Source organism: Paraburkholderia sp. GW821-FHT02A12, from assembly GCF_059422005.1.
Window position 1 is genome coordinate 288358 of sequence record NZ_JBWKWA010000001.1, and the last position, 228042, is coordinate 516399.

Sequence of the window (228042 nt, forward strand, 5' to 3'; positions counted from 1 at the left end):
GCTGCTTCGTCATGTAGTTGATCGTCGCGGCGACGTCGCCGGCCTGGCCGATGCCGTTGCGTTCGACATCGCAGCCATTCTGCTGATAGGCGCCGTCCGAATGGCCGAAGCCCTGGCGGTTCGGCGCCACCACCACGTAGCCGCGCCGCACGAATTCACGCGCGAACGGCCGCGGATCGCTGCGCTCCTGCATGCGCGGGTCACCGGGAATCTTGCCGTGATTGAAGACGATCATCGGGAACGGGCCTGCGCCGTCCGGCTTGTAAATCGTCGTTTCGAGCGTAATCGAGCCGGCAGCGTCGACCGGGACTCGCACAATCCGCTCGTTGAGGCTCGCGCTCGGCAGATAGACATCGTCGTCAAGGGCAATGCGCGGTACGTGAGCGCGGGTCAGCGGTCCTGCCAGGGTGTCGGCGAGCGGGTCGGCATGCGCGAGTGCGACAGCGCACGTCGCCGTTGCACACATCACCGCACACTTCGTCAAAACCTTGCTGAACACCATTGACGCACCTGCCTCAAAAATCTGCCCTTGACACCGTGGCGCCTGTTTGTCGAAAGTCATTGCTGACATTTGCCTTTCATTGGCGTTTTCGACAAACAGAAACACACTCGCGTACGTAGTGCGTCAAGCGCGCGCACGCCAATCGAGATTGCACGGGATGAACCCAAACGGCCGACGTGACCCCACGCGCCGATGATGAGCGCCACACCTGCTGCATGGAAACCGCCGCCGCAACGAATCAACCCGTTAGCGGCAGGGCGCCTGCGCATTTTGCGGAGCCGTTATCGACCGGCTCTCACAACGTGGCGTCATAAACCTACGGCCTCATCCTGGCACGACAATTTTGTTTTGTGCAATCAAGGAGAACCCGCGACGAAATATTTACCCGTGCAGGGATCGGGGGTGATGGGGCTGCGGGACTGGCGCTCCGGCGGTGATTGGCTCCACGAAGGAATCGCTGCGCCAATCAGCACACGAACGCGCTGTGGCGTAGAGCCAACATGAAAAAAGCCCCTGTTTTGAGGGCCATATGTGACGTCGCTATTCAGTTCGCCGTAGCGTGCTTCAAGGCGTCGGTCACGCCGGTTGTCATGTTGCGCTGTAAGGCGCAGAAAGGATTGCGTCATTCGCTCACGTCGCCGTCGACATAACGCCAGCGTCCGTCATCGCCGCGTACAAAGCGGCTCAGCTCGTGCAGACGATGCGCGCGGCCGCCCACCTTATAGCGCGCGACAAATTCCACCGTGGCATGCCCGGCGTCGGTTTCGGCGAAGGCCTTGATCTGGAGTCCGAGCCAACGGGGGGCGTCGGGCGCGGCGGGGTCGGCGTCGAGATCGGCCGGACAGGTGTGCGGCGCCCAGGTCGCGCGCAGGTAATCCGTTGCGCCCAGCACATAAGCGCTATAGCGCGAACGCATCAGTTCGAGCGCGCGCGGCGCCGCTTCGCCGCCGTCGATATACCGGCCACAGCATTGCGCGAAGCGGGGCGCCTTGGGCGCACTGCGCTGATCGGGCGCTGAGCCGCCGCAAGGACAGTCGGAAGGTCGTTGTATCGACAACAATGGCTTATTCATCAGACGTTCAGTCAAGACCGCGTGCAATCAGGATCTTCTGGATGTCGCTGGTGCCTTCGTAGATCTGGCACACGCGCACGTCGCGGTAAATGCGTTCGACAGGGAAATCGCTCAGGTAGCCATAGCCGCCGTGGATCTGTAACGCCGCCGAGCAGATGCGCTCGGCGGCTTCCGACGCGAACAGCTTGGCCATCGCGGCTTCGGTCAAACACGGCAGGGCGGCGTCCTTCAGCGAAGCCGCGTGCCAGATCAGCTGGCGGGCCGCTTCGAGGTGGGTCGCCATGTCGGCGAGACGGAACTGTACGGCCTGGTGCGAAAACAAAGGCTGGCCGAAGCTTTCGCGTTCCTTCGCATAGCTCAACGCCGCCTCGAACGCGGCACGCGCCATGCCGACGCTTTGCGCGGCGATGCCGATGCGCCCGCCTTCGAGCCCCGACAGCGCAATCCGGTAGCCTTCGCCTTCCGCGCCGATCAGGTTCGCCGCCGGCACGCGGCAATCTTCGAAGAGGATTTGCGCGGTGTCCGACGAATGCTGGCCGAGCTTCTCCTCGACTCGCGCGGCGATATAACCCCTGGTATCGGTCGGCACGATAAACGCGCTGATGCCGCGTTTGCCCGCGCTCTTGTCGGTCACCGCCATCACGATCGCGACGTTGCCGTTCTTGCCGCTCGTGACGAACTGTTTGACGCCGTTCAGCACGTACGCGTCGCCGTCGCGGGTGGCCGTGGTGCGCAGCGCGGACGCGTCCGAGCCCGCTTGCGGTTCGGTCAGGCAAAATGCGCCGAGCATCTCCCCGCGCGCGAGCGGTGTGAGCCAGTCGCGCTTCTGCGCGTCGTTGCCGTAGGTCAGCAGGATGCTGCACACCGGGCAGTTGTTGACGGAGATCGCCGTCGACGTGCCGCCGTCGCCCGCGGCGATTTCTTCGAGGATCAGCGCGAGCGCCAGCGCGTCCATGCCGGCGCCGCCGTACGCTTCGGGCACCAGCACGCCATACGCGCCCAGTTCGGCGAGCTGCCGATGCACGTCCTTCGGGAAGATGCGCTCGCGGTCCCAAAGCGCTGCATTCGGCGTGACTGCTTCGCGTACGAAGGTGCGCACCGCATCGCGGACCATCAGGTGATCCTGGTCAAGCACCATGGCTCGGTCTCCTCATCAGTCTCCTCATTCGTCTCCTCACCAGTCGAGCGGTGTGCCGTCGTATTGAAAGAAGCGGCCGTTGAACGATTCGTGCGCGGCGGTGGCCTGCGCGAGCACTTCACGCATGCCGGTCACGCTGCGCGCCGGATCGATCGCGGCCTGCGCGCCGCCCATGTCGGTGCGCACCCAGCCCGGATGCAGCGAGATGCAGGTCGCGCGCCTCGCTTCCAGCGACGCGATCTTCAGCGCGTCGTTCAGCGCCGCCTTGCTCGCGCGATACAGCCAGCCGCTGGTGCCGCTCGCGTCGCTGATGCTGCCCATCTTGCTCGAAATCACCGCGAACACGCCGCCGGCTTCTTCGACGAGCGGCAGCAGGATCGGCATCAACTGCATCGGACCGCGGACGTTGGTGCTCATCACGTGGTCGAAGTCTTCGGCGGTGATCGTCTCGATGCCTTCGGTGCGCGGGCCGTACACGCCCGAGACCAGTATCGCCGCATCGAGCTGTTCGCCGTCGAGCTTCCAGCCGAGGGCGGCGATCTCGTCGGGCGCGCTGACGTCGACCGAAAAGGTTTCCGCGCCGAGTTCGTTCAACGCGTCGAGCGCGGCGCCATCGCGCGCGGTGGCCAGCACGCGCCAGCCGCTCTTCCTGTACTGCCGCACAAATTCCCGGCCGATGCCGCGCGAAGCACCGACGATCAACACTGTTTTCATCGAATCACCTCAAACCAGTTCGATACCCATCGCCGTCGCTTCGCCGCCGCCGATGCACAGCGTGGCGACGCCGCGCTTGCCGCCGCGCTGTTTCAGCGCGCCGATCAGCGTGACGAGAATCCGCGCGCCCGATGCGCCGATCGGATGACCGAGCGCGCAGGCGCCGCCGTTCACGTTGACCTTGTCGTGCGGCAGACCGTGTTCCTTCATCGCGGCCAGCGTGACCACCGCGAACGCTTCGTTGACCTCGTACAGATCGACTTCGTCCGCGCGCCAGCCGTTCTTCTCGAACAGCTTGCGAATCGCGCCGACCGGCGCGGTGGTGAACTTCGCCGGTTCCTGCGCGAAGGTCGAGTGGCCGACCACGCGCGCGATGGGTTCGACGCCAAGGCGCTTCGCCGTCGACTCGCGCATCATCACGAGCGCCGCGGCGCCGTCCGAAATCGACGACGAATTCGCCGCCGTCACCGTGCCGGTCTTGCTGAACGCGGGCTTGAGCGTCGGAATCTTTTCGAGGTTCGCTTTGAACGGCTGTTCGTCGCGATCGATAGTGACTTCGCCTTTGCGGCTTTCCACCTTCACCGGCGCGATTTCCCACGCGAACGAGCCGTCTTCGTTCGCGCGCTTCGCACGGTTCAGCGATTCGACGGCGAACGCGTCCTGCGCTTCACGCGTGAAATCGAACGACGCCGCGCATTCTTCGGCGAAGGTGCCCATCAGGCGGCCTTTCTCGTACGCGTCCTCGAGGCCGTCGTAGAACATGTGGTCGATCACCTGGCCGTGGCCCATGCGCATGCCGCTGCGCGCTTTCGGCAACAGGTACGGCGCGTTCGTCATGCTCTCCATGCCGCCTGCGACGATCACCTCGACCGAGCCCGCGGCCAGCATGTCGTGCGCGAACATCGCCGCGCGCATGCCGGAGCCGCACATCTTGTTGACGGTCGTGCTGCCGGTGCTCAACGGCAAGCCGGCACCCAACGCGGCCTGGCGCGCGGGCGCCTGGCCGAGACCGGCGGGCAGCACGCAGCCCATCACCACTTCATCGATCTGCTCAGGCTTCAGGCCCGCGCGTTGCACGGCGGCTTCGATCGCGACCGAACCGAGTTGCGGCGCGGTCAATGACGCGAAATCGCCCTGAAATGCCGCCATCGGCGTGCGGGCTGCTGAAACGATCACGATCGGATCGGATTTTGTCTCACTCATGTTTGATCTCCTTGATCACACCTTCGACGATTGCCGGCACATCGCCGAGCTTGGCCGCATCGGCGGCGACCACGTCGTTCTCCGCTTGGTGCGCGCGGCTTGCCGACACCGCCGCGACGCAATTCCGATAGGTCGGGTCGAGCTCGCCCGGCTCGCTGATCGTCATGCCGAGGTTGCGCACCTTGCCGTCGTGCACGCCATACGCCCAGCCGTGCACCGTCAGTTCCTGGCCGCGCGCCCATGCGTCGTTGACGATGGTGGTGCGGCACACGTTGACCACCTGCTCGATCGTATTCAGCTCGACCAGACGCCGATGACGCGCTTCGCCGAGCGGCCATTCCGCGAGCAGCGCGGCATGCTTGGTGCGCACGTCCTGCACGTGATGCAGCCAGTTGTCCGCGAGACCCACGCGACGGCCGTGCAACGCAGCGCCGACACCGGAGCAGCCATAGTGGCCGACCACCATGATGTGCTTGACCTTCAGCAGATCGACGGCGAACTGGATCACCGACAGGCAGTTCAGATCGGTATGCACCACGACGTTGGCGATGTTTCTGTGCACGAATACTTCGCCCGGCGGCAGGCCGATGATCTGATTGGCCGGCACCCGCGAATCGGAGCAGCCGATCCACAGGTATTCGGGCGTCTGCTGATCGGCGAGACGCGAGAAATACTCGGGGTCTTCGGACAGCTTGCGGGCCACCCACGCGTCGTTGTTGTCGAATAGATGCGCGAGCGGGTTGGGAAGGGAAGAAGCGTTCGTGTTCATGGTGCGTCTGGGCGGTTGCCCGACCGATTGACCGGTCGGTGTCGTTACATGAGGTTCGGACGATGCGTGCAAAAATGCTCGCGGCGCATGATGCTCACGCCACGCGTGCGGTGCGCCGATCGGTTTGCCTATCCGGCGTCTCCGATAGTTCGGACGCCGCATCGGCGAAGCGTTCTGGATAACGGATGCAAAAGCGCACGTTGCTGTCGTACGGGAAGAAGTCGGGCAGTTCACCTTTCAATAGATGATCCTTGTGCCGTTGCCACAGCGCGGGATCGAATAAATCCGCATGATGCTGCATGAAGGAACGGCGCACGCGTGGGTCGCCGAGCAAAAACGTGCCGTACGTCTCCGGGAAAATGTCGTGCGGGCCGACCGAGTACCACGGCTCGCCCGCCATTTCGTCTTCTTCGTGACGTGGCGCCGGCACCGCGCGCACGTTGCAGTCGGTCAGATACTCGATTTCATCGTAGTCGTAAAACACGACGCGGCCGTGACGCGTCACGCCGAAGTTCTTGTACAGCATGTCGCCGGGGAAGATGTTGGCCTGCATCAGTTCCTTCACCGCGTTGCCATATTCCTTGATGCCGTGATCGATGTCTTCGTCGCTGCCGTTTTGCAGGAACAGATTGAGCGGCACCATCCGGCGTTCGATATACAGATGGCGAATCACCAGATTGCCGCCGTCGTATTCGATCAGCGAGGGCACTTCTTTTTCGAGTTCGCGCACGAGCGCCTCGTCGAGGCGCGGGACCGGCAACGCGACGCTCGAATATTCGAGCGTGTCGGCCATGCGGCCCAGACGGTCGTGCCGTTTGACGAGCTGATACTTTTCCTTGATCTGCGCGCGGGTGGTTTCCTTCGGCAGCGGGAAACTGTCTTTGATCAGCTTGAACACGTACGGAAACGAAGGCAGCGTGAACACCAGCATCACGAGCCCCTTGATGCCGGGCGCGACGATGAACTGATCGCTCGAATGCGACAGGTGGTGCAGCAGATCGCGATAGAACAGATTCTTGCCCTGCTTTTGCAAACCGACCGACGTATAGATTTCCGCCTTCGGTTTGCCCGGCATGATCGTGCCGAGAAACTCGACATACGCGGACGGCACCTCCATATCCACGAGGAAGTACGAATGCGAGAAGCTGAAGATGATCAGTAACTGGTCGCGCTTGAGCAGCACCGTATCGAGCGCCAGCAAACCGGGCTTCACATGACGCAGCGGCACCGCGAACGGCAGCAGCAAGTCGCCGTTGATGATCCGTCCGACGATATACGCCGACTGGTTCCGATAGAACAGCGACGACAGCACGTGAATTTGGAAGTTGGCCGCTGCGTCGAACGCGCCGAACGCGTCGTGAATCGACTGCATCACGCAACCGACGTCGCGGCTCAGGTCTTCGAACGGCAGCTCCAGCTGGAAGTTCGTGACGATGCGCTCGAGCGTCGCGGCAAGACCGTCCTTGGCCGGGTAATACGCGCGATAGGTCGGTTTCGCCGCCGGTTCGTCGTTCTCGATGTATTCGGTCGAGATCGCCGGGCGCACGAAAATGAAGTCGTTGTTGAAATACGAGCGGTGCAGGATCTTGCAGCACACCGAATTGAAAAACGTTTCCGCGCACTCGGGTTGCCGGTGCGTGGTCAGGAGACCGATGTAGTGGAGCTTGATCTGCTGCCACACTTCGCCGTCGATGTTTTCCGCGTCGTATTCGTCTTCGAGCAATTCGACGCATTCCTCGACGCGTTCGTCATACGAGGTGATGCGCTCGCGCGCGAGCTTTTGCAGACCGTGCCAGTTGGCGGCTTCGAAGAGTGTCCTGGCACGGATCGCAGCGTCGCGGAAGATCCGGTAGTGCCGATTGAAGCCTTCGAGCATCGTCTGCGCAACGTCAAAGCCGATCTGCGACGACAGCAGTTTGGGGAAGTGATTCATGTCGACCGTGCATTCGTCCCATGTCGTGAAGACACCCGGGATTGTATCGTCCGGGCGGACCTGCGACGCATCGCGCCGCTCGACTCGCACCTTGCCGCCTCGCGGGCGTTGTCAGGCGTTCGCCGACTTTCAGACTATCTCCGCTCAATGCCGCAGTTTGGCATGCCTTAATCGGCTCAACTTTCGGCAAAAAATATTTACTGCCTGTTCATGTCCGGCACGCATCCACGCTCATGCCGGCTTGGCTTCGCGCGTGCCGCTTTCGAGCAGCGCCTGGGCCTGGGCTTCGTATTGCGAGAGGTCTTCGAGCGTCGCGTTCAGGTCTTCCCGTTGACGTTCGAGCACCTCGCGATGCCGGGCCACCGTCGCGAGGAACGCGTGCAATTGCGGCACGGTGTCGGTCGGCGATTCGTAGACGTCCAGCAGATCGCGAATTTCCGACAGCGTGAAGCCGAGCCGTTTGCCGCGCAGCGTCAGCTTCAGGCGGGTTCGGTCGCGGCCCGAATAGACGCGCCGCAAGCCGCTCGATCCCTCGCGGCTCGGCGAGAGTAAACCCTGATCTTCGTAGAAACGGATCGCGCGCGGCGTCACATCGAATTCCCGCGCGAGATCGGTGATCGTGTATTGCGTATTCATCGGGGCATCCCGTGGCCGGGCAGAAAATCGGATTGAACGATAGAATCGACGTTTACGTTATCGTCAACTTGATCGAAACGCAACCAGGCGCAATACGGCACGCTGACTTCGCGAACGCGCCGCAACCACGCTATCGGACATCGCATACCTCGCCATGCCGGATGGCCGACGGAGGAAGACACTCACAATGAATGCCCTCGAACATCAACTGGACTATCCGTTCAAAGACACCTTGCCCGAACCGGGCCACGCGGTGGAAGTCGCGCCCGGCGTGTTCTGGCTGCGCATGCCGCTGCCGTTCGCGCTCGACCACATCAACCTCTGGCTGCTACGCGATGAAATCGACGCTCAGCAAGGCTGGACCGTGGTCGACTGCGGCATTACGTCGGACGCGATCAAGGAGAACTGGGAGAAGGTGTTCGACTCGGTGCTCGACGGTTTGCCGGTGCTGCGCGTGATCGTCACGCATTGCCATCCTGATCACATCGGCCTCGCGCACTGGATCTGCGCTGGCGGCGACAAGCAGCGCTGGGAGGTGCGGCTGTGGATGACGCTCGGCGAATACATGCAAGCCCGCGTGATGGCGGCCGGCGACGGTTCCAACGCGGGCGGCGAGGGCGCGGCTCGCCACTTCGCGCGGCATGGCGTGAAAGACGAAGAGTCGCTAGAGAAGCTGCGCAATCGCAAGAGCTACTACTCGAGCCTCGTGCCGGCGATTCCGGGGCAGTATCGGCGGCTGCGCGAAGCGGATGGCGTAAAGATCGGCGGCAAGACGTGGCGTGTGGTGACCGGCTATGGCCATGCGCCGGAACACTGCGCGCTGCACTGCGAAGAGACGGGCGTGCTGATCTCGGGCGACATGGTGCTGCCGCGCATTTCGACCAACGTGTCGGTGTTCGACATGGAGCCGGAGGGCTCACCGCTCGCGCTGTACCTGGAATCGCTCGGCCGCTACGAGACGATGCCTGAGGAGACGCTGGTGCTGCCGTCGCACGGCAAGCCGTTTCGCGGCGTGCATACGCGAATCACGCAACTGCGTGAGCATCACGACGCGCGTCTGGCCGAAGTGCGCGAGGCGTGCGCCGAGAAGCCGCAGAGCGCGGCCGATATCGTGCCGCTGATGTTCAGGCGCCAACTCGATATTCACCAGATGACGTTTGCGATGGGCGAAGCGTTGGCTCACTTGCATCTGCTGTGGCTTGCCGGTGAATTGAAGCGCACGCAGGATGCGGATGGCGTGATCCGGTTTGCGGCCCGGTGAGCGTCACGCGTACATGAAAAAAGCCCGGTGCTTTCGCAACCGGGCTTTTTTGTTGACGTGGTGTCGCTGACGCTGACCGCATCGCCTTACTACCAGGCCTTACTACCTGGCCTTACTGCACCGCCACCGTCCCAAAGTTCTGCCGCCCAAACGGACTCACGTGATAACCGCTCACGTTCGTGCGCGTAATCGCCGCGGCGGTCGGATATCCCAGCGGAATCCACAGCGCCTGATCGTGGATGATCTGCTGCGCCTGTTCATACGCTTTCGCGCGTTTGGTTTGATCCGGCGTGGCCTTGCCGTCGGCGATCAGCTTGTCCAGATCCTGATCGCAGAAGCGCGCGAAGTTGATGCCCGACTTCACCGCGTTGCAACTGAAGAGCGGCGACAGGTAGTTGTCCGGATCGCCGTTGTCGCCGGCCCATCCCATGAATAGCGTGTCATGCTGGCCCTGCTTGGCCTGCTTGATCAGCTCGCCCCATTCGATCACCTTCACGTCGGCCTTCACGCCGATCTTCGCGAAGTCGGCTTGCAGCAGTTCGGCGCCGGCCTTCGGATTCGGATTCAGCACGCTGCCGTTCGGACGCACCCAGATGGTCGTTTCGAAGCCGTTCGGATAGCCTGCGTCCGCGAGCAGTTTCTTCGCCTTCGCCGGATCGTACGGCCACGGCTTGACCGACTTGTCGTAGCTCCACGTGTTCGGCGGATACGGATTGTTGGCCGGCGTCGCGGTGTTGTCGAAGACGGTCTTCAGATACGTGCCGCGGTCGAACGCCATGTTCAGCGCGGCGCGGACCTTCTGGTTGTCGAGCGGCTTCTTCTGCGTGTTCAGCGCGACGAACGCGGTCATGAACGCGGGCGTTTGCACGATGGCGAGCGACTTGTCGCTCTTCGCGTCGGCGAGATCCTGCGGCTTCGGCGACAGCGCGATCTGGCATTCGCCCGCCTTCACCTTCTGCGCGCGCACGGTGGCGTCCGGCGTGATCGCGTAGATCAGGCGGTCGATCTTCGGTTTCGGACCCCAGTAGGCCGGATTCACGTCGTAGCGGATCACCGCGTCTTTCGTGTAGCTCTTCAGCTCGAACGGACCCGTGCCGACCGGCTTCGAGTTCAGATCGGCCTGCTTGCCGGCCTTGAGCAACTGGTCGGCGTATTCAGCCGAATAGATCGACGCGAAACCCATCGTCAGGATCGACACGAAGGTGGCATCCGGCGCGTTCAGTTCGAACTTGACAGTGTTGTCGTCGACCTTGGTGATGGACTTGATCAGCTTCGGCAAGCCCATCGACTGCGCATGCGGGAAGCCGCTCGCGCCCGTCACCTTGTGCCACGGATTGCTGTCGTTGAGCATGCGGTCGAATGTGAAGACGACGTCGTCTGCATTCAGCGCGCGGGTGGGCTTGAAGTAGTCAGTGGTCTGGAACTGCACGCTCGGGCGCAGATGGAACGTGTAGGTGAGGCCGTCGGCGCTCACGTCCCATTTGTCGGCGAGCGCCGGGACCACTTTCTTCGCAGCCTCGTCGTACGAGACCAGCGAATTGAAGATCACGTCGGCCGACGCGTTGGTCGTCACCAGCGAATTGAACTGCACGACATCGAAGCCGTCAGGGCTCGACTCGGTACAGACGGTCAGCGGTTTGGCGAGCACGAGCGCGGGCGCCGTGAACAGTACGGCGGCTGCGAGCAGTTTGAAGCGCATAGGATCTCCCATAACGAGCGCAGTCAGGCAGTGCGTCTGGTGGTGTGGTTATGTTTCGTTGACGAGTGACGGCAACTGACAGTCGGCGTGGCCGTCGTCTTTATTGTGATACGTTTCCGGCGCCGGCGCATGGTTTGGGTGCTGCACTACCCGCCAATACCCGCGCGCCTCGGCCTTCGCGAAAGCTTATCGAAGGGTGGTTGCGGCGACAACAACTTAATCCGCATATCCATATGGGTGCGGCGAAACGCGCTCACGGCGCGGCGGCGCGGTGCAGCAGATAACCGATGCCTTCGATTGCGCGCACGCCGTACCACGACACCCGTTCTCCATCGATCCACTCGATGCGCTTGCCGGCGAGGCGCGGATCGCGCTTCAGCGCGTCGCAATGCGCCTGCGTGAAGCGATACGGCTCACTGGACAGCAGGATGCGGTCGACCCCGGCAAGCCACGGCGCGTGGTCGAAGTCGATGGTTGGGTAGCGCGCGGCGCCCGCCGCGCCGCCTTGCACGTCGGGCAGTGTCCGCCAGTTCACGAGCCGCAGCATCGCGGCGATGTAGGTGTCGCGTGCGACCGTCATCCAGGGTTCGCGCCAGATCAGATACAGCACGTTTTGAGCGGGAAACGTGCGCGCCGCGGCTTCGTGCAGGCGCGCTTCGAGCGCCTCGCTCAAGCGCCGGGCTTCCTGCTCGCGGTTGAAGATCGTGCCGAGCAGCGCGTACAGCGCGAGATTGTCCTGCGGCGTCAGCGGATGAGTCACGACGATATGCGGCACGAACGCGCGCAGTTTATCGACGGTATCGCGCTCGTTTTCGTCGATATTGACGATCAGATGGGTGGGGCGCAGCGCGCGGATCGCGTCGATATTCACGGCCTTGGTGCCGCCGACCTTGCGCACCTGCCGCACCTTGTCGCGCGGATGCACGCAAAAGCCGGTGCGTCCGACGATTTGCCTGTCGAGTTGCAGCGCGAACAGCAATTCGGTGATGCTCGGCACCAGCGAGACGATGCGCACGCCGGCACCCGATGCAGCGGCGCCCGACGCTTCGGCGCCCGCAACTTCGTGCGCGACGCCGGCTGCATCGACCGCACGCGGCTGCATGATTTACTCGGTGGCGGCGCGGGGCTTGCGCGGCGCGCGCTCAAAGACTCGGTCGTAGAGCCAGCGCGGCAATACGTGCAGCAGCATGGCCCCGATGCGCATCTGCCACGGGAACACCGCAAAGGCGGTTTGCCGTTCGATTGCCTGCGCGACCTTGACCGCGAAGCGGTCGGCATCCATCAGAAACGGCATGGCGTACGGGTTGTGCGCGGTCATCGGCGTGCGGATGTAGCCAGGCGCGATCGTGACCACGCCGACGCCCAACGGCCGCATTTCGACGCGCAACGCTTCGAGATACTTCAGCGCCGCCGACTTCGACGCGCTGTAGGCGCCGGAGCCCGGCAAGCCGCGCACGCCGGCCACGCTGGCCATGCCGACCAGCGTGCCTTTCCTTGCGTCGACCATTGCGGCGGCGAACGGCTCGAAGGTGGCGACCATGCCGAAGTAATTGATGTCCATCACTTCGCGGAAGGTGCGCAGATCGCCGTGGCCGGTGACCGCGCCGCGGCTGATGCCGGCATTGGCGATCACGACGTCCGGCAAGCCGTGCTGCGCGATGAATTGTGCAGACGCTTCCGCGAGCGCCTCGGCGTCGCGGACGTCGACGGAATAGATCGAGACGGTGTTCTGGGGATGGGACTGCTGGAAGGCGGCGAGCGCGTCGCCGCGGCGGGCAACCAGGCCGAGAATCGCGCCGCGCCGCGCATATTCGGCGGCGAGCGCGAGGCCAATGCCACTCGATGCGCCGGTAATGAAAACCTTCAGGGGGGAGTTCATTCCGGCGCCTCGGACGTTACATCTTCTTGGCGCGGACTTGCTGGACCAGGTAGTCGAGCACCTGGATCGTGCCCGGCAGGCTGTTGGTCGCCGCCGGACCGGTTTCATACTTGCCTTGCACGGCCAGGGTCGGCACGCCGTCGATCTTGTAGTCTTCCATCAGCTTCTTGTCTTTTTGCAGCGCGCTTTGCGTCGAGAACGAGTTGTACGCGTCCATGAACTTCTTCGAATCGACGCCGTTCTTCGCGAGGAATTTGGCCTGATCTTCCGGCGTCAGCAGGTAGTTCTTGTTGACGTGGATTTCGTTGAAGATCTTCGGCGTGAGCTGTTGCGCGAGGCCGAGTGCGTCGACAGCGTGGTACAGCTTCGAGTGCGGAATGAAATCGTCGCGGAAGGCGACCGGCACGCGCTTGAACACGACGTCCGGACCTTGCTTCTTGACCCATGCTTCGAGGAAGGGGTCGAATTCGTTGCAGTGCGGGCAGCCGTACCAGAAGAATTCGGTGACTTCGATCTTGCCGGCCGGCGCGTCGGTAGGTTGCGCCGCCGACAGCACGGTGAAGTCTTTGCCGGACACCGGTGCGGTGGGCGATGCATGCGCCGTGGCGGCAACGAGGCCCAGCGAGAGGAACAGAATGCTCAGCAATTTTTTCATGTTGTGTTGACCCAGGTAGGCGGTAAAGCGGTGGCGCCACGCAAATGCCCGTCACCGTTTTTAAATCGGCGTTAAACGTCTTGTTTGTCTGTTTTGCCTGTGACACGCGCCGCACGCCGATAGTTCGGCGGCGGCGCGTCACGGCAAATCACCGTTTGCTTATTGTTGGCTCATTGTTTCGTAAAGCGGATCACAGCGGTATCCACGCCTGCGTCGGACAGACGCTGACGGTTCGAATTCATGTCCTCGAACTTCGAGAACGGCCCGATGCGCACTCGGTAGTACGTGACGCCGCCCGCATCGCGCTGCGTGACCTTCGATTCGAAGCCCTGGAAGGCGAGACGCGCGCGCTGCTGCTCGGCATCGGCCGCGGTCTTGTACGCGCCCACTTGCAGGAAGTAGCCGGTATTGGCGTCGCCAGGCGTGGGCGCCCCGTTCGAACCCGGCTTGACGCCGGCGACCGCCGCGGACGAGTTGCTCTTCGGCGCCGAGGTGGCCGCCGCGGCCGAAGGCGCGCTGCCGGCTTGCGGCTTCTTCGCCGGCGCCGCGGCGCCGTTGCCGTTATCCTGCGCGGGCTTCGGTGCAACCGCCGTGCCGTTTGCATTGCCGTTCGCATTGCCGTTTGCGCTGCCGTTCGACGGCGGTACCTCGACGATCTGCGGCTCCTCCAGCATGCCCGACTGCGTCTGCGAATTGGTCTGGCCCGGTGCGGTGTTCGGCGGCGCCGGTTGTGCGGCTTGCGGCACCGGCAGGCCCGGCGTCTTGCCTTGCAGCGGACGGTTCGGATCGTATTGCGGCTGGCTCGCGCCGGAATCCGACGCCGCGGGCGGCGCGACCTTGGAGACGAACGGCGTGGGCGCACGAGTGATATACAGCGCCACCACTACCGCGATCGCAAGGCCGACGATCAGGCCCAGCACGATGCCGAGAAAAGTGCCCCCGGTTTGTTTCGATTGCTTTGTTGTGCGGCGTGGTTTTGCCATCGTATGAATCACCTGCAAAAAGAATCCTGGAACGGCCGTCGATTATAACGACGGCCGCATGCATGTTGCGCCGGAGGACTTACATCTTGACGGGAGCGGAGACGCCGATCGTCGCGAGGCCGTTGGCCAGCACCTGGCGCGTGGCCGCGAGCAGCGCGACGCGTGCGTTGCGCTCGGCTGCGTCGTCGACCAGCACGCGTTCGGCTTTGTCATTGTAGAACGAGTGGAATTCTCCGGCGAGTTCGCGCAGGTAGAACGCGACCGCGTGCGGCGCGAGTTCGTCGGCGGCATGCTGAAGCATGTCCGGGAACTCGGCGAGCTTGTTCAGCAAGGCCATCGCGCGTTCGCTCGTGAGCGGCGACACGTCTACCTCGGCCAGCGTGCTTTCGTCCGTGTTGTAGCGCGCCTTGCACTCGGCGATCACCGAGCAGATGCGCGCGTGCGCGTACTGCACGTAATGCACCGGATTTTCGTCGTTCTGCTTCAGCGCCAGATCGATGTCGAACACGAATTCCGTATCCGCCTTGCGCGAGATCAGGAAGAAGCGCACGGCGTCGCGGCCGCGGCGAATCGTCTCTTCGTCGATCAGGTCGACGGCGGCTTCCGAGCCCGGCGTCGCGCCGCCCGACCATTCGATCAGGTCGCGCACGGTGACGTAGCTGCCGGCGCGCTTGGAGATCTTCACTTCCTCGCCGTTGCGCATCACCGTGACCATCTTGTGCAGGATGTAGTCGGGATAGCCCTTCGGAATGCCGATGCCGAGCCCTTGCAGGCCGGCGCGCACCCGCGCGATCGTGCCGTGGTGGTCCGAGCCCTGAATGTTGATGACCTTGGTGAAGCCGCGTTCCCACTTGGCGACGTGATAGGCGACATCCGGCACGAAGTACGTGTAGGTGCCGTCGCTCTTGCGCATCACGCGGTCTTTGTCGTCGCCGTCGTCGGTGGTGCGCAGCCACAGCGCGCCTTCCTGTTCGTAGGTCTTGCCGGCGGCGATCAGCGCCTCGACCGTCTTCTCGACCCGGCCTTCCTTGTACAGCGAAGACTCCAGATAGTACTGGTCGAACTTCACGCCGAAGGCCTGCAAGTCCATGTCCTGCTCGCGGCGCAGGTACGCCACCGCAAAGCGGCGGATCGCGTCGAGGTTTTCGATGTCGCCCGCGCCCGTCACCGGCTCGCCGTCGCTCGCGGCAACGGTGACGCCCTTCATATAGTCTTGCGCGATCTCGGCGATGTACTCGCCGTTGTACGCGGATGCCGGCCAGCCGGCGTCGCCGGGGGCGAGGCCGCGGGCGCGCGCCTGGGTCGACACGGCGAGCGTGTGGATCTGCACGCCGGCGTCGTTGTAATAGAACTCGCGATGCACGTCATAGCCTTGCGAGGCCAGCACGTTCGAGAGCGCGTCGCCGAGCGCAGCCTGACGGCCATGGCCGACGTGCAGCGGGCCGGTCGGGTTGGCCGAGACGAATTCGATCAGCACGTGCTTGCCGGCGTCGCGTTGCGAGCGGCCGAACGCGTCTTTGCCGGCGAACACGGCGGCAATGACCGCCTGCTTGGCGGCGGCCGCGAGGCGCAGGTTGATGAAGCCGGGGCCGGCTACTTCGGCGGCATCGACGAGACCCCTGGCTTGCGGTTGCGCGAGCAGCGCGTCGACGATCTGCTGCGCCAGCTGGCGCGGGTTGGCGCGCAGCGGCTTGGCGAGTTGCATCGCCACGTTGCAGGCGATGTCCCCGTGCGCGGCGACCTTGGGGCGCTCCAGCGTAATCGCGGGCGCGACGAAAGTGGCTTCGCTCGCGCCCTGGGACGCTTGCGCAACGTGCTTCACCGTGTCGGCGAGCAGTGTTTCGAGTGTGTGTTTATGTGCAGGCAGCATGCTTGTTGCGAGTCCAGTGAGGCAATCCGGTGATGCGGAAGAGGCGCCGGCCGCGCGGCCGGCGCAGCCGATTCGTCAGAAGCGTGGAAAGCGGCGGCGCGCCCGCCAGGATGCATCGGGCACGCCGCTCGGGCGCGGCATCCGGCACATGGCCTGCGACGCAGCTGGCGCGGTGCGTAGCGTCATGCCGAGGCGCTTGCTGAGAGCGGCATGCAGCGAACCGCGGCCAGCGGGTCCGGCCGCGCGACTTCCGCCAGGCCGCGCGCGGCGTATGGCGGCGCGCTTTTCCGTCCAGACGGATTTTAGCAGGTGCTAATATGTTCAATGAGATGCCCACTAAGGGCCGTGGCCGCCGTGCCCGATCGGCGTGTCAACGAAACGCGCGCCGGCGGCTGCTGTTCCGCCGCTTGCGCGGCGATCCAACATAACGAAAAAGGGAACAGTCATGCTGATTACTTTCAAATGTCGCGCTGCGCCGGACGTGGTGATGCTGGAGAATCTCGCTCAGTACCTGGTCGGCATCGTCGGCAAGCGTCTCGGTGAGCGTGGTGTCATTACCCACGACGAAGTGGGTACTGCGATCACGAAACTCGAGTCGGCCATCAATACCGACAAGCAGGAGCGCGCCGAGCACGACGGTCATTTCCACGAAGGCGAAGAAGGCCACGAGCCGCATGAAATTCCGCCCGGACTCTCGCAGCGCGCGTATCCGTTCCTCGACATGCTGCGCGCGGCGCAGAAGGAAAACGCGGACATCGTCTGGGGCCTCTGATTTCGGGCTTGCCCGCCGGTCGCGGCGTGCGGTACGCCTCGCGCCGCAGACCCTTATGCGCCAATCAATGGTGTGCCAATAAAAAGAGCCCGCGGAGCGCGGGCTCTTTGTCTATCGCGGGGCCGAACGGGCGGCCTGTCCCGGCTGCTTACTGGCTGGCGGCATCCGCCGGTGCGGCCATTGGCGCTGACGCACCCTTTTTCATTTTCTTCTTTTTCGGCTTCTTGACGTGCTTCTCTACCGGCGGCGAATACGAACTGACCGCGCTGGAGCCGGCCGGAGCGGCCGTCTGAGCCAGCGCCGCCGAGGCGCCGACGGCGAGCGAAACAGCAGTCAATAACAGCGTCAGCTTCTTCATACGATTTTCTCCGTTGACGATTGCAATTGGATAAGCCGACGCGTTTTGGCCGCGTCTGGCGGGGTCAAGCTGTTTCAGTCTACAAAGCCGAAAATTACGCTGCCGCAAATATTCAGTCTTTCCCGCCCGATATAGTGGGTTTCCCGCCACGCAAAAGCTTACAGCAACGGCGCCAAGGCCCGTTCGGCGTCCGTTTTCGACAACGACATGCGTTTTGCGTAGTCTTCCAGCTGATCCTGGCCGATCTTGCCGACCGAGAAATAGGTGCTGTCCGGGTGCGCCAGATAGAAGCCGGAGACGCTCGCCGCCGGCAGCATCGCCAGCGATTCAGTGACGCTCATGCCGATTTCGTTGGCTTGTAGCACGTCGAACATGTCGCGCTTCACGAGGTGATCCGGGCAAGCCGGATAGCCCGGCGCCGGGCGGATGCCGCGATACTTTTCGGCGATCAGGTCGTCGTTGGAGAGCGTTTCGGTGTTCGCGTAGCCCCACAGGTCGCGCCGCACGCGGGCGTGCATCGCTTCGGCGAAGGCTTCGGCGAAGCGGTCGGCGAGCGCCTTCAGCATGATCGCGCTGTAGTCGTCGAGGTCCTTTTCGAACTGCTTTTCCTTCACGTCGACGCCCAGGCCCGCCGTGACCGCGAACATGCCGATGTAGTCGGCCACGCCTGATTCCTTCGGCGCGATGAAGTCGGCGAGCGACCGGTTCGGCCGCATCACGCCGTCCACCACCGGCCGCACGCTCTGCTGGCGCAGGTTGCGCCATGTGAGCGCGACTTCGCTGCGCGATTCGTCCGTGTAGATTTCGATGTCGTCGTCGTTGACGGTGTTGGCGGGCAAGAGCGCGATTACGCCGTTGGCCTGCAGCCAGCGGCCCTGGATCAGGCGCGCCAGCATCGACTTGCCGTCCGAGAACACGCGCCGCGCCGATTCGCCGACGATCTCGTCGTTCAGGATCGCCGGGTAGGGGCCGGCAAGATCCCAGGTCTGGAAGAACGGGCCCCAGTCGATGTAGTTCGCCAGTTCGTTCAGATCGAAATTCTTGAACACCCGGCGGCCGATGAACTTCGGCTTGACCGGCTGGTAGTTGGCCCAGTCGACCTTGGTCCTGTTCGCACGCGCTTCGGCGAGCGTGACCATCGGCAGCGCTTTCCTGTTCGCGTGCTGGTCGCGGATGCGGTCGTAGTCGGCTTTGAGTTCGTCGACGTATCTGGCCGCGCCTTCATCGGACAGCAGGCTCGACGCCACGGAGACCGAGCGCGACGCGTCAGGCACATACACCACCGGGCCTTCGTAATGCGGCGCGATCTTCACCGCGGTATGGACGCGCGAAGTGGTCGCGCCGCCGATCAGGAGCGGAATCTTCTTCACGCGGAAATAGTCGTCGCGTTGCATTTCGGACGCGACGTACGCCATCTCTTCGAGGCTCGGCGTAATCAGCCCGGACAGGCCGATGATGTCCGCGCCTTCGACCTTCGCCTTCGCGAGAATGTCGTTGCACGGGACCATCACGCCCATGTTGACCACTTCGAAGTTATTGCACTGGAGCACCACCGACACGATGTTCTTGCCGATGTCGTGCACGTCGCCCTTCACTGTGGCGATGACGATCTTGCCCTTCGCGCGCACGTCGCCGCCGGCGGCCGCGAGCTGCTTCTTTTCTTCTTCGATGAACGGGATCAGGTGCGCGACCGCCTGCTTCATCACGCGCGCCGACTTCACCACCTGCGGCAGGAACATCTTGCCCTGACCGAACAGGTCGCCGACGATGTTCATGCCGTCCATCAGCGGGCCTTCGATCACGTTAATCGGGCGGCCGCCTTCGGCCGCGATCTTCGCGCGCACTTCCTCGGTGTCTGCGACGATGAAGTTCGTAATGCCGTGCACCAGCGCGTGCGACAGGCGCTTCTCGACCGGCTGGTTGCGCCACTCCAGGTTCTCTTCCTTCTTCGCCGCGCCGGTCTTGAACTTGTCGGCGATTTCCAGCAGACGGTCGGTGCCGTCTTCACGACGGTTCAGCACCACGTCTTCCACGCGTTCGCGCAGTTCCGGATCGAGCTCGGCATACACGCCGAGCTGGCCCGCGTTGACGATGCCCATGTCCATCCCCGCCTGGATTGCGTGATAGAGGAACACGGTGTGGATCGCTTCGCGCACCGGATCGTTGCCGCGGAACGAGAACGACACGTTCGAGACACCGCCGCTCACCTTCGCGTACGGCAGGTTTGCCTTGATCCAGCGCGTCGCGTTGATGAAGTCGACCGCGTAATTGTTGTGCTCTTCGATGCCGGTGGCGATCGCGAAGATGTTCGGATCGAAGATGATGTCTTCCGGCGGGAAGCCGACTTCATTCACGAGGAAATCGTACGAGCGCTTGCAGATATCGGTCTTGCGCGCGAACGTGTCGGCCTGGCCTTGCTCGTCGAACGCCATCACCACAGCCGCCGCACCGTAACGGCGGATCAGGTTCGCGTGATGGCGGAACGCTTCTTCGCCTTCCTTCAGCGAGATCGAATTGACAATCGCCTTGCCTTGCACGCACTTCAGACCCGCTTCGATCACCTCCCACTTCGACGAGTCGATCATGATCGGCACGCGCGCGATGTCCGGCTCCGACGCGATCAGATTCATGAAGCGCACCATCGCCGCTTTCGAATCGAGCATCGCCTCGTCCATATTCACGTCGATGATCTGCGCACCGTTCTCGACCTGCTGGCGCGCGACCGCGATCGCCTCGTCGAACTGGTCGTTCAGGATCATTCGTGCGAACGCTTTCGAGCCGGTCACGTTGGTGCGTTCGCCGACGTTGATGAAGAGCGTCCCGGACGTGACGTTGAACGGCTCGAGGCCGGAAAGGCGCATGGTGTGATCGGTCATGGCGTGTATGCGGTTCGATTGCGTGCGGGATTGCGTACGATTAGGTGCGTCTGTTGCGATAGCAGAAGAGCGGCGGGTCAGAGCAGAGCCGCGGACTCAGGCTGCGTCGCGATATTGCGTCGGCCACTTGCGCGGCTTCACGTCGGCCAGCGCCTTGGCAATCGCCGCGATATGCTCCGGCGTCGTGCCGCAGCACCCGCCCGCGATATTCACGAGACCTGCCTGCGCGAACTCCTTCAGCAATCCCGACGTATCCGCCGGCAATTCGTCGAAGCCCGTGTCGCTCATCGGATTCGGCAAACCGGCGTTCGGATAGCACGACACGTAGGTGTCGCACAGCTTCGCCAGTTCGGCGATGTACGGGCGCATCAACGCCGCGCCCAGCGCGCAGTTCAGGCCGAACGTGAGCGGCTTCGCGTGACGCAGCGAATTCCAGAATGCTTCGACAGTCTGCCCCGACAGAATGCGGCCCGATGCATCGGTGACGGTGCCCGAGATCATGATCGGCAGACGTTCGCCGGTGTCCTCGAAGAGTTCATCCAGCGCGAACAGCGCGGCCTTCGCATTGAGCGTGTCGAAGATCGTTTCGACCAGGAACAGATCGGCGCCGCCGTCGAGCAGCGCCTTGGCCTGCTCGTAGTACGCCGCGCGCAATTCGTCGAACGTCACGTTGCGCGCGCCCGGATCGTTCACGTCAGGGGAAATGCTCGCTGTTTTCGGCGTCGGTCCGATCGCGCCGGCGACAAAGCGCGGCTTGTCCGGCGTCGAATATTTGTCGCAAGCGGCGCGCGCGAGCTTCGCCGATTCGAGGTTCATCTCGACGGCGAGGCCATCCATCCCGTAGTCGGCCTGCGCGACCGTGGTGGCGCCGAACGTGTTGGTCTCGATGATGTCCGCGCCCGCCGCGAGATATTGCTCGTGGATCTCGCTGATGATCTGCGGCTGCGTGATCGACAGCAATTCGTTGTTGCCTTTGATGTCGCGCCCGTAGTCCTTGAAGCGCTCGCCACGGTAGCGGGCTTCGTCGAGCTTGTAGCGCTGGATCATCGTGCCCATCGCGCCGTCCAGGATCAGGATGCGCGACTTGAGCAGCGCGGGCAGCGCCGTGCCGCGCGTATAGGCGGCATCAGGACGGACTGGCGTGGCGGTTTGAGCGGGCTGGTTCATGGCGGACGTGGGCTTGCGCCGGCTTGTTCGGGAAACCTGTCATTGTAGCCGCTGCGGGGCGGTTCCGCCGGGCGCGGGCGGCGCAACCGCCGTGGGCGCGGCGGATTCGTCCGCCTGGCAACCAACGCGCACGCAAGCACGCGCAAACGCACGCAAGCGAACGCAAACGCACGAAACGCAGGAAGGGGAACAGAGAAAAGAAAACGGCCCAGCGAGGCATGAGCCTGCTGGGCCGTTCTATCGATGCTGACCGACTTTAAGGCCGCCGGCTGTGCCGGACGGCGCGGTCGATGTATGTCGCCAAACTGCTAAGCCGAACCTCGAGGTTAGTGAAGAATCACCGGTTGATGCATCAGACTGTCGAACTGGCCGAGGAATTCGTCTACCTCATCCAGCGACGGCTCCTCTTCGATCAGTTTTTGCACGTGCTCGCGAAAGCGCGCAGCCATTGCACCGTCGATATAGATTTCACGCTGCATGTTCTTGTCGACGATCTCGTAGCCACCGGACTTCATGGCCAGCGGACCTTCCTGCGGCGGAAACTCGACGACACAATAGTTGGGGCTGTTGTAGATCATTTGCATGGCGACACTCCTTATTTCCGTTGGCTCCTGGCCGTTTCTGCACCGTAGGTGGAGCATTTGGTGTGGAATTCAAGGGGTGGGTCCGGATTGATGCCTGTAAAGGTTCCGAACCTACCGGTTAGACCGGCCTTGCAAGAAACGTTTCAAGCAGTGCAGCAAAACGGTGAGATTGCTCGATCGGCGCAAGATGAGCGGCTTCGAGCAGTTCGAACTGTGCGCCCTCGATGGCGTTTGCCATGGCTTGTGTCGCAGCAGGCGGCGTGCCTGTGTCGTGGCGGCCCGCCACCGCGAGGGTGGGAAGATGTAACGTCCCCAGCTTACCGCGGACATCGAAATCGCGCAGCGCTTCGCATGCGAGGGCGTAGCCTTCTGGCAACGTATGGGTCAGCACGTCGCGAATCTGCTCGACAGCTTCGGGGTGTGCTGCCTGAAAATCGGCTGTCAGCCAGCGGCTCAAAGTTGCGGGCGCGAGCGACGCGACGCCATCGCTGCGGGCCGCCGCGGCACGTTGATCCCAGATCGCGCGGCCTTCGGGCGGCGTGCCGGACGTGGTGTCGGCAAGCGTCAAGCTGTCGACGCGGGCCGGATAGTCGAGCGCGAATTGCTGCGCGATCATGCCGCCCAACGACATGCCGACGAGATGCGTGCTCGGTGCATCGAGCGCATCGAGCAGCGCGGCCAGATCGCGGGACAGATCGGCCACCCCAAACGGCCGGCCGGATACGGCGCTCTTGCCGTGGCCCCGCAGGTCGTAGCGCAGCACGGTGTAAGCGTCGCGGAAATAACCGGCGAGCTGGTCCCACACGGACAGGTCGCCGCCCAGTTGGTGGATGAACGTCAGCCATGGGCCGCCGCCTTCGTTGCTCAGCACATAGCGGGTCTCGATACCGTTGATGTTGACTTGCATGCGGGCTCCTTGAAAGGGAACACAGTGGAAAGAGCCGTTTGCGCGTGCACTGCCTCGCCTTGGATAGACATACGCAGTGGCCGCGCGAACGGTTGCAACTCTTCGTGCGAGTAAGCGTCGCCGCGGAAGTTTCGGCGATTTCTTCGAGACCCTGCTCCCGTTCAGGGCTTTTCGGGCGTGCTGGCGGAATCGGTCGAATCGACCGGCGAAGCGACTGGCGAAGTGGGCGAGGACGTGGGCTGCGCTTCGGTTGCGCCTGCCGATGGCGCGGATGGTGCCGGGTTGGCCGAATTGTCAGGCGAACCGTTGCCGCCGCTGTTGTCGCTGTTGTTGCTGTTCTCCGTACCGCTGGCCGAACCGCCGACGCCCGCAGCATCGAGCTTGCCGCGCCAGACGAGTTCGAATTGCGTGCCGTTCGGTTCGGTCTGCACGATTCGCGCGGGCAACCAGCCGAGCGATGGCGCGAGCCACACGTCGATTCGGCGCTGATCGCCTTCATGGCGGGGCCGCCGCTTGAAGTGGCGTGTATCGAGGTAGCCCTGCGCGGTGCGGATCGTCTCGTCGCCGATTGTCTCGACCGGCCAGTTCTCGCCGCTGTCGCTATCCACGACGAAGAACTGCCGCGTCACGCCGGGCTTATATGCGCCGGGGTCGCCGCGCACCAGGCTGGCCAGTTGCATCACCATGCTGAAACGGTCTTGCGCGCCATCGGGCAGCGGCAGCGTCGCCGGGGTGCGCGTGAATGCGATCTGTCTGACGGCGCGGTTGAAGATCGACACGTCTTCGGCCCGGCGGCCGCGTTTTTCGATGTATTGCTCGGGGGCGAGGCCAAATGCGTCGATGCGGCCGTGGCTCGAATACACAAATGCGCCGACGAACGGCAGCGGCACGGATACGACCATTTCGTAGCTCTGGGCGTTGCTGGTCCAGTGGATGGTGCCGGGCTGGTTGCGCACGCCGTTGTAGAACGAGTCGTATTGCAGTTCGCCCGACGGCGGGACGGAGAACTTCACGCCGGATGAGGCTTGCGGCGCACTGACGGCAGCGGGCGCGCTGGCCGTGCCGTTCGATGAAGCAACCGCGCTGCTTGCCGCAGCCGATGCGCTCGCTGCGGCATCCGGCGCAGCCTTGGCGGGAGCGGGCGCTGCGGTTCCCGGCTGCGTAGCGGTCAGCACATGTTCGCGCGGTTTTCGGGGGATGGCTTTATGCGCCGGCTGAGGTTGCGGTTGCTGCGAGGCGTCGGCGGGGCTGCGCTCGATGCGCTCGGGCGTCAGCAGCGCGACCTGCACGGGGATGGGCTCTTTGCCCGCTGCATTCGGCGTCGCGCGGTTGCGCTCGACCCATTGCGCGGCGATCCAGTGCAGAACCGCCACCACCAGCAGCACGGCAATCCATCGCCACGCGCGCGGATCGCGGCGCGCGGCGATGGGCTGCGTGCGGTCGGAGCGGCGTGTGATGGACGGTGAGGACATCGGCGAGTGAAATTAGGCGAGTGAAATTAGGCGAGTGAAATTAGGCGAGTGAAATTAGGCGAGTGAAATTAGGCGAGTGAAATTAGGCGAGTGAAATTAGGCGAGTGAAATTAGGCGACGGAAGTTAGGCGACGGAAGTTAGGCGACGGAAATTAGGCGACGGAAGTTAGGCGACGGCAGTTAGGCGACGGCAGTTAGGCGACGGAAATTGAACGGGTTGGCGGACGCGTGCAGCGCGTCAGCGCGGCGTCGCACTATACCCCAGCTCATACGACAGCTTTTGCGCACATTCGCGCAGGGCCGTATCGATCTCGCCGCCCCAGCGGATATCGAACGCGCCTTCGTGACCAAGCGCGACCAGGCCGAGCGCGAGATCGCCGGTCGAGTCGAACACCGGCATGCAGAATGCGTGGATAGTCGGCAGCAACATGCCTTCGACGCGTGCCGCCTCATGCTGCCGCACTTCGGCCAACACGCGTTCGACTTCTTCCCGCGTGCGCGGTCCGCTGGTTTGCGACGAGCGGCGCGAATCGGCCAGCTCGCGCTCCAGCATCGCGGCGGTCTTGCTGGGCGGCAGATAGGCGGCAAACAGCAGGCCGGTGGCGGAACTGAGCAGCGGCATCACGTCGCCGAGCTTGAGCGACGCCTTCGCCGGGTAGCTCGACTCCATCCAGTGAACCATCGTCGGACCCTGATTGCCCCACACGGCGATGCCCACGGTCAGATCGAGCCGGTCGCGCAGTTCGGCGAGCGCGATGCGCGCGAGCTTCACGCCGTCGACGCGCGCGAGCCGCGCGAGTCCCAATTGCAAGGCGAATCCGCCGAGCTCGTAGCGGCCCGACAGCGGATCCTGCGCGACCACGCCGAGCCGCAGAAAACTCACCAGATAGCGATGCGCCTTGGCCGGACTCATGCCGGCGCGCTGCGCCAGATCGCGCAGCATCATCGCGCGCGGTTCGTGAGTCAGCACGTCGAGTAGCCTGAAACCGACTTCGATCGACTGAATGCCCGAGCGCAGTTTCTCCTCGCTGGCTTCGACGGTTTCGTCGTCGGAGAGATCAGCGGATTCAGCGCGGTCGAGCGGGTCAGCTGGGTCAGCTGGGTCGGCGTCGGGATGGATCGCGCCGGGGCGGGCAAGTGAAGGCATGAGCGAGGCGCGCAGAGCGCATTCAAAAGACGGTCAGAAAACAGGCAGAACGGCCAGGCTGCCGCGGCCCGCAAGCGACGGCCGGGCAGCGGCGCTTGGGCCGCGGCGATTCACCATCGTAGAATAGATTCCCTCTATCGTCACCAACACGGCTCATTCCTCTATGAAACTTGCCACGCTGAAGGACGGCACCCGCGACGGCCAGCTGATCGTCGTGTCCCGCGACCTGCACACCGCGGCGATCGCCGACGCGATCGCGCCCACGCTGCAGCGCGCGCTCGACGACTGGGCCTTCTATGCGCCGCAATTGCACGACCTGTACGACGCGCTCAATCAGGGGCGCGCCCGCAATGCGTTCCCGTTCGATGCGAAGAACTGCATGGCGCCGCTGCCGCGCGCCTTCCAATGGGCAGACGGTTCGTCGTACGTGAACCATGTCGAACTGGTGCGGCGCGCGCGCGGCGCGGAAATGCCGCCGGAATTCTGGACCGATCCGCTGATGTATCAGGGCGGCAGCGACGACTTCATTGGCCCGAAAGACGACGTACTGTGTGCGTCTGAAGAATTCGGCATCGACTTCGAAGCGGAAGTCGCCGTGATCACCGGCGACGTGCCGATGGGCGTCACGCCCGATCAGGCGCTCAAAGGCGTACGTCTGATCACGCTGGTCAACGACGTCTCGCTGCGCAATCTGATTCCCGCCGAACTCGCGAAGGGCTTCGGCTTTTTCCAGAGCAAGCCGGCAAGCTCGTTCGCGCCGGTCGCGGTGACGCCCGACGAACTCGGCGAACACTGGCGCGAAGGCCGCGTGCACCGGCCGATGATCGTCCACTGGAACGGCAGGAAAGTCGGCCAGCCGGACGCCGGCACCGACATGGTGTTCCACTTCGGCCAGTTGATCTCGCACGCGGCGAAAACGCGCAATCTGCGTGCCGGGGCGATCGTCGGTTCGGGCACCGTGTCGAACAAGGACGCGAAGCGCGGCTATTGCTGCATCGCCGAGAAGCGCTGCCTCGAAACCATCGAGCACGGCGCGCCGCAGACCGAGTTCATGAAATACGGCGATACGGTGAAGATCGAGATGTTCGACGAAGCGGGCAAGTCGATTTTCGGCTCGATCGACCAGGGCATCGCACCGCTGGACTGACGCACCGGTTTTGTGCGCAACGCGGCGTCGGGCCGGCGTCCGCGCAAGGTTCTCAGCATACGAAAGGGTTTCGCCCGATGCCGCCATTAGAGCGCACCGTTACACTGAACGCCGCGGCGGCGCGCCTGGGGGGATGGCCGCCGATCCGCCGCGTGATGGGCGCATGAAGGACGCATGACGGACGCAGTCCATCGGCACAGTACGTCAGAACGAATAACCCACGTGAGGAAACAGCATGCCGCGATTCGAATCGTCTGAGCCGGCAACCCGGCGTGCTCGCGCATGGGGTTTGCATGCGACGACACTGCGGTATCGATTCCGCTGTCTGGCCGCTGCGCTGGGCGCCGCGTTGCCGGGCATCGCGCTGGCACAGGTGAAGATCGGTCTGGTGCTGTCGCTGACCGGGCCGGCCGCGTCGCTCGGCATTCCCGCGCGCGATACCGCCACGCTGCTGCCCAAACAGATCGGCGGTCAGGAAGTCGAATACATCGTGCTCGACGACGCGTCCGACACCACCCAGGCCGTGCAGGACACCAAGAAGCTGATCTCCGAAAATCACGTCGACGTGATCATCGGTTCGTCGATCACGCCGAATTCACTCGCGATGATCGACGTTGTCGCTGAGGGCGAAACGCCGATGATCTCGCTGGCGTCGTCGGCGAAAATCATCGATCCGGTCGACGCGAAACGCCACTGGATATTCAAGACCCCGCAAACCGACGCGATGATGGCTTCGGCGATCGCCGAACATGCGAGCGCGCATGGCGTCAAAACGATCGCGTTCATCGGCCAGGCCGACGCGCTCGGCGAGACGTTCTACACCGAGGTCGCGAAATTCGCGCAACTGCACCACGTCAACGTGGTGGCGAGCGAGCGTTTCAATCGCACCGATCCGGGCGTCACCGGCCAGGTCCTCAAGATTCTCGCGGCCAAACCCGATGCGGTGGTGGTGGGCGCGGCCGGCACGCCGGCCGCATTGCCGCCGAAGACGCTCAGGGAGCGCGGCTTCAAAGGCCTGATCTATCACAACCATGGAGTCGGCAATAACGACTTCCTGCGGGTATGCGGCGCCGATTGCAACGGCACCTTCCTGCCCGCCAGCCCGGTGCTGGTCGCCGCGCAACTGCCGACGGACCATCCGGCCAAGCGTCTCGCACTCGATTACATCGCGCGCTTCGAGGCGCTGCGCGGACCGGGCAGCGTGTCGGCGTTCGGCGCCTACACGTGGGACGCGGGCATGCTGCTCGGCAACGCCGTGCCGATCGCACTGACACAAGCCGCGCCCGGCACGCCGGAATTTCGCCGCGCGCTGCGCGATGCGCTGGAAGCGACGCGCGCGCTCGCGAACACCAACGGCGTGGTCAATATGAGCGCCACGGATCACCTCGGGCTCGATCAACGGGCCCGCGTGATGGTCGAGATTCAGAACGCCAAGTGGGTTTACCAGCCGCGCTGACCTCGCGCGCGGCTTTTGACAGACATACCGATGGACGGATTGCTCACCATGTCTCAAGCACCCCACAGCAACGATCCCTTTTACGCGCACTACCGCTCGCTGCAATTGCGCCGGCATCCGCACGGCGTGCTCGAAGTCGTGATGAGCGGCGAGGGCGCGAACCGGAGCGGGCTCGCGACGGCCACCGCGCGGATGCACTACGAACTCGCCGAAATCTGGCGCGATATCGATCGGGATCCCGAAACACGCGTCGCGATCATTCGCGGCGAGGGCAAGGGGTTTTCGGCGGGCGGCGACCTGCAACTGGTCGAAGACATGGCGACCGATTTCGACGTGCGCGCGCGGGTCTGGCGCGAGGCGCGCGATCTGGTCTACAACGTGATCAATTGCAGCAAGCCGATCGTCTCGGCGATGCATGGGCCGGCGGTCGGCGCCGGGCTCGTGGCAGGCCTGCTCGCGGACATCTCGATTGCGGCGAAGTCGGCGCGCATCATCGACGGTCATACGCGCCTCGGCGTCGCCGCCGGCGATCACGCGGCAATCATCTGGCCACTGTTGTGCGGCATGGCGAAGGCCAAGTATTACCTGCTGCTGTGCGAGCCGGTGAGCGGCGAAGAGGCGGAGCGAATCGGGCTGGTGTCGCTCGCCGTCGACGAAAACGATCTGCTGCCGAAGGCATTCGAAGTCGCGCAGAAACTGGCCAACGGTTCGCAAACGGCGATTCGCTGGACCAAGTACGCGTTGAACAACTGGCTGCGCTCCGCGGGACCGGCGTTCGATACGTCGCTGGCGCTGGAATTCATGGGCTTTGCCGGACCGGATGTGCGTGAAGGCGTGACCTCGCTGCGCGAGCGGCGCGCACCGGACTTCGGCGGCGCGGACCCGTGGAGCGGACATTCGCAACGGGCGCCGCGTGGCGGCACTTCGGGCGGTGAGCGTTCGTGATGCCGGATGTCGGATGCCGGCGTGCGAGGTGCTGCGTGAAAAGTGTCAAACGGGCCGGACACCCGGCCCAGATAGCGGGCTAACCAACAGGCCGGACAACGGCCTAAACGAACCACGGAAGCTATGCCGCGCGCGGTATGATCGACTCGGACGCGCGCGGGATGGCGCTACTTCCTTCCCTTTCTGCTGCGAGGCGACAAGCATGACCGATACACCTGGTTCAACGCCGCCCTTTCCGGGCTTTCCCGGTTTTCCGCCCGCTGAAATGCTCGATCGCATGTGGGGCATGATGCGTCTTTCGCCGTTCGGTTCGGCTTTTTCGGGCGCGGAGCCCGGCGGCGGCATCGGGCCGTCACTGTCGATGATGTCCGACATGATGGCGCCGCTCACCAGCGTCGAAGAACTCGACAAGCGCATTACCGACATGCGCGCGGTCGAGCAATGGCTCAAGCTGAATCTGAGCATGCTGCAGTCCGCGATTCAGGCGCTCGAAGTGCAGCGCGCGACACTCGCGACGCTGCGTGCGTTCGGCGCGTTCGCGCAGTCGGCGATGGCGCAGCCGGCTTCGCCGTCCGCTGCGCCGAGTCCTTCGCCGACGGCGGGTTGGCCGCATCCGGAGACGTCGAGCGCAGCGGGTACGTCGAGCGCGTCGAGTGCGTCGAGTGCCGGTTCGCCGGAAAGCGCCGAAGCCGACGCCGACGCCGACGCCAACCCCCACACTGCCGATACCGCCGCCACGCCGCGCTTCGACGCCTCTGCCTGGTGGAATCTGCTGCAATCGCAATTCAACCAGATTGCCCAGTTCGCGATGACGCAGCCGGGCGCCGCGGCCACAGGCGCGGCGAGCGGGAGCGCGCCGGCGTCGCCGGAAGAAGCGGAAACCGATGAGCAAGCGGCGTCGGTCGATGAGCCGGCTGGCGCGTCGGCGAAGGCTGGTGGCGTGGCCGAAGCAGCGGCGAAACGTCCCGCGGCGAAACGGGCGACGTCGTCTGCGAGGCGCGCAAGTAGTTCGACTGCCAGCCCGCGTGCAACGAAAAAATCCATTTAACCGCAGGAAAGAAGCCAGGAAAGAAGCGGGGGCGGCACGCGAACCACGCGCAGGCGGCGCGAACGAATGTGAATTCGCCGCCTGTCACGGTTTTGACCATGATCGCCGGTCATACTCGCGTAATTGCGCGTTTATTGAGGCCGGTCAATCGGACGCTGGAATTGCGGCGCTAAGCGCGCGGGTTCGGTAAAGTCAGCGTGCTATCATTGTTTGAGCTTTATTTGGCTTTTGGGCGTGCGCTGAAAAACAACCAATCCAGCCGCCCTTGCTCCATTCGCCGCCGGCACAACCGGCGTAGGGCTGGACGGTGCGGTTTTCATCGCAGACTGGCTCGACCTCAGGCACAGGGTATCCCTCACCCACGGTTGGCCGCGCAGCGCATAACCTATGGTTGTCGCCGCCGCGCAAACGCCAAGGACTTCTTTGCTGCCCAGTGCGTCCAGGCAGCCGATTACCGCGTAAAATCGAATGTTAGCCGGCAAACGGTGCGTTCCGTTCGTCGTAAGCAAAAGTGCTACACGTAGTAGTAACAGACACAGACAGTATGCGCAGAACAGGGGTGGGACTATGAACACCATGCTTTATCCGGAACTTTATAAATCGCTCGAATCCGTTCGATGGGACATGGAGAAAGACATTCCCTGGGACAAGTTCGATGCATCGCTATTGACCGACGAGCAGGCCGCGACAATCAAGATGAACGCGATCACCGAATGGTCAGCGTTGCCCGCCACTGAAATGTTCCTGCGTGACAACCATCACGACAGCGATTTCTCCGCGTTCATGAGCGTGTGGTTCTTTGAAGAACAGAAGCACTCGCTGGTGCTGATGGAATATCTGCGCCGCTTCAAGCCGGAAATGTGCCCGACCGAAGAAGAACTGCACGCCGTGCGCTTCGAATTCGATCCGGCTCCGCCGCTCGAAACGCTGATGCTGCACTTCTGCGGCGAAATCCGCCTGAATCACTGGTATCGCCGCGCGGCCGAATGGCATACCGAGCCGGTCATCAAGGCCATCTACGAAACCATTTCGCGCGACGAAGCGCGGCATGGCGGCGCCTACCTGCGCTACATGAAGAAAGCGATGGCGCAAACCGGCGACATCGCGCGTGCTGCGTTTGCCAAGATCGGCGTCCTGATGGCATCGGCGCGCCGCACTGAAAAGCCGCTGCACCCCACCAACCTGCACGTGAATCAGGCGCTGTTCCCGCGCGACACGATTCAATCGCGCCTGCCGGATCCGGAATGGCTCGAACGCTGGCTCGACGAGCAGATCCGTTTCGACGACGGCTGGGAAAAGAAGGTGGTCGAACGGATTCTGCATAACCTGTCGATTCTGTTCGAGCGCACGTTCAATACGGCGCAGGAATTGAACCGCTATCGCAAGGAAGTGGTCGCGCGGTTGCAGGCCGATCAGAAATCGGCCGAACAGCCGGCTTGATAGTTTCAGGTACGTGGGCGTCTACGCCACGTACCGGTTTGTTGGTGTCGAGAACGGCCCGGCAGGCGTGAGCTTGCTGGGCCGTTTTGCTTCATGCTGTTCGGCGTGTATTGTGGCGAAACTTCTTTTTTCTTTCTGACTCCGTTATGGCTGCTACTTTCGAACGCAAGATTCTTACGCGCGATGCGCTGGCCGAGCTTCGTCCTTCGCTGCCGGCGCCGGTTGTCTTTACCAACGGCGTGTTCGATATCCTGCATCGCGGGCATGTGACTTATCTTGCCGATGCTAAAGCGCTTGGGGCTTGCCTCATCGTCGGCGTGAATAGCGATGCTTCAGTTCGTATGCTGGGGAAAGGGGATGATCGGCCTATCAATAACGAGGCTGACCGGATGGCCTTGCTCGCGGCTTTGGAGAGTGTCGATTATGTGGTTTGCTTTGGGGAGCAGACGCCCGTCGAGTTGATTTCGGTCTTGCGGCCGGATGTGCTCGTTAAAGGCGGTGACTACGATATGGATGCTTTGCCCGAGTCGGCGATTGTGCGTGGATGGGGCGGGCGGGCGTTGGCTATTCCGTTCGAGCATGATCGCTCGACCACTGCCCTGTTGAGGAAGGTTCGGGCACAGGAGTGATGCTCATTTTTGCCTTGGGCTGCGCCATTCTCTTCTTCACTGCGGCAGCGCCGACGCCGCAATCGGCGCCGTCGGCGCGGGGCCGCCTACTACGGCCTGGTCCACGGCTTCGGCGGCTGTCAAAGGTTTTATCTTCAACCACTCAGGATGGATCTGGCGATTCAGGTGGTTCGGCTCGCGTCCGCCGGCCATAGGCGTCGTGCCGAATACGCCGCGCATCGCGACGAATGCCAGCATGTTGGCAAGAAACAATATGGCAATCAGCCAGCGCAGCATCGTTAATATTCCCCGTCCAGAAATTGAGCCGCCGTTTCTATCGTCACCGTTCAGGCGTCCCGCGCCGGCGCGCTCTCGGCGGCAATCAGCGCAAGCCCGGACAGCACCAGCGAATCGTGGCGAGTATGCGGTACTTTCAGCGCACCTGTCACTTCGTCCGCGGCGCCGCCACTCACCACCAGCCGCACCGGCACCCGCCATTCATCCTGCAGGTCGCGCCACATCCGCTCGATCAAACCCGCTTGCGCCAACGTGCAGCCCGCCGACAACGAACGCGGGGTGTCGGTAGCGAAGAATGGACCGCGACGCTCACCGTCAGGCGCATCGCCATCGTCGAGCAGGCCGCGTGCGGCGTTGGCGTCGAGCGTCGGCAGTTGCGCCGTGTGCTCGCCGAGCGAGCGCATCATCAAGGTCCAGCCTGGCGCAATCAATCCGCCGATAAAGCAGCCGTCCGCACGCAAGGCTTCCAGCGTGGTCGCCGTGCCGAAGGTCGCGATCAACAGATGCTCGCCCGGAAATGCCGCATGCGCGCCAATCAGGCCGGCCCAGCGATCGCTGCCGAGCGCGTGCGGCGTCGTGTAGCTATTGGTCACGCCGCATTGCTGCGCGCAGGCACGGATCGTCGTGAGCGGCAGTTGCGGCCAACGAGCGTCGAGCAACGCGCCGATCCGGGCTGCCACCGTCTCGCCCGCGACGTTCGACAACCATGCGCTGCCTGGCGTCGGCAGATTCGACCAGTCGGGTTGATCGGCGCCGCCATGCGCGAGCGCACCGCCCGCGCGCTGCGTGCCGTCGCGCTGCACCAGCGCCCACTTGATGCGGCTATTGCCCGCGTCGATCAACAGATAAGGCGCGCCGCTCGTCATGCGGCACCGTCGGCCAGACGCAGCGAGACGTCGCCGGTCGCGATGGTCCGCCGGCCCGAGGCCGTGTCGAGCAGCAACTGGCCGCGTTCGTCGACGCCCGCCGCCACGCCGCGCGCAAGTTCTTCGCCTTGCTCCAGCAGCACCACTTCGCGGCCCGCATAAGCATGCACCGCGTTCCAGCGCGGCTGGAACGGCGCGAAGCCTTCGGCGGCGAAGCGCTGCAGCGCCGGTTCGAGCGCGTTCAGTTCGGCGGCCAGCGTGTCGGTGAGGTTCGCGTTGGGCAGCGCGCGTTGCAGCGCGGTCGGCATGGTGCCGCGCGCTTGCGCCGGCACGTCGGCGTTCAGCGCGCCGACCCTGGCGGCGAGCTCGTCCGCGCCTTTCACGTTGGTGCCGATACCGATCACCACCGCGCTCGCTTCGTCCGTGCTCCACGCGGTTTCGATCAGGATGCCGGCCAGCTTGTCGCCTTCGAGCAGCACGTCGTTGGGCCACTTCAGCGCGATCTGGCCGGGTCCCGCGACCGGCAGCGAACGCAGACCGTCGACGAGCGCCACGCCGACGGCGAGGCTCAACCCCGCCAGCCCTTCTAGCGGACGCGGCAGCACGCACGCCACCGAAAACAGCAGCGCATTGCCCGGCTCGGCATACCAGGGCCGGCCACGGCGGCCGCGGCCCGCGGTCTGCAGATACGCGACCCGCACGATCGGCCGCGGCAGTGCGCCGGCTTTGCGCGGCAGCGCTTTGACGCGGGTCATCAGGTCGGCGTTGGTCGAGCCGGTTTCTTCGACGATTTCGATCGGCCAGTCATGCGCTTGCGGGCCGAACAGCGCGACGGCGCGCGCCCGGTCGATACGCCAGTCGCCAGCCTCGGCGGCTTTGGGTGGGGTCTTGGAAGCGTTCATCTTCATATTGTAGCGATAGCGAACACGGCGAGCCCGCGAGCACGGTCCATCGCCCGCGCCTTCGTTACAATGGCCCGTAATCCGATAACCAGATTCCAGCGATCCTTGAACTACGACACTCCGCCCGGCCTCGAAGTCGCGGCAGGCAGCCAAGGCAAGATCGTCCGGCTTTCGGGCCAGTGGACGGCGCTTGCGCTCGCGCGCGACCGTGCCACCGGCCATGTGATTCCCCAGTTGCGCTCGCTGATCGGCGCCGAAGGCATCGGCCAGTGGGACCTGTCGCGCGTCGACCGGATGGACCACGTCGGCGGCCAGGCGCTGTGGCGCGTGTGGGGCCACAAGATGCCGGCCGACACCACGCTCACCGACACGCAACGCGACATCTTCGAGCGCATTGCCTTGCTCGACACCGCGCGCGAAAAGGCCGAGCCGGTGCCCAGGTTCGATCCGTTCACGCGGCTCGGCATGGCGATCTTTTCGTTCCTCGAGCATTTGTACGGCGGCGTCGCGATGTTCGGGCGCGTCGTGCTGGATCTGTTGGCGATCCTGCGTAACCCGAAAATCACGCCGTGGACCGAAATCTCCGCGAACGTTTACAACGCCGGCACCAAGGCGCTGCCGATCACCGCGCTGGTCGCCTTTCTGATCGGCATCGTGCTCAGCTATCTGTCCGCGCAGCAGCTGCGGCTTTTTGGCGCAAACCAGTACATCGTCAATATTCTCGGACTTTCGGTGATCCGTGAACTGGGACCGGTGTTGTCGGCGATTCTGGTCGCGGGCCGTTCGGGCTCGGCGATCACCGCGCAGATCGGCGTGATGCGCGTCACCGAAGAACTCGACGCGATGCGCGTGATGGGCATCCCGCACGGGCTGCGCCTGATCCTGCCGCGGGTGGTCGCGCTCGGCGTGGCGATGCCGCTCCTCGTGATGTGGACCAACATCATCGCGCTGACCGGCGGCGCGGTCGCCGCGAAGATCGTGCTCGGCATCGACATGAACTACTTCGCGCGCGCGTTGCCGAGCGTGGTGCCGGTCGCGAACCTGTGGATCGGCCTTGGCAAGGGCGTTGCGTTCGGCATGCTGATCGCGATCGTCGGCTGTCACTTCGGTTTTCGCATCAAGGCCAATTCGCAGAGTCTCGGCGAAGGCACGACGACCTCGGTGGTGACCTCGATCACCATCGTGATTCTCGCGGACGCGGTGTTCGCGATTCTGTTCCAGAACGTGGGGCTCGGATGATTGCGCCACTCACTCAGGCCGTACGCGGCCAACCGGTGCCCGAGATCGCCGAGCCGGTGATCGAGGTGATCGACATCACCAAGCGCTACGGCCGTAACATCGTGCACCAGCATCTGAATTTCGACGTGCGGCGCGGCGAGATCGTGTCGATCGTCGGCGGTTCGGGCTCGGGCAAGACCACGCTGGTGCGGCAGATTCTCGGTCTCGAGCGGCCGTCGTCCGGCACCATCAAGCTGTTCGGCGAGGACCTTGCGACGATATCTCCGGAAACCGCGCTGCTGATGCGCAGCCGCTCCGGCATGCTGTTTCAGCGTGGGGCGCTGTTCTCGTCGCTCTCGGTGTTCGACAACATCGCGCAGCCGTTGCGCGAACTCGGCAAAGTGCCCGAAGACCTGCTGCGCGACATCGTGATGCTCAAGCTCGAAATGGTCGGCCTGCCGTGCAAACATGCGTCGAAGATGCCGTCGGCGCTGTCGGGCGGCATGATCAAGCGGGTGGGCATTGCGCGCGCGATCGCGCTCGAACCCGAACTGCTGTTTCTCGACGAGCCGACCGCCGGCCTCGATCCGCAGGCGTCCGATGAATTCGTCGAGCTGATCGCCGCCTTGCATCGCGCGCTGGGTTTGACGGTGGTGATGGTCACGCACGATCTCGACACGATGGTCGCGCTGTCCACCCGCGTGGCCGTGCTGGCCGATCGCAAGGTGCTGGTCGCCGCGCCGGTCGAAGAAGCGGCGGGCGTCGATCATCCGTTTATTCGCGAATATTTCCTCGGCCTGCGCGGGCGTCGCGCGCTGCAAGCGCTGCCGCCGGAACGCCGCGCGAAGCTGCCGCGTGCGGCGCTCGAACCGGCATCGTCCGAATTGCCGCTGTGAACCAGGGAACCTGACCATGGAAAACAAATCACATGCCTTCTGGGCAGGGCTCTTCACGGTGGTCTTGCTGATTGCCATCGCGTTGGCGGCTTTTTTGTTCAACGTCGACCGTTCGGTGCGGGTGCCGTACGATCTGATTGCGCGCACCAACGTGACCGGGCTCTATACCGACGCCGCCGTGCGTTATCGCGGGCTCGACGTCGGCAAGGTGCAGTCGATCAAATTCGATCCGTCTCATCCGGGTCAGATCCTGATCCGCATCCTCGTCGACACGCACGCGCCGATTACCCATTCGACCTTCGGCAGCCTGGGCTTCCAGGGCGTCACGGGCATCGCGTTCATCCAGCTGGACGACACTGGGCGCGATCCGTCGCGATTGCCGTCATCGCCCAGGCACGTGGCGCAATTGCCGATGCGCCCGGGCTTGCTCGATCAGTTGCAGCAACGCGGCGACGTGCTGCTGCGCAAGCTCGAAAGAGTCACCGACGACGTCGATAATCTGTTGTCGCCGGAGATGGTCAGCCAGTTGCAGGGCACGGCGGCCAGCATCCAGAAAGCCGCTGACGGCGTCGCCACGCTGACCCAGCAGATGGCGCCGGCCGCCGGCAAGCTGCCGGCCACGATCAACCAGCTGAATCGCACGCTGGCGTCGACCAATCAGCTGATCACCGGTCTGAACCGCCCCGACGGCCCGTTCGAGACCAACCTGAACAAGGCCGGCAAGGCAGCGCAGCAGGCGGGCGATGCGCTGGCGTCGATGGATGGTTCGTTGCAGGAGTTGTCGGCGCGAGTCGGTTACGACACGCTGCCGCGCGTCAATTCGCTTGCCGAAGACGTGCGCTCGGCCGCGCGTTCGGTGGACCGCGCGGCCGAGACGTTCAGCACCAATCCGCGCAGCGTGCTGTTCGGCGCGCCGCAGGCGGCGCCCGGCCCAGGCGAAGCCGGCTTTGCGTGGCCCGCCGGTCGCGCCGCTGCGCCCGCCGCTACGCACGTCGCTGCGCCCGCCGCTACGCACGTCGCCAAATAAATTGAATGAATTGAAGGTTTTGAAGAAGGAACATGGTTATGTCACGCTCGATTCACCGCTTGTTTTCCTCGAGCGCCGCGCTTGCGGTGCTGCTCGCGTTCGGCGTGCTGGCTGCGGGCTGCGCGGGCACGCCCGCGGCGATCGCGGATATCCGCTACGACCTCGGGCCGCCGAACCCGGTTGCTTCGGCCGGCACGCTGCCGCCGGTCAAGGTGCTCGATGTGAGCGCGCCCGACACGCTCGAGTCCGACAAGCTGATCTACCGGCTCAGCTACGCCGATGCGCAGCAGACGGCGTCGTACGCGAATAGCCACTGGACCATGGCGCCGTCGCAGTTGCTCACCCAGCGTCTGCGCGGCGCGCTCAGTTCGCGCGGCACCGTGCTGACGGGTGCGGACGGCGTGCGTGCGCCGGTATTGAAGATCGATTTGAGCGAGTTCGAGCAGGTCTTCGACAGCCAGTCGGAAAGTCACGGCGCGGTGACCGCGCGCGCCACGCTGACGCAGAGCGGCAAGGTGATCGGCCAGCGCACCTTCATTGCGCGCGCGCCGTCCAGTTCGGCCGATGCCGCCGGCGGCGCACAGGCGCTCGCCGCCGCCAGCGACGACCTCGTCGCGCAGATCAGCGCATGGCTCGGCGTGCAGGCACTGGTCGCGGCGCAATGACCCGGCTGCAGCGCGCGCAACGGAACGCTGCATGAACGACAAACCCTGGCTGCACCGTCCGTCGGCGCTCGCCCGGCTGGCGCTGGGGCTGTATGCCGCGCTGATCGTCTACGGGTCGTGGTACCCGTTTTCCGGCTGGCGTTCGCTCGGCCTCGGTCCGTTCGACTATCTGTTCGATCCCATGCCGCAGTACCTGACGGCGTTCGACGTCGTCACCAACGTGCTCGGCTACATGCCGTTCGGCGCGCTGGTGGTGCTCGCGGTCTATCCACGCTGGCGCGGCACCTTGGCGGTCGCGCTCGCGTTCGTGCTCGGCGGACTGTTGTCGGGCGTGATGGAAGCCGTGCAGACCTATCTGCCGACGCGCGTCGCCTCCAACCTCGATCTGGCCGCCAATGCGCTCGGCGCGCTGCTCGGCGCGGCGATGGTGTCGCCGGCCACCGGCGCGCTGCTCGATCGCGGCTTGCTGCGCCGCCTGCGGCTGCTGTGGTTCGAGCGCGATAGCGCGGCGCTCGCTGGCATCGTCGCGTTGTGGCCGTTCGCGACGATGTATCCGGCGCCGCGCCTTTTCGGGCTCGGCAACTGGCCGCGCGCGCTGTGGCTGAGTTTCGATTCGACCACGCAGGAGGCATTGCTCGCATGGACGCCGCCTGGCTGGCACGTCGGCGCGTGGCCGGCGCTGGCCGCCGCCTGGCTGCCCGACGACGGCTGGGAAGCCGCCGTCACCACGCTCAATCTGTTCGCCGCGCTCGCGCTGGCGTCGCTGCCGATGCGCCGCCACGCGCCGCGCGTGCGCCTGTTGACCGCTTTTATCGTCATAGCCTTGTGCGTGAAGGCGGGCGCGACGTTCCTGCAATCGCAATCGGGCCTCGCGTTCAACTGGGCGACGCCCGGCGCGCTGGCGGGTCTCGTCTGCGGCACGGCCGCGGCGCTGCTGGCACTGCGGTTGCGGCGCCGTTCGCGCGCGGCGCTCGCGGCCTGCGCGCTGACGGTCACGCTGGTACTCGTCAATCTGCTGCCGGTGAATCCATATTTCGATGTCGTGCTGGCCGACTGGCGGCAAGGACGTTATCTGCACTTCAATGGCCTCGCCCAATGGCTCGCGTGGATCTGGCCGTATGCGGCGCTGGTGTGGCTGGCGTTCCTGGTCGAGCGCGTGTGGCTCAAGCGGCGCGCGACGGGAGCATGAACGGGCATAAGCGGGGCATGAGCGGCCCCGAGCCTCGCTCGCTATAATCGACCGCACCACAGAGGCGCCGCAGCGCGCCCAGCGCCGTTCCCCATTCTTACAGCCTCGCCTCCGGACACCATGGACTCCTTCTACAAGTACCACGTCTTCTTCTGCCTCAATCAGCGCGATCCCGGCGCGGAACGCCCGAGTTGCGCGAACTGCAACGCGCAGGCGATGCAGGAGTACGCGAAAAAACGCGTGAAGCAACTTGGCCTCGCCGGCCCCGGACAAGTGCGGATCAACAAGGCCGGCTGTCTGGATCGCTGCGAACTCGGGCCGACGGTCGTCGTTTATCCGGAAGGCGTCTGGTACACGTATGTCGACGAGAGCGACATCGACGAAATCGTCGATTCGCATCTTGCGAACGGCAAGATTGTCGAGCGTCTGAAGATCGATCAATAAGCCGCGCCATGAACGTTCATACAAAGAAATATCTGATCGACGGCCCGGTCGGCAAGATCGAAGTCGCGCGGGATCTGCCTGACGAAACCCGCGAAAACGGCGCCGCGCCGCGTGGCATCGCGCTCGTCGCGCACCCGCATCCGCTGTTCGGCGGCACGATGGACAACAAGGTCGCGCAAACGCTCGCACGCACGCTTGTGCAGTTGAACTACGCGACCTATCGCTCGAATTTTCGCGGCGTGGGCGAAACGCAGGGCGAGCATGACAACGGCATCGGCGAGCGCGATGATCTGCGCGCGGTGCTCGACCATATGCGCGCCGAAGCGGGGCAGGGCGATCTGCCCCTCGTGCTCGCGGGCTTCTCGTTCGGCACGTTCGTCTTGTCGCATGTGGCCGCGAAGCTGCGTGAAGACGGCCAGGAGATCGAGCGCATGGTGTTCGTCGGCACCGCGGCGAGTCGCTGGGACGTCGCGCCCGTGCCGGAAAACACGCTCGTGATTCACGGCGAAACCGACGAGACGGTTCCCATTCAATCGGTTTACGACTGGGCGAGGCCGCAGGAATTGCCGGTTGTCGTGATTCCGGGGGCGGAGCATTTTCTGCACCGCAAGCTGCATATTCTGAAGCGGATCATCGTCGACGCGTGGCGGTGAACGGTGCCCGGCGCGTGTTTTCCGGGGTACAGGTACGCACAAACCGAAATTTATCGCCGCCCATTGCGCAAAGTTACCAGGATAGCGCGCGTATAATGAGCGGTCTTTTTTTGGCGCAGCACAGCCCACCCGGCAGTTCGCGCGACGCGTAGCACTCTGCGCGCGCAGCGGTGCCGGATGCGAGGCGTGCTGCGCGAACCGATCGCGTGGCCGGAAGTCCAACGGGCGCCGTACCGTGTTTTACACGGCTGACGCTCGCCGACCGGCTCTCCCAAACTCCGCGCCCTGCGCGCGATGCATTTTTCTGCACGAACCGACCCTATGCGTTTTTCCATCTCCGGCCGCACGTCATTTCCCTCAGTTGCTTCCTTCGTTTCCCCTACGCTTAGCCGTGCCGTGACCCTCGGCATCGTGTTGCCGGCGACCCTCGTTGCCAGCACGGCGTTCGCGCAAGTGCCGCCGCCCGGGGTGAACGCGCGTTCGTGGGTGCTCGTCGACGCAACCAGCAATCAGGTGCTCGCCTCGGGCAATGCCGACGAACGCGTCGAACCGGCGTCGCTCACCAAGCTGATGACCGCGTACCTCGTCTTCGAAGCATTGCAGACGAAGAAGATCACGATGGAACAGACGGTGATGCCGAGCGAAGCGGTACGCCGCGTGCGCACGGACGAATCGCGCATGTTCATCGAGGCGAACAAGCCGGTGACCGTGCACGATCTGGTCTACGGCATGATCGTCCAGTCGGGTAACGACGCGGCGATCGCGCTGGCCGAACTGGTCGGCGGCAGCGAGGCGCAGTTCGTCAACATGATGAACACCGAAGCCCAGCGCCTCGGCATGACGCATACGCATTTCGCCGACGTGAACGGCATGCCCGACCCGCAGCACTACACGACCGCGGGCGACCTCGCGATCCTGTCGGCGCGCCTGATCCGCGATTTCCCCGACTACTACAACATCTTCTCGGTCAAGGATTTCACCTACAACAAGATCAAGCAGCCGAACCGCAACCGTCTGCTGTGGATCGATCCGTCGGTGGACGGCCTGAAGACGGGCCATACGCAAGCCGCCGGCTACTGCCTGATCGCGAGCGCCAAGCGGCCGCTGGCGGGCGCGAACGACGCGTCGCGCCGTCTCGTCTCGGTGATGATGGGCGAGACCAAGGAACACGACCGCGTGCAGGACAGCCTGAAGATGCTGAACTACGGCTACACCGCGTATGACACGGTGCGTCTGTACAAGGCGAATCAGGTGGTCGGCGCGCCGCGCGTCTACAAGGGGGCGCAGGACACCGTGCAGATCGGCGTGAAGGGCGATCAGTACATCACCGTGCCGAAGGGCATGGGCGACAAGGTGAAGCCGCAGATCGAACAGATCGACCCGCTGATCGCACCGCTCGCCAACGGTCAGCAGGTCGGCACCGTGAAGCTGGTCGCCGACGGCAAGGTGCTGGCGCAATTCCCGGTGGTCGCGTTGCAGGCCGTGTCGCAAGCCGGCGTGGTGGGCCGCGTGTGGGATTCGCTGATGCTGATGTTCAACAAGAAGAAGTAAGAGCCTGACGCCGATGACCGCTGTTTCCGATGCTCCGCTCGACGCGATCGTCTATCTGAACGGCGAACTGGTGCCGTTGTCCGAAGCGCGCGTGCCGGTTCTCGACCGCGGTTTTATCTTCGGCGACGGCATTTACGAAGTCGCGCCGCTGTATGCGCACGCCAGCGGCCGCACACCGTTTCGCTTCGCACACCATCTGGCGCGTCTCGCGCGTTCGCTGGAGAAGATCGGCATCGTCAATCCGCTCGACGCCGCCGGCTGGCGCGCGCTGATCGAACGCGTAGTCGCCGCCAACGAAGCGGGTGGCGGCTTGCGCGCCGCTCAGGACGCGATCGCTTATGTTCAGGTGACGCGCGGGGTCGCGAAACGCGGTCATGCATTTCCGGTCGGCATCCAGCCAACCGTATTCGTGATGGTCAGCCCGCTGAACTTGCCGGGCGCCGCGCAGCGCACCCACGGCGTGCGTTGCGTAAGCGCCGAAGATCGTCGCTGGCTGAATTGCGACATCAAATCGGTGTCGCTGCTCGGCAATGTGCTGATGGCTCAGTACGCGGCGGAAAACGATGCGTTCGAAACGATCCAGTTTCGCGACGGCTTGCTGACCGAGGGATCGTCGTCGAATGTCTGGATGGTGAAGGACGGCGCGCTGTTTGCGCCGCCGCGCAGCCGGAAGATTCTCGAAGGTATTCGCTATGGCCTGATCGAGGAGCTCACGCAGGAGTGCGGCATCCGCTTCGAAGCGCGCGAGATTGCCGAAGCCGAACTGCGCGCCGCGGATGAGATCCTGGTCAGCTCGGCCACCAAGGAACTGCTGCCGGTCACGCAGCTCGATGGCCGGCCGGTCGGCAACGGCAAGCCGGGCGCGGTCTTTGCGGCGCTGTATGCGGCGTACCAGCGTGCCAAGGCAAAAGAAGCGCTTGAGGCGCAGCAAGGAGTGAACAGTGAATCATCCCGCGAAAGAATCATTGCTTGAGTTTCCGTGCGATTTTCCCATCAAGATCATGGGCAAGTCGCATCCCGAGTTCGCCGGGACCATCGTCGCGGTGGTGCGGCAGTTCGATAACGAAGTCGACCCGGAGCGTGTCGAAACGCGACCGTCCAGCGGTGGTAATTACACCGGTCTGACGGTCACGGTGCGCGCGACGAGCCAGGCTCAGCTTGACGATATCTATCGTGCGCTCACCGGTCATCCGATGGTGAAAGTGGTGCTTTAAGCGAAGTCACGGCGTGACGCGCAATGCGTCCACCGGCTGAGCGGAGCTTGCCGCGGGTCCTGCCGCGCAAGCCTGGTCGAAAAGCTGTTTGAACCGTTCCACTTCGTCGAATACCCAAGCGCGGAAAGCCTTGACCCGTGCGGTTTCGAGCATTTGCGGCGGGCAGATGAAGTAGTACTGCCACGGGCTCGGCCCATCCACGTCGAAGAGCCGCACGAGGCGGCCCGCTGCGATCTCGTGCATCGCGAGCGAGCGGCGCGTGAGCGCGACCCCCTGGCCGTCGATGGCCGCCTGCAGCAAATTCGACGAATCCTGATACAGCACCCCGCGCTTCGGCTCCGGCCAGTCGGTGAGGCCGGCGGCGTCGAACCATGGGCGCCACAATTCGTCGTCGGAGCGCAGCAGCGGGACCTTGGCCAGATCGGCGGGAACTTGCGGCAGCTTGCCGCCGTTGAAGTTCGGCGCACAGGCCGGAAAGAAAATCTCCTCCAGCAGCAGTTCCGAATGCAGCCCCGAATATTTGCCGAAGCCGAAGCGGATCGCCACGTCGACGTCGTCGCGCGCGAAGTCCGTTAGCGCGTTGGTGGACAGCAGTTCGAGATCCCACTGCGGATGCGCCTCGATAAAGCTGCCGATTCGCGGCGTCACCCAGCGCGCCGCAAACGACGACAGCATCGATACGACGAGGCGCCGCTCGCGATCGCCGGCGCGGATTTCGCGGGTGGCGTCGGCGAGCGCCATCAGCGCGGTGCGCACGCGGGTGGCATAACGCCGGCCGGTTTCCGTAAGACGCACGCGCTTGCCGTCGCGGGCGAACAGCGTGACCCCCAGCTCCGCCTCCAGCGCCCGGATCTGGTGGCTGACAGCGCCGTGCGTGACGAACAGTTCGTCGGCGGCGCGCGAGAAGCTCTCGTGGCGGGCGGCGGCTTCGAAAGCCTTGATGGCGTTCAGCGCGGGCAATTGCCTTAGGTCCATCGCAATATTTCTCACATAGAGGTGAAAATAGATCGTTTTGCGTAAACCCTTGCTACGCCTACGATTGTAGCCACGAAACGAATTTTGGCGAGGGCATCATGCGAGAAATTTCCTCTAGCATCGCGTTTGAAATCCGTAACGGCGAAACCGTACCCATGAAGGTGGCACGCAGCACCAGGCTGGTCGTGCACGGCGGCGCCGTATGGGTGACACGCAGTGACGACACCGAAGACTACTGGCTGCAGCCCGGCCACACGCTGCGGCTGCGGCGCGGCGAGCGCCTGTGGCTGAGCGCCGAGGGCAACACGCAAGCGAGGGTGGCGTTTTCGGTGCCGACACGGTGCGACGAGCGGGCGCTGAACTGGTTCGCGCGGGTCGGCGAACGGTTGGCGGCGCGGATGCGCGGTGGCTGGCGCACGGTTTGAGCCTCTTTTGAGCATAGACGGCGCCACGGCGGCGGGACGTGGCGCCGTGAGCACTTCCGGCGGGGATTGCCGGATTTCGGTAAACTGACGCCATTATGTGCGCCACCCCGGTTTCCCCGTCTCCCCCGCCCGCCACGGCGCCGCTCACGCTGCGCTGGCGCGGCAGCGAACCTTACGAAGCCAGTTTCGCCGCGATGCGCGCGTTCACCGACGAGCGCACGGCGGACACCCCCGACGAAATCTGGCTGGTTGAACACCCACCCGTCTTCACGCTCGGCCAGGCCGGCGACCCGGCGCATCTGCTGGCGGCCGACAGCGGCATTCCGCTGGTCAAGGTCGATCGCGGCGGGCAGATCACGTATCACGGGCCAGGCCAGGTGGTCGCCTATCTGCTGATCGACTTGCGTCGGCGCAAGCTGATGGTGCGCGAGATGGTCACGCGGATCGAGCAGGCCGTGATCGACACCCTCGCGGCGTATAATCTCGCCGGAGAACGCAAGGCGGGCGCCCCGGGCATCTATGTGGCGCCCGGGCCGGACGCCGGGCTGCACGCTGGCGCCAAGATCGCCGCGCTGGGTCTGAAAATCCGCAACGGCTGCAGCTATCACGGCGTGAGCCTGAATGTGGAGATGGATCTGCAGCCGTTTCTGGCCATCAACCCATGCGGCTACGCGGGGCTCGAAACAGTCGATATGGCGACGCTGGGCGTCGCTGCCGGCTGGGACGAAGTGGCCCGAACCTTTGCTGCATGCCTCACCGCAAACCTCGACGGCAGTCCCGCGGCCGTCGCCCAACCGCAGGCCGGTGCGCTCACCGCCTGACTGGACCGAACGAATGACTGACGTTACCGCGAACCTCGCAGCTTCTCCTGCTACCGCTACCGATGCCGTGCCGGCTGCCGCCGCTGGCACGGCTTACGACGCCACCGCGAAGCAGAAGGCGCAAGCCAAAACCGCCCGTATTCCGATCAAGATCGTCCCGATCGAAAAGCTGAAGAAACCCGACTGGATCCGCGTCAAAGCGGCCACCGGCAATTCGCGCTTCTACGAGATCAAGCAGATCCTGCGCGAACACAACCTGCACACCGTGTGTGAAGAAGCGAGCTGCCCGAACATCGGCGAATGCTTCGGCAAGGGCACGGCGACGTTCATGATCATGGGCGACAAGTGCACGCGCCGCTGCCCGTTCTGCGACGTCGGCCACGGCCGTCCCGATCCGCTCGATGCGGACGAGCCGGGCAACCTCGCTCGCACCATCGCGGCGTTGAAGCTGAAGTACGTGGTGATCACCAGCGTCGACCGCGATGATTTGCGCGACGGTGGCGCTGCTCACTTCGTGGAATGTATCCGTCAGACGCGCGAATTGTCGCCGGACACGCGCATCGAAATTCTCACGCCGGACTTCCGCGGCCGTCTGGACCGCGCGATCGGCATTCTGAACGCCGCACCGCCTGATGTGATGAACCACAACCTCGAAACGGTGCCGCGTCTGTACAAGGAAGCGCGTCCGGGTTCGGATTACGCGCATTCGCTGAAGTTGCTGAAAGACTTCAAGGCGCTGCATCCGAACGTCGCGACCAAGTCGGGTCTGATGGTCGGTCTCGGCGAAACCGAAGAGGAAATCCTGCAAGTGATGCGCGATCTGCGCGAGCACGACGTGGATATGCTGACGATCGGCCAGTATCTGCAACCGTCGGAGCATCATCTGCCGGTGCGCTCGTATGTGCATCCGGATACGTTCAAGATGTACGAGGAAGAAGCGTACAAGATGGGCTTCACGCATGCCGCCGTTGGCGCGATGGTGCGCTCGAGCTACCACGCTGATTTGCAGGCGCATGGAGCTGGGGTGGTCTAAGCGGTTTGGCTGGTTGGTCGGTTGAAAATACAAAGCCCGCACTTGTTGCGGGCTTTGTTTATTTGGGCCAGGTGCCGGGTTGAGGTGCTGGAGCCGCACCTCGACATCGACTCGAAGAATCAGCCGTCATCCGCTAGAGCGGATCCGCTGCACGCAGCAGCAACCACCCCTATCCAACTCAACACGAAAAGCAATGTTCGAACGGCGAGATTAGCAATCGCGGATTAAATGGAACCGCGCGCGCACAAACTCCCTATAGTCGAAAGCCTCCCAGACAACACCCACTGAAGGGGCTTCCCGATGAACCGCTTTCTCCGCCCGCTCGCCGCGTTCTCTGCGCTGCTCGCTCTGTCCGCGCCGTTTACCACCGCCGCGCACGCCGATAGCAAAGAAGTCGTGATCGCGTACCAGGACATGGTCGTGCCCTGGCGTTATGCGCAGGCCACCGGCGAAGTCGAGAAAGCCACCGGTTACAAGGTCACCTATCGCAAGCTCGGTAGCGGCGCCGACGTGATCCGCGCGCTAGCCTCCGGCTCGGTGCAGCTCGGCGAGGCGGGGTCGAGTCCGATCGCGGCAGGGTTGTCGCAAGGCGTCGATATTTCGCTGTTCTGGATTCTCGACAACATCAACGACGCCGAAGCGCTGGTCGCGCGCGACGGTTCCAACGTAACGAGCGTCGCCGGACTGAAGGGCAGGAAGATCGGCGTGCCGTTCGTGTCGACCTCGCACTTTCATACGCTGGTCGCGCTGCAGAACGCCGGCGTGAATCCGTCGGATGTGAAGATCGTCAACCTGCGCCCGCCTGAAGTCGCGGCAGCGTGGGCGCGCGGCGACATCGACGCGGCCTACATCTGGGACCCGGTGCTGGCGAAGGTGAAGAAGAACGGCAAGGTGTTGATCACGTCGGGGCAGGTTGCGCAGCAGACCGGCAAGGCGACCTTCGACGGCTTCGTTGTGGATCGAAAGTTCGCCAGTCAGAACGCCGAGTTCGTCGCGCGTTTCGTGAAGGTGCTGGCCGCGACCGATGCGAGCTATCGCGATCACACGTCGGCGTGGACCGCGGCTTCGCCGCAGGTCGAAGCCGTTGCGAAGGAGTCCGGCGCCGCCGCGCAGGACGTGCCGGCGAGCCTCGCGCTGTATGCCTTCCCGACACCGGCGCAGCAGGCTTCGAACGTGTGGCTGGGTGGCGGCGCGCAATCCGGCGCGGCGAAATCGCTGGCCGCCACCGCTGCGTTTCTGAAGGCGCAAGGCACGATTCAGAACGTGCTGGCCGATTACTCGTCCGGCGTCGATCCGCAGTTCGTGCAGCGTGCAGCGCATTGACCCGCAGGCATTGTTTCCCGTAAGCACGATGATAAGGATCGGCGATGAGCGGTCTTGAGATCAGGCGATTGCAGGTCGCCTATGAAGGCGAGCGCGGCGCGGCGCCGCACGTCGCGCTCGCCGACGTCGATCTGCGCATCGAACCGGGCGAGTTCGTCGTTGCGCTGGGGGCGTCAGGTTGCGGCAAGACGACCTTGCTGAACTGCATCGCCGGCTTCATTCAACCGACCGGAGGCGAGGTGCGGCTAAACGGCGAACCCGTGCTCGGGCCGGGCGCGGAGCGCGGCGTCGTGTTCCAGAAGTACGCGTTGATGCCATGGCTCGACGTGCTCGAGAACGTGGCGCTTGGCTTGCGCTTCCAACGTGTGCCGAAGGCGGAGCGCGAGCGTATCGCACGGCAGATGCTGGCGCTGGTGGGCCTCGAACAGCATGCGCGCTCGCGGGTCTATGCGTTGTCGGGCGGCATGCAGCAGCGCGTGGGCATTGCACGCGCGTTGGCGAGCGATCCACAAGTGCTGTTGATGGATGAACCGATGGGCGCACTCGACGCCATGACTCGCGAGTCGATACAGGAACTCGTACTCGACGTCTGGGGACGTACGCGTAAGACGGTGTTTTTCATTACGCACAGCGTCGAAGAGGCGCTGTTTCTGGCAACCCGTGTCGTGGTGATGACGCCAGGCCCTGGTCGCATCGCCGACAGCTACGACCTGCCGTTCGCGCGACGTTTTCTCGAGACACGCGATGCGCGCGCGGTGAAGTCGTCACCGGATTTCATCGAATGGCGGGAGCGGCTGGTGCGCCGTCTGCATGAACGGCACCGGGAGGAGGTGGCGTCATGACGGCTTCGCGCGAATCATTAGGCAATCTGCCGCTGGCCCGGGCGGGAGAGCCGTCGCGCAGGAATGCGCGCCCGGTACGCGGCTGGCGCTTGCCGGGCGAAGGCCCGCCCGCGGCGCTGAGCGCCGTCTCGGTGACGACGCTCGCGGCGCTGTGGTGGCTCGCCACACATCTGCACTGGCTGCCGCCTTTGTTCCTGCCGACGCCCGAAGCCGTTTGGGCCGCGTTTCTGGACGCGTGGCACGGACGCATTCAGGGCGGCCTGCCGCTCTCCCAGCATCTCGCATGGAGCGCGCTGCGCGTGTTCGGCGCCTTCGCACTGGCGGCGCTCACCGCAGTGCCGATCGGTCTGCTGATGGGCGTGAGCCGGGTCGCGCGCGGCTTGCTCGATCCGCCGCTGGAGTTCTACCGGCCGTTGCCGCCGCTCGCGTATCTGCCGCTGGTGGTGATCTGGTTCGGCATCGACGAGACGGCGAAGATCGTCGTGATCTATCTCGCCTGTTTCGCGCCGATCGCGATGGCCGCGCGTGCCGGGGTGCGCAGCGCGACCATTGAACAGATTCATGCGGCTTATTCTCTCGGCGGCCGCTTTGGGCAGATCGTGCGCCACGTGGTCTTGCCGGCGGCGTTGCCCGAGATTCTGACGGGCTTGCGTATCGCGATCGGCTTCGGCTGGACCACGTTGGTCGCCGCCGAGATGGTCGCCGCCACCGCGGGACTCGGGCAGATGGTGCTCAATGCATCGAGCTTTCTACGCACCGACGTCGTGGTGATGGGCATCGTGCTGATCGGACTCGTCGCGTGGCTGTTCGATCTCGGCATGCGCGCGCTGGAGCGGCGGCTGGCGCCGTGGAAAGGGCGCGTCTAGCCGCGGCGGCTCATGCCTGCGTGGCCGCGTGCGCAGGGCAACCCGGAGCAATCATCAGGCAAACAGTTCGATCACCGGCCAGCCGCGTTTCGTGGCGATGTCCCGCAAGCGAGGATCGGGATTGGTCGCGACCGGATGCGTGACGCGCTCCAGCAATGGCACGTCGTTGATCGAGTCGCTGTAGAAATAACTCCGCGGAAAATCCTGCAAACGATGGCCGAGCGAGGCCAGCCAATTCTCGGTGCGGGTGATCTTGCCTTCGCGGAAGGTGGGTACGCCGACTGCGGTTCCGGTGTAGCGCGCCAAAGGATCGCCGCCTTCCGTGCCGAGCTCGATGCCGAGCAGATGTTCGAAGCCGAGCGCCTTACCGATCGGCATGGTGATGAACACGTTGGTCGCAGTCACGATGCAGCACAGGTCGCCTGCTTCGATGTGACGTTGCACGAGTTCGCACGCTGCCGGCACGATCGCCGGCGTAATCACCTCACGCATGAACTGGACATGCCACGCGTCGAGCTGCTCGCGCGAATGGCGGGCGAGCGGCGCCAGCGTGTAGTCCAGATAGGCGGCCATATCGAGCGTGCCGGCTACATATTGCCGGTAGTAGCCGTCGATTTCCTCGGCATGCCGCGCAGCGCCTTCTATCCCTAATCCAGCGATGAAATGCGCCCATGCCTGATCGCTGTCGAGCGGCAGCAGCGTGTGGTCCAGGTCGAACAGCGCAAGGTTGCGGCTCATCGGGATTCCTCGGCATCAGGTGGTGGAGCGGACTGGTGCGCTACCGATCCCGTCGGTGCACAGCAATCCACGGCTTTGCGCGAGCGTATATTTAAAAGCACAAAATTACAATAAGGCAAAAATGTGCAACACTGCTGTCATACGCCCCGGGTGCCGGTTCGCACGGCATGCGGTTCGGGTCATGGCAGCAGGAACGGAACGCGTAGTGCCTTATGCTGATTCTCCTTAACCTTCTAGCCGGTGTTGCGCTGCTCGTATGGGGCTCGCACATCGTACGCACCGGCATCCTGCGGGTCCTCGGCGCCGATCTGCGCAGCGCGCTCGGGCGCAGCACCAGCAGCCGCTGGCGGGCCTTCCTTTCCGGCGTCGGCGTAACGAGCCTCGTGCAGAGCAGCAATGCAACCGCGGTGATCGTCACGTCGTTTACGGCGCAGGGTCTCCTGCCGCTCACCAGCGGCCTCGCCATCATGCTCGGCGCCGACGTCGGCACCGCGTTGATGGCGCGGGTGCTGACACTCGATCTGTCATGGCTGTCGCCGATCCTGATTCTGTTCGGTGTGCCGTTCTTTTTGTCGCGCAAGCAGACACGCGTCGGCCAGATTGGCCGCACGCTCATCGGGCTCGGCTTGATCCTGCTGGCGCTGCACCTGATCGTCGCGGCCGCACAGCCGATGATGCAAGGCGCCGGCGTGCGCGTGATGTTCGGCGCGCTGACCGGCGACACCATGCTCGATGCGCTGGTCGGCGCGGCATTCGCGATGCTTTCCTATTCGAGCCTCGCGGCGGTATTGCTGACCGCGACGCTCGCGTCGTCCAGCGTGATCTCGTTGAAGGTGGCGTTGTGTCTCGTGATCGGTGCGAATCTCGGCAGCGGCTTGCTGGCGCTTATCGGTACTGTCGCGCAAAACGCGGCGGCGCGGCGTCTGGCGTTGGGCAGCCTTGCGTTCAAGCTGGCCGGCGCACTGCTGATCCTGCCGTTCACACCGCTGCTCGCGCGCGGCCTGCCCGTGCTGATCGCGAATCCGCGCGAAGCCGTAGTCAGCTTTCACCTGATCTACAACACGCTGCGCTGCTGCGCGTGTCTGTCGCTGATCGATCCGGTGGCGCGCATTTGTACGCGCGTGTTGCCGGACCGGCCGCAGCCGAACGGCGAACTGCGTCCGCTGCATCTGGATGCCGCGGCGCTTTCCACGCCGGCTCTCGCGCTCGCGCATGCCGCGCGCGAGGTGCTGCGCATCGGCGACATCGTGCGTACCATGCTCGACAACGTCGCGGAACTGATCCATCGCAACGATCTCGACAAAGCGCGCGAAACAATCCGCATGGACGACGACGTGGACGAACTCTATACCGCGGTCAAAACCTATCTGACGCTGATCTCCCGCGAGCAGCTCGACGCGGCCGACAGCCGCCGCTGGACCGACATCATTTCGCTGACGATCAACCTGGAGCATGCGGGCGACATCATCGAGCGGATCGTGAGCGATATCGAGGAGAAGAAGATCGCGCACCGATTGTCGTTCTCCGAGGAAGGGCTGGGTGAACTGGACGACTTGCAGACGCGTCTCGTCACCAATCTGCAACTCGGGCTATCCGTGTTTCTGAACAACGATCTGCGCTGCGCGGAGCGCTTGCTGGCGGAGAAGGAGCGTTTTCGCGATCTGGAGCGCGCGTATTCATACAAGCATCTGGACCGGCTCGCGGGGCAAAGCTTGCGCAGCATCGAGACCAGCGCGTTGCATCTGGATCTGATCAGCGACATGAAGCGGCTCAATTCGCTGTTCTGCGCCACCGCCTATCCAGTACTCGACGCTGCCGGCGCGCTGCGCGACACACGCTTGCGCAAGCGCGTGCTCGACACGATGCATGTGAGGGAATAGGCCGCTCGCCGGCTGTCGATCGCCGGCGCGGCGCGGTTCACAGGCCACCCGCGCCCACACGAAGCGCTAGGCCAGAACGATCTCTTCCAGCTTCCTTTTCAGCGATGCGAAGTCGGCGGCTTCGGCCGCCTTTTTGTTGGTGATCAGCACGTCGATGCGATCGACCGGACAGTACGAAATCCGGCTGCGCTGGCCGATCTTGCTGTAGTCGGCGAGGATCACCACGCGGTCCGCGTTGGCGACCATGGCGCGCGCCACTTCGGTTTCGCCGTGATCGTAATTGGTCGCGCCGTGCCGGTGATCGATGCCGACCGGCGACAGCAGCGCCATGTCCGCACGATAGCGCTGGATGTCGAGCACAGTGGTGGCGCCGGTGGTTGCCATCGCGCGATCGCTGATCGAGCCGCCCAGCAGGATGACTTCGTTGGCCGCTTCGGCTGGCTCGGCGGCGCCGCGCATTTTCAGTGCGACGTCGATCGAGTTGGTGACGATCGTCAGGTTCGCCAGTTTCGCCAGTTCTTCGGCTAGCGCCGCGGTGGTGGTGCCCGCGTCGATGAACAGCGTCTGGCCGCTGACGATCAGGCCGGTTGCCGCCTTGGCGATCGCTGTCTTCGATTTGACGCGCATGTGCGCACGCTCGGCGATCGGCGCTTCGTCGGCGGGTTTGATCGCGCCGCCGTGCACGCGCCGCAACTCACCGAGCGCTTCGAGATCGAGTAAATCGCGCCGCACCGTTTCGCGCGATACACCGAGGTCCGCCATGATGCGTTCGGTCGACACACGTTGAAGCGTCGACAGCAAAGCGCGAATTCTCTGATGGCGGTCTTCCTGCCACATGCAATTTTCCTTGGATGCGAACGCGCGTTCACGGGGCTTTGTTTCAATCACTACATCGTTGGCACGGATGTGTGTCCAGACGATGTCAAGCGTACTACTTTAGCCGAATTGTGTTGTATTTTTTTGGTAGCTTGCAAGTTTGTGTATTTGACCTTAGCCTTCGCAGATCGGACGCCCGCGCCTATTTCGAACGCGAAATGTTCGCAAAGGAATTGGAATGTCCTGTTTCGAGCATTTTGCGGCGTTTCTTGGCAATTTGTTTGGTCTGTATCGTTGCCATAATGGATCGTGGGATTCATCGGCCGAACGATTTGCCGATGCACGTGGCGCCGCTGGAACGCTGCACGATTCGTCATCCTGATGATGAAACTGCCGATGCCGGTGCCGTCGAGGCATTGGACGTGTGGCCAGCTATCGCAGCGTCATCCATTCGCGCGATACTACGCGTGGGATTCGCGCGTGAAGGCTGCACGCAACAGCGATCGTCATGGCGGCAGTGGCAGTTGAAAGCGTGTCTGGAGCCTATTTAAACCGCTCTATCGGGAAGGTGGCGAGACGTGGAAAACGTGGGGAACGGGACTGATCGCGCTATATCCGCAGACTGGCCGTATCCGAGGCTGGTCGCGCATCGCTGCGGCGGCACGCTGGCGCCGGAGAACACGCTCGCCGGTTTCGACGCGTGCATACGCTACGGCTACCGCATGGTCGAATTCGACGCCAAGCTTTCCGCCGATAACCAGCTTTTTCTGCTGCACGACGACACGCTCGAGCGCACCACCAACGGCCACGGCGCAGCCGCCGGGCACACGTGGCAGCAACTCGCCGGGCTCGACGCTGGCGCCTGGTTCGGGCCGCAATTCGCCGGCACGCGCCTGCCGACACTCGCCGAAGCGGCCGAGCGCTGCGCGCGCGACGGCATCGCTGCCAACATCGAAATCAAACCGTGTCCGGGCCGTGACGAGATCACCGGGCGTCTGGTGGCAAGCGGCGCGCTGACGCTTTGGCAAGCTCGGACGCCGCCACTGCTTTCGTCGTTTTCTTTCGACGCGCTCGCCGCAGCGCGCGACGCGGCGCCTTCACTACAGCGCGGCATGCTGTTCGAGGATGTGCCGGCAGACTGGCTGCGCATCGTGCGCGAACTGGACTGCGTGTCGTTGCACGCGAGTCACCGGCATCTGACCGAGCCGCTGGTCGCCGAGATCCACGCGGCCGGCTTGCGCGTGCTGGCCTATACGGTGAACGACCCGGCGCGCGCGCGGCTTCTCGCGCAGTGGGGCGTCGACATGATTTGCACGGATCGCATTGATAAACTGGACCACGACATGTTTTCCGCACCGGCGAATCCGGGCTGAGCATGGCGTGGGCGCGTGAATCCAGGCATGCACAAACAAGCGCAAGTGCGCCCACAGAACTCGCATCAGAAATTTTCCAAACGTAGCAATTTCGGCAGAGGATGGGGAAGACCATGAACCGTACCGCGTTAGTTCGCGCGTTAGCACGCTTACTCTCGATGTCCGCCGCTGCGGGTGTTGCCGCAGCCGGTGTGAGCAGCGCTTCGGCCGCGCCGCTCGACGCACTGATCGCCGCCGCCAGGCAGGAAGGTCAACTGACCGTGATCGCGTTGCCGCACGACTGGTGCAACTACGGTCAGCTGGTCGCCGGCTTTCAGAAGAAATACGGCATCAAGATCAACGAGCTGAATCCGGATGCGGGCTCGGGCGACGAAATCGAAGCGATCAAGGCGAACAAGGGCAATAAAGGTCCGCAAGCGCCTGACGTGATCGACGTGGGCTTGTCTTTCGGTCCGAGCGCGAAGGCGGAAGGTCTGTTGCAGCCGTATAAGGTCGCATCGTGGAACTCGATTCCCAAAGAGTCGAAAGATGCTGACGGCTACTGGTACGGCGATTACTACGGCGTGCTGTCGTTCGAAGTGAATGCCGACATGATCGACAAGGCGCCGGCCGACTGGAGCGATCTGCTCAAGCCGGACTATAAGAACGCCGTTTCGCTGGCAGGCGACCCGCGCTCGGCCAACCAGGCGATCCAGGGCGTGTTCGCCTCAGGCTTGTCGCAGAGCAAGGGCGACGTGAGCAAGGCCGATAAAGCCGGCCTCAAATTCTTCGCCGACCTGAACAAGAGCGGCAACTTCGTACCGGTGATCGGCAAGGCCGCGTCGCTCGCGCAGGGCACCACGCCGATCATCGTGCGCTGGGACTACAACGCGCTCGCCGACCGCGACACGCTGAAGGGCAATCCGAAGGTGCAGGTGGTGATTCCGAAAACGGGCGTTGTCGCTGGTGTCTACGCGCAGGCGATCAGCGCCTATGCCCCGCATCCGAACGCGGCCAAGCTGTGGATGGAGTACCTGTATTCGGACGAAGGTCAGGTCGGCTGGCTGACCGGTTATTGCCACCCGATGCGCTACAACGAAATGGTCGCGGCGAAGAAGGTCCCGCAAGCGCTGCTCGACAAACTGCCGCCGCCTTCGGCATACAAGAATGTGGTGTTCCCGACGTTGTCCCAACAGGACGCCTATAAGGAAACCATCACGAAGCATTGGGACGAAGCGGTCGGCGCGAACGTGAAGTAAGCGAAGCAACGCTGCGTCCAGGCGCAGCGCGCGGTGTTGCCGGCGGCGCGTCGCCCCAGTTGGGCGGCGCGCCCGGCGTTAGTCAGAAAGCCCCAAGGGTGAGCTATGAGCGCTTCATCGGATGCTGGATCGGTACAGCCGGAATTGCTGGTTCCGACTGTGCCCACGCCGGCACCTCGCATCGACGGTCCGGGCCGCGCGTCGCAGTTCCTGAACTGGATCGGCGTGGTGCCGTTTTTCACCTTCGCGCTGTTGTTCCTGATTTTGCCGACCGGCTTTCTGATGGTCGGCGCGTTCCAGGATTCGCAAGGCCACTTCACGCTCGCCAATTTCCGCGGCCTGTTCCAGCCGGGCGTGCTCGACGCTTACTGGATCAGCTTCAAGGTGAGCGCCGCGTCCGCGCTCGGCGGCGCGGTGATCGGTTCGCTGCTCGCGTGGGCGGCGGTGCAAGGCAAACTGCCGGGCTGGATTCGTCCGACCTTGATGACGTTCTCCGGCGTCGCGTCGAATTTTGCCGGCGTGCCGCTCGCGTTCGCCTTCATCTGCACCTTGGGGCGCGTCGGTCTCGTCACCGTGCTGCTGAAGAAATACCTCGGCTTCAATCTGTACTCCACAGGCTTCAGCATCCTGAGCTTCTCCGGTTTGACGCTGACTTACCTGTACTTCCAGATTCCGTTGATGGTGCTGATCGTCACGCCCGCGCTCGACGGCCTGAAGCGGGAATGGCGCGAAGCCTGCGATTGTCTCGGCGGCACGTCGTATCAATACTGGCGCTACGTAGCGTTGCCGGTGCTGTGGCCGAGCGTGCTCGGCGCCACCTTGCTGCTGTTCGCCAATTCGTTCGGCGCGGTCGCCACCGCTTATGCGCTGACCGGCAGTTCGCTGAACATCGTCACGATCCTGCTGTACGCACAGATTCGCGGCGACGTGATGCATAACCAGAACCTCGGCTACGCGCTCGCGCTCGGCATGGTGCTGGTGACGGGGCTGTCGAACGGCGGCTACATCTGGCTGCGTTCGCGCGCGGAAAGGGGGCGTCGATGAAAAGCCAGTCTCGTGTGGGCGCGTGGACCGCGATGATCGTCGGTTCGCTGTACTTCCTGATTCCGTTGATCGCGACCTTCGAATTCAGCCTGCGCATGAAGCGCGGCACATACAGCTTCGAGGCGTACAGCGTCGTGCTCGCCGATCCGCGTTTTCAGGCCTCGTTCGGTTATTCGATTCTGATGGCGGTGCTGACGATCATCATCGGCGTGCTGCTGGTGGTGCCGACTGCGTACTGGGTGCAATTGCGGCTGCCGAAGCTGCGGCCGGTCGTCGAGTTCATCACGTTGTTGCCGCTGGTGGTGCCGGCGATCGTGATCGTGTTCGGCTATCTGCGCATCTACAACAGCAGTTCGATTCTGCCGCTCACCAGCAATGAACGCGCGACCGACTTACTGCTGGTGCTCGGCTATGTGACGCTGTCGCTGCCGTACATGTACCGCGCGGTGGATGCCGGTTTGCGCGCCGTCGACGTGCGCTCGCTGACCGAAGCCGCCGAGTGTCTCGGCGCGAACTGGCCGACGATTCTCTTCAAGGTGATCTTTCCGAATATCCGCTCGGGCATTCTGTCCGGCGCGTTTCTCACCTTTGCCGTGGTGATCGGCGAATTCACGCTGGCGAGCCTGCTCGACCGGCCCGCGTTCGGACCGTATCTGCAATTGATCGGCGCGAACCGCGCGTATGAGCCGTCGGCGCTTGCGATCATCGCGTTCGTGATCACGTGGGCGTCGATGGGTTTGATTCAGGTATTCGGCTCGGCCCGCGCAATGAGCGGCCAGAAAATTTGACGGACTGAGGCAGCGAATCATGGCATTCCTTGAGATCGAAAATCTGCACAAGGCGTTCGGGGCGAACACGGCGCTGCACCACTTCGACATGCAGATCGAACGCGGCGAGTTCATCACCTTTCTCGGGCCGTCCGGCTGTGGCAAGACCACGGTGCTGCGGATGATCGCCGGCTTCGAAACGCCGACGCGCGGCGTTATCCGGCTGGGCAACAAGGACGTCACGCATTTGCGCACGCGTCAGCGCAAGGTCGGCATGGTGTTTCAGTCGTATGCGCTGTTTCCGAACATGACGGTGGCCGAGAACATCGGCTTCGGGCTGAAGATCACGCACCGCCCGCAGGCGGAGATCAGCCAGCGCGTCGAAGAAATGCTGCAACTGATCAAGCTGCCGCATCTCGGCGGGCGCTATCCGTGGCAGTTGTCGGGCGGGCAGCAGCAGCGCGTGGCCCTGGCGCGCGCGCTGGCCGGCAAGCCGCAGGTACTGCTGCTCGACGAGCCGCTCTCCGCGCTCGACGCGAAAATCCGCATTTCGCTGCGGCAGGACATTCGCGCGTTGCAGCGCGAACTCGGCATCACGTCGATTTTCGTCACGCACGACCAGGAAGAGGCGCTGTCGATTTCCGACCGCATCGTCGTGATGAACGAGGGCCGTGTCGAGCAGATCGGCTCGCCTTCGGAAATCTATAACTATCCGCGCACGCGCTTTGTCGCGTCGTTCGTCGGCACGCTGAACATTCTGTCCGGGCATGTGGTCGATCCGGCGGCCGGCACGATGGCCGTCGACGGCCAGCAGCTGACCACCACTCAGGAATTGCCGCCTGACGACGCCGGCAAGAAGCGTCTGCTCGCGTTGCGGCCCGAGGCGATCGTGCTGGAGCCGGCCGCGCCTGGCCGCAACACGCTGAATGCGACGGTGGAAGAGGTGAACTTCCTCGGCGCGGTGGTGCGCATCAGAGCGCGTGTGAAGGACGCGGTCATTTCGCTCGACGTATTCAACGACCCGAATCGCGGTTTGCCCGAACGGGGGCAGCCGGTGTCGCTGGGTTTCTCACATGAGAACCTGCTGGTGCTCGAAGAAGGCGGCGCATAAAAGCTGGGCGGCAGTGCCTGAAGTGAGCGAAGGGCGCTGCTGAAAAGTTCTCGGGGTTTTCCCGAGGTCGCCGCCTCGATGCATTCTGGATTCCCCGACAGCCCTCGTCCGGATTTCCGGAATCCCGGACGGCGCGCGCGCGAGCGCACAAAAAACCCTATATAAATCAATGTTTTATATCGTGCTTCAAGCTGGCATCGACCTTGCGAAATAGATCACGCGGCCGCAACGGTCCGACAACTAAAGCAAGGAGACAACGATGTCTGATTTCCCTTCCCGGTATTTCTGAATTCGTCGTCTTGTCGCGGCCTAATGCCGTGCACAGGCGTGACGATCATTCGTTCGCATGATGCGCAGCGTGGCAGGCCATGGGCTCATCCACATCGCAGGAAACATCGTGAAGAAACCAATCTACAAAGTGCTATACGTCCAGGTGATCGTGGCGATCATCATCGGTATCGCGCTCGGCCACTACTACCCGAACCTCGCCGTCGACATGAAGCCGCTCGGCGACGGCTTCATCAAGCTGATCAAGATGGTGATCGGGCCGATCATCTTCTGTACGGTGGTGACGGGCATCGCCGGCATGGAAGACATGAAGAAGGTCGGTCGGGTCGGCGGCAAGGCGCTGCTTTACTTCGAAATCGTCTCGACCTTCGCGCTGGTGCTCGGCCTGATCGCCACGCACGTGCTGAAGCCGGGTGTCGGCTTCAACATCGATCCGGCCACGCTCGACAGCAAGGCGGTCGCTTCGTACGCCGCCAAGGCGCACGGCCAGAACACGGTCGACTTCCTGATGCACATCATTCCGGACACAATCTCGTCGGCTTTCGCGCAAGGCGAAATCCTGCAGATCCTGCTGGTCGCGCTGCTGTTCGGCGCGGTACTGGCAACGGCGGGTGAGAAGGGCAAGGTCGTGACGAACTTCATCGACGGCATCTCGCACGTGCTGTTCGGCATCGTGCGCATCATCACGAAGCTGGCGCCGATCGGCGCGTTCGGCGCGATGGCGTTCACGATCGGCAAGTACGGCATCGGCTCGCTGCTGCCGATGCTCAAGCTGATCGGCACGTTCTATCTGACCTCGATCGTGTTCGTGGTGGTCGTACTCGGCATCATCGCGCGGGCGGTGGGCTTCAACATCCTGCGCTTCGTCGGGTACATCAAGGAAGAAATGCTGATCGTGCTCGGCACGAGCTCATCGGAAGCGGCGCTGCCGCAATTGATGCTGAAGCTCGAAAAGCTCGGCTGCTCGCGCTCGGTGGTGGGCCTCGTGGTGCCGACCGGTTACTCGTTCAACCTCGACGGCACCAACATCTACATGACGATGGCCGTGCTGTTCATCGCCCAGGCCACCAACACCGACCTCACGTGGACGCAGCAACTCACGCTGCTGGCTGTGACGATGCTGACCTCGAAGGGGGCGAGCGGCGTGACCGGCGCAGGCTTCATCACGCTGGCTGCGACGCTTGCCGTGGTGCCGACCATTCCGCTGTCAGGCATGGTGCTGATTCTCGGCATCGACCGCTTCATGAGCGAATGCCGCGCGCTGACCAATATCGTCGGCAACGGCGTGGCGACGGTGGTGGTGTCGGCATGGGAAAAGGAACTGGACCGCTCGAAGCTGAACGCTGCGCTGCGTGGCGACGTGCCGGTCAAAGAGCCGGCTGGCGTCTAAGCCGCGACCACGACGACCACGACTACGACCGCGGACGCCAACGTATGAAACGGGCGGCCGCGCGCCGGCAGAGTTTGCCGTCGGCTGAACCTTCCGCCGACGGCGCGTCACCTTATGCCCGCTCGCCTTATGCCACAATAACCGATCACCACCGATCGGGAATTGCCAACGTGACGCGCCGCCTGCTGATCCTCTTCGCGCTCGTCGCCGGGCTCGTGGCGGCGTGCGGGCTCACCTACAGCATCGCGTGGCAGCGCGGGATCGACAGTTTGCGGCACAACGCCGCGGTGCGTGTCGACCGCACCGCCAGCGCGCTGAAAAGCACACTCGAGCGTTACGAGTCGCTGCCTTATCTGCTCGCTGAGCATCCGATCGTGCAGGACGTGCTGGTCAACCCCAGTCCAGCCAACGTCGAGCGCGCCAATCTCTATCTCGAAGACCTCAACCGCCACGCGCGGGCGACAGTCACGTACATCATTCCTCTTGACGGCTATTGCGTCGCCGCGAGCAACTGGGACGGGCCGGGCAGCTTCATCGGCGCGGGCTATCAGTTCCGGCCGTATTTTCTCGATGCGATCAAGGGCGGCGTGGGCCGCTTCTTCGGCATCGGCACGATTTCGCAGGCGCCGGGCTACTACATTTCGCAGCCGGTGCGGCGTGACGGCAGGATTGTCGGGGCGGCGGTGGTCAAGCTCGATCTCGAGTGGTTCCAGGGCGCGGATGCGTCCGAGCCGCTCGTCGTCACCGATGACCACGGCGTGATCTTTCTGTCGTCGGTGCCGGCGTGGAAATATCACACGATACGGCCGCTGTCGGGCCGGGTCGCCGATTCGATTTACCAGGCGCGTCAATACGCGCAGCAGCCGATTGCGCCGCTGCCGGTGACGATCGAGCGCACGCTCGAAGGCAATGCGCAGATCGTGCGCATCGGCGGCGGCCGCTATGCGCCGCGCTATCTCGCGTCGCGGCGCGGCATGGGCGAGCCGGACTGGCATCTGGTCACGATGTCGCCGGTCGATCCGGTCGACGCTGACGCGCGCAACGCGACCATCGTCACCGGTTTCGGTTATGTCTCGCTGGTGTTGCTCGCGTTCTACTGGAGAATGCGGCGCGCCCGCGTGCGCGAGGTGATGCGCAGCCGCGCGCTGCTGCAAAAGGCCTATGCGGAACTGAACCGGCGGGTTGCGGAGCGCACCGCGGACCTGTCGCAGGCGAACGAGCAATTGCACAAGGAAGTGGCCGAACGCACCCGCGCCGAACAGGAACTGCGCGCCGCGCACGACGAACTGATACAGGCGAGCAAGCTCGCCGCGCTCGGTCAGATGGCGGCCGGCATCACGCACGAATTGAATCAGCCGCTCGCGGCGTTGCGCGGTTTCTCCGACAACACGCGTGTACTGCTCGAACGCGGCGATCAGGCGTCGGCGCGCGAAAACCTCGAAGCGATCGCGGCGCTCACCGAGCGCATGGGCAAGATCACCAATCAGTTGAAGCTGTTCGTGGGCCGGGCGCGGCCCCGCAATGCGCGCGCGCCGATCGTGCGGGCGTTGCGCAACGTGATCGCGCTGCTGCAAAAGCGTTTGCAGGGTGTCGAAGTCGAGTTCGCGCTGCTCGATACCGGCAGCGGCACGCGCACGCTCTTGAATCTCGCCGACGATCATCCGCAGCTGATCGCGAATTGCGACGATCTGCGGCTCGAACAGGTGCTGATCAATCTGCTTGGCAACGCGCTCGACGCGACGGCGGGCATGACGCCGCCGCGTATCTCCATCGAGATCGAAGTCGCCGATGCGACCTTGTCGTTCGTCGTGCGCGACAACGGCCACGGCATTCCCGACGACGTGCTGCCGCGTCTTTTCGAGCCGTTCTTCACTACGAAGGAAATGGGCCAGGGGCTGGGGCTCGGCCTTGCGATTTCGTCGTCGATTGCGCGCGATTGCGGCGGCACGCTGGTCGCGCGCAATGCGCCGGACGGCGGGGGGGCACTATTCGTGTTGACGCTGCGCCGCGTGCGCGTGCAAACGAGCCAAACATCGGACCCGCTTACGACGGGTTCCTGAATCAGACGAGAACAACATGTTGAATCACGGCTTGCAAGTGCTGTATATCGAAGACGACGAACTGGTGCGCCGCGCCAGCGTGCAGAGCCTGCAACTGGCGGGCTTCGACGTGGTCGGTCATGCGTCGGCGGAAGCGGCGGCCAAAATGATCAGCGCGGATTTCTCCGGCGTGATCGTCAGCGATATCCGCCTGCCGGGCGCGAGCGGTCTCGATCTGCTCGCGCAGTGCCACGAGCGCGCGCCCGACGTGCCGGTGATTCTGGTCACGGGCCACGGCGACATTTCGATGGCCGTGCAGGCCATGCGCGACGGCGCATATGACTTCATCGAGAAGCCGTTCGCCTCCGAGCGTTTGATCGAGACCGTACGGCGCGCGTTGGAGCGCCGCACGCTGGTGCTGGAGAACCTCGCGCTGCGCCGCGAACTGGCCGGACAGAACTCGGTGGCGCCGCGCATCATCGGCCGCAGTCCGGCGATCGAGCAGGTGCGGCGGCTGATTGCGAATGTCGCGCCCACCGATGCGTCGGTGCTGATCAACGGCGACACCGGCGCGGGCAAGGAACTGATCGCGCGCAGCTTGCACGAACTGTCGCCGCGGCGTGACAAGCCGTTTATCGCAGTCAATTGCGGCGCGCTGCCGGAACCGATGTTCGAGTCGGAGATGTTCGGCTATGAACCGGGCGCATTCACGGGCGCGGCAAAACGGCGGATCGGCAAGCTCGAACACGCGTCGGGCGGCACCTTGTTCCTCGACGAAATCGAGAGCATGCCGCTCGCGTTGCAGGTCAAGCTGCTGCGTGTCTTGCAGGACGGCGTGCTGGAGCGGCTCGGCTCGAATCAGCCGATTCGCGTGAATTGCCGCGTGGTCGCCGCCGCGAAGGGCGATATGGCCGAGCATGTCGCGGACGGCTCGTTCCGGCGCGACCTGCTGTATCGGCTGAACGTGGTGACGATCGCGCTGCCGCCATTAGGCGAGCGGCGTGAGGACATCGTGCCGCTGTTCGAGCACTTCCTGCTGGATGCGGCGGTGCGTTACCAACGCCCCGCGCCGATTCTCACCGACCGGCAACGCGCGAGTCTGATGCAGCGCGACTGGCCGGGCAATGTGCGCGAGTTGCGCAATGCCGCCGACCGCTTCGTGCTCGGCATCGCCGACGATCCTGTGATGTCGTTCGCCGATGACAATGCGGCGACTCAACCGCTCAAGGAGCGGGTCGAGCAGTTCGAACGGGCGGTGATCGCGGAAGCGCTGGAGCAGACCGGCGGCGTGGTCGCGGTCGCGGCAGACAAGTTGCAGCTTGGGAAAGCGACGCTTTACGAGAAGATCAAGCGATATGGCCTGGCGGCCAAAGGGGAAGGGGAGCGGTAAGAATCTGAAGCGCCGGCGGCGAGGCGATGCGCGCCGGCGGCGTCTGCGTCTGGATCGATATGGATCAGTCTGGCTCGGGAAACGCTACGCGGTCAGGCTGCGTTCAGCGCTTTTTGGAGCAGTTGGTCGAGTTCCGCGAATTGCGGCTCGCCCACATAACGCTTGAGAATCTTGCCGTTCTTGTCGACCACGAAGGTGGTTGGCGTCAGTTGGACGTTGCCGAACTGCTTGGCGGCCGAACCGTCGTCCATGGCAACCTTGAACGGCAACTGGCGCGTTTGCGTGTAATTCGTCACGTACATCGGCGCGTCGTAGTTCATCGCGACCGCGACGAATTCGAGCCCTTGGCCTTTGAAGCGGTTATAGGTCTGGATCATCTGCGGCATTTCCTTCATGCAGGTGTCGCAACTGGTCGCCCAGAAATTGACGAGATAGACCTTGCCCTTCAGATCGGCGGTCGAGACTTTCTGGCCGGACAACAAGGTGAAGGTCGCATCGGGCACGCGCTGCTGGCCGGCAAAGGCGAAATAGCCGGCAATGGCGACCGCCGCGGCGACGACTGCCATGATGATGTAACGAAGCGGACTCGCGCGCCGGGCGGCGGTGGACGGGGTGGAGCTCATGAACGGAACCTCGAGAGTCGCGCGGAACGCGCGGGACAGTGCGTCGGCTTGGGTTTGGGGCCCGAAATGCTTACCGGCGCTATTGTAGCGCCAATAGCCTCGACCCGGCTGTGCGGCAGGACGCGGACCGGGAGCGGATAATGGAGTTTTCCGTTCTCGTCAGTCCGATCGTCTGTTCCCATGCTCCGAACTGCTTTTCGTTTTCTCGCCCGCTTTCCGCTTTGCAGCCCGGTTTGCAGCCCGCTTCGCCCTTCCGATAGCCGTTCCTCTCGCCAGTCTCTGGTGGGTCGCCGTCCAGTCGCTCCCGCTTCGCGCTTGCGGCGCGCGCGCGCCGCGCTCGGCACGGCGGTCTGCGCGCTGGCGCTGGGCGGCGCGCTGACAGCGTGCTCGCCGACCTTCGACTGGCGCACCGTCATGAACAACGACAACGGCTACACCGTCGACTTGCCGGCCAAGCCTGGCAACGATCAGCGCCCGGTGCAGATCGCCGGCCAGTCGATGCAGATGGCGATGCAGACGGCCGAGGCCGGCGATGCCGTGTTCGCGGTCGGCACGGTGATGCTGCCGAACGACGATCCGCAGATCCAGCGGGCCGCGCTCGAATTCCTGCGCGCCGGCCTCGCCCGCAACGTGGGCGCCGCGCCAGATGCGCACGCCGTGCAGATCCCGCTCGCCGCAGGCGGTCAGGTGCCAGGTCTGGAAATGAAGCTAAGCGGCGAGGCCGGTTCGCAACACGAAGCGCGCACCGTCTACGCGCGTCTGGTGGCGCGCGGCCGGCACGTCTATCAGGCTGCGATCATCGCTGCGAAGCCGCTGCCGCAGGAACAGGTCGACCAGTTTTTTTTGTCGTTCCAGCTTTATTGACAGCGGGAGTTTTGGCCCATCCGGTGCGTGATTACCGGCTGGGCACAGTGAAAGTTCCTTCGCAGCTTCGCTCGCTAATTGCTGGTTTACATGGAGGTTTTCCGGTTACCCACAGGCGCTGTGGATAACTATGTTGAAAACTCTTTGCCGTTTGTCGCAGATGCCCGTCTGGTGGGCATTCTGTTAGTTTGCGCGTGCGTGGGGCAATCGAAAAAGATCAATAAAATCAAAGCTTTTTATGCTTTGGCTCAGGCGCACCTTTCAGATGTATCAAAATCTGTGCGGAACGCGCGTGTGTGAATAAGTCAAGTCTTGACAGCGTTTTTTTCGCCTCATACGGAGCCAAAAGCGCGCCGATATTGGATCGCTTCACCGATCTGTGCGGCACTTGGCGCAGCTGCCCCGGCGAGGTCGGCGATGGTCCGGGCCACTTTCAGGACCCTGTAGTAAGCACGCGCTGACCAGCCGAAGCGCTCGCCTGCTTCGCGCAGCAAGGCTTCACCGGCTGCGTCGGGCCGGCACACGTCGTCAACTTCGCGCCCGCTCAGTTCTCGATTGGTTTTGCCCTGGCGTGCCAGTTGCCGCGCCCGCGCCGCGCTCACCCTTTCCGCTATCGCCGCGCTCGGCTCCGCGGTCACTGCCTTGCGCGCGGACAGTTCAGCGGGTGCCAGCGCGGGAATCTCGATCTGAATATCGATCCGGTCGAGCAGCGGGCCCGACAGCTTGCGCAGATAGCGTGCCGCAATCTCCGGCGTGCAGCGGCAACGGCCGTTGGGATCGCCGCGCCATCCACATGGACAGGGATTCATTGCGGCGATCAACTGGCAGGCCGCCGGGAAATCCGCCTGCAACGCCGCGCGCGAAATAGTGATACGGCCCTCTTCGAGCGGTTCGCGCAGCGTTTCCAGCACGTGCCGATCGAATTCGGGCAGTTCGTCGAGAAACAGCACGCCCAGATGCGCTAACGTGATTTCGCCGGGCTGCGGCGGATTGTGTCCGCCGACCAGCGCCGCCGCGCTCGATGAGTGATGCGGCGCGCGAAACGGCCGTTGCCGCCACTGGGAGGGCGTGAAGCCAGCCCGGCTGGCGGACAGCAAGGCGGCGGAGCTGAGCGCTTCATCGTCGGTCATCGGCGGGAGCAGGCTTGGCAGGCGCGCGGCGAGCATTGACTTGCCCGCGCCGGGCGGTCCCACCATCAACACGTGATGGCCGCCCGCGGCGGCGACCTCGAGTGCGCGGCGCGCGCCGCGCTGGCCGATCACGTCGGCCATGTCCGGGACCACGGCGGGCGCGGTCCCGGCCAGGTCGGGCGCGGCGACAGGATAGAGTTGGGCGTCGGCCGCTCCGGCCAGATGGGCGCACAACGACGGCAGATCGGCGGCGCCGTAGACATCGACGCCGGGCACGAGCGCGGCTTCTGCGGCGCTGGTGGCCGGAAGATAAAGCTGTGCGGTCGGCTGTGCCGGCGTCCCGGTCGCGGACCGCTCGCTCGCGGTCATAGAGGCGGCGCTGGAGGCCCCGTTGGGCGCACTGCGAGGGGCGCTGTGAGAAACGCTGCTATGAGAGGCCGCGCTGCGCGCCGTCCCGCAGGCCATCGCAAAAGCGCCGCGCATAGGCCGCAGCGCGCCGGTCAGGGACAGCTCGCCGGCAAATTCACGGTGCAGCAACGATTCCGCCGGAATCTGCCCGCTTGCCGCGAGAATGCCCAGAGCGATCGGCAGATCGAAGCGGCCGGACTCCTTCGGCAAATCGGCCGGAGCGAGGTTGACTGTGATACGCCGGACAGGGAAGTCGAAGCCGCAGTTCTGCAGCGCCGCGCGCACGCGCTCGCGGCTTTCGCGCACTTCCAGATCAGGAAGGCCGACGATGGAAAAAGAGGGTAATCCGTTCGCGAGGTGAACTTCGACGGTTACTTCAGGCGCGCGGCCAGAGGCCGGCGCGCGACTGCGCACCACGGCAAGCGACATGTTTTCTCCCGTCGGACGGCGCCAATGGCGCGCACATCCCCTAAAACGCTGATGACGTCACGGCTCGCTTGCCAGTGATGTGCAGCACGATACAGCTACAAGGCTGTGCGCGACGCCTTAGGGCGTTTGCGTCGTTACCGGGAGCTTCTGCTCGAGTTCGGCGACGCGGCGCTCCAGTTCCTCGAGGCGCGCGCGGGTGCGCACCAGTACCTGGGTCTGCGTGTCGAATTCCTCACGCGTGACCAGATCGAGCTTGGAAAAGCCCTGCGACAGCATGGCTTTGACGTTGCGTTCGACATCCTTGGCCGGCGAGTTCTTGAACAGCTCGCTCATGCGGGCCTGGAAATCGTTAAAGACATCGTTCGGTTGTTTCATGGTGTTCCCCTTGGTGCACAAAAAGTGTGCATGTTTCGTTACGTCTGTGCTTTGTCGCAGCGAATGATCGCTATTGGTGCGCGACCGGCTGCCTGCCGCCGCCGCATGAGCCCGTTTGGTGCGCGGCCGTGCGTTCGAAGCCTGCGACCACTCTAGCAACGATCCATGTGCTGCGCCACCGTGCCCCGCCAACGTTGGCCATCCGGCCAGGGCCGCTTGCGCCCCTTTTGCAGCGTGCCGCGAGCGAAGTCTGACGCAACTGGCATGCGAGTTGCTGTTACTGCCCCGCGCGCACTGCCGGAAGCTGTTTACCCGGCAGCGGAACGAGACCACGCGAACGGATTACGGGTACGCAAACAGGTTACGCAACGGGTTACGCAACTTAGCGAGGGATTTCATGAAACTCATTACCGCAATCATCAAGCCGTTCAAGCTCGATGAGGCGCGCGAAGCCTTGTCGGCCATCGGCGTCTCGGGCATCACAGTGACGGAGGTCAAAGGCTTCGGCCGTCAGAAGGGCCACACGGAGCTGTATCGGGGCGCCGAATACGTGGTCGATTTCCTGCCGAAGGTGAAGATCGAGGCGGCTGTCTCGGACGACATCGTCGACCAGGCGATCGAAGCGCTCGAACGTGCAGCACGCACCGGCAAGATCGGCGACGGCAAGATTTTCGTCACGCCGATCGAGCAAGTGATTCGGATTCGCACCGGGGAGACCGGCGCGGACGCTCTGTAACACCAAAAGATAGCGACACAGATAGCGATAAGAGGAAAACGAAGATGCGCAAATTATTGATGTCCTTGCTGATGGCCGGTTCGCTGCTCGCGGGCGGTATCGGCGCCGCCCTCGCGGACGACGCTTCCGCTCCGGCAGCCGCCTCGGCAGCTGCTTCCGGTACAGCGGCGAGCGCGCCGGCGCCGGAAGCTTCGGCGGCACCCGCTGCCGCCGCGGCTTCGGCGCCGGCCGCGGAAGCATCCGCCGCACCGGCTGCCAGCGCCGCAGCCGCCCCTGATGCATCGGCCGCATCCGCTGCCGCCGCGCCGGCAGCCCCGACCGCGCCGTTCTCGGTCGATTCGTCGAAAATCAATTCGGGCGACACCGCCTGGATGCTGACCTCCACCGCACTCGTGCTGTTCATGACGATTCCGGGTCTGGCGCTGTTCTACGGCGGCATGGTCCGCAAGAAGAACGTGCTCGCGACGCTGATGCAAAGCTTCGCGATCACCTGCCTCGTCACGATCGTCTGGACCGTGGTGGGCTACAGCATCGCGTTCACGCCGGGCGGCTCGTTCATCGGTGGCTTCTCGCGCGTCTTCATGGCCGGGATGAACTACATCCATGGCGACAAGGCAACCACGCTGACAGTCAGCCACCTGGCCCCGACGATCCCGGAAACGGTCTACTTCGTCTATCAGATGACGTTCGCGATCATCACCCCGGCGCTGATCACCGGTGCGTTTGCCGATCGTATGAAGTTCTCGGCGATGCTGGTGTTCATGACGCTGTGGTCGATCATCGTCTACTCGCCGATCGCTCACATGGTCTGGGAACCGAGCGGCTGGCTGGCTAGCGCGGGCATCCTCGACTTCGCGGGCGGCACGGTGGTGCACATCAACGCCGGTGTCGCGGGTCTGGTTTGCTGCCTGGTGCTCGGCAAGCGTGTCGGCTTCGGCAAGGAAGTGATGGCGCCGCACAACCTGACGCTCACGCTGATCGGTGGCGCCATGCTGTGGGTGGGCTGGTTCGGCTTCAACGCGGGTTCGGCAGTGGCGGCTGACGGCCGTGCCGGTTTCGCGATGTTCGCAACGCAAGTGGCAACCGCAGCGGCAGCGCTCGCGTGGATGTTCGCTGAATGGGCAGCCAAGGGTAAGCCGTCGGTGCTCGGCATCGTGTCGGGTGCCGTGGCAGGTCTGGTCGCGATTACGCCGGCTTCGGGCTTCGTCGGTACGCTCGGCGCGCTGGTGATCGGCATCGTGGCAGGCGTGGTCTGCTTCTGGTCGGCAACGTGGCTCAAGCACAAGCTCGGTTACGACGACTCGCTCGACGCGTTCGGCGTGCACTGCATCGGCGGTATCGTGGGTGCGCTCCTGACCGGCGTGTTCGCGGTCAAGGACATCGGCGGCGCGGACGGCAGCATCGTTCTGCAGGCGAAGGGCGTGTTGACGACGCTGATCTACAGCGGCGTGGTGAGCTTCATCCTGCTGAAGATCATCGACATGGTGATGGGTCTGCGCGTGACGGAAGAACAGGAACGCGAAGGTCTGGACGTGACGCTGCACGGCGAACACGTCGAATAAGGATCGAATACAAGCTCCAGGGCTTGACGGATCACAGAATCAAGCGCAGCGACTTTGGCCCGCCTTTATGGCGGGCTTTTTTCTTGCGGCCTATCTTGTAAACAGCAGATTTCCCTGCCTATCATGGCGATAGCGAGAATGCATTCGCATCCGCTTGCGAATGGAGAAACCGTCCCCAAATGGACAAAGCATTTGCTCTACAATCTTTTTTCTCCAGTCTGCGAGTGATCAATGGTTCCGCACCTAGTTACGGCGTTAAACGGCCCGCTGCTCGACCTCGAGCGGAAGATCCTCGACGCTACGCCCGCCATCGAACGCTGGTTCCGGCTCGAATGGCAGGAGCACACGCCGCCGTTCTATTGTTCCGTCGATCTGCGTAACGCGGGTTTCAAGCTCGCGCCGGTCGACACCAATCTGTTCCCCGGCGCGTTCAACAACCTGCCGCAGGAAGTGCTGCCGCTCGCCGTGCAGGCCGCGATGGCGTCGATCGAAAAGATCTGCCCGGACGCGAAGAATCTGCTGGTGATTCCCGAGCGCCATACGCGCAATGCCTTTTATCTCGAGAATGTCGCCCGTTTGGCCGCGATCATGCGCCAGGCGGGTCTGAACGTGCGTTTCGGCACGCTCGACGAAAGCATCGTCGGGCCGGTCACGATCGCGTTGTCGGACGGGCAGAAACTCGTGCTCGAACCGCTCGAGCGCTCGCCGCGGCGTCTCGGTCTGAAGAACTTCGATCCTTGCTCGATTCTGCTGAACAATGACCTGTCGGGCGGCATTCCGCCCGTGCTGGAAAATCTGCACGAGCAGTATCTGCTGCCGCCGCTGCACGCGGGCTGGGCCGTGCGCCGCAAGTCGACGCACTTCTCCTGCTATGACGATGTCGCGAAGAAGTTCGCGAAGATGGTCGAGATCGATCCGTGGATGATCAATCCGTACTTCGCGCACGTCGAAGGCGTCGACTTCCAGGAACGCACCGGTGAGGAAGCGCTGGCGGACGCGATCGACGGCGTGCTGAAGAAGATCGCCAGGAAGTACCGCGAGTACGGCATCTCCGAGAAGCCGTATGTCGTCATCAAATCCGATGCGGGCACCTACGGTATGGGAGTGATGACCGTGCACGACGCGTCGGAAGTGGCTGCGCTCACCAAGCGCGAACGCGCCAAGATGGCGGTCACCAAAGACGGCCTCGAAGTGCATGACGTGATCGTGCAGGAAGGCGTGTACACCTTCGAGCGCATCGGCGAAGAAGTCGCCGAGCCGGTCGTATATATGATCGACCGTTACGTGGTGGGCGGTTTTTATCGCGTGCACGGCAGCCGCGAGCGCGATCAGAATCTCAACGCGCCCGGCATGCACTTCGTGCCGCTCGGCTTCGAGCATACGGCGCTGCCCGATGCGCACGCCAAGCCCGGCGCGGCGCCGCCGAACCGCTTCTACATGTATGGCGTGGTGGCGCGGCTGGGGTTGCTGGCTGCATCGGTCGAACTGGAAAAGACCGATCCGGAAGCGATTCAGGTCTGAATTCCGCCAGCGGATTGACGGCGGGCTGGGTGCCGCCGTCACTGCTGCCACCGCCGCCGCTGTGGACACGGTCCACACCGTCTATATTTACGATCAATGCCAAGCCCATCAGGGCGCACCGGGACCTTCATGGACATTCTTTTCATCGCCGATCCGCTCACGCAGTTCAAGATCTACAAAGACTCGACCTACGCGATGATGGCCGAGGCCGCGCGCCGCGGTCACACGCTGTACACGTGCGAGCCGAAGCATCTGGCGTGGACGGGCGGCGACGTCGAGGCGAATGTGCAGCGCTTTGCGATCGTTGGCGACGGGGCGGACCTGCATCGCGACACCTGGTACGCGGCCGTTGCGGCCACGCCGCGGACGCTGAAGAGCTTCAGCGCGGTGGTGATGCGCAAAGACCCGCCGTTCGACATGGAATACGTGACGTCGACGTGGCTGCTGGAACTTGCCGAACGCGGCGGCGCGCGCATCTTCAACAAGCCGCAGGCGATTCGCGATCACTCGGAAAAGCTGGCGATCGGCGAGTTCGCGCAGTTCGTCACGCCCACGCTGGTCACGCGCGACGCCACCCGTCTGCGCGCGTTCCATGAAGAACACGGCGACGTGATCCTCAAGCCGCTCGACGGCATGGGCGGCATGGGCGTGTTCCGCGTGAAGGCCGACGGCATGAATCTCGGCTCGATCATCGAAATGCTGAGCCACGACGGCGCGCGTTCCGTGATGGCGCAGAAATTCATTCCCGATATCAAGGACGGTGATAAACGTATTCTGCTGATCGGCGGCGAGGCGGTGCCGTTTTCACTCGCGCGCATTCCTCAGGGCAATGAAGTGCGCGGCAATCTGGCGGCAGGAGGCTTGGGCGTGGCGCGCCCGCTCACCGGGCACGACCGCAAGATCGCCGACACGCTCGCGCCGGTGCTGGCTGCGCGCGGCCTGCTGCTGGTCGGTCTGGATGCGATCGGCGACTGGCTCACGGAAGTCAACGTGACGAGCCCGACCTGCTTCCGCGAAATCATGGATCAGACCGGCTTCGACGTTGCCGCGATGTTCATCGACGCACTGGAGCGCGCGGCAGGTTGAGAGCGCTGCTCTTGAACGGCCGCCGTCGCCCCCAAACTGCGTAGTAAATCCGCATCGAGCACGCATCAGGCGAAACGACGGCTTTAGCGCGAAAATGGGCCTGCTACAATGCCCGTTCTTCCGATTCAAGCCTGTCCAAGCCGATTGGACGAGGTCGCCAGGACACCGCGGGCATGGATCGCGGACAGTGAGCGAGTGGTTGTTCACGGTGCTTCAGGTGCTGCGGGCCGCTCGTCAAATGGTGCGTTCCGGCCCTCACGACCCACGGCCGGTCGAGGGCGCTTGCGAACCGGGCAGTGTGTCCCGGTCCACGGTTCGGGGCCGTTTTTTTGCAGCAAGGCTGACATGGCAGGCATTCTGATCATTGCGCACGCTCCGTTCGCCACCGCGTTGCGCGATTGCATTTCGCATATCTATGGTGGCTTGCCGGCTCGCATCGGCGTGATCGACGTATCGCCGGATTGCGATCCCGCCCAGATGGTCGCGTTCGCGCACGCTGAAATCGAGCGGCTCAAAGAAGAAAACGGTGCGCTCGTGCTCACCGATATGTTCGGTGCGACGCCGGCGAATATCGCCGGGCGCCTCGCTTCAGTGCCGAATGTGCGCGTGCTGTGCGGCGTCAATTTACCGATGCTGGTGCGCGCGGTCTGTTACCGCGCCACGCCGCTCGACACGCTGGTCGACAAGGCGCTCGCCGGCGCCACCAAAGGCGTGCAGGCAATCGGACCCGCCACGTCGGAGCCGGTTGCGCCGACAGCCTGTGCCAGCGACTGTTTGCCGGCCTTGCCGCCTGAGGCCGATCTGACCCAGAAGGCCGGCTCGACCGGGTTGTAAGCGGATCGACGGCTTCGGACAATTTGCAGTTTCACCCTTCACAACAACACTTACCCGCGCTTCGGACCATCACATGCAGCAACAGGAAACGACTATCGTGAACAAGCTGGGGCTGCACGCGCGCGCGTCGGCCAAGTTGACGCAACTCGCGGGCAACTATCAGGCGGAAATCTGGATGAGCCGCAACGGCCGCCGCATCAACGCCAAGAGCATCATGGGCGTGATGATGCTGGCAGCAGGCATCGGCAGCTCTGTTCTGATCGAAACGGAAGGCGCCGACGAAAAAGAAGCGATGGACGCATTGTTGAAACTGATTGCCGATAAATTCGGCGAGGGTCAATGAGTTCGCGTGTTCACGTTGCTTTGAGCAAAACGCCGCGGCAGTCCGCGGCGTTTTTTTTAGCGCGTGACAATGGCGGTATTTGCAGATGAGTTGGCGCCGTGGGCGAGCATCGCTAATGGCAATTCGTGTTGCGCTGCACATAGTGTGGTCGTACCTGGAACGGGCACGGAATTTATAATGGCCAAGAGAGTCTGAGAGCACTGCAGCGGTTTACCGCGGCATCACACAACTAGAGGAGGCGCGCGTGTCATTCACGCTGCATGGAATTCCCGTGTCACGCGGTATCGCCATCGGGCGGGCTTATCTGATCGCCCCGGCTGCACTTGACGTAGACCACTATCTGATCGAACCCGCCCAGATCGAAGGGGAGGTCGAGCGCTTCCGCTCGGCCCAGCAACTCGTGCATCACGAACTCGACGCGCTGCGCGCCGATCTCGCGGCAGACGCGCCCAGCGAAATGGGCGCGTTCATCAACGTTCATTCAATGATCCTGAACGATGCGATGCTCGTGCAGGAAACCATCGATCTGATCCGTACACGCCGCTACAACGTCGAGTGGGCGCTGACCGAGCAACTCGAGCGCCTGTCGCGCCATTTCGACGATATCGAAGACGAATACCTGCGCGAGCGCAAAGCCGACATCGAGCAGGTGGTCGAGCGCGTGCTGAAGGCGCTCGCCGGTGCGTCGGTGGCGCTGGTGGACGGCGTACACGGCGCCTGCGACGAGATGATCGTGGTCGCGCATGACATCGCGCCGGCCGACATGTTGCAGTTCAAGACGCAAACGTTTCAGGGCTTCGTCACGGATCTCGGCGGCCGCACTTCGCATACGGCGATCGTCGCGCGCAGCCTCGGCATTCCGGCTGCGGTCGGCGTGCAGCACGCAAGCGCGCTGATTCGCCAGGACGACCTGATCATTGTCGACGGCGATCACGGCATCGTGATCGTCGATCCCGCCCCGATCGTTCTCGAAGAATATTCGTACCGTCAAAGCGAAAAAGCGCTCGAGCAGCGCAAGCTCCAGCGCTTGAAATTTTCGCCGACGCAAACGCTGTGCGGCACACGCATCGAGCTGTGCGCGAACATCGAGTTGCCGGACGACGCACGCGCGGCGGTCGACGCCGGCGCGACCGGCGTCGGCCTGTTTCGCACCGAGTTCCTGTTCATGAATCACAAGGACCGGATGCCCGAAGAGGAAGAGCAGTTTGGCGCGTACCGGCACGCTGTCGAGCTGATGAACGGCCTGCCGGTGACGATTCGCACGATCGACGTCGGCGCCGACAAGCCGCTCGATTCGATGGGTGGGGGGGATGGTTACGAAACCGCCGCCAACCCCGCCTTGGGCCTGCGGGCGATCCGCTGGAGCCTGTCGGAGCCGCAGATGTTCCTGACGCAGCTGCGGGCGATTCTGCGCGCGTCGGCGTTCGGCAAGGTGAAGATTCTGATTCCGATGCTCGCCCACGCGCAGGAGATCGACCAGACGCTCGATCTGATTCGCGAAGCCAAGCGTCAGTTGGACGACGCAGGCATCGCCTACGATCCGAACGTGCAGGTCGGCGCGATGATCGAGATTCCGGCCGCCGCGATCGCGCTGCCGCTGTTTTTGAAGCGGCTCGATTTCCTGTCGATCGGCACGAACGATCTGATCCAGTACACGCTGGCGATCGACCGCGCGGATAATTCGGTCGCGCATTTGTACGACCCGCTGCATCCGGCGGTGCTGCATCTGATCGCGTTCACGCTGCGCGAAGCGAAGCGGGCAGGCGTGCCGGTGTCGGTGTGCGGCGAAATGGCGGGCGATCCGGCGTTGACGCGTCTCCTGCTCGGCATGGGCCTCACCGAGTTTTCAATGCACCCGAGCCAGTTGCTGGTGGTCAAGCAGGAAATTCTGCGCTCGCATCTGAAGACGCTGGAGAAGCCGGTGGCCGACGTGCTGGCATCGTTCGAACCGGAAGAAGTACAGGCAGCGCTCAAGCGCGTGGCGCTGGCTTAAGAGGCGTCGCGAAGGAAGCGCCGCGCGGTCGCGGCGCTTCCGTCAGCCTCTGTCAATTTCATTCAGCCCGAATGCTTCTCGCCACATACCGGGCAGTCCGGCTGGCGCGCGATGCGCATCGTGTTCCATTCCATCCGCAGCGAATCGAGCATCATCAGGCGACCCACCAGCGGCGTGCCGATTCCCCCGATCACCCGTAGCGCCTCGGCGGCCTGCATCGAACCGATGATGCCGACCGTCGGCGCGAACACGCCCATCGTCGAGCACGCGACCTCCTCGAACGGTTGGTCTTCGGGAAACACGCACGCGTAGCAGGGCGACGATTTCTCGCGGAAATCGAAGGTGCTGATCTGGCCGTCAAAGCGCAATGCCGCGCCGGACACCAGCGGCACGCCGTGCTTCACGCAAGCGCGGTTGATCGCGTGGCGCGTCGCGAAGTTGTCGGTGCAATCGAGCACGACAGCGGCGTGCGGTACTTCCCGGTCGAGCCACGCATCGTCTACGCGTTCGGCCACCGCGTTCACTGCCACCTCAGGGTTGAGCCGTGCGATTGCGTCGCGCCCGGACTCGACCTTCTTGCGTCCGACCGAGGCGGTCACATGAAGAATCTGCCGCTGCAGATTGGTCAGATCGACTGTATCGGCATCGACCAGCGTCAGACGGCCGACGCCCGCGGCCGCCAGATACATCGCCGCCGGCGAACCCAGCCCGCCCGCGCCGACAACGATCGCGTGCGCATCGAGAAAACGCTGCTGCGCCTCGATGCCGATTTCGTCGACGAGGATATGGCGGGAATAGCGGAGGAGTTGATCGTCGTTCATGGCGGGCGCGTGAAGTGGATCGCGCGACGGGGTGCGAGACCGATGGCCTGCGGCGCGCGTTGTCGTGATGGTTATTCTAATCGCGCGGGGAGCGTGTCTTCGCAGCATTCAGCGCTGCGAAGACACGTGAGACGGATGCTTACTTGGCCGGGGCAGGCACCGCAGCGCCAGCCGGCGCCGACGCTCCGGGCACCGGTTGCGTCGGCTTTACCGCGACCGGCGCGGAGGCCGACGTAGCCGGCTTGTTCTGCGCCAGACGCCGCTCGGTCAACGACTTCGATTCCTGCACCGGCTTGCCTGCCAGCTTGTTCAACGCCTGTTGCAGCATGAAATCGTCGGTCGAACCGAATTCCACCGGCTTGCGCTCACGATCCTTCTGGCGCTGTTCCGGCGTCTTCTTGTCGTTCTGCTCCTCAAGCTGACGCAACTGGTCCATGCGCTCCTGTTCGCGCTGTTCCGCTTCCTTCTTCTCGTTCGGGTCCTGCGTATTCGCAAGGTGATTCGAGTAGTCGACTTCGCGGGTGACCAGTGCGTCGTCCGGATCGCCTTCCCCGTATTGATCCACCGCGATGTCAGGACGGATGCCCTTGTTCTGGATCGAACGGCCGCTCGGCGTGTAGTAGTACGCCGTGGTCAGACGCAGCGCGGTCTCTGCCGTCATGGGCCGGACGGTTTGCACCGAGCCCTTGCCGAACGTGGTCTTGCCGACGATCAGCGCACGATGCTGATCCTGCAGCGCGCCCGCGACGATTTCCGAAGCCGACGCCGAGTACGCATTGGTCAGCACGATCATCGGCACGGTCTTGAAGATCGGCGCTTCATCCTTCAACGGATCGCCGTCGAAAGATTGCAGACGGTAGTTGTCGTACGTATCGCGATAAACCTGCTTCGAATCCGGGATCTGACCGTTGGTCGATACCACCACCGAGTTAGGCGGCAGGAACGCGCCCGCGACGCCGACCGCGCTTTGCAGCAGACCGCCGCCGTTATTGCGCAGGTCGAGCACGAGGCCCTTCAGGTTCGGCTGTTGACGCGCAATGTCTTGCAGTTTCGCGGCCAGATCAGGCGTGGTGCGCTCCTGGAAGCTGGTGATGCGCACGTACGCGTAGCCCGGCGCGAGAATCTTCATCTTGACCGACTGGACCTTGATGATCGCGCGCGTGACCGTGAGCGGGAACGTGCGGTCGTCGGTCTTGCGGAAGAGGGTGAGCGTGACCTTGGTGCCCGGTTCGCCGCGCATCTGCTTGACCGCCTGGTCGAGCGTCATGCCGCGCACGGGTTTGTCGTTGATGCGGGTGATCAGGTCGCCCGGACGGATGCCGGCGCGGAACGCCGGGGTGTCTTCGATCGGCGAGATCACCTTGATCAGGCCGTCTTCGGACGAAATTTCGATCCCCAAGCCCGCGAAGCGGCCCTTGGTTTGCTCCTGCAGTTCTTCGTAATCGGTCTTGTCGAGGTACGAAGAGTGCGGATCGAGGCTCGACACCATGCCTTTGATCGCGGCGGTGAGCAGCTTTTTATCGTCGACCGGTTCGACGTACTCATGCTTGATTTGCCCGAAGACTTCGGCGAAGAGCCGGAGCTGGTCCAGCGGCAGCGGCGCGGCCGTGGCGCTGGCGGGTTGCTGGGCCGAGGCGGAAAGTTGCAGAGTGGCAAATGCGCCGGTAGCAAGGCCCGCGGCGATCAGGCCGATATTTTTCAGGTTCTTTCGCATAGAGTCTGTTGCGGTCGGAAGCGCGTGGCAGCGTCGATAGAGATGGGGACGGACAAGTATAACTGCACACCCGCCAAGTCAGGGCGCGACGCAGGCAATCGTGATTCGACAGCGCCGGCCGGGTCTGGTTCGGGAGATCGGAGCCGCGACGCTGAAGTAATGTGCGGTAACGGGCAAATGGCGGCCAGCCATGCACGCTTGAGATGACGCGTGCCGCGCGTGCCGGTATGTCTTGCCGGCCGGCTCGGCCCGTTGGCTGCCGCTTGCCACCGCTTGCTGCCGTTTGCCGCTGCTTGTCGCCATTTGTCGCGGTTTGCCGCGCCCCGCTGCGCATCTCACGCAGCGGTCGCGGCGACCTGGCGGAATCAGCCCGCCTTGCCCTGGCTTGCGACCGCGGCTTGCGCCTTCGCGATCGCATCCTGGTCGCCCAGATAGTAGTGCTTGATCGGTTTCAGGTTGTCGTCGAGTTCATAGACGAGCGGCACGCCGTTCGGAATGTTCAGGCCGACGATGTCGTCGTCCGAAATATTGTCGAGATACTTCACCAGCGCGCGGATGGAGTTGCCGTGCGCGGCGATCACCACCTTGCGGCCCGACTTGATGGCCGGCGCGATCGACTCGTTCCACAAAGGCAGAACGCGCGCGACAGTGTCTTTCAGGCACTCGGTGAGCGGCAGCTGTTCGCGCGGCACCTTGGCGTAGCGCGGATCGGTGTACGGAGCGCGTTCGTCCGACGGATCCAGCGCGGGCGGCGGCGTGTCGTAGCTGCGGCGCCAGACCAGCACCTGTTCGTCGCCGAATCTGGCGGCGGTTTCCGCTTTGTTCAGACCCGACAGCGCGCCGTAGTGGCGCTCGTTCAGACGCCACGAATGCACAACGGGGATGTACATCTGGTCCATCTGGTCCTGCACGTGCCACAAGGTGCGGATCGCGCGCTTGAGCACCGACGTGTAGGCAATATCGAACGTGTAGCCGGATTCCTTCAGCAGCACGCCCGCTTGCTGCGCTTCACGGTTGCCCTGCCCGGTCAGGTCGACGTCGACCCAGCCCGTGAAGCGGTTTTCCTTGTTCCACGTCGATTCGCCGTGGCGGATGAGAACGAGTTTGTACATGAGATTGCCGGTCGGTAGTAAGGAAGCGGTAAAGCGCTGCGAGGCCCGTCTTGAGGAGCGCCGCCATCGCGTCAAACGGTTATTTTATAATGGGCGGATTGCCCTTTTCGATTTCTCTCTTTTTCGGCGGATTTTCCGTGAAGTTTTTCACTGATTACACAAACCTTGTACTGATCGCGATCGTCCTCATCTCCGGTGGGTTGCTGCTGTGGCCGACGATCAGCCGGCGCGGCCGTGGCGGCCTGTCGGCCGCTGAAGCCACCCAACTGATCAACCGTCGCAATGCGGCGGTCATCGATCTGCGTCCGTCGGCTGATTTTGCCAAGGGCCATCTGCCCGCGGCACGGCACCTTGAATTTGCTGAGCTGCAGGCAAAAGTCGCGCAACTCGTGAAGAACAAGAACAACCCGGTGCTGCTGGTGTGCCAGACCGGCCAGCAGTCGAACAAGGCGGCGCGTATCGTGCAAGATGCTGGATACGCCGAAGTCCACGTTCTCGAAGGCGGTGTCGACGCCTGGCAGAAAGCCGGCATGCCGGTTGTGAAACAAGGAGCAGCGAAGTGAACAAAGTGATCATGTACAGCACCCAGGTGTGTCCGTATTGCCAGATGGCCGAACGTCTTTTAAAGTCGCGCGGCGTCGAGCAGGTCGAAAAGGTACTGATCGACAAGGACCCGGCCCGTCGCGAGGAAATGATGACGCGGACCGGCCGTCGTACGGTGCCGCAGGTGTACATCGGCGAGACGCACGTCGGCGGGTACGATGATCTGTCCGCGCTCGATCGCGCGGGCGGTTTGATGCCGCTGCTCGAAGCTGCTGCCTGAAGCCGCCTGAGTTTGCGCGCCAGCTGGCGCGTGAGCCGGGTGGAACGAAACCAAGCCGGCGCATCGGCGTCCCGCCAAGGGCGGCGATGCGCCGCAACGATCTGGCGGCCCGTGGCTGAATGGGCCGCCGCCATGTGTATAAATCAGGGAATCATCCAATCATGTCCGACGAGAATAACCAGCCGTTCTTCAATATCCAGCGCATCTACCTGAAGGACATGTCGCTCGAGCAGCCGAATTCGCCGGCTATCTTCCTCGAGCAGGAAATGCCGTCGGTCGAAGTCGAAGTCGACGTGAAGGCCGAGCGCCTCGCCGACACCGTGTTCGAAATCCTCGTCACGGGCACCGTGACGGCCAAGGTGTCGGACAAGGTCGCGTTCCTGATCGAAGCCAAGCAAGCCGGCATTTTCGACATTCGCAACATCCCGGCTGAGCAGATCGATCCGCTGGTCGGCATTGCTTGCCCGACGATCCTGTTCCCGTACCTGCGCTCGAACATCGCCGACGCGATCACCCGCGCCGGTTTCCCGCCGATCCACCTCGCCGAAATCAACTTCCAGGCCCTGTACGAGCAACGTCTCGCGCAGATGGGCAGCCAGGACGGCGCGGGCGCGGCGCAAAACGGCGTCACGCATTAACGCGTCGCACGCAGAGCCGGCTATGAAGGTTGCTGTCCTCGGCGCCGGCGCATGGGGCACAGCCCTCGCCGGCCATCTGGCCGTACGGCACGACACGGTGTTGTGGGCACGGGAACCCGCGCTCGTGGCCGATCTCTCCGCTTCGCACGAAAACGCCCGCTATCTGGCGGGCGTTGCTTTGCCTGCGGCGCTTCGCTATGAAGCGGACTTGAGCGCGGCGCTCGACCACGCGCTTGCCGACGACGCCCTGTGTGTTGTGGCAACGCCAGTGGCCGGCCTGCGCGGTCTGTTTCGGGCGATGCACGACGCGGGCAAAGTGCCGGCGCATGTGGTATGGCTGTGCAAAGGTTTCGAAGCCGACTCGCAGCTGTTGCCGCATCAGGTGGTCGCCGCCGAACTGCCGGGGCACGTCAGCAACGGCGTGCTGTCCGGTCCGAGCTTCGCGCGCGAAGTCGGGCAGGGGCTGCCGGTGGCGTTGACCATCGCGAGTGCGTCGGCGGCTTGCCGCGAGCGCACGGTCGCCGCGTTCCATCATGGCGCCATGCGCATCTATACCGGCGACGACGTCGTCGGCGTGGAAGTCGGCGGCGCGGTGAAGAACGTGCTGGCGATCGCGACGGGCATTGCCGACGGCCTCGGCCTCGGTCTGAATGCGCGCGCTGCGCTGATCACGCGCGGCCTCGCTGAAATGTCGCGTCTCGGCGTGACGCTCGGCGGTCGCGCGGAAACGTTCACAGGTTTGACCGGGCTGGGCGATCTGATTCTGACCGCGACGGGCGATCTGTCGCGCAATCGCACGGTCGGCATGCAGCTCGCCGCCGGCCGCACGCTCGACGATATTCTCGGCGGCCTCGGTCACGTGGCCGAAGGTGTGCGTTGTGCACAAGCCGTCCTGGCGATCGCGCGCGCGCATGCGATCGAGATGCCGATCACGCAAGCGGTCTGTGCCGTGCTATTCGACGGCGTGGCCCCGCGTGACGCCGTCAGCGCCCTGCTGCGGCGCGATTCGAAAGCCGAATAAGTCCCGTCTTTCAGCCGTTTGGCGCGAAAACGCGCTGAACGGCTGCCCGCCATCGCTGTCCACGTTTTATCGACGCTTCGGACTAGCGGGGTTCCCATGCTCACTTTCAATCGTTGTACGTTAGAGGCGCGCGTGGTCGACATCACGACGCTCGCCGTCGATGCAATCGTCAACGCCGCGAATACGTCGTTGTTGGGTGGGGGCGGCGTGGATGGCGCGATTCACCGCGCGGCCGGCAAGGAGTTGCTGCGCGAATGCGAGACGCTCGGCGGCTGTGCGACCGGCGACGCGAAAATCACCCGCGGCTATCAATTGCCGGCCAAACACGTGATTCACGCGGTCGGCCCGGTCTGGCAGGGCGGCGCGCGCGGCGAGGCGGATCTGCTCGCCTCGTGTTATCAGCGCTCGCTCGAAGTGGCGCATCAGGCGCATTGCAAGAGCATTGCGTTTCCCGCAATCAGTTGCGGGATCTACCATTTTCCCGCCAACGAAGCCGTGCAGATCGCGCTCGGCACTGTGCTGGAAACGCTGCCGCGCACACCGGGCATCGAGCGCGTGGTGTTCGCCTGTTTCGACGACGCGATGCTCGCGCGCTTCGAAACCGAGTTGAAGCGCCGTCAGACGCCGCCTTCGAAGCCGGTCTGACGCCACGCTTCGAACACCACGATTGCGACGGTGTTCGACAGATTCAGGCTGCGGTTGTCCGGCCGCATCGGCAGACGCACCCGCTGTTCGTTGGCGAATTGATCGAGCACCGCGTCGGGCAGGCCGCGCGTCTCGGCGCCGAACACGAACCAGTCGCCGGCTTGAAATGCGTGCTCGTGAAAGCGGCCCGAGCCCCGCGTGGTGAACGCGAACATGCGCGCCGGATCGGGCGCTTCGCTGGCGATGAACGCTGCCCAATCGGCGTGCACGTTCATCCGCGCATACTCGTGATAGTCGAGGCCGGCGCGGCGCAATTTGGCGTCGTCGAGTGGAAAGCCGAGCGGCTCGATCAGATGCAGCCGCGCGCCCGTGTTGGCGCACAGGCGGATGACGTTGCCGGTGTTCGGCGGAATTTCCGGTTCGACGAGAACGACATTGAACATGATGGGATCAGGTTGAGACTAGTTTTTTGGCGTGCGCAGCGCGACGAAGTTGGTGACGCGCCGTGCACCGGCGGCCTTCAGCGTGCGCGCCAACGCTTCGAGCGTCGCACCGGTCGTCATCACATCGTCGACGATGCCGACGTGCAGACCCTGCGCCGGTTTCACGACCTGGAACGCGCGGCCTACATTGAGCCGGCGCGCATCGAGGTCGAGCCGCGATTGCGGCGCGGTGTGGACGGTCCGATGCAGCAGGGTTGTGTCGCTGCGCACATTTAGCGCGCGGGCCAGCGGTTTGGCGATTTGCCACGCCTGGTTGTAGCCGCGTTCGGCCAGCCGCTTGTTGGCGAGCGGCACGGGCGCGATCACGTCGGGCCATGCCGATGCATCTGCCAGCGAGTCTTCGGCTAGACGTGCGAGGCGTTGCGCAAATTCGCGCGCCAGCATGAGCCGTGCGCGAAATTTCAGGCCGAGCGCGAGGGCGTCGAGCGGCGCGCGGTAGTCGGCGAGCGCGAAGGTCGCGTCGAACGGCGGCGGCTCGCCGATGCAATCCGCGCAGCGATAGTGCGCGCGCCCCGCGCGCTGCGTTCCGGGCAACGGAACGGCGCATGCCGTGCAGCGCAATCTGCTTTCATTCCAGTACGCTTCGTCGCAACCGGCGCATAGCGTCTTGTGCGACAAATTGCCGCACAGTGCGCACAGGTTCGGCAGCGCGGCGTGCACGACGTGTGGCCATGCCGAATGCAAGCCGCGCACAAAACGCGTGCACCGGCTAATGGAAGACGAAGAAAATGATCGAAATGACATGATCGGACCGCCCGCGAAGGCCTTTCACGCTGAAGGGACGGAAGCGAGCGAGTATACTTCGGGCTCTTCGCCAGTACGACACCCATGTCCCCATCTCCCGCTCAATCTGGCCGTCCGGCCTATGATTCCCGGCGCCTCAGGCGGATTTTCGACCGCCGTGCAGCGACCTTCGACGAAGTCGCGTTCCTGCCGCGCGAAATCGCGCAACGCATGCGCGAGCGTCTCGACTACATCAAGGTCGCGCCGTCGAGCGTGCTCGACGCGGGCTGCGGCATGGGCGAAGACATTCCCGCGTTGCGCGAGCGCTTTCCCGAGGCGCCGGTGTTCGGCACCGATCTGTCGCATGGGATGCTCGTGCGTGCGCTGCGCCACGACGCCGGCGACACGAGCTGGCGGCGCTTTCTGCCTGCAACGCTCGGCAAGGCGCTCGGCGCGCGCGGTCCGCGGTTTGCGCAGGCCGACTTCTCCGCGCTGCCGTTCGCGGCCGGCGCCTTCGAATTCGTCTGGTCCAATCTCGCACTGCACTGGCACTCGCGGCCGGATCTCGTATTTCCCGAATGGCAGCGGGTATTGAAAGTGAACGGCCTGCTGATGTTCAGCACGCTCGGTCCCGATTCGCTGAAGGAATTGCGCGGCGCGTACGCCGAGGTCGAGGCGGCGCACGGCGTGAGTTCGCGCGCGCATGTCATTGACTTCGTCGACATGCATGATCTTGGCGACATGCTGGTCGAAAGCGGCTTCGAGATTCCCGTGATGGACCAGGAAGCGCTGACCATTACTTATAAGTCGCCCGAGTCGCTGCTCGCGGACGTGCGCCGTTGGGGCGCGTATCCGTTCGAGCGCGCGGCGTCGTCGAATCCGGCTGCGCGCCGGCTGCGCAAGGCTTTGCTGGCGGCGCTCGAAGCCCGCCGGCGCGCCGACGGCACGATCGCGCTGACCTTCGAGGTGATCTACGGGCACGCATGGAAAGCCGTGCCACGCACCACGGCGGAAGGTCATGGGATCGTGCGGATCGAGGACATCGGGCGAGGTTCGTCGAAGAATCGTTGAAGCGGTAAAGAGGACATCTGTTATGTCTGAAATTAGCGCTTCAAAAGACGCCCGGAGGGTGCGTCAAAACGGCGCGGAGGCTTGTCGCGCCTGGCTTGTGAGCCGATAGAGGCTTGCTTGTGGATGCTATGGATCACGCCTATAATGCGTCAGTTTGTCGCCCGGAGTTCCCACATTTGGGGCGGCAGGCCCGAGGCGCGGGGCTGCAACACGAGGTGGCGCGGCGGTTATGGAAGGCCGCGGGCGGCGATTCGCGGGAGGCAGCGATGGATGCTTCAGATCTGCTGGCGGATTCTGACCCAGTCCTCAAAGACTGGACGATGAAACGCAACTGTTCGATATCGCCACGGCAGTTCGTGTGTTTCTACGTGTCGCTTGCGTTGTTCTCGCTGGCAATTGCTTTCATGCTGGTTCTGGTCGGCGCCTGGCTGGTGTTGCCGTTCACCGGTATCGAATTGTTGGCGGTGGGCATCGCGTTTGCCATATATGCGCGCCATGCTGTCGATTACGAGCGCGTCCGGCTGTTTCAGAACCGGCTCGTCATCGAGCAGGTCAGCGCGGAGCAGCTCACGCAGTTCGAATTCAATCCGCGCTGGGTGCGGATCGAGGCGGGCGCAACGCCGCGTGACCAGATCAAACTGGTCTCGCGCGGCCAGACGATCATGATCGGGCAACATCTCGCGCAGTATCGGCGCGCGCAGTTCGCAGGCGAATTGCGTATGTGGCTCACGCGTTGTTAAACGCGTGAAGGCGCGCGGCGTTCACGGGGAGCGCGGGGCAACCTGCCAGCGGGGTCGAGGGTTTGAATGGAAATTTTGGGTAAGGAAGCTATGAAAACAATCAAGCGAGCCCTCATGGGCGTGCTGGCGATGAGCGGACTGCTTTTCGCCGGTGCCGCCCTGGCAGTGGGCGATGTTCCGGGCGGCCCCGCCGTCAACGAGATCAATCTCCAGCCGCCTGTGACGAAAATCGCTGAGGAGCTCTACAACCTTCACACGTTCATGCTGATTCTCTGCACGGTGATTTTCATCGGCGTGTTCGCTGTGATGTTCTATTCGATCTTTGCCCACCGCAAATCGAAGGGTCACAAGGCTTCTAACTTCCACGAAAGCACCACCGTCGAAATCATCTGGACGATCGTGCCGTTCGTTATCGTCGTGCTGATGGCGCTTCCCGCCACCAAGACCGTCGTCGCGATGAAGGACACCACCAATGCCGACGTCACCATCAAGGTCACGGGCTATCAGTGGAAATGGGGTTACGACTACGTGAAGGGTCCGGGCGAGGGCATCAGCTTCCTGTCCACGCTGGCCACGCCGCGTGCGGAAACCGACGGTCGCCAGCCGATTTCCACCACGTATCTGCAGGAAGTCGACAATCCGCTCGTCGTCCCGGTCGACAAGAAAATCCGCATCATCACCACCGCGAACGACGTGGTCCACTCCTGGTACGTGCCGGCTTTCGGCGTGAAGCAGGATGCGATTCCGGGCTTCGTGCGCGATACGTGGTTCAAGGCTGAAAAGGTCGGCACGTTCCGCGGCTTCTGCACCGAACTGTGCGGCAAGGAACACGCGTTCATGCCGGTGGTGGTCGAGGTGCTGTCCGCTGACGACTACGCGAAGTGGGTCGACGCGCAGAAAAAGAAAATGGCCGCCGGCCAGGACGATCCGAACAAGACGTATACGCTCGCCGAGTTGATGGAGCACGGCGGCAAGGTGTACGCAGCCAACTGCGCGGTCTGCCACCAGCCGACCGGCAAGGGCGCAGGCGCCTTCCCGGCGATCGACGGCAGCAAGATCGCCAACGGCTCGCTCGCCGAGCACGTGAGCCTCGTGCTGAAGGGCAAGAACGCGATGCCTTCGTGGGCGCCGACCTTGAACGACGTCGAAATCGCCTCGGTCATCACGTTCGAACGTAACTCGTGGGGCAACCACACCGGCGACCTTCTCCAGCCGACACAGGTTGCGGACGCCCGTAACGGCAAGCTGCCGGAAGGCGGCAACCATCTAGCCGAAGCGGGCGCAGCGGCAAGCGGCGCGGAAGCGGCGGCTTCGGGCGCAGCGGGTGCCTCGGGTGCCGAAGCGGCTGCGGCCGGTTCGGAGAGCGCGGCAACGTCGCAGGCAGCGCTTCCGGCAAACGTCTACTTCGAGACCGGCAAGAGCACGCTGCCGGCCGACGCGAAAGCGGCGGTCGACGCGGCCGCGGCCTACGCGAAGGCGCATCCGGACGCGAAGTTCGTGCTGTCGGGTTTCACCGACGCCACCGGTTCGGCCGACGCCAACGCGAAGCTCGCGAAGAGCCGCGCCGAAGCTGTGCGCGACGCGTTGAAAGCAGCCGGCATTGCCGAAGACCACATCAATTTGAAGAAGCCGGAAACGATCACGGGCGGCAGCGACGCGAAAGAAGCCCGGCGTGTTCAGATCAGCCCGGCTGCCTGACGTGTTCATGGTCAGCACCGCAGTATTCGCTTTAGGAGATTGTCATGTCTAGCATCGGACACGATGTAGTCGCGGGCCACGAGCACGTGCACGGCGAGCATGCCCACGAAACGCCGCATGGCTGGCGCCGTTGGCTGTTCGCAACCAATCACAAGGACATCGGTACGCTGTACCTGATCTTCTCGTTCACCATGTTCCTCTCCGGGGGCGTGATGGCGCTGATGATCCGTGCCGAGCTGTTCGAGCCGGGTCTGCAGATCATGCGTCCCGAGTTCTTCAACCAGTTGACCACCATGCACGGCCTGATCATGGTGTTCGGCGCGATCATGCCGGCGTTCGTCGGCTTCGCGAACTGGATGGTGCCGCTGCAGATCGGCGCATCGGACATGGCCTTCGCACGGATGAACAACTTCAGCTTCTGGCTGCTGCCGGTTGCTGCCGTTCTTCTGGTCGGTTCGTTCTTCTCGCCTGGCGGCGCGACCGCCGCAGGCTGGACGCTGTACGCGCCGCTCTCCACGCAGATGGGCCCCGGCATGGACTTCGCGATTTTCGCGGTCCACTTGATGGGTGCGTCGTCGATCATGGGCGGGATCAACATCGTCGTGACGATCCTGAACATGCGCGCACCCGGCCTCACGCTGATGAAGATGCCGATGTTCGTCTGGACGTGGCTGATCACTGCGTACCTGCTGATCGCCGTGATGCCGGTTCTGGCAGGCGCGATCACCATGGTGCTGTTCGACCGCCACTTCGGCACGTCGTTCTTCAACGCGGCAGGCGGCGGCGACCCGGTCATGTACCAGCACATCTTCTGGTTCTTCGGTCACCCCGAGGTGTACATCATGATCTTGCCGGCGTTCGGGATCGTGTCGCAGGTGATCCCGGCGTTCTCGCGCAAGCCGCTGTTCGGCTATAGCTCGATGGTGTATGCAACCTCGTCGATCGCGATTCTGTCGTTCATGGTCTGGGCGCACCACATGTTCGCCACCGGCATGCCGGTGACCGGCCAGCTGTTCTTCATGTACGCGACGATGCTGATCGCGGTGCCGACCGGCGTGAAGGTGTTCAACTGGGTCGCGACGATGTGGCGCGGTTCGCTGTCGTTCGAAACGCCGATGCTGTTCGCTGTCGGCTTCCTGCTGGTCTTCACGTTCGGCGGTCTGTCGGGCCTGATGCTCGCGATGGCGCCGCTCGACATCCAGTATCACGGTACCTATTTCGTGGTGGCGCACTTCCATTACGTGCTGGTGGCGGGTTCGCTGTTCGCGCTGTTCGCCGGGTGGTACTACTGGGCGCCGAAGTGGACCGGCTGGATGTACAACGAAACGCGCGGCAAGATCCACTTCTGGGCGTCGATGTTCTTCTTCAACCTTGCGTTCCTGCCGATGCACTTCGTCGGTCTCGCAGGCATGCCGCGTCGTTACGCCGACTATCCGGCGCAGTTCACCGACTGGAACCAGGTCATCTCGATCGGCGCATTCGGCTTCGGTTTGGCACAGGTCTACTTCCTGTTCGCAGTCGCACTGCCGGCATACCGCGGCGGCGGCGAGCTTGAAAAGGCCGGCGACAAGCCGTGGGATGGCGCAACGGGTCTCGAATGGACCGTGCCGAGCCCGGCTCCGTTCCATACGTTCGAAAACCCGCCGACAGTCGAGTAATCGGCGTTCAGCGAGAGTGACGGTTCCAGCGGCGGCGCGAGTAGGTGTCGCAGCCGCCGGAACCGGGCAGCCGGCCAGGCGGCCGCTGCAAAACGGTAGTCACGAAAGTATTCAGAAAGTCGAGCATGACGCCCAATCCACAGGAAAGACGTACGCCGGAACAGATTCGCGCGAGCAACAGGCGGATAGGTTGGGTGATGCTCGCCATCGCCGCGGTCTTTTTCGCGAGCGTCATCATCAAGCAGTGGTGGTTCGCCTGACGCGGCCGTTGCAGTCTGGTTTGCAGGTTTGTTGAGGATTGAGATGTCGACGCAACCGCCGGCTCAGGCCGATCGCTCTTTTAACCGTTCGATGCTGATCAAGCTGTTCGTCGTCGCGCTGATGATGTTCGGGTTTGGTTTTGCACTGGTGCCGATGTACCGCGCGATCTGCCAGATCACCGGCATCAACAACCTCGTGCAGCGTGATGCCACGGCGCGCGAGGCGAAGAACACGCAGGTCGACATGAGCCGCACGATTTCGATCGAATTCGATGCGAACGCGCGCGGTCCGCTGGGTTTCAAGCCGGAGCAGCGCAGTCTCGATGTGCATCCGGGCGAAGTGACGACGGTGATGTACGAGGTCAGCAACGAACAGGCGCGCACGATTCAGGCGCAAGCCATTCCGAGCTACGCGCCGAAGCAGGCCACCGAGTACTTCAAGAAGATCGAGTGTTTTTGCTTTACGCAGCAGACTTTGACGGCGAATCAGACGAAGCGGATGCCGGTGGTGTTCGTGGTCGATCCGAAGTTGCCGAAGGATGTGAAGACGATCACGTTGTCGTATACGTTCTTCGAACTGAACACGCCGGCGCCGGCGGCTGCCGGTACCGCGGCACCCGCGGCCAACACGGCGGCAACCACCGCCAATCCCGCCTGATGGCGTTTGCCGCAGGCGAAGGGAGAGAAGACGTATGAGCGATAACGGAGGCGGCCCGCGCAAGAGCAGTTTCGGCCAGTCGATGAAAGCCGTGTTCTGGTCGTTTTTCGGCGTGCGCAAGCGGCGCGATCTGGAAGCGGACGCGGCGCTGAACCCGCTGCATGTGATTGCAGCAGCGCTGATCAGTGCGGCGATGCTGATTGTCGTGTTGATTCTGATCGTGCGCGCCGTAGTGGGTTGAGGCGGCAGTCGAACAAGTAGTACCGGGCGCTGCAAAGCCCACGAATTAGAGTGAAGCGGTGCGGTACCGACGCGCCGCCGAAGATACAGCCGGAGATTCCGGAACAACTGGACTGAAGTGGAGAATCAAGAATGAGCGGTCAAAACGAGAGCCCGTACTATTTCGTACCGCATCCGTCGCGGCATCCGATCAACGCCGCGGTCGGATTGCTGGTCATGCTCGGATCGCTTGCGGCCTGGATCAACGACCATACCCTGGCGCCGATCGGCGTCGTCGTCGGTCTGCTGTGGCTGCTCTTTACGTTGTGGCACTGGTTCGGCGACGCGATCGCGGAATCGGAAGGCGGCATGTACGGCAAGAAAGTCGACAAGTCGTACCGCTGGAGCATGAGCTGGTTCATCTTCTCCGAAGTGATGTTCTTCGGCGCGTTCTTCGGTGCACTGTTCTATGCCCGTGAGATCGCGATGCATCAACTCGGCAGCCTCGACTACAAGCTGATCTGGCCGGATTTCTCGGCAGTGTGGCCGAACAACGGTCCGGCAGCGCTGGTGTCGACCTTCAAGTCGATGCAGCCGTGGCCGGTGCCGACCATCAACACGGCGCTGCTGCTGTCGTCGGGCGCCACGCTGACGGTTTCGCACCATGCACTGCGCGAAGATCATCGCAAGAAGGCGATCGCCTGGCTGGCCGCCACGCTCGTACTCGGCGTCAGCTTCCTGTTCCTGCAAGGCTTCGAATATTTCCACGCGTACAACGAACTGAACCTGACGCTGTCGTCGGGTGTATATGGTTCGACGTTCTTCCTGCTGACGGGCTTCCACGGTTTCCACGTGTTCCTCGGCGGCACGATGCTGGCAGTGGTGCTGGTGCGGATGATCCGCGGCCACTTCACGGCGGAGCATCACTTCGCGTTCGAAGGCGCGGCTTGGTACTGGCACTTTGTTGACGTCGTGTGGCTCGGGTTGTACGTCGTCGTGTACTGGCTGTAACGCAGTCTGGCCTGCCTCATACCGGTTTCCCGGAATCGGTTGCCGGAAGCGGTTGCCGGAAGCGGTTGCCGGAAGCGGCTGCCGGAATACGCGGGCCGTTCGCGCAAAACTCCCCAAGGGCGCCGCGCACGGGCAGTACGAAAAGACTTATGCAGCGCCGCCCTCGACCCTGTCAGGGCGGCGTTTTGCTTGATGAAGGGGATTTTTGCGTCGAGCTCAACGCCCGTAAGGAATACCGGTCGACTGAATCCAGCCCATCCAGTGTGCGAACAGGATGAACAGGAACAGCGAGATCGACAGGCCCACCCGTGTGGCGAGCGACCAGACCATCCGTTTGGTTTTGCCCTTGTCATGCATCATGAAGTACAGCGCCGACACCATGCTGGCGATGATCAGGACGAAGGCGATGGGAACGAGAATGTGCATGGAACCAACTGAGATCGGAAAGCGCAGAGGCAAGACAGTTATTATCGCACCGCGCGCCGGCGTCTGTCGTGTGTTCCAGGCGGTGCCGCAAGCGGTGGTGGAGTGTTTTCGGTGAAGATCCGCCTGATTCCCGCGCTGTTGATTCTGCTGGTGATCGCGGTGACGGTGCGGCTCGGTTTCTGGCAGCGCGACCGCGCGCATCGGAAGGAAGCGCTCGAAGCGCACATCGCACAGTTCGAAAATGCGCCCGCGCAGTTGATCGGCGCCGCACCGATTGAACTGAAGGGTATCGAATTTCATCGCGTGAAAGCGCGTGGCAGCTTCGTCGCGGACAAGGTCGTCTACCTCGATAATCGCCCGTATAACGATCAGCCGGGTTTTTACGTCGTGATGCCTTTTAAACTGGCCGGCGGCGGGTATGTGCTGGTCAATCGCGGCTGGCTGCCGCGCAACATGAACAATCGCGAGACGATCGCGCCGTACACCACGCCGCAAGGCGAGATCGACATCGAAGGCATTGCGCGTGCCGATGCCACGCGCGCATTCGAGTTGGGGCAGGGTGGTTCGGCCGCGCATCAACTGATCCGCCAGAATCTGGATACCGGCGCCTACGCGGCGGAAACCGGTCTGCCGCTGCAATCGTTCGTGATCCAGCAATTGAGCGGCGACGGCGACAAACTGGTGCGCGATTGGCCAGCGCCGACAAGCGGCGTCGAGCGTAACTACGGCTACATGTTCCAGTGGTGGGGCATGGCGGTCGCGGCCTTGGGCTTCGGTCTCTACGCCGCGCGCCGCGCCGCGAAGAAAGAGCACGCGCCGAGCGTGTAATGCAGCGCGCGCGGCTTCGTGGCCCAAGGGCCGGAACCGCGCAATCATTGAAAGAGGTCCTGTAGTGTCGACGCAATCTCCCCGTTCGCCGCAAGCCGGCAAATCCGCCGCACCCAAAGTGATGCCCGGCCAGCCGAACGGTCAGGGATCGTGGCGGCGTGGCCGCTGGACTCTGCTGCTGTTGGCGATCATCTGCGCCGCGCCGATCGTCGTGTCGTATTTCACGTACTACGTGATCAAGCCGGCCGGCGGCAGCACGAGCTACGGCACGCTGGTCGAACCGCAGCGGCCGATTCCCGAATCGCTCGTCGTGACAGGCGAAGACGGCAAGCCGGTCAAGCTCGCTTCATTGCGTGGCCGCTGGCTGCTGATCTCGGTCGACAGCAGCGCGTGCGACAAGGCCTGCGCCACCAAGCTGTACTTCATGCGACAAATCCGCGCAGCTCAAGGCCCGGAACGCGAGCGCGTCGTCGAGGTGTGGCTGCGCACCGATGCAGGCAAGGTCGCCGACGTGATACAAAAGGCCTACCCTGACACCGCCATGCTGGTCGCCGACCCGGCGCAGGTGTCAGCCTGGCTGCCCACCGACAACGGCACCAGGCTCACCGACCACCTCTACATGGTCGATCCGAACGGCAACCTGATGATGCGTTTCCCGAAAGATCCGAATCCCAGCAAGATCAAGGGCGACGTGACGAAGCTGCTCAAATGGTCGAGCATCGGCTGATGCCGCAACCAGGGTAAGAACGATGTTTGTACTGCAACTGGCCCTGATCGGCTTGTGTATTGCGTTGTTGCCGCTGTCCTACGTATGGGTCAAGGCCGACGACAACAAATTCCGCAAGCTGGTCTGGCTCACCACTTTCCTGACGCTGGACCTGGTGATGTTCGGCGGCTTCACGCGCCTCACCGATTCCGGCCTCGGCTGCCCGGACTGGCCGGGCTGCTATGGCACCTCGTCGCCGTTCATCGCGCACGCCGCGATTACCGCCGCGCATCAGGCGATGCCCACCGGGCCGGTCAGCATGACCAAAGCCTGGATCGAGATGATCCACCGTTACTTCGCGATGGCGATCGGCGTGCTGATCATCGCGCAGACCGTCATTGCGTGGACGGCTCGCATCAAGCGCCGTCCGTTGCATGTGTCGCCGTGGTGGCCGACCTCGCTGTTGCTGCTGATCCTCGTGCAGGGCGCGTTCGGCGCGTGGACGGTGACCATGAAGCTGCAACCGGTCATCGTGACGACGCACCTGCTGCTCGGTCTCGCGCTGCTCGGCACACTCGGCTGGCTGGCCGCCCGGCAGACACCGCTGCCTGCTTATGAGCCTGAAGCCGCGCGCTGGCGTGCGGCAGCGATTGGCGGGCTGATTCTGCTGGTCGCGCAGATTGCGCTGGGCGGCTGGGTCAGCACGAACTACGCGGTTCTCGCCTGCACGGATTTCCCGACCTGCAACGGCCAATGGGTCCCGCCGATGGACTTCGCGCACGGCTTCCACCTGTGGCGCGCGCTCGGCATGACCGGCGACGGCGACATGATCACACAGGACGCGCTGGTGGCGATCCACTGGACCCATCGCACGTTCGCGCTTGTGGTGGTCGCCTATCTGGTCTGGTTCGCGCTGAAGCTGCGCCGTTTCGAGTCGCTGCGGCGGCCGGCGAACGGCGTGCTGCTGGTGGTGTTGGTCCAGTTCGTCACCGGGCTGTCGAACATCGTCCTGCAATGGCCGTTGCCCGTTGCTGTCGCCCATAACGGTGGGGCCGCGATCCTGCTGCTTCTGCTCGTTATGTTAAACTTTCGGATCGCTTATAGCCGTCCCGGCCGCGCCGTGTTGCCTGCGCGCGATGCCGCGCCAGCGTGACCCCACATGGACAGCACAACACTCTCCCAAACGCCCGGCAGCCGGGTCTCCCAGTACATCGCCCTGACCAAGCCGCGCGTCACGCAGCTTGCGGTGTTCTGCGCCGTGATCGGCATGTTTCTTTCGACCCCCGGCATGGTGCCGTGGACCGTGCTGATCGGCGGCACCGTCGGCATCTGGCTGCTGGCCGGTGCGGCGTTCGCCATCAATTGCCTCGTCGAACAGAAAATCGACGCGAAGATGCGCCGTACCTCGTGGCGTCCATCCGCGCGCGGCGAGATCACGACCCCGCAGATCCTGCTGTTTTCGGCTGTGCTCGGCGGACTTGGCATGTGGACGCTCTACACGTTCGCCAATCCGCTCACCATGTGGCTGACGCTCGCCACTTTCGTCGGCTATGCGGTCATCTACACGCTATTGCTCAAGCCGGCCACGCCGCAGAACATCGTGATCGGCGGCGCGTCAGGCGCGATGCCGCCGGCGCTCGGCTGGGCCGCGGTCACCGGTCACGTGCCGGGCGACGCGTGGATTCTCGTGCTGATCATCTTCGTGTGGACGCCGCCGCATTTCTGGGCGCTCGCGCTGTATCGCCGCAAAGACTACGAAAACGCCGGCCTGCCGATGCTGCCGAACACGCACGGCGAGAAGTACACGCGGCTGCATATTCTGCTGTACACCGTGATCCTGTTCGCAGTCACGATGATGCCGTTCATCTCCGGCATGAGCGGCGTGGTGTATCTCGTGTCGGCGGTGCTGTTGGGCGCCGTGTTCCTTGCCTACGCGTGGAAGATCTATCGGGAATATTCCGACGACCTGGCGCGCAAAACCTTCCGTTACTCGATCGTGTATCTGTCGCTGCTGTTCGCCGCGCTGTTGATCGACCACTATGCGCGCGTCGTGATCGGCGCGTAACACCATGCTCAAAGACCGCCTCGCGCGTAGCGCGCGTGCTGCCGTGATTGCCTGTGCGCTCGGCGGCGCGCTGCTGGTGGCCGGCTGCGGCAAGCAGCAGCCGGCGTTCCAGAATGTCGATATCACCGGCAACACGCAATTCGCCGGCAACTTCTCGCTGCCCGACACGGCCGGCAAAATCCGCACGATGGCGGATTACAAGGGCAAAGTCGTGGTGCTGTTCTTTGGCTACACGCATTGCCCGGACGTTTGTCCGACCACGATGGCCGAGCTCTCGCAAGCGCTCCAGCAACTCGGCCCCGAGGACGCGAAACGCGTGCAGGTGCTGTTCGTCACCGTCGATCCGGAGCGCGACACGCCGGCTTTGCTGGCGCAGTACGTGCCGGCGTTCAATCCGACGTTCGTCGGTTTGCGTCCGGCCGACCAGGCGCAACTCACCAAGGTCACGAAAGATTTCCGCGTCTATTACGCGAAGGTACCGGGCAAGACCGCCGACAGCTACACGATGGATCACACCGCAGCGAGCTATGTGTTCGACCCGGACGGCAAGCTGCGGCTATTCGCGCGCGACGGCCAGGGCGCGACGCCTTGGGTGCACGATATCAAGCTGCTGCTGGATTGATACTTTGACGCGCGGCTGATGCACCCGGGCGCGCGCATCAGCCGCGCGCCCGTTTTCAAATTCTTCCGCAGTAACCCTCAAGCCGGAATCGGCAAATTCACCCCCGGCGCCAGCCGCGTCGCCTTGAACTCCGTCACCTCGTAGCGTGCGAGGTTCTGCTCGGCGAACGGATCACTGGCGAGAATCTCATCTAGCTTATCGCGCTCGATGCGCACCGCCAGAATGATGCCGCCGTCGCGCGGCACCTTCGGGCCGGCGGCCACGAACACGCCTGCTTCGAACTGTTTGGTCAGAAACGCGCGGTGTGCTTCCAGCGCGTCGTCGATGCGCTCGAGCGGTGCGGTGTAGATGAGATTGATGACGTACATGAGCGGCCTCGTGAGCGATTGATCTGGCCGCCTGTGCTCGCGGCCAATGGCCTTCAATTATCGACCAGCGGACGATTTGTTGCGCGGGCTCAACGCGTGTGCACGGCGGTGCAGCGCGTGACCGACATCATGGGCGAGATCGCCGCGGCGTCGGAAGAGCAGAGCAGCGGCATTTCGCAGGTCGGCCGCGCGGTCACGCAGATGGATGAAGTGACGCAGCAGAATGCGGCGCTGGTCGAGCAGGCTGCGGCTGCGGCGGTTTCGTTGCAGGATCAGGCGGGGCGTCTGCGTGACACGGTGAGCGAGTTCCGCGTGAACGGCGCCGTTGCGTGACGCAGCGATCGGCGGCAGTCGCAGCGCAGCGAATGCCGCCCGCGCCGATGCAGTGCATAACCATATGCGATTGTGATATTTCCCATCTCGCCAGACGTATGAGACCATTTGCGGTCCAGTTGGCGGCGCGTCCATAAGGCGCTCGCCGCCGGCTTCCACCCGAATCTGACATCGATCAGAAGAACGCGAGAATCACATGCAGCGCAGAAACATCCTCAAAGCCCTCTCCGCAGTGGTCGCCGGCGCGGCGATCGTCACCAGCTTCGGCGCGCATGCCGACGACAAGGCCGTCAAGGTCGGCACCATCGGCGGCCCGGATGCGCAAATCTGGGAAGTCGTCACCAAGGTCGCGAAGCGCGAAGGCCTGAACGTGAAGGTCGTCGAGTTCAACGACTATGTGCAGCCGAACGCCGCACTCGACGCGGGCGATCTCGACGCCAACAGCTTCCAGCATCAGCCGTACCTCGACAGCCAGATCAAGCAGCGCGGCTACAAGATCGTCAACGCCGGCCTCACGTACATCTCGCCGCTCGGCATCTATTCGAAGAAGCTGAAGTCGCTGAAGGACCTGCCGCAGGGCGCGAAGGTCGCGGTGCCGAACGATCCGTCGAACGAGAATCGCGCGCTGCTGCTGTTGCAGGCGCAAGGCGTGCTCAAGCTGAAGGCCGGCGCGGGCACCAACGGCAATAACGCAACGGCGCTGGATGTCGAGGACAATCCGAAGAAGATCAAGCTGGTCGAACTCGACGCCGCGCAACTGCCGCGCTCGCTGTCGGACGTCGATGCCGCGGCGATCAACACGAACTTCGCTTTGGCCGCCGGTCTGCAGCCGACCAAGGACGCGATCGCGCTCGAAGACATCCGCAGCCCGTACGCGAACCTGATCGCCGTGCGCGCGCAGGACAAGGACAAGCCGTGGGTCAGGAAGCTGGTCGCGGCCTACCAGTCGGAAGACGTGCGTCAGTTCATCAAGACGCAGTTCAAGGGTTCGGTGGTGCCGTCGTTCTAAGCAACTGCGCGCAACCGGTACCGCAAAGTAAAAACGCCACGGGAAACTGTGGCGTTTTTTTCGTCCGAACCGTCTTGCGTCCGTGCGGTTGCGCCCCGGCGAGCCCGAGGCTACAACGCCAACTCCCATCGCTCGATCGTCAGATCCTTGCCGAAACGCCGCTCCGCGCTCGTGCCTGCCAGCTGAAAACCGGCGCGCTCGCATAGCCGCCGTGGTTCCTTGAGCGTACTCGCGGTGGTCAGCGTGAGCTTGGTGTAACCCGCGCGCCTCGCGAACCGCACGCCTTCGTTCATCAGTTGCGTGCCGACGCCCAGACGCTGCACGTCCGGCTCGACCCACAGGAGCCGCACGGCCGCTACCGTCGTCGACACGCCGACGATGCACACCGAGCCGATCACCATGCCATCCTGGTCGGCGATCCAGCACATCTCGCGCAGCGGATCCTGACGTTGCGAATAATCTGCGACGACGCGCGCAAGCAAGCCTTCGAACGATTGGTCCCAGCCGTATTCCGCGGCGAACCACTGCGCCTGACGATGCACGAGCCAGCCGCACTCGCCCGCGCGCGGCTGGCGCAGGATCACGAGTTCGTGTTTTGGCCCGCCGTCGAGCAGCCGCTCGATCAGCTTCATCGCCGCGATCAGCTGCTCCTGGGAGAGCGTGCTGAGGCCGTTCAGCACCGCCGAGACCTCCTCGATGGCCGCCGTATCGAGCGGTGCATACGCGGCGTGACCGCCCTCGGTGAGGGCGATCAGCGACTGGCGCGCGTCCGTGTCGGACGGTCGTCGGGTAATCAGGTTGCGTCGTTCGAAGCTGGTCAGAAGGCGGCTCAGATAACCGCTGTCGAGTCCGAGATTGCGCCCCAGCACCGAGGCGGTCTGGGCACGTCCGCGGGATAGCTCGTGCAGTACGCGCACTTCCGTCAGCGAGAAGGCGCTCTTTTGCAAATGCTCGTGCAGCGCACCAATGTGCTGCGTGTAGAAGCGATTGAAATGGCGGACGGCCTGAGCACGCCGCAGCGCCTCGGAATCTGTCAAATGCGGCTCCCCGGGAATTTTTACTGGCTTGGTACACAGCACTATATTGGAACGCTTGCCATTAAAAAAGTCGCTGCGGCAAGGGGGGGCGCGTCAAACTGGTATCAGAAAGGTATCGATTCCCAGGGATTTCTGGCATTTGGGACAAGAACCAGTGCGAACCGCTCCGACGCTTTCCGCTATTGCGAATACGGGTAAATCCTGATCCCCGAAACCCGCGTTCCAAAGCCCCTTAACCGCCTTCTAACGCCGTACCGGCAAGGCTTTCCGCGGATACGAACCAGCATGGGACCAATCGATTGACTGGTATTATGTTGGTTATATAATGGGCTCTCATTTTCGTAGGCCGCACTCTTCAAGACGACCGCCGGAGCCCCATGGAAACTCGCTGGTCCGCACTGATGCCTGACGCCCGCAACGTCACGCCGCTTTATTTGCAGCTCGCGCGCAATCTGGCGACGGCGATCCACTGCGGCGTGTGGTCGGCGGGTGAAGCACTGCCTTCGGAGCGCACGCTGTCGGATGCGATCGGCGTGTCGCGCATCACCGCGCGCAAGGCGATCGAACTGCTGGTCGAACAAGGGCTGATCCGGCGTGCACGCGGCGCGGGCAGCTTCATCACGCCGCGCGTCGAAGACCCGCTGTCGCGGCTCACCGGCTTCACGAAGAAAATGCAGCAACGCGGTTTCCGGCCGGATTCGGTGTGGCTCGAGCGCGATATCCGCGCCGCCAACCGTGACGAGCTGGTGCACCTCGGCCTGTCGCCCGGCACGGCGGTGGCGAGTCTGCGGCGTCTGCGGCGTGCGGACGGCATCGTGATGGCGGTCGAACATTCCGCGTTGCCGGTGGCCGTCGTGCCCGACCCGCTGGCGATCGGCGTGTCGCTTTACAGCTATCTCGAACAACGCGGTGCCGCCGTCGTGCGCGCGTTGCAGCACTTTCGCGCGGTCAACGCATCGAGCGAGATCGCCGCGCTGATGGACATCGAACCGCGTTCGGCGTTGCTGGTCATTACCCGTATCGGCTATAGCGCCGAACAGCGAGCGATCGAACTGACCGACACCTATTGCCGCGACGATTACTACGATTTTGTCGCTGAATTGCGCACATGATTTGCGCCCCTGAATTGCGCACCTGAGCGGTCCGCGCGGCCAGCCGCCATGTGCGGCGCCAGACAGCGCGATTCAGTCACAACCTGCATTACGCCTCACCAGAGAGACTCATGCTGACCGGAAACATACTCACCACCGATGGGTGGATTCACGGCACGCTCGAATACGAAAACGGCCGCATCACGGCGCTGACCGGCGAACGCGTCGATCCGTCGACGAACGACGCGCCGTACATCCTGCCTGGCTTCATCGATCTGCACGTGCACGGCGGCGGCGGCGCCGACGTGATGGAAGACGGCGATGCGATCGAAACCATTACCCGCACGCACGCGCGCTACGGCACGACCAGCCTGCTCGCCACCACCATGACCGCGCCGCGCGACGAGTTGATGCGCGTGGTCGCCGGCCTCGGCGACGTGGCGCGGCTCCGCACGCCGGGCGGTTCGCGCGTGCTCGGCGTGCATCTTGAAGGGCCTTACATCAATCCCGGCAAGCTTGGCGCGCAACCGGACGCAGCCGTTTCGGCGGTGATGGACGAAGTGCTGAAGTATCTGTCGATCGCGCCGATTCGCGTGGTCACGCTGGCGCCGGAAATCGCCGGCCACATGGAGATCATCTCCGAGATGGCGGCGCGTGGTGTGCGCGTGCAGCTCGGCCATTCGCTCGGCACGTACGACGACGCGGTCGCCGCACTGAAACACGGCGCCTGCGGCTTCACGCATCTGTTCAACGCGATGTCGCCGCTGCATCACCGTAATCCCGGCCTCGTCGGTGCGGCGCTCGCGCACGCCGAGTTCGCCGAAATCATTCCCGATTTGCTGCACGTCCATCCGGGGGCGATCCGCGCTGCGTTGCGCGCGATTCCGCGTCTGTACGTCGTCACGGACAGCACCTCGGCCACCGGCATGCCGGACGGCGAATACCGCCTCGGCAGCCAGCACGTGACGAAGTGTCTCGGCGGCGTGCGTCTCGCCGACGGCACACTCGCCGGCAGCACCCTGACGATGGATCAGGCGCTGCGCAATCTTGTGTCGATCGGCTTGCCGATCGCCGATGTGTCGAACCGTTTGTCGCGCTATGCCGCCGACTACCTCGGCGTCGAAGACCGTGGCCGCATCGTGCGCGGCGCGTGGGCCGATGTGGTCGTATTCGACCGCGAACTGGCGTTGAGCGCGACTTACGTCGAAGGAGAATCGATTGTCGAATATGCTTAACGAAGCGCTGGCGTCCGCCGAAACGGTCGCCGCGCAACTCACGGATACCTCGCGCGTCGAGGCATTGGCGGCCGCGCTCGCGGATGAGCCGCGCCATGTCGCGCTGACGATCGCGCGCGGCAGTTCGGACCACGCGGCGAGTTACTTCGCAAGCCTGACGATGAGCCGTATCGGTGTGCCGGTCGCTTCGCTGCCGATGTCGGTCGCGACACTCCAGCAAGCGCCGCTGCAGGTGCGCGGTCAGCTCGCGCTGGCGTTTTCCCAGTCAGGCAAGAGTCCCGATCTGGTCGGCACGATGGAAGCGCTGCGCAATGCCGGTGCGTTGACCGTGGCCGCGGTGAATGCGCCTAGCTCGCCGTTGGCCGATGCGTGCGAGTGGCATCTGCCGCTCGTCGCCGGTCCTGAGCTGAGCGTCGCGGCCACCAAGAGCTACATCGCGATGCTGTCGATTTCCGCGCAACTCGTCGCGCACTGGCAGCGCGACGAAGCGCTGCTCGGCGCGCTGCGCACCTTGCCCGATGCGTTGCACGCGGCCGGCAAACTCGACTGGCCGAAAGCGATCGACGAATTGCGCGACATCGAACGCATGATCGTGATCGGCCGCGGCCTGGGTCTCGCGATCGCGCAGGAAGCCGCGCTGAAATTGAAGGAAACCTCCGGCATCCAGGCGGAAGCGTTTTCGAGCGCGGAAGTGCGGCATGGTCCGATGGAACTGATCGACCGCGACTATCCGCTGCTGGTCTTCGCACCGCGCGGACCGGAGCAGGCCGGCTTGCTGCAACTCGCGCGCGACATGCGGGCGCGCGGCGCCCGCGTGCTGCTGGCCGCTCCGGACGACGTGCCCGAAGCAAGCTTGCCGCTTGCCGCCACCGCTCATGCGGCGCTCGACCCGATCGCCGCGATCCTGTCCTTTTATGTGATGGCCGCCGGCCTTGCCGCCGCGCGCGGGCGCAATCCCGATGCGCCGCGCCATCTCAACAAAGTCACCGAAACTCACTGATCGAGAAATCAGATGCGACGTGTCGAGGAGTCCCGCTTGATGAGCCATTCTGAAGGCCATATTGTTTTGCTCGCGCCGATGACCGGTCCGGTCGTGCTGCTGGCGAACGTACCCGACCCAGTGTTCTCGGGTGGGATGTTCGGCGACGGCATCGGCGTCGATCCGCTCGAGGGCCGGCTCGTCGCGCCATACGACGGCACCGTCACCCATCTCGCGCGTACCGGTCACGCCGTGACGCTGGCCACCGCCGAAGGCGCGGAGATTTTGCTGCATATCGGTATCGATACGGTCAAGCTGAACGGCAAGGGTTTTGCGCCGATGGTCGCGCAAGGCGCTCACGTGCGCGCCGGCGATGTGTTGATCGAATTCGATCAGGACCAGGTCGCGCTGAATGCGCCGAGTCTCGTGTCGGTGATCGCGATCGCCAATTCGGAGGCGTTCGAGATTGTCGAGCGTGTCGAAAGCGGCATGCTCAAAGCAGGAGAAACGCCGCTGCTGGTCCTGCGCGCTCGCGCCGGTGCGGCCGCGCAGGCATCGCGTGAGGCGACCCACGTCACCGAAGAAGCGCGTCAGCAGATCACGCTGCTCCACGCCGGCGGTTTGCACGCGCGGCCGGCCGCGCGTGCTCGTGAAGCGGCGCGCGGTTTCGATGCGCGCGTCGAAGTGCGCTATGAAGGACGCAAGGCGGCGATCGGGAGCGTGGTCGGTCTGCTCGGTCTGGGTGCGGGTGAGGGCGCGACCGTCGAGTTGCTCGGCGTCGGCCCGCAAGCGGCCGAGGCTGTCGAAGCAATCGCCCGCGAACTGACGCGTGAAGCGCAGGGCGAAGTCGAGGAACAGCCCGCACGCCAAATCTCGCCGGCGCCGCAACCCGTCGCGCACGCTGTGGGCGAACCGCTCGCGCCGAATACGCTCGCGGGCGTGTGCGCGGCGCCGGGCGTCGCGGTCGGCAAGCTGGTGCGTTGGGACGACGCGGATATCGATCCGCCGGAACAAGCGAAGGGCACATCGGCGGCGGAAAGCCGTCTGCTCGATAAGGCGATCGCCACCGTCGATGCCGAGCTGGGCACCACCGTGCGCGACGCGTCGCAACGCGGCGCGGTCGGCGAAGCGGGTATTTTCGCGGTGCATCGCGTGCTGCTCGAGGACCCCACCTTGCTCGATGCCGCGCGCGATCTGATCAGCCTGGGCAAGAGCGCCGGCTTCGCATGGCGTGACACGATCCGCGCACAGATCGGCATCCTGACAAATATCGAAGACGCGTTGCTCGCCGAGCGTGCCGCCGACCTGCGCGACATCGAAAAGCGCGTCCTGCGTGCGCTGGGCTATACGAACGCCGCAGCGCGCACGTTGCCGGAAGAAGCCATCCTGGCGGCGGAGGAATTCACGCCGTCGGATCTGTCCTCGCTGGATCGCTCGCGCGTCACCGCGCTGGTGATGGCGCGCGGCGGCGCGACTTCGCATGCGGCGATTCTCGCGCGTCAAGCGGGCATCCCCGCGCTGGTCGCAGTCGGCGATGCGTTGCACGCGATTCCCGAGGGCACGCAAGTGGTGGTGAACGCCACCAATGGCCGCCTGGAATTCGCGCCGACCGAACTCGACGTCGAACGTGCGCGTCTCGAGCGCAACCGCCTCGCCGGCGTGCGTGAAGCGAACCGCCGCACTTCGCAACAGGCTGCCGTCACTTCCGACGGCCGCGCGATCGAAGTCGCCGCCAACATCGCCACGCTCGACGACGCGAAAACCGCAGTCGACAACGGCGCCGATTCCGTCGGCCTGCTGCGTACCGAACTGCTGTTCATCCACCGCGCGCAGGCGCCGACCACCGACGAACATCGTCAGAGCTACCAGGCAATCGTCGACGCATTGAATGGCCGCACCGCGATCATTCGCACGCTCGACGTCGGCGCGGACAAGGAAGTCGATTACCTGACGCTGCCGCCCGAACCGAATCCGGCGCTCGGCCTGCGCGGCATCCGCCTCGCACAAGTGCGCCCGGACCTGCTCGACGACCAGTTGCGCGGTCTGCTGTCGGTCAAGCCGTTCGGCGCCGTGCGCATCCTGCTGCCGATGGTGACCGATGTCGGCGAGCTGATCCGCCTGCGCAAACGTATCGACGACTTCGCCCGCGAGTTGGGCCGTACCGAGCCGATCGAAGTCGGCGTGATGATCGAAGTGCCGTCGGCGGCCTTGCTCGCCGATCAACTCTCGCGACACGCGGACTTCCTGTCGATCGGCACCAACGATCTGACGCAATACACGCTCGCCATGGACCGCTGCCAGGCCGATCTCGCCGCGCAGGCCGACGGCTTGCATCCGGCGGTGCTGAGGCTGATCGCGGCAACCGTGCAGGGCGCCGGCAAGCATGGCAAATGGGTCGGCGTCTGCGGCGCACTGGCGGGCGATCCGCTTGCGATGCCGCTGCTGGTCGGCCTCGGCGTGACCGAACTTTCGGTGGATCCGGTGTCGGTGCCGGGCATCAAGGCGCGGGTGCGCAATCTCGATTATCAGCTGTGCCGTCAACGCGCGCAGGATGCGCTGGCGCTCGAGTCGGCACAGGCGGTAAGAGCAGTGAGCCGCGAAACCTGGCCTCTGGACTGAACCCTACACGGTCCGCAACCAGCTTCGCTCAATCATCACGTACAGCTACAAAACTCAACGACGAGACAAAGGATTGGAGGTATCGATGGATGGGAATCCGTTTCTGAAGGTGCAGCGCCTTGGACGCGCGCTGATGCTGCCGATCGCGGTGCTGCCGGTTGCCGGCCTGCTGCTGCGCCTCGGCCAGCCCGATGTGTTCAACATCAAGATGGTCGCCGACGCCGGCGGCGCGATCTTCGACAACCTGCCGCTCCTGTTCGCGATCGGTGTGGCGGTCGGGTTCGCGAAAGACAACAACGGCGTGGCGGCGCTCGCGGGCGCGATCGGTTACCTGATCGAAATCGCGGTGATGAAGGACATCAACGACAAGCTCAACATGGGCGTGTTGTCCGGGATCGTGGCAGGTATCGTCGCGGGCTTGCTGTACAACAGGTACAAGGACATCAAGCTGCCGGACTACCTCGCGTTCTTCGGCGGGAAACGCTTCGTGCCGATTGTCACGGGCGTCGTATGTCTGGCGATAGGCATCGTGCTCGGCTATGTCTGGCAGCCTGTGCAGGCCGCCATCGACCTCGCCGGACACTGGCTGACGACCGCCGGCGCGATCGGTGCATTCGTGTTCGGCGTGCTGAACCGCTTGCTGCTCGTCACGGGTCTGCATCACATCCTGAATTCGCTGACGTGGTTCGTGTTCGGCACGTTCACGCCGGCGGGCGGCGCCGCTGTGACGGGCGACCTGCATCGCTTCTTCGCCGGTGACCCGACCGCGGGCACGTTCATGACGGGATTCTTCCCGGTCATGATGTTCGGCCTGCCGGCCGCGTGTCTGGCGATGTTCCATGAAGCACCGAAGGATCGCCGCGCGGTGGTCGGCGGCCTGCTGTTCTCGATGGCCCTCACGTCGTTCCTGACGGGCGTGACCGAGCCGATCGAATTCAGCTTCATGTTCCTCGCGCCGGTGCTGTATGTGTTCCACGCGTTGCTGACCGGTCTGTCGCTCGCGATCTGCTCGGCGCTCGGGATTCACCTCGGCTTCACGTTCTCCGCGGGCGCGATCGACTACGTGCTGAACTACGGCCTGTCGACCAAGGGCTGGTGGGCGATTCCGATCGGCCTCGCGTATGCGGTGGCGTACTACGGTCTGTTCCGCTTCTTTATCCGCAAATTCAACATGGCGACACCGGGCCGCGAACCCGCTGCCGCCGATGAACAGGTGGAGTCGTTCACCGCTGGTGGCTACGTCTCGCCGGCTACCGGTGCGGCCGTGCCGCGCGCGCAGCGTTATATCGCTGCGCTGGGCGGCGCGTCGAATCTGTCGCTGGTGGATGCCTGCACGACGCGGCTGCGTCTGTCGGTGGTCGATTCGGACAAGGTCTCGGAAAGCGATCTGAAGACGATCGGTGCGCGCGGTGTGCTCAAGCGCGGCTCGACCAATGTGCAGGTGATCATTGGGCCGGAAGCCGACATCATCGCCGACGAGATTCGCACCGTGATCGCGCAAGGTGGCGGTGAGCCCGTGAAGCCGGCTGCTGCTGCTGTTGCGCCTGTTGCGCCTGTTGCGCCTGTTGCGCCTGTTGCGCCTGCTGCACCGGCTGCACCGGCTGCACCGGCTGCCTCGGCGGCGCCCGCGGCGGCGGCAACGAGCGCTCGAGGCGGTCCGCTCGACCCCGATCCGCTGCGTTGGCTCGCCGTGTTCGGCGGCGCGGGCAACGTGCTGTCGCTGGACGCCGTGGCGGCGACGCGTCTGCGTGTCGTGGTGCGCGATCCGTCGGCGCTCGATCGTCAGCGTCTGGCTACGCTCGATACCGCATGGGTCTCGGCGGATACCTTCCACATCGTCGTTGGCGACGCCGCGCAACGCTACGCCGCACAACTGGCAACGCGTCTGCTAGTGGCTGGCGGGACGACACCTCTGCCGGTGTGATACAGGGGTGATGGAGCGCGCTGAGTCGCTTCATCGCCGGCAATGCGGCAATAAAAAGCGCGGCAATAAAAAAGCGGCACCTTGGAAGCAAGGTGCCGCTTTTGCGCTTACCGGCAGCGTCGACGGCGGTGTGTCCGTCACAGGATGCGTCAACGCGTCTTATGCTTGCCCGCTTCCAATGGCCGGCGCGATTCGAGCCACATCACGTTGATGACGCCGAACGCCAACGCCACGCCAATGCCGAGAATCCAGCTGAAATACCACATCGCAAACTCCTGTTAATCGTTTCCGGATCAATACATCGAATGGTGATTTTCTTCGAGCGCCGCGGCGGTCACCTTGCCGCGCAACACGCGATACACCCAGCTCGTATAGAGCAGGATGATCGGCAGGAAGATGATCACGGCGATCAGCATGATCTGCAGCGTCATCTGACTCGAGGTCGAATCCCACACCGTCAGGCTGCTGCGGCCGTCGAGCGAAGAGGGCATGATGAACGGGAACATCGAGAAGCCAGCCGTCAGAATCACGCCGATGATCATCAGCGAGGTCGACAGGAAGGCGCTCTTTTCGAAGCGCGAGCGCGCCAGCAGCAATGCCAGCACGCCGCCCACCACACCCGCTACCGGTGCGGTCATCATCCACGGATAGGTCGCGTAGTTGGTGAGCCACAAGCCCGGTGCGCCGAGCACGTTCTTCAGGAGCGGATTGGCGACGGTGTCGAGCGGCGCGGCGTTGACGATCTGGTAGCCGCCGATCATCGTCGCGATCAGTGCGCCGGCAATCAGAAACAGCACCACGCCGACCAGTGAGGCGATCCGCAGCGCCGTGGACGCGCGCTGTGCGACGATGCCGTCCGCCTTCATCTTCACGAAGGCCGCGCCGTGGGCGGCCAGCATCGACACGCTGACGAGCCCGCACAACACCGCAAATGGATTGAGCAGCGCGAAGAAGCTGCCGTGGTACGTGACGCGCAGATCGGTGTCGAACGAGAACGGCACGCCTTGCAGCAGGTTGCCGAACGCGACGCCGAACACCAGCGCCGGCACGAAGCCGCCGACGAACAGCGCCCAGTCCCATGCGTTGCGCCAGCGCGGGTCCTCGCGTTTGCTGCGGTAGTCGAAACCGACCGGCCGGAAGAACAGCGAGAACAGCACCAGCAGCATCGCAAAGTAAAAGCCGGAGAACGATGCGGCGTACACCAGCGGCCACGCGGCGAACATCGCGCCGCCCGCCGTGATGAACCACACCTGATTGCCTTCCCACGTCGCGCCGACCGTGTTCACGACGATGCGCCGCTCGGCGTCGGTCTTGCCGATGAATGGCAGCAGAATCGCCGCGCCCATGTCGAAGCCGTCGGTGAGCGCGAAGCCGATCAGCAGTACGCCGATCAGCACCCACCAGATCAGTTTGAGGGTTGCGTAATCCATGATGATGATTTTTCCCTTAAGACGGCGTGGCGGCGATTCATGCGGCCGTGTTGGACGGCAGCGGCTGATTCAGCGGCTGTTGTTCGTGGTGATAGCGGCCCGTATACAGCGACGAGGGCCCGAGCCGCGCGTACTTGAACATCAGCATGATTTCGATGATGAACAGCACCGTGTAGAACACCACGAAGCCGGCGATACTCAGATACAGGTCGGTCGGCGTCAGGCTCGACGCGGACAGCGCGGTCGGCAGAATGCCGGCGATGGTCCACGGTTGACGGCCCACCTCCGCGACGATCCAGCCGAATTCAGCCGCGAGCCACGGCAGCGGAATTGCCCACACGGCCCAGCGCAGGAACCAGCGGCGCTTATCCAGCAGCAGCGAGCGCTGCGCGCAGAACCAGAACGCCAGCACGAAGGTCGCGAGGAACAGAATGCCGAGGCCGACCATCAGGCGGAACGAGAAGAACACGGGCGCCACCGGCGGGATCGTCTTCCTGGCGGCCTGGGCGATCTGATCAGGCGTTGCATCGGTGACGTTCGCGGTGAACTGCTTGAGCATCAGGCCGTAGCCGAGGTCCTTTTTGTGCGCGTCGAAGGCGGCTTTCGCTTCGTCGGTGGCGTCGCCTTGCTTCAGTTTTTGCAGCGCGGCGTAGGCCAGCATGCCGTTCTTGATGCGCACCTCGTTCTGCGCCATCAAATCTTTCAGGCCGAGCACCGGTTCGTCGATCGAACGCGTTGCGATGAGGCCGAGCGCGTACGGAATCCGGATGGCGTAGTCGGTGCGCTCTCCCTTCTGGTTCGGAATGCCGAAGATCGTGAACGGTGCGGGTGCGGGCGCCGTCTCCCACTCGGATTCGATCGCGGCCAGCTTCACTTGCTGAACTTCGCCGGTACGGTAGCCGGACTCGTCGCCGAGCACGATCACGCACAGCGTCGACGCCAGGCCGAAACCCGCGGCGATCGCGAACGAGCGCAACGCGAATTCGGTATCGCGGCGCTTGAGCAGATACCACGACGACACGCCGAGCACGAGCATCGACGCCGTCACATAACCGGCCGATACGGTGTGCACGAACTTGACCTGTGCGACCGGATTGAAGAGCACGGAAAAGATGCTGTCGAGTTCCATGCGCATCGTCTGGTAGTTGAATTCTGCGCCGACCGGATTGTTCATCCAGCCGTTGGCCACCAGAATCCACAGCGCGGACAGGTTCGAACCGAGCGCGACGAGGAATGTGACGATCACGTGTTGCACTTTCGAGAGCCGCTTCCAGCCGAAGAAGAACAGCCCGACGAAGGTCGACTCGAGGAAGAATGCCATCAGGCCTTCCACTGCGAGCGGCACGCCAAAAATGTCGCCGACGTAATGTGAGTAGTACGACCAATTCGTGCCGAACTGAAATTCCAGCGTGAGGCCGGTCGTGACGCCCATCGCAAAGTTGATGCCGAACAGCTTGCCCCAGAACTGGGTCATGTCCTTGTAGATCTGCTTGCCGGTCATCACATAGACCGACTCCATGATGACGAGCAGCCAGGACAGGCCGAGCGTGAGCGGCACGAACAGAAAGTGATAAAGCGCCGTAATGGCGAACTGGAGGCGCGACAGTTCTACGACTTCGCTAACGGGCATGGGGATCACCTTGGGACGGATGCGAGACAGGCACGGACAGCAACGCCTGCGCGACTTGCTCAGGCGGCAGCGACATATGCTCCGCCTGCGGATGGTTGAAGAACGTGTATTTGAGCGCCATCAGCAGTGCGAGCTTGATGGCGAGGACGATGGCGATATCCCGCGCCAGCGTTGGACCGCGCACCCAGGCGGCGAGGCGCTTGCGCAAGCTTGGCCGGTGAGCGTTATTGCGATTGAGGGCTAGGGTCATGATCGGTCGAAGGCGACTTCACGCCGGTGAGTCCGGCTGGAACCAGGCCGCATTGCGGTCCGGCGAGTGCATCCCGATTCTAGGAGCATTGACCTTGTGCGCGTGAGTTCAGCGCTGCGGCATTGGGTCGCGAAGCTTGCCCCCTTCGGAGAGTATTGCAAGGTGACTTGAGATACGTCAAGGAATGCGCGCCGGCTGAGCGCGTTCCTGATTGAGTGCGACACTGGTGCGGAGATGCGCGAGCGCATCGGCGCCCGGCGCATCGGCGCCCGGCGCATCGGCGCCCGGATAGAAAAAAGCCCTGCCGTCTTGCGAGGGCAGGGCTCAGTGACCCAATAGCGCGCCGGGCAAGCCGGCGTTCTGGATCTCTTTAAGGGTTACGCATATTCCGCCAGCGCGCTGCGCATTTTCTTCATGGCGCTTGCCTCGATCTGGCGAATACGTTCGGCCGACACGCCAAATTCGTCGGCCAGTTCGTGCAGCGTCGAGCCACCCGAGCCGTCGTCTTCCACATGCAGCCAGCGTGCCTCGATGATGCGGCGGCTACGGGCGTCCAGCGATTCGAGCGCGCCGGCGATGCCGTCGCTTTGCAGCTTGTCGCGCTGACGCGAAGCCAGCATGGCGGTCGGCTCGCTATGCGAGTCGGCCAGATAGGCGATCGGCGCGTACGACTCTTCACCGTCTTCGACCTGACCTTCTAGCGCGATGTCGCCGCCGGAGAGCCGCGTTTCCATCTCGGCCACTTCTTCACGCTTCACGTTCAGCTCTTTGGCGAGACCTTCGATCTCATCCGGCGTGAATGCGCCCAAGCCCTGTTTGTGGCTGCGCAAGTTGAAGAACAGCTTGCGCTGCGCTTTGGTGGTGGCGACCTTCACCATGCGCCAGTTGCGCAGAATGTATTCGTGGATCTCGGCCTTGATCCAGTGCATCGCGTACGACACGAGGCGCACGTTCTGCTCCGGGTCGAAGCGCTTCACGGCCTTCATCAGGCCGATATTGCCTTCCTGGATCAGGTCGGCGTGCGGCAGGCCATAACCGAGATAGTTGCGCGCGATCGATACGACCAGCCGCAGGTGCGACAGGACGAGACGGCGCGCGGACTCGAGATTGTCCTGCTCGCGAAATTCGGTGGCGAACTGGCGTTCTTCCGCCGGCGTCAGCATCGGAATCCGATTTACGGCCTGGATGTAGGCGTCGATATTGCCCAGTTGACCGGGCAGCAGCGAGGAATGCGAGAGCGCCAGTGCACCTGCCGAAGCGGCCTTAGCCGACAACGGGCTCAGAGTATTCGGAAGGGTCATTGCATGGCTCACGTAGGAAACTCCTTTGGAATCAGACAAAAGCGTGGTCAGAGATCGACTCCAGCGTTGGATGTTAGCACTCTGATTTCCTGAGTGCTAACACTTAGAGGGTGTAGGGTCATCCAAGTTCCGTCTTTCGCTATTGAAGTTTAAGTTTCAATAGCCATCATACGCTCCTGTTGCCAGCGATGTGTAAGCCGTATGATTTACCTGACAAACCGCCTTCATACTTATAAGTGACCGATATTTTCTAAAAATGAAGTGACTAATTGCGAAAATTTCGACTTCTTCATATGGAGCGCCGGATCTGGTTTAAATTTAGAATAGGCAAAACCGTTAAAGATGATCAACGTTCGACCATAGTTCGGGTGTTCGATGAAGAACAAGAAGAATGCTTTGCGTGGTCTGGCTCTAAAAGGCGCTTCGGCGGCTGTGTTGCTTGGGGTATCGGGATTGGCCGCGGCCGATCAGTTCGGAGTGCAAGTTGCTGCGGGCGTGGCGGGTCACCACATCAAAAAATTCGATCTCGGTTTCGTCTGGGATCCGAATCTGACGTGGTGGCAAATCGGCGATTGGCATTTCTCGCTGATCGGCGAGGCGCACGTGGCCTGGTGGCATACGAACGAAGGGAACGTCCACGACGACATCGGCGAAATCGGCGTGACGCCGATCATCCGCTTCATCAAGGGTTCGGGGTCGATCCGCCCTTATATTGAAGCGGGTGCCGGCATCCGGTTGCTGTCGAGTCCCAGAATTTCTACGTCGCTCACCCTCGGGACGGCGTTCCAGTTCGCCGACATGGCGGGCGTCGGCGTGCAATTCGGCAGTCACCAGCAGTATCAGGCGGGCTACCGGTTCCAGCATATTTCCAACGGCGGTATCAAAGAGCCCAATCCTGGTATAAATTTCAGCCAGCTATATTTGCAATGTAACTTCTGACGACGGTGGCCACGTCCGGCTCATCGGTGCGAGGGGCTGAGCAATGGCGGCAAAATTGATCGAAGCGATTCGCGGGCTCGAGCGCGAGCGCTTTCGTGCGATGGTCGACGGCGACGGGCCGTCGCTCGATACGCTGCTCGCGGAAAACGTGAGCTATGTCCATACGAACGGCAAGCGTGAAACGAAGCGGCAGTTCATCGACGGCATTACAGCGGGACGCCGTCGCTATCGGCAGATCGAGGTGCAGTCGCAAGACGTGCTGCCGGTAGGGCGAGAGACCTGCGTCGTGACCGGGCGGGCGTTGATCGAGATGGAAGCGAACAACGGGGCGTTGCTGTTTCCGATCGCGTACACGGCGATTCATACGCAGGAAGACGGGCAATGGCGCCTGATTGCCTGGCAGGCGACGCGTTGCGCGATCGAGTGAGCCTTGTGAGCCCGCCTCGTTTCGCCGACAGCACGATGCTGTCGCGGTCGCCGAGATTGCGGTCCATCCATTCGATCTGATCGGCGAACACGTTCGGCGTCGTCGTTTCTATGCTTGCGGGCAGGTTGACGATCATCTTGTGATCGCGCGTGGGCCGCCACGTCTGTGCAACCGCGTCGCACACTTCGCGCGCGAACGTGAGTTCGGCCATGTTGAAGGTTTCCGGCGAGTACTGGAACGTCCAGCGGGTGCCGGGCCGTGCGATCAGCCCGGCGCGCGACGGCACGAATACTTCGATCGTCACGTCGTCGGGAATACGCTGTTCGTCGATCAGCTTGCGCACGAAATCGAAGACGGTTTGCGAAGCCGACGGAAAGCCGACGTCGATTTCCTTGAAGCCGATCGCCACCAGCAGCGAGCGCCGCGGTAAAAACCGCGTCGTGGCCATGCAACGCCCGTCACACGGGCGTTTTCGCGACGTCCGCAATCAGTTCGACTTGCCGTGAAATCGCGCTCGGCACCGGAGCCTCGCCGCGCAGCACGGCGCTGATCCACGCGGCCGTGGTTGGCGCGTCGCGTGCTTCGGGCAAGTCGACCTCGGGCGCGCCGGGCGATGAACGCTCGTGCGGCACGCGCGTTTCGCAGATGCCGTCGTGCAGCCAGTCGACCTGCACCTGACGCCGCGTGTCGGCCACCGCTTCGCCTTCGGTGCCGCGCGCGAGCAGGGCGCCGCCTGCCGCGGCGTCCGGATGCGTGTTGAAGAGTTGCGTGAGACTGTCCCGATACGGCGGATGGGTGTAGTTCACGAGCCGCAGGCCGGCGGGGGTGAACGGCTGCAGGATTTTTACGAGCGTGTGTGTCGAATTGCGCACGCCCATGCGGCGGCGCAGCGCGAGGAGCCGCGCGAGCTTCGGTGCAAGCACGCCGATCGGTGCGAACGCGAGACGCCGCTGCGCGAGGCTGTCTTCGATATCGGCGTGGTTTTGCGCGTGGGGGATGTCCAGATGCGTGAAGATTTCCGCGCTTGTCACGCGGCCCGGATCTTCGGTGACGCCATGCAGCAGCACCGGCACGCCCTCGCGCGCCAGCAGCAACGCCAGCAACGGCACGAGATTCGGTTGCTTGCGCGCGCCGTTGTAGGTCGGGATCGAGACAGGCCGGAACGCGCCGTGTGGCAGATGAACCGGTTCGAACGACGCGTGCGCGCCGGCCAGCATCGCGGCGAGTTCGTCGGCTGTTTCGCCCTTCACGCGATAGGCGAGCAGCACCGCGCCGAGTTCGAGGTCGGACACGCGGCCGTCGAGCATGGCGTCGTAGAGCGCGCGGGTATCTTCGGCGCTCAGCGCGCGGGCGCCGTTCGGGCCGCGGCCGATTTCCTTGATGAAACGGGCGCAGGGAAAGGCGGAAGTGGCGGTGGCAGAGTCGGTCATCGGGCGCAGTGGGACGTGGTGGCGTGCCGCCGTAAGCGGTTGGCCAAGGTATTCAAAGGACGAGATTCAGTGTGAGTATCGCATCTATGGCGGTCCCGCGAGACGATGCGCCGGTGCCGCCGGCCGTGCGCGTCAATGCGCGCCGTACTTTCGTGCGCGTTAAACTCGGTGTTTTATCGCCGCGCTGGCGGCACAATTCAAAAGACGGAGAACGGGATGAGTTACGTATTCGCACCCGCACCAGTGGTCGCGGTGCCGGTCGCGGGGGCCAGCGAACAGTTCGCGGTACGCCGCATCTATTGTGTGGGCCGTAACTACGAGGCGCACGCGCGTGAGATGGGGCATGATCCCGACCGCGAACCGCCGTTCTTCTTCACCAAACCGGCCGATGCCGTGCTGTACGTCGCACCTGGCGCAACCGGCGAATTCCCCTATCCGTCGCAATCGAATAACGTGCACTTCGAGATGGAACTGGTGGCGGCGATCGGCAAGGGCGGCAAGAACATTCCCGCTGAAAGCGCGCTCGACCACGTCTACGGCTATGCGCTGGGGCTCGACATGACGCGCCGCGATTTGCAGGCCGAGGCGAAGAAGCTGGGTCGTCCGTGGGATACCGCAAAGGGCTTCGATCACTCGGCGCCGATCGGTCCGATTCATCCGGTGACGACGGTCGGACATGTCGGCAAGGGCGCAATCTGGTTATCGGTGAACGGCGAGGAAAAGCAAAGCTCGGACGTGTCGCAACTGATCTGGTCGGTGGGCGAGACGGTCGCGTATCTGTCGACGCTGTTTGAACTGCAACCGGGCGATCTGATTTTTACCGGCACGCCGGAAGGCGTCGGCGCGGTGGTGCAGGGCGATCTGATGAAGGGTGGCGTGGACGGGCTCGGCGAGTTCAGCGTGCGGGTAGTCTGAAGACGGGCGGAGGAGACACACAACATGAAGCTCTACAGCTATTTTCGCAGCTCGGCATCTTATCGCGTGCGTATCGCGCTGAACTTGAAGAACCTGCCGTACGACTACGTGCCGGTGCATCTCGTGCGCGACGGGGGCGAGCAGTTGAAGCCCGAGTATCGCAAGGTGAATGTGGATGGCATCGTGCCGACCTTCGTCGACGGTAACGAAGTGATACCGCAGTCGCTCGCGATCATCGAATATCTGGAAGAAACGCATCCCGAGCCGCCGTTGCTGCCGGCGGCGCCGGTCGATCGCGCGTATGTGCGCTCGGTGGCGTTGCAGGTCGCGTGCGAGATTCATCCGCTGAACAACCTGCGCGTGCTGAAGTACCTGAAGCACACGCTGTGTGTGGACGACGACGCGAAGGACGCGTGGTACCGGCATTGGGTCGAGGCGGGCTTTACGACGCTCGAAGCGCATCTGGCGGGCGATTCGCGCACCGGCAAAATGTGCTTCGGCGATCAGCCGACGCTGGCCGACGCGTGTCTGATCCCGCAGGTGTTCAACGCGCAGCGTTTCAAGGTCGACACGGCGCGGTTCCCGACGATTCAACGCATCTACGATCACGCGATGCAACTCGATGCGTTCGCGCATGCGGCGCCTGGTGTGCAGCCGGACGCGGAATGATTCCGCGGTTTGAATAAGAAGGGCGCTCCACCGAGCGCCCTTTTTGCTATTTCGCTGCGAGCGGCATGTGCGCTCAACCGCCCAGCAAGGCGTCCGAAAATTCTTCCGCGCTGAACGGCTGCAAATCCTCGACCGTTTCGCCGACGCCGATGAAGTACACCGGGATCGGACGTTGCCGTGCGATTGCCGCAAGAATGCCGCCCTTCGCCGTGCCGTCGAGCTTGGTCACGATCAGGCCGGTGAGGCCGAGCGCGTCGTCGAAAGCCTTCACCTGTGCGAGCGCGTTCTGACCGGTGTTTGCGTCGATCACCAGCAGCACTTCGTGCGGCGCGCCGTCTTGCGCCTTGCCGATCACGCGCTTCACCTTGCGCAGTTCTTCCATCAGATGCAGTTGGGTCGGCAGACGGCCGGCGGTGTCGGCCATCAGCACGTCGATCTTGCGCGCACGCGCTGCGCCGACCGCGTCGAAGATCACCGCGGCCGGATCGCCGCTTTCCTGCGACACCACCGTCACATTGTTGCGCTGGCCCCAGATCGCCAGCTGCTCGCGCGCGGCGGCGCGGAAGGTGTCGCCCGCGGCCAGCAGCACCGATTGATCGAAGCTTTGCAGATGCTTGGCGAGCTTGCCGATGCTGGTGGTTTTGCCTGCGCCGTTGACGCCGGCGATCATCATCACGAGCGGTTGCGCGCGGCCGAGCATCAGCGATTTTTCCAGCGGCTCGAGCAGGTCGATCAGCAGCGTGCGCAGCGCCGCTTTGACCTGTTGCGGGTCGGTGAGACGCTCGGCGCGCACTTTCTCACGCAGCGATTCGAGCAGGAATTCGGTGGCGTCGACGCCCGCATCGGACATCAGCAGCGCGGTTTCCAGTTCCTCGTACAAATCCTCGTCGATCTTCGTGCCGACGAAAATACCGGTCAGGCTCGAACTGGTTTTCGACAGGCCGGTTTTCAGGCGCGTGAGCCAGGAACGCTTCGCGCCCGCGTCCTGCAGCGGCGGCGGAACGATTTCGACAGTTTCCAGCTCGGCCTCAGCGGCCCGCGGCTCGTTTGCCGGTGGAGCGGCCGGCGGCTGCACCTCGATGCGAACCGGGGCAGCCGGCGTCTCTATGGGTGCCTCGGGCGCCAGGGCTTCCGGCGGCGTCTGCGATTCGTCTGGCGCGTTATCGGACTCTTTCGAACCCTTGAATCGTTTGAAAAAGCTGAACATGATCTGGCGTGGTGAGAGCGCGCGCCGATGCGCGCAGCCGGCACGAAACCGGCAGGAGCGGCAGGCAGCGTTGCGATGCGGGATGCAAGGCGCTGGAAGCCGCACATTTTATCAGGCGCGCCGCTGCCCGTCGTATCGGCCGAACGGACAGGCTGGACGCGGCGCGCCCCTGTGGTAACGTTGGCGCTCCAGCCCGCTCGCATCGGCGTGACGGGCGCCTTTCTTACGTAATCGAAACTGCATGCCCCGTTCCGCATCTTCACGCGCCCACGGCGCTTCATCCAAAGGCGGCAAAGCGCACGCTATCCGTATCATCGGCGGCGACTGGAAGCGCACGCCGCTACCCGTGCTCGATCTCGACGGCCTGCGGCCCACGCCCGACCGCGTGCGCGAAACGCTGTTCAACTGGCTTGGCCAACGTCTGGATGGCCAGCGCTGCCTCGATCTGTTCGCCGGCAGCGGCGCGCTGGGCTTCGAGGCGGCCTCGCGCGGCGCGGCACGGGTGTTGATGGTCGAGCGCAATGCGCGGGCCGCCAGCCAGCTGCGCGCGAACCAGGAGCGTCTGTCGGCGCGCATGATCGAAATCGCTGAAGCAGACGGTTTACGGCTCGCAGCAAGCCTCGCACCCGGATCGTTCGACGTGGTATTCCTCGATCCGCCGTTCGGCGACGATCTGCTCGACAAGGCGCTCGCGCTGGCCGTGCCGCTGTTGAGCGCGGAGGGCTTTCTGTATGTCGAAGCCGGCGCCGCGCTCGAGCTCGTCGAGAACGAGACGCTCGCCGGCTGGCAGATCGTGCGGCAAGGCAAAGCCGGAGCTGTCCACTTTCATTTGCTGCAGCGCGAAAATAAGGAATAATGCGCGTTCCAAAACAAGCGCCGGACGGTCTGTCGTCACGTGCGCGGTCGGTGCCAAATGCGTCGCGTGGACGCTTTGACGTGCCCATTTGTCTGAAGAGAGGAGAAGTCTCATGGTAGTCGCCGTGTACCCGGGCACCTTCGACCCGCTGACGCGCGGTCACGAAGACCTCGTTCGACGCGCGTCGAGCATTTTCGACACGCTGGTGGTAGGCGTTGCCGACAGCCGCAACAAAAAGCCGTTCTTCACGCTCGAAGAGCGCCTCGACATTGCCCATGAAGTGCTTGGCCACTACCCGAACGTTCAGGTGATGAGCTTCAAGGGATTGCTAAAGGATTTCGTACGCAGCAACAACGCGCGGGTGATCGTGCGTGGCCTGCGTGCCGTCTCGGACTTCGAATATGAGTTCCAGATGGCCGGCATGAATCGTTATTTGCTGCCGGACGTCGAAACCATGTTCATGACGCCTTCCGATCAATACCAGTTCATCTCGGGCACGATCGTGCGCGAAATCGCGCAACTGGGCGGCGACGTCAGCAAATTCGTGTTCCCGTCGGTCGAAAAATGGCTGACGGAAAAGGTTGCTGCGCTGGATCCGAACAACGGTGCTTCGGCGGCGCAACCGTAACCGGCGTAAACTGCTGGTTTGACGGATCAAAGCCGGCTTCGGCCGGTGCGAAGTGAGAGAAGTATGGCCTTAATGATTACCGACGAGTGCATCAATTGCGACGTGTGCGAGCCCGAGTGCCCGAACGACGCGATTTCGATGGGCCCGGAAATCTATGTGATCGACCCGAAGAAATGCACCGAGTGTGTCGGCCATTTCGATGAGCCGCAGTGTATTCAGGTGTGTCCGGTGGAGTGCATTCCGCGCGATCCGGAGCATCTTGAGACGCCTGAGGGGTTGATGGCGAAGTACCACGCACTGCAGGCCGCCAAGGGCGCGTGATGAACGGCGAGGCGCTGGCCTCGCCGCGCTTTTTTGCGCCGTCCTTCGCGCGTTCTGTTCGGGCGATGCGTTGTTACCCGACGTAAGCGCTGAAAATGTCGCGCAACGCGTTCAGCAGGATGTCGGATTCGGCGTCGGTGCCGACCGAGATCCGCAAATGCTGATCGATTCGCGCCGCCTTGAAGTGGCGCACGAAAATTTCCTTTTCCCTTAGCCGTGCCGTGAGTGTCGCCGCGTCGTACCCCTTGTGGCGCGCGAACAGCAGATTCGCCGCCGACGGCACCACCTCGAAGCCCAGCGCCGTCAGCCCCGCAGCCAGCCGCTCGCGGCTCGCAATCACTTTGGCGCAATTGGCGCGAAACCAGGCATCGTCCTCGTACGCGGCGGCAGCGGCCGCTTGCGCCAGCCGGTCGAGCGGATACGAATTGAAACTGTCCTTCACGCGGTTTAGCGCGTCGATCAACTCGGGATTGCCGAACGCGAAGCCGACACGCATTCCGGCCAGCGAACGCGACTTCGAGACCGTTTGAATCACCAGCAGATGCGCATAGCGGTCAATCAGCTTGATGGCCGATTCGGCGCCGAAATCCACATAGGCCTCGTCGATCACCACGACCGAACCCGTATTGCGGGCAACGAGGCGCTCGATGTCGGCGAGCGGCAGAGGACGTCCGGTCGGCGCATTGGGATTCGGGAACAGTACGCCGCCGTTGGGCGCCGCGTAATCGTCGACATTGATCGCGAAGGTGTCGTCGAGCGCGACAGTCCGGTAGTCGACTTCGAAAAGCCGCGCGTAGGTTGGATAGAAACTGTACGTAATGTCCGGAAACAGCAGCGGCTCGTTGTGCTTCAACAACGCCTGAAAGGTGAGCGCCAGCACTTCGTCTGAACCGTTGCCCGCGAAGACCTGCTCCGGACGAATGCCGTGATACGCGGCGACCGTTTCGCGCAGCTTGCGCGCCGTCGGATCGGGATAGCGCTTGAGCGACTCGCCTGTAGCGCCCAGCTCCCGCTGGATCGCTTCGACCACGCGCGGCGACGGCGGATACGGATTCTCGTTGGTGTTCAGCTTAACCGGATGCGCGAGCGCGGGCTGTTCGCCCGGCACATACGGCGTCAGACGGTGAACGATGTCACTCCAATAGCGGCTCAAGTGAATCTCCTGTCGGTGGCAATACGGTAGCGGATGCGGATTGCAGATGGGCGGTGCGCTCAGGAATTGCGATGCAGCTGCATCATCGCGCGTTCGAGCTCGCCTTTGATGATCTGCGGCATCACCGCGAGCGCCCGTTCGATCGACGCGTCTATCGCATCCTCCTCTTCCCGCCGCGGCGGTTTCAGCACGTAACTGGCGACGTCCGGCTTGGCGCCGGCGCGCGCGCTTTCGGGAATCAGGTCGCGCGGATGGCCGATGCCGATCCGCAGCCGCCAATACTGTTGCGACGACAGATGCGCAGTAATGTCTTTCAGGCCATTGTGGCCACCGCTGCCGCCGCCGAGCTTTAGCTTGACGCTGCCTGGCGGCATATCGAGTTCGTCGTGAGCGACCAGAATCTCGTCGGGGAGGATCTTGAAGAACTGCGCCACCGCCACGACCGACTGACCCGAGCGGTTCATATACGTCTGCGGTTCCAGCAGATGCACTTCTTCGCCATGAAGCCGCGCTTTCGCATAGAAACCGTGGAAGCGCCGCTCGTCGCGCAGCGTCGTGCCGGCTTCGCGCGCCAGTTGATCGACCAGCCAGAAGCCGGCGTTGTGGCGCGTCGCAGTGTATTCGGCGCCCGGATTGCCGAGCCCGACGATCAGCTTGATCATGTTTGCCTGGGTCCATCTGGCTCGGCGCCGAATGCAGCCGAGCTGAAAAAAACGAAAAAAAACCCGCCGGGGCGAACCTCGGCGGGTCACATCGACCGTTTCATTGAAACGGATCGAGAGGATTGCTCGCTCAGTGCAGCTTAAGCAGCCGGCGTTTCGCCTTCGCCCGCAGCAGCGGCGTCGCCTTCAGCGATTGCGCCAGCCGGGATCGTTGCAGCAGCGATCACCGGGTTTTCTGCTTCGACGTGAGCAACCAGTGCGACGCCTGCCGGCAGGACGATGTCCTTGGCGTGGATCGATTGGCCCGCTTCGATCTTCGCCAGGTCGACTTCGAGGAATTCCGGCAGTGCCGACGGCAGGCACTCGATTTCGATTTCGTTGAGGACGTGCGAGATCACCGCGCTCGACAGCTTCACTGCCGGGTTGGTTTCCTGGTTCATGAAGTGCAGCGGCACCTTGGTGTGCAGCTTCTTCTTCGCGTCGACGCGTTGGAAGTCCACGTGCAGCACGAGCTGACGGAACGGGTGGTATTGCACATCGCGCAGCAGAACCTGTTGCGACTTGCCAGCGATTTCCAGATCGAGGATCGACGAATGGAAAACTTCTTTCTTCAGCGCGTGCCACAGCGCGTTGTGGTCCAGTTCGACCAATTGCGGTTCAGCACCAGCGCCATATACGATGCCCGGGGTCTTGCCCGAGTTACGCAGGCGGCGGCTCGCACCCGTACCTTGCAGGTCACGCTCGAAAGCGACTACTTTCATTTGAATCTCCAATGCACTGCCCGCGACCAGGCAGTAGAAACGGGGCCCGCAAGCCGTTATGGCTGAGGCCCCAGAACGGCGGCACGAACCTTCGTTCGTTCGTGCCGATTGTGCAAAAGCGCAGCGTGCAGATAGTGCACTACGCTGCGCCTTCGCAAATACTTAACTTTCCGCGAACAGCGACATCACCGAATCGCCGCGGCGAATCCGCGAGAACGTTTCGGCAAGCAGGCCGGCGCTGGTCAACGAACGGATCTTGGCGCACGAGCGGGCTTCTTCGCCGAGCGGGATCGTGTCCGTAACGACGAGTTCGTCCAGTGCCGAAGCTGCGATACGCTCGCCTGCACCGCCCGACAGAACCGGGTGGGTGGCGTAAGCGAACACCTGCTTCGCACCACGTTCCTTCAAAACCTGAGCTGCCTTGCAGAGCGTGCCGGCGGTGTCGACCATGTCGTCCATGATCACGCAGGTACGGCCTTCTACTTCCCCGATGATGTTCATCACTTCGGCAACGTTCGCCTTCGGGCGGCGTTTGTCGATGATCGCCAGATCGCAATTCAGCTGCTTGGCCAATGCCCGGGCACGAACCACGCCGCCGACGTCCGGCGATACGACCAGCAGGTTCTCGTAGTTCTGCTTGCGCAGATCGCCGAGCAACACGGGCGTTGCGTAGATATTGTCGACCGGGATGTCGAAAAAGCCTTGAATCTGGTCGGCATGCAGATCCATCGTGATGATCCGCTCGACGCCGGCGATTTCCAGCATATTCGCCACGATCTTCGCCGAGATGGCGACGCGCGCCGAACGCGGGCGCCGATCTTGACGGGCATAGCCGAAATAGGGGATGGCTGCGGTGATCCGGCCTGCGGATGCGCGCTTGAGCGCATCGACCATGATCATCAGTTCCATCAGATTGTCGTTCGCCGGCGCGCACGTGGATTGCAGGACGAAGACATCCTTGCCACGCACGTTTTCCTGAATCTCGACCTGGATTTCACCGTCCGAGAAACGGCTAACCATGGCTTTGCCGAGGGGAATACCGAGGATTTTGACGACTTCCTGTGCAAGCGCAGGATTTGCGTTGCCAGTAAAAACCATCAGGCCGTCATGGCTGCTCATCGTGCACCTACTTCAGGCTGGGGGCGAGGGGAAATGCGAGAATTTTTGGCAGGGGAGAAAGGATTCGAACCTTTGCATGCCGGAATCAAAATCCGGTGCCTTAACCAGCTTGGCGACTCCCCTACACTAACTTTGAGCTCCGCCGAACGTGGAGTTTCGTTCGACGATGCAAAACTTATGACGCGAAAGTAAAGAGTGGATGCTGATCGAGACCTGCGGCCACTGCGCTGTTCCATTCGCCAGGCAGTTTGGCTTGCGCCGCTTCTGCTTCAGCTTTACTACGGAACGCTGCAAAAACACTTGCACCTGATCCAGACATCCGCGCTGGTGCGATGTTTTCAAACCATCGCAGCACATGCGCTACTTCCGCGTACTTTCCTACGACAACCTGCTGCATGTCATTCCGGCCGAAACTTTCTGGCCAGTCAGTGTTGCAGCTAAGTTCTGCAGGAAAGTCCGTAATTCTGAGGGGTTTTGAATCTCTTGTCAACGCTTTTTCGGAAAAAATCGCTGCAGTCGGAACATGAACCCTCGGTGTCACCACTAGGAAATGGCGCGGCGGCAATTGTACAACGTCTAAAGCTTCTCCGACACCCTGTGCGAACGCATTTTTCCCAAAAATAAAAAATGGCACGTCGGCGCCGAGCTTCAACGCCAGTTCCTGCAGTTCCAGTCGCGGCAGATCGAGCTTCCATAGACGATTCAGCGCAAGCAGTGTAGTGGCCGCATCGGAGCTGCCGCCGCCGAGACCCGCGCCCATCGGCAGGCGCTTGTCGATCTCGATATCGACGCCCTCGGACGAACCCGTGTGGGCCTTCAGGAGCGTCGCTGCGCGCACGGTCAGATCGTGTTCCGGCGGGACGTCGGCGATTTCGGTGCTGCGTGTGATGAGACCGTCGTCGCGTCGCGTGAAATGCAGCGTGTCACCCCAGTCGAGCAACTGGAAGACGGTTTGCAGCGTGTGATAGCCGTCCGGCCGGCGGCCGGTGATGTGCAGGAAGAGGTTCAGCTTCGCTGGCGCGAGGCAATCGCGCAGCGAGTGGGTGGTTTCGATCATGAGTCTGGGCTACATGCGCCAACGCGGCGCCAAAGAAGCGGCAAAGTTGCGCGAACGGGCGCGGCTACTGATCCAGCACGAGTTTGATGTCGAGCGGCGGTTCCGAGCGGCTCAGGTTGATGCGCTTCACGCCAGTGGCCGGCGCCTCGGCATACGCCAGGTAATCGATTGTCCAGCCGTCCTGCGTGATCTGTTTCAGGCGCGACGGCTGTTCGGGATCCTTCTCGGTCCGCGCGCGCGACGTCGGCGCTGGCGACGGCTGCAGCCAATAACGCAACCCCTCGACCGGCAGCGCAAAGCCGAGCGCGTTCTGCATCAGCGTCGAGACGTTGTCGGCGGTGAGCGGCTGGCGGTTCGGCAACTCGAGCGTGGCCGAAGCCGGCGACGAAGTCACGATCGCGAGCGTCTGGCCGAGCGGATTGCGTAATTGCAGGGTGACGGTGTCGCCGGTTTCCTGCCAGGCGAAGTTGCCGTACGCGTTGCGCTGCTGGCCGTTCTGATCGTTGTACTGGACCGCGAAGCGGCCTTGATAGGCGCGGCTCGTTTGCGTCGAGATGGACGTCGCGGCATTCGACGTGGACGGCCCTTGCGGCTTCACCGATGCACAACCAGCCAATGCGACGACCGCCGCCGCTGCAAGTCCGAGCGCCGCGCCACGCGGCGTCCGGGGAAAAGAAAACAAGCGGGAAAGACACATCAAAGATCGTTTACCTGGAGACGTTGCAGCGTTTTAACAAGCGTGTCGTTGTCCGGTTCGAGCTTGCGCGCATCGCGGAAAGCGGCGCGAGCCTGATCCTGCGCTCCGGTTTTCCACAACACTTCGCCGAGGTGCGCGCCGATTTCGGCATTCGGCTGGATGTCGTAGGCCTTGCGCAGCAGCTTGATCGCGTCCGACGTATTGCCCATCCGGTACTTGACCCAACCGACGCTGTCCATGATGAACGCGTCGTTCGGCGCCAGCGACGAAGCCTTCTCGACCAGACTGTTCGCTTCCGCGAGGCGCTGATTGCGATCGGCCAGCGAATAGCCGAGTGCGTTATACGCCTGCGGATTGTCCGGCTGCGTCTGGATGAGCTTGCGAAGTTGCGCCTCCATGACATCGTAATGGCCGGTCTTTTCTGCGGCCATGGCGTAGTCGTAGGTCAGATCGGGGTCGTCCGGGAAATTCGCGGTGGCTTTTTGCAGGGCAGCTTCCGCCTCGGGGTAGCGTTTCGCATCGAACAGGATCGCCGAGTCGGTGCGCGCGATCAGCGCCTGGTCGCGCGGATCGCGCGACTGCAGGCCGGCCAGCAGGTTGCGGGCGTCTTCGGTCTTGCCCTGCTTGGCGAGCAATTGCGCGCGCGTGATCTGCGCCGGCATGTATTGCTGGCTCGACGGGGAAATCTTGTTCAGCCAGTCGCCCGCTGCCGCTTCGTTCTTCTGCTCGAGCGACAGTTGCGCAAGGTAGATGTACGCCTGGCCCGGATCGGCGCCCGGTGTTTTTTCCGCTTGCTGCGCGTACTGGGTGAGGTACGTCTGCGCATTGGCGAAATTCTTTTGCTGGATCTTGATCAGCGCGAGCGCCATCAGCGGCGTGAGGTCCTTCGCGTTGTTCTTATGCATGATCTCGAACTGCTGCTGCGCGTCGTCCAGACGGTCGCTCGCGAGATACATCTGCGCGAGCGCGAGACGCGCGTCATGCGATTTCGGATTCTGCTGCACATACTTTTCGAGCGATGCAATGCCTTCCTTGCGCTCCTCCGGGCCCATCTGCGAGAGCATCAGCGCGGCCGGCAGATAGTCGGGCTTGAGCGTCAGCGCCTGTTCGAGCGACTTGCGCGCACCCGGCGCGTCGTCCGAAACGAGCTGCTGACGCGCAATGGCCAGTTGCGCTTCGGGCCGGTTCAGGTCGTTCTTCAGCAGGTCTTGCAGAACGTGCAAGCCGCCGATCCGGTTCGGACCGCGCGATAGCAGCAGTTGCAGCGCGAGAATCGCACTGCCGCGATTCTCGGCGGGCACCTTTGCCAGTTCGCTTGCGAGGATCGACGCGGCGTCGTCAGGTTTGCCGGACAGCACGAGCAGCGACGCGTCGAGTTGCGCGGCGCGTTCCGAGTTCGGCGCATACTGCTGCCACAATTGCGCGGCGGCTAACGCGTCCGACGGGCTCTGCGCGGCCAGCGCGATTTCGGTGGCGCGTTGCGCCATGCGCGGATCGTGCGTGTCGCGCGCGAGCGCGAGGTAGGTCTGGTAGGCGGGCGCCGGCTGGTCGCGTTGCAATGCGACTTCGGCGGCGAGCACCTGGAATACGATCTGGCTCGACAGCGCGACGTTCGGCAAAGACTTCTGGTCTTCCGCCGACGCAGGGCCGAGCGGGTCCGGCAAGGTGACGGAGGTGTCATCCGGGTCCGGCGAGGGGTCCTGCGCGTGCGCGGGCACGGTAGCCAGCGCCCAGACGGCGAGCGCGGCCGCGCCGAGCATCCGGCGAGCGGAGACAGCGTGCGGCACGCGCGATGCGTTGGCCGGGCGCTTCGAAAACAGCTTCACGAAGGACAAGTTCATGGAAATCCGTTCAATGTTTCGGACGATTGTAACGCGCTCGCTACAATACGCGCACAACCACTCACGCAAGTTGCAGACCAGTTAGATATGCCAGAGTTGCCAGAAGTTGAGGTTACCCGACGGGGAATCGAACCGTATGTGTCCGGGCGCAAGGTTGAACGCGTCGATGTGCGTACGCCTGCGCTGCGCTGGCCAATTCCGGCGGACCTTGCGAAAACCTTGCGTGGCCATGTGGTGCGCAAGGTCGAGCGGCGCGGCAAGTACCTGCTGTTCGAAATCGACGCCGGCTGGTTCATCGTGCATCTGGGCATGACCGGCACGCTGCGGGTGCTGCGCCACGTGCCGCGCCCGCCGGACGCGGCGAAACATGACCACATCGACTGGATTTTCGACGAATTCATTCTGCGCTACCGCGATCCGCGGCGCTTCGGCGCGGTGCTGTGGCATCCGCGCGAAGCCGGCGACGTGCTCGCGCATCCGCTGCTCGCGGGCTTGGGCGTGGAGCCGTTTTCGCCGGCGTTCTCCGGCGCGCTGATGCATCGGCTGACGCGCGGGCGCAAAGTGTCGGTGAAGCAGGTCCTGCTGGCGGGGGAAATCGTGGTCGGCGTGGGCAATATTTACGCGTCCGAGAGTCTGTTTCGCGCCGGCATTCGACCCACCACCGCGGCGGGCCGCGTCTCGCTGGTTCGATACGATCTGCTGGCGGACGCGGTGCGCGTGACGCTCGCCGCGGCGATCGAGAAGGGCGGCAGCACGCTGCGCGATTTCGTCGGCAGTGACGGCGAGAGCGGTTACTTCCAGCTCGACTATTTCGTCTATGATCGCGCGGGGCTGCCATGCCGCGTGTGTGGAACGCCGATCAAACAGATCGTGCAGGGGCAGCGTTCCACGTATTTCTGTCCGACCTGCCAGCGCTAATTTTTCGATGCCCTCTCGCTTAACTCCGTCCGCCGCACCCGCCGCGTCAACTTTTCCGGCCTTGTCCGATTTTTCCGCACGGCTGATCGCCTGGCAGCGCCGGCATGGCCGTCACGACCTGCCGTGGCAGAACACGCGTGATCCGTATCGCATCTGGCTGTCGGAAATCATGCTGCAACAGACCCAAGTGTCGACGGTGATTCCGTACTACGCGAAGTTTCTGGCGCGTTTTCCGGATGTCGCCGCGCTCGCCGCAGCGCCGATCGACGACGTGATGGCGCTATGGGCCGGCCTCGGCTACTACACGCGCGCTCGCAATCTGCATCGCTGCGCGCAGGCGGTGGTCGAGCAGCATGGCGGCGCGTTTCCGGCGTCGGTCGACGAACTGGCGGAGTTGCCCGGCATCGGCCGCTCGACCGCGGCGGCGATCGCTTCGTTCGCATTCGGCGCGCGCGCGACGATTCTCGACGGCAACGTGAAGCGGGTTCTGGCGCGCGTATTCGGCGTCGAAGGCTTTCCCGGCGAGAAGAAAGTCGAGAACGCGATGTGGATGCTGGCGGAATCGCTGCTGCCGTCGAATGCATCGGACGACGACGTCAGCGCCTACACGCAAGGTCTGATGGACCTTGGGGCGACGCTGTGCGTGCGCGGCAAGCCGGATTGCCTGCGCTGCCCGTTTGCGGTCGATTGCGTGGCGAACGTGACGGGACGCCAGCGCGAGTTGCCCACGGCGCGGCCCAGGAAAACGGTGCCGACGCGCCGCACGTGGATGCTGGTGCTGCGCGACGGCAACGCCGTGATGCTGGAAAAACGCCCGCCGTCGGGCATCTGGGGCGGCTTGTGGAGTTTGCCCGAAGCCGCCGACGAAGCCGCACTCGCCGAGCGGGTGCGCGACTTCGGCGGCGATGGAGCGGTCTCGCCACTCGCACCGTTCACGCACGTATTCACGCATTTCAGGCTGGATATCGAGCCGCGGCTGGCGGAACTGAACCGCGGTGTGGGCGCGCCGGCCGCGTTAGGCGATGCGGACACCGCGTGGGTCGCGCTAAGCGATCTCGATGCGTTCGGCGTGCCCGCCCCCGTGCGCAAACTGCTGGACGGCTTGCAAGGCTCACTGCTGTAAAGGCGGCGGTTCTTACAGCAGTTGATGTTGCTGCATGTAGTGATGAACCACGTCGATTCGCGCGCCGGCGTCCTGCAATTCCATCAGTTTCTGACGGGCGCGCAGCGCAATCGGCAACACCTCGGCGAGACGGTTCGACACCCATGACGGGTCGTCGAGCCTAAACGGTTCGACGAACGGCAAGCTTTCCGGATCGCGTTCGCAAATCGTCGCGATGATCCGTTCGAGCACCTCGGCGCACGCGCCGAATTTGGCCAGATGCTGATTGCCTTCGAGCGGCATGTCCTCGCCGAGCGGCTCGGCCATGCCGACCAGCAAGCCGCTGCTTTCCACGCGATGCGACAGGAGGCGGAAGCGCTTCGTGCCGCGCGCGCGAATCAGCAGCATGCCGAAGGCTTCGACGTCGCACTCTTCGATTTCGGCGAGACAGCCGATTGCTTCGGGCACCGAAGGCTCTTCGGCGCGCGCCACTTCGGCGCCGCTTTTCAGCAGACACACGCCGAACGGCGTTTTGTCACGCAGACAGTCGCGCGCCATGTCGAGGTAGCGCGCCTCGAAGATTTTCAGGGGCAGCAGCCCGTCGGGAAACAGCACCGTATGCAGCGGAAACAGCGGCACATCGGCAAGCACAGTAAAAGTGGTAGACATGGCGCAACGCTTCGAGATGAGGCCGCGCGACGCGGCCGGTTAAGCCACTAGCTTTGATGATTCGCCGATGTCGACCGGCGCATCGCGGTGCCGCACAATCACATTCGCCTGACTTGCGAGACGCGCGGCGAGCGTCTCCGCAATGAACACCGAGCGGTGCTGGCCGCCCGTGCAACCGATCGCGACGGTTAGATAACTGCGGTTGTCGTCGCGGAAATGCGGCAGCCATTTGGCGAGAAACTTCTCAATGTCGTTGATCATTTCGTGAACGACCGGCAGCGCATCGAGAAAATCCATCACGGGCTTATCGAGGCCCGTAAGTGGCCTTAATTCATGATCGTAGTACGGGTTCGGCAGCGTGCGTACGTCGAACACGAAATCGGCATCGAGCGGCACGCCGCGTTTGAAGCCGAACGATTCGAACATCAGCACGAGACCCGAATGCTCCTGCTCGATGAAGCGCTTGACCCATGCGCGCAGCACGTTCGCGCGCAGATTGCTGGTGTCGATCTGATGGCCGAACTCGGCAAGACCCGCCACAAGTTCGCGTTCGCGTTCGATCGCTTCGGCGAGCGACGTCAGCAAGCCGACGTCCGCGTCGTGCGCGGTCGAACCGGACAGCGGATGCCGGCGGCGTGTTTCGGAGAAGCGCTGAATCAGCGATTGCGTGCTTGCGTTGAGGAACAGGACGCGCACGTCGTGGGCGCGCGACAGATCGCGGATCATCGCGGGCATTTCGTCGAGCGAAGCGCTCGAGCGCGCGTCGATGGCGACCGCAAGGCGGTCTTGCCCGTCCTCGGCGAGATAGTTGGCCAGTTGCGGCAGAAAACGCGGCGGCAAATTGTCGACGCAGTAATAACCCGCGTCTTCAAGCGCGTTCAGGGCAACTGACTTGCCGGAGCCGGAAATACCGGTGATCAGGATTATGCGCATGGAGTCGTGAAATCCGTACATTTCATCATAGCATCTGGTCCCCGTGCGCGCGCCCCGCAGCCCACCGTTGGCCGCGAAGCGTGGCGCGGCAGCGCAAACTCAGATCAATTTGCCGGGAAACTGACTGTCGGGATCCTGCATCGCAAGACGCTGGCGATCCATGAAGTCGCGCAATGTATCGATGCCGCGCAGTTGCAGGATCGTGTTGCGTACCGCCGCTTCGACCAGCACCGCGAGGTTGCGGCCGGCCGCCACCTGAATCGTGACTTTGCTGATCGGCAGGCCGAGCACGTCGACAGTTTGGCTTTCGAGCGGCAGCCGCTGGAATTCGCCGTCAGGACGGCGCACCAGCTGCACGATCAGCTTCAGCTTCATTTTGCGGCGCACCGCGGTTTCGCCGAAGATCGTCTTGATGTCGAGCAGGCCGAGGCCGCGCACTTCGAGCAGGTTTTGGAGCAGCGGCGGGCAGCGCCCTTCGACGAAATCAGGACCGAGGCGCACGAAATCCACCGCGTCATCGGCCACGAGACCATGGCCGCGGCTGATCAGTTCCAGCCCGAGTTCGCTTTTGCCAAGGCCGGAGTCGCCGGTGAGCAGGACGCCCATGCCGAGGATGTCGAGAAATACGCCGTGCAGCGTGGCGCGCGGCGCGAGAATGCGCGACATATAGAGGCGCAGGCTGTCGATCACCGCGGCGGCGGACATTGGCGTGGTGAAGAGTGGCGTGGACGAGCGCGTGCAGCGCAGCACCAGCTCCGGCGGCGCGGCTACGCCGCCCGCCACCACCAGAAACGGCGGCTCCAACGCGATTAGTTCGGCCATGTGGCGCGAGCGGTCTTCGTCGGCTTGACGCTTGTAGTAGTCGATTTCGGCGTCGCCGAGCACCTGAATCCGGTTCGGGTGGATCAGGTTCAAGTGGCCGACAAGATCGGCGCTCGACGTGGCATTGGCGACCGATTCCGAAGAAAAGCCGCGTTCCCAGCCTTCATGCCCCGTCAGCCAGCTCAGTTTCAGCGCGGCTGCGTTGTCGTCGAAAATGCTCTGGGCGTTGATGCTGGACGTATCCATGAGTCAGTGACTCCAGTGTGGGCCGCTTGCCCGGCAAGGCGCGGCTGCGCTCACGCGCAGCGCGCCATGCAGGGCTGAACCCGCGCGTTCGCGGGTAACCGGCGTGCGGATAACCGCCGATGCATCAAGGTTGCCACTGAGTGAGCAGGCGATGCAACGCTTCGCGATTTTCTTCCGTGTGCAGCCGCTCGCGGGCTTCGCGATCGGACAGCAACTGGGCGATCTCCGAAAGAATTTCGAGGTGCTGCTGGGTGGCCTGTTCAGGCACCAGCAGGAAGATCAGCAGCGAAACCGGCTGACCGTCCGGCGATTCGAAGGGGATAGGCTCGGCGAGGCGGACAAACGCGGCGAGCGGCTGCTTCAAGCCTTTGATCCGGCCATGCGGAATCGCGACGCCTTCACCAAGCCCGGTCGATCCGAGGCGCTCGCGCGCAAACAGATTGTCAGTGACCGTGCTGCGGGCGATGCCGTTCTGGTTCTCGAAGATCAGGCCCGCTTGCTCGAACACGCGTTTCTTGCTGGTGACCGATAGTCCGACGACGACGTTCTCGAGGGGAAGAAATTTGGCTAAACGATTCATGTTGACAGGCGAAAACGTGGCCTGGTTTCTCCTCGCTGGGGCGTTTGAGTGGTGTTCCATTCGTTTTGATGCTCACGGCGATGTGCATTGGAGTCCGAAAGCGCAGGACTCCGGTCGACCGACTTCCCTTTGAGCTCGCTTGACCCCGATGGTAACCGGAACATTATAGAACAGGGTAGCTGTGGATGGTGCGGCGCGCCATCGCCCGGCGTATGCGTTTGTTAGATGGGGGCAACGGCCGCCGCGTTGGGGAGCGGGAGGTGGCTCATAAGCAGTTCAATGCGGCTCAAAAAGCGGCCCGGAAACGAAAAACCGCCCGGTTCCGGGCGGTTTAGCTGGGTAAGGAAAGCCTTCCTTATTGCGGCGGCACGTCCACTTGCGGCGCCAGCGGCTGGTACTTGATCGCCTCGTGCTGATGGCCCTGCAGACGATCCTTATGGCGTATCACTTGCCGGTCGAGCTTGTCGATCATCAGATCGATCGCAGCGTAGAGATCGCTGTCACAGCTCTCGACAAAGATATCTTTGCCCTTCAAATGCAGGTTGATTTCAACCTTTTGACGCTTTTCCTTTTCCGTGTGGTTGTCGACCGAGAGGACCACACTGCCGTCGATGACCTGATCAAAATGTCTTAGCACCCTATCCAGTTTGGTGATCACGTATTCGCGCAACGCAGGCGTTACTTCGAGGTGGTGTCCACTGATCTGCAGATTCATAGTGCTTCTCCAAGCTAGATGCCGCTTGTTCCGCACGATGACGTAGGTCCGGTCGATTGTCGGCTTGCCTGAGTCGCCCCCCGGTGACTGACTGCTGGCAGGTCGCATCGGCCGGCCTTTCCGCCAACTGCGGAGCGGCCGGTAAATGCCCGCCACAGAAGGCGACGGGCTACAGAGACTTGCGCAGGTTGACTGCCGGAATCTTGAGCGCTTCGCGGTACTTCGCAACGGTACGCCGTGCGACCACGAAGCCCTGTTCCGCCAGCAGTTCGGCTATGCGGCTGTCTGAAAGAGGAGATTTCGGGTTTTCCGCTCCTATCAGTTGCTTGATGAGCGCGCGAATCGCCGTGGAGGAGGCCGCGCCGCCCGTGTCGGTTGAGACGTGTGATCCGAAGAAGTACTTAAATTCAAGCGTCCCGAATGGGGTCAGCATGTATTTACCGGTTGTCACACGCGAGACAGTCGACTCGTGTAGGCCCAGCGTATCAGCAATTTCCCGCAAAACCAAGGGGCGCATGGCAATTTCGCCGTGCACAAAAAAGCTCTTTTGACGCTCCACAATGGCTTGCGCGACCCTGAGGATCGTCTCGAAACGCTGCTGGATATTCTTGATCAGCCAGCGCGCTTCCTGCAGTTGCTGGCGCAACGATCCGCTGCCCGGATCGCCCCGGTTATTGCGCAGAATATTCGCGTACAGATGGTTGATCCGCAGCTTCGGCACGACTTCCGGGTTCAGTTCCGCCAGCCAGCCCTGTGCCGTTTTGCGCACCATGATATCCGGCACGACATAGTCCGCTTCCGCCTTGCCGTAAGCGGCGCCGGGAAACGGCTCGAGCGAGCGGATCAACAGATGCGCATCGCGCAGGTCGTCATCGCTGGCCTTCAGATGCTTGCGCAGGCGCGTGAAGTCGCGCGCCGCGAGCAGTTCCAGATGGTGGGCGACGATGTCCAGTGCAAGCGTGCGGGTAGGCGAGCCGTCGAGCCGCAGCAATTGCAGCTTCAGGCATTCGGACGCGGAGCGCGCGCCGACACCCACCGGGTCGAAACTATGCAGCAGCGCGAGCGCGGCGTTCAGTTCGTCGAGATCGACTTCGAGCTCTTCGGGCAGGTCGGCCAGCACTTCTTCCAGCGTGGCGGTGAGGTAGCCGTCGTCGTCGAGCGATTCGATCAGGAAGGTAATCAGCGCGCGGTCGCGCTGGCCCGCCTGGGTGACGCGCAATTGCGCCATCAGGTGATCGCGCAGCGAGGTGCTCGATTCGTGGATTTGCAGCGGCGGCAGATCGTCGTCGTCCGAGGCGTTGCCGGAGCGGCCGTAGTCGTCGAGATTCCATTGCGACGCGTCGCCGTTGCCCTCTCCCGAAAGCCCGTTATATTCGTCGACGCCCTGCGGCTCGCCATTCTCGGCGCGCTCGCTGCCGCTGGTGGACGACGAAGTATTGCCGCCCATCTGGTCGGGCGGCGCGGAGGAGTTGGGCGCCTGGGCGATCAATGAGCCGTCGGCCGCCACGCGCAGGGGGCTCGCGATCCAGTCGTCCTCGTTTTCGAGGAGCGGATTCTGCGAGATCGCCATTGCGACTTCCTGCTGCAGTTCGAGCGTAGACAGCTGAAGCAGCCGGATGGACTGCTGCAGTTGCGGGGTCAGCGCAAGATGCTGCGATAGGCGGAGTTGGAGGCTGGCTTTCATGGCAAGTTGAGATTCATTGTAGAGAGTTTGCCACGACCGCGATACCTTGCGACATTCGCAATAACGTGTGCGCCGGTTTTGGGCGGCGCAGGGCGCGGGACGGCCCCGGTCAAAAATGCTGATGTGCGGCTGCTGCAAAGGACCGGCGGAGCAGGCGCGCCCGCTCCGCCGGTAATCCCTTGTGTACTTACATGCGGAAGTGCTCGCCCAGATAGACGCGCCGCACGCTTTCGTTTTCGATGATGTCGCTCGGCGCACCGGCGGCCAGCACGCTGCCGTCGCTGATGATGTAGGCGTGATCGCAGATGCCGAGCGTTTCGCGCACGTTGTGGTCGGTAATGAGCACGCCGATATTGCGCTGCTTCAGGAATTTGACGATCTTCTGGATTTCCAGCACCGCGATCGGATCGACGCCCGCGAACGGTTCGTCGAGCAGAATGAAGCCCGGATTGGTGGCCAGCGCGCGGGCGATTTCAACCCGGCGCCGCTCGCCGCCGGACAGCGACAGCGCCGGATTTTCGCGCAGGTGAGCGATCTGCAGTTCGTCAAGCAACGCTTCGGTGCGGCCGGTAATAGTGTCTTTCGAGAGCCGCTTGCCGTTGTCTTCGTGCTGCAACTCCAGCACCGCGCGAATGTTTTCTTCGACGGTGAGCTTGCGGAACACGGAGGCTTCCTGCGGCAGATACGACAAGCCCAGCGAGGCGCGCTTGTGGATCGGCAGCAGGCTGATCGACTTGCCGTCCAGATCGATTTCGCCCGCATCGAGCGGCACGAGGCCGACGATCATATAAAACGAGGTGGTCTTGCCGGCCCCGTTCGGGCCGAGCAGGCCAACCACTTCGCCGCTTTTGACGTCGAGCGACACGTCTTTGACGACCGTGCGCGAGCCGTAACGCTTTTTCAGGTTGCGCACTGCCAGTGAACTGCTGGTGCCGGCCGGCTTGCGATTGGGGAGGGACGCGGAGGTGCTCACTGGTTCGGCGCTCCCTGGATCGTGGTGGACGGCGCGAGCGTGGCCGATGCGCCGTTCAGCGGCGCCGGGCCGCCGTTGCGCGGCGACAGCATTGCGCGCACGCGGCCGTTCGGATTGCCCGGGCCGGCGACGTCCTTGCCCGCCTTCGCAGTGTAGAAGTCGTTCTGACCGTCATACGTAATGACGCTGCCGTGCACCTGGTCCATCACCGTCGAGAGGCCTTGCAGGCGCTTCACGGTGGCGTTGGTGATCAGCGTGGTCAGGTCCTGCTTGCCGTCGTAGTCGATACGGATTGCCGTGCCTTCGATGTATTCGTCGAGGCCTTCGCGTTTCTGGCGGAAATACGACAGATTGCCGCCCGACGACGTACCAGTGGCGTACTGATAGCCCTGCGGGTCTTGCGTCACTTCGACCCGATCGGCCTTGATCACGATCGTGCCTTTGGTGGCGACCACGTGGCCGGTGAAGATGTTGACCTGCTTGAGGTCGTCGTAAGTCATGTTGTCCGCTTCGATATTCAGCGGCTTGTCCTTGTCGGCGCGGTCCGCGTGCGCGAGCGGCGCGAAGCCGGCGAGCGGCAACGCGACGAGCAGCGCGGCGAGTCCGGCGCGGCACGCGGACAGGGGGCGCGGGCGGCCGGTATCAAAACGGGGGAACGATTCATTCATGCAGTCACGCCTGGAGAGGATTACCCGGGTTGCTTGGGCGAGCTGCCGCCGCCGTCGGACGCGGCGATCGCGCCTTTCACGTTGCCGAACAGCTGCATCACCCGGGTGACGTTGTTGTAGTTCATGCCGCTGGCAGTCATCACCGACATGCCGCGCTGAAGTTTAACCGGCTTTTCAGTCTCGATCACATCGTCGTTGACCAGCACCCGGAAATGCTCCGAATCCGCCTGCATCTGCGGATCGCCGTTGCCGACCGCCCGCAGGATGCGGGCGTTGCCGTACAGATCCACGATCGACGCGTCGCCGTTCACCTTGCCGGTGTCGCCGGTCGCGGTGACGATCGGCTTGCCGGGCTGGAACGCGCGCATGGCCGGCTTGACCAGGTCGCTCAGCTCGTCGTCTTCGTAGTGAATCAGGTGGGTGGCGGTCAGGCGGTATTGCGTCGAGCCCGACTGGTCGAGTTCGGAAACCGAGAAGTTGTCGGCGAAATAGTCCGGTGTGTGCTCCTTGGGGCGCACCAAGCCTTCGTTGGGCCGCGGCAGCGTGGCTTGCAGCAGCCACCACGTAATGCCGGCGAGCGCCGCCATGGCGACGAGCGGAATCAGTGAAGTCAGGCGGAACTGGTTCATCCGACGAGGCCTCGCTGTTCGCCGCTGCAGGCGGCCGCGAGGAGTGCCTCGTATTTGCGCTGCGCGCGCAGCAGCGTGTCGCAGACTTCGCGCGCCGCGCCATGACCGCCGCGCGCTTCGCTGACCCAATGGGCGCGCGCGATCACTTCAGGATGCGAATTGGCCGGCGCCGCCGCGAAGCCGACCTTCAGCATCACGCCGAGATCGACCCAGTCGTCGCCCATGTAGCCGCATTCTTCCGGTGTCACGCTGGTTTGCCGCAACAGGTCCGCGAACGCCTGGGGTTTGTCTTGCACGCCCTGATAGACGTGGGTGATGTTCATTTCCTTCGCCCGCGCCGCGACGATGCCCGACTTGCGCCCGGTGATGATCGCCGTTTCGATGCCGGCCTGGCGCAGCAGCTTCATGCCGTGGCCGTCCATCGAGTTGAACGCCTTCATCGTGTCGCCTTCCGCCGTGAACAGCAGGCCGCCGTCGGTCAGCACGCCGTCGACGTCGAAAATCATCAGCTTCACGCGGCTCGCGCGTTCGGTGGCGGTAAGGGACACGGGCATCAGATCACCTTCTTCGAGAACAGGTCGTGCATGTTGAGTGCGCCGATCAGCTTGCCTGCTTCGTCGACGACCAGCATCTGATTGATGCGGAAGCGCTCCATCAGTTCCACGGCTTCGACGGCGAGCTGGTCCGGACCGATGGTACGCGGGCCGGCGGTCATGACCGAGGCGATCGACAGTTCGCGGAAGTCGCCGTCGCGCTCGAGCACGCGGCGCAAGTCGCCGTCGGTGAATATGCCGGCCACGCGATCTTCCTGATCGACGATCGCCGTCATGCCCATGCGCTTGGCGGTCAACTGGAACAGCGCGTCGCGCACGGTGGCCTCGGGCGTCACCTTCGGCAGCTGGTCGCCGGTGCGCATCACGTCGCGCACATAAGTGAGCAGGCGGCGGCCCAGCGCGCCGCCCGGGTGCGAGCGGGCAAAGTCGTCCGAACCGAAACCGCGCGCATCCAGCACCGCGACCGCGAGCGCATCGCCGAGCGCGAGCGCGGCGGTGGTGCTGGCGGTGGGCGCGAGATTCAGCGGACACGCTTCTTTCGACACGGCGGAATTCAGGTGCACGTCGGCCAGTTGTGCGAGACTCGACGACGGACGGCCCGTCATCGCGATCAGTTTGGCGCCCATGCGCTTGATCAGCGGCAGAATGGACACCAGCTCTTCGGTCTCGCCGGAATTCGACAGCGCGACGAACACGTCGTCGGCGGTGATCATGCCGAGGTCGCCGTGACTCGCTTCCGCCGGATGGACGAAGAACGCCGGGGTGCCGGTGCTGGCGAGCGTGGCCGCCAGTTTGCGGGCCACGTGGCCCGATTTGCCGATGCCGGAAACGACCACGCGTCCACGGCAACCCAGGATGAAATCGACCGCCCCGACGAAACTATCGTCGAGTTGATCGCGAAGCGCGCGCACGGCGTCCGCTTCGATGTCGAGCACGTCACGAGCGAGCGCGAGTGCCCGGTCGCCATTGATTTTCGCTATCATTCGCGGAGTATAGCAAAGGCGCTTGTTCGCCGCGCCGGGCCTGCTGTGCCAAGCCGCTGCCTTCACCGGCCCCTCAACCTTGTCGCGCGGCGTTTTGCGTGCGCGGTTCCGCTGACGAACGAGGACGCTTTACCGATGCGTGTTTGCCGATGATTTCCCCGCTGGAAATGACGCTGTTCCTGCTGCTGGCCTCAGTCGCAGGCGTGGTGGTGTTTCGCTTCCTGAATCTTCCGCCGATGCTCGGCTATCTGACGGTCGGCATCATCGTCGGTCCGCACGCGTTCGGTCTGATTCCCGATTCGGCGGGCGCGCAGAACCTCGCCGCATTCGGCGTCGTGTTCCTGATGTTCTCGATCGGGCTGGAGTTTTCGCTGTCCAAACTGCGCTCGATGCGCCGGCTCGTATTCGGCCTCGGACTGTTGCAGGTGATCGGCACGATCGCGGTGGCGGTGTCGCTCGGCTTCGTGCTGGAGCGCTGGGTGCATATCACCTGGCAGGCGAGCGTCGCGCTGGGCGGTGCTCTGGCGATGTCGTCGACGGCGATCGTCAGCAAGATGCTCGCGGAGCGGCTCGAGATCGAGACCGAGCACGGCCGCAATATCTTCGGCGTGCTGCTGTTCCAGGATCTGGCGGTGGTGCCGCTGTTGATCATCATCGCGGCGCTGGGCGGCGATTCGAAAGACCTCGTCAGCGCGCTCGGGGTGGCGGCGATCAAGATCGTCGTGGCGTTGGCGCTGCTTCTTATAGTGGGTCAGCGCTTCATGACGCGCTGGTTCAACGTGGTGGCGCGGCGCCGTTCGCAGGAACTGTTCATTCTCAACCTGCTGCTGGTGACGCTCGGCGCCGCCTTCATCACGGACAAATTCGGGCTGTCGCTCGCGCTCGGCGCGTTCATTGCCGGCATGTTGATCGCGGAAACGCCGTACCGGCATCAGGTGGAAGAAGACATCAAGCCGTTTCGCGACGTGCTGCTGGGTTTGTTCTTCGTGACGACCGGCATGCTGCTCAATCCGCGCGTGATCTGGGAGCATCCGCTCATCGTGCTCGGTTTCCTGGTCGGGCCGATTCTGCTGAAGGCGGTGATGGTGACGGGACTCTCGCGCCTGTTCGGCGCGTCGCCGGGCGTCGCGATGCGCACCGGCATCGGCCTCGCGCAGGCCGGCGAATTCGGTTTCGTGCTGCTGAATCTGATTCTCGACAAGCATCTGGTGGACGCGACGCTGCTGCAGGCGATTCTCGCCGCGATGCTGCTGTCGATGCTGGCCGCGCCGTTCCTGATCCAGAACGCGGACCGCATCGTGCTGCGGCTGTCGTCGACGGAATGGATGATGCAATCGTTGCAGATGACGCGGATCGCGACGCAGAGCCTGAAGCAAAGCGGTCACGTGATCATTTGCGGTTACGGCCGGGCCGGGCAGAATCTGGCGCGCATGCTGGAGCATGAAGGTCTGTCGTACGTCGCTTTGGACCTGGACCCGGACCGTGTAGCCGCAGCCGCAGCCGCCGGAGAATCGGTCGTGTTCGGCGATGCGGGGCGGCGCGAATCGCTGCTCGCCGCGGGTATCCACCGCGCCGCCGCGATCGCGATCACCTACGCGAATACGCCGTCGGCGCTGCGCGTGCTGCATAACATCCACGAACTGGAACCGACGCTGCCGGTGATCGTGCGCACGGTCGACGACGCCGATCTGGAAAAGCTGCTGGCTGCCGGCGCGACCGAAGTGATTCCGGAAATCGTCGAGGGCAGCCTGATGCTGGCTTCGCACACGCTGGTGGTGATGGGCGTGCCGATGCGGCGAGTGGTGCGGCGGGTCGAGGAGATGCGCGACGAGCGTTATGCGTTGCTGCGCGGCTATTTCCACGGCGCCGACGACATCGAGGACGACGACGGTCACGAACAGGTGCGGCTACAATCGGTGCCGGTCGACGAAAATTCGGACGCGGTGGGCCGCACGCTGGCGGAACTGGGGCTGTTCGAAATGGGCGTCGAAGTGACGGCGATCCGTCGGCACGGCATTCGCGGCGTCGAGCCGGATCCGTCCACCAAGCTGCGCGCCAGCGATATCGTGGTGTTGCGCGGTCTGCCCGAACGGCTGGCCGAGGCTGAGGAGCGGCTGTCGAAGCATCGCCGGGCCGGAGCGGCCGCGGCCTGACGTGCGCCGGGCCGCGCCCCGGCGAGTTCCTTTAGCTTTTTTTCATTGGACCTGTGGAGGTCCATCCGGAGTCATCATGTCCAACGCGCTTGCGGGCGCGCCGCTCGATGCGGCCGAGTTCGTCAATAGCAAGATTCGCACGGTGCCCGACTGGCCGCTGCCGGGCGTGCAGTTTCGCGACATCACGCCGCTCCTGCAATGTCCGAAGTCGCTGCGCGTGCTGATCGACCTGTTCGTGCAGCGCTATATCGACGCGAAGCTCGACTACGTCGCCGGTCTGGATGCGCGCGGTTTCATCATCGGGCCGATCATTGCGCACGAACTGAACCTGGGCTTCATCCCGATCCGCAAAGAGGGCAAGCTGCCGTACAAGCGCGTCTCGCAATCGTATGAACTCGAATACGGCACCGCTACTGTCGAGATTCATGAGGATGCCTGCAAGCCGGGCGATCGTATCGTTATCATCGACGACCTGATTGCCACCGGCGGCACGATGATGGCCGGCAAGATCCTGCTGGAGCGGCTCGGCGCGGTGGTGGTCGAAGGCGCGGCGATCATCGATCTGCCCGAACTGGGCGGCTCGGCGCTGCTGCGCAAAGCGGGCCTGCCGCTCTATACGGTGACTGAATTCGGCGGACATTGAGCGCCGGACGCGAATTTCTTCCTGCACGCAAAGAAGGTAAGAGCGATGCCCAACTTCCTGTTGTTTCTCGCCACATCGATTGCCATCACGATGGCGCCCGGTCCCGACAATCTGCAAGTGCTCGCGCGCGGCATCTCGCAGGGCCGCGCCGCGGGCCTCGTCGCCGCGCTCGGCTTCGCCGCCGGCATCACGTTTCACACTACATTGGCCGCGCTCGGCGTCGCCGCGTTGCTGCGCTCGTCGCCGGTCGCTTTCGAGGCGATCAAGCTGGCCGGCGCCGCGTATCTGATCTGGATCGGCATCAAGGCGTTGCGCAGCCAGGGACTCGCGACCGCGCATGAACGCGCGCCGCAACCGCTGATGGCGGTATTTCGCCAGAGCGTGCTCGGCAATCTGCTGAACCCGAAGGTGACGCTGTTCTTCGTCGTGTTTCTGCCGCAGTTCGTGCAGCCGCACGGCGCGCAGAGCGTGACGGTGCAGATGCTCGAACTCGGCGTGCTGTTCATGCTGCAGACGGTGGTGGTGTTCTCGCTGTTCGGCGTGTGCGCGGGCATGATCGGCGGCTGGTTGAAGCGCCGGCCGCGCGTGGGCGTGTGGCTCGATCGCCTCGCCGGCGCCACGTTCATCGCGATCGGTATTCGCGTGGCGTTGCGCGACTGACGGCTGCGGCTGAAGAACAGTTTGGAGCTTTGCATGACTTTGCCTTGCATCACCGCCGCGCGCCGCTTCGACGTGCACGCGCATCTGCCGTTCTGGATCGACGGCGAGCAGGTAGGCTGGATTCGCTCGACGGATGTGCCGCTGCTCGCGCGCTGGCCCGATGTGTTTGAAATCGACCGCACGCGCGTGACGCTGGCGCCGGCGTTCAACACCGTCGATCTGCGCAGCGCGGCGCTCGGTTCCGTGATCGGCGCGCTCGCCGCCGAAGACCGGATCCCAGGCTGGCGCAACGAGACCTACGCGATCCGCAATGCCTTCGATGCGCTGCCGCTCGCGTACATCGAACGCGCGGCGTCGCGCTTCTTCGGCACGATGACCTACGCGGTGCATCTGAACGGCGTCGTAGAATACGCGGATGGCGCACCGCCGAAGGGCGCCCCGCACTTGTGGATCGCGCGCCGCAGCGACACCAAGGCGACCGATCCAGGCATGCTCGACAATGTCGTGGCGGGCGGGATCGGCTGGGGCTTCGGCATCGAGGCGACGATCATCAAGGAGTGCTGGGAAGAAGCGGGCATCCCCGAAGAGATCGCCGCGCGCGCCGTGGCGGGCCGCACCGCACATGTGCTGCAAGCGTTGCCGGAAGGCACGCAGGCTGAACAGATATTCATCTACGACCTTGCGCTGCCGGCCGATTTCGCGCCGCGCAATCAGGACGGCGAAGTGGGCGAACACCGGCTCGCGCGCATCGACGAAGTAGCGCGCTGGATCGAAGAAGGCGCGATGACCGTCGACGCGAGTCTCGCCACCCTGGATTGCCTGCTGCGCCGCCGCTGGATCGATGAAGACGCGTGTACGGGTATCGACACGTTGTTTGCGCCGCCCGTGCTCGCCTGACCGCTTGTATAACGGACGCGCTGCCGCGCATCGCTTCCGGCGCTGTATCGAATCAACCACGCAAAGAAACCACGCGAACAAACCACGCATTGAAGAAGGGAGTCACCCAGGTCATGTCGACCGATCACAGCTTTATCCTCAAACTGTCGTGCGCCGACCGGCCCGGCATCGTCCACGCGGTTTCGGGCTTTCTGTTCGAACGTGGCAGCAATATTCTCGACTCCGCGCAGTTCGGCGACAGCCGCACCGGCGAGTTCTTCATGCGCGTGCATTTTCAGCAGGTGGGCGGCGATCCGGGTCTGGATGCGTTGCGCACCTCGTTCGCGACGCTCGCCGAACAGTTCGGCATGCGCTGGGAGTTGCACGATGCGTCGGTGAAGCCGCGCGTCGTGATCATGGTGTCGAAGATCGGCCATTGCCTGAACGATCTGCTGTTCCGCTACCGCACCGGTCAGCTGGGTATCGAGATTCCGGCGATCATCTCGAACCACAAGGAGTTCTACCAGCTCGCCGCCAGCTATGACATCCCGTTCCATCACTTCCCGCTGATGGGCGGCACGCCCGACGCCAAGGCCGCGCAGGAAGCACGCGTGCTCGAAGTGATCGACGAGCATCAGGTCGATCTGGTGGTGCTCGCGCGCTACATGCAGATTCTGTCGCCGAAGCTCTGCGAAGCGCTGGCGGGCCGCGCGATCAATATTCACCATTCGTTCCTGCCGAGCTTCAAGGGCGCGAAGCCGTATTACCAGGCGTTCGACCGCGGCGTGAAGCTGATCGGCGCAACCGCCCACTACGTGACGACGGATCTCGACGAAGGCCCGATCATCGAGCAGGAAGTGGAGCGTGTGGATCACAGCATGACGCCGGAGCAATTGACGGCGATCGGGCGCGACGTCGAATGCGTGACGCTCGCGCGCGCGGTGAAGTGGCACGTCGAGCATCGCGTCGTGTTGAACGGCAGCAAGACGGTGGTGTTTCGCTAGAAGCGCTTGAGGCGCTTGCAGTTGTCGGCCAGCTGGTCTGCGGACCGGCGCGCGAACTGCAGGCGCGCGCCGGATGAGTCCAGCGACAAACAGAAACAGCGCACTGGCGACGCCGAACCAGCGGTGCAGGCGAACGAAAAACGGCCCCATGCGCGAGCCGGCGGGACGACAGAGGGAAGGGAATGGCGCGTCACAGAAGGTGTGTTGTGCAAATGGAAATTATTCGCATCCTTGGGAGTTACGTACTCTACCGCAAGCTTTCCGTCGCACTCTGCCGCTGAACGCTCGCATCGACTCTGAGCATAAAAAACGGCACCGGAGTGCCGTTTTCTTCCGGTTCAGTTCGCCGGAAGTTCAAACCAGCCGCAGATAAATTAATTCCCGCTTGATATACGCATAGAAGATCGGCGCGGCGACCACGCCGGGGAGGCCGAACGCTGCTTCCATCACGAGCATGGCGATCAGCAGTTCCCAGGCGCGCGCCTCGATCTGGCCGCCGACGATGCGCGCGTTCAGGAAGTACTCCAGCTTGTGAATCAGGATCAGGAACACGAGCGACATGATCGCCGCCGGAAAGCTCACCGACAGCGCCACCGCGACGATGATCGTGTTCGAGATCAGATTGCCGATCACCGGCAGCAAGCCGATGATGAAGGTCACGAGCACCAGCGTTTTCGACAGCGGCAGCTGATCGTGAAAGATCGGCAGCACCGCCAGCAGGAAGATGCCGGTGAAGGTCGCATTGATCGCGGAAATCTTCACCTGGGCGAACACGATGCGGCGGAAGGCATCGGCGAAACGTGTCACGCGCGTGACGAAGGCCGTGGACAGCGGCAGCCGCTGCATATGCTGCTGCGCGCCGACCGCGATGATCGCGCCGATGATCATGCCGATCAGGATATGCGTGAACGCGCGCGCCGCGGTCTTGCCGCTTTGCTGCAGCATATTGGCGTGCGTCTGCATCAGCTCGGCCGCTTTCGTCTTCATCTGCTCGGTGTCGACCGGCAGGTAGTTGGCGATGAATTGCGGAATCCGGCCGCGCGCCTGGTCGATCAGCTGCATCGCCTGGTCGAGCAGCTTCTGCACGCTCGGCACGTCGTTCTCGAAATGCTCGATGATGCCGAGCGTCAAGCCCGTCAGCGTACCCACAATGACCGCCGACAATATCACCACCGCGAGCCAGCGCGCACGCTGACTCGACATATGCTGCTCGATGCGCGGCGCGATCATATGCACCAGCTGGAACACGAGCAGGCCGGCGAGCAGCGCGCCGAGCAGCCGCAGTTCGATGACCGCCCACATTCCGACCAGCATCAGTACATAACTGCCGATCTCGACCGCCGACAGCTTCGGCAGGCTCATATCGCTCGTCAGCCTGACCGGGCGCGGACGTAGGTCCTGCACTTGCCCGTCGTCCTGCGCCTGATTCCGCTTGGCCATGGCTTATTCCCGTCCCCAACCCGTGTTGTGCTGCGTTACTTGTTACTGGCAGTGCGTTTCAGCAAAGGCGCCAGATACCTACCGGTAAAACTTGCCTTCGACCTGGCAACCTGCTCCGGCGTCCCTTGCGCAATGATTTGGCCGCCGCCCGCTCCGCCTTCCGGGCCAAGATCGATGACCCAGTCGGCAGTTTTGATTACATCGAGATTATGCTCGATGATCACGACGGTATTACCCTGATCCCTTAACCGATGAATAACTTCCAGCAGCAGCGCGATATCGTGAAAGTGCAGGCCGGTGGTCGGCTCGTCAAGAATATAGAGAGTGCGACCGGTGTCGCGCTTGCTCAGTTCCAGCGATAGTTTGACGCGCTGCGCTTCGCCGCCCGACAAGGTGGTGGCCGACTGGCCCAGCCTGATATAGCCGAGGCCCACGTCCAGCAAGGTTTTCAGCTTGCGCGCGACGACCGGCACCGGCTTGAAAAACTCATAGGCGCTCTCGACCGTCATGTCGAGCACTTCGCTGATGTTCTTGCCTTTGTACTGCACGTCCAGCGTTTCGCGGTTGTAGCGCTTGCCGTGGCAGATGTCGCAGGGAACATACACGTCCGGCAAAAAGTGCATCTCCACTTTCAGCACGCCGTCGCCCTGGCAGGACTCGCAGCGCCCGCCCTTCACGTTGAACGAGAAGCGGCCCGGATCGTAGCCGCGCTCCTTCGACGCCGGCACGCCCGCGAACAGCTCGCGGATCGGCGTGAAGAGACCCGTGTAGGTGGCAGGATTCGAGCGCGGCGTGCGGCCGATCGGCGACTGATCGACGTTGATGACCTTGTCGAAGTGCTCGAGGCCTTCGATCGATTCGTACGGCGCCGGCTCCGTGGACGAGCCGTACAGGTGATGCGCGACCGCGTGATACAGCGTGTCGTTGATCAGCGTCGACTTGCCCGAGCCGGACACGCCGGTCACGCAGGTCAGCAGACCCACCGGCAGATCGAGCGACACGTGCTTCAGATTGTTGCCGTACGCCTCGACGATGCGCAGATGCCGCTCGTCCGGGTCCTTGCGTTCGTCCGGAAATTCGATGTTGCGGGCGCCGGACATGTACTGTCCGGTCATCGACGCCGCGTTCGCCTGCACCTCTTTGGGCGTGCCTTCGGCGATCACCATGCCGCCGTGTTCGCCCGCGCCCGGCCCCATGTCGACCACGTAGTCGGCCATGCGGATCATATCTTCGTCGTGTTCGACGACGATCACCGAGTTGCCCAGGTCGCGCAGATGCTTGAGCGTGGAGATCAGACGGTCGTTGTCGCGCTGATGCAGACCGATCGACGGTTCGTCCAGCACATACATCACGCCCGTCAACCCCGAGCCGATCTGCGAGGCGAGACGAATGCGCTGCGCCTCGCCGCCCGACAGCGTTTCGGCACTGCGTTCCAGCGACAGATAATCGAGCCCGACGTTATTCAGGAACATGAGGCGCGCGACGATTTCCTTGACGACCTTGTCGGCGATCTCGCGCTTCGAGCCTTCGAGCCGCAGCGTCTGGAAATAGCCGAGCGCGTCGCGCAACGGCCAGCCGCTGATCTCGAAGATGCCGCGCGCGTCGCCGTCCGCGCCGATCCGCACGAAACGCGCTTCGCGGCGCAGCCGCGTGCCGGCGCAAGCCGGGCACGGCTGGTTGTTCTGATACTTGGCGAGTTCTTCGCGCACCGCGACCGAATCGGTCTCGCGGTAACGCCGCTCCAGATTCGGGATGATCCCTTCGAACACGTGCTCGCGAACGGAAGTGCGGCCGCGTTCGTTGATGTACGAGAACGGAATCTCCTGCTTGCCCGAACCGAACAGCAGGATCTTGCGGACTTTTTCCGGCAGATCCTCGACGGCCGTGTCGATGTCGAACTCGTAGAAGGCCGCGAGACTTTGCAGCATCTGGAAGTAGAACTGGTTGCGCCGGTCCCAGCCCTTCACCGCGCCCGCCGCCAGCGACAGCGACGGATGCGCGACCACCCGCTTCGGATCGAAGAATGTGATCTGGCCGAGGCCGTCGCATTCCGGGCACGCGCCCATCGGGTTGTTGAACGAGAAGAGGCGCGGCTCCAGTTCCTGCAGCGAGTACGAGCAGATCGGGCAGGCGAACTTCGAGCTGAACAGATGCTCCTTGTCCGACTCCATTTCGAGTGCGATCGCGCGGCCGTCGGCGAGACGCAACGCCGTTTCGAACGATTCGGCGAGGCGCTGCTTCATATCGCCGCGCACTTTCAGACGATCCACGACTACATCGATCGTGTGCTTGTCGTTTTTCTTGAGCTTCGGCAGCGAGTCGACTTCATGGATCTTCGCGACGCCTTCGTTCGCGGTGCCGCCGCCCGAGCGCACGCGAAAGCGGATAAAGCCCTGCGCCTGCATTTCCTCGAACAGTTCGACGTGCTCGCCCTTGCGGTTCGCCACCACGGGCGCGAGGATCATCAGCTTGGTCTCTTCCGGCAACGCGAGCGCCGCATCGACCATCTGCGAGACGCTTTGTGCTTCCAGCGGTATTTCGTGATCCGGACAGTAAGGCGTGCCGACGCGCGCGTACAGCAGCCGCAGATAGTCGTGAATTTCGGTGACCGTGCCCACCGTAGAGCGCGGATTGTGCGAGGTCGCCTTCTGTTCGATCGAGATCGCCGGGGACAGCCCTTCGATCAGATCGACGTCCGGCTTTTCCATCAATTGCAGGAATTGGCGTGCGTAGGCGGAGAGACTTTCGACGTAGCGCCGCTGCCCTTCCGCATAGAGCGTGTCGAACGCGAGCGACGATTTGCCCGAGCCGGATAGGCCCGTAATGACGACGAGCTTGTGACGTGGGAGGTCGAGATTGACGTTCTTCAGGTTGTGGGTGCGAGCCCCACGGATACGGATTTGTTCCACGGATTTATTCCATGAACTGGCGGAAAGAGGAAGAGGCTAAACCTGCTACTATAACGACTTTTCGAGACCGCCGTTACGGCTTCCTGACAGCCTGAACAGGAACTGAGGCAAGCTGTAAGGCCGCGGTCCAGCGCTGCGGGGAATGGAGCTAACTGGGGCCATTTCGCGCGAGTACAAGGCAACTGCGAGGCAACTGCGAGGCAACTGCAACGTACCGCGAGGCCCGAGCGAAACCGCAGCAAGGGCCGCCAGCTCATGTGCCGCATGCTTTCCACTGCTTTGCGGTCCGCCGCCTGGTTGTTGCCCGGTTGCCACCCGATTGTCACCCGATTGTCACCCGGTTGTAGCCGCCCCGCGGGGGGGCTGGCCGCCAGCGGTATGCCGCCCAGCTCATTCAAAGAACGCTTCCGATGTCCAATCCGTCCGCCACCTCCTCACGCATGAGCGCGCCTGAATTGCGCGCGACCGTGTCGCTTGCCGCGATCTTTGCGCTGCGCATGCTCGGTCTCTTCATGATCATGCCGGTGTTCTCGATCTACGCGAAGACTGTCCCGGGCGGCGACAATGTGCTGCTCGTGGGCATTGCGCTCGGCGCGTACGGCGTGACGCAGTCGATGCTGTACATCTTCTACGGCTGGATCTCGGACAAGGTGGGTCGCAAGCCGGTGATCGCCACCGGCCTGCTGATTTTCGCGCTTGGCAGCTTCATCGCGGCGGGCGCGCACGATATGACGTGGATCATCGTCGGCCGGGTGATCCAGGGAATGGGCGCGGTGTCGTCGGCGGTGATCGCCTTTATCGCCGACCTCACCGCCGAAGAGCATCGCACCAAGGCGATGGCGATGGTTGGCGGCAGCATTGGCGTTTCCTTCGCAGTCGCGATTGTCGGCGCGCCGATCGTGTTCCAGTGGGTCGGCATGAGCGGCTTGTTCACGCTGGTCGGCATCTTCTCGATTCTGGCGGTCGGCGTGGTGCTGTGGATCGTGCCCGATGCGCCCAAGCCGGTGCACGTGCGCGCGCCGTTCGCGGAAGTGCTGCATAACGTCGAACTGCTGCGCCTGAACTTCGGCGTGCTCGTGCTGCACGCGACGCAAACCGCGTTGTTTCTCGTCGTGCCGCGCATTCTCGAAGCCGGCGGGCTGCCGGTCGCGTCGCACTGGAAAGTGTATTTGCCGGTGATGGGCCTCTCGTTCGTGATGATGGTGCCGGCGATTATCGCCGCCGAAAAGCGCGGGAAAATGAAAATCGTGCTGCTGTCCGCCATCGGTCTTATCCTGATCGGACAGTTGTTGTTGGGCGTCGCACCGCATACGATTCTGAGTGTGGCGGCGATTCTTTTCGTCTACTTTCTCGGCTTCAATATTCTTGAAGCATCGCAGCCCTCGCTGGTGTCGAAACTGGCGCCGGGCACCCGCAAGGGCGCGGCGGCCGGCGTGTACAACACCACCCAGTCGATCGGTCTGGCATTGGGTGGGATGATCGGCGGCTGGCTGCTGAAAGCGGACGGGCAAAGCGCCGTGTTCTTTACTTGTTCGGGGCTGGTTTTGTGCTGGCTTATAATCGCCGCAAATATGAAACAGCCGCCGCGCAAGGCGTAACAGGGTCTCAGGACCCATCCAGAACTCACCCGGCGGCGGGCTGAGGCGCAGTTCGGGTCTCGGGCCTGCCGGCCATGAGACGCGAACCGTGTGTTGCCGCGCCGCCCGCAATGGAATCAACAGGAGAAACTCATGGCATCCGTGAACAAGGTCATTCTCGTCGGCAATCTCGGAGCCGATCCGGAAGTCCGTTATCTTCCGAGCGGCGACGCAGTGGCGAACATTCGCCTTGCAACGACGGACCGTTACAAGGACAAGGCGTCCGGCGAATTCAAAGAGGCGACCGAATGGCACCGCGTGGCCTTCTTCGGCCGCCTCGCGGAAATCGTGTCGGAATATCTGAAGAAGGGCTCGTCGGTGTATCTGGAAGGGCGCATCCGCACCCGTAAGTACCAGGCGCAGGACGGCACCGACCGTTACGCGACGGAAATCATCGCCGAGCAGATGCAGATGCTGGGTGGCCGCGGCGGCTCGATGGGCGGCGGCGGTGACGAAGGCGGTTATAGCCGCGGCGAACCGTCGGAGCGTAGCGGCGGCGGTGGTGGCCGTGCGGTTTCGGGCGGCGGCGCCTCGCGCGGTGGCAGCGGTGGCGGTTCCAGCCGCCCGAGCGCGCCGGCCGGCGGCGGCTTTGACGAGATGGACGACGATATTCCGTTTTGAGGTTTTGTAACCGCAGAATGTAAACATCAACCCCGCCTTTGTGCGGGGTTTTTCATGTGTGCCGAGCATGCGCAACAGCTTGGGGGTGCAAGTCTCCTGTCCAACCTGAACTGTTCAGGCCGACGTGCATACCGCAACGCTGCGTGCGTCAGCAGAAGAGCTGCATCAACGCCGTGCGTGCGTTGCTCACGCATTCGCTTTCGCCGATTCGTCCCGGCAACAGATGAAACTCGACCGCCGGCAGCGGCGGCAGTCCGATACTCGGCGGACATGCGACCACGCCCGCACCGATCGACGATTCGTTCAGGCAGGAAATGCCGAGCCCTGCCTTCAGCGCGAGTTGCAAGCCCGCGACCCCGGAAGCGGAATGCGACACCAGATACGGCACCTTGCGCTCGTCGAGGAGCTTCACGACGAAGCGCTGCAACTGGCAGCTCGACGGCAGCAGCACGAGTGGATAGGGCGTTGCCGGACGCGGGCTGGCATCGGCCGCACTGACCCACAGCAGCTTCTCGCGGCGCACGACGGTGCTTTGCGCACTGGAGGCGGCGCCGGTGCGCTGCCGGGCGGCCCGCTTGCCTGGCGTCACGAGCCGCAACGACAGGCCGATGTCGAACGAGGTATCGTCCGCGGCGCTGCTGTCGATCACGGCGCTCGGCAGCACGGTGACGTGCAGCTTCAGACGCGGGTGCTGCTCCGAAAAGGTCTTGAGAATGCGCGCGATATCGTGCGGACGGTAGTAGTCCGTGATGGCGATGCGCAGTTCTCCGTCGAGCGAGCGGCCTTGCAGGTCTTCGAACGCCGCTTCGCTCATCGCAAGAATGCGCCGCGCGTGATCGAGCAGGCGGCTGCCCGCCGGTGTCGCCGTGACGCCCTGCTTGCTGCGCACGAAAAGCGGCTGGCCGGCGCGCTCTTCCAGTTTCTTCAACTGCTCGCTCACCGACGATTGCGACAGGAACACGCGTTCCGCGCCTGCCGAGACGCTGCCCGATTCGGCGACGGCGACGAAGGTCCGCAACTGCGTCAGATCGAATCCACGTTGACTCATGATTCGGTATATCCGATAGAAGCCATCTGATTTTCCGGCTTTCCCGATGGTTGGCACAGCCGTAGGATACCCCCAATTCATTCTTGCCGAGGGGCGTCATGGGAAACGAACCGGTTGCATCCGTGCGGGCGTTGGGCGAGCGCGCGGCGAGTCATCGGTGGAAGGTGCTGGGGGTCGGCTTTGCGGCGAACGCAAGTTTCTCCGCGGCGTTTTCGGGCATTCCGACCACGGCCGTATTTCTGCGCTCGGGCTATCACCTGAACAATCATGGCCTGGGGCTGGTGCTCGGCATGCTCGGACTGGGCATCGCGGTCAGCGAATTGCCTTGGGGACTGCTGACGGACCGTTGGGGCGACCGTCGCGTGCTGCTGCTTGGGCTCGGCTCGACGGCTGTGGCGCTGGCGGCACTGGCGTTGTTCGCGGCGCCCACCGGCACACATGTGCCGAGCGCTTCGATGCTCGCGCTCGGGCTGCTTCTGGTCGGCCTGCTCGGCGGCAGTGTCAACGGTTCGAGCGGCCGCGCGGTGATGGCCTGGTTTCGCGAGGGTGAACGCGGCCTCGCGATGAGTATTCGCCAGACCGCGATGCCGGCGGGCGGCGGGCTCGGCGCGCTGATATTGCCGGCGCTCGCGTCGAGGTTCGGCTTTGCGAGCGTATACGCCGTGCTCGCTTTGGCGTGCGCGATGACCGCCGCGTTTGCGTGGTGCTGGCTGCACGAACCATCGCACGTCGAAGTGAAGGGGGCGGGCGCGTCTCATGGCGGAGCCGTTTCGGGCGGAGCGCCGGCGAGCGTTTCTCCGTTGCGCGACGTCGGCATCTGGCGCGTCGCGCTCGGCAGCGGTGTGCTGTGCGTGCCGCAGCTCGCCGTCGTGACGTTCGGGACAGTCTTTCTCCACGATTTCAGCCGTGCCGGCGTGCTGGCGATCAGCGCGACAATGGCCGCGGTGCAAACAGGCGCTGCGATTGCGCGGGTCTGGAGCGGCGGCTGGACCGACCGGCGCGGCAATCGCCGTGCTTATATGCGCGCCTGCAGTCTGCTGACAGCGGTGCTGTTCGCGTCGCTCGCGCTGGTGACGGCGGTAGCCGGCATGCGGCACGCGCAGATGACCGCGGTGTTCGCGCTGATGATCGCGCTGGGCGGCGTGTGCGCATCCGCATGGCACGGCGTCGCTTTCACGGAACTTGCGACGCTCGCGGGCACGAGCCGCGCCGGTACGGCGCTGGCGATGGGCAATACCTGTGTCTTTCTCACGCTGTTCCTGACGCCGCTGGCGATTCCGCCGTTGTTGTCGGTGGGTTCGTGGCCGATGGTGTGGGTGGTCGCCAGCGTGTGTGCGTTGATTGCGTTGCCGGTGTTTCCGCGTGCGGCTCGCGCGACCAGAATGACGACGGCGCGGGTTTGAGATGCAGCTGCGCCGAGTCTTGAAAAACAGAATCTAGAAGCGCTATGTATTCCGATGCTGATAGCACCGCAAGGGTCTATCAGATTTTCTCTCGGATTCGGAACATTCCGATTTTCGCAGGTTTGTAGCGATGGTTTTATGGCCGATCTTGGCGCTTCCGTCCAAGGCCTGGGGGCGCTGGAGCGTGCGTGGCGTGAGCTGCGTTCTCCTTACGCGTGCGCCGAATACGCCTACAAAAAATGAGAGAAATCATCGTGAACCTTCGAGTCATTCTGGCGGACGATCATCCCTTTGTTCTGCTTGGCGTTCGCGCTGCGCTGGAAACGCATGCCGATGTCGCGATCGTCGGTGAGGCGTCCACTCCCACTTCGTTGATCAAACTGTTGCAGAGCACACCATGCGACGTGCTCGTCACCGATCTCACGATGCCCGAGGCATCCGGCGCGGTCGAAGACGGCCTACGGCTCATCAGGCGAATCCGACGTGACTGGCCATCGCTACGCGTCGTCGTGATGACGACGCTGACGAACGTCGCTATCTTGCGTTCCATTGTGTCGGACGGCGCAGTCAGCATGTTAGGCAAAACGGAAACATTGGATGAACTATGGCATGCGATTCTGGCGAGCGGCAAAGGAGAGATCCACATCGGCCGCGCGATCGTCGAAGCGCTTGCGCAGCCTGAAAGCGAAGCGTGCGATCTGCGCCCGAATCCACGTTTATCCCAACAGCAGACGGAAATCATAAGAATGCTCGTGCGTGGTCAGTCGATCTCTGAGATTGCCGCGGCGCTCGGATGCCATCGCCGCACCGTCGGCCGGCAAAAGCGCGACGCGATGGCCAAAATTGGTGTCGCCAACACCCCCGGTCTCTTTGCTTATGTTCGCGCGAATGGGTTGATCGAAGCTTAGATCGCCTGTCGAAGCAATCATCCGGTTGGAAAATTGATTCATTTAAGAGCGATCTTATTTTTATCGGCGCAGGAGTGTTGAATGATCGCGGCAGGGCCAGTTGCTACGAAGAGAGCGACGGGAATTTCAGGTACAGGGGAGAAAAAGAAGATGAACGATAACGCCGACATCAATACGCCGATTCGCGCCATCATCGCGGACGATCATCCACTGGTTCTGCTGGCGATCGAAAGCATGATGGTGGGTTATCCGAACATGCAGATCGTCGGTCGCGCGGCTGACGCTGCCGGGCTTTTCATGGAGGTCGACCGCATTCCTTGCGACCTCGTTCTGATGGATCTTCACATGGCGGGTGGTTTCTATGGCGACGGGCTGGAATCCGTCAGGCAGTTCAAGGTGCGGTATCCCGACGTTGCGCTTGTCGTACTCACCATGGAAACCGAAGCCGAGGCGTTAAAGAAGGTTATCGCGCTCGGCGTGAATGGGCTGGTGAGCAAGCGGGACCGGATCGATCTGATTCATGTCGCCATCGTCACCGCGCTGGCGCGCGAATGCTATCTCGGGCCCGCGGTCCGCGCGATGATCGACGACGCGGCGATGGCGCGGCGGCTCGATTTCGTTCGTCAGGTGTTGTCGCGCCGCGAAATGGAGGTGTTCACCCAATACGCTTCCGGATTCGGCGTAACGGAGATTGCCGCCCGGCTGGGGCGCAGCGTGAAGACGATCAGCGCCCAGAAATGTACCGCAATGCGCAAGCTCGTTCTTAACAGCGACGCGGAGTTGTTCCGCTTCGCCGTCGAACACGGCGTGATCCCTGACGATCGCCTGCAAAACCGGCGCTGAGCCGGCGAGGCGTCGCGCCGCCCAGGCGGCGCGACGAACAGAAAATGGTCTGGAATAGCCCGGGGATGCACACCGTGTGCAGGGCATGCCAGCCGATAAGACAACAACAAAATGACACAGAAGATCCGCGTCATCGTGGCCGATGATCATGCCTGCGTTCGTCTTGGCGTCATCCGTCTGCTGCAAACCGTGCCGCACGTCGACATAGTCGGCGAGGCGCCCGACACCGAAACGTTGGCTGAGCTGCTCGACACCCATGCGTGCGACGTCATCGTGTCGGATATCGGCATGCCGGGCATCCACGGCGGCAACAACGTCGTGTCGTTCCTGCGCCGGCTGCTGCGGGTTCGGCCCCATCCTTGCGTCGTCATACTGACGATGATCCGCCATGCGCACATGCTCTCGGGCCTGTTGCACATTGGTGTAGCCGGCATCGTCGACAAACGCGACACCACCACGGCGTTGATCGATGCGATCGACGCCGTGATTGCCGGCGACATCTATCTGTCGGATCAGGCGCGCGTCGCGATCGAAGCCGCCGATGCTCCGCTGCAGCCTCGCGCGGGTGTCCTGAGTGCGCGCGAATGGGAGGTCTTCCAGCTTTATGTGCAAGGCCTCGCCGTCTACGAGATCGCAGTGCGCCTGCAGCGCAGCGGCAAGACCATCAGCACGCAGAAACGCAGCGCGATGCGCAAGCTCGGCCTTGAAACGGACAACGACCTCATCGAATACGCCAGGCAGATAGGGTTGACCTGACAGGCCTGAGAGAACAACCACCATGCTCCGTCAATAACTCCTACGAATTTGGGAATAGTCTGATTGATCCGGCAGCGTTGCCATTCCACAGTTCCTGATTAACGACGGTTTTTCGTGCACGCACCTAACAGCGTGTCATTTCGTCATGCTGAGCAGCACAGAACCGTCAATCAATCTGAGCGGAAGGCTCGTGGCTTGAGCGCGGCGCCGTCTGTCCAGTGAACAAATAATCGGGCTGGGAGGCGGGATGGTAGCGCTACGTAAGCGGTTGTTGGTGGAGGGCGCAGGAACGGCCTGGCTGGTGTTCGTCGGTTGCGGCAGCATCGTATTGAATACCCCCGCCGCCCAGCAGGAGTACGGTGCGCTCGAGACGTCGCTTGCGTTCGGTTTGGCGCTAGCCATGGCCAATTACATGTTTTACGGCCTCTCCGGCGCGCATTTCAACCCGGCTGTCACGGTCGGCTTTGCGATTGCGCAACGGTTCCCGATTCGCGATCTGTTGCCCTACGTCGTCGCCCAGATTCTCGGGGCGATTGCCGGTGCAGCCCTGCTGGCTTACGTGGCGAGTGGCCGGCCCGGCTTCGAACTGGCCGCGAGCGAGTTCGGCGCGAATGGGTTCGGCGATCACTCTCCTTCCGACTATCAATTTCACTCGGCGCTTGCCACTGAGCTTGCGCTGTCGTTCGCTTTCGTCATGGTTAGTCTGATGGTGCGCAGCCGGCGAAGCTTGAAATCGATCGCACCGCTCGTCACCGGCGCGTGTCTGACGCTCGTCTATGTGGTGTCGATTCCGGTCACCAACGGCTCGGTCAATCCCGCTCGCTCCACAGGCCAGGCGTTGTTCGTCGGCAACTGGGCACTCGACCAACTCTGGTTGTTCTGGGCCGCGCCCATGTCTGGCGGTGTCGCCGCCGGCGCGCTGTTCTCGTTTCTATGGGGCAAGCCGGCCGGTCACGCCGCTGCGGCGCTTTCCCGTGAACACGGCGAAGCCGCGTGAGCGGCGCCTCTCAGCATTTCCCGGCATCACTTATGAAAGTCCAGGACGGTGTCGTCGTGAGCAGGGCACTGCGACGTGTGGCGCAGTGGCTGGTTGTCGTATTCGCGTTTTTCGTCACGCGGATGCCGACAGTTGCTGCCCAGCCGTTTGCGGGTTCATCGCAAGTGCAAGCCGCCGGCACCTTTCCTGCGAAGTTGACCGTGGGCGTGCTAGCGAATGGCTGGCTGCCGTTCGACGCCCTCGAAGACGGCCAGCTGACGGGCTTGAGCGCCGACTACTTGCGCGCGCTCGTGGGCCCGGACGTCGTCATCGAAGGCAAAGCGTTTCCTGACATGCCGCAACTGCTGGCCGCGGCCTGCGCCGGCAAGGTCGACCTGATCATGAGCGTTGCCCGGACGCCGGAGCGCGGACGCTGTTTCAGTTTCACCGCGCCGTATTTTCGTACAACCACCTCGGTGGCGGTCAGGCGGGACGGTGATGCGTACGCCGGCCCCGCCCAGCTGAGCGGCGCCCGCCTCGCTATAGAGAAAGGGTTTGCGCTCGAAAGATCGCTGCGCGAGCGCTTTCCTCGCGCGCAGATTGAAACTTTCGCCAGTACCCATGCGGCACTGTCGGCGCTCGCGCAGGGGGACGCGGATGCATACCTCGGTATCACACCGGCCGTTCAATATGCGCTGGCCACCCAGGAGTTCCGCAGCCTGCGCGTCGCGTTCGAGGAAAACAGCAAGATCGCCGCCATGCGCTTTGCGGTGCCCCGCAATCGCGGCGCGTTGCGCGATCAGCTCGACCTCGCGCTTGCCTCGATGAATCCGGCCGACGACTCGGCGATTCGAGTGCGCTGGCTGTCCGGCAGCTTCGACGCGCAGGCGGCCTCCGTAGCGCGGCGCCTCACATTGACATCGGAAGAGCAGGCCTGGCTGCATTCGCTACCGCCGTTGCAGGTGGGTTTCGATAACGGCTGGCCGCCGTTTAGCTATGCGGACGAAGCCGGTCATCCTGCCGGCATCGCCGCAGAATATCTGGATTATCTGAGCCGCGCGTTGGGTGTCGTGTTCAACCGTGCTCGCACCGCCGACTGGCCCGCCACCATCGAAGCCTTCCAGCGTGGCGATCTGGCCATCCTCGCGACGTCCTCCAGCCGTGATCCGCGTCTGAAGAACGCGCGGCACACGCGTGCGTACGAAAGCTATCCGCTGGTGATCGTCGGACGCGAAGACGAACCAGCCGCGCGCGCGCTCAACGATTTCGCCTCGCGCCGCATCGTGGTTTCGTCGCATATCGCTGGTTCGATTCCGCTGTCGATCGACAACATTCCGGCAAACCATGTCGTCGTCGCGCCCAGTCTCGACGACGCGCTAAAGATGGTCGCGAGCGGCCAGGCAGACGTGCTGGTTGGCAACGTGGCCGCCATCGACGTCCTGCTCAAGCAACGTTACGTCGGTATCCTCAAGATTATCGGCGCGGTCGGCGAATCCGACGCGCTCGGTTTTGCTGTCCGCCCCGATCTCGGCCGGCTCGCCGGTCTGATCGACCGCGCGTTGCTGGCCATGCCGGCCGCGGAGAAGCTGCGCATCCGGCGAAAGTGGGTGGCCGGCAGCACGATAAGCCAGGGAACCTGGAGTGTTACCGCGATACGTCTGCTGCCATTGCTGATCGGCATCGGCGTCGCGTTGCTGGTCACGCTGCGGGCTTATCTGCTGCTGCAACGGGAAGTGCGGCTGCGCAGGCAGACCGAACGCGAACTCGCGGTGCAGCTGAACTTTCAGGAAACCATGATGGAGACGATCCCCTATCCGCTCGCCGCCAAAGACCTGGATGGCCGTTACATCGCGATCAACCGGGCGTACGAGCAAGCGTGCGGTTTGCGCCGCGAAGCCGTCATCGGGCGCACCACGCAGGGTGTTCAGGTGTGGGGCGAGGCAAACAGCCGCGTCCTGGAAGATATAGCGCGCAACTTGCTGAGCGCTAACGAGCCGGCGAAGGTGGAGCTTCAATTCGCCAACGGTGCCGGCGACTCACGGCATGGCCTGTTCTGGACCCAGCTCTGCCACGGCGGCGACGGTAAGCCGAGTTGCGTGCTCGGAACCATGGTCGACATTACCGATATCCGGCGCGCCGAAATGCTGGCGCGCGAAACCGAGCGCCGTCTGTTCGATGTCACGCGCTCATTGCCGGCGGTCGTATTTCAACTACGGCGTGCCGCGGACGGCATGTACTCGCTCCCGTATATCGGCGGCGACACGCGACATCTGCTGGGCGGCGACGCGTCGCTGATGCGCCTCGACGAGATCGACTTCCGCCGCGTGTGCGAGGAAGACCGGCCTTTTGTGCTGGCTGAGCTGGAACGATCGGCTCGCTGCGAAACGCCTGTCAATATGGAGTTTCGCTTCGACGGCGAGCATGACTTCAAGTGGGGGCGCGCGGAGTTGGTGCCGCGTCGCGAGAACGATGGCTCAGTCGTGTGGAGTGGCTACTGGGTGGACGCGAGTCTGGAGCACGCGCGCTCGGCGGAATTGGCGCGCGCGCGTGATGTGGCCGAAGCGGCCTCGCGTGCCAAAGACGATTTCTTCGCCATGATGAGTCACGAAATCCGCACGCCGATGAACGGTGTGCTTGGCCTCGTCGAGGTGCTGGAGCGCACGCCGCTGAATGCGGATCAGGGGGGGATGCTCAGCATGATTCACGAGTCGGCGGGCGCGCTGCTGCAGATTCTGGACGACCTGCTCGACTATTCGAAAATCGAGGCAGGGCGGCTGACGATCGAAGCCGAGTCCATCGACATGCGCGAACTGGTCGACAATGCAGTCGGCTTGCTGGCGGGCCGCGCTCATGAGAAGGGCCTGAAAGTGCGCGTGGATATTGCGGCTGAGGTCGCAGCCACGCTGCGAGGCGACAGCGTGCGATTACGGCAGATTCTGTTCAACCTGCTGGGCAACGCCATCAAGTTCACGCCGCAGGGCGAGGTCGACGTGCGAGTCGAGGTTGTCGGGCGGAGCGCCGGCGCTCAGACGCTCGAAATGACCGTCGAGGACACCGGCATCGGCATCGCGCCGGAAGTGCAGGCGCGGCTGTTCGAGCCGTTCGAGCAGGCGGAGTCGTCGACCACTCGCCGCTTCGGCGGCACGGGTCTGGGCCTGACGATCTGCCGCAAGCTGATCGATCTGATGGACGGCGCACTCGAATTGCACAGCGAGCCTGGCGTCGGCACTCGCATGACGGTGCGCCTCGCCATGCCGGTCGAGTCGCCGCGTTACTCGGTGAGCGGCCTGCGCGGCAAGCGCGGCGTGGTGGCAACGTGCGACACGCGAGTGGCGCAGGCGCTCATGCATTTCGGCGAGGCGCTTGGGCTCGAACTGCGCCTTGTGTCGCCCAATGCGGCGGAACTGGGCAAGCCTGACGCGCTAGTGGACGTGGACCTGATCTTTGTCGGCGAAGAGGTGGCGTTGCCGGCAGGAGTACAGGGGAATTCGCGGCTCATCTGCCTCACCGAGAAACCGAAGCCGACCGGCTATCGAATCCTCGACGGCAACGTGCGAGTCAGCGTCAATCCCATTTCGTGGCGCGGTCTGGGTGCGGCGTGCGCGGCTACGATGGCCGGCTTGCCGTCGGTGGCGCCGCGTGCGGTGGGCATGCCGCGCACGCCGGAAGGCGGCGCCGTGCCGCCGGACCGCGAGCGCGCGATCGCGAGCGGCCGGCTGATCCTGGTGGCGGAGGACCATCCGGTCAATCAGGAACTGATTCGTCATCAACTGGCCCTGCTCGGCTTTGCCTGCGACGTAGTGAACGACGGCGCCGAAGCGTTGGCGGCTCTCGACCGGACCCGCTACGGTTTCCTGATCACGGACTGCCACATGCCGAACCTGTCCGGCTACGAATTGGCACGGCGCATCCGGGAGCGGGAACGGGGCGGCGCGCATCGTCTGCCGATCCTGGGGATTACGGCGAACACCGCGCCCGAGGACCTGAATCTATGTCCTGACGCCGGCATGGACGATTGCCTCGTCAAGCCGACCCGGCTCGCTACGCTGCGTGACTACCTGAGCCGCTGGTTCGGCAGTGACAGCGCGTGGCAAGCCGCGCCCGCCGAAACCGTCACTACGCCGCCGATCGCCGGAGCGGATGCGCGCGGTGGTGCCGAGCCGTTCGTGCCGGTCGACCTGGCTCACCTGACGCAACTGTGGGGCAGCGAATCGACCGTCAAGGCCCTGCTCGAATCGTTCGTTTCATCGGTGCGCGAAGATGTGCTGGCGTTGGCGCCGCTCCTCGAGCGCATTGAGGTCGAGCGTCTGCGTGAGTGGCATCACCGGGTGGCGGGAGCGGCGGGCGTGCTGCAATATCCGCCATTGCTCAACGCGCTGGAAGACTATCGCCGGGACATCACCGCGAAGACGCCGGAGCGCTTGCGCAGCGACGGGTTGCTGCTGATGCGCAAATGCAATGCGATGCTGGATGGAATCGACGAGCAAGTCGCGTTGCTCGCGTGATGTGTTGTCGCGCCGCATCGCGTCGCAGCGCGGGGTTGTACGTAGGTTGTACATATGGTCCGCAGCCGGTTGCGCCGGCGCGGATAGTCGAGGTGGCAAAGCGAGGAACAGCGTAAGGAACAAAGCGGGAGGGCGAAAAAAAACGCGGCCGAAGCCGCGTTAAAGATTTGGAGACATCCTCGATGAAGGAGTCACTTCTCGCAAGCCGAAGCATAACCGGGCCAGCGCAAAAGATTCATTACGAAATGCGCAATTAACTGTTTGAAAATATCGACGGAAGCGTCGGCGGGGCGTTGTTTCGAAAGTCAGGCCGGCTACGCGCTGTCGCGCCGCACCGATCTGTACGTTGAAGGCGTCGCGCATATCGGCGCGAACGGCAGCACGATTGAAACGCAAGTGTTCGGTACGGACGCGCCGTCGTCGAGCAAGTACCAGGGTGTGGTGACCACGGGCATCCGTCACCGCTTCTGAAGCGCGTCGCTTTGGAACGAAAAGCACCGCTCGCGGTGCTTTTTTCATCGGCGATACGCGCGCATAGGCTGTTACATCATGCAACCCGCCGCGCCGACATGTTCGAAGGATTTGCACTAGTATGTGGTGGCTCCGCGCGGCCGGGTTGTCGGTGCGGCGGTGCATCAAGTCCGGAGAAGACCATGATTGCGCTTAAAAAATTGAATCTGGCGGTGGTGTTGTGGGCGTTGGCGTCGGGTGTCGCCTTCGCGGATACGGTGGCCTTGAAGGCGGACCTCGAACCGTCGAGCGAAGTGCCGCCGCGTGTGAGTCACGGGCATGGCATGTTGAACGCCACGTTCGATACGTCGACCAAAACCCTGCAATGGTCGATCACCTATGAAGGGCTGAGCGGCCCGGCAACTGCCGCGCATTTTCACGGTCCCGCGCCCGTAGGCCAGAACGCCGGTATCCAGGTGCCGATCGGGAAGGGCGCGCTCGCCAGCCCGATCAAAGGATCGGCGGCACTCACCGAACAGCAGGTGACGGATCTGATGGCAGGGCAGTGGTACTTCAACGTCCATACGGGACAGAACCCGATGGGCGAGATTCGCGGGCAGGTCTTGCCGGCGAACTAGGACGCAGGGAATACCACGCTCGCAGGAGCTGGCAGTTTTCAAGATTAAGAAGCCGCCGTCCACCGATGCATCGGCGAACGCACGTACCATGATGGGACACTATCGAAGGAGCGTGTCCCGATGAGCTGGCAAAGTGCACTCGCGTGCTGGTATCTGCGCAGGCAATTTCGGCCGCAAACTCTCAAGCCGCACGTCAATGTCGAGAAAGCGCGCGCGTTGACGGCCAGGCGCGTCTGGTCGCCAGGCGTGCCCGCCGGCTGGCGTCTGCGCGAATTGTACGGGCCGGACGATTGGCCGCTGCACGGCGAGTGGCTCGAACGCATCGATGGCGCGTCTACCGCCAGGAATCCGCCGACGCTGCTGCATTGCCACGGCGGCGGCTATTACTTCTGTTCGCCGCAGACGCATCGCTCGCTGACGTTCGGTCTGGCGACGCGTGCCAATGCGCGGGTCTTTTCGCTCGACTACCGGCTCGCGCCGGAACATCGCTTCCCGGCAGCGCTCGATGATGCGACCGCGGCCTATCGCCGGCTGGTCGCCGACGGCACGCCGCCCGAGTCGATCGTAATCTCGGGCGATTCAGCGGGCGGCGGGCTCGCGCTAGCCACGCTGGTCGTCTTGCGCGATGCCGGCGACGCTCTGCCGGCAGGGTGTCTGCTGTTCTCGCCGTGGACCGATCTGGCCGCCGCCGGCGCCACCATCCGCACCAACGACGGTCTCGATCCGATGTTCAGCGGCCCCTCGATCGCCCGCGCGGCGCAGGTCTATCTCGGCGACGCGTCCGCTACGCATCCGTACGCGTCGCCGGTCTACGCCGACCTGCACGGCTTGCCGCCGCTCTTCATCATGGCGGGCAGCACCGAGGTGTTGCTGGACGACTCGCAACGCGTTGCCGACAACGCGCGCGCCGCCGGCGTCGTCTGCGAACTCGACGTGTGGAAGAAGATGCCGCACGTGTGGCCGCTGTTCGCGCCGTTCATTCCGGAAGCGAACCGCGCGCTCGACCGCGCCGCGGCTTTCGTGCGGCGCGTGACAGGTGGAGCGAACGGGCGCAGCGCCGCTCAGCGGTCGAGCGCGATGTCGATCGTCTGATAGGCGGCCTCGACCGTTTCCTGGCCGTATTGCCGCTCGAGCCGCCGCACGGTGAAGTGGCCGTGCGCGACCTGCTGGAAGTGGTCGATGAACACCGTGTTGACCATCGCGCCGAGCACCGAGCCGATCGCCGGAATCGACTTGGCTGCGATCTGCTCGCTCACTTGCACCGAGAAACGCGCGGCAATCGTGTTGAGCAGGCGCAGCAGCGCGGCGGAACCGTGCGCGGTGAAGCCTTTTGTGGCGATTTCGGATGAAGCCTTCGACACCGCCTGCGCCAGCGCGCCGCGCAAGATGAAGTAGCCGAAGTCGGCATCTTCGTCGGCTTTCGACGTGCCGCCCATGCCCAGCACCGTCAGACACTGCAGCTGCGTGTCGATCGAGGTCAGATCCTCGCCCTCGCTGCGCGCAATGTCGCAGATCGAGCGGAACATCAGCGTGGTCGTCACCGGCAACTCGACGGGCAGCGCGAACAGGCCGAATGCGCCGCCGGCCGCGCCGGTGGTCGCCACCGCGAACTTGTGCAGCAGGTTGCTCGGCTTGTCGGGCGCGCTCAGCGGTGCCGCGCCGTCCTGTCGTCCAAGCGTGCGCAGAGCGATCGCCAGACACTTGCGCAAGGCCAGCTCCGTTGCCTCCGTGACCTTTTCGTTGGCGAAAGCCGGCATCCGCGACATCAGCTTTTCCAGCGGCGAACCGACGATGCTGGCCAGTTTCATCGCCAGCGCGGGGCTTTCCAGTTCATGTTTCGCGCGCCGCAGCGCGATCAGATCTTCGTTCGATAAAGATTGTGCAGCGAGCAAACCTGGCTCCATGTGCCTCCCTGGCGGCATGTGTTATCCATTCTTCAGCTGATTGGATTCGATTTGGCGGCGCGCTTAACGCCGCCGAGGTCCGAGTTTAGAACGTCACGTCGTGGTATGATTCCATATTGTTTGACGCGTCAACTGTTGCGCTATCAAAAATGGCTGTCCATACCGCGGCCCACCACTCGAGTGGGCAAGTTTTACCCTTCCGTGAATCGCTATTGGCGATGCTCGGCATTTCCTTTGTCACGATGCTGGTCGCGCTCGACCAGACCGTGGTGGGCACCGCGCTACCCACCATCGTGTCGGAGCTGAAAGGTTTCGAGCTTTACGCGTGGGTCGCTACGTCGTACTTGCTGACCTCGGTGATCACCGTGCCGATTTTCGGCCGTCTCGGCGATTACTACGGGCGCAAACCGTTCGTGATCGCATCGATCGTCGTGTTCACGGGGGCGTCGGTTTTGTGCGGCGCTGCCAATAACATGCTGTTCCTCGTGCTCGCGCGCGGTTTGCAGGGTATTGGCGGCGGCATGCTGGTCGGTACTGCGTTCGCCTGCATTCCCGATCTCTTTCCCGATTCGGTCGTGCGTCTGCGCTGGCAAGTGCTGATGAGTTCGGCGTTCGGCATTGCGAATGCAGTGGGTCCGTCGCTCGGCGGCTTTCTCACGCAGTACTACGGCTGGCGCTCGGTGTTCTATGTGAATCTGCCGGTCGGCTTGCTGTCGCTGTTTTTCGTCTGGCGTTTCCTGCCGCATCTGCGGCACGTCGAGCATGAAGGCAAGATGCGGCTCGACTGGCCCGGCGCGTTGCTGATCGCGGTGTTGCTCGGCTCGCTGCAATTGTTCGTCGAGTTGTTGCCGAAACATGGCGTCACCTTCGGCGCGTTGGCGCTGCTGGCGTTGAGCGTCGCGTCGGCTTATGCGTTGTGGCATTGGGAAAAGCGCTGCCCGACCGCGATTCTGCCGGTCGACATGTTCCGCAACCGCAGCCTCGCCGCGCTGTTCACGCTCGCGGTGCTCGGTGGCTTCACCATGTTTTCGCTGCTGTTCTACGCGCCGTTGCTGTTCCAGGGCGGCTTCGGCATGTCGCCGAAAGAAGCGGGGCTCGTCATTACGCCGCTCGTCGTGTTCATTACGATCGGCAGTATTTTGAACGGGCGGATCGTCTCGCGCGTGCGCAATCCGAATCTGATGCTGTACGTCGGCTTCGCCTTACTGGCGTTGGCGTGCCTCGGCGTGGTCGTCGCCACGCGCTCGATGCCGCAATGGCTGCTGATGTCGTTCATGGTGCTGGGCGGTCTCGGCCTCGGTTTCGTGATGCCGAACCTGACGATCTTCGCGCAGCAGACCGCCGGCCGCGAGCACCTCGGCATCGCCACGGCGCTGCTGCAGTCGCTGCGGATGATCGGCGGGATGATCGGCACGGCGCTCACCGGCACGCTGGTCACGCACATGTATGCGAGCGGCGTGCGCAGCGCGCTGGAAAACGATCACGCGTCACAGTGGTTGCCAGACCTGGGCGACCCGCAAATCCTGATCAATCGCGATGCGCAAACCACCTTGCTCGGTCAGTTGGCGCATGCCGGCCACAACGGTGCGATGCTGCTGGAAACCGCGCGCGAGGCGCTGGTCGCGGCGATTCATCTGGGCCTGGCGCTGGCGGCGATCATCGCTGTGGTGTCGGTGTGGCAAAGCCGTCGTGTGCCGCCGATCAAGCTCCAGCGCAAGCTCGAGCCGGTGATTCAAGCGGACTGATTTTTCGACTTACCGTTTTACTGACTCATCATGGAAGAACAGGATCGCGTCGCCGTCGTGCAGCAATTCGGCCGCACTTATCGGGCGTTCATGTCGGCATTCGAGGCGCACGTCGGCCATCCGTTGCCGCGCTGGCGCATTCTGCTGGCACTGCACGAACAGGCTGGCGAGTCGTCGCAGAAGCGGCTGGTCGAGCGCTTGCGCGTCGATCCGGGCGCGCTCACGCGGCAATTGAAAACGCTGGAAGGTCTTGGCTGGATCGCCCGCAGCATGGATGCGCGCGATAACCGCGTGACCAATGTGCGCCTGACCGAAGCGGGACTGTCTGCGACAGAAGCCAGCTTGCCGCGTCGTAACGCATTTCTGCACGACACGATGGCCAGTCTGCCGGACGACGCGCTGGCCGCGCTGTCGGGCGCATTGAAGATGCTGGAAGTGCGGATCGGCGAAGTGGCGGCCGCAGCGGGCGCCAGCAGCGCCGCCGCGACGCAGGCGTCTGACGCGGCGGTGGACGCCGGCCCTGAGCGCGAGGCGTGAACGCAAGGTTCTAGCGTGAAACTCGAGTGCAAGGTTCGAGTGCAAGGTTCGAGTGCAAGGTTCGAGTGAATACGCCGCCGTGACGAGCGGCGCACCACCCCGCGTAGAGCGCGCCGTTTTTCAGCCTTATCAGAAGAACGTTTCGATCACCTCGGTGACGCGATACGACGGATCGAGCACCAGCACCTGACGCCACTTATCGAACGTCAGACACGGGTGGGAGATGTCGAACGCGATCATGTCGCCCACCTTCAGATCGGCGCCGGCGGGGATCCGCAGATACGCATGCTGATCCATCAAGCCGAAAATTTCCCAGCCTTCGCTCGCCGCGACATCGCGCGGCGCCGCTGTGCCCGGGCGATAGTGGCGCGCCGGCTCCGGCATGCCCGCATCGAAAGCGGAGTCGCGCTTGCCGAGACCGATGATCGCGCGATCCGGTTCCGGAATCGACTGCACATACGCCCACAATTGCAGCGCCGGCAGCAAGCCTTCTCCCATTTTCTTCGCGACCGGATTGCGCGCGAAGATATCCGTTTGCGCTTTGCGGTAGATGCCGACGTCGTGCGTCAGATAGCAGCCGGGGCGCAGCACGACTTCGACCTTGCCGGTTTCCGACGCCTTCGCGAATTCTTCCGCGACCACGTCATACCAGGCCGAACCCGCGCCTGACAAAACGGCCGGCGTACGGGCAAAACGCCCTTCGTCGACGAGCGTGCGCGTGACGGCAACAGCGCTTTGCAGGAACTCGCGCACTTCGTGCTCTTCTTTCAGCACGCCTTCATACAACTCGACGCCCGCCAGCTTCAACACTTCCGGATAACGCGCGATTGCATCGAGCACCGCGTTGCGCTGTGCGTCGTCGCGCACGCCGGTGCGGCCGCCCGGCACGCCGAGTTCGAGCAGCACCTGCAGCGGTTTGCGCACCGATGTGAAGAACTGGCCCAACTGCTCGACGCCCTCGACCGAATCGACGAGACAGAAGAATTCGAAATCGGGATCGCTCAGCAACTCGGCGATCATCGTCATGTTGCGGCGGCCGACCAGCTGGTTGGCCATCAACACCCGCGAAACGCCGCCGTGATACGCGGCGCGCACCTGATGCGCGGTGGCGAGCGTGATACCCCATGCGCCGGTTTCGAGCTGACGGCGAAAGAGCTGCGGCGACATCGTGGTCTTGCCGTGCGGCGCGAGCTTGACGCCGTACTCGGCGACGAACGCCTGCATCCACTTCAAGTTGTGTTCAACGCGATCCGCGTACAGCACCGCGGCGGGCAGACTCACGTCCTCGTTCAACAGATTCCACTCGAGGCGCGCGGCATCCGTGAGCTGGATGCTGGTGCCTGGAACCATGCCCAAGCCCTTGCTATAAGGATCAATCGTTGCGCCTTGATAGTTTGTAACTTTCATGTCTCCCTGCTCCATCGCCCAGTTAAATTGAATCAAAGTTTGACTTTACCATGTTACAGAAAGTACGATGGCCGAAGAAATGTTATTTAGTACCACGGCTTGCGCGGCCACACTCACGGGCGGCTGCGCCGGCCTCCCACCGTCCGCAATGAACTCTACTGCCGAACCGCTGGCTTTCGACATCGTCGCGCGCATTGCCGAATGCGCGCCGGAATTGCGTTCGGCCGAGCGCAAGGTTGCCGCGCTGATTCTCGACGATCTGACCGGTGCGTCGCGAGCGAGCATCGGCGCGCTCGCGCAGCAGGCCGGGGTGAGCGCAGCGACCGTCACGCGCTTTGCCAAGGCGGTCGGTTGCCGCGACGTGCGGGAATTGAAGCTGCGGCTCGCCCAGGCGGCCGCGGTCGGCCAGCGCTTTCTGCAAGCGGGCGCTCCCACGGACGCGCCCGAGCCGATTGCCACCCGCGTGTTCGACGAAGTGCAGACCGCGCTCACGCATAACCATCAATTGCTGCGTCAGGCTCCGCTCACCGAAGCGGCAGCCGCATTGCGCGCCGCGCGGATGATCTACGTGTTCGGCATGGGCGGCGGCTCGACCGCGCTCGCCGACGAGATGCGTTTCAGGCTGGTACGCCTCGGCCGGCCTGTCGCGACCTACCAGGACGGCCTGTTGCAGCGCATGGTGGCGAGCACGGTATCGCGCGAGTGTGTCGTGATTGTGTTGTCGACAACGGGCCGCGTGCCGGAGATCGTCGAGAACTGCCGGATCGCGCGCAGCTACGGCGCGACCGTGATTGCGCTGACCGCACCGGCTTCGCCGCTCGCCACGCTGGCTGATTGGGTGATCCCGATCGTCGCGTTCGAGACCGATTTCATTTACAAGCCGTCGTCGTCGCGTTACGCGATGATGATGGCGCTCGATGTGCTCGTCACCGAACTTGCCGTCAGTCAGGGTGATGAGAGCCGCGAATTGCTGCGCCGCATGAAGCACGCGCTCGACGCGCACCGTGGCGGTGGCGATCGACAACCGTTAGGAGACTGATCCATGCATTCGCATCCCGAAGCCGCCGATACGCTGATCGTCGGCGCGCAACTGTATGACGGCACGGGCGCGCCGCCGGTCGAACGCGATGTTGCGATCCGCGACGGGCGCATCGTCGCAATCGGCAATCTGTCGAACTGGCTCGCCGAAGAGGTGATCGAGGCCAACGGCCGCGCGCTGGCGCCGGGCTTCATCGACGTTCATACGCATGACGACACGCACGTGATCCGCTCGCCGCAAATGCTGCCGAAGATCACTCAGGGCGTGACGACGGTGATCGTCGGCAACTGCGGGATCAGTGCGTCGCCGGTTGCGTTGAAGGGCGATCCGCCCGATCCGATGAACCTGCTCGGCGAGCGCGACGCGTTCCAGTATCCGACCTTTGCCGAGTACGTCAAGGCGGTCAACGCCGCGCGGCCCGCGGTGAATGTCAGTGCGCTGATCGGGCATACGGCATTGCGCAGCAACCAGATGGACCGGCTGGATCGCGCGGCGACGCCGCAGGAAATCGAAGGCATGCGCGCGCAGCTCGAAGAGGCGTTGTCGAATGGCGCGCTGGGCCTGAGCTCGGGGCTCGCGTACGGTTCCGCATTTGCCGCGCCGACCGAAGAAGTGATGGCGCTGGCCGAGCCGCTCGCCGCCGCCGGCGCGCTGTATACGACGCACATGCGCACCGAGTTCGACGCGATTCTCGATGCCATGGACGAAGCGTATCGGGTGGGGCGTCATGCGCACGTGCCAGTGGTGATTTCGCATCTGAAGTGCGCGGGGCCGTCGAACTGGGGGCGTAGCGAGGAGGTGCTGAAGTCGCTGGAGGGCGCGCGGCGCATGCAGCCGATTGGTTGCGACTGTTATCCGTACAACCGCAGTTCGTCGACGCTCGATCTGAAGCAGGTGACGGGCGACATCGACATCACGATTACGTGGTCCGAGCCGCATCCGGAGATGGCGGGCAAGCTGGTGAAGGAGATTGCCGACGAGTGGGGCGTGACGCAGCAGGAGGCGGGCAAGCGCTTGCAGCCGGCGGGCGCGGTGTACCACAACATGTCCGAGGAAGACGTGCGGCGGATTCTGTCGCATCCCGCGACGATGGTCGGCTCCGATGGTCTGCCGAACGATCCGTTGCCGCATCCGCGCTTGTGGGGCGCGTTTCCGCGCGTGCTCGGGCATTACGCGCGCGATGCCGGTTTGCTGCCGCTCGAAGAGGCGGTGCGCAAGATGACCAGCTTGTCGGCTCGGCGGTTTGGGTTGGCGCAGCGTGGCGAGGTGCATATCGGTTATCACGCGGATCTGGTGCTGTTCGATCCGGCGCGAGTTCGCGATGCCGCGACGTTTGAGAAGCCGCAGCAGGCGGCAGACGGCATCGACGCAGTATGGGTGAATGGGGTGTTGTCTTATCGCGATGGAGCTGTGACCGGCGAGCGCGCGGGACATTTTGTGGCGCGTGGCGCGGCGTCGAAGGGTGACGCGCACGGCGCGTTTTGAGTTCTGTTTTGAGTTCTTTTATTCGATGCGGTGCGCGGCGGTTTTGATCGGCGCATGCCTGACTTTGTGAGGAGTTTGATGATGAAGCGATATGGCGTTGAAGGCGGGAAGGGGACCGGCGGTCAGCATATGCCCTTTGCCCGGGCTGTCGAAGCGGATGGCTGGTTGTTCGTTTCCGGGCAGACGCCGATGGAAAACGGCGAAGTGATCAATGGCGGGATCGTCGAGCAATCGCATAAGGCGATTCAGAATGTTTTCGCCATTCTGAAAGAAGCCGGGTATGGGGCGGAGCATGTCGTCCGCTGCGGGGTGTGGCTCGATGATCCACGCGATTTTGCTTCTTTCAATAAGGTTTTCCGGGAGTATTTTGGGGAGAATCCGCCGGCCAGAGCTTGTGTGGTTTCTTCTATGGTGATCGATTGCAAGGTCGAGGTTGACTGCGTCGCTTATAAGACGCCTGCTGGAAAGGCTTGATGGTTTTTGCTTGTCAGGCGCAGGCGCTGGGCTTGCGTCCAGCCGGGCCGCGGCGAATATCCACGCGTGGCTTGCCGTCACGCGTGGCGCCGAAGCCCGGCTGCCTTATCACTTCAAGTGAGGCGCTCGCGTCCACGAGCCGCAAAAAACTCACTGCCGCGCAGTGCGCAGATTATCCGGCATCGGCAGATTGTAGTTGGTGCGGAACGGATTGATATCGAGCCCGCCACGCCGCGTGTATCGCGCGTAAACCGCGAGCTTCACTGGTTTGCACTGCCGCATGATGTCGACGAAGATCCGCTCGACGCACTGCTCATGAAACCCCGTGTGATTGCGATACGAAATGATGTACCGCAGCAGCCCTGCATGATCGATTTGCGGACCGACGTAATGAATCTGCACGCTGCCCCAGTCGGGCTGCCCGGTTACCGGGCAATTCGATTTCAGCAGATTCGAAAAAAGCGTTTCTTCGACAGGGGCCTCGTCCAGCGCCGCCGTCAACAGCGACGGGTCGGGATGATAGACGTCGGTATCCAGATCGAGCCGATCGAGCGACAAGCCGTCGAATTCCTCCAGTTGCAGCCGGCTGAACTCGACCGGTTGCGCCAGGTGCACCGACACGCTCGCTGCGCACGCAGCCGAGACGTCGCGCCTGATTGTATCGCGCACGATATCGATCGATTCGAATGCCGTCTGCGCAAACGATCCCAGATATAACTTGAACGACTTCGACTCGACGATATTCGGCGAATCAGCCGGCACAAAAAACGTCGCCACCGCAATCTGCGGCTTGCCGCGCGCATTCAGCCAGGACAGCTCGTAAGCATTCCAGATGTCCGTGCCGAAAAACGGCAACTGCGCGCCAATTCCAATCGCCTCTCGCGCATTGCTGCGCGCGATCGGAAACAGCAGCGACGCGTCGTATTGTTCGGTGTAGGCGGAAGGCTTGCCCAGCGGTGATTGTTCGGGTGTCATGATGCGTTCACGATGCCACTCAGCACGTGCCCCGTCGCCGTCACGACGCGAGCCGATTCGCAGTGGCCAATTTGGTCGTCGAAGAAAAAGTCCGGCTCGAACTCGCGCAGAAATGCGCTCTTGTCGAGGCCGCCGAGGAACATCGCTTCGTCGATTTCGATGTTCCACGCCATCAAGGTGCGGATCGCGCGTTCATGCGCGGGCGCCGAACGCGCTGTCACCAATGCCGTACGAATATGCATCGGCGCGGCTTCGTCCGCGAGTTTCTGCAGCCGGTGCAGCGCTTCGAGCAACGGCTTCAAGGGCCCGTCCGCGAGCGGCAAATCCTTGTTGTGCATCTCATGGCCGACGAACGCCCGCAGGCCATCTTTCTGGAACACGCGCTCGGCTTCGTCGGAAAACAGCACGGCGTCGCCGTCGAACGCGATCCGGATCTCGTCCGGATACTTGCTCGCCATTTTCGCCGATTCAGGCAACACGCGCGCAGCCGGAAAACCCGCGGCCAGCGCGTCGCGCACGTCGTCCTGATTCGCGGACAAGAACAGCGACGCGTTCAGCGGTTTCAGATAGCCGAACGGCGCCCGGCCACGCGTAAAGACGCCGCGCTCGATCGCGAGGCCATGTTCGCGGCACGAATGAAAAGCGCGCAATCCGCTGATCGGATCGCTGCGCGACAAGATCACCACTTCGACACGGTGACCGCCCGCGTTCAACGCCAGCAGCTTGCGGATCAGCGGAAATGCCACGCCCGGCTTGGCGGGCACAGCCAGCCGGTCGCGCTGCAAGGCTTCATACGCTGGCAGGTCGCCGTCCTCGTACACGCGGTTCTCTTCCTCGAAGTCGAACAGCGCGCGCGACGAGATTGCCACTACCAGTTTGTCGGCGAGCGAAAGAGCCATCTGCGCGTTTCAGTCCAAAAAAATCAGGCGAGAATCAGGCGAGAAACAGCCGGTACACCGGATTACCGGTCTCTTCCCAGTACGGATAGCCGAGCGTCGCAAGAAAGCGCTCGAACTCGCCGTTCCCGCTTTCCGGCACCTGGATGCCGACCAGAATCGAGCTGTAGTCCGCGCCCTGGTTGCGGTAGTGGAACAGGCTGATATTCCAGTTCGGCGCCATCGACGACAGGAACTTCATCAGCGCGCCCGGCCGCTCCGGAAACTCGAAGCGAAAGAGCCGCTCGTCATGCGCGAGCGGCGAACGGCCGCCGACCATATAGCGGATGTGCTGCTTGGAGAGTTCATCGAACGTCAGATCGACGGTGGGAAAACCGTGCGCCTCGAACGCGCCCGCGATCTGCGCGGACTCGCTGCGATTCCTGATCTGCACGCCGACGAAGATGTGCGCCGAATTCGCATCCGCGATCCGGTAGTTGAACTCGGTCACGCTGCGCGTGCCGACCAGCTCGCAGAAGCGGCGGAAGCTGCCGCGCTCCTCGGGGATCGTCACCGCGAACACCGCTTCGCGCGCTTCCCCCACTTCCGCGCGCTCGGCGACGAAACGCATCCGGTCGAAATTCATGTTCGCGCCCGACGTGATCGCGATCAGCGTCTGGTCCTCGATGCCTTCGCGCTCGGCATACTGCTTGGCGCCGGCCACGGCCAGAGACCCCGCGGGCTCCAGCACGCTGCGGGTGTCCTGGAACACGTCCTTGATCGCGGCACATAGCGCATCGGTATCCACCAGCAGCACGTCGTCGAGATATTCGCGGCACAGCCGGAAGGTTTCCTCGCCGACCAGCTTCACCGCGGTGCCGTCCGAAAACAGGCCGACTTCATTGAGCGTGACCCGCTCACCCGCTTTCAGCGACGCCGCCATCGCGCACGAATCGTCGGTCTGCACGCCGATCACCTTGATCTCCGGACGCACCGATTTCACGTACGCCGCGACGCCCGCCGCCAGTCCGCCGCCGCCGATCGGCACGAAGATCGCGTGGATCGGCCCCTGGTGCTGGCTGAGGATCTCCATCGCGACGGTGCCCTGGCCGGCGATCACGTACGGATCGTCGAACGGATGCACGAAGGTCAGGCCGCGCGCTTCCTGCAGCTTCACCGCATGCCCGTAAGCATCGCTGTACGACTCGCCGAACTGCACCACCTCGACGGTCGGCCCGCCATGCGCGCGCACCGCATCGACCTTCACCTGCGGCGTGGTGACCGGCACGACGATGATCGCCTTCACGCCCATGCGCGCCGCCGACAGCGCCACGCCCTGCGCATGATTGCCCGCCGACGCGGTAATCACGCCGCGTTCCAGCGCCTCGGCCGGTATATGCGCCATCTTGTTGTACGCGCCGCGCAGCTTGAACGAGAACACCGGCTGGTTGTCCTCGCGCTTCAGATAGACGGGATTGTGCAGGCGTGCCGACAGGTTCGGCGCACGTTCGAGTTCGGTCTCGCGCGCCACGTCGTAGACGCGTGCGGTCAGGGTTTTCTTCAGGTAGTCGTGGGAAGCCATGCGGGTGGCGCGGTGCGCTTTGTGAGACGGGAAAAGGCTAATGATAGCGCCAACGGTGCGCGCTCTGGCCTTCAGCGTGCCTCCCCGGGCCGTCCCAGAAGGCCCGCCCGACCGTTCGGTCGATAAATATCCTGCATGGCTGCGACCGGACGATCCGCGACGAATCCGCGCAAAGCCCGTCGCAGCCCGGATTTCAGGCGTCGGCGCGCAGGTGGATCATGCGGTAGAATTTCATTTTGGAATAAGGATCGGAAGATGCACTGGCAGCCTCGGATCGCCCATTTGATGCCCGCCCCGCGTGAGTCTCGCCCCGCGGCGGAGCGTCACCTCCGGCACGCCCGATCGTGTAGCTGTCTCTGAGCGCCGCGAAGCGACCGATGTGGGTAGACCGTCGGTTGCGCTTCGCTCCACTAGAAAATTTCCAGCATTGCGCGCCACGCGCACTGTCGGCCAGCGCCTCATCGATGAGCACGCCTGGTTGACCCACCGAGTCGTCCGAACATGAACGCACCTCAAGTTTTCGATCCGCACGGGGCCGCCACTGCGGTGGTCACCGATCCTGAAGCGCGTCTGCGCGAAATCCCCTATAACTACACGTCGTTTTCCGACCGCGAAATCGTTATCCGTCTGCTCGGCGACGAAGCCTGGGCGGTTCTGGCCGAACTGCGCGCGGAACGCCGCACCGGCCGCTCGGCGCGGATGCTGTATGAAGTGCTCGGCGACATCTGGGTGGTGCGCCGCAATCCTTACCTGCAAGACGACCTGCTCGACAACCCGAAGCGCCGCGCGCTCCTGATCGAGGCGCTGCATCACCGTCTGTCCGAGATCGAGAAGCGCCGCCGCGCCGATCTGGTTGAGCACGGCGACGAAGCGGGCGTCGACCGGGCTGCCCGCGTCGAAACCCTGGTCGTGGCCGCGCGCCGCGCCGTCGACGATTTCGAGAGCGAATTCCAGAAGACGGCCGATCTGCGCCGCCGCGCGAACAAAGTGCTGGGCCGCGTCACGGAAAAAGACAACATCAAGTTCGACGGCTTGTCCCGCGTGTCGCATGTGACCGACGCGACCGACTGGCGCGTCGAGTACCCGTTCGTCGTGCTGACGCCGGATACCGAAGAAGAGATCGCCGGCATGATCAAGGCGTGTTTCGAGCTCGGTCTGACGGTGATTCCGCGCGGCGGCGGCACCGGCTACACGGGCGGCGCTGTTCCGCTCACGCCGTTCTCGGCCGTCATCAACACGGAAAAGCTCGAACAGCTCGGCGCGGTCGAATTGACCGTGCTGCCGGGCGTCGACCGTAAAGTGCCGACGATTTTCTCCGGCGCGGGCGTCGTCACGCGCCGCGTGACCGAAGCGGCCGAGCAGGCCGGCTACGTGTTCGCGGTCGATCCGACGTCGCTCGACGCGTCCTGCGTCGGCGGCAACGTCGCGATGAACGCGGGCGGCAAGAAGGCCGTGCTGTGGGGCACGGCGCTCGACAACCTCGCCTGGTGGCGCATGGTCGACCCTGAAGGGAACTGGCTCGAAGTCACCCGTCTGGATCACAACCTCGGCAAGATTCACGACATCGAAGTCGCGCGTTTCGAGCTGAAATGGTTCGACGGCAACTACGCGCCGGGCGAGAAGCTGCTGCGCACCGAGTCGCTCGACATCAAGGGCCGCGTGTTCCGTAAGGAAGGCCTCGGCAAGGACGTCACCGACAAATTCCTCGCCGGCCTGCCGGGCGTGCAGAAGGAAGGCTGCGACGGCCTGATCACGTCCGCGCGCTGGGTGCTGCACAAGATGCCGGCGCACACGCGCACGGTCTGCCTCGAATTCTTCGGCCAGGCGCGCGAGGCGATTCCGAGCATCGTCGAGATCAAGGACTACCTGTTCGAGACGTCGAAGCAGGGCGGCGCGATTCTCGCCGGTCTCGAACACCTCGACGAGCGCTATCTGCGCGCGGTCGGCTACGCGACCAAGAGCAAGCGCAATGCGTTTCCGAAGATGGTGCTGATCGGCGACATTGTCGGCGACGATGCCGATGCGGTCGCGCAGGCCACTTCGGAAGTCGTGCGGATGGCCAACGGCAAGAGCGGCGAAGGCTTCGTCGCGGTCAACGCCGAGGCGCGCAAGCGTTTCTGGCTCGACCGCAGCCGCACCGCTGCGATCGCCAAGCATACCAACGCGTTCAAGATCAACGAAGACGTGGTGATTCCGCTCGACCGGATGGGCGAGTACACCGACGGCATCGAGCGCATCAACATCGAACTGTCGATCAAGAACAAGCTGCAACTGGTCGACGCGCTCGAAGCGTTCTTCAAGGGCGGCAAGCTGCCGCTCGGCAAGAGCGACGACGCCAATGAAATTCCGAGCGCCGAACTGCTCGAAGATCGCGTGCAGCAGGCGCTGGATCTGCTGAAGAACGTGCGCACGCGCTGGGAATTCCTGCGCGACAAGCTCGATCTGTCCTTGCGCGAGGCGCAGCATTATCTGGTCGGCCTCGGCTACGAAGCGCTGGCGGAGAAGTTCGCTGATCGCGTGGACGCGCAGCCGGATGCCAGCGTGTTCCACGTCACGCAGGACCGTACGATCCGCGTGTCCTGGAAGCAGGAAATCCGCGCCGAACTGCAGCAGATCTTCAACGGCGGCGAGTTCAAGCCGATCCTCGAAGAAGCCCAGGCGATCCACAAACAGGTGCTGCGCGGCCGCGTGTTCGTCGCGCTGCACATGCACGCGGGCGACGGCAACGTCCACACGAACCTGCCGGTGAACTCGGACAACTACGAGATGCTGCAGGACGCCCATACGGCGGTGGCGCGCATCATGAAGCTGGCGCGTTCGCTCGACGGCGTGATTTCCGGCGAGCACGGCATCGGTATTACGAAACTCGAATTCCTCACCGAAGACGAGATCGGCGAATTCCGCGCTTACAAGCAGCGCGTCGATCCGCATGGCCGCTTCAATGCGGGCAAGCTGCTCGAAGGCGCCGATCTGCGCAACGCCTACACGCCGAGCTTCGGCCTGATGGGTTACGAATCGCTGATCATGCAGCAGTCCGATATCGGCGCGATCGCCGATTCGATCAAGGACTGTTTGCGTTGCGGCAAGTGCAAGCCGGTCTGCGCGACCCACGTGCCGCGCGCCAACCTGCTGTACAGCCCGCGCAACAAGATTCTCGCCACCTCCTTGCTGGTCGAGGCGTTCCTGTATGAAGAGCAGACCCGCCGCGGCGTGTCGATCAAGCACTGGGACGAGTTCAACGACGTCGCCGATCACTGCACCGTCTGTCACAAGTGCGTGACGCCGTGCCCGGTGAAGATCGACTTCGGCGACGTGACGATGAACATGCGCAACCTGCTGCGCAAGATGGGCAAGAAGAAGTTCAACCCGGGCAACGCGGCCGGCATGTTCTTCCTCAACGCCACCAATCCGCAGACCATCAATCTCGCGCGTACCGCGATGATGGGCATCGGCTACAAGGCGCAGCGCCTCGGCAACGACGTGCTGAAGAAGTTCGCGAAGAAGCAGACGGCGCATCCGCCGGCTACCGTCGGCAAGCCGGCGGTCACGCAGCAGGTGATCCACTTCATGAACAAGAAAATGCCGGGCAATCTGCCGAAGAAAACCGCGCGCGCGTTGCTCGACATCGAGGACAACAAGATCGTCCCGATCATCCGCAATCCGAAGACGACCACCGCCGACACGGAAGCGGTGTTCTACTTCCCGGGCTGCGGCTCCGAGCGGCTGTTCTCGCAAGTGGGTCTGGCCACGCAAGCGATGCTGTGGGAAGCGGGCGTGCAAACCGTGCTGCCGCCGGGTTATCTGTGCTGCGGCTATCCGCAGCGCGGCTCGGGCCAGTTCGACAAGGCCGAGCAGATCGTCACGGATAACCGCGTGCTGTTCCACCGTGTCGCGAACACGCTGAACTACCTCGACATCAAGACGGTGGTGGTGTCGTGCGGCACGTGTTACGACCAGCTCGCCGGCTACGAATTCGAGAAGATCTTCCCGGGCTGCCGGATCATCGACATCCACGAGTTTCTGCTGGAGAAAGGCATCAAGCTCGAAGGCGTGAGCGGTGTGCGCTACATGTACCACGACCCGTGCCACACGCCGATCAAGACGATGGACCCGGTCAAGCTCGTCAATGAACTGATGGGCTCGGAAAAAGACGGCTACAAGATCGAGAAGAACGATCGCTGCTGTGGCGAATCCGGCACACTCGCGGTGACCCGTCCTGACATTTCGACGCAGGTCCGCTTCCGCAAGGAAGAGGAGATCCGCAAGGGCGCGGCGAAGCTGCGCGGTATTCTGCCGGGCGGCGCTCCGCTGGGCAGCGCTCCGCTCGTCGGCGCGGGGGCGGACGCGGTCAATGCGGGCAACGGTTCGGCCGGTGCGGCCGTCGCCGTGGGTACGCCGAACGGCGCCGCCGACGTGAAGATCCTGACGAGCTGCCCGTCCTGCCTGCAAGGCCTGTCGCGCTACAACGAAGACGCGGGCACCGAAGCGGACTACATCGTCGTCGAGATGGCGCGTCTCGTGCTCGGCGAGAACTGGATGGCGGATTACGTCCAGCGGGCGAACAATGGCGGAATCGAGCGCGTGCTGGTTTAATGGCACCACTGACGATTTCTGCCTGAGGACGACGATGGACTGTGTTTTTTGCCGCGAAGATGGCGGCGACGTGCTGTGGCAGGACGACACCTTGCGTGTCGTCCTTGCCGACGAACACGATTACCCGGGCTTCTGCCGGGTGATCTGGAGCAAGCATGTGGCCGAGTTTTCCGACCTTGCCGGAAGCGACCGCGATCGCGTGATGCAGGCCGTGTATGCGGTCGAGCGCGCGATGCGGCGCATCATGCAGCCGGTCAAAGTGAATCTGGCGAGCCTCGGCAACCAGGTGCCGCACGTGCATTGGCATGTGATTCCGCGTTTTTCGAACGACGCGCATTTCCCGTTGCCGATCTGGGCGCCGCGCCAACGCACGGTGTCCGAAGCGATGCTGTCGTCGCGCCGCGCGCAGGCTACCTTGCTGCGCGACGCGGTTCGCCAGGAAATCGAACAAGCTCTTGGCTGAGCGCCCCAAACCTGTCGCTTCGCGCCAGGCCCCCCGAGGGGATAAGAAAACTTGGGGCGGCCCGGCGTTAAGATGAATGCCCCCAACCTGTCGCTTCGCGCCAGGCCCCCCCGAGGGGGTAAGAAAACTTGGGGCGGCCCGGCGTTTTCTTATGAGGCCATCATGAGCGGATTGACCCCCGATACCCCGGTGCCGACCGGTGTGGTCGTGCATTCCAGATCGCGCGTGCTCGAATTGCAGTACGCAAACGGCGAAACGTATCGCTTGCCGTTCGAACTGCTGCGCGTGTATTCGCCGTCGGCGGAAGTGCAGGGGCACGGACCCGGCCAGGACACCTTGCAGACCGGCAAGCGCGACGTGACGATCACGATGATCGAAGGCGTCGGCAACTATGCGTTGCAGCCGACGTTCTCCGACGGCCACGCCACCGGCATCTATTCCTGGGACCTGCTGTACGACATGGCGGTCCGTCAGGATGAACTCTGGCGCGCCTATCTCGCCAAACTGGAAGCGGCCGGCGTCGACCGCGATGCGCCCATGATTCCATCCGGCGCTGCGCACGGGCATTGTCACTGATACGATTCGCCCTGATCGCCGCACTGATGCGGCGCAACATTTCAGAATACGCGAAAGGACGAGCGCGATGAGCAAAACTCACTTCGGCTTTCAATCAGTCGACGAACACGAAAAAGCGCAGAAGGTGGCGGGCGTATTCCACTCGGTTGCTGCTAACTACGACTTGATGAACGACCTGATGTCGGGCGGGTTGCACCGGGCGTGGAAGATGTTCACGATTGCCCAGGCCAACGTGCGGCCAGGCTTCAAGGTGCTCGATATCGCAGGCGGCACGGGCGATCTGTCCAAGGCGTTCGCGAAACAGGCCGGAGAAAGCGGGGAAGTCTGGCACACCGACATCAACGAATCGATGCTGCGCGTGGGCCGCGACCGCCTGCTGGACAAGGGCATCATCACCCCGGCGTTGCTGTGCGACGCCGAAAAAATCCCCTTTCCGGACAATTACTTCGACGTAGTCACCGTGGCATTCGGCTTGCGCAACATGACGCACAAGGACGTGGCGCTCGCTGAAATGCGCCGGGTGCTGAAGCCGGCAGGCCGTCTGCTGGTGCTGGAATTCTCGAAGGTGTGGGATCCGCTCAAGAAGGTCTACGACGTCTATTCGTTCAAGGTCTTGCCGTGGCTCGGCGACCGTTTTGCGAAGGATGCCGAGAGTTATCGTTACCTCGCGGAATCGATCCGGATGCATCCGGACCAGGAAACTTTAAAAACAATGATGGAACAAGCGGGTCTCGACGGCGTCAAATATTACAATTTGTCAGCTGGCGTGGTAGCTTTACATGTGGGGACCAAATACTAGGGTCCCTAACCCATCGATTTTTAAAGGAAAGTACGAATATGTCCGATTCAGGTGTGTTATCTCCCCGTAAGGTTTCGAGGTCGTTGGTGAGAAGAATCGGACTGATCGCGATGGTCGGTCTGATCATGGCCGGCTCTCTCGCCTCGCTCGATGCGGAAGCCCGCCGCATGGGCGGCGGCCGCAGCATCGGCCGTCAGTCGACTACGGCTCAGCAGCAATCTCAGTCGACCCCGACTCAACCTTCCCAAAGCAATCAGGCCATGCAGCAGCGCGCCCAACCGGCGCCGGCTCCTGCGCCCACGCCGGCCGCGCAGCCTAACCGCTCGCGCTGGCTCGGGCCGATCGCCGGTCTCGCTGCCGGTCTCGGCATCGCCGCGCTTCTGTCGCACTTCGGTCTTGGCGGCGCGTTTGCCAGCGCCATGGCCAACATCATCGTGATCGCCGTGATCGCGATGATCGGTATCTGGCTGATCCGCCGTTTCATGGGCCGCAAGCGCGATTCGGCGCAACCAGCGTACGCGGGCGGCGCGCCGTCGCTGAACGCGAGCGGCACCGGCTACTCGCAGGAACCGCGCTTCAGCGCGCCGCCCACCGGCTCGTATCTCGAACCGCAAGGCAGCCCGCTGACCACGCCGTCCGTCAACGCCATGCCCGCCGTGCCGGCCGGCTTCGATTCGGAAGCGTTCCTGCGTAACGCCAAGGTGTACTTCGTGCGCCTGCAAGCCGCGTGGGATGTCGGCAACATGGACGACATCCGCGAATTCACCACGCCGGAGATGTTCGCCGAGGTGAAGGTCGATCTGTCGTCGCGCGGCGCGGAGTCGAACCAGACGGACGTGGTGCAGCTGAACGCCGAGCTGCTCGGCGTCGAAGAACGCGCGAACGAATACTTCGCCAGCGTGCGCTTTTCCGGCTTGATCCGCGAATCTGCGGGCGCGGCGGCCGAGCCGTTTGTCGAAGTCTGGAATCTGTCGAAGTCGAACCGCGCCGGCGAAGGCTGGCTGCTGGCCGGCATTCAGCAGGTGGCGCAGCACTAGGACAGCACCGCTCGTCCTGACTTCGCACAAAGCATTGGCCGTTCGGCATAGCAAGCCGCGAAGCGAACGGACGTTACAATAGGAACCCGCGTTGGCACCTCGTCCGCGCGGGTTTTTTCTTGCCACTTTCAATGACCCTCGCCGCCAAGCCCTTCGCTGCTGCCGTCAATCACCTGCTCGCCCGCGAATCGTGGGCTCGTGAGCGCCTCGCCCCGTACTCGGGCAAAACGGCCAGACTGTCGTGTCCGCCGGTCGTGCTGATGCTGCTGGTGCAACCCGATGGCTACCTGAGCGCGATCGGCGAAACCGAGGCGCAGCAGTTCGACGTGACCATCGCGGTGCCGTCGGATGCGCTGCCGGCCTTCGTGCAAGGCGGCCAGGCCGCCGTGATGAAGCACGTGAAGATCGAAGGCGACGCCGAATTCGCCACCGTGATCGCGAAGCTCGCCGAGCATCTGCGCTGGGAGCCGGAAGAGGATCTGGCCAGGCTGATCGGGGATGGTCCGGCATGGCGGGTGGCGTCGGTCGTGCGCTCGGTCGGCGCACATGCGCGGCGCACCGGCCGCAACCTGCTCGATATGGCCGCTGAATATCTGCTCGACGAGAATCCGCAATTGGTGCGGCGCGCTGCGCTCGACGATTTCAACGTCGAACTGGCGCGTGCCCGCGATGCTTTGGCACGCGTCGAAAAGCGCCTCGAGCGCCTTGAACTGAAGGTCGAAGCCCGCGGCGCCGGTGCGTCGGGCGGCGCCGCCACGTTGCGCGGCACGCGCTAGTCACCGGGCTCCACTATGCGTTTTCTGCGTTTCCTCAAGATTTTTTTCACCGTCATTCGCTTCGGTCTCGATGAGATGATGCTTGGCCGCATCAACGACCGGCGCGTGCGTTTGCTGCTGCGTATCACCACTATCGGCCGCAAGTTCGACGAACCGCCGGGCGTGCGGCTGCGGCTCGCGCTCGAAAGCCTTGGGCCGATCTTCGTCAAGTTCGGCCAGGTGCTGTCCACCCGGCGCGATCTGTTGCCGGTCGATATCGCCAACGAGCTTGCCAAGCTCCAGGATCAGGTGCCGCCGTTCGACTCGGCGGTGGCGATAGGATTGGTCGAGAAGTCGCTCGGCGCACCCGTCGACGTGCTGTTCGACGACTTCGAGCGCGTGCCGGTGGCGAGCGCGTCGATCGCGCAGGTGCACTTCGCGAAGGTGAAGGCCGGCCAGCATGCGGGCAAGGCCGTCGCTGTCAAGGTGCTACGGCCGAACATGCTGCCGGTGATCGATTCCGACCTCGCGCTTCTGCGCGACATCGCCGTGTGGGCCGAGCGCCTGTGGGCCGACGGCAAGCGCCTGAAGCCGCGCGAGGTGGTCGCCGAGTTCGACAAATACCTGCACGACGAACTCGACCTGATGCGCGAGGCAGCCAACGGCAGCCAGTTGCGACGCAACTTCGCCGGGCTCGGTCTGCTGCTGGTGCCGGAAATGTACTGGGAGTTCTGCACGCCCACGGTGCTGGTGATGGAGCGGATGGTCGGCGTGCCGATCAGCCAGGTGGATGCGCTGCGCGCGGCGGGCGTCGATATTCCGAAGCTGGCGCGCGAAGGCGTCGAGATCTTCTTCACCCAGGTGTTCCGCGACGGCTTTTTTCATGCCGACATGCACCCGGGCAACATTCAGGTGAGCCTCGATCCGGCCCATTTCGGCCGCTATATCGCGCTCGATTTCGGCATCATCGGCGCGCTGTCGGACTTCGATAAGAACTACCTCGCACAGAACTTTCTCGCGTTCTTCAAGCGCGACTACCATCGCGTCGCCACGCTGCACCTCGAGTCTGGCTGGGTGCCGCCGACCACGCGCGTCGAAGAACTGGAAAGCGCGATTCGCGCGGTCTGCGAGCCGTATTTCGACCGCGCGCTGAAGGATATTTCGCTCGGGCAGGTGCTGATGCGTCTGTTCTCGACGTCGCGACGCTTCAACGTCGAGATCCAGCCGCAGCTGGTGCTGCTGCAGAAAACCATGCTGAACGTGGAGGGACTCGGCCGCTCGCTCGACCCGGAACTGGATCTGTGGAAGACCGCCAAGCCGTATCTCGAACGCTGGATGAACGAGCAGATCGGTGTGCGCGGCTGGTACGAGCGGCTGAAGATCGAGGCGCCGCAGTGGAGCAAGACACTGCCGCAGCTGCCGCGCCTGATTCATCACGTGCTGGCCGAGCGTCACGACCACACTCGCGGCGCGAACGACGACATGATTCAGCAGATTCTGCTCGAACAAAAGCGTACCAACCGGCTGCTGCAAGGGCTGCTGCTGTTCGGCGTGGCAGTCGGGGTCGGCGCGGTGCTGGCGCGGGCGTTTCTGGCGTTCGCTTACGGCGGTTGATCCCGATCCATACGAGGCACCTGATGAGCGACCCGAAGCAACCCTCCACACCTGACTTCACCGCCGGCGACCCGAACTCGCCGGAATTCTGGACCGAGCGTTTCAAGCGCGGGTTCACGCCGTGGGACCAGGCCGGGGTGCCGGCAGCGTTTCGGTCGTTCGCCGAGCGGCATGGCGGCGCGGCCGTGTTGATTCCGGGCTGCGGCAGTGCTTACGAGGCGCTCTGGCTGATCGAGCACGGCAATCCGGTCCATGCGATCGATTTTTCGCCGGCCGCCGTTGCCGCAGCGCGTGAGCAATTGGGCGCGCGGCATGCGGATCTGGTCGAACAGGCAGACTTTTTTACGTACCAGCCGCCGTTTGCGCCGGCATGGATTTATGAGCGCGCGTTCCTCTGCGCACTGCCGGTGGCCCGCCGCGCAGACTACGCGCAGCGGATGGCCGAACTGCTGCCTGGCGGCGCGCTGCTGGCGGGGGTTTTCTTCATCGGCGAGACGCCCAAGGGACCGCCGTTCGGGATCGAGCGCGCCGAGCTCGACGCGCTGCTCACACCGTACTTCGATTTGATCGAAGACGAAGCCGTGAACGATTCGATCGCCGTGTTTGCCGGACGCGAGCGCTGGCTGACGTGGCGCCGCCGCGGCTGAGGGCAGCGCCGGCGCGTGCCCGGCGGACTTGATTCGGCGGTGGCCGCCCCCATTTGCAGCGACGGCGGCTGCGTCGGGCGCTTGCCCCGGAAATCCGGAGGCGGGCTGCCGTTTGCGGCTATAATTCAAGGCTTTGCAAGCGTTTACAAGATTTCAGTAGGGAAAGGATCATGCCGATCTACGCTTATCGTTGCGAATCGTGCGGCTTCGGGAAGGATGTGCTTCAGAAGATGAGCGACCCCCAGTTGACGCAGTGTCCCGAGTGCGGGAAAGACACCTTTCGCAAGCAGGTGACTGCCGCCGGCTTCCAGCTGAAGGGCTCGGGCTGGTACGTCACCGATTTCCGCGGAGGCAATGGCGGCGCGAGCGCGCCGGCGAAGCCCGACGCGAATGGCGGTTCGAATGCGGGCGCGGGCGAGAACGGCGCGTCGGCGAATGACGGCGCCGCGAAATCCGACACGGGTTCGGCCAGCAGCCCGGCAGCAGCCGCAACGCCGGCCGCGCCTGCTGCCGCACCGGCCGCTTCGGCAGCCTCGAGCGGTTCGGGCAGCGCCTAGCAGGACTGCCGCCCTCAGGGCGGCGCACACATCCGCGCAGCGGGCTCTCGCTCGCGCGGCTTTCTGGCGGTACACATGACGACGAAAAAAACGACGCTCAAATCGGTGTTCCTGACTGGCCTGCTCGTGCTGGTGCCTCTGGCTATCACACTGTGGGTGCTCGGCCTGATCATCGGCACGATGGACCAGACGCTGTTGCTGCTGCCGAGCGCATGGCAGCCAGAGCGCATCTTCGGCTTCCGCCTGCCGGGTCTCGGCGCGGTGCTGACGCTCGCGTTCATCTTTGTCGTCGGGCTGTTGACGCAGAACTTCATCGGCCAGAAGCTCGTGAAGTGGTGGGAGGTCGTGGTCGCGCACATTCCGGTGGTCGGACCGCTATATACCAGCGTCAAGCAGGTGTCCGACACGTTGTTGTCGAGCAGCGGCAATGCGTTTCGCAAGGCGCTGCTGATCGAATACCCGCGCCGCGGCTCCTATACGATCGCGTTTCTGACCGGCATTCCGGGCGGTGACGTGGTCAATCACCTGAAAGAAGATTACGTCAGCGTGTATGTGCCGACTACGCCGAATCCGACCTCCGGCTTCTTCCTGATGGTGCCCAAAAGCGAAGTGATCGAGCTCGACATGACGGTCGACGCTGCGCTCAAGTACATCGTCTCGATGGGCGTCGTGGCGCCGTCCGCGCCGCCGACGCTGGTGCGCCGTACGACAGTCGAGCCTCCGCTGTAATGCCGGCGCGCAATGTTTCACGCAGTGTTCGACTGCCGCGCGCCGTTCAACCAATGCAAAACGAAAGACAAACATCATGTCGATGAGATCTGAATACTGCGGTCTGGTGACCGAAGAACTGCTGGGCCAAACCGTCTCGCTGTGCGGCTGGGTAAGCCGCCGCCGCGACCATGGCGGTGTCATCTTCATCGACCTGCGCGACCGCGAAGGCCTCGTTCAGGTCGTCTGCGATCCGGATCGCGCGGAAATGTTCAAGGCCGCCGAAGGCGTGCGCAACGAGTTCTGCCTGCAGATCAAGGGCGTGGTGCGCAGCCGTCCGGAAGGCACCACGAACGCCGCGCTGAAGAGCGGCAAAATCGAAGTGCTGTGCCACGAGCTGATCGTGCTGAACGCTTCGATCACGCCGCCGTTCCAGCTCGACGACGACAACCTGTCGGAAACCACGCGTCTCACGCACCGTGTGCTCGACCTGCGCCGTCCGCAGATGCAGCACAACCTGCGTCTGCGTTACCGCGTCGCGATCGAAGTGCGCAAGTATCTGGACGCGCAAGGCTTCATCGACATCGAAACGCCGATGCTCACCAAGAGCACGCCGGAAGGCGCGCGCGACTACCTCGTGCCGTCGCGCACCAACGCGGGCCAGTTCTTCGCGCTGCCGCAATCGCCGCAGCTGTTCAAGCAGCTGCTGATGGTGGCGAACTTCGATCGCTACTACCAGATCGTCAAGTGCTTCCGCGACGAAGACCTGCGCGCCGACCGTCAGCCGGAATTCACGCAGATCGACTGCGAAACCTCGTTCCTGTCGGAACAGGAAATCCGCGATCTGTTCGAAGCGATGATCCGTCACGTGTTCAAGGAGACGATCGGCGTCACGCTGGACGAGAAATTCCCGGTCATGCTGTATTCGGAAGCGATGCGCCGCTTCGGTTCGGACAAGCCGGACCTGCGCGTGAAGCTCGAATTCACGGACCTGACGGATGCGGTCAAGGACGTCGACTTCAAGGTGTTCAGCACGCCGGCCAACACGAAGGACGGCCGCGTCGCGGCGATCCGCGTGCCGAAGGGCGGCGAGCTCTCGCGTGGCGACATCGACAGCTACACGGAATTCGTCCGCATCTACGGCGCGAAGGGTCTGGCGTGGATCAAGGTCAACGAAGTCGCGAAGGGCCGTGACGGTCTGCAAAGCCCGATCGTCAAGAACCTGCACGACGAAGCGGTCAAGGCGATCATCGAGCGCACCGGTGCGCAAGACGGCGACATCATTTTCTTCGCGGCGGATCGCGCGAAGGTGGTGAACGACAGCCTGGGCGCGCTGCGTCTGAAGATCGGCCATTCGGAGTTCGGCAAGGCCAACGGTCTGGTCGAGTCCGGCTGGAAGCCGCTGTGGGTCGTCGACTTCCCGATGTTCGAATACGACGAGGAAGACAACCGCTACGTCGCCGCGCATCACCCGTTCACGAGCCCGAAGGACGAGCACCTCGAGTATCTGGAAACGGATCCGGCGCGCTGCCTCGCGAAGGCCTACGACATGGTGCTGAACGGCTGGGAAATCGGCGGCGGGTCGGTGCGTATTCACCGTGAAGAAGTGCAGAGCCAGGTGTTCCGCGCGCTGAAGATCGGCGCGGAAGAAGCGCAAGCCAAGTTCGGCTTCCTGCTCGACGCGCTGCAATACGGCGCGCCGCCGCACGGCGGTATCGCATTCGGTCTGGACCGCATCGTCACGATGATGGCCGGCGCTGATTCGATTCGCGACGTGATCGCGTTCCCGAAGACGCAACGCGCCCAGTGTCTGCTCACGCAGGCGCCGAGCGAAGTGGACGAGCGCCAGCTGCGCGAGTTGCACATCCGTCTGCGTACGCCGGAACCGAAGGCGTAACGTATTTGACGGTCGGGCAAGCCAAAGCTGTCTGAAAACGGCAGCGTGTCGGCGAAAAAGCGAAACGAAAAAGGCGCGTGATGCGCCTTTTTCGTTTTTTGCGTTACAGTCGAAGCAACTGCTTTCGACCGCCCATCGGACCACTCGCCGACATGTACCGCACAAGCGTTGCGCCCAGTTTTCACGCCATGCCGAAACCGCCGAAGATCCCGCAATCCGTACTCGTCATCATCCATACGCCCGCGCTCGAAGTGCTGCTGATCGAGCGCGCCGACCACGAAGGCTTCTGGCAGTCGGTGACGGGTTCCAAAGACCATCTCGACGAGCCGCTCGCCGAAACCGCCGCGCGCGAAGTCGCCGAAGAAACCGGCATCGTGCTCGGCAGCGCGCGGGTGCCGCATAGCGCGCTCTTCGATTGGCAATATCAGATCGAATACGAGATCTACCCCGAGTTCCGCCACCGCTATGCCGAGGGCGTGATCCATAACACCGAGCATTGGTTCAGTCTGCAAGTGCCCGAGCAGCTCGAGGTGACGCTCGCGCCGCGCGAGCACATCGCGTTCCTGTGGCTGCCGTATGAAGAGGCGGCGTCGCGCTGTTTTTCGTCGTCGAATGCCGATGCGATCCTGCAGTTGCCGAAGAGGCTGAACGAGCGCCCGAAAGAGCGCGATGGGCGCTTGAAGGAGCGTGCCCGGTGAGCGTCGGCGGCGCGCGCCGTTTCGCGCGACTCCGGCAATCCTTGCTTGGCCGCCGCTACTGGCAGCGCTACCGTTTCACCAGCGGCAACGACGTCAAGCTGCTGCGTTCCGGCGACGAGTTCTTCGCCGCGCTGACCGCGCGTATCGACGCGGCGCAGACCGACGTCTTTCTCGAAACCTATATCTTCTGCGACGACAGCGCCGGCCACGCCGTCAGCGCGGCGTTGCTGCGTGCTGCGGCGCGTGGCGTGACGGTGCGCGTGATTACCGACGGCATCGGCACCGAGCGCTTGCCGATGTTCAACGAATGGCCGGCGGCCGGCATCGAGCATCGCATCTACAACCCGCATCTGTTCGGCCGCTTCGGCTTCTCGCGCACGCACCGCAAACTGGCGGTGGTGGACGATCAGTTCGCGTATTGCGGCGGCATCAACATCGTCGACGATTACGAGAACAACGGTGAGAAGCTGCCTTACCGGCGCTGGGACTTCGCGGTCGAGTTGCACGGGCCGGTGGTCGCCGATATCCGCCAGGCATTCGAGCTGCAATGGCGGCGGATTCGCCTTGGCCATCGGCCGCTGGAATCCATGGCGCCTGATCTCGGGCCGAAGTCGTACGCGTCGCTCGGCACGCTGCGCCGGCGGCGCCGCAACCGCAACGAGGCGCTGTGGGCGGGCGGTCAGCCGTGCGTGGCCTTCGTCGCGCGCGACAACCTGATCAACCGGCGCGCCATCGAAAAAGCCTACCTGACTGCGATCGGCCAGGCGCGCAGCGAAGTGCTGCTGGCCAATCCCTACTTCATGCCGGGCCGCAAGCTGCGCCGCGCGTTGGTGTTCGCGGCGCGGCGCGGCGTCGATGTGAAGCTGATCATCGGACGCAAGGAGTTTGCCGCGCTCGATTACGCGGTGCCGTTCCTGTATCGTGCGCTGCTCAAAGCAGGCGTGAAGATCGCTGAGTACGAGAAAACCATGCTGCACGGCAAGGTCGCGGTGGTGGATTCGAATTGGGCCACTGTCGGCTCGTCAAACCTCGACGCGCTCAGTCTGGTGCTCAACAACGAAGCCAACGTGGTGCTGGTGAACGACCTGCAGATCGGCGCGCTGCGCGAAGCGATCCTCGTGGCGTTCCAGGACTCGCGCCGGATCGATGAGGCGCGCTATGAGACCCGCCCGGCCGGAGAACGGCTCCTGAACTGGCTCGCGTATACGACCTACCGGGCCGTGATGAAGCTGCTGACGGTGGGCGGTTATGACTAGCGCATTCTCTTCTCTCACATAAGTGCAAGGGCGCGGCGTCAATCGAAGGATAGAAAGAAGACAAACGAGAAGGCAAACGGGAAGGCAAACGCCTCTAAAAAATCTCCTTCGTCTGATTGACGGATGCCGCAGAATTGAAACCAGGTTAGAAACCGGTTTCTAATAAAGTCCTTGTTTCGCGGACGGTCGCACTCAATAATAGTACGGCCGTTCGATTTTCTTTCGGTCACATTAGAACGGTAAAAAAGCTATGCGAAAAGGCGAACAAACGCGAGCCGCGATTCTCGAAGCAGCACTCGATCTGGCAAGCCGAGACGGACTGGAAGGTCTGACGATTGGGCTGCTGGCCGAGCGCATGCAGATGAGCAAAAGCGGTGTGTTTGCGCATTTCGGGTCGCGCGAGGATTTGCAGGTCGAAGTGGTGCGCGAATATCACCGTCGTTTTGAAGACGAGGTGTTTTTTCCGAGTTTGCGTGAACCGCGCGGCTTGCCGCGTCTGCGCGCAATGATCTCCCGCTGGATCGAGAAGCGCATTCAGGAAGTCACCACTGGGTGCATCTACATCAGCGGCGCGGTCGAGTATGACGACCGCGCGGACAACCCGGTGCGCGAGCAACTGGTGTCGAGCGTGACGATCTGGCGTGCGGCGCTCACTCGCGCGATTTCGCAGGCGATGGAAGAAGGGCATCTGCGTGCCGATACCGATCCGCAGCTGATGCTGTTCGAACTGTACAGCTTCACGCTCGGCCTGCATCACGACGCGCGCTTCCTGCACTTGCCGGATGCAGTGCGTCTCACGTGGGCCGCGCTGGAAAAATTGATTGTTTCGTATCAGAGCGAAAGCCGTTAGCAGGGCCGCCGAACTAACGCAGATTCAGCGGCGCTGAAGGTCCGATCCGCGGACTGAGCTAACGGCCTGGCTTCTTGTCAAACTTTGGAGAGAGTCATGGGACAGTACGCCGCGCCGCTGCGCGACATGCAATTCGTGTTGCACGAGCTGCTTAACGTCGAAGCCGAAATCAAGCAGATGCCGAAGCACGCGGATCTCGATGCCGACACGATCGACCAGGTGCTCGAAGAGGCCGGCAAGTTCTGCTCCGAAGTCCTGTTCCCGCTGAATCAGAGCGGTGATCAGGAAGGCTGCACGTACGTCGGCGACGGCGTCGTGACTACGCCGAAGGGCTTCAAGGAAGCTTATCAACAGTACGTCGAGGCCGGCTGGCCCGCGTTGGGTTGCGATCCGGAATACGGCGGCCAGGGCTTGCCCGCGTTCGTCAACAACGCGCTGTACGAAATGCTGAACTCGGCGAATCAGGCGTGGACGATGTATCCGGGCCTGTCGCACGGCGCCTACGAATGTCTGCACGCGCACGGCACGCCGGAACTGCAGCAGCTTTATCTGCCGAAGCTGGTCGCAGGCGTCTGGACCGGCACGATGTGTCTGACCGAACCGCATTGCGGCACCGACCTCGGCATTCTGCGCACCAAGGCCGAACCGAACAGCGACGGTTCGTACGCGATTAGCGGCACGAAGATTTTCATTTCCAGCGGCGAACACGATCTCGCGGAGAACATCGTTCACCTGGTGCTCGCGCGTCTGCCGGATGCGCCGAAGGGCACCAAGGGCATTTCGCTCTTCATCGTGCCGAAGTTCATCCCGAACGAAGCAGGCGAGCCTGGCGAGCGCAACGGCGTGAAATGCGGTTCCATCGAACACAAGATGGGCATTCACGGCAACGCGACCGCCGTGATCAACCTCGACAACGCGAAGGGCTGGATGGTGGGCGAGCCGAACAAGGGCTTGAACGCGATGTTCGTGATGATGAACGCCGCGCGCCTGGGCGTCGGCATGCAGAGCCTCGGCCTCACCGAAGTCGCCTACCAGAACTCGCTGACGTACGCGAAAGAGCGTCTGCAGATGCGTTCGCTGACCGGCCCGAAGGCGCCGGAAAAAGCCGCCGATCCGATCATCGTGCACCCGGACGTGCGCCGTATGCTGCTCACGCAGAAGGCCTATGCCGAAGGCGCACGCGCGTTCTCGTACTGGTCCGCGCTGCAGATCGACAAGGAACTGTCACACGGCGACGAATCCGTGCGCAAGGAAGCGGCGGATCTGGTCGCGCTGCTCACGCCGATCCTGAAGGCGTTCCTGTCGGACAACGCGTTCGAAGGCACCAATCACGCGATGCAGATCTACGGCGGCCACGGCTTCATCACCGAGTGGGGCATGGAGCAATACGTGCGCGACGCCCGCATCAACATGATCTACGAAGGCACTAACGCCGTTCAGTCGCTCGACCTGCTGGGCCGCAAGGTGCTCGGCGACATGGGCGCGAAGATGAAGAAGTTCGGCAAGCTGGTCGCCGAGTTCGTCGAAACCGAAGGCGTGAAGCCGGAGATGCAGGAGTTCATCAACCCGCTCGCCGACATCGGCGAAAAGGTGCAGAAGCTGACGATGGAAATCGGCATGAAGGCGATGCAGAACCCGGACGAAGTCGGCGCCGCCGCCGTGCCGTATCTGCGTACAGTCGGCCACCTGGTGTTCTCGTACTTCTGGGCGTGCATGGCTCGCATCGCGCTGGACAAGGAAGCATCGGGCGACGCGTTCTACAAGGCGAAGCTCGCCACCGCGCGCTTCTACTTCGCGAAGCTGCTGCCGGAAACGGCGATGACAATCCGTCAGGCTCGCGCGGGTTCCAGGTCGCTGATGGAAGTCGACGAGGCGCTGTTCTAAGCCACATCACGGCAAGCGCCACGCGATCCAGAAACGCGTGGCGCTTCGCCAAGCCATACATCGCGAAACATACGAGACACATTCGCGACACCGCACAACTCCCCGGAGGAACGACGTGAGCAATCTGATCATTCGCAAGGTAGCCGTGCTCGGCGCCGGCGTGATGGGCGCGCAGATCGCGGCGCACCTGATCAACGCCAAGGTGCCCGTGCTTCTTTTTGATCTGCCGGCCAGGGAAGGCCCGAAGAACGCGATCGCGCTGAAGGCGATCGAAAACCTGAAGAAGCTGTCGCCGGCGCCGTTCGGCGTGAAGGACGACGCGCAATATATTCAGCCCGCGAATTACGACGACGACATCGAGAAGCTCGCCGAGTGCGACCTCGTGATCGAAGCGATCGCCGAACGGATGGACTGGAAGCACGACCTGTACAAGAAAGTGTCGCCGCATATCGCGCCGAACGCGATCTTCGCGACCAACACCTCGGGTCTGTCGATCACCGAACTGTCGCAAGGTTTCGCGGATGAACTGAAGGCGCGCTTCTGCGGCGTGCACTTCTTCAATCCGCCGCGCTACATGCACCTGGTCGAACTGATACCGACCGCCACGACGCGTCCGGAAATCGTCGATCAGCTCGAATCGTTCCTGACGAGCGTGGTCGGCAAGGGCGTCGTGCGTGCAAAAGACACGCCGAACTTCATCGCGAACCGCGTCGGTATTTTCTCGATCCTCGCCGTCATTACCGAAGCCGCGAAGTTCGGCCTGCGTTTCGACGAAGTCGACGACCTGACGGGCAGCCGCCTCGGCCGCGCGAAATCGGCAACCTTCCGCACCGCGGACGTGGTCGGTCTCGACACGATGGCGCACGTCATCAAGACGATGCAGGACAACCTGAAGGACGATCCGTTCTTCCCGGTCTACGAAACGCCGGCCGTGCTGGCCGAACTGGTGAAGAAGGGCGCGCTCGGTCAGAAGACCGGCGGCGGCTTCTACAGGAAGGAAGGCAAGGCGATCAAGGTGCTCGACCCGAAGACGGGCGAGTACGTCGACGGCGGCGCGAAAGCGGACGAACTGGTCGGGCGCATTCTGAAGCGTCCGCCGGCAGAGCGTCTGAAGCTGCTGCGCGAATCGGAACACCCTCAGGCGCAGTTCCTGTGGTCGATCTTCCGCGACGTGTTCCACTACATCGGCGTGCATCTGGAGTCGATTGCGGACAACGCGCGTGATGTGGACCTGGCGATTCGCTGGGGCTTCGGCTGGAACGAAGGTCCGTTCGAAGGCTGGCAGACCGCCGGCTGGAAGCAGGTCGCGGCGTGGGTGCAGGAAGACATCGCGGCAGGCAAGGCGCTGTCGAATACGCCGCTGCCGTCGTGGGTGCTGGAAGGCCCGGTCGCAGAGAAGGGCGGCGTGCATACGAACGAAGGGTCGTGGTCGCCGGCTTCGAAGACCTTCGTGCCGCGCTCCTCTCTCTCCGTGTATGACAAGCAGGTGTTCCGCGCACCGCTGGTCGGCGAAACGGCGGCGGACCCCAAGACTTACGGCAAGACGCTGTTCGAAACCGACGCAGTCCGCGCGTGGGTCGACGATCGCGCGGGCGAGAACGATGTGCTGATCGTGTCGTTCAAGAGCAAGATGAACACGATCGGACCGTCGGTGATCGACGGCCTGACGCAAGCCATCGAACTCGCCGAAAAGGACTACAAGGGTCTGGTCGTATGGCAGCCGACGTCGCTGAAACTCGGTACGCCGGGCGGCCCGTTCTCCGCCGGCGCGAACCTCGAAGAGGCGATGCCCGCCTTCATGATGGGCGGCGCGAAGGGCATCGAGCCGTTCGTGAAGAAATTCCAGCAAGGCATGCTGCGCGTGAAATACGCGAGCGTGCCGGTCATCTCGGCCGTGTCGGGCATCGCGCTCGGCGGCGGCTGCGAACTCGCGCTGCATAGCGCGAAGCGCGTCGCGCACATCGAAAGCTATATCGGTCTGGTCGAAGTGGGCGTTGGTCTCGTGCCCGCGGGCGGCGGTTTGAAGGAAGCTGCACTGCGCGCAGCGGAAGCGGCAACCGCCGCCGGCGCAACCAATGACCTGCTGAAGTTCGTGCAGAAGTCGTTCGAAAATGCGGCGATGGCGAAGGTCTCGGCCTCCGCGCTCGACGCGCGCGCAATGGGCTATCTGAAGCCGTCCGACACCATCGTCTTCAACGTGTTCGAACTGCTCGACGTCGCGAAGAAGGAAGCGCGCGCGCTGTCCGCTGCGGGCTACCGTCCGCCGCTGCGCGTGACGCAAGTTCCGGTCGCGGGCCGCTCGGCGATTGCGACCATCAAGGCATCGCTTGTCAACATGCGCGACGGCCGTTTCATCAGCGAGCACGATTTCCTGATCGCGAGCCGCATCGCGGAAGCGGTGTGCGGCGGCGACGTCGAAGCGGGCAGCCTCGTCGACGAAGAATGGCTGCTGCAACTCGAGCGTCGTGCGTTCGTCGATCTGCTCGGCACGCAAAAGACGCAGGAACGGATCATGGGCATGCTGCAAACCGGCAAGCCGGTACGCAACTAAGTGACGCGCGGACCGCAATCGAATTGCATGGGACCAGAGTAAGTCGCTAAAGCGCCAACTCTGGTCGACCGCAATCGAATTGCATGGGACCGGAGTAGGCGCTAAAGCGCCAACTCCGGTCGACCGCAATCGAATTGCATGGGACCAGAGTAGGCGCTAAAGCGCCAACTCTGGTCGACAAAGGAGCTTTAAATGACAAAGCAATTGCAAGACGCATACATCGTCGCCGCGAGCCGTACGCCGATCGGCAAGGCGCCGCGCGGGATGTTCAGGAACACGCGCCCGGACGAACTGCTGGTCCACGCGATCAGGTCGGCCGTGGCGCAGGTGCCGGGCCTCGACACGAAGGTGATCGAAGATGCGATCATCGGCTGCGCGATTCCTGAGGCCGAACAAGGGCTGAACGTCGCGCGGATGGGCGCGCTGCTGGCCGGCCTGCCGAACACGGTAGGCGGCGTGACGGTGAACCGCTTCTGCGCATCGGGTCTGACCGCGCTGGCAATGGCGGCTGACCGCATTCGCGTCGGCGAATCGGACGCGATGATCGCCGGCGGCTGCGAATCGATGAGCATGGTGCCGATGATGGGCAACAAACCGTCGATGTCGCCGCACATCTTCGATCGCAGTGAAGACTTCGGCATCGCGTACGGCATGGGCCTGACGGCCGAGAAGGTCGCCGAGCGCTGGAAGATCAGCCGCGAAGCGCAAGACGCGTTCTCGGTCGAATCGCATCGCCGTGCGATCGCCGCGCAGCAAGCCGGCGAATTCAACGGCGAAATCGCCGCGTACACGATCGCCGAGCGCTTCCCCGATCTCGCCACCGGCGAAGTGAAGGTGAAGACCCGCGAAGTCGCGCTCGACGAAGGTCCGCGTGCGGACACGTCGATGGAAGGCCTCGCGAAGCTGCGCACGGTGTTCGCGAACAGGGGTTCGGTGACGGCGGGCAACAGTTCGCAAACCTCGGACGGCGCGGGCGCGTTGATCGTGGTGTCGGAAAAGATCCTGAAGGAATTCAACCTGACGCCGCTCGCGCGTTTCGTCAGCTTCGCCGTGCGCGGCGTGCCGCCGGAAATCATGGGCATCGGTCCGAAGGAAGCGATTCCGGCCGCGCTGAAGGCTGCTGGTCTCAAGCAGGACGATCTCGACTGGATCGAACTGAACGAAGCGTTCGCCGCGCAGTCGCTGGCGGTGATCCAGGACCTCGGTCTGGATCCGTCGAAGATCAACCCGCTCGGCGGCGCGATCGCGTTGGGTCACCCGCTGGGCGCGACCGGCGCGATTCGTGCATCGACGGTGGTGCACGGCCTGCGCCGCCGTAACTACAAGTACGGCATGGTGACGATGTGCGTCGGCACCGGCATGGGCGCGGCGGGCATCATCGAACGTCTGTAATCGTGTTCGCCCCGATCCCCGTGTTTATCCCCGTGTTGATCCCGGCGTTGATCCCCTGAGGACCGCAGAAACGGTTCGCAGGCCGCCTGGCTTGCGAACCGTTTTTCCATTCAGCAGAAGTACGAGGAGATGACAATGGATATTCAGGTCGAGCGCGCGGACGGCGTGCTGACGATTGCCTTCAACCGGCCGGACAAGAAGAACGCGATCACGGCCGCGATGTATCAGACGATGGCCGATGCGCTGGTCGAGGCGCACGGCGACGCGTCGGTTCGGGCGATCCTGATTCGTGGCAGTGTCGGTATTTTCAGCGCCGGCAACGATCTCGAAGATTTCATGAAGCAGCCGCCAGGCGGCGAAAACTCACCGGTATTTCAGTTCCTGCGTGCGATCAGCTCGGCGGAAAAGCCGGTGGTGGCGTCGGTAGCGGGCCCGGCGGTCGGCATCGGCACGACGCTGCTGCTGCATTGCGATCTGGTCTACGCGGCGGAGACAGCGAGCTTCTCGCTGCCGTTCGCGCAGTTGGGGCTATGTCCGGAGGCGGCGTCGAGCCTCTTGTTGCAGCGCGTCGCCGGTTATCAGGCAGCGGCCGAAAAGCTGCTGCTGGGCGAAGCGTTCGACGCGCGCGAGGCGCACCGAATGGGCTTCGTGAATCGCGTGCTGCCCGCGGCGGAAGTGGACGCGTTCGCGGCGGCACAGGCGGCGAAGCTGGCGGCGCTGCCGGCCGCGTCGCTGCGCGTGACCAAGAGTCTGATGAAGCGCGCAAGCCAGCAGGAACTGCAAACGCAGATGACCGAGGAGGCGGTGCACTTCGGCAAGATGCTGCTCGCGCCCGAAGCGCGCGAGGCGCTCAAGGCGTTCTTCGAGAAGCGCAAGCCGGATTTCCGGCAGTTCGACTGAGCGCCGGCGCTCGGACGTTCAAGGCTGCGTCGGCTGCAACGTGTCGTAGTCGACGTAGCTGGTTTCGCGGCAGAAGCTGACGAGCCGCACGCCCGCTTTGCGCGCAATCGCAATCGCCAGCGAAGACGGCGCCGAAATCGTGGCGACCATCGGCACGTCGACGCGCGCCGCCTTGCGCACCAGCTCGTAGCTGGCGCGGCTCGACAGAAACACAAATCCCTCTTTGGTATCCGCGCGATCGAGCACCAGTTGGCCGATCAGTTTGTCGAGCGCGTTGTGGCGGCCGACATCTTCGAACGCGTAGCGGATTGCGCCTGCCGCATCGCACCATGCGGCGGCATGCAAACCGCCGGTCAGACGGGTCAGCGCCTGGTGGTCGGGCAACTCGCGCGCCGCCCGGGCGATCGCATCGGGCGCGAGCCGTTGCAGAAAACCGGTGTCCGGCACGCGTTCCGGTTGCAGATCCAGCAGATCGATGCTTTCGATCCCGCATACGCCGCAGCCGGTGCGCCCCGCCAGCGCGCGGCGCTTTTCCTTCAGCGCGACGAATGCCTGCTGGACCACTTGCAATTGCACTTCGGCATGCGGCAATTCGCCGTCGTCATGCAGTTCGACCTCGATGTCCTGGATGTCGCTGCCGCGCTCCACGATCCCTTCCGAAATCGCGAAACCGACCGCAAACGCTTCCAGATCGCGCGGCGTGCACATCATCACCGCATGCGAAATGCCGTTGAAGACGAGCGCGACCGGCCACTCCTGACCGACGTGATCGGTGACGGTTTCGACCGCCGTGCCGCGGTGCCGGCGCACCTGGCGCTCCATGGCGCCCGGCTGTCCAGCCGTTTCCAGTTCGTTCAATGCCTGACCCCTTTGTGAGGCTGCGCGTAAGCGGCTTCAGGCCCAGCCCGGCGCCGAAAAGCGGCCCCAGTCCCCGCCGCTGTCACGCGAATAAGGTTCTAAAATACCCCAAGGCGGGTTTGCGCGTTGCCCGTCGCCAAAGAGGAATACTGTCATGGGACTCAACGAGGCACCGATTCTGTTCAACTTCGAAGTCGAGTCTTCGGAGAATTTCACCTTCATTCCGATGTCGGTGCGCTTCAATCTCGACCGCTTCGGGCTGCGTATTTCGCTTGCACAGTGGCAGTTGCTGCCGCTCGAGGACCGCAAGCTGCTGGCGCGTTTCCCGGTCGAAGAAGACGCGGAAATCGAGCCGAATTTCGATCACGCGCTGTTCGAAATGCTGCGCACCCACGCGAACATCGAACCGGAGTGGTTCACGCCCGACGAAACACCTGCCTGGCGCCGCACGGATAGCGTACCGGAGGGCGTCGTGCACCAGGCGGGACTCGCCAGTCTGCCCACGCCGGGCACCGCCGAATGGGCCGAACTCGACCCGTTCAAACGCTATGTGCTCGCCAAATTGTCGCGCAAACCGGAAGGCAACCACGACTTTGTTCCCGCGATGAGGGAATTCGGTCTGGCCGGGTAGGTTTCGCCGGGTAGGGCTAACCCGGTAGGCGCGGCCGGCGAGGCCTGGCCGCTGAAACCCCGAGCCGGCCGCGTTCAGCCTCGAAGCGGGCCGCCGCCGCGCATCTCGCATCCGCAGGCGGCCCGGACCGCGAGCGAATTTTTTCGCCCGGCACCCTCAACCTGTTCCGAACCCTGCCGTTATCCATGGGTTGGCGCGTAAAAGACCCATATCGAAGCGAGCCCGCGCTCCCGCCCGCAGAACGATCGACGTTCGGAACCCATGACTCTCTTTTTATCGAAGCGGCTGCTGATCAATCTGGCGGTCGTCGCCGCGGCGGTCGGCGCGAACGCGTTCGTCGCCTATACGCAGATTTGCGATCAGCGCGACGCCGACGTGCGCATGCTGCGTTCGACGGGCGTGCGTCAGAACCTCGACGCCTACAATATGGCGCTCGACCATGGGCTGGCCGCGCTGGGCCGTTTCGAGGTGTCGGGCGAGGCGCCGCCTGCCAACGAGGGCGCCGCCATGATGACTTCGCTGGCCCGTCTGGAGCACGAGCTGCGCGGCGAACTCGCCGGCGAGCCGGTCATGCTCGATACGCTGGACAAACTGAGCGCGGATAGCCAAGCGCTGCAACGCGATATCGACGCCGCGCTGTCGCGCAGCGCGAACGCCGCACCGACAGAGTCGCGCACCTGGGTAGCCTCGCACTACACGCGTCTTGGTATGGCGCAGGACCGCGTCGAAGCCGGGCTGGCGGCGCTGCGGGCGCAGGAGAATCATGCGCTGCAGGCGTCGCTCGCGGCCTCCACGCGCGAAACCCAGCACGCGATCGTACTGCTGATCCTGACGATGCTGGCCGGCAGCGCGCTGCTGATCTATACGTTCGGCGTACGCGAAAGCAGCGCGCGCGAGAAATTGCGCGCGGTCCGCGCGCTCGGCCGCAACGACGAGCGCTTTCGCGGCCTGTTCGACGATCATCCGGTGCCGATGTACATCTTCGATCGCGAGACGCTGCGCTTTCTGGCCGTCAACGCGGCCGCCGTTCAGCAATACGGCTACACCGAGAGCGAATTTCTCGGCATGACGATCCGTGCGATCCGCCCGGCTGGCGAAATTTCGCGTCTCGAATCGCATTTGCAGCGCAGCGACGTGGTGCCGCACCGCCGCACGATGGCGGGCATCTGGCATCACCGGCGCAAGGACGGCTCGACCATCAGCGCCGACATTTCGTATCACGCGATGAACTTCCTCGGCCGTGCCGCCTTTTTCGTGCTGGCTGACGACGTCACCGAGCAGATCAACGCCGAAGCCGAAGCGCGGCGCTCGAACCAGATGCTCGAGACGGTAATCGACAACATTCCGCAGCGCATTTTCTGGAAGGACGCGGAATCGCGTTACCTCGGCTGCAACATGGCGTTCGCGCGCGATGCGGGGCTCGTCTATCCCGAGCAGGTGGTGGGCAAGAGCGACGCCGATATGCCGTGGCGGGCGTTCGCCGACCAGCTGCGCGGGCACGACGAAGAGGCGCTGGGCACCGGTGTGCCGAAGATGAACTTCGAAGTCGACGTGGTGATCGGCGGCGTGCATCGTACGACGGTCACGAGCAAGCTGCCGTTCACCGACGGCGACGGCCACATCATCGGCGTGCTCGGCTCCTATACGGACATCACCGAGCGCAAGCGCGCCGATCTGGCCTTGCGTTTGCAAAGCCGCGCACTCGATGCGAGCGTCAACGCGATTCTGATCACCGCGCCGTCGCCGGCGGGCAATCTGATCGAATACGTGAACCCCGCGTTCAAGCGCATTACCGGCTACGATCCCGCCGAAATGATCGGCCACGATTGCCGCGTGCTGCAACGCGACGACCGCGATCAGGAAGGCGTCGCCGCGATTCGTCAGGCGCTGGCTGCGAACCGCGAAGTCAGCGCCGTGGTGCGCAACTATCGCAAGGACGGTGCGCTGTTCTGGAATCAGCTTTTCATCGCGCCGGTGCCGAATGCGGAGGGCGTCATCACGCATCACATCGGCGTGATCAACGATGTGACCGACCTGATGCGCTATCAGGAGCAGCTCGAATACCAGGCCAACTACGACAGCCTGACGCGGCTACCCAATCGCAACCTGCTGCGCGACCGCCTGGAGCATGCGCTGATCGTCGCGCAGCGGCATCACAAGGGCGTCGCGGTGGTGTTCATCGATCTCGACGGTTTCAAGAACGTGAACGACAGTCTCGGCCATAGTGTCGGCGACCGCCTGCTGCGCGTGGTCGCCGAGCGGCTCGCCCGCTGTACGCGCACGAGCGATACCGTGGCCCGTCATGGCGGCGACGAGTTCGTGATCGTGATCACCGACACCGTCGACGAACAATCGCTGATCGCGTGGATGGAGCGCGTGCGCGCCTCCATTTCCGAGCCGGTGTGGCTCGACGGCACGGAGTTGTATGTCGGCTGCAGCATGGGCGCGAGCCTGTTCCCGCAGGACGGCGACGACGCGGAGACGCTGATGAAAAAGGCCGACCTCGCGATGTATCGCGCGAAGGACATGGGCCGCAACACATTCCAGTTTTATCAGCCGGAGATGAACGCGAGCGCGGGCGCGCGCCTGAACCTCGAACGGCGTTTGCGCCGAGCATTGCGCGACAACGAATTTCTGCTGCATTACCAGCCGCAGGTGGATATCGGGAGCGGGCAGATTGTCGGCACCGAGGCGCTGGTGCGCTGGCGCGATCCGGAAGTCGGCTTGATCCCGCCGTCGTCGTTCATTCCGGTCGCGGAAGAAAGCGGCTTGATCGGGCCGCTGTCCGAGTGGGTGTTGCGCGAAGCGTGCCGGCAGAACAAGGCCTGGCAGGATGCGGGCTTGCCGCCGGCGCGGGTGTCGGTGAATCTGTCGGCGCGCGTGTTCCAGCAGCGCGATATCGCCAAGCTGGTGATGCAGGTGTTGGCGGAAACCGGCCTCGCGCCACAATACCTCGAGCTCGAACTCACCGAAAGCACGATCATGCGCAACGCCGAAGAAGCGGTGTCGATGCTCAACGAACTGCACGCGCTGGGCATCGGTCTCGCCATCGACGACTTCGGCACCGGCTATTCGAGCCTCAGCTATCTGAAACGCTTCCCGGTGGACCGCCTGAAGATCGACCGCTCGTTCGTGTCGGACATCGGCGTGTGCGGCGACGACGAAACGATCACTTCGGCGATCATCGCGCTCGCGCATTCGCTGAAGTTGCAGGTGATCGCGGAAGGCGTGGAGACCTCCGCGCAACTCGATTTCCTGAAAGAGCGCGCGTGCGACGAGATGCAAGGCTTCTACTTCGCCAAACCGTTGTCGACGGAGGCGATCTCCGAGTTGTTCCAGGGCGGAGTGGCGCGGGAACTGGCCGCGGTTTGAGCGCTAGCGAGGGCTGTCGCAGCGCTCCGGTTCGAGATCCGCCAGCACGCTCAAACCGCCGGCGTATCCACGAAAACCGGCAACTGTTCGGCTGACGCGGAAAAAGCCTGCAGGCGGGGATACGCGGCCTTCACGACGATCTCCGGCAGGAACATCTGCGTGAAGTTCCACGCGACCGCCACGGTGACGTCCGCCGCGCCGAAGTGGTCCGCCTCGACCGGCAGCGGCGCTGCTGCCAGCTCTTCCTCCAGTTCGCGATAGGCGGCGAGCAACTGCTCGCTCACTCGATCGACCCACGGCTCATGCTGCTTCTCGGCCGGACGCAGATTGCGTTCGTAGACGATCTGCACCGACTTCTCGCAAGCGGCCAGAGCCAGCCCCGTCAGGCGCGCTGCGCGCTTCCAGTGCGCCGGCTGCGACGGGAAGATCCGCTGGTCCGCGCCGGCGAGCGTGGCGACGTACTGGGATCGCCGTCGAGTCCATCACGCGTTGGCCGTCGTCGAGCACCAGCGTGGGCGCCTTGACGACCGGGTTGATTTTCTTGAACTCGTCGTAGGTGCTGAATACGGATATCGACTGGTGCTCGAAGTCGAGTTTCAGCAATTTGAGGCAGATGGCGACCCGGCGCACATAGGGCGAGTCGAGCATTCCGATCAGTTTCATCGCTTTTCCGTTAGAAGATCTATCATGGCGCGCCCAACTCCGCCGGCACGGGGCTATTTGCCGGCTGGGCGTCCCCAGTTGCGCCCAACCGATAGATTAAACATCTCGCGATAGTAAAAAAGCGATATTAATCGACGATTTCCGTCAGAATTTCTTACATGAAATCGATCCCGCCATTCGCCGCCCTCCGCTCGAATATCCGCGCGGCGGCGGTTGAGCCTGGGCGTCGTTCAATCCAGCACCGGCAATGCCCGCGGGCGCCGGTCGCTGTCGGTCGCGACGTAGGTCAAGGTCGCCTCTGTCACCTTCACGAGGTCTTCGGTCAGGCTCATGCGCTGCGCGTACACCTCGACCGACACCGTCACCGAGGTATTGCCGGTCTTCACGATATCCGCGTAAAAGCTCAGCAGATCGCCGACGAACACCGGCTGCTTGAAGACGAACGAATTGACCGCGATGGTCGCCACCCGCCCGTTGGCGCGGCGGCTCGCCGGAATCGAGCCGGCGATATCCACTTGCGCCATGATCCAGCCGCCGAACACGTCGCCGTGGACGTTCGCGTCCGACGGCTGCGGCACGACGCGCAGCGCACAAGGCTTTTGCGGGAGTTGAAGGAGTTCGGTCATCGGGGCACCCTTGAGAAACGTATTGGCTCGGTCGGCTCGACCGGCAGGCGGGGAATCTCACGACAACGGCACGAGACAGCCGCACTGCCGGCACGTAGCCGACGGCCGGACAGCCCATGAAAAGCGGCGCCAGCCGGCTTCTGCGACAATAGAAAGATCAGGAATTGTACGGGAAAGCGCCCAGCCGGATCGCGCGACAAAAAGCAGTTTGCCAACTGCCGGTCGGCGCGCCGCTGCGAACTCCGTCGCTTCCACACTCTCCCCAGCCGATCCCATGCGCCGCACGCCCTCCTCCGAACCATCGCCGATCTCGACCCAGCCGCGCAACGACTGGCAGACGATCCTGTCGCTGCTGCCCTACCTCGCCACCTACAAATGGCGCGTCGTCTTCGCGCTGAGCTGCCTGATCGGCGCGAAGATCGCGAACCTCGGCGTGCCGATCGTGATGAAGCGGATCGTCGACAGCCTCGCGTCGGTGCAGCATCTGACCGCGCTCGGCCGCGCGCAGGATTCGCCGGGCATCGTGTTGCTGGGCGGCGTCGGCTTGCTGGTGGTCGCGTATGCGGTGGTGCGGCTGTCCACGTCGCTTTTCACCGAGTTGCGCGAGATCCTGTTTTCGAAGGTGACCGAGAGCGCGGTGCGGCAACTCGCGTTGAAAGTGTTCCGCCATTTGCATGCGCTGTCGTTGCGGTTTCATCTCGAGCGGCAGACGGGCGGCATGTCGCGCGATATCGAACGCGGCACACGCGGCATCACGCAGCTCATTTCGTATTCGCTGTACAGCATTCTGCCGACGCTCGTCGAAGTCGGTCTCGTGCTCGGGTTTTTCGTCGTCAAATACGAGGCGTATTACGCGATCGTCACGTTCATCGCGCTCGCCGCATACATCACGTTTACCGTGAAGGTGACCGAATGGCGTACGCATTTTCGCCGCACGATGAACGATCTCGATTCAAAGGCGAATTCGCGTGCGATCGATTCGCTGCTCAACTACGAGACCGTCAAATATTTCGGCAACGAAGAGTGGGAAGCGCAGCGCTACGACGAGAACCTGAAGCGCTACCGGGCGGCTGCGATCAAGTCGCAAAACTCGCTGTCGGCGCTGAACTTTGGACAGCAGACGATCATCGGCACGGGGCTCGTGTTCATTCTGTGGCGCGTGACGCAAGGCGTGATGGCCGGGCGCCTCACGCTCGGCGATCTGGTGCTGATCAACACCTTCATGTTGCAGCTCTATATTCCGCTGAATTTTCTCGGCGTCGTGTATCGGGAGTTGAAGCAGAGTCTCACCGACATGGACCGCATGTTCACGCTGCTCGGCGCCTCGCAGGAAGTGCCGGACGTGCCGGATGCGCCCGCGTTGCGGGTGAGCGGCGCGCAGGTGCGGTTCGAACAGGTGAACTTCGCGTACGAACCAACGCGGCAGATTCTGCACGATGTGAGTTTCACGATTCCGGCTGGCACCACGACGGCGGTGGTCGGCCATAGCGGCTCGGGCAAATCGACGCTTGCGCGGCTGATGTTCCGTTTCTACGATCTGGACCGTGCGAGAGGCGGCGCGATCGTTATCGACGGCCAGGATATTCGCGATGTGACGCAAGATTCGCTGCGCGCGTCGATCGGCATCGTGCCGCAGGACACGGTGCTGTTCAACGATTCGATCTACTACAACATTGCTTATGGCCGGGCGACCGCCACGCGAGAAGAAGTGATCGCGGCGGCGCGCGCGGCGCATATTCATGAGTTCATCGAAGGTTTGCCGAAGGGCTATGACACGCCCGTCGGCGAACGTGGGTTGAAACTGTCCGGCGGTGAGAAGCAACGCGTCGCCATTGCGCGGACCATCCTGAAGAATCCGCCGATCCTGCTGTTCGACGAAGCGACCTCCGCGCTCGATTCGCGTTCGGAGCGCGCGATCCAGCACGAACTCGATCAGATCGCACGCGAGCGCACGACGCTGATCATCGCGCACCGGCTCTCGACCGTGGTGCACGCCCAGCAGATCGTCGTGATGGACAAAGGGCGCATCGTCGAGCGCGGTACGCACGCCGAACTGCTGGCGGCGAACGGGCTGTTCGCGCAGATGTGGGCGTTGCAGCAGCAACGCGCGGCAGAGGCGCCCGAGGCGGTGGAAACGGTAGGCGCGGGAGAGGGTGGAGCCGGCGGGCGGTGAGCAAGACGCGGCGGGATATGCCGCGCTTGCTTAGCGCGCGCTCAGGTGTCGATCCAGGTCTTGCAGCTGCGCCGGTGTGCCGACGTTCTCCCACAAGCCTTCGTATAACTCGCCGCTCGCAAGGCCGCGCGCAATCGTGTCCCGGTAGTACGGCGTGAGCGCGCGCCGCGTGCCGCGCGGCAGATCGCGAAACATGCGCGTGTCATACAGGCCGATATTGCCGAACGTGAAGCGCGCTTGCGCGTCGAGCGACAACACGCCGTCGATCAAACCAAAATCGCCGTTCGGATGAAACGCCGGGTTCGGCACCATGATCAGATGCATGCCCGGTTCGGGCAACTTCGAAAGCGTGTCGGCGCGCGCATTCAGCGTCGCGTAATCGAAATCCGCATACACGTCGCCGCTGACCGCGACGAACACTTCGCTATGGCCGCTGTCTTCCAGCAGCGGCAGCGCCTGCACGATGCCGCCGGCGGTTTCCAACGCTTCGTGCTCGGCCGAGTAGCGCAGTTGCACGCCCCAGCGCGAACCGTCGCCGAGCGAGCCTTCGATCTGCTCGCCGAGCCACGCATGGTTGATCACGATGGTCTGAAAGCCGGCGCGCGCGAGCCGTTCGATCTGCCAGACGATCAGCGGCTTGCCGCCCGCTTCGAGCAAGGGCTTCGGGCACGTGTCGGTCAACGGACGCATGCGTTCGCCGCGGCCCGCGGCGAAAATCATCGCTTTCTTCAGAGACATCGTCATCGGTCAGAACGTGTAGCCGACTTCATTCGCGCGGCCTTCGAGATCGTCGAGCAGCTTCGCGAAGGGGCGCAGCGGCGCGTAGCGTTCGGCGACCTTGCGTGCATAGCCGATGAAACGCGGCAGATCCTTCATGTAATGCGGTTTGCTGTCGCGGTAGTTGATCCGGCAGAACAGGCCCAGCACCTTGATGTGCCGTTGCAGACCCATCCATTCGAGCTGGCGGTAGAACTCGCCGAAATCCGGGTCGACCGGCAGGCCGGCTTGTTTCGCGCGCTCCCAGTAGTACACGAAGCAATCCAGTTCGAACTCTTCGTCCCAGCTGAGGAACGCATCGCGCAGCAGCGACGCGACGTCGTAGGTGATCGGGCCGTACACCGCGTCCTGGAAGTCGAGCACACCGGGGTTGGCGGGGTTGGGCGCCGCAGCGGTCATCAGATTGCGCGGCATGAAATCGCGCAGCATGAACACTTGCGGCTGCGCCCGGGCGCTCGCGATCAGCAGCGCGAAGGTGCGCTCGAGCACCCCGCGGGTCTTTTCGTCGACCTCGCGCCCCAGATGCCGGCCGATGAACCACTCCGGCATCAGTTCCATCTCCCGGCGCAGGAAGGCTTCATCGAACGGCGGCAGCACGTTCTCGCGCGAGGTGAGCTGCCAGCGGATCAACGCGTCGAGCGCGTCGCGCATCAGCGTGCGGGCGCGGCGCGGGTCGGCGTCGTTCTGGGCGCCTTGCAGCGCGCCGAGGTACGACGCGGTGCCCAGATCGGTGACGAGCATGAATCCCGCGTCGAAGTCGACCTCCAGCACGCGCGGCACATGCACGCCGGCCGCTTCGAGCAACTGCGCGATCTGCACAAATTCGCGGCACTTTTCGGGCGGCGGAGCATCGACGGCGATTACCGTGCCGATGCTTTCGCCTTCCGCCGCCTTACCGGCAAGGCGGAAATAGCGGCGAAAACTGGCGTCGGAGGAGGCCGGTGCGAGTGTGGCGAGCTCGAGCGCATAGCGCGCTGCGTGGCCGTTCAGCCAGGCGGTGAGCAGGTCGAGGCGGGTATCGGTTGTGTCTTGGGAGGGGGGCAGCGTCATGAAAACCGGCGGCAAATTCAGAGGGGCAACGTCTTGCCATATAATACCCCACGACTTTTTTGACGCGGCTCACGCCAGCTTTTGCGTATTCCGCTTTACCGCCTGCCTCATCGTTCGAGAGATTGTCAATATTGATGTGCAGCCGACTGTCACGGTCGAGGTGTGCAGGCGGTGGATCGTGACTGCAGAAGCTGACGGACGGGCCGATTCGCCAAACGATACATGCCGCCTAGACAGCTTTCCCAAACGACTCCCTCTTGTGCCGGCGTGCCGCGCAAAAGGCGGCTCGTCGCGGCGTTGATCGCCGTTCCGGGCCTGATGCCCGCGCTTGCGCACGCCCAGTTGACGGGGGAAGCCGCGCAGCCGCAGCCTATTGACGCCCCCTGGGGCATGCAACTCGCCCCGCAGCTCGAAGAGCATCCGTTGCAGCCTGGCCAGAAGCCGGCCGCCTTCGTGCTCGGCGACTCCACCAGCGGCACCACCGATCAGGACATGGCCGCCAAGGGCTCGGCCGAGGTGCGCCGCAATACGGTCGTGATCAAGGCCGACGCGCTGCATTACGATCAGGACACGGACATGGCCGACGCCTACGGCCAGGTCCACGTGATCAACAACGGCAATACGTTCGTCGGCCCCGAAGCGCATCTGCGCGTGGATTCGAGCGAAGGCTTCATGACCGCGCCGAAGTATCGCTTCAACCTGACGGGCGGTTCGGGCAGCGCGGAGCGCGTCGATCTGCTCGACAACGAGCGCTCGGTGTTCACGCACGGCACCTACACGGCCTGTGCGTGCGTGGACGATCCGGCGTGGTACATCAAAGGCAGCGAGTTCGACTTCGACACCGGTGCGGACGAAGGCATCGCGCACAACGGCGTGCTGTTCTTTCAGGGCGTGCCGGTGTTCGCTTCGCCATGGCTGTCGTTCCCGCTGTCGGGCGAGCGCCGCAGCGGCCTGCTGCCGCCGACGTTCTCGCTCAGTTCGGGCAACGGCTTCGAACTGTCGGTGCCGTATTACTTCAACATCGCGCCGAATCGCGATCTGACGGTCACGCCGCGTCTGATCTCGAAGCGCGGCGTGCAGTTGCAGTCGTCCTTCCGCTATCTGTCGCCGACCTATTCCGGCTCGATCACCGGCGAGTTCCTGCCGAACGATCGCCTGACGAAGACCAACCGCTACGCGCTATATATCCAGCACAACCAGAACTTCGGTAACGGGTTCGGCGGCTATATCTACTACAACAAGGTTTCGGACAACACGTATCCGGAAGACCTGTCGTCGTCGGTCAGTCAGTTCATGAACGGCACCCAGCTCCTGTACCAACAGGAAGCCGGGTTGACCTACAACAACGGCCCGTGGTCGGTGCTCGCCCGCGAACAGCACTGGCAGACGCTGACGCCTTCAGTGGCGCCGTACGGCCGTGAGCCGCAGTTGAACGTGAAGTACACGAAGTACAACGTCGGCGGCTTCGATTTCGGCACGGAAGCCGACTACACGAATTTCCGCATCACGACCGCTGACGCGACCGAAGGTCAACGCGTGATGTTCAACCCGTACCTCTCGTATTCGGTGGTCGGGCCGGGTTACTTCATCACGCCGAAGGTGCAGTGGCACTTTGCGTCGTATAGCCTGAACAACACCGGCACTAGCACCTCGCCGAAGAACTTCACCGAATCGATCCCGACGCTCAGCTTCGACACCGGGCTGATCTTCGACCGTTCGGTGCGGATCTTCGGTCAGGATTACATTCAGACGCTGGAGCCGCGGCTTTACTACGTGTACACGCCGTTCCGGAACCAGCAGTCCGCGCCGCTGTTCGACACCGCCGACTCCGACTTCGGCCTGGCGGAAATCTTCACGCCGAACACCTTCGTCGGCAACGACCGTATCGCCGACGCGAACCGCCTGACCGCGGCCATCACCACGCGCTTCATCAATCCGGCTACCGGCGACGAACGCGCGCGCTTCGTGCTCGCACAGCAGTACTATTTCCAGGATCAGCGCGTCACGCTGCTGCCTACCCAGACCAGCACGCAAGCTACCCATTCGGACCTGATCGCGGGTGCGTCGCTCAAGCTCGGGGCCGGTTTCGCTTCGGAAACGGCGTTCCAATATAATGCCGACAACAACCAGTTGGTAAAGACGAGCGTCGGTTTCGGGTTCAGTCCGGGCACCGGCCGGGTGGTCAATGTCGGGTACCGCTACACCCGCGCGAACACCACGCTGGACAATCAGCCGATCAATCAGGTGCTGGTCTCGGGGCAATGGCCGTTGTCACATCGGGTGTTCGGGGTGGGCCGTTTCAATTACGACCTGGGCGGGCACCGGATCGTCGACGGTCTGGTCGGCCTGCAATACGACGCCGACTGCTGGACGCTCGGCGCCGGGATCCAGCGCTATGCGAACGGTCTGAATACCTCGGGGCAGCATCAGGCGGGCACGCGGTTTCTCGCGCAGTTGACGTTCAAGGGCTTGTCGAGCGTCGACAACGGGCTGATTTCCGCGTTCCGCTCCAGCGTGGCCGGCTACACGCCGTTGCCGCCGCCACCGCCGCCGGAAGCGCGTTTCACCAATTACGAATGATGCTCGCCCGATCATTTATAGAATGCGAAAAGACGGGCTAGGCGCGCCCGACATCATTGGAGTATCTGTGGCAATCATGAAAAAGCTTCGCTTGGCAACGCTTGCGGCCGGTCTCGCCGCCGCGGCGTCTCTCCTGTCGGTCGCGCCGGTTCAGGCGCAGGCGCTGCGCGGCAATAGCGGCCAGACGGTCGACACCATCGCCGCGGTGGTCAACAACGGCGTCATCACGCGGCGCGAGCTCGACGAGCGCATGGGCCTGATTACCCGCCGGCTGAACCAGCAGAACGCGCCGGTGCCGCCGGCCGATCAGCTGCGCCAGCAGGTGCTGAACCAGATGGTGCTGGAGCGCATCCAGCTGCAGAAGGCCAAAGAAGACGGCATCAATATCGACGACGCCGCCGTGCAAAAAACGCTCGAACGGCTCGCGCAGGCGAACAACATGACGCTCGACATGTACCGCTCGCGCATCGAGGCGCAAGGCGTGCCCTGGAGCACGTTCACGAGCGACGCGCGGACCGAACTCACGCTCTCGCGCTTGCGCGAGAAGGAAGTGGACAGCAAGGTCACGGTGTCGGACGCGGAAGTCGTGAACTATATCGCCAGTCAGCGCGGCCCGAACGCCGGTCTGACGAGCGATCTGCATTTCCAGCACATTTTCCTGAAGGTGCCGCTGAACGTGCCGGAAACCGACATCGAAGCGGCCCAGCAAAAGGCCCAGGCGCTGCTGACGGAAGCCAGGGGCGGCGCCAACTTCGAAAAGCTCGCGAAGTCGAATTCGCAAGCGCCGGACGCCTCGAAAGGCGGCGATATGGGTTTCGTGACGCCGTCCAGGCTGCCGCCTGAATTCGTCAAGGCCGCTGCGGCATTGCGCCCCGGTCAGGTCAACCCGGATCTGATCCGCACGAACGACGGCTTCGAAATCGTGCGTCTCGTCGATCGCCGCGCAGGCCAGGGTGCGAGCTCGGCCGATGCGCCGAAGCTCGTGCAGACACACGTGCGCCACATTCTGCTGCGCGTCGGTGACGGCATGTCCGAGCCGCAAGCGCGTCAGAAGCTGCTCGAAATCAAGAACCAGATCGCCGCGGGCGGCGACTTCGCGAAGTTCGCTCACACCTACTCGCAAGACGGTTCGTCGTCGCAAGGCGGCGAACTGGGCTGGATCAGCCCGGGCGAGACGGTGCCGGAATTCGAGCGCGCGATGAACAGCCTGCAGGACGGTCAGATCAGCGACCCGGTGCGCAGCGAATACGGCTACCACCTGATCCAGGTGCTGGCCCGCCGCGAAGCGGAAGGCTCGGTTTCGCAGCAGATGGATCTGGCGCGTCAGGCAATCGGTCAGCGCAAGGCGGAACAGGCCTACGCCGACTGGCTGCGTGAATTGCGCGACACTGCATATATCGAAGTGAAACCCGCTCAAGCAAGCGTGCAATAAACGCCATGACAACCGCCGCCCAGTCCGCCAGCGCCCCGTTGCAAATCGCGATCACGACCGGCGAACCGGCCGGCGTCGGCCCCGAGTTGACGGCGCAGGCGCTGGCCGGGGCGGCGGCGCATTGGCCCGGCGCGCAGTTCACTGTGCTGGGCGACGCCGGTCTGCTCGCCGAGCGGGCCCGTGCGGTGGGCGTGGATTGGGCCGCGCTGACGGCGGACGGCAAGCGCGTGCGCGTGCAGCATCGGCCGCTCGGCGCACCGTCGCTGGCAGGCAAGCTCGACGCAGCCAACGGCCGCTACGTGCTCGATCTGCTCGACAGCGCGATCGACGGCGCAATGGCCGGCACGTTCGACGCGATCGTCACCGCGCCGCTGCAAAAAAGCACCATCAACGACGCCGGTGTGCCGTTTACCGGCCACACGGAATACCTGGCCGAACGCACGCACACGCCGCGCGTGGTGATGATGCTGGCCGGCACCGGCAAGCGCCCGTTGCGCGTCGCGCTCGCCACCACGCATCTGCCGCTGAAAGACGTGTCGGCGGCGTTGTCGATCGACAGCATCGGCGAGACGCTGCGCATCATCGATCACGACCTGCGCCACCATTTCGGTCTACCAGCGCCGCGCATTCTCGTGACCGGTTTGAATCCGCACGCGGGCGAAAACGGTTATCTGGGCCGCGAGGAAATCGACGTGATTGCGCCGGCGCTGAAGCTCGCGAACCATCAGGGAATCGATGCGCGCGGTCCCTATCCGGCAGACACGCTATTCCAGCCGCGCTATCTGAACGAAGCCGATTGCGTACTCGCGATGTTCCACGATCAGGGCTTGCCGGTGCTGAAGTACGCCACGTTCGGCGAAGGCATCAACATCACGCTCGGTTTGCCGATCATCCGCACGTCGGTCGATCACGGCACCGCGCTCGATCTGGCCGGCACCGGCCGCGCCGACTCCGGCAGCCTGATCGCCGCGATCGATACGGCAGTGTCGATGGCGCAGCACCGCCGCGCGGGCTGATTCGCGCGGCTCATTGCTTGCAAACATCGCTTCACCTGCATCGCTTCACCCGTATCGCTTCACAGGCGGTTTCTTTTTTTAAGCAGTTCTCTTCCTAGCGTTTCTTCGATGTCCATCAGCAGACAGCAACGGGCCCAGCATCAGGGTCATACCGCACGCAAGCGTTTCGGCCAGAATTTTCTGGTCGATATGGGCGTGATCGATTCGATCGTCGACGTGATCCGGCCGCAGCGCGGCGAGCGCATGGTCGAAATCGGGCCGGGGCTGGGAGCGCTCACCGAGCCGCTGATCGAACGCCTCGCGACGCCTGAAGCGCCGTTGCACGCCGTCGAACTGGATCGCGATCTGATCGGCCGGCTCAAGAAGAAATTCGGCGACCTGCTCGAACTGCATGCGGGCGACGCGCTCGCGTTCGACTTCGGTTCGCTGGCTGCGCCGGGAGAAAAGGCGTCGCTGCGGATTGTCGGCAATCTGCCGTACAACATTTCGAGCCCGCTGCTGTTTCATCTGACGTCGTTCGCGCATCGCGTGATCGATCAGCACTTCATGCTGCAGAACGAAGTGGTCGAGCGGATGGTGGCGGAGCCGGGCACCAAGGCGTTCAGCCGGCTCTCGGTGATGCTGCAATACCGTTACGTGATCGACAAGCAACTCGACGTGCCGCCCGAAGCGTTCCAGCCGCCGCCGAAGGTCGATTCGGCGATCGTGCGGATGATCCCATACGAGCTGCACGAATTGCCGCCGGTGGACGAGCGCGTGCTCGGCGAAGTGGTGACGGCGGCGTTCTCGCAGCGGCGCAAGATGCTGCGCAATACGTTGGCTGCCTATCGCGACCGGGTGGATTTCGACGCGCTCGGCTTCGATCTGCAACGCCGCGCCGAAGACGTGCCGGTCGCCGAATATGTGCGCGTGGCACAGATCGTGGCGGCGCTGCCGTCGCACGGCGCCGCAGCCGCCGGGAGCAGCGCCGCCTGAGTTTCGGCTTTAGCCTTGAAGGAAGCGCGCTGCGTCCTGCGGCGCGCTCAAAGAACCATCTTCTGGCCCACCTCGCCTAAGCGGCCACCCGCTTGGGCAGAAGGGCTGCGGGGCAGTCGCGGACGTCTGCGCGCACGGCGATAGTCGGCCGGATGGCTGACTCAATGGCGAAACCGGCAAGCTGAAGGCGGCAGGCATAGATCGTACGATAACAAAACCACCCGCGCTGCAATGCGATGACCCACCGCCTACGCGTGCTTCTTGCATCTCGCAAGTAGTTCGCTGACGTAACGGCACCCGCGCAACACCTACAACAGTCTGTTTTCTTACTGTGTCCGTTTCAGGATAAGGTTCACCCACGCATATTTTGTCAGGTCATTGGCGGTACTTCGCATCAGGCGAAGTGGAGCCGGCAGCCGAAAAGACAGGATGCCTATACGTCACACCGCGTCACACCGCGGACCATCCGCCTGAAAACCTGACCGATGCGTGCCCGAAGAGCAAAGCGAACGCACCACATTCCCCGGCGAGCGGAACCAGTTTGAGGAGACGGTATGAAGAACGTGAGCAAATGGGCGGTGGCGGCGGTGCCCGCGGCATTGGCCTGTCAGATGGCGCACGCGCAATCGGGCGTGACGCTGTACGGCGTGGTCGACGAGAGCGTGCGGTATCTGACCCACGCGAACAAGGCCGGCGATTCTTCGATTGCGCTCGGCAACGGCGGCATGACCCAGAGCCGTTGGGGACTGAAGGGCGTCGAGGATCTGGGCGGTGGCTGGTCCACGTTCTTCAAGCTCGAAAACCGTTTTTACATCAATAGCGGACAAAGCGATCCCACCTTGCCATTCTTCAACGAAGCTCAAGTGGGAGTGCGCTCGAACTCCTATGGTCAGGTGATCCTGGGCCGTCAGTTCAACTTGATGATCGAAGGCGTCACGGTCGGCGGCTACGGCAGCAATCCCTGGATTCCGTACGATTTCAGCTTCCAGCCGGAAGTGACGATGACCGGCGGTATCTGGACCAGCAACCAGGTGCAGTATCAGGCGCACTACAACGGCTTGATGTTCGCCGCCGGCTATGCATTCGGCGGCAACGCGGGAAATTCATACGGCAGCCAGATCGGCGCCGCGGCCGCGTATGCGCCGAAGGGCGGTCCGTTCACCGTTGGCGGCGCGTACGAGGAGTCGAAAGACTCGGTCAACGGTGCGGCCGCGAAGGCGTGGAGCTTCGGCGGTTCGTACATCTGGGACAAGACGCGTTTTGCGGCCGGTTACATCGTCAATCAGAACGACGCCGCCTTTTCGAACTTCGCCAACGGGCCGTTCAGCGCGCCAGCGCTCGCCGCGCTCAAGTACACCGACTTTTCGCGGCGTCGCATGATCTTGGGCGGGATCACGCAGCAGGTCGGCAACGCGTGGCACTTCGCCGCGAATGTGTGGCGCACGCTGCAGGACGGCAAGAAGCCGTCTCAGGACGGCTCGGCATGGCAGTATCAGCTGGTCGCCGATTACAACCTGTCCAGGCGCACCGATGCTTATCTGGAAGGCGATTACTCGCTGTATCGGGGCGATCTGATCGGCGCTCAGTTGCAGGGCGTCAACGGCATCGGGCTCGCGCAGAAGGGGACGCAGATCGGTGTGATGGCGGGCGTGCGGCATCAGTTCTGATCCGCGCTCTGCAGCGCAGCGTGATTCCGGTTACATTGACGTTCTCGACGTCACGCAACAGGGATTACACGATGCGCCTGCTTCACACCATGCTCCGGGTCGGCGACCTGGACCGCTCGATCGCGTTCTACACCGAACTGCTCGGTATGAAATTACTGCGCCGTGAGGACTATCCAGACGGCAAGTTCACGCTCGCTTTCGTCGGCTATGAAGACGAGCGTAACGGTACTGTCATCGAACTGACGCACAACTGGGACACGCCGTCGTACGACCTCGGCACCGGCTTTGGACACCTCGCCGTCGAAGTCGAAGACGCGTACGCCGCGTGCGACAAAATCAAGGCTCAGGGCGGCACGGTTGTGCGCGAAGCCGGTCCGATGAAACACGGCACCACCGTGATTGCGTTCGTCACCGATCCGGACGGCTACAAGATCGAGTTCATCCAGAAGAAAAAGTAACGCACGCGGCGGGGCGAGGATTCAGGCAATGAGTATCGTGAATATCAACGCGATAGCGCGGGCAACGCAAACGTGCGGCGCTCGACTGCGGTGATGGACATCGACGCGCACGGCAAGGTGACGTGGCGCCATCTGCAGGAAACCTTCTGCACCGCGTGAGGCCGCGGGCTTCAGAAAGCCGGCGCTTCAATGCGGAGCGCCGGCGCATTAAAGCGTCGGCAGTAACTCCGGCGGATGCGACTTCAACGTCTGCCGCGCTTCGCGGAATTCCGGAAAAATCGATTCGACTGTTTGCCAGAAGCGCGGGCTGTGATTCATCTCGCGCAGATGCGCGAGTTCGTGTGCGACGACGTAATCGATGATCGACAGCGGGAAGTGAATCAGCCGCCAGTTCAGGCGGATCTTGCCGTCGCTCGAACAACTGCCCCAACGCGTCGCCGCTGAGGAGAGTGCATACGCGCGATAGTCGACGCCGAGCTTGTCCGCGTAGATCGCCAGCCGCTCACCGAACAGACGCTTCGCTTCGCCTTGCAGCCAGCCTTGCACGCGATCCTTGATCTGCTGCGGGTCGGCCTGCAACGGCAGAGGCAAAGCGAGCGCCGCTTCGTCCGCGTTGAACGCCAGAGTGCCTTGCGGCGAGCCGAGTTTCACTCGCACAGGCTGGCCGAGATACGGCACTTCCGCACCATCTTTCCAATCGACCTTCGGCAACGCGCGTTGCTCGACGCGCGTCTGCCATTCGATCAGCTTCGTAAAAATCCAGCGCTGCTTTTCGGTGATCGCCGTTTCGATATCGGCGAGCGTGACCCAGCGTGGTGCGGTAATCATCAGGCCGCTGCTGTCGATCGCAAAGCCGATCGAGCGGCGTGCCGAGCGCTTGAGCTGGTAGTGCAGCGTGCGCGAGCCGATCGTCAGGCAGCGCAGCTTGCTGCCGTCCGGTGCGAGCGGCACGACCGGCTGCTGCCCGGTCTGCGAGTCCGCCGGAGAGCCGGACAAAGGCGCGGACGGTGAAGGGGACGACGACGTCGAACCCGGCTCGACGAAGAGTGGGAGATCGAGTTGCCGGCTATCGAGCGCCGCAGCGGGCTGCGGCGTAGGAGACTTCTGCATCGGATTCGGCTTCGCGCAAATGCGCCTTCGAGGGCGCGGGCGCGTCAGATTGGTGCGGCGGCGGAGCTGCTTTCCGCCGCGCGGTACGCAGTAGGATCAATGCGACGCATTTCAGCTTCGATCCACTGTTCGACGCGCGTGTTCACTTCATCGGGCGTGAGCCCCGTCGTCTCGATCGGCTTGCCGATCGACACTGTGACTATACCCGCATATTTGAGAAACGAGTTGCGCGGCCACACACGTCCCGCGTTGTGCGCGATCGGCACGACTGGCGCGCCGGTGGCAATCGCAAAACGCGCACCGCCGGTTTTGTACTTGCCCTGCTTGCCGGTCGGCGTGCGCGTGCCTTCCGGAAACATGATGACCCACGCGCCTTCGGCCATGCGCGCCTTGCCTTGCTTGATGACCGATTCGAACGCGTACTTGCCTTCCTTGCGATCGATGTGAACCATCTTCAGCATGCCGAGCGCCCAGCCGAAGAACGGCACATACAGCAGCTCGCGCTTGAATACGTAGCACAGCGGCCGCGGCATCAGCGCCGGAAACGCCAGCGTTTCCCATGCCGATTGATGCTTCGACAGCAGCACGGCCGGACCGTCGGGCAGGTTCTCGTAGCCCTCGACGTGGTAGCGGATGCCGTTCAGCCAGCGCACCGTCTCGAGCGTGGCGCGGCACCAGCCGGCAGCCATCCAGTAGCGGCTGTCGGCGCGCATGAACGGAAACGCGATGAAGCACGCGATCGCGTACGGCACCGTGAACAGGACGAAGTAGATCAGCAGCAGCAAAGAACGAATGAAGCGCATCGGCGTGGTCAGTGAGGGGTGGGGACGCGCGCGCTGCGCGTCACGCGTGATGGTCGGAGAGGAAGTCGAGCGCGAACGCACGCAGGTCGTCGTGCACGCGTGTGCCGTCGGGCAGGCCGCCGGCCTCGAGCGTTTTGCGGCCCTTGCCGGTCAGCACCAGATGAGTCGGATGTCCGAGCGCCACACCCGCTTGCAGATCGCGCATCGCATCGCCGACCACCGGCGTATGCTCCGGCAAGACTTCGAAACGCTCGGCGATCATCTTCAGCATGCCGGGCTTCGGCTTACGGCATTCGCAATGGTCTTCCGCCGTGTGCGGGCAGAAGAACACCGCGTCGATGCGCCCGCCGACCGCCGCCGCCATGCGGTGCATTTTCAGATGCATCGCATTGAGCGCGTTCATGTCGAACAAACCGCGGCCGATGCCCGACTGGTTCGTCGCGACCGCGACGCGATAACCGGCCTGATTCAGCCGCGCGATCGCTTCGAGCGAGCCGGGCAGTGCGACCCATTCGTCCGGCGACTTGATGAACGCGTCGGAATCGACGTTGATCACGCCGTCGCGGTCGAGGATCACCACTTTCTTGATCGGCATGGCGCGGGGCTCAGGCAGCGAGTCGGGAAATGTCGGCGACGCAATTCATCTGCTGATGCAGCGTGCCGAGCAAGGCCAGACGGTTGGCGCGCAACGCTGGGTCTTCGGCGTTGACCATCACGTCGTTGAAGAACGTGTCGACCGGTTCGCGCAAGGCGGCGAGCGCCGTCAAGGCGCCCGTGTAGTCGCGTGCGGCGAGTTGCGACTGCACACGCGGCGTGACCTGTTCGAGCTGCGCGTGCAAGGCTTTTTCCGCCGTCTCGGTCAGCAGCGTGACCGAAACGCCGCCGGCCGTGACGCCGTCCGACTTCTTCAGGATGTTCGAAATGCGCTTATTGGCTGCCGCGAGCGATGCCGCTTCAGCCAGCGTCGCGAATTCGCGTACCGCATCGAGTCGCGCGACGATCTCGTCGAGGCGTGTCGGGTTCAGGGCCAGCACCGCGTCGATTTCGCCCACCGCATAGCCGCGTTCACGCAGCAAGCCGCGCAGACGGTCCATGCAGAACTCGTAGATCGCCGGTGTCGAATCGGCGACGTTCGGCACCGCGGCGAATTGCGCGTAAGCGGTGCGCAGCAGTTCGACCAGATCGACCGGCAACTGCTTTTCGACCAGAATCCGCAGCACGCCGAGCGCGTGACGGCGCAGCGCGAACGGATCTTTTTCGCCGGTGGGTTGCAGGCCGATGCCCCAGATGCCGACCAGCGTTTCGAGCTTGTCCGCCAGCGCGACGACCGTGCCGGTTGCGGTGGTGGGCAATGCGTCGCCGGAGAAACGCGGCTGGTAGTGTTCCGAGCATGCGAGCGCGACTTCTTCCGGCTCGCCGTCGTGGCGCGCGTAGTACGTGCCCATCGTGCCTTGCAGCTCGGGGAATTCGCCGACCATGTCGGTGATCAGATCGGCCTTGGCGAGACGCGCGGCGCGCTTCGCGAGCGCGACATCGGCGCCGGTCAGCGAGGCGATCGCGCCAGCCAGCGCTTCCACACGCTCGACGCGTTGCAGCGCCGAACCCAGCTTGTTGTGATACACGACGTTCGCGAGCTGCGGCACGCGCTCGGCGAGCGGCTTCTTCTTGTCCTGCTCGAAGAAGAACTTGGCGTCGGCCAGACGCGGACGCACCACGCGCTCATTGCCTTCGACGATATCGCCCGGCGTCGCCGTTTCGATATTCGACACGATCAGGAAGCGCGAGTGCAGCTTGCCGTTCGCATCCGTCAGCGCGAAGTATTTCTGGTTCGTCTGCATGGTGAGGATCAGGCATTCCTGCGGCACTTGCAGGAATTCGTCCTCGAAACGGCAGGCGTAGACCACCGGCCATTCGACCAGCGACGTCACTTCGTCCAGCAGCGATTCGGGCATCACCACCTGATCGCCGTTGGCTTGCGCGAGCAGTTGGGTGCGGATGGCTTCCTTGCGGTCGGCGAAATTCGCGACCACGCGGCCCTTGTGCATCAGCGTCTCGGCGTACGCTTCCGCGTGCTGGATCTGCACGAAGCCTTCGGACAGGAAGCGGTGGCCGAGCGTGGTGTCGTCGGCGTCGATGCCGAGTGCCGTGACCGGCACGACCTGGTCGCCATGCAGCACCGTCAGACGTTGCGCCGGGCGCACGAACTGGATATTGGTGTCGTCCGGACGCTGATACGTCATCACCTTCGGGATCGGCAGCTTCGAGACGGCGAGCGCTTCGTCGAGGGCGGATTGCAGGCCTTCGGCGAGCGTCGCGCCCGGTGCGGCATAGCGCAGGAAGAAGGCTTCGGCCTTGCCGTCCGGCGCGCGCTCCAGGTCGCTCACCGAAAAATCGGGGAAGCCGAGCGCGGCCAGTTTCTTGGCGAGCGGCGCGGTGGGCTGGCCGTCCTTGTCCAGTGCGACCGAAACCGGCAGCACTTTTTCGCGCACGTGTTTTTCCGGCGCAACTGCGCGCACATTCCTGATCGTGACCGCGAGGCGGCGCGGCGTCGCATAACGTTCGAACGACAGTTCGCCTTCGATCAGATCGCGCGCCGCGAGGCGCTGTGCAATGCCTTCGGCGAATGCGTCGCCGAGACGCGCGAGCGCTTTCGGCGGCAGTTCTTCGGTCAGCAGTTCGACGAGCAGGGTAGCTTGATGGGGATGAGTCATTTCTAGGTGTTCTCGTCAGTCCTGGTCGATCTTGCGTTCGACTTTCAGCGGCGGCGCCCATGCGGGCATCGCGGCATCCTGTGCGTCGGTCGTGAGGCCGGGCACGCCGTGCACCGGATTGCCGAGCATCGGGAAGCCGAGCTTTTCGCGCGAATCGTAATAAGCCTGCGCGACCAGCTTCGACAGCGCACGGATGCGGCCGATATACGCCGCGCGTTCCGTGACGGAAATCGCGCCGCGCGCGTCGAGCAGGTTGAAGGTATGGCCGGCCTTCAGCACGAGTTCATAGGCGGGCAGCGCGATCTGCGCTTCGATCATGCGCTTCGCTTCCGCTTCGTAGCTGTTGAAGATCGAGAACAGCAACTCGACGTTCGCGTACTCGAAGTTGTAGGTGGACTGTTCGACCTCGTTCTGGTGATACACGTCGCCGTAAGTCAGGCGCCGGAGTTCGGGGCCGTTCGGGCCTTGCTCTTCCCACTCGGTCCAGACCAGGTCGTAGACGTTTTCGACCTTCTGCAGGTACATCGCGAGACGTTCGAGACCGTAGGTGATTTCACCGAGCACCGGCCTGCAATCCAGTCCGCCGACCTGCTGGAAGTAGGTGAACTGGGTCACTTCCATGCCGTTCAGCCACACTTCCCAGCCGAGGCCCCACGCGCCGAGCGTCGGGTTTTCCCAGTCGTCCTCGACGAAGCGCACGTCGTTCTGCTTCAGGTCGAAGCCGAGCGCTTCGAGCGAGCCGAGGTACAGGTCGAGGATGTTTTCCGGCGCCGGCTTCAGCACCACCTGGTATTGATAGTAATGCTGCAGGCGGTTCGGGTTCTCGCCGTAGCGGCCGTCTTTGGGACGGCGCGACGGCTGTACATAGGCTGCTCGCCACGGTTCCGGACCGATCGCGCGCAGGAAGGTGTGGACGTGGGACGTGCCCGCGCCGACTTCCATGTCGATCGGCTGGAGCAACGCGCAACCCTGCTTATCCCAGTAGGACTGCAGTGTCAGGATGATTTGCTGAAACGTGAGCATGAAGTGCCTTTCGGGCATAGGGCCGCGCCGCAAAGCGCCGAAGCGCGCGGGGCGGCCGTGGAGCGAAGTGCTAAACCGTAGATTTTAACGGAAAGGGAGGGGGGTGTCCGTTTTGCGGCGGCAGACGAGCTTCGCGGTGATCCTCAAACGACGAAGACTTTGCGGCGATCGACCCGCTGGCCGATCGCCGCCACAACCGGATTACGTCGCGGCCAGGTCCATCTTCGGCGCAAACGAATCGCTGCGCGCCACCGGCCACCACTTCTCGTACAACGAATGACGATAGTTGCCGTTGAGCAGATCGTTCGGTTCGAGATACTTCAACAGCTCCGACATCAGCTGGACCTCATGCGACGACACGCGCCGCACGATGTGATGCGCGCGCAGTTCCGCCGGATGCTTCAGGCCCGCGGCCTGAATGATTTCCTTCAGCGCATGCAGCGTGTTGTGATGGAAGTTGAACACGCGCTCGGCCTTGTCCGGCACGACCAGCGCGCGCTGGCGCACCGGGTCCTGCGTCGCCACGCCGGTCGGGCAGCGGCCGGTGTGGCAGGTCTGCGCCTGGATGCAGCCGACCGCGAACATGAAGCCGCGCGCCGCGTTGACCCAGTCGGCGCCGATCGCCAGCGTCTTCGTGATGTCGAACGCGGTGATCATCTTGCCGCTCGCGCCGATGCGGATGCGCTGGCGCAAGCCGATGCCGACCAGCGTGTTGTGCACCAGCAGCAGTCCTTCCTGCAACGGCACGCCGACGTGATCGGTGAATTCCAGCGGCGCGGCGCCCGTGCCGCCTTCGGCGCCGTCGACCACGATGAAGTCCGGCAGGATACCCGTCTCCAGCATCGCCTTGGCGATGCCGAAAAATTCCCACGGATGCCCGATGCACAGCTTGAAGCCGGTCGGCTTGCCGCCGGAGAGCGTGCGCAAACGGTCGACGAATTCGAGCAGGCCGCGCGGCGTGGAGAACTCGGAGTGCGTGGCGGGCGAAATGCAATCGCGGCCCATCGGCACGCCCCGAGTCTCGGCGATCTCCGGCGTGATCTTCGCGGCCGGCAGCACGCCGCCGTGACCGGGCTTCGCGCCTTGCGAGAGCTTCACTTCGATCATCTTCACTTGCGGTTCGGCGGCCTGCTTCGCGAACTTCTCGGCGCTGAAGGTGCCGTCGTCGTTGCGGCAGCCGAAGTAGCCCGACGCGATTTCCCAGATGATGTCGCCGCCGTGCTCGCGGTGATATTTCGACATCGAACCTTCGCCGGTGTCGTGCGCGAAGTTGCCTTTCTTCGCGCCGAGGTTCAGCGCCATGATCGCGTTGGCCGACAGCGAGCCGAAGCTCATCGCGGACACGTTGAAAATCGACATCGAGTAAGGCTGCGCGCGGTCCGGTCCAACGACGATGCGAAAGTCGTGACCGTCGAGCGTGGTCGGTGCGAGCGAGTGGCTGATCCATTCGTGCGCGACGGCTTTGACGTCGAGTTCGGTGCCGTACGGGCGGCTGTCGACGTCGTTCTTGGCGCGCTGATAGACGATGCTGCGTTGCGCGCGCGAGAACGGTTTCTCGTCGGTATCGTCTTCGACGAAATACTGGCGGATTTCCGGCCGGATGAATTCGAACAGGAAACGGAAGTGCCCCCACAGCGGATAGTTGCGCAGAATCGCGTGGCGTTCCTGCGTCAGATCGAAGAGGCCGAGCGCGACCAGCGCCGCCGGCACGATGATCCAGAACCACGAAATGCGATGCGTCGCGGCGAGCGCCGCGCACACGGCGAACAGCGCGACTGCGCACCACATCGCCAGGTAACGTCGAGAAAACATGGGGACTCCAGTGCAGTGAAGGTCGTCACGGAGGGATCGCCGACGCTGTGGGCGCAGACGGAATCCGCCGCGAAAGAACAACAACTGCTTTTTTATGGTGAAGCCGCGGCTTGAAGATGAAGCTTGCGGGTGAAGCGCGTGCCGCGGCGGCGAGCGCCGCGGCACGGTAAAACTCCTTGTCTAGCGGGCGGTCAGCAGCGCCGCCTTTTGCGGCTGGCGCGCCGCCAGCTGGCCGGTCACCGCGTGCTCGATGATGCCGCCGCCCAGACAGACGTCGCCATCGTAGAGCACCGCCGATTGCCCCGGTGTGACAGCCCATTGCGCGGCATCGAAAGTCAGTTCGAACAGATCATCGGCGGCGCCTGCGGCCTCAGCCGCCGAGCTGGTCGTCGCCCCAGCCGCCGCACTAGCCGCCGCACTGAACGTGCAGGGCGCATCGGCTTGGCGATAGCGGGTTTTCGCGCCGCACGCGAAACCTTCAGCCGGCGGTTCGCCCGCGACCCAGCTCGTATTGCCGGCGGAGAGCGTATGGCTCAGCAGCCATGGATGATCGTGGCCTTGCGCGACATACAGCGTGTTTGACGGAATATCCTTGCCGGCCACGAACCACGGTTCGCCGCTGCCGTCCTTGCTGCCGCCGAGGCCGATGCCCTTGCGCTGGCCGAACGTGTAGAACGCGAGACCGATGTGTTCGCCGACCACTTTGCCGTCGGTGGTTTTCATCGGGCCGGGTTGAGTCGGCAGATAGCGGTTCAGGAAGTCGCGGAACGGCCGCTCGCCGATGAAGCAGATGCCGGTCGAATCTTTTTTCTTCGCATTCGGCAGGCCGATCTGTTCGGCGATTTCGCGCACTTTGGTTTTCGGAATCTCGCCGAGCGGAAACAGCGTCTTCGACAACTGCGCCTGATTCAGCCGATGCAGGAAGTACGACTGGTCTTTCGTGTGATCGAAGGCCTTCAGCAGTTCGAAGCGGCCGTTGTTCTCGCGCACGCGCGCATAGTGGCCGGTCGCGATGGTTTCCGCGCCGAGCGACATCGCGTGGTCGAGGAAGGCCTTGAACTTGATCTCGGCGTTGCACAGCACGTCCGGATTCGGCGTGCGGCCGGCCGAGTATTCGCGCAGGAATTCGGCGAACACGCGGTCCTTGTATTCGGCGGCGAAGTTGACCGCTTCGACGTCGATGCCGATCAGGTCCGCCACCGAGACGACGTCGATCCAGTCCTGCCGCGTCGAGCAGTACTCGCTGTCGTCGTCGTCTTCCCAGTTTTTCATGAACAGGCCGACCACGTCGTAGCCTTGTTCCTTCAGCAGCCACGCGGTGACCGACGAATCGACGCCGCCCGACATGCCTACTACGACTTTTTGCTTGCTCATAAGGTGCTCACTGCGTACTGCCTGACTTCATTGATCGGTTATTGGCCGCTCATTGGCCATTTGGGCCCGACCGAATGCGTGTGCACGAAGTCGAGCGGGAAACGCCGGCCCGCGAGGTAATCGTCGATACATTGCATGACGAGCGGCGTGCGATGCCGTTCGGGACATGCGCGCAATTCTTCGGCGCTCATCCACAGCGTGCGGACAATGTTGGGGTCGAGCGCGCGATCCGCTTGCTGCTCGCCGTTCTTGCCGCAATAGGTGAAGCGCAGATACGTAACGCCCTCGCTGCCGGGCCGCACGAAATGCGTCATATACATGCCCACCAGCGCCTCGGGCGTGAACGGATGGGCGGTTTCCTCGAGCGTTTCGCGGCTGACCGCATCCAGAAGCGTTTCACCCGCCTCCAGATGGCCGGCGGGCTGGTTCAGGCGCAGGCCGTCGACGGTATGTTCCTCGACCACCAGAAAGCGCCCGTCACACTCGACGATAGCCGCGACGGTGACGTGCGGCGTCCAGGTTTCCGGTTTCATGGGTGCGCATTTTACCGTTTATGGGATCGCGCTGCCGGGAAGCGGCCAGGACCCCCGGATTGTCCCCGATTTCGGCGCACCCCCCAGTTTCGGTTAAAGTGACGCGTTAGCCGTGGCAATTGCAAGCCGGCGTGCCTCGTCGGCGGATCTGTCGTAAAACAGGAAGTCGAGGAGGAACAACGATGCACATCGGAGTGCCAGCCGAGACGCGCGCGCACGAAACCCGCGTCGCCGCGACGCCCGAAACGGTCAAGAAGTATGTGACCCAGGGCCATCGGGTCACGATCCAGAGCGGCGCCGGCACCGGCGCCAGCTTCCCTGACGATGCCTTTACAGCCGCCGGAGCGGAAGTCGTCGATGCGGCTACCGCTTTCGGCGCGGATCTCGTCCTCAAAGTCCAGTCTCCCACCGATGCCGAGCTGCCGCTTCTGAAGCGCGGCGCGACGCTGGTCGGCATGCTCGATCCTTTCAACGCCGAAAACGCGCTGAAACTCGCCGCGGCCGGCGTCACCGCGTTCGCGCTCGAAGCCGCGCCGCGCACCACGCGCGCGCAGAGCCTCGACGTGCTGTCGTCGCAGGCGAACATCGCCGGCTACAAGGCGGTGCTGCTGGCGGCCACGCTTTACCCGCGTTTCATGCCGATGCTGATGACGGCCGCCGGTACGGTGAAAGCTGCGCGCGTGCTGATTCTCGGCGCGGGCGTGGCCGGCTTGCAGGCGATCGCGACCGCCAAGCGCCTGGGCGCCGTGATCGAAGCCTCCGACGTGCGTCCAGCGGTGAAGGAGCAGATCGAATCGCTCGGCGCCAAATTTCTCGACGTGCCCTATGAAACCGACGAGGAGCGCGAAGCCGCGCAGGGCGTCGGCGGCTATGCGCGGCCGATGCCGCCAGGCTGGCTGCAACGCCAGTCGGCGCTGGTGCACGAGCGCGCCAGGCAGGCCGACGTGGTGATCTCCACCGCCTTGATCCCGGGCCGCGCCGCGCCGACGCTGATCTCGGTCGAAACCGTGCAGGCGATGAAACCCGGCTCGGTGCTGGTTGACCTGGCGGCAGGTCGCGGCGCCGGGGTTGACGGCAGCGAAGGCCGGCGCGGCGGCAACTGTCCGCTGACCGAAGCGGACCAGGTCGTGGTCAAACACGGCGTGACGATCGTCGGCCACACGAATCTGGCCTCGATGGTGCCCGCCGACGCGTCGTCCCTGTACGCACGCAACCTGCTCGACTTCCTCAAGCTGATCATCACCAAGGAAGGCGCCCTGAACATCGATCTCGCGGACGACATCGTCGCGGCCACGCTGCTGGCCCGCGACGGCGAAGTCGCGCGCAAGGCATAAAGCGAACCACATGGGACCGGAGTAAGTGCTTTGCATGGGACCAGAGTAAGCGCTAAAGCGCTAACTCTGATCGACAGCTAAAGCGCTAACTCCGGCCGACAGCGATAGGACTGCATGGGACCGGAGTAAGCGCTAAAGCGCTAACTCCGGCCGACATAGGAGAAGGCAATGGAAGTCATCAACCACACCGTCATCAACCTGATCATCTTCGTGCTGGCGATCTACGTCGGCTACCACGTCGTCTGGAACGTCACCCCCGCGCTGCACACGCCGCTGATGGCCGTGACCAACGCGATTTCGGCGATCGTGATCGTCGGCGCGATGCTGGCGACGGGTCTCACGCTGGGCACGCCGGGCAAGTTCTTCGGCACGCTCGCCGTCGCGCTGGCGGCGGTCAACGTGTTCGGCGGCTTTCTCGTCACCCGGCGAATGCTGGAGATGTTCCGCAAGAAAGAGCCGAAGAAGCTCCCCGCTGACAAGGCACAATCCACGACCAGGGAGAACGCGTAATGAGTCTGAACGTCGTCACGCTGCTTTATCTGGTCGCGTCGGTCTGCTTCATCCAGGCGCTCAAGGGGCTGTCGAATCCGAAGACGGCGCGCACCGGCAACACCTTCGGCATGGTCGGGATGGCGATCGCGATCCTCACGACCCTCGTGCTGATCACCAAACAGGCTGCCGCGCTCGGCTCGAATCTCGGCCTGGGGCTCGGCCTGCTGCTGGTCGCGCTGGTGATCGGCGGCGCGGTCGGCGCGTTCGTCGCCGCGCGCGTCGAGATGACCAAGATGCCGGAACTGGTCGCGGCGATGCACTCGCTGATCGGTCTCGCCGCCGTGTGCATCGCGTACGCGGTGGTGTCGGAGCCGTCAGCGTTCGGCCTCGTCGATCCCGAGAATCCGGTGCCGGGTTTCCTGCCCTACGGTAACCGCGTCGAGCTGTTCATCGGCACGTTCGTCGGCGCGATCACGTTCTCCGGCTCGGTGATCGCGTTCGGCAAGCTGTCGGGCAAGTACAAGTTCCGGCTCTTCCAGGGCGCGCCGGTCGTGTATGCGGGACAGCATCTGATCAACCTGATGCTGGCGATCGCGATGCTCGGCTTCGGCGCGATCTTCTTCCTGACGCAGTCGTGGCTGCCGTTCGTCATCATGACGGCGATCGCGTTCGCGCTCGGCGTGCTGATCATCATCCCGATCGGCGGCGCGGATATGCCGGTGGTGGTGTCGATGCTCAATTCGTATTCGGGCTGGGCGGCGGCGGGCATCGGCTTCTCGCTGAACAATCCGATGCTCATCATCGCGGGTTCGCTGGTCGGCTCGTCGGGTGCGATCCTGTCGTACATCATGTGCCGCGCGATGAACCGGTCGTTCTTCAACGTGATTCTCGGCGGCTTCGGCAACGAACCGGGCGCGGCCGCGGCGGGTGGGTCGGCGGAACAGCGTCCGGTGAAAGCCGGTTCGGCCGACGATGCGTCGTTCATGCTCGGCAACGCCGAAACCGTGGTGATCGTGCCGGGCTACGGCCTCGCGGTGGCGCGTGCGCAGCATGCGTTGAAGGAACTCACCGACAAGCTGGTCGAGAAGGGCATCGAGGTGAAATACGCGATTCACCCGGTGGCCGGGCGGATGCCGGGCCACATGAACGTGCTGCTCGCCGAAGCCGAAGTGCCGTACGACATGGTGTTCGAAATGGATGACATCAACGGCGAGTTCGGCCAGGTCGACGTGGTGCTGGTGCTCGGCGCGAACGACGTGGTGAATCCGGCGGCGAAGAACGATCCGAAGTCGCCGATCGCGGGCATGCCGATCATCGAGGCGTACAAGGCGCGTACCGTCATCGTGAATAAACGCTCGATGGCCGCGGGTTATGCGGGCCTCGACAACGACCTGTTCTACATGGACAAGACGATGATGGTGTTCGGCGATGCGAAGAAGGTGATCGAGGATATGGTGAAGTCGGTGGAGTAACGCGCCTCGGCGCCTCGGCGTCCTGGCGGATCACGGCCTGCGAGGTGGCGGGCCGCGATCCGCTTTTGTGCGGGCCAACTGCACGCGTGAAGCGTGGCGGCCGCTGCAAGAAAAATCCTTATCGCGGCTTCGCGCGTACATGCCGCAACAGATCCGCCAGCCGCCTGCCTTCCTGGTCCGGATACTGTTCGAGCAACTGGAGATTCTGGATCTTCTCCAGACCGAAATTCCGGAAGTCGCTACGTAATTCGCACCACGCGCCCAGCGTCCAGCGCGCGCCCCAATAGGCGAGCGCCAGCGGCCACACGCGCCGCTCGGTGGCCGCGCCGTTCACGTCGGTGTAGGCGAAGCTCGCCACCTGGCGGCCGTCGATCGCTCGATGCAGCGCATCCACCTTCGCGGAAAAATCCCCTTTGATGTGAAACGACGGCGCGAAGATCGCCAGCCGTTCGAGCGTCGCGCGTTTGTCGGCGGGCATCGCCGAGGCGATCTTCGCCAACGCGCCGCGCGCGCCGCTCGCAAAGCCGGCGCCGCCCCACGACTCGAGCATTCGCGCGCCGGCCGCGAGCGCGGCCAGTTCGTCGGCGGTGAAGGTGAGCGGCGGCAAGCTCGCCGCGCGGCTCAGCCGGTAGCCAATACCGGCTTCGCCTTCGATCGGCACGCCGGAGAGTTGCAGATCGCGCACGTCGCGATAGACCGTGCGCAGCGAGATGTTGAGCCAGTCGGCGAGTTGTTGCGCGGTGGTCAGACGCCGGCCGCGCAGCAGTTCGGCGATCTGGAACAGGCGGTCGGCGCGGCGCGTCATCGTGGGCGTCTTGTAGAAAAGAACGGGGACAGTCCCACGATGATAGCGCTGCATGCCGTGCTCCGGTCGGCATTCGGATCGGCTGACGATTGACCGCTGTCGCCGCCGGGCCGTTTAACCGTGGGTCCGCGAATGCAGACCCAGGCGGTTGCCTTCCGTATCGGTGAAGAACGCGATGTAGCCAATGTCCTGCGGCAGCTTGATCACCGGTCCGTCCACCTTGCCGCCGGCCTGTTCGACGCGGGCGAGCGTGGCGTCGACGGTCGGTTGCGCGTTCAGGTAGACGAGCACGCCGTCGTCGGTCGGCGTCATCGACGGGCTGTGGACGATTGCGCCGCCGGTGGCCGGTTCCTCGTAGCCGAAGATCGCGATCGGCTGGCCGCCGAGCTCCTGGCGATTCAGTTTGACGTCGAGCGCGGTTTCATAAAACCGAACGGCGCGATCGAAATCGACCGACGGAATCTCGAACCATGCAACAACTTTGGATGATGCGGACATGTCACTCTCCTAGGGATGGCGGGTAAGCCGTGCAAAGCGCCGGATGGCGTGAGAGGGAGTGTGCAGGGGGGCTGCTGACAGCGTAGTGTCAGTAGGGCGTGGCGGAAGCGCGAATAGACGCGGGCCCGCTCAGACGAAAAAAAGCCGCGGACCTTTTGGGTCCGCGGCTTCTCACAAAGGCTGTTGCGCTACCGGCTCAAGCCGCCGGCGTATCGTTCTGCGGCCGTTGCCGGACGCTGCCCGCAATCAGGTCGAAGCGGAACAGCCGGCATTCGAGCGCGCCATTGAAGAGCGGCGTTTTGGTCGACTCGCGCAGACGCAACTGGCCAGGCAGCTTGCGATCCGACGTGAGAATGAACGCGTGCCAGCCGGTGA

The 228042-nt window shown here is 63.5% G+C and carries 212 protein-coding genes, 1 tRNA gene and 3 pseudogenes (2 of these 216 cut by a window edge); 127 read left to right on the plus strand and 89 right to left on the minus strand.

What is annotated here, in order from left to right:
* The 8 genes from AC07WT_RS01315 to AC07WT_RS01350 all read right to left on the minus strand — a co-directional run.
* Window positions 1-502 carry the 5' end (the start) of a dienelactone hydrolase family protein gene (locus AC07WT_RS01315; RefSeq protein WP_494948361.1) on the minus strand. Its footprint begins 770 nt before the window's first position, so only the first 502 of its 1272 coding nucleotides appear in the window; its start codon is at window positions 500-502; its stop codon lies off the left edge, out of view.
* A 622-nt stretch (window positions 503-1124) separates the two neighbouring features.
* Window positions 1125-1574, minus strand: coding sequence for a YchJ family protein (locus tag AC07WT_RS01320; protein WP_494945782.1), 450 nt, complete (start codon window positions 1572-1574; stop codon window positions 1125-1127).
* A 7-nt stretch (window positions 1575-1581) separates the two neighbouring features.
* Window positions 1582-2712 (minus strand): acyl-CoA dehydrogenase family protein, encoded by a 1131-nt coding sequence (locus tag AC07WT_RS01325; RefSeq protein WP_494945783.1) that lies wholly within the window; start codon window positions 2710-2712, stop codon window positions 1582-1584.
* A 36-nt stretch (window positions 2713-2748) separates the two neighbouring features.
* Window positions 2749-3426, minus strand: a complete 678-nt coding sequence (locus AC07WT_RS01330) for an SDR family oxidoreductase (protein ID WP_492591829.1) — start codon at window positions 3424-3426, stop codon at window positions 2749-2751.
* Between the two features lie 9 nt (window positions 3427-3435).
* Window positions 3436-4629, minus strand: coding sequence for an acetyl-CoA C-acetyltransferase (locus AC07WT_RS01335; RefSeq protein WP_492591830.1), 1194 nt, complete (start codon window positions 4627-4629; stop codon window positions 3436-3438).
* Window positions 4622-5398: a carbonate dehydratase gene (can, locus tag AC07WT_RS01340; protein WP_492591831.1), complete on the minus strand. Its 777-nt coding sequence runs from the start codon at window positions 5396-5398 to the stop codon at window positions 4622-4624. The genes AC07WT_RS01335 and can overlap by 8 nt, the downstream gene beginning before the upstream one ends.
* A 94-nt stretch (window positions 5399-5492) precedes the next feature.
* Window positions 5493-7331, minus strand: coding sequence for a bifunctional isocitrate dehydrogenase kinase/phosphatase (gene aceK / locus AC07WT_RS01345; RefSeq protein WP_494945784.1), 1839 nt, complete (start codon window positions 7329-7331; stop codon window positions 5493-5495).
* Window positions 7332-7562: 231 nt separating this feature from the next.
* Window positions 7563-7967, minus strand: coding sequence for a MerR family transcriptional regulator (locus tag AC07WT_RS01350; protein ID WP_494945785.1), 405 nt, complete (start codon window positions 7965-7967; stop codon window positions 7563-7565).
* A 187-nt stretch (window positions 7968-8154) separates the two neighbouring features.
* Here AC07WT_RS01350 and AC07WT_RS01355 point away from each other — a divergent pair, with 187 nt between their 5' ends.
* Window positions 8155-9228, plus strand: coding sequence for an MBL fold metallo-hydrolase (locus tag AC07WT_RS01355; RefSeq protein WP_494945786.1), 1074 nt, complete (start codon window positions 8155-8157; stop codon window positions 9226-9228).
* Window positions 9229-9340: 112 nt separating this feature from the next.
* Here the strand turns inward: AC07WT_RS01355 and AC07WT_RS01360 are convergent, their stop codons facing one another.
* The 6 genes from AC07WT_RS01360 to argS all read right to left on the minus strand — a co-directional run bounded on the left by AC07WT_RS01360 (window position 9341) and on the right by argS (window position 16314).
* Complete coding sequence (locus AC07WT_RS01360) at window positions 9341-10927, minus strand: ABC transporter substrate-binding protein (protein WP_494945787.1); 1587 nt, start codon at window positions 10925-10927, stop codon at window positions 9341-9343.
* 253 nt (window positions 10928-11180) lie between these two features.
* A complete protein-coding gene (locus tag AC07WT_RS01365) occupies window positions 11181-12029 on the minus strand; it encodes a helical backbone metal receptor (RefSeq protein ID WP_494945788.1) in 849 nt (282 codons plus the stop codon).
* Between the two features lie 3 nt (window positions 12030-12032).
* Window positions 12033-12806, minus strand: coding sequence for an SDR family oxidoreductase (locus tag AC07WT_RS01370; RefSeq protein ID WP_494945789.1), 774 nt, complete (start codon window positions 12804-12806; stop codon window positions 12033-12035).
* A gap of 16 nt (window positions 12807-12822) precedes the next feature.
* Window positions 12823-13461 carry a thiol:disulfide interchange protein DsbA/DsbL gene (locus AC07WT_RS01375; RefSeq protein WP_115099464.1) on the minus strand — a complete coding sequence of 213 codons (639 nt, stop codon included), beginning with the start codon at window positions 13459-13461 and terminating at the stop codon, window positions 12823-12825.
* A 170-nt stretch (window positions 13462-13631) separates the two neighbouring features.
* On the minus strand, window positions 13632-14462 hold the full coding sequence (locus tag AC07WT_RS01380; RefSeq protein ID WP_494945790.1) for an SPOR domain-containing protein: 831 nt from the start codon (window positions 14460-14462) through the stop codon (window positions 13632-13634).
* 61 nt (window positions 14463-14523) lie between these two features.
* The gene (gene argS, locus AC07WT_RS01385) at window positions 14524-16314 is read right to left on the minus strand and encodes an arginine--tRNA ligase (protein WP_492591839.1); all 1791 of its coding nucleotides are present in this window, start codon (window positions 16312-16314) and stop codon (window positions 14524-14526) included.
* Between the two features lie 445 nt (window positions 16315-16759).
* Between argS and AC07WT_RS01390 the strand changes: the two genes are divergently transcribed.
* On the plus strand, window positions 16760-17086 hold the full coding sequence (locus AC07WT_RS01390; protein WP_492591840.1) for a DUF1840 domain-containing protein: 327 nt from the start codon (window positions 16760-16762) through the stop codon (window positions 17084-17086).
* A 148-nt stretch (window positions 17087-17234) separates the two neighbouring features.
* On the opposite strand, the gene AC07WT_RS01395 is transcribed toward AC07WT_RS01390, so the two are convergent.
* The 7 genes from AC07WT_RS01395 to AC07WT_RS01425 all read right to left on the minus strand — a co-directional run bounded on the left by AC07WT_RS01395 (window position 17235) and on the right by AC07WT_RS01425 (window position 25597).
* The gene (locus tag AC07WT_RS01395; RefSeq protein WP_492591841.1) at window positions 17235-17444 is read right to left on the minus strand and encodes an acid-shock protein; all 210 of its coding nucleotides are present in this window, start codon (window positions 17442-17444) and stop codon (window positions 17235-17237) included.
* A 158-nt stretch (window positions 17445-17602) separates the two neighbouring features.
* Entirely contained in the window at window positions 17603-20329 is a 2727-nt protein-coding gene (gene metH, locus AC07WT_RS01400; RefSeq protein WP_494948362.1) for a methionine synthase, read from the minus strand.
* Window positions 20330-20416: 87 nt separating this feature from the next.
* On the minus strand, window positions 20417-21487 hold the full coding sequence (locus AC07WT_RS01405; RefSeq protein ID WP_494945791.1) for a homocysteine S-methyltransferase family protein: 1071 nt from the start codon (window positions 21485-21487) through the stop codon (window positions 20417-20419).
* Between the two features lie 326 nt (window positions 21488-21813).
* The gene (locus AC07WT_RS01410) at window positions 21814-22071 is read right to left on the minus strand and encodes a BTH_I0359 family protein (protein ID WP_007179533.1); all 258 of its coding nucleotides are present in this window, start codon (window positions 22069-22071) and stop codon (window positions 21814-21816) included.
* Between the two features lie 118 nt (window positions 22072-22189).
* The gene (locus tag AC07WT_RS01415; protein ID WP_494945792.1) at window positions 22190-22978 is read right to left on the minus strand and encodes an alpha/beta fold hydrolase; all 789 of its coding nucleotides are present in this window, start codon (window positions 22976-22978) and stop codon (window positions 22190-22192) included.
* A 161-nt stretch (window positions 22979-23139) separates the two neighbouring features.
* A complete protein-coding gene (locus AC07WT_RS01420; protein WP_494945793.1) occupies window positions 23140-24450 on the minus strand; it encodes a DUF3108 domain-containing protein in 1311 nt (436 codons plus the stop codon).
* Between the two features lie 238 nt (window positions 24451-24688).
* A complete protein-coding gene (locus tag AC07WT_RS01425) occupies window positions 24689-25597 on the minus strand; it encodes an IclR family transcriptional regulator (protein WP_494945794.1) in 909 nt (302 codons plus the stop codon).
* Between the two features lie 163 nt (window positions 25598-25760).
* Between AC07WT_RS01425 and AC07WT_RS01430 the strand changes: the two genes are divergently transcribed.
* From AC07WT_RS01430 to rfaE2, 6 genes are all read left to right on the plus strand, one after another.
* Window positions 25761-26744, plus strand: coding sequence for a fumarylacetoacetate hydrolase family protein (locus AC07WT_RS01430; RefSeq protein WP_494945795.1), 984 nt, complete (start codon window positions 25761-25763; stop codon window positions 26742-26744).
* A gap of 235 nt (window positions 26745-26979) precedes the next feature.
* Entirely contained in the window at window positions 26980-28200 is a 1221-nt protein-coding gene (locus AC07WT_RS01435) for an ABC transporter substrate-binding protein (protein ID WP_494945796.1), read from the plus strand.
* 48 nt (window positions 28201-28248) lie between these two features.
* Complete coding sequence (locus tag AC07WT_RS01440) at window positions 28249-29145, plus strand: enoyl-CoA hydratase/isomerase family protein (protein ID WP_492591848.1); 897 nt, start codon at window positions 28249-28251, stop codon at window positions 29143-29145.
* A 202-nt stretch (window positions 29146-29347) separates the two neighbouring features.
* Window positions 29348-30193 carry a PhaM family polyhydroxyalkanoate granule multifunctional regulatory protein gene (locus AC07WT_RS01445; protein WP_494945797.1) on the plus strand — a complete coding sequence of 282 codons (846 nt, stop codon included), beginning with the start codon at window positions 29348-29350 and terminating at the stop codon, window positions 30191-30193.
* A gap of 567 nt (window positions 30194-30760) precedes the next feature.
* Entirely contained in the window at window positions 30761-31633 is an 873-nt protein-coding gene (locus AC07WT_RS01450) for a ferritin family protein (RefSeq protein ID WP_175151516.1), read from the plus strand.
* Window positions 31634-31779: 146 nt separating this feature from the next.
* Window positions 31780-32262, plus strand: a complete 483-nt coding sequence (gene rfaE2 / locus AC07WT_RS01455) for a D-glycero-beta-D-manno-heptose 1-phosphate adenylyltransferase (protein ID WP_492591850.1) — start codon at window positions 31780-31782, stop codon at window positions 32260-32262.
* Between the two features lie 36 nt (window positions 32263-32298).
* Here rfaE2 and AC07WT_RS01460 read toward each other — a convergent pair whose 3' ends face one another.
* Genes AC07WT_RS01460 through AC07WT_RS01470 form a run of 3 tightly spaced genes read right to left on the minus strand, consistent with a single transcriptional unit; the run spans window position 32299 to window position 34306 of the window.
* A complete protein-coding gene (locus tag AC07WT_RS01460; protein WP_494945798.1) occupies window positions 32299-32538 on the minus strand; it encodes a hypothetical protein in 240 nt (79 codons plus the stop codon).
* Window positions 32539-32588: 50 nt separating this feature from the next.
* Window positions 32589-33404 (minus strand): type III pantothenate kinase, encoded by an 816-nt coding sequence (locus tag AC07WT_RS01465; protein WP_494945799.1) that lies wholly within the window; start codon window positions 33402-33404, stop codon window positions 32589-32591.
* Window positions 33401-34306 (minus strand): biotin--[acetyl-CoA-carboxylase] ligase, encoded by a 906-nt coding sequence (locus tag AC07WT_RS01470; protein WP_494945800.1) that lies wholly within the window; start codon window positions 34304-34306, stop codon window positions 33401-33403. The genes AC07WT_RS01465 and AC07WT_RS01470 overlap by 4 nt, the downstream gene beginning before the upstream one ends.
* Before the next feature lie 105 nt (window positions 34307-34411).
* Between AC07WT_RS01470 and AC07WT_RS01475 the strand changes: the two genes are divergently transcribed.
* The 10 genes from AC07WT_RS01475 to AC07WT_RS01520 all read left to right on the plus strand — a co-directional run bounded on the left by AC07WT_RS01475 (window position 34412) and on the right by AC07WT_RS01520 (window position 43163).
* Window positions 34412-35545, plus strand: coding sequence for an MlaE family ABC transporter permease (locus AC07WT_RS01475; protein WP_492591854.1), 1134 nt, complete (start codon window positions 34412-34414; stop codon window positions 35543-35545).
* Window positions 35542-36420: an ABC transporter ATP-binding protein gene (locus AC07WT_RS01480; protein WP_494945801.1), complete on the plus strand. Its 879-nt coding sequence runs from the start codon at window positions 35542-35544 to the stop codon at window positions 36418-36420. The genes AC07WT_RS01475 and AC07WT_RS01480 overlap by 4 nt, the downstream gene beginning before the upstream one ends.
* 16 nt (window positions 36421-36436) lie before the next feature.
* The gene (locus AC07WT_RS01485; RefSeq protein WP_494945802.1) at window positions 36437-37447 is read left to right on the plus strand and encodes an MlaD family protein; all 1011 of its coding nucleotides are present in this window, start codon (window positions 36437-36439) and stop codon (window positions 37445-37447) included.
* Window positions 37448-37485: 38 nt separating this feature from the next.
* Window positions 37486-38112 (plus strand): ABC-type transport auxiliary lipoprotein family protein, encoded by a 627-nt coding sequence (locus AC07WT_RS01490; RefSeq protein WP_494945803.1) that lies wholly within the window; start codon window positions 37486-37488, stop codon window positions 38110-38112.
* Window positions 38113-38143: 31 nt separating this feature from the next.
* Window positions 38144-39301: a VanZ family protein gene (locus AC07WT_RS01495; protein WP_494945804.1), complete on the plus strand. Its 1158-nt coding sequence runs from the start codon at window positions 38144-38146 to the stop codon at window positions 39299-39301.
* Window positions 39302-39421: 120 nt separating this feature from the next.
* Window positions 39422-39745, plus strand: coding sequence for a (2Fe-2S) ferredoxin domain-containing protein (locus tag AC07WT_RS01500; protein ID WP_492591859.1), 324 nt, complete (start codon window positions 39422-39424; stop codon window positions 39743-39745).
* An 8-nt stretch (window positions 39746-39753) separates the two neighbouring features.
* Window positions 39754-40398: an alpha/beta hydrolase gene (locus tag AC07WT_RS01505; protein ID WP_492591860.1), complete on the plus strand. Its 645-nt coding sequence runs from the start codon at window positions 39754-39756 to the stop codon at window positions 40396-40398.
* A gap of 321 nt (window positions 40399-40719) precedes the next feature.
* Window positions 40720-41949, plus strand: a complete 1230-nt coding sequence (locus tag AC07WT_RS01510) for a D-alanyl-D-alanine carboxypeptidase family protein (protein ID WP_494945805.1) — start codon at window positions 40720-40722, stop codon at window positions 41947-41949.
* A 13-nt stretch (window positions 41950-41962) separates the two neighbouring features.
* Window positions 41963-42922 carry a D-amino acid aminotransferase gene (locus tag AC07WT_RS01515; RefSeq protein WP_494945806.1) on the plus strand — a complete coding sequence of 320 codons (960 nt, stop codon included), beginning with the start codon at window positions 41963-41965 and terminating at the stop codon, window positions 42920-42922.
* A gap of 28 nt (window positions 42923-42950) precedes the next feature.
* Window positions 42951-43163, plus strand: coding sequence for a DUF493 family protein (locus tag AC07WT_RS01520; RefSeq protein ID WP_494948363.1), 213 nt, complete (start codon window positions 42951-42953; stop codon window positions 43161-43163).
* Between the two features lie 6 nt (window positions 43164-43169).
* On the opposite strand, the gene AC07WT_RS01525 is transcribed toward AC07WT_RS01520, so the two are convergent.
* Window positions 43170-44138: a transcriptional regulator GcvA gene (locus AC07WT_RS01525; RefSeq protein ID WP_494945807.1), complete on the minus strand. Its 969-nt coding sequence runs from the start codon at window positions 44136-44138 to the stop codon at window positions 43170-43172.
* A gap of 98 nt (window positions 44139-44236) precedes the next feature.
* Between AC07WT_RS01525 and AC07WT_RS01530 the strand changes: the two genes are divergently transcribed.
* The 6 genes from AC07WT_RS01530 to AC07WT_RS01555 all read left to right on the plus strand — a co-directional run bounded on the left by AC07WT_RS01530 (window position 44237) and on the right by AC07WT_RS01555 (window position 49448).
* Entirely contained in the window at window positions 44237-44563 is a 327-nt protein-coding gene (locus AC07WT_RS01530; RefSeq protein ID WP_492591864.1) for a DUF2917 domain-containing protein, read from the plus strand.
* A 95-nt stretch (window positions 44564-44658) separates the two neighbouring features.
* Window positions 44659-45384, plus strand: a complete 726-nt coding sequence (gene lipB, locus AC07WT_RS01535) for a lipoyl(octanoyl) transferase LipB (protein WP_494945808.1) — start codon at window positions 44659-44661, stop codon at window positions 45382-45384.
* Window positions 45385-45397: 13 nt separating this feature from the next.
* Complete coding sequence (gene lipA / locus AC07WT_RS01540) at window positions 45398-46417, plus strand: lipoyl synthase (RefSeq protein WP_494945809.1); 1020 nt, start codon at window positions 45398-45400, stop codon at window positions 46415-46417.
* A gap of 300 nt (window positions 46418-46717) precedes the next feature.
* The gene (gene tauA, locus AC07WT_RS01545; protein WP_494945810.1) at window positions 46718-47740 is read left to right on the plus strand and encodes a taurine ABC transporter substrate-binding protein; all 1023 of its coding nucleotides are present in this window, start codon (window positions 46718-46720) and stop codon (window positions 47738-47740) included.
* A 44-nt stretch (window positions 47741-47784) separates the two neighbouring features.
* The gene (locus tag AC07WT_RS01550) at window positions 47785-48582 is read left to right on the plus strand and encodes a taurine ABC transporter ATP-binding protein (RefSeq protein ID WP_494945811.1); all 798 of its coding nucleotides are present in this window, start codon (window positions 47785-47787) and stop codon (window positions 48580-48582) included.
* Window positions 48579-49448 carry an ABC transporter permease subunit gene (locus AC07WT_RS01555; protein ID WP_494945812.1) on the plus strand — a complete coding sequence of 290 codons (870 nt, stop codon included), beginning with the start codon at window positions 48579-48581 and terminating at the stop codon, window positions 49446-49448. The genes AC07WT_RS01550 and AC07WT_RS01555 overlap by 4 nt, the downstream gene beginning before the upstream one ends.
* Before the next feature lie 54 nt (window positions 49449-49502).
* Here the strand turns inward: AC07WT_RS01555 and AC07WT_RS01560 are convergent, their stop codons facing one another.
* Window positions 49503-50186, minus strand: coding sequence for an HAD family hydrolase (locus AC07WT_RS01560; protein WP_494945813.1), 684 nt, complete (start codon window positions 50184-50186; stop codon window positions 49503-49505).
* A 212-nt stretch (window positions 50187-50398) separates the two neighbouring features.
* On the opposite strand from AC07WT_RS01560, the gene AC07WT_RS01565 reads away from it, so the two are divergent.
* On the plus strand, window positions 50399-52066 hold the full coding sequence (locus AC07WT_RS01565) for a Na/Pi cotransporter family protein (RefSeq protein ID WP_492591870.1): 1668 nt from the start codon (window positions 50399-50401) through the stop codon (window positions 52064-52066).
* Window positions 52067-52132: 66 nt separating this feature from the next.
* Here the strand turns inward: AC07WT_RS01565 and AC07WT_RS01570 are convergent, their stop codons facing one another.
* Window positions 52133-52903 carry a DeoR/GlpR family DNA-binding transcription regulator gene (locus AC07WT_RS01570; RefSeq protein WP_494945814.1) on the minus strand — a complete coding sequence of 257 codons (771 nt, stop codon included), beginning with the start codon at window positions 52901-52903 and terminating at the stop codon, window positions 52133-52135.
* Window positions 52904-53100: 197 nt separating this feature from the next.
* On the opposite strand from AC07WT_RS01570, the gene AC07WT_RS01575 reads away from it, so the two are divergent.
* From AC07WT_RS01575 to AC07WT_RS01615, 9 genes are all read left to right on the plus strand, one after another.
* A complete protein-coding gene (locus tag AC07WT_RS01575) occupies window positions 53101-53433 on the plus strand; it encodes a hypothetical protein (RefSeq protein ID WP_494945815.1) in 333 nt (110 codons plus the stop codon).
* A gap of 36 nt (window positions 53434-53469) precedes the next feature.
* A complete protein-coding gene (ugpQ, locus tag AC07WT_RS01580) occupies window positions 53470-54255 on the plus strand; it encodes a glycerophosphodiester phosphodiesterase (RefSeq protein ID WP_492591974.1) in 786 nt (261 codons plus the stop codon).
* Between the two features lie 113 nt (window positions 54256-54368).
* Window positions 54369-55493, plus strand: a complete 1125-nt coding sequence (locus AC07WT_RS01585; RefSeq protein ID WP_492591873.1) for an ABC transporter substrate-binding protein — start codon at window positions 54369-54371, stop codon at window positions 55491-55493.
* Between the two features lie 105 nt (window positions 55494-55598).
* Complete coding sequence (locus tag AC07WT_RS01590) at window positions 55599-56537, plus strand: ABC transporter permease (protein ID WP_494945816.1); 939 nt, start codon at window positions 55599-55601, stop codon at window positions 56535-56537.
* Complete coding sequence (locus AC07WT_RS01595; protein ID WP_115099506.1) at window positions 56534-57325, plus strand: ABC transporter permease; 792 nt, start codon at window positions 56534-56536, stop codon at window positions 57323-57325. The genes AC07WT_RS01590 and AC07WT_RS01595 overlap by 4 nt, the downstream gene beginning before the upstream one ends.
* A gap of 19 nt (window positions 57326-57344) precedes the next feature.
* Window positions 57345-58415 carry an ABC transporter ATP-binding protein gene (locus tag AC07WT_RS01600; protein ID WP_494945817.1) on the plus strand — a complete coding sequence of 357 codons (1071 nt, stop codon included), beginning with the start codon at window positions 57345-57347 and terminating at the stop codon, window positions 58413-58415.
* A gap of 397 nt (window positions 58416-58812) precedes the next feature.
* Window positions 58813-60093 (plus strand): dicarboxylate/amino acid:cation symporter, encoded by a 1281-nt coding sequence (locus AC07WT_RS01605; RefSeq protein ID WP_492591876.1) that lies wholly within the window; start codon window positions 58813-58815, stop codon window positions 60091-60093.
* A 44-nt stretch (window positions 60094-60137) separates the two neighbouring features.
* Window positions 60138-62153 carry a sensor histidine kinase gene (locus AC07WT_RS01610; protein WP_494945818.1) on the plus strand — a complete coding sequence of 672 codons (2016 nt, stop codon included), beginning with the start codon at window positions 60138-60140 and terminating at the stop codon, window positions 62151-62153.
* A 16-nt stretch (window positions 62154-62169) separates the two neighbouring features.
* The gene (locus AC07WT_RS01615) at window positions 62170-63522 is read left to right on the plus strand and encodes a sigma-54-dependent transcriptional regulator (protein WP_494945819.1); all 1353 of its coding nucleotides are present in this window, start codon (window positions 62170-62172) and stop codon (window positions 63520-63522) included.
* A gap of 92 nt (window positions 63523-63614) precedes the next feature.
* Here AC07WT_RS01615 and AC07WT_RS01620 read toward each other — a convergent pair whose 3' ends face one another.
* Entirely contained in the window at window positions 63615-64145 is a 531-nt protein-coding gene (locus tag AC07WT_RS01620) for a TlpA disulfide reductase family protein (protein WP_494945820.1), read from the minus strand.
* A gap of 282 nt (window positions 64146-64427) precedes the next feature.
* On the opposite strand from AC07WT_RS01620, the gene AC07WT_RS01625 reads away from it, so the two are divergent.
* Entirely contained in the window at window positions 64428-65009 is a 582-nt protein-coding gene (locus AC07WT_RS01625; RefSeq protein ID WP_494945821.1) for a hypothetical protein, read from the plus strand.
* A gap of 332 nt (window positions 65010-65341) precedes the next feature.
* Here the strand turns inward: AC07WT_RS01625 and AC07WT_RS01630 are convergent, their stop codons facing one another.
* Window positions 65342-66976 (minus strand): YifB family Mg chelatase-like AAA ATPase, encoded by a 1635-nt coding sequence (locus AC07WT_RS01630; protein ID WP_494945822.1) that lies wholly within the window; start codon window positions 66974-66976, stop codon window positions 65342-65344.
* A 117-nt stretch (window positions 66977-67093) separates the two neighbouring features.
* Window positions 67094-67351 carry an accessory factor UbiK family protein gene (locus AC07WT_RS01635; protein WP_154564624.1) on the minus strand — a complete coding sequence of 86 codons (258 nt, stop codon included), beginning with the start codon at window positions 67349-67351 and terminating at the stop codon, window positions 67094-67096.
* Window positions 67352-67748: 397 nt separating this feature from the next.
* Here AC07WT_RS01635 and AC07WT_RS01640 point away from each other — a divergent pair, with 397 nt between their 5' ends.
* From AC07WT_RS01640 to ptsP (AC07WT_RS01670), 7 genes are all read left to right on the plus strand, one after another.
* Window positions 67749-68087 carry a P-II family nitrogen regulator gene (locus AC07WT_RS01640; RefSeq protein WP_006048089.1) on the plus strand — a complete coding sequence of 113 codons (339 nt, stop codon included), beginning with the start codon at window positions 67749-67751 and terminating at the stop codon, window positions 68085-68087.
* A 44-nt stretch (window positions 68088-68131) separates the two neighbouring features.
* Complete coding sequence (locus AC07WT_RS01645; protein WP_492591882.1) at window positions 68132-69649, plus strand: ammonium transporter; 1518 nt, start codon at window positions 68132-68134, stop codon at window positions 69647-69649.
* A 231-nt stretch (window positions 69650-69880) separates the two neighbouring features.
* Window positions 69881-71170 carry a glutamate--cysteine ligase gene (gene gshA, locus AC07WT_RS01650; protein ID WP_492591883.1) on the plus strand — a complete coding sequence of 430 codons (1290 nt, stop codon included), beginning with the start codon at window positions 69881-69883 and terminating at the stop codon, window positions 71168-71170.
* 129 nt (window positions 71171-71299) lie between these two features.
* Window positions 71300-72256 carry a glutathione synthase gene (gene gshB / locus AC07WT_RS01655; protein WP_492591884.1) on the plus strand — a complete coding sequence of 319 codons (957 nt, stop codon included), beginning with the start codon at window positions 71300-71302 and terminating at the stop codon, window positions 72254-72256.
* Between the two features lie 345 nt (window positions 72257-72601).
* The gene (locus tag AC07WT_RS01660; RefSeq protein WP_492591885.1) at window positions 72602-73090 is read left to right on the plus strand and encodes a PTS sugar transporter subunit IIA; all 489 of its coding nucleotides are present in this window, start codon (window positions 72602-72604) and stop codon (window positions 73088-73090) included.
* Between the two features lie 73 nt (window positions 73091-73163).
* Window positions 73164-73433, plus strand: a complete 270-nt coding sequence (locus tag AC07WT_RS01665) for an HPr family phosphocarrier protein (RefSeq protein ID WP_492591886.1) — start codon at window positions 73164-73166, stop codon at window positions 73431-73433.
* 244 nt (window positions 73434-73677) lie between these two features.
* The gene (gene ptsP / locus AC07WT_RS01670; RefSeq protein ID WP_494945823.1) at window positions 73678-75426 is read left to right on the plus strand and encodes a phosphoenolpyruvate--protein phosphotransferase; all 1749 of its coding nucleotides are present in this window, start codon (window positions 73678-73680) and stop codon (window positions 75424-75426) included.
* A gap of 62 nt (window positions 75427-75488) precedes the next feature.
* On the opposite strand, the gene AC07WT_RS01675 is transcribed toward ptsP (AC07WT_RS01670), so the two are convergent.
* The 3 genes from AC07WT_RS01675 to gpmA all read right to left on the minus strand — a co-directional run bounded on the left by AC07WT_RS01675 (window position 75489) and on the right by gpmA (window position 79073).
* Window positions 75489-76247 (minus strand): HesA/MoeB/ThiF family protein, encoded by a 759-nt coding sequence (locus tag AC07WT_RS01675; RefSeq protein ID WP_494945824.1) that lies wholly within the window; start codon window positions 76245-76247, stop codon window positions 75489-75491.
* 139 nt (window positions 76248-76386) lie between these two features.
* Window positions 76387-77961 (minus strand): S41 family peptidase, encoded by a 1575-nt coding sequence (locus AC07WT_RS01680; protein WP_494945825.1) that lies wholly within the window; start codon window positions 77959-77961, stop codon window positions 76387-76389.
* A 365-nt stretch (window positions 77962-78326) separates the two neighbouring features.
* Window positions 78327-79073, minus strand: coding sequence for a 2,3-diphosphoglycerate-dependent phosphoglycerate mutase (gene gpmA, locus AC07WT_RS01685; protein WP_492591890.1), 747 nt, complete (start codon window positions 79071-79073; stop codon window positions 78327-78329).
* 137 nt (window positions 79074-79210) lie between these two features.
* On the opposite strand from gpmA, the gene AC07WT_RS01690 reads away from it, so the two are divergent.
* The 5 genes from AC07WT_RS01690 to AC07WT_RS01710 all read left to right on the plus strand — a co-directional run bounded on the left by AC07WT_RS01690 (window position 79211) and on the right by AC07WT_RS01710 (window position 82200).
* Window positions 79211-79636, plus strand: coding sequence for a rhodanese-like domain-containing protein (locus tag AC07WT_RS01690; protein ID WP_169485379.1), 426 nt, complete (start codon window positions 79211-79213; stop codon window positions 79634-79636).
* Complete coding sequence (grxC, locus tag AC07WT_RS01695; RefSeq protein ID WP_492591891.1) at window positions 79633-79896, plus strand: glutaredoxin 3; 264 nt, start codon at window positions 79633-79635, stop codon at window positions 79894-79896. Before AC07WT_RS01690 ends, grxC begins: the two co-directional genes overlap by 4 nt.
* Window positions 79897-80057: 161 nt before the next feature.
* Window positions 80058-80534, plus strand: coding sequence for a protein-export chaperone SecB (gene secB / locus AC07WT_RS01700; protein WP_492591892.1), 477 nt, complete (start codon window positions 80058-80060; stop codon window positions 80532-80534).
* Window positions 80535-80556: 22 nt separating this feature from the next.
* Complete coding sequence (locus AC07WT_RS01705) at window positions 80557-81555, plus strand: NAD(P)H-dependent glycerol-3-phosphate dehydrogenase (protein WP_494945826.1); 999 nt, start codon at window positions 80557-80559, stop codon at window positions 81553-81555.
* Window positions 81556-81651: 96 nt separating this feature from the next.
* Window positions 81652-82200 (plus strand): O-acetyl-ADP-ribose deacetylase, encoded by a 549-nt coding sequence (locus AC07WT_RS01710; RefSeq protein WP_494945827.1) that lies wholly within the window; start codon window positions 81652-81654, stop codon window positions 82198-82200.
* Here AC07WT_RS01710 and trmL read toward each other — a convergent pair.
* Both trmL and AC07WT_RS01720 read right to left on the minus strand, forming a co-directional pair.
* The gene (gene trmL / locus AC07WT_RS01715) at window positions 82173-82643 is read right to left on the minus strand and encodes a tRNA (uridine(34)/cytosine(34)/5-carboxymethylaminomethyluridine(34)-2'-O)-methyltransferase TrmL (protein ID WP_115099525.1); all 471 of its coding nucleotides are present in this window, start codon (window positions 82641-82643) and stop codon (window positions 82173-82175) included. The genes AC07WT_RS01710 and trmL overlap by 28 nt on opposite strands.
* 18 nt (window positions 82644-82661) lie before the next feature.
* Entirely contained in the window at window positions 82662-83447 is a 786-nt protein-coding gene (locus AC07WT_RS01720) for a phosphoribosyltransferase family protein (protein ID WP_494945828.1), read from the minus strand.
* A gap of 84 nt (window positions 83448-83531) precedes the next feature.
* Between AC07WT_RS01720 and AC07WT_RS01725 the strand changes: the two genes are divergently transcribed.
* The 8 genes from AC07WT_RS01725 (at window position 83532) to AC07WT_RS01760 (ending at window position 90741) form a co-directional block, all read left to right on the plus strand.
* Window positions 83532-84497: a methyltransferase domain-containing protein gene (locus AC07WT_RS01725; protein ID WP_494945829.1), complete on the plus strand. Its 966-nt coding sequence runs from the start codon at window positions 83532-83534 to the stop codon at window positions 84495-84497.
* 266 nt (window positions 84498-84763) lie between these two features.
* A complete protein-coding gene (locus AC07WT_RS01730; protein ID WP_492591897.1) occupies window positions 84764-85237 on the plus strand; it encodes a DUF2244 domain-containing protein in 474 nt (157 codons plus the stop codon).
* 66 nt (window positions 85238-85303) lie between these two features.
* Window positions 85304-86935 (plus strand): cytochrome c oxidase subunit II, encoded by a 1632-nt coding sequence (gene coxB, locus AC07WT_RS01735; RefSeq protein ID WP_494945830.1) that lies wholly within the window; start codon window positions 85304-85306, stop codon window positions 86933-86935.
* Window positions 86936-86979: 44 nt separating this feature from the next.
* On the plus strand, window positions 86980-88593 hold the full coding sequence (ctaD, locus tag AC07WT_RS01740) for a cytochrome c oxidase subunit I (protein WP_494945831.1): 1614 nt from the start codon (window positions 86980-86982) through the stop codon (window positions 88591-88593).
* A gap of 125 nt (window positions 88594-88718) precedes the next feature.
* Complete coding sequence (locus AC07WT_RS01745; protein ID WP_492591900.1) at window positions 88719-88853, plus strand: cytochrome oxidase small assembly protein; 135 nt, start codon at window positions 88719-88721, stop codon at window positions 88851-88853.
* A 43-nt stretch (window positions 88854-88896) separates the two neighbouring features.
* A complete protein-coding gene (locus AC07WT_RS01750; RefSeq protein WP_494945832.1) occupies window positions 88897-89511 on the plus strand; it encodes a cytochrome c oxidase assembly protein in 615 nt (204 codons plus the stop codon).
* A gap of 34 nt (window positions 89512-89545) precedes the next feature.
* Window positions 89546-89752 carry a DUF2970 domain-containing protein gene (locus AC07WT_RS01755; protein ID WP_494945833.1) on the plus strand — a complete coding sequence of 69 codons (207 nt, stop codon included), beginning with the start codon at window positions 89546-89548 and terminating at the stop codon, window positions 89750-89752.
* Window positions 89753-89883: 131 nt separating this feature from the next.
* Window positions 89884-90741 (plus strand): cytochrome c oxidase subunit 3, encoded by an 858-nt coding sequence (locus AC07WT_RS01760; protein WP_492591903.1) that lies wholly within the window; start codon window positions 89884-89886, stop codon window positions 90739-90741.
* A gap of 216 nt (window positions 90742-90957) precedes the next feature.
* Here the strand turns inward: AC07WT_RS01760 and AC07WT_RS01765 are convergent, their stop codons facing one another.
* Complete coding sequence (locus AC07WT_RS01765; protein ID WP_007179452.1) at window positions 90958-91167, minus strand: twin transmembrane helix small protein; 210 nt, start codon at window positions 91165-91167, stop codon at window positions 90958-90960.
* Between the two features lie 111 nt (window positions 91168-91278).
* Here AC07WT_RS01765 and AC07WT_RS01770 point away from each other — a divergent pair, with 111 nt between their 5' ends.
* From AC07WT_RS01770 to AC07WT_RS01790, 5 genes are all read left to right on the plus strand, one after another.
* Entirely contained in the window at window positions 91279-91995 is a 717-nt protein-coding gene (locus tag AC07WT_RS01770) for an SURF1 family protein (RefSeq protein WP_494945834.1), read from the plus strand.
* Between the two features lie 64 nt (window positions 91996-92059).
* On the plus strand, window positions 92060-92722 hold the full coding sequence (locus tag AC07WT_RS01775) for an SCO family protein (RefSeq protein ID WP_494945835.1): 663 nt from the start codon (window positions 92060-92062) through the stop codon (window positions 92720-92722).
* 22 nt (window positions 92723-92744) lie between these two features.
* Window positions 92745-93854: a COX15/CtaA family protein gene (locus tag AC07WT_RS01780; protein ID WP_494945836.1), complete on the plus strand. Its 1110-nt coding sequence runs from the start codon at window positions 92745-92747 to the stop codon at window positions 93852-93854.
* Window positions 93855-93860: 6 nt separating this feature from the next.
* On the plus strand, window positions 93861-94766 hold the full coding sequence (gene cyoE / locus AC07WT_RS01785; RefSeq protein WP_494945837.1) for a heme o synthase: 906 nt from the start codon (window positions 93861-93863) through the stop codon (window positions 94764-94766).
* A gap of 4 nt (window positions 94767-94770) precedes the next feature.
* Complete coding sequence (locus AC07WT_RS01790) at window positions 94771-95388, plus strand: SCO family protein (RefSeq protein WP_494945838.1); 618 nt, start codon at window positions 94771-94773, stop codon at window positions 95386-95388.
* Between the two features lie 77 nt (window positions 95389-95465).
* Here AC07WT_RS01790 and AC07WT_RS01795 read toward each other — a convergent pair whose 3' ends face one another.
* On the minus strand, window positions 95466-95756 hold the full coding sequence (locus tag AC07WT_RS01795; RefSeq protein ID WP_494945839.1) for a YciI family protein: 291 nt from the start codon (window positions 95754-95756) through the stop codon (window positions 95466-95468).
* A gap of 96 nt (window positions 95757-95852) precedes the next feature.
* On the opposite strand from AC07WT_RS01795, the pseudogene AC07WT_RS01800 reads away from it, so the two are divergent.
* Together AC07WT_RS01800 and AC07WT_RS01805 are read left to right on the plus strand one after the other, a co-directional pair.
* Window positions 95853-96089 (plus strand): annotated as a pseudogene (locus tag AC07WT_RS01800) (hypothetical protein); the annotation flags it as partial.
* Between the two features lie 196 nt (window positions 96090-96285).
* The gene (locus AC07WT_RS01805; protein ID WP_492591910.1) at window positions 96286-97098 is read left to right on the plus strand and encodes a MetQ/NlpA family ABC transporter substrate-binding protein; all 813 of its coding nucleotides are present in this window, start codon (window positions 96286-96288) and stop codon (window positions 97096-97098) included.
* Between the two features lie 110 nt (window positions 97099-97208).
* On the opposite strand, the gene AC07WT_RS01810 is transcribed toward AC07WT_RS01805, so the two are convergent.
* A complete protein-coding gene (locus tag AC07WT_RS01810) occupies window positions 97209-98135 on the minus strand; it encodes a bifunctional helix-turn-helix transcriptional regulator/GNAT family N-acetyltransferase (protein ID WP_494945840.1) in 927 nt (308 codons plus the stop codon).
* Between the two features lie 377 nt (window positions 98136-98512).
* Between AC07WT_RS01810 and AC07WT_RS01815 the strand changes: the two genes are divergently transcribed.
* The 5 genes from AC07WT_RS01815 to nagE all read left to right on the plus strand — a co-directional run bounded on the left by AC07WT_RS01815 (window position 98513) and on the right by nagE (window position 105983).
* Entirely contained in the window at window positions 98513-99247 is a 735-nt protein-coding gene (locus AC07WT_RS01815; protein WP_494945841.1) for a GntR family transcriptional regulator, read from the plus strand.
* A 110-nt stretch (window positions 99248-99357) separates the two neighbouring features.
* Window positions 99358-100461: an N-acetylglucosamine-6-phosphate deacetylase gene (nagA, locus tag AC07WT_RS01820; RefSeq protein WP_494945842.1), complete on the plus strand. Its 1104-nt coding sequence runs from the start codon at window positions 99358-99360 to the stop codon at window positions 100459-100461.
* Window positions 100454-101461: an SIS domain-containing protein gene (locus tag AC07WT_RS01825; protein ID WP_492591975.1), complete on the plus strand. Its 1008-nt coding sequence runs from the start codon at window positions 100454-100456 to the stop codon at window positions 101459-101461. Before nagA ends, AC07WT_RS01825 begins: the two co-directional genes overlap by 8 nt.
* Window positions 101462-101473: 12 nt before the next feature.
* Window positions 101474-104059 carry a phosphoenolpyruvate--protein phosphotransferase gene (ptsP, locus tag AC07WT_RS01830; protein ID WP_494945843.1) on the plus strand — a complete coding sequence of 862 codons (2586 nt, stop codon included), beginning with the start codon at window positions 101474-101476 and terminating at the stop codon, window positions 104057-104059.
* An 85-nt stretch (window positions 104060-104144) separates the two neighbouring features.
* Complete coding sequence (gene nagE / locus AC07WT_RS01835; RefSeq protein ID WP_494945844.1) at window positions 104145-105983, plus strand: N-acetylglucosamine-specific PTS transporter subunit IIBC; 1839 nt, start codon at window positions 104145-104147, stop codon at window positions 105981-105983.
* A gap of 149 nt (window positions 105984-106132) precedes the next feature.
* On the opposite strand, the gene cydX is transcribed toward nagE, so the two are convergent.
* The 5 genes from cydX to rpoH form a co-directional block, all read right to left on the minus strand.
* Window positions 106133-106249, minus strand: a complete 117-nt coding sequence (cydX, locus tag AC07WT_RS01840) for a cytochrome bd-I oxidase subunit CydX (RefSeq protein WP_492591916.1) — start codon at window positions 106247-106249, stop codon at window positions 106133-106135.
* A gap of 27 nt (window positions 106250-106276) precedes the next feature.
* Window positions 106277-107413 (minus strand): cytochrome d ubiquinol oxidase subunit II, encoded by a 1137-nt coding sequence (cydB, locus tag AC07WT_RS01845; RefSeq protein ID WP_492591917.1) that lies wholly within the window; start codon window positions 107411-107413, stop codon window positions 106277-106279.
* Between the two features lie 37 nt (window positions 107414-107450).
* Window positions 107451-109043: a cytochrome ubiquinol oxidase subunit I gene (locus tag AC07WT_RS01850; RefSeq protein ID WP_494945845.1), complete on the minus strand. Its 1593-nt coding sequence runs from the start codon at window positions 109041-109043 to the stop codon at window positions 107451-107453.
* A complete protein-coding gene (cydP, locus tag AC07WT_RS01855; protein ID WP_494945846.1) occupies window positions 109033-109293 on the minus strand; it encodes a cytochrome oxidase putative small subunit CydP in 261 nt (86 codons plus the stop codon). Before cydP ends, AC07WT_RS01850 begins: the two co-directional genes overlap by 11 nt.
* A gap of 377 nt (window positions 109294-109670) precedes the next feature.
* Window positions 109671-110606: an RNA polymerase sigma factor RpoH gene (rpoH, locus tag AC07WT_RS01860; RefSeq protein ID WP_492591920.1), complete on the minus strand. Its 936-nt coding sequence runs from the start codon at window positions 110604-110606 to the stop codon at window positions 109671-109673.
* Window positions 110607-110969: 363 nt separating this feature from the next.
* Here rpoH and AC07WT_RS01865 point away from each other — a divergent pair, with 363 nt between their 5' ends.
* Window positions 110970-111533: an acyloxyacyl hydrolase gene (locus tag AC07WT_RS01865; protein ID WP_492591921.1), complete on the plus strand. Its 564-nt coding sequence runs from the start codon at window positions 110970-110972 to the stop codon at window positions 111531-111533.
* A 43-nt stretch (window positions 111534-111576) separates the two neighbouring features.
* A complete protein-coding gene (locus AC07WT_RS01870; protein WP_492591922.1) occupies window positions 111577-111960 on the plus strand; it encodes a nuclear transport factor 2 family protein in 384 nt (127 codons plus the stop codon).
* Between the two features lie 25 nt (window positions 111961-111985).
* On the opposite strand, the pseudogene AC07WT_RS01875 reads toward AC07WT_RS01870, so the two are convergent.
* Both AC07WT_RS01875 and ybiB read right to left on the minus strand, forming a co-directional pair.
* Window positions 111986-112375 (minus strand): annotated as a pseudogene (locus tag AC07WT_RS01875) (beta/alpha barrel domain-containing protein); the annotation flags it as partial.
* Window positions 112376-112418: 43 nt separating this feature from the next.
* Window positions 112419-113390, minus strand: coding sequence for a DNA-binding protein YbiB (gene ybiB, locus AC07WT_RS01880; RefSeq protein WP_492591923.1), 972 nt, complete (start codon window positions 113388-113390; stop codon window positions 112419-112421).
* A gap of 216 nt (window positions 113391-113606) precedes the next feature.
* Between ybiB and AC07WT_RS01885 the strand changes: the two genes are divergently transcribed.
* On the plus strand, window positions 113607-114305 hold the full coding sequence (locus AC07WT_RS01885) for a fumarylacetoacetate hydrolase family protein (protein ID WP_494945847.1): 699 nt from the start codon (window positions 113607-113609) through the stop codon (window positions 114303-114305).
* Between the two features lie 24 nt (window positions 114306-114329).
* Window positions 114330-114974, plus strand: a complete 645-nt coding sequence (gene maiA, locus AC07WT_RS01890; RefSeq protein WP_494945848.1) for a maleylacetoacetate isomerase — start codon at window positions 114330-114332, stop codon at window positions 114972-114974.
* Between the two features lie 73 nt (window positions 114975-115047).
* On the opposite strand, the gene ftsY is transcribed toward maiA, so the two are convergent.
* Entirely contained in the window at window positions 115048-116181 is a 1134-nt protein-coding gene (gene ftsY, locus AC07WT_RS01895) for a signal recognition particle-docking protein FtsY (RefSeq protein WP_494945849.1), read from the minus strand.
* A gap of 241 nt (window positions 116182-116422) precedes the next feature.
* On the opposite strand from ftsY, the gene rsmD reads away from it, so the two are divergent.
* From rsmD to AC07WT_RS01910, 3 genes are all read left to right on the plus strand, one after another.
* On the plus strand, window positions 116423-117037 hold the full coding sequence (rsmD, locus tag AC07WT_RS01900; RefSeq protein WP_494945850.1) for a 16S rRNA (guanine(966)-N(2))-methyltransferase RsmD: 615 nt from the start codon (window positions 116423-116425) through the stop codon (window positions 117035-117037).
* A 112-nt stretch (window positions 117038-117149) separates the two neighbouring features.
* Window positions 117150-117665, plus strand: coding sequence for a pantetheine-phosphate adenylyltransferase (coaD, locus tag AC07WT_RS01905; protein WP_494945851.1), 516 nt, complete (start codon window positions 117150-117152; stop codon window positions 117663-117665).
* Window positions 117666-117728: 63 nt separating this feature from the next.
* Window positions 117729-117986, plus strand: a complete 258-nt coding sequence (locus AC07WT_RS01910) for a YfhL family 4Fe-4S dicluster ferredoxin (protein WP_064266587.1) — start codon at window positions 117729-117731, stop codon at window positions 117984-117986.
* Between the two features lie 73 nt (window positions 117987-118059).
* On the opposite strand, the gene hisC is transcribed toward AC07WT_RS01910, so the two are convergent.
* From hisC to AC07WT_RS01950, 8 genes are all read right to left on the minus strand, one after another.
* Entirely contained in the window at window positions 118060-119139 is a 1080-nt protein-coding gene (gene hisC, locus AC07WT_RS01915; protein ID WP_494945852.1) for a histidinol-phosphate transaminase, read from the minus strand.
* 59 nt (window positions 119140-119198) lie between these two features.
* Window positions 119199-119801, minus strand: coding sequence for an aminoacyl-tRNA hydrolase (pth, locus tag AC07WT_RS01920; protein WP_492591930.1), 603 nt, complete (start codon window positions 119799-119801; stop codon window positions 119199-119201).
* A gap of 140 nt (window positions 119802-119941) precedes the next feature.
* Window positions 119942-120562: a 50S ribosomal protein L25/general stress protein Ctc gene (locus AC07WT_RS01925; RefSeq protein WP_492591931.1), complete on the minus strand. Its 621-nt coding sequence runs from the start codon at window positions 120560-120562 to the stop codon at window positions 119942-119944.
* Window positions 120563-120724: 162 nt separating this feature from the next.
* Window positions 120725-121681 (minus strand): ribose-phosphate pyrophosphokinase, encoded by a 957-nt coding sequence (locus AC07WT_RS01930; RefSeq protein ID WP_006048037.1) that lies wholly within the window; start codon window positions 121679-121681, stop codon window positions 120725-120727.
* A 46-nt stretch (window positions 121682-121727) separates the two neighbouring features.
* Window positions 121728-121804: transfer RNA gene (locus AC07WT_RS01935), tRNA-Gln, on the minus strand.
* Between the two features lie 52 nt (window positions 121805-121856).
* On the minus strand, window positions 121857-122738 hold the full coding sequence (gene ispE, locus AC07WT_RS01940) for a 4-(cytidine 5'-diphospho)-2-C-methyl-D-erythritol kinase (protein WP_492591932.1): 882 nt from the start codon (window positions 122736-122738) through the stop codon (window positions 121857-121859).
* 64 nt (window positions 122739-122802) lie between these two features.
* The gene (gene lolB / locus AC07WT_RS01945; RefSeq protein ID WP_494945853.1) at window positions 122803-123435 is read right to left on the minus strand and encodes a lipoprotein insertase outer membrane protein LolB; all 633 of its coding nucleotides are present in this window, start codon (window positions 123433-123435) and stop codon (window positions 122803-122805) included.
* On the minus strand, window positions 123435-125276 hold the full coding sequence (locus AC07WT_RS01950) for a tetratricopeptide repeat protein (RefSeq protein ID WP_494945854.1): 1842 nt from the start codon (window positions 125274-125276) through the stop codon (window positions 123435-123437). Before AC07WT_RS01950 ends, lolB begins: the two co-directional genes overlap by 1 nt.
* 87 nt (window positions 125277-125363) lie before the next feature.
* On the opposite strand from AC07WT_RS01950, the gene mutM reads away from it, so the two are divergent.
* Together mutM and mutY are read left to right on the plus strand one after the other, a co-directional pair.
* Window positions 125364-126194, plus strand: coding sequence for a bifunctional DNA-formamidopyrimidine glycosylase/DNA-(apurinic or apyrimidinic site) lyase (gene mutM, locus AC07WT_RS01955; RefSeq protein ID WP_494945855.1), 831 nt, complete (start codon window positions 125364-125366; stop codon window positions 126192-126194).
* A gap of 7 nt (window positions 126195-126201) precedes the next feature.
* Window positions 126202-127317, plus strand: a complete 1116-nt coding sequence (gene mutY / locus AC07WT_RS01960) for an A/G-specific adenine glycosylase (protein WP_494945856.1) — start codon at window positions 126202-126204, stop codon at window positions 127315-127317.
* A gap of 12 nt (window positions 127318-127329) precedes the next feature.
* Here mutY and AC07WT_RS01965 read toward each other — a convergent pair whose 3' ends face one another.
* The 11 genes from AC07WT_RS01965 to kdsD form a co-directional block, all read right to left on the minus strand.
* Window positions 127330-127965, minus strand: a complete 636-nt coding sequence (locus AC07WT_RS01965) for an LON peptidase substrate-binding domain-containing protein (protein ID WP_494945857.1) — start codon at window positions 127963-127965, stop codon at window positions 127330-127332.
* 39 nt (window positions 127966-128004) lie between these two features.
* Window positions 128005-128898 carry an RNase adapter RapZ gene (rapZ, locus tag AC07WT_RS01970; RefSeq protein WP_494945858.1) on the minus strand — a complete coding sequence of 298 codons (894 nt, stop codon included), beginning with the start codon at window positions 128896-128898 and terminating at the stop codon, window positions 128005-128007.
* A 99-nt stretch (window positions 128899-128997) separates the two neighbouring features.
* Window positions 128998-129966 carry an HPr(Ser) kinase/phosphatase gene (hprK, locus tag AC07WT_RS01975; RefSeq protein ID WP_494945859.1) on the minus strand — a complete coding sequence of 323 codons (969 nt, stop codon included), beginning with the start codon at window positions 129964-129966 and terminating at the stop codon, window positions 128998-129000.
* Window positions 129967-130090: 124 nt separating this feature from the next.
* Entirely contained in the window at window positions 130091-130606 is a 516-nt protein-coding gene (gene ptsN / locus AC07WT_RS01980; protein ID WP_115099571.1) for a PTS IIA-like nitrogen regulatory protein PtsN, read from the minus strand.
* Window positions 130607-130901: 295 nt separating this feature from the next.
* A complete protein-coding gene (gene hpf / locus AC07WT_RS01985) occupies window positions 130902-131261 on the minus strand; it encodes a ribosome hibernation-promoting factor, HPF/YfiA family (RefSeq protein WP_492591938.1) in 360 nt (119 codons plus the stop codon).
* Window positions 131262-131430: 169 nt separating this feature from the next.
* Complete coding sequence (locus AC07WT_RS01990; protein ID WP_494948364.1) at window positions 131431-132945, minus strand: RNA polymerase factor sigma-54; 1515 nt, start codon at window positions 132943-132945, stop codon at window positions 131431-131433.
* Window positions 132946-133132: 187 nt separating this feature from the next.
* Window positions 133133-133918, minus strand: a complete 786-nt coding sequence (gene lptB, locus AC07WT_RS01995) for an LPS export ABC transporter ATP-binding protein (protein WP_492591939.1) — start codon at window positions 133916-133918, stop codon at window positions 133133-133135.
* Window positions 133915-134586 (minus strand): lipopolysaccharide transport periplasmic protein LptA, encoded by a 672-nt coding sequence (lptA, locus tag AC07WT_RS02000; protein ID WP_494945860.1) that lies wholly within the window; start codon window positions 134584-134586, stop codon window positions 133915-133917. The genes lptB and lptA overlap by 4 nt, the downstream gene beginning before the upstream one ends.
* Before the next feature lie 20 nt (window positions 134587-134606).
* Complete coding sequence (gene lptC / locus AC07WT_RS02005; RefSeq protein WP_494945861.1) at window positions 134607-135215, minus strand: LPS export ABC transporter periplasmic protein LptC; 609 nt, start codon at window positions 135213-135215, stop codon at window positions 134607-134609.
* Window positions 135212-135769 (minus strand): KdsC family phosphatase, encoded by a 558-nt coding sequence (locus tag AC07WT_RS02010; protein ID WP_494945862.1) that lies wholly within the window; start codon window positions 135767-135769, stop codon window positions 135212-135214. The genes lptC and AC07WT_RS02010 overlap by 4 nt, the downstream gene beginning before the upstream one ends.
* Window positions 135769-136752, minus strand: a complete 984-nt coding sequence (gene kdsD / locus AC07WT_RS02015; RefSeq protein ID WP_492591943.1) for an arabinose 5-phosphate isomerase KdsD — start codon at window positions 136750-136752, stop codon at window positions 135769-135771. Before kdsD ends, AC07WT_RS02010 begins: the two co-directional genes overlap by 1 nt.
* A gap of 149 nt (window positions 136753-136901) precedes the next feature.
* Here kdsD and AC07WT_RS02020 point away from each other — a divergent pair, with 149 nt between their 5' ends.
* The 5 genes from AC07WT_RS02020 to purU all read left to right on the plus strand — a co-directional run bounded on the left by AC07WT_RS02020 (window position 136902) and on the right by purU (window position 142088).
* A complete protein-coding gene (locus tag AC07WT_RS02020; RefSeq protein WP_494948365.1) occupies window positions 136902-138905 on the plus strand; it encodes a monovalent cation:proton antiporter family protein in 2004 nt (667 codons plus the stop codon).
* Window positions 138906-138981: 76 nt separating this feature from the next.
* Window positions 138982-139548 (plus strand): adenine phosphoribosyltransferase, encoded by a 567-nt coding sequence (locus AC07WT_RS02025; protein ID WP_492591944.1) that lies wholly within the window; start codon window positions 138982-138984, stop codon window positions 139546-139548.
* 45 nt (window positions 139549-139593) lie between these two features.
* Complete coding sequence (locus AC07WT_RS02030; protein ID WP_494945863.1) at window positions 139594-140208, plus strand: LysE family translocator; 615 nt, start codon at window positions 139594-139596, stop codon at window positions 140206-140208.
* 33 nt (window positions 140209-140241) lie between these two features.
* Complete coding sequence (locus AC07WT_RS02035) at window positions 140242-141105, plus strand: NUDIX hydrolase (protein WP_494945864.1); 864 nt, start codon at window positions 140242-140244, stop codon at window positions 141103-141105.
* A gap of 113 nt (window positions 141106-141218) precedes the next feature.
* On the plus strand, window positions 141219-142088 hold the full coding sequence (gene purU / locus AC07WT_RS02040; protein ID WP_492591947.1) for a formyltetrahydrofolate deformylase: 870 nt from the start codon (window positions 141219-141221) through the stop codon (window positions 142086-142088).
* Window positions 142089-142442: 354 nt separating this feature from the next.
* Here purU and AC07WT_RS02045 read toward each other — a convergent pair whose 3' ends face one another.
* Window positions 142443-143528, minus strand: coding sequence for an AI-2E family transporter (locus AC07WT_RS02045; protein WP_492591948.1), 1086 nt, complete (start codon window positions 143526-143528; stop codon window positions 142443-142445).
* 35 nt (window positions 143529-143563) lie between these two features.
* Complete coding sequence (uvrA, locus tag AC07WT_RS02050; RefSeq protein WP_494945865.1) at window positions 143564-146437, minus strand: excinuclease ABC subunit UvrA; 2874 nt, start codon at window positions 146435-146437, stop codon at window positions 143564-143566.
* Between the two features lie 410 nt (window positions 146438-146847).
* Here uvrA and AC07WT_RS02055 point away from each other — a divergent pair, with 410 nt between their 5' ends.
* Entirely contained in the window at window positions 146848-148035 is a 1188-nt protein-coding gene (locus AC07WT_RS02055; RefSeq protein ID WP_492591950.1) for an MFS transporter, read from the plus strand.
* A gap of 132 nt (window positions 148036-148167) precedes the next feature.
* On the plus strand, window positions 148168-148695 hold the full coding sequence (locus AC07WT_RS02060; protein WP_492591951.1) for a single-stranded DNA-binding protein: 528 nt from the start codon (window positions 148168-148170) through the stop codon (window positions 148693-148695).
* 148 nt (window positions 148696-148843) lie between these two features.
* Here AC07WT_RS02060 and AC07WT_RS02065 read toward each other — a convergent pair whose 3' ends face one another.
* On the minus strand, window positions 148844-149743 hold the full coding sequence (locus AC07WT_RS02065) for a LysR family transcriptional regulator (protein ID WP_494945866.1): 900 nt from the start codon (window positions 149741-149743) through the stop codon (window positions 148844-148846).
* A 98-nt stretch (window positions 149744-149841) separates the two neighbouring features.
* Between AC07WT_RS02065 and AC07WT_RS02070 the strand changes: the two genes are divergently transcribed.
* From AC07WT_RS02070 to AC07WT_RS02110, 9 genes are all read left to right on the plus strand, one after another.
* Window positions 149842-151146 (plus strand): MFS transporter, encoded by a 1305-nt coding sequence (locus tag AC07WT_RS02070; protein WP_494945867.1) that lies wholly within the window; start codon window positions 149842-149844, stop codon window positions 151144-151146.
* A gap of 239 nt (window positions 151147-151385) precedes the next feature.
* Window positions 151386-152054: a response regulator gene (locus tag AC07WT_RS02075; protein ID WP_494945868.1), complete on the plus strand. Its 669-nt coding sequence runs from the start codon at window positions 151386-151388 to the stop codon at window positions 152052-152054.
* A gap of 150 nt (window positions 152055-152204) precedes the next feature.
* Window positions 152205-152897, plus strand: a complete 693-nt coding sequence (locus tag AC07WT_RS02080) for a response regulator (protein ID WP_494945869.1) — start codon at window positions 152205-152207, stop codon at window positions 152895-152897.
* 111 nt (window positions 152898-153008) lie between these two features.
* Complete coding sequence (locus AC07WT_RS02085; RefSeq protein ID WP_494945870.1) at window positions 153009-153653, plus strand: response regulator; 645 nt, start codon at window positions 153009-153011, stop codon at window positions 153651-153653.
* 247 nt (window positions 153654-153900) lie between these two features.
* Window positions 153901-154650, plus strand: a complete 750-nt coding sequence (gene aqpZ / locus AC07WT_RS02090) for an aquaporin Z (RefSeq protein ID WP_494945871.1) — start codon at window positions 153901-153903, stop codon at window positions 154648-154650.
* Window positions 154651-154682: 32 nt separating this feature from the next.
* Window positions 154683-159134: an ATP-binding protein gene (locus AC07WT_RS02095; RefSeq protein WP_494945872.1), complete on the plus strand. Its 4452-nt coding sequence runs from the start codon at window positions 154683-154685 to the stop codon at window positions 159132-159134.
* Between the two features lie 261 nt (window positions 159135-159395).
* A complete protein-coding gene (locus tag AC07WT_RS02100) occupies window positions 159396-159605 on the plus strand; it encodes a hypothetical protein (protein ID WP_492591959.1) in 210 nt (69 codons plus the stop codon).
* 182 nt (window positions 159606-159787) lie between these two features.
* Window positions 159788-160222, plus strand: a complete 435-nt coding sequence (locus AC07WT_RS02105; protein ID WP_494945873.1) for a CHRD domain-containing protein — start codon at window positions 159788-159790, stop codon at window positions 160220-160222.
* A gap of 120 nt (window positions 160223-160342) precedes the next feature.
* Window positions 160343-161314: an alpha/beta hydrolase gene (locus tag AC07WT_RS02110; protein WP_494945874.1), complete on the plus strand. Its 972-nt coding sequence runs from the start codon at window positions 160343-160345 to the stop codon at window positions 161312-161314.
* On the opposite strand, the gene AC07WT_RS02115 is transcribed toward AC07WT_RS02110, so the two are convergent.
* Window positions 161284-162126 (minus strand): EcsC family protein, encoded by an 843-nt coding sequence (locus AC07WT_RS02115; RefSeq protein ID WP_494945875.1) that lies wholly within the window; start codon window positions 162124-162126, stop codon window positions 161284-161286. The two genes, AC07WT_RS02110 and AC07WT_RS02115, sit on opposite strands and share 31 nt — an antisense overlap.
* Window positions 162127-162275: 149 nt before the next feature.
* Here AC07WT_RS02115 and AC07WT_RS02120 point away from each other — a divergent pair, with 149 nt between their 5' ends.
* Window positions 162276-163871 carry an MDR family MFS transporter gene (locus tag AC07WT_RS02120; protein WP_494945876.1) on the plus strand — a complete coding sequence of 532 codons (1596 nt, stop codon included), beginning with the start codon at window positions 162276-162278 and terminating at the stop codon, window positions 163869-163871.
* A 30-nt stretch (window positions 163872-163901) separates the two neighbouring features.
* Complete coding sequence (locus AC07WT_RS02125) at window positions 163902-164408, plus strand: MarR family winged helix-turn-helix transcriptional regulator (RefSeq protein WP_494945877.1); 507 nt, start codon at window positions 163902-163904, stop codon at window positions 164406-164408.
* 129 nt (window positions 164409-164537) lie between these two features.
* Here the strand turns inward: AC07WT_RS02125 and AC07WT_RS02130 are convergent, their stop codons facing one another.
* Window positions 164538-165815, minus strand: coding sequence for an amino acid deaminase (locus AC07WT_RS02130; protein ID WP_494945878.1), 1278 nt, complete (start codon window positions 165813-165815; stop codon window positions 164538-164540).
* Window positions 165816-165963: 148 nt separating this feature from the next.
* On the opposite strand from AC07WT_RS02130, the gene AC07WT_RS02135 reads away from it, so the two are divergent.
* From AC07WT_RS02135 to AC07WT_RS02145, 3 genes are all read left to right on the plus strand, one after another.
* Complete coding sequence (locus AC07WT_RS02135) at window positions 165964-166854, plus strand: MurR/RpiR family transcriptional regulator (RefSeq protein WP_492591966.1); 891 nt, start codon at window positions 165964-165966, stop codon at window positions 166852-166854.
* Between the two features lie 3 nt (window positions 166855-166857).
* Window positions 166858-168339 (plus strand): N-acyl-D-amino-acid deacylase family protein, encoded by a 1482-nt coding sequence (locus AC07WT_RS02140; RefSeq protein ID WP_494945879.1) that lies wholly within the window; start codon window positions 166858-166860, stop codon window positions 168337-168339.
* A gap of 81 nt (window positions 168340-168420) precedes the next feature.
* Window positions 168421-168813 carry a RidA family protein gene (locus AC07WT_RS02145; protein ID WP_115099644.1) on the plus strand — a complete coding sequence of 131 codons (393 nt, stop codon included), beginning with the start codon at window positions 168421-168423 and terminating at the stop codon, window positions 168811-168813.
* 150 nt (window positions 168814-168963) lie between these two features.
* Here AC07WT_RS02145 and queF read toward each other — a convergent pair whose 3' ends face one another.
* Genes queF through ilvA form a run of 3 tightly spaced genes read right to left on the minus strand, consistent with a single transcriptional unit; the run spans window position 168964 to window position 172245 of the window.
* Window positions 168964-169788 (minus strand): NADPH-dependent 7-cyano-7-deazaguanine reductase QueF, encoded by an 825-nt coding sequence (gene queF, locus AC07WT_RS02150; RefSeq protein ID WP_494945880.1) that lies wholly within the window; start codon window positions 169786-169788, stop codon window positions 168964-168966.
* Entirely contained in the window at window positions 169785-170687 is a 903-nt protein-coding gene (locus AC07WT_RS02155; RefSeq protein ID WP_494945881.1) for a 5'-nucleotidase, read from the minus strand. Before AC07WT_RS02155 ends, queF begins: the two co-directional genes overlap by 4 nt.
* A gap of 34 nt (window positions 170688-170721) precedes the next feature.
* Entirely contained in the window at window positions 170722-172245 is a 1524-nt protein-coding gene (gene ilvA / locus AC07WT_RS02160) for a threonine ammonia-lyase, biosynthetic (RefSeq protein ID WP_494945882.1), read from the minus strand.
* A gap of 501 nt (window positions 172246-172746) precedes the next feature.
* Here ilvA and AC07WT_RS02165 point away from each other — a divergent pair.
* From AC07WT_RS02165 to AC07WT_RS02250, 18 genes are all read left to right on the plus strand, one after another.
* Window positions 172747-176838 carry a DUF3683 domain-containing protein gene (locus AC07WT_RS02165; RefSeq protein ID WP_494945883.1) on the plus strand — a complete coding sequence of 1364 codons (4092 nt, stop codon included), beginning with the start codon at window positions 172747-172749 and terminating at the stop codon, window positions 176836-176838.
* Window positions 176839-176872: 34 nt separating this feature from the next.
* The gene (locus AC07WT_RS02170) at window positions 176873-177301 is read left to right on the plus strand and encodes an HIT family protein (RefSeq protein WP_492595265.1); all 429 of its coding nucleotides are present in this window, start codon (window positions 176873-176875) and stop codon (window positions 177299-177301) included.
* Window positions 177302-177463: 162 nt separating this feature from the next.
* The gene (locus AC07WT_RS02175; protein WP_494945884.1) at window positions 177464-177877 is read left to right on the plus strand and encodes a gamma-butyrobetaine hydroxylase family protein; all 414 of its coding nucleotides are present in this window, start codon (window positions 177464-177466) and stop codon (window positions 177875-177877) included.
* A 67-nt stretch (window positions 177878-177944) separates the two neighbouring features.
* On the plus strand, window positions 177945-178676 hold the full coding sequence (gene ubiE, locus AC07WT_RS02180; protein ID WP_494945885.1) for a bifunctional demethylmenaquinone methyltransferase/2-methoxy-6-polyprenyl-1,4-benzoquinol methylase UbiE: 732 nt from the start codon (window positions 177945-177947) through the stop codon (window positions 178674-178676).
* A 38-nt stretch (window positions 178677-178714) separates the two neighbouring features.
* Window positions 178715-179713 carry a Tim44 domain-containing protein gene (locus AC07WT_RS02185; protein WP_494945886.1) on the plus strand — a complete coding sequence of 333 codons (999 nt, stop codon included), beginning with the start codon at window positions 178715-178717 and terminating at the stop codon, window positions 179711-179713.
* A 131-nt stretch (window positions 179714-179844) separates the two neighbouring features.
* On the plus strand, window positions 179845-180489 hold the full coding sequence (locus AC07WT_RS02190) for a ubiquinone biosynthesis accessory factor UbiJ (protein WP_492595261.1): 645 nt from the start codon (window positions 179845-179847) through the stop codon (window positions 180487-180489).
* Window positions 180490-180504: 15 nt separating this feature from the next.
* Window positions 180505-182082 carry a ubiquinone biosynthesis regulatory protein kinase UbiB gene (gene ubiB / locus AC07WT_RS02195; RefSeq protein WP_492595260.1) on the plus strand — a complete coding sequence of 526 codons (1578 nt, stop codon included), beginning with the start codon at window positions 180505-180507 and terminating at the stop codon, window positions 182080-182082.
* Window positions 182083-182105: 23 nt separating this feature from the next.
* A complete protein-coding gene (locus tag AC07WT_RS02200) occupies window positions 182106-182729 on the plus strand; it encodes a methyltransferase domain-containing protein (protein ID WP_494945887.1) in 624 nt (207 codons plus the stop codon).
* 170 nt (window positions 182730-182899) lie between these two features.
* Window positions 182900-183286 carry an FmdB family zinc ribbon protein gene (locus tag AC07WT_RS02205; protein WP_492595258.1) on the plus strand — a complete coding sequence of 129 codons (387 nt, stop codon included), beginning with the start codon at window positions 182900-182902 and terminating at the stop codon, window positions 183284-183286.
* 75 nt (window positions 183287-183361) lie between these two features.
* On the plus strand, window positions 183362-184015 hold the full coding sequence (locus tag AC07WT_RS02210) for a DUF502 domain-containing protein (protein WP_494945888.1): 654 nt from the start codon (window positions 183362-183364) through the stop codon (window positions 184013-184015).
* A 76-nt stretch (window positions 184016-184091) separates the two neighbouring features.
* Window positions 184092-185891 (plus strand): aspartate--tRNA ligase, encoded by a 1800-nt coding sequence (gene aspS / locus AC07WT_RS02215; protein ID WP_492595256.1) that lies wholly within the window; start codon window positions 184092-184094, stop codon window positions 185889-185891.
* 188 nt (window positions 185892-186079) lie between these two features.
* Window positions 186080-186589, plus strand: coding sequence for a dihydroneopterin triphosphate diphosphatase (gene nudB / locus AC07WT_RS02220; RefSeq protein WP_492595269.1), 510 nt, complete (start codon window positions 186080-186082; stop codon window positions 186587-186589).
* Window positions 186586-187845, plus strand: a complete 1260-nt coding sequence (clsB, locus tag AC07WT_RS02225; RefSeq protein ID WP_494945889.1) for a cardiolipin synthase ClsB — start codon at window positions 186586-186588, stop codon at window positions 187843-187845. The genes nudB and clsB overlap by 4 nt, the downstream gene beginning before the upstream one ends.
* A 250-nt stretch (window positions 187846-188095) precedes the next feature.
* Window positions 188096-188695, plus strand: coding sequence for a TetR/AcrR family transcriptional regulator (locus AC07WT_RS02230; RefSeq protein WP_091796739.1), 600 nt, complete (start codon window positions 188096-188098; stop codon window positions 188693-188695).
* 96 nt (window positions 188696-188791) lie between these two features.
* On the plus strand, window positions 188792-190579 hold the full coding sequence (locus tag AC07WT_RS02235) for an acyl-CoA dehydrogenase C-terminal domain-containing protein (protein WP_494945890.1): 1788 nt from the start codon (window positions 188792-188794) through the stop codon (window positions 190577-190579).
* 115 nt (window positions 190580-190694) lie between these two features.
* Window positions 190695-193130, plus strand: coding sequence for a 3-hydroxyacyl-CoA dehydrogenase/enoyl-CoA hydratase family protein (locus tag AC07WT_RS02240; protein ID WP_494945891.1), 2436 nt, complete (start codon window positions 190695-190697; stop codon window positions 193128-193130).
* 192 nt (window positions 193131-193322) lie between these two features.
* Window positions 193323-194522, plus strand: a complete 1200-nt coding sequence (locus AC07WT_RS02245) for an acetyl-CoA C-acyltransferase (protein ID WP_494945892.1) — start codon at window positions 193323-193325, stop codon at window positions 194520-194522.
* Between the two features lie 135 nt (window positions 194523-194657).
* A complete protein-coding gene (locus tag AC07WT_RS02250) occupies window positions 194658-195422 on the plus strand; it encodes an enoyl-CoA hydratase (RefSeq protein WP_494945893.1) in 765 nt (254 codons plus the stop codon).
* 18 nt (window positions 195423-195440) lie between these two features.
* Here AC07WT_RS02250 and fdhD read toward each other — a convergent pair whose 3' ends face one another.
* Window positions 195441-196280: a formate dehydrogenase accessory sulfurtransferase FdhD gene (gene fdhD / locus AC07WT_RS02255; protein WP_494945894.1), complete on the minus strand. Its 840-nt coding sequence runs from the start codon at window positions 196278-196280 to the stop codon at window positions 195441-195443.
* 154 nt (window positions 196281-196434) lie between these two features.
* Between fdhD and AC07WT_RS02260 the strand changes: the two genes are divergently transcribed.
* A complete protein-coding gene (locus AC07WT_RS02260; protein WP_492595249.1) occupies window positions 196435-196911 on the plus strand; it encodes a nitrate reductase associated protein in 477 nt (158 codons plus the stop codon).
* A 261-nt stretch (window positions 196912-197172) separates the two neighbouring features.
* Window positions 197173-200283, plus strand: coding sequence for a sensor domain-containing protein (locus AC07WT_RS02265; protein WP_494945895.1), 3111 nt, complete (start codon window positions 197173-197175; stop codon window positions 200281-200283).
* A gap of 50 nt (window positions 200284-200333) precedes the next feature.
* Here AC07WT_RS02265 and AC07WT_RS02270 read toward each other — a convergent pair.
* Window positions 200334-200946: pseudogene (locus tag AC07WT_RS02270) on the minus strand (glutathione S-transferase).
* 230 nt (window positions 200947-201176) lie between these two features.
* Window positions 201177-201572 carry an acyl-CoA thioesterase gene (locus tag AC07WT_RS02275; RefSeq protein ID WP_492595246.1) on the minus strand — a complete coding sequence of 132 codons (396 nt, stop codon included), beginning with the start codon at window positions 201570-201572 and terminating at the stop codon, window positions 201177-201179.
* 274 nt (window positions 201573-201846) lie between these two features.
* Here AC07WT_RS02275 and AC07WT_RS02280 point away from each other — a divergent pair, with 274 nt between their 5' ends.
* On the plus strand, window positions 201847-203745 hold the full coding sequence (locus AC07WT_RS02280) for an ABCB family ABC transporter ATP-binding protein/permease (protein ID WP_494945896.1): 1899 nt from the start codon (window positions 201847-201849) through the stop codon (window positions 203743-203745).
* A 30-nt stretch (window positions 203746-203775) separates the two neighbouring features.
* On the opposite strand, the gene murU is transcribed toward AC07WT_RS02280, so the two are convergent.
* Window positions 203776-204489 (minus strand): N-acetylmuramate alpha-1-phosphate uridylyltransferase MurU, encoded by a 714-nt coding sequence (gene murU / locus AC07WT_RS02285; protein WP_494945897.1) that lies wholly within the window; start codon window positions 204487-204489, stop codon window positions 203776-203778.
* A gap of 3 nt (window positions 204490-204492) precedes the next feature.
* Window positions 204493-205572, minus strand: coding sequence for an aminoglycoside phosphotransferase family protein (locus AC07WT_RS02290; protein ID WP_494945898.1), 1080 nt, complete (start codon window positions 205570-205572; stop codon window positions 204493-204495).
* A 222-nt stretch (window positions 205573-205794) separates the two neighbouring features.
* Here AC07WT_RS02290 and AC07WT_RS02295 point away from each other — a divergent pair, with 222 nt between their 5' ends.
* The 6 genes from AC07WT_RS02295 to gloA all read left to right on the plus strand — a co-directional run bounded on the left by AC07WT_RS02295 (window position 205795) and on the right by gloA (window position 213700).
* Window positions 205795-208152: an LPS assembly protein LptD gene (locus AC07WT_RS02295; protein WP_492595242.1), complete on the plus strand. Its 2358-nt coding sequence runs from the start codon at window positions 205795-205797 to the stop codon at window positions 208150-208152.
* A 67-nt stretch (window positions 208153-208219) separates the two neighbouring features.
* Window positions 208220-209584 carry a peptidylprolyl isomerase gene (locus AC07WT_RS02300; protein WP_494945899.1) on the plus strand — a complete coding sequence of 455 codons (1365 nt, stop codon included), beginning with the start codon at window positions 208220-208222 and terminating at the stop codon, window positions 209582-209584.
* A 5-nt stretch (window positions 209585-209589) separates the two neighbouring features.
* A complete protein-coding gene (pdxA, locus tag AC07WT_RS02305) occupies window positions 209590-210600 on the plus strand; it encodes a 4-hydroxythreonine-4-phosphate dehydrogenase PdxA (protein ID WP_492595240.1) in 1011 nt (336 codons plus the stop codon).
* 108 nt (window positions 210601-210708) lie between these two features.
* Entirely contained in the window at window positions 210709-211575 is an 867-nt protein-coding gene (rsmA, locus tag AC07WT_RS02310; protein WP_494945900.1) for a 16S rRNA (adenine(1518)-N(6)/adenine(1519)-N(6))-dimethyltransferase RsmA, read from the plus strand.
* 554 nt (window positions 211576-212129) lie between these two features.
* Window positions 212130-213242: a porin gene (locus tag AC07WT_RS02315; protein WP_494945901.1), complete on the plus strand. Its 1113-nt coding sequence runs from the start codon at window positions 212130-212132 to the stop codon at window positions 213240-213242.
* 71 nt (window positions 213243-213313) lie between these two features.
* On the plus strand, window positions 213314-213700 hold the full coding sequence (gloA, locus tag AC07WT_RS02320) for a lactoylglutathione lyase (RefSeq protein WP_494945902.1): 387 nt from the start codon (window positions 213314-213316) through the stop codon (window positions 213698-213700).
* A 207-nt stretch (window positions 213701-213907) separates the two neighbouring features.
* Here the strand turns inward: gloA and AC07WT_RS02325 are convergent, their stop codons facing one another.
* From AC07WT_RS02325 to AC07WT_RS02360, 8 genes are all read right to left on the minus strand, one after another.
* Window positions 213908-214810 (minus strand): M48 family metallopeptidase, encoded by a 903-nt coding sequence (locus AC07WT_RS02325; RefSeq protein WP_494945903.1) that lies wholly within the window; start codon window positions 214808-214810, stop codon window positions 213908-213910.
* 44 nt (window positions 214811-214854) lie between these two features.
* Entirely contained in the window at window positions 214855-215613 is a 759-nt protein-coding gene (locus AC07WT_RS02330; protein WP_494945904.1) for a lysophospholipid acyltransferase family protein, read from the minus strand.
* A 40-nt stretch (window positions 215614-215653) separates the two neighbouring features.
* Complete coding sequence (gmhB, locus tag AC07WT_RS02335) at window positions 215654-216208, minus strand: D-glycero-beta-D-manno-heptose 1,7-bisphosphate 7-phosphatase (RefSeq protein ID WP_494945905.1); 555 nt, start codon at window positions 216206-216208, stop codon at window positions 215654-215656.
* 10 nt (window positions 216209-216218) lie between these two features.
* Entirely contained in the window at window positions 216219-218324 is a 2106-nt protein-coding gene (glyS, locus tag AC07WT_RS02340; RefSeq protein ID WP_494945906.1) for a glycine--tRNA ligase subunit beta, read from the minus strand.
* 15 nt (window positions 218325-218339) lie between these two features.
* On the minus strand, window positions 218340-219347 hold the full coding sequence (gene glyQ / locus AC07WT_RS02345; protein WP_492595268.1) for a glycine--tRNA ligase subunit alpha: 1008 nt from the start codon (window positions 219345-219347) through the stop codon (window positions 218340-218342).
* Between the two features lie 201 nt (window positions 219348-219548).
* Complete coding sequence (locus tag AC07WT_RS02350) at window positions 219549-221159, minus strand: FMN-binding glutamate synthase family protein (RefSeq protein WP_494945907.1); 1611 nt, start codon at window positions 221157-221159, stop codon at window positions 219549-219551.
* Between the two features lie 180 nt (window positions 221160-221339).
* Window positions 221340-222533: a tRNA 2-thiouridine(34) synthase MnmA gene (gene mnmA, locus AC07WT_RS02355; protein WP_494945908.1), complete on the minus strand. Its 1194-nt coding sequence runs from the start codon at window positions 222531-222533 to the stop codon at window positions 221340-221342.
* A gap of 38 nt (window positions 222534-222571) precedes the next feature.
* Window positions 222572-223066 (minus strand): NUDIX hydrolase, encoded by a 495-nt coding sequence (locus AC07WT_RS02360; protein ID WP_492595230.1) that lies wholly within the window; start codon window positions 223064-223066, stop codon window positions 222572-222574.
* A gap of 182 nt (window positions 223067-223248) precedes the next feature.
* Here AC07WT_RS02360 and AC07WT_RS02365 point away from each other — a divergent pair, with 182 nt between their 5' ends.
* From AC07WT_RS02365 to AC07WT_RS02375, 3 genes are all read left to right on the plus strand, one after another.
* A complete protein-coding gene (locus AC07WT_RS02365) occupies window positions 223249-224400 on the plus strand; it encodes a Re/Si-specific NAD(P)(+) transhydrogenase subunit alpha (protein ID WP_494945909.1) in 1152 nt (383 codons plus the stop codon).
* Window positions 224401-224568: 168 nt separating this feature from the next.
* Window positions 224569-224910 (plus strand): NAD(P) transhydrogenase subunit alpha part 2, encoded by a 342-nt coding sequence (locus AC07WT_RS02370; RefSeq protein ID WP_341313219.1) that lies wholly within the window; start codon window positions 224569-224571, stop codon window positions 224908-224910.
* Window positions 224910-226364, plus strand: a complete 1455-nt coding sequence (locus AC07WT_RS02375) for an NAD(P)(+) transhydrogenase (Re/Si-specific) subunit beta (protein WP_492595227.1) — start codon at window positions 224910-224912, stop codon at window positions 226362-226364. The genes AC07WT_RS02370 and AC07WT_RS02375 overlap by 1 nt, the downstream gene beginning before the upstream one ends.
* A 118-nt stretch (window positions 226365-226482) precedes the next feature.
* Here the strand turns inward: AC07WT_RS02375 and AC07WT_RS02380 are convergent, their stop codons facing one another.
* From AC07WT_RS02380 to AC07WT_RS02390, 3 genes are all read right to left on the minus strand, one after another.
* Window positions 226483-227223 (minus strand): helix-turn-helix transcriptional regulator, encoded by a 741-nt coding sequence (locus AC07WT_RS02380; protein WP_494945910.1) that lies wholly within the window; start codon window positions 227221-227223, stop codon window positions 226483-226485.
* 60 nt (window positions 227224-227283) lie between these two features.
* Window positions 227284-227667 (minus strand): VOC family protein, encoded by a 384-nt coding sequence (locus AC07WT_RS02385; protein ID WP_494945911.1) that lies wholly within the window; start codon window positions 227665-227667, stop codon window positions 227284-227286.
* 196 nt (window positions 227668-227863) lie between these two features.
* Window positions 227864-228042 carry the 3' end of a THUMP domain-containing class I SAM-dependent RNA methyltransferase gene (locus tag AC07WT_RS02390; protein ID WP_492595224.1) on the minus strand. Its footprint extends 1114 nt past the window's final position, so the window shows 179 of its 1293 coding nt (coding positions 1115-1293); its start codon lies beyond the right edge, outside the window; it ends in the stop codon at window positions 227864-227866.

Coding starts and splice junctions, on each gene's coding strand:
- AC07WT_RS01320 (WP_494945782.1), bottom strand. CDS start 1,574: ATGAATAAGCCATTGTTGTCGATACAACGACCTTCCGACTGTCCTTGC.
- AC07WT_RS01325 (WP_494945783.1), bottom strand. CDS start 2,712: ATGGTGCTTGACCAGGATCACCTGATGGTCCGCGATGCGGTGCGCACC.
- AC07WT_RS01330 (WP_492591829.1), bottom strand. CDS start 3,426: ATGAAAACAGTGTTGATCGTCGGTGCTTCGCGCGGCATCGGCCGGGAA.
- AC07WT_RS01335 (WP_492591830.1), bottom strand. CDS start 4,629: ATGAGTGAGACAAAATCCGATCCGATCGTGATCGTTTCAGCAGCCCGC.
- can (WP_492591831.1), bottom strand. CDS start 5,398: ATGAACACGAACGCTTCTTCCCTTCCCAACCCGCTCGCGCATCTATTC.
- aceK (WP_494945784.1), bottom strand. CDS start 7,331: ATGAATCACTTCCCCAAACTGCTGTCGTCGCAGATCGGCTTTGACGTT.
- AC07WT_RS01350 (WP_494945785.1), bottom strand. CDS start 7,967: ATGAATACGCAATACACGATCACCGATCTCGCGCGGGAATTCGATGTG.
- AC07WT_RS01355 (WP_494945786.1), top strand. CDS start 8,155: ATGAATGCCCTCGAACATCAACTGGACTATCCGTTCAAAGACACCTTG.
- AC07WT_RS01360 (WP_494945787.1), bottom strand. CDS start 10,927: ATGCGCTTCAAACTGCTCGCAGCCGCCGTACTGTTCACGGCGCCCGCG.
- AC07WT_RS01365 (WP_494945788.1), bottom strand. CDS start 12,029: ATGCAGCCGCGTGCGGTCGATGCAGCCGGCGTCGCGCACGAAGTTGCG.
- AC07WT_RS01370 (WP_494945789.1), bottom strand. CDS start 12,806: ATGAACTCCCCCCTGAAGGTTTTCATTACCGGCGCATCGAGTGGCATT.
- AC07WT_RS01375 (WP_115099464.1), bottom strand. CDS start 13,461: ATGAAAAAATTGCTGAGCATTCTGTTCCTCTCGCTGGGCCTCGTTGCC.
- argS (WP_492591839.1), bottom strand. CDS start 16,314: ATGCTGCCTGCACATAAACACACACTCGAAACACTGCTCGCCGACACG.
- AC07WT_RS01390 (WP_492591840.1), top strand. CDS start 16,760: ATGCTGATTACTTTCAAATGTCGCGCTGCGCCGGACGTGGTGATGCTG.
- AC07WT_RS01395 (WP_492591841.1), bottom strand. CDS start 17,444: ATGAAGAAGCTGACGCTGTTATTGACTGCTGTTTCGCTCGCCGTCGGC.
- AC07WT_RS01405 (WP_494945791.1), bottom strand. CDS start 21,487: ATGAACCAGCCCGCTCAAACCGCCACGCCAGTCCGTCCTGATGCCGCC.
- AC07WT_RS01410 (WP_007179533.1), bottom strand. CDS start 22,071: ATGCAAATGATCTACAACAGCCCCAACTATTGTGTCGTCGAGTTTCCG.
- AC07WT_RS01415 (WP_494945792.1), bottom strand. CDS start 22,978: ATGCAAGTCAACATCAACGGTATCGAGACCCGCTATGTGCTGAGCAAC.
- AC07WT_RS01420 (WP_494945793.1), bottom strand. CDS start 24,450: ATGTCCTCACCGTCCATCACACGCCGCTCCGACCGCACGCAGCCCATC.
- AC07WT_RS01425 (WP_494945794.1), bottom strand. CDS start 25,597: ATGCCTTCACTTGCCCGCCCCGGCGCGATCCATCCCGACGCCGACCCA.
- AC07WT_RS01430 (WP_494945795.1), top strand. CDS start 25,761: ATGAAACTTGCCACGCTGAAGGACGGCACCCGCGACGGCCAGCTGATC.
- AC07WT_RS01435 (WP_494945796.1), top strand. CDS start 26,980: ATGCCGCGATTCGAATCGTCTGAGCCGGCAACCCGGCGTGCTCGCGCA.
- AC07WT_RS01440 (WP_492591848.1), top strand. CDS start 28,249: ATGTCTCAAGCACCCCACAGCAACGATCCCTTTTACGCGCACTACCGC.
- AC07WT_RS01445 (WP_494945797.1), top strand. CDS start 29,348: ATGACCGATACACCTGGTTCAACGCCGCCCTTTCCGGGCTTTCCCGGT.
- AC07WT_RS01450 (WP_175151516.1), top strand. CDS start 30,761: ATGAACACCATGCTTTATCCGGAACTTTATAAATCGCTCGAATCCGTT.
- rfaE2 (WP_492591850.1), top strand. CDS start 31,780: ATGGCTGCTACTTTCGAACGCAAGATTCTTACGCGCGATGCGCTGGCC.
- AC07WT_RS01460 (WP_494945798.1), bottom strand. CDS start 32,538: ATGCTGCGCTGGCTGATTGCCATATTGTTTCTTGCCAACATGCTGGCA.
- AC07WT_RS01465 (WP_494945799.1), bottom strand. CDS start 33,404: ATGACGAGCGGCGCGCCTTATCTGTTGATCGACGCGGGCAATAGCCGC.
- AC07WT_RS01470 (WP_494945800.1), bottom strand. CDS start 34,306: ATGAACGCTTCCAAGACCCCACCCAAAGCCGCCGAGGCTGGCGACTGG.
- AC07WT_RS01480 (WP_494945801.1), top strand. CDS start 35,542: ATGATTGCGCCACTCACTCAGGCCGTACGCGGCCAACCGGTGCCCGAG.
- AC07WT_RS01485 (WP_494945802.1), top strand. CDS start 36,437: ATGGAAAACAAATCACATGCCTTCTGGGCAGGGCTCTTCACGGTGGTC.
- AC07WT_RS01490 (WP_494945803.1), top strand. CDS start 37,486: ATGTCACGCTCGATTCACCGCTTGTTTTCCTCGAGCGCCGCGCTTGCG.
- AC07WT_RS01495 (WP_494945804.1), top strand. CDS start 38,144: ATGAACGACAAACCCTGGCTGCACCGTCCGTCGGCGCTCGCCCGGCTG.
- AC07WT_RS01500 (WP_492591859.1), top strand. CDS start 39,422: ATGGACTCCTTCTACAAGTACCACGTCTTCTTCTGCCTCAATCAGCGC.
- AC07WT_RS01505 (WP_492591860.1), top strand. CDS start 39,754: ATGAACGTTCATACAAAGAAATATCTGATCGACGGCCCGGTCGGCAAG.
- AC07WT_RS01510 (WP_494945805.1), top strand. CDS start 40,720: ATGCGTTTTTCCATCTCCGGCCGCACGTCATTTCCCTCAGTTGCTTCC.
- AC07WT_RS01515 (WP_494945806.1), top strand. CDS start 41,963: ATGACCGCTGTTTCCGATGCTCCGCTCGACGCGATCGTCTATCTGAAC.
- AC07WT_RS01520 (WP_494948363.1), top strand. CDS start 42,951: ATGGGCAAGTCGCATCCCGAGTTCGCCGGGACCATCGTCGCGGTGGTG.
- AC07WT_RS01525 (WP_494945807.1), bottom strand. CDS start 44,138: ATGGACCTAAGGCAATTGCCCGCGCTGAACGCCATCAAGGCTTTCGAA.
- AC07WT_RS01530 (WP_492591864.1), top strand. CDS start 44,237: ATGCGAGAAATTTCCTCTAGCATCGCGTTTGAAATCCGTAACGGCGAA.
- lipB (WP_494945808.1), top strand. CDS start 44,659: ATGTGCGCCACCCCGGTTTCCCCGTCTCCCCCGCCCGCCACGGCGCCG.
- lipA (WP_494945809.1), top strand. CDS start 45,398: ATGACTGACGTTACCGCGAACCTCGCAGCTTCTCCTGCTACCGCTACC.
- tauA (WP_494945810.1), top strand. CDS start 46,718: ATGAACCGCTTTCTCCGCCCGCTCGCCGCGTTCTCTGCGCTGCTCGCT.
- AC07WT_RS01550 (WP_494945811.1), top strand. CDS start 47,785: ATGAGCGGTCTTGAGATCAGGCGATTGCAGGTCGCCTATGAAGGCGAG.
- AC07WT_RS01555 (WP_494945812.1), top strand. CDS start 48,579: ATGACGGCTTCGCGCGAATCATTAGGCAATCTGCCGCTGGCCCGGGCG.
- AC07WT_RS01560 (WP_494945813.1), bottom strand. CDS start 50,186: ATGAGCCGCAACCTTGCGCTGTTCGACCTGGACCACACGCTGCTGCCG.
- AC07WT_RS01565 (WP_492591870.1), top strand. CDS start 50,399: ATGCTGATTCTCCTTAACCTTCTAGCCGGTGTTGCGCTGCTCGTATGG.
- AC07WT_RS01570 (WP_494945814.1), bottom strand. CDS start 52,903: ATGTGGCAGGAAGACCGCCATCAGAGAATTCGCGCTTTGCTGTCGACG.
- AC07WT_RS01575 (WP_494945815.1), top strand. CDS start 53,101: ATGTTCGCAAAGGAATTGGAATGTCCTGTTTCGAGCATTTTGCGGCGT.
- AC07WT_RS01585 (WP_492591873.1), top strand. CDS start 54,369: ATGAACCGTACCGCGTTAGTTCGCGCGTTAGCACGCTTACTCTCGATG.
- AC07WT_RS01590 (WP_494945816.1), top strand. CDS start 55,599: ATGAGCGCTTCATCGGATGCTGGATCGGTACAGCCGGAATTGCTGGTT.
- AC07WT_RS01595 (WP_115099506.1), top strand. CDS start 56,534: ATGAAAAGCCAGTCTCGTGTGGGCGCGTGGACCGCGATGATCGTCGGT.
- AC07WT_RS01600 (WP_494945817.1), top strand. CDS start 57,345: ATGGCATTCCTTGAGATCGAAAATCTGCACAAGGCGTTCGGGGCGAAC.
- AC07WT_RS01610 (WP_494945818.1), top strand. CDS start 60,138: ATGAAACGGGCGGCCGCGCGCCGGCAGAGTTTGCCGTCGGCTGAACCT.
- AC07WT_RS01615 (WP_494945819.1), top strand. CDS start 62,170: ATGTTGAATCACGGCTTGCAAGTGCTGTATATCGAAGACGACGAACTG.
- AC07WT_RS01620 (WP_494945820.1), bottom strand. CDS start 64,145: ATGAGCTCCACCCCGTCCACCGCCGCCCGGCGCGCGAGTCCGCTTCGT.
- AC07WT_RS01630 (WP_494945822.1), bottom strand. CDS start 66,976: ATGTCGCTTGCCGTGGTGCGCAGTCGCGCGCCGGCCTCTGGCCGCGCG.
- AC07WT_RS01635 (WP_154564624.1), bottom strand. CDS start 67,351: ATGAAACAACCGAACGATGTCTTTAACGATTTCCAGGCCCGCATGAGC.
- AC07WT_RS01640 (WP_006048089.1), top strand. CDS start 67,749: ATGAAACTCATTACCGCAATCATCAAGCCGTTCAAGCTCGATGAGGCG.
- AC07WT_RS01645 (WP_492591882.1), top strand. CDS start 68,132: ATGCGCAAATTATTGATGTCCTTGCTGATGGCCGGTTCGCTGCTCGCG.
- gshA (WP_492591883.1), top strand. CDS start 69,881: ATGGTTCCGCACCTAGTTACGGCGTTAAACGGCCCGCTGCTCGACCTC.
- gshB (WP_492591884.1), top strand. CDS start 71,300: ATGGACATTCTTTTCATCGCCGATCCGCTCACGCAGTTCAAGATCTAC.
- AC07WT_RS01660 (WP_492591885.1), top strand. CDS start 72,602: ATGGCAGGCATTCTGATCATTGCGCACGCTCCGTTCGCCACCGCGTTG.
- AC07WT_RS01665 (WP_492591886.1), top strand. CDS start 73,164: ATGCAGCAACAGGAAACGACTATCGTGAACAAGCTGGGGCTGCACGCG.
- AC07WT_RS01675 (WP_494945824.1), bottom strand. CDS start 76,247: ATGAACGACGATCAACTCCTCCGCTATTCCCGCCATATCCTCGTCGAC.
- AC07WT_RS01680 (WP_494945825.1), bottom strand. CDS start 77,961: ATGCGAAAGAACCTGAAAAATATCGGCCTGATCGCCGCGGGCCTTGCT.
- gpmA (WP_492591890.1), bottom strand. CDS start 79,073: ATGTACAAACTCGTTCTCATCCGCCACGGCGAATCGACGTGGAACAAG.
- secB (WP_492591892.1), top strand. CDS start 80,058: ATGTCCGACGAGAATAACCAGCCGTTCTTCAATATCCAGCGCATCTAC.
- AC07WT_RS01705 (WP_494945826.1), top strand. CDS start 80,557: ATGAAGGTTGCTGTCCTCGGCGCCGGCGCATGGGGCACAGCCCTCGCC.
- AC07WT_RS01710 (WP_494945827.1), top strand. CDS start 81,652: ATGCTCACTTTCAATCGTTGTACGTTAGAGGCGCGCGTGGTCGACATC.
- trmL (WP_115099525.1), bottom strand. CDS start 82,643: ATGTTCAATGTCGTTCTCGTCGAACCGGAAATTCCGCCGAACACCGGC.
- AC07WT_RS01720 (WP_494945828.1), bottom strand. CDS start 83,447: ATGTCATTTCGATCATTTTCTTCGTCTTCCATTAGCCGGTGCACGCGT.
- AC07WT_RS01725 (WP_494945829.1), top strand. CDS start 83,532: ATGTCCCCATCTCCCGCTCAATCTGGCCGTCCGGCCTATGATTCCCGG.
- AC07WT_RS01730 (WP_492591897.1), top strand. CDS start 84,764: ATGGATGCTTCAGATCTGCTGGCGGATTCTGACCCAGTCCTCAAAGAC.
- coxB (WP_494945830.1), top strand. CDS start 85,304: ATGGAAATTTTGGGTAAGGAAGCTATGAAAACAATCAAGCGAGCCCTC.
- ctaD (WP_494945831.1), top strand. CDS start 86,980: ATGTCTAGCATCGGACACGATGTAGTCGCGGGCCACGAGCACGTGCAC.
- AC07WT_RS01745 (WP_492591900.1), top strand. CDS start 88,719: ATGACGCCCAATCCACAGGAAAGACGTACGCCGGAACAGATTCGCGCG.
- AC07WT_RS01750 (WP_494945832.1), top strand. CDS start 88,897: ATGTCGACGCAACCGCCGGCTCAGGCCGATCGCTCTTTTAACCGTTCG.
- AC07WT_RS01755 (WP_494945833.1), top strand. CDS start 89,546: ATGAGCGATAACGGAGGCGGCCCGCGCAAGAGCAGTTTCGGCCAGTCG.
- AC07WT_RS01760 (WP_492591903.1), top strand. CDS start 89,884: ATGAGCGGTCAAAACGAGAGCCCGTACTATTTCGTACCGCATCCGTCG.
- AC07WT_RS01765 (WP_007179452.1), bottom strand. CDS start 91,167: ATGCACATTCTCGTTCCCATCGCCTTCGTCCTGATCATCGCCAGCATG.
- AC07WT_RS01780 (WP_494945836.1), top strand. CDS start 92,745: ATGTTTGTACTGCAACTGGCCCTGATCGGCTTGTGTATTGCGTTGTTG.
- cyoE (WP_494945837.1), top strand. CDS start 93,861: ATGGACAGCACAACACTCTCCCAAACGCCCGGCAGCCGGGTCTCCCAG.
- AC07WT_RS01790 (WP_494945838.1), top strand. CDS start 94,771: ATGCTCAAAGACCGCCTCGCGCGTAGCGCGCGTGCTGCCGTGATTGCC.
- AC07WT_RS01795 (WP_494945839.1), bottom strand. CDS start 95,756: ATGTACGTCATCAATCTCATCTACACCGCACCGCTCGAGCGCATCGAC.
- AC07WT_RS01805 (WP_492591910.1), top strand. CDS start 96,286: ATGCAGCGCAGAAACATCCTCAAAGCCCTCTCCGCAGTGGTCGCCGGC.
- AC07WT_RS01815 (WP_494945841.1), top strand. CDS start 98,513: ATGGAAACTCGCTGGTCCGCACTGATGCCTGACGCCCGCAACGTCACG.
- nagA (WP_494945842.1), top strand. CDS start 99,358: ATGCTGACCGGAAACATACTCACCACCGATGGGTGGATTCACGGCACG.
- AC07WT_RS01825 (WP_492591975.1), top strand. CDS start 100,454: ATGCTTAACGAAGCGCTGGCGTCCGCCGAAACGGTCGCCGCGCAACTC.
- ptsP (WP_494945843.1), top strand. CDS start 101,474: ATGCGACGTGTCGAGGAGTCCCGCTTGATGAGCCATTCTGAAGGCCAT.
- nagE (WP_494945844.1), top strand. CDS start 104,145: ATGGATGGGAATCCGTTTCTGAAGGTGCAGCGCCTTGGACGCGCGCTG.
- cydX (WP_492591916.1), bottom strand. CDS start 106,249: ATGTGGTATTTCAGCTGGATTCTCGGCATTGGCGTGGCGTTGGCGTTC.
- cydB (WP_492591917.1), bottom strand. CDS start 107,413: ATGGATTACGCAACCCTCAAACTGATCTGGTGGGTGCTGATCGGCGTA.
- AC07WT_RS01850 (WP_494945845.1), bottom strand. CDS start 109,043: ATGCCCGTTAGCGAAGTCGTAGAACTGTCGCGCCTCCAGTTCGCCATT.
- cydP (WP_494945846.1), bottom strand. CDS start 109,293: ATGACCCTAGCCCTCAATCGCAATAACGCTCACCGGCCAAGCTTGCGC.
- AC07WT_RS01865 (WP_492591921.1), top strand. CDS start 110,970: ATGAAGAACAAGAAGAATGCTTTGCGTGGTCTGGCTCTAAAAGGCGCT.
- AC07WT_RS01870 (WP_492591922.1), top strand. CDS start 111,577: ATGGCGGCAAAATTGATCGAAGCGATTCGCGGGCTCGAGCGCGAGCGC.
- ybiB (WP_492591923.1), bottom strand. CDS start 113,390: ATGACCGACTCTGCCACCGCCACTTCCGCCTTTCCCTGCGCCCGTTTC.
- AC07WT_RS01885 (WP_494945847.1), top strand. CDS start 113,607: ATGAGTTACGTATTCGCACCCGCACCAGTGGTCGCGGTGCCGGTCGCG.
- maiA (WP_494945848.1), top strand. CDS start 114,330: ATGAAGCTCTACAGCTATTTTCGCAGCTCGGCATCTTATCGCGTGCGT.
- ftsY (WP_494945849.1), bottom strand. CDS start 116,181: ATGTTCAGCTTTTTCAAACGATTCAAGGGTTCGAAAGAGTCCGATAAC.
- rsmD (WP_494945850.1), top strand. CDS start 116,423: ATGCCCCGTTCCGCATCTTCACGCGCCCACGGCGCTTCATCCAAAGGC.
- coaD (WP_494945851.1), top strand. CDS start 117,150: ATGGTAGTCGCCGTGTACCCGGGCACCTTCGACCCGCTGACGCGCGGT.
- AC07WT_RS01910 (WP_064266587.1), top strand. CDS start 117,729: ATGGCCTTAATGATTACCGACGAGTGCATCAATTGCGACGTGTGCGAG.
- pth (WP_492591930.1), bottom strand. CDS start 119,801: ATGATCAAGCTGATCGTCGGGCTCGGCAATCCGGGCGCCGAATACACT.
- AC07WT_RS01925 (WP_492591931.1), bottom strand. CDS start 120,562: ATGAAAGTAGTCGCTTTCGAGCGTGACCTGCAAGGTACGGGTGCGAGC.
- AC07WT_RS01930 (WP_006048037.1), bottom strand. CDS start 121,681: ATGAGCAGCCATGACGGCCTGATGGTTTTTACTGGCAACGCAAATCCT.
- ispE (WP_492591932.1), bottom strand. CDS start 122,738: ATGATCGAAACCACCCACTCGCTGCGCGATTGCCTCGCGCCAGCGAAG.
- lolB (WP_494945853.1), bottom strand. CDS start 123,435: ATGTGTCTTTCCCGCTTGTTTTCTTTTCCCCGGACGCCGCGTGGCGCG.
- AC07WT_RS01950 (WP_494945854.1), bottom strand. CDS start 125,276: ATGAACTTGTCCTTCGTGAAGCTGTTTTCGAAGCGCCCGGCCAACGCA.
- mutM (WP_494945855.1), top strand. CDS start 125,364: ATGCCAGAGTTGCCAGAAGTTGAGGTTACCCGACGGGGAATCGAACCG.
- mutY (WP_494945856.1), top strand. CDS start 126,202: ATGCCCTCTCGCTTAACTCCGTCCGCCGCACCCGCCGCGTCAACTTTT.
- AC07WT_RS01965 (WP_494945857.1), bottom strand. CDS start 127,965: ATGTCTACCACTTTTACTGTGCTTGCCGATGTGCCGCTGTTTCCGCTG.
- rapZ (WP_494945858.1), bottom strand. CDS start 128,898: ATGCGCATAATCCTGATCACCGGTATTTCCGGCTCCGGCAAGTCAGTT.
- hprK (WP_494945859.1), bottom strand. CDS start 129,966: ATGGATACGTCCAGCATCAACGCCCAGAGCATTTTCGACGACAACGCA.
- ptsN (WP_115099571.1), bottom strand. CDS start 130,606: ATGGAACACCACTCAAACGCCCCAGCGAGGAGAAACCAGGCCACGTTT.
- hpf (WP_492591938.1), bottom strand. CDS start 131,261: ATGAATCTGCAGATCAGTGGACACCACCTCGAAGTAACGCCTGCGTTG.
- AC07WT_RS01990 (WP_494948364.1), bottom strand. CDS start 132,945: ATGAAAGCCAGCCTCCAACTCCGCCTATCGCAGCATCTTGCGCTGACC.
- lptA (WP_494945860.1), bottom strand. CDS start 134,586: ATGAATGAATCGTTCCCCCGTTTTGATACCGGCCGCCCGCGCCCCCTG.
- lptC (WP_494945861.1), bottom strand. CDS start 135,215: ATGAACCAGTTCCGCCTGACTTCACTGATTCCGCTCGTCGCCATGGCG.
- AC07WT_RS02010 (WP_494945862.1), bottom strand. CDS start 135,769: ATGCCCGTGTCCCTTACCGCCACCGAACGCGCGAGCCGCGTGAAGCTG.
- kdsD (WP_492591943.1), bottom strand. CDS start 136,752: ATGATAGCGAAAATCAATGGCGACCGGGCACTCGCGCTCGCTCGTGAC.
- AC07WT_RS02020 (WP_494948365.1), top strand. CDS start 136,902: ATGATTTCCCCGCTGGAAATGACGCTGTTCCTGCTGCTGGCCTCAGTC.
- AC07WT_RS02025 (WP_492591944.1), top strand. CDS start 138,982: ATGTCCAACGCGCTTGCGGGCGCGCCGCTCGATGCGGCCGAGTTCGTC.
- AC07WT_RS02030 (WP_494945863.1), top strand. CDS start 139,594: ATGCCCAACTTCCTGTTGTTTCTCGCCACATCGATTGCCATCACGATG.
- AC07WT_RS02035 (WP_494945864.1), top strand. CDS start 140,242: ATGACTTTGCCTTGCATCACCGCCGCGCGCCGCTTCGACGTGCACGCG.
- purU (WP_492591947.1), top strand. CDS start 141,219: ATGTCGACCGATCACAGCTTTATCCTCAAACTGTCGTGCGCCGACCGG.
- AC07WT_RS02045 (WP_492591948.1), bottom strand. CDS start 143,528: ATGGCCAAGCGGAATCAGGCGCAGGACGACGGGCAAGTGCAGGACCTA.
- AC07WT_RS02055 (WP_492591950.1), top strand. CDS start 146,848: ATGTCCAATCCGTCCGCCACCTCCTCACGCATGAGCGCGCCTGAATTG.
- AC07WT_RS02060 (WP_492591951.1), top strand. CDS start 148,168: ATGGCATCCGTGAACAAGGTCATTCTCGTCGGCAATCTCGGAGCCGAT.
- AC07WT_RS02065 (WP_494945866.1), bottom strand. CDS start 149,743: ATGAGTCAACGTGGATTCGATCTGACGCAGTTGCGGACCTTCGTCGCC.
- AC07WT_RS02070 (WP_494945867.1), top strand. CDS start 149,842: ATGGGAAACGAACCGGTTGCATCCGTGCGGGCGTTGGGCGAGCGCGCG.
- AC07WT_RS02075 (WP_494945868.1), top strand. CDS start 151,386: ATGAGAGAAATCATCGTGAACCTTCGAGTCATTCTGGCGGACGATCAT.
- AC07WT_RS02080 (WP_494945869.1), top strand. CDS start 152,205: ATGAACGATAACGCCGACATCAATACGCCGATTCGCGCCATCATCGCG.
- AC07WT_RS02085 (WP_494945870.1), top strand. CDS start 153,009: ATGACACAGAAGATCCGCGTCATCGTGGCCGATGATCATGCCTGCGTT.
- aqpZ (WP_494945871.1), top strand. CDS start 153,901: ATGGTAGCGCTACGTAAGCGGTTGTTGGTGGAGGGCGCAGGAACGGCC.
- AC07WT_RS02095 (WP_494945872.1), top strand. CDS start 154,683: ATGAAAGTCCAGGACGGTGTCGTCGTGAGCAGGGCACTGCGACGTGTG.
- AC07WT_RS02105 (WP_494945873.1), top strand. CDS start 159,788: ATGATTGCGCTTAAAAAATTGAATCTGGCGGTGGTGTTGTGGGCGTTG.
- AC07WT_RS02110 (WP_494945874.1), top strand. CDS start 160,343: ATGAGCTGGCAAAGTGCACTCGCGTGCTGGTATCTGCGCAGGCAATTT.
- AC07WT_RS02115 (WP_494945875.1), bottom strand. CDS start 162,126: ATGGAGCCAGGTTTGCTCGCTGCACAATCTTTATCGAACGAAGATCTG.
- AC07WT_RS02120 (WP_494945876.1), top strand. CDS start 162,276: ATGGCTGTCCATACCGCGGCCCACCACTCGAGTGGGCAAGTTTTACCC.
- AC07WT_RS02125 (WP_494945877.1), top strand. CDS start 163,902: ATGGAAGAACAGGATCGCGTCGCCGTCGTGCAGCAATTCGGCCGCACT.
- AC07WT_RS02130 (WP_494945878.1), bottom strand. CDS start 165,815: ATGAAAGTTACAAACTATCAAGGCGCAACGATTGATCCTTATAGCAAG.
- AC07WT_RS02135 (WP_492591966.1), top strand. CDS start 165,964: ATGAACTCTACTGCCGAACCGCTGGCTTTCGACATCGTCGCGCGCATT.
- AC07WT_RS02140 (WP_494945879.1), top strand. CDS start 166,858: ATGCATTCGCATCCCGAAGCCGCCGATACGCTGATCGTCGGCGCGCAA.
- AC07WT_RS02145 (WP_115099644.1), top strand. CDS start 168,421: ATGAAGCGATATGGCGTTGAAGGCGGGAAGGGGACCGGCGGTCAGCAT.
- queF (WP_494945880.1), bottom strand. CDS start 169,788: ATGACACCCGAACAATCACCGCTGGGCAAGCCTTCCGCCTACACCGAA.
- AC07WT_RS02155 (WP_494945881.1), bottom strand. CDS start 170,687: ATGGCTCTTTCGCTCGCCGACAAACTGGTAGTGGCAATCTCGTCGCGC.
- ilvA (WP_494945882.1), bottom strand. CDS start 172,245: ATGGCTTCCCACGACTACCTGAAGAAAACCCTGACCGCACGCGTCTAC.
- AC07WT_RS02165 (WP_494945883.1), top strand. CDS start 172,747: ATGAACGCACCTCAAGTTTTCGATCCGCACGGGGCCGCCACTGCGGTG.
- AC07WT_RS02170 (WP_492595265.1), top strand. CDS start 176,873: ATGGACTGTGTTTTTTGCCGCGAAGATGGCGGCGACGTGCTGTGGCAG.
- AC07WT_RS02175 (WP_494945884.1), top strand. CDS start 177,464: ATGAGCGGATTGACCCCCGATACCCCGGTGCCGACCGGTGTGGTCGTG.
- ubiE (WP_494945885.1), top strand. CDS start 177,945: ATGAGCAAAACTCACTTCGGCTTTCAATCAGTCGACGAACACGAAAAA.
- AC07WT_RS02185 (WP_494945886.1), top strand. CDS start 178,715: ATGTCCGATTCAGGTGTGTTATCTCCCCGTAAGGTTTCGAGGTCGTTG.
- AC07WT_RS02190 (WP_492595261.1), top strand. CDS start 179,845: ATGACCCTCGCCGCCAAGCCCTTCGCTGCTGCCGTCAATCACCTGCTC.
- ubiB (WP_492595260.1), top strand. CDS start 180,505: ATGCGTTTTCTGCGTTTCCTCAAGATTTTTTTCACCGTCATTCGCTTC.
- AC07WT_RS02200 (WP_494945887.1), top strand. CDS start 182,106: ATGAGCGACCCGAAGCAACCCTCCACACCTGACTTCACCGCCGGCGAC.
- AC07WT_RS02205 (WP_492595258.1), top strand. CDS start 182,900: ATGCCGATCTACGCTTATCGTTGCGAATCGTGCGGCTTCGGGAAGGAT.
- AC07WT_RS02210 (WP_494945888.1), top strand. CDS start 183,362: ATGACGACGAAAAAAACGACGCTCAAATCGGTGTTCCTGACTGGCCTG.
- aspS (WP_492595256.1), top strand. CDS start 184,092: ATGTCGATGAGATCTGAATACTGCGGTCTGGTGACCGAAGAACTGCTG.
- nudB (WP_492595269.1), top strand. CDS start 186,080: ATGCCGAAACCGCCGAAGATCCCGCAATCCGTACTCGTCATCATCCAT.
- AC07WT_RS02230 (WP_091796739.1), top strand. CDS start 188,096: ATGCGAAAAGGCGAACAAACGCGAGCCGCGATTCTCGAAGCAGCACTC.
- AC07WT_RS02235 (WP_494945890.1), top strand. CDS start 188,792: ATGGGACAGTACGCCGCGCCGCTGCGCGACATGCAATTCGTGTTGCAC.
- AC07WT_RS02245 (WP_494945892.1), top strand. CDS start 193,323: ATGACAAAGCAATTGCAAGACGCATACATCGTCGCCGCGAGCCGTACG.
- AC07WT_RS02250 (WP_494945893.1), top strand. CDS start 194,658: ATGGATATTCAGGTCGAGCGCGCGGACGGCGTGCTGACGATTGCCTTC.
- AC07WT_RS02260 (WP_492595249.1), top strand. CDS start 196,435: ATGGGACTCAACGAGGCACCGATTCTGTTCAACTTCGAAGTCGAGTCT.
- AC07WT_RS02265 (WP_494945895.1), top strand. CDS start 197,173: ATGACTCTCTTTTTATCGAAGCGGCTGCTGATCAATCTGGCGGTCGTC.
- AC07WT_RS02275 (WP_492595246.1), bottom strand. CDS start 201,572: ATGACCGAACTCCTTCAACTCCCGCAAAAGCCTTGTGCGCTGCGCGTC.
- AC07WT_RS02280 (WP_494945896.1), top strand. CDS start 201,847: ATGCGCCGCACGCCCTCCTCCGAACCATCGCCGATCTCGACCCAGCCG.
- murU (WP_494945897.1), bottom strand. CDS start 204,489: ATGACGATGTCTCTGAAGAAAGCGATGATTTTCGCCGCGGGCCGCGGC.
- AC07WT_RS02290 (WP_494945898.1), bottom strand. CDS start 205,572: ATGACGCTGCCCCCCTCCCAAGACACAACCGATACCCGCCTCGACCTG.
- AC07WT_RS02295 (WP_492595242.1), top strand. CDS start 205,795: ATGCCGCCTAGACAGCTTTCCCAAACGACTCCCTCTTGTGCCGGCGTG.
- pdxA (WP_492595240.1), top strand. CDS start 209,590: ATGACAACCGCCGCCCAGTCCGCCAGCGCCCCGTTGCAAATCGCGATC.
- rsmA (WP_494945900.1), top strand. CDS start 210,709: ATGTCCATCAGCAGACAGCAACGGGCCCAGCATCAGGGTCATACCGCA.
- AC07WT_RS02315 (WP_494945901.1), top strand. CDS start 212,130: ATGAAGAACGTGAGCAAATGGGCGGTGGCGGCGGTGCCCGCGGCATTG.
- gloA (WP_494945902.1), top strand. CDS start 213,314: ATGCGCCTGCTTCACACCATGCTCCGGGTCGGCGACCTGGACCGCTCG.
- AC07WT_RS02325 (WP_494945903.1), bottom strand. CDS start 214,810: ATGCAGAAGTCTCCTACGCCGCAGCCCGCTGCGGCGCTCGATAGCCGG.
- AC07WT_RS02330 (WP_494945904.1), bottom strand. CDS start 215,613: ATGCGCTTCATTCGTTCTTTGCTGCTGCTGATCTACTTCGTCCTGTTC.
- gmhB (WP_494945905.1), bottom strand. CDS start 216,208: ATGCCGATCAAGAAAGTGGTGATCCTCGACCGCGACGGCGTGATCAAC.
- glyS (WP_494945906.1), bottom strand. CDS start 218,324: ATGACTCATCCCCATCAAGCTACCCTGCTCGTCGAACTGCTGACCGAA.
- glyQ (WP_492595268.1), bottom strand. CDS start 219,347: ATGCTCACGTTTCAGCAAATCATCCTGACACTGCAGTCCTACTGGGAT.
- AC07WT_RS02350 (WP_494945907.1), bottom strand. CDS start 221,159: ATGTTTTCTCGACGTTACCTGGCGATGTGGTGCGCAGTCGCGCTGTTC.
- mnmA (WP_494945908.1), bottom strand. CDS start 222,533: ATGAGCAAGCAAAAAGTCGTAGTAGGCATGTCGGGCGGCGTCGATTCG.
- AC07WT_RS02360 (WP_492595230.1), bottom strand. CDS start 223,066: ATGAAACCGGAAACCTGGACGCCGCACGTCACCGTCGCGGCTATCGTC.
- AC07WT_RS02365 (WP_494945909.1), top strand. CDS start 223,249: ATGCACATCGGAGTGCCAGCCGAGACGCGCGCGCACGAAACCCGCGTC.
- AC07WT_RS02370 (WP_341313219.1), top strand. CDS start 224,569: ATGGAAGTCATCAACCACACCGTCATCAACCTGATCATCTTCGTGCTG.
- AC07WT_RS02375 (WP_492595227.1), top strand. CDS start 224,910: ATGAGTCTGAACGTCGTCACGCTGCTTTATCTGGTCGCGTCGGTCTGC.
- AC07WT_RS02380 (WP_494945910.1), bottom strand. CDS start 227,223: ATGCAGCGCTATCATCGTGGGACTGTCCCCGTTCTTTTCTACAAGACG.
- AC07WT_RS02385 (WP_494945911.1), bottom strand. CDS start 227,667: ATGTCCGCATCATCCAAAGTTGTTGCATGGTTCGAGATTCCGTCGGTC.